A 229,438-nucleotide genomic window follows, 5' to 3' on the forward strand; every position below is an offset into this window, starting at 1 on the left:
CCCATGCCGTTTGCCAGCTGGTAGCGACCGTCCAGCCCGCGCCGACGCGCGATCCTGTCCGGGAAGGCCTGGGCCAGCAGGAAGGCAATCTTATCGCTGTCAGGCGCACCTCCCCGGCTATTCAGGCGTTTGCACAACTGCTGCGCCCGCTGCTGCCAGTTCCCCTGGCTGCGCGAAAACGCCTGACCCAGATCGCTGCTGCCACCGCGAGGCGGCTCCTCAAGAATAGCCGCCAGTTTTGCCGCCGTGGCAATTTCATCATCCCCTTGCGCGGCCACCAGCATCGCGGCCAGACGCGGATCGTTGCCCAGCGCCGCCATTTTCTGGCCGCGCGCCGTCAGACGCTCGCCTTCCAGCGCGCCAAGCTGCGTCAGCAACGTGCGCGCAGCGGTGAGGTTTACGACAGGAGGAGGATTAAGCCAGGTGAGCTGTTCAGGGTTCGGGCAGCCCCACTGGAGCAAATCCATCACCAGACCAGACAAATCGCTTTGTAAAATTTCCGGCGTGCTTTGCTGTGCAGCGCGTTCAGCCTGCTCCGCGCTGGTCAAATGCAGGCATATGCCCGGCTCAAGACGCCCCGCGCGGCCCGCGCGCTGCACCATCGACGCCTGGCTAATGCGCTGCGTCAGGAGTTTAGTCAGCCCGGTACGCGGGTCAAAGCTTGCCACCCTCTCCTGCGCGCTATCCACCACCAGGCGAATGCCTTCAATGGTCAAACTGGTTTCAGCAATGTTGGTTGCCAGCACCACCTTGCGCTGCCCCGCCGGTGCCGGAAGAATCGCTTTACGCTGATCCTGCAGCGACAACGCGCCGTAGAGTGGGCAAAGCAGCACGTCGCCGCCTACGCGGGTAGAAAGCTGCTCCTGCACGCGCTGAATTTCACCGACGCCCGGCAAAAACAGCAGCAGGGAACCGGCTTCCTGGCGCAGCAGCTCAGCCGTGACAATGGCGACGGCCTCGTCAAAACGCTGATGGGAGGGAAGCGGCTGATAGCGGCGTTCAACCGGAAACGCCCGCCCCTCTGAGCTGATGACCGGCGCATCGGGTAACGCCTGCCGTAGCCGCTCGTTGTCCAGCGTAGCCGACATAATAAGCAGCCGGAGATCGTCGCGCAGCCCCTGCTGCACATCCAGCAACAGGGCGAGGGCCAGATCCGCCTGCAGGCTGCGCTCGTGAAATTCATCGAGGATCACCAGCCCGACGCCGTTCAGCTCCGGATCGTTTTGCAGCATGCGGGTGAGAATGCCCTCGGTGACCACTTCAAGACGCGTGGTCGGGCCAACGCAGGTCTCGGCACGCATCCTGTAACCTACCGTTTCGCCCGGTTTTTCATTCAGCAGTTCCGCCAGACGCTGCGCCACGTTGCGCGCGGCCAGCCTGCGCGGCTCCAGCAGGATAATTTTCCCGCGGATATTTCCGTCTTTCAGAATCTGCAGCGGCAGCCAGGTGGACTTCCCCGCGCCCGTAGGGGCATTCAGCAAAACCTGCGGGGCATGGTGTAAGGCAGCGAGAAGCTCAGGAAGAATGACGGCGACCGGCAATGAGGACACTAACAGCTCCAGAGGGTTAACATTAGTCGGCGTACATTGTAGCATCGGCGCATATCATTACCGAGTCCTCCGTATGCCTGAGTCGAAACGGCTGTTTTTTGCCATTGAATTGCCCACCACAATACAGCGTCAAATTGTTCGCTGGCGCGCCGATTGCTTTCCGCCTGAAGCGGGCCGCCCTGTCGCGGCTGCCAACCTGCACCTGACGCTGGCCTTTTTGGGCGACGTCAGTGCCGAAAAACAGCGGGCGTTAGCCGCAATGGCCGGGCGTATTGCCCAGCCGGAATTTACGCTGCACCTCGACGACGCGGGTCAGTGGCCGCGTTCGCGCGTGGTGTGGCTGGGAACGCGCCAGCCGCCGCGCGGATTATTGCAGCTGGCGAATATGCTGCGCGCCCAGGCGGCGCGCAGCGGCTGTTATCAGAGCCCACAGCCGTTTCATCCACATATCACGCTGCTGCGCGATGCCGGTCAGGCCGTTGCCATCCCGCCGCCGGGTTTTCACTGGGCCTTTCCGGTCAACGCATTCGCGCTTTACGAATCCGTCTTTGCACAGGGACGCACCCGCTATACGCCGCTACAGCGCTGGACGCTGGGCAACACCGAAAGGAATTCCGATGAAGTTTAGTCCTCCCCTGCAGCACGCCACGCTTGTCCAACGCTACAAACGCTTCCTCGCCGACGTGATTACCCCCGAAGGGATTCAGCTCACCCTGCACTGCCCCAATACCGGCGCCATGACGGGGTGTGCGACGCCGGGTGACAGAGTCTGGTATTCCACATCAGAAAATAGTAAACGCAAATATGCCCATACCTGGGAAGTGACCGAAACCCAAAACGGGGCATTTATTTGCGTCAATACCCAGCGCGCAAATCAGCTGGTTAAGGAAGCGCTGACCCTTGGCACCATTCCCGAACTGGTGGGATATGGCACGCATAAAAGTGAAGTGAAATATGGCGATGAAGGCAGCAGAATTGACTTCATGTTACAGGCGGAAGACAGGCCCGAGTGCTATATTGAAGTAAAATCAGTGACGTTAGCGGAACAGGAAAATGGCTACTTCCCGGATGCGGTAACGCTACGTGGCCAGAAGCATCTGCGAGAGCTAATGAGTGTTGCGGCGGCGGGCAAACGCGCCGTATTGCTGTTTGCGGTGTTGCATTCAGCCATTGAACGTTTCTCACCTGCCCGCCATATTGATCCTAAATACGCGCAATTGTTGAATGAGGCACAAAAGCAGGGGGTAGAGGTTTTCGCTTATAAAGCGGAACTTTCTGCCGATAATATGACTCTGAGATCGTCTCTTCCCATTGTCTTATAAGGGATTAGACATTGACGAATAAGTGTTCTGGCCGCGTGCGCAAATACGCTTTTCCTCACAGGCTTGTCAAGTGTTACGTTTAGATAATTGCCATACGGAAAAGCATCTGCTATTTATAGCGACCTGATTTTTCCCCCAACACGGGGATCGATAGTGCGTGTTAAGGAGAAGCAACATGCAAGAAGGGCAAAACCGTAAAACATCGTCCCTGAGTATTCTCGCCATCGCTGGGGTGGAGCCATATCAAGAGAAGCCGGGCGAAGAGTATATGAACGAAGCCCAGCTGTCGCACTTCAAGCGTATTCTTGAAGCATGGCGTAATCAACTCAGGGATGAAGTCGATCGCACCGTTACTCATATGCAGGATGAAGCTGCTAACTTCCCGGATCCGGTAGACCGTGCCGCTCAGGAAGAAGAGTTCAGCCTCGAACTGCGTAACCGTGACCGCGAACGCAAACTGATCAAAAAGATCGAGAAAACGCTGAAAAAAGTCGAAGACGAAGATTTTGGCTACTGCGAATCCTGCGGTGTTGAAATCGGCATTCGTCGCCTGGAAGCGCGTCCAACCGCCGATCTGTGCATCGACTGTAAAACGCTGGCCGAAATCCGCGAAAAACAGATGGCCGGTTAATACCAGCGCTGTTTACACACTCCAAAGGCGGGAGTCTCTCCCGCCTTGTTACTGTTGATATGTCTGAATCACACTATATTGGGCGCTTCGCGCCATCTCCTTCCGGTGAATTACACTTCGGCTCATTAATTGCCGCGCTCGGCAGCTACCTGCAGGCTCGCGCCCGCCTGGGAAAATGGCTTGTCCGCATTGAAGATATTGACCCCCCGCGTGAAGTTCCCGGTGCTGCAGACACGATTCTGCGTCAGCTGGAACATTACGGTCTTCACTGGGATGACGAGGTGCTCTGGCAGTCAAAACGTCACGAGGCCTATCGGGAACGTCTGGCCTGGCTTCGCGATCGGGGGCTTTCCTATAACTGCACCTGCACCCGCGCGCGTATCCAGAGCGTGGGAGGGGTCTATGACGGCCACTGCCGCACGCTTAATCTTCCCCCGGAAAATGCCGCCGTACGTATAAAGCAGCGCTCCCCGGTGACGCGCTTTACCGATCTCCTCTCCGGTGAGATTCATGCCGATGAACGTCTGGCGCGTGAGGATTTTATTATTCACCGCCGTGACGGCCTGTTTGCCTATAACCTGGCGGTGGTCGTCGACGATCGTTTTCAGGGCGTGACGGAAATTGTGCGCGGGGCGGATCTGGTCGAACCGACCGTGCGACAAATATCGCTGTATCACCAGTTTGGCTGGACGGCCCCGGACTACATTCATCTGCCGCTGGCGGTCAATGCGCAGGGCTTTAAATTGTCAAAGCAGAACCACGCCCCGGCCCTGCCAGACGGCGATCCGCGTCCTGTTTTGATCGACGCGCTGCGATTTCTCAACCAGAATGTAACCAACGAATGGCAGGATCTGCGTATTGACGAACTGCTGAAAATGGCCGTTGCCAACTGGACGCTCGCGGCAGTGCCAAAAATCCAGCATTCTCAAATGCGTTGCGCTGAGCTATGATTAGCCGCTTTTTTCATAACAAAACACACTACGAGGTGTACCATTTTTACCCGAGTCGCTAATTTTTGCCGTAAAGTGCTAAGCCGCGAAGAGAGCATGGCGAACGATGCTATTGCACAGCCACACATGTCGGTTATTCCGCGTGAGCAGCACACTATTTCCCGCAAAGATATCAGTGAAAATGCCCTCAAGGTGCTCTATCGTCTGAATAAAGCGGGCTACGAGGCCTATCTCGTGGGCGGTGGAGTACGTGATTTACTGCTGGGCAAAAAACCAAAAGATTTCGACGTGACGACCAGCGCCACGCCTGAGCAGGTGCGCAAATTATTCCGCAACTGCCGTCTCGTTGGCCGCCGTTTCCGTCTGGCTCACGTCATGTTTGGGCCGGAAATTATCGAAGTGGCGACCTTCCGCGGCCATCACGAAGTGGGCGTATCGGATCGCACGACGTCCCAGCAGGGCCAGAACGGCATGCTGCTGCGCGATAATATCTTCGGCTCTATCGAAGAAGATGCCCAGCGCCGCGATTTCACCATCAACAGCCTTTACTACAGCGTGGCGGATTTCACCGTGCGCGATTACGTCGGCGGCATGCAGGACCTGAAAGAAGGTCTGATCCGTCTGATCGGCACGCCGGAAACGCGCTATCGTGAAGATCCCGTGCGTATGCTGCGCGCCGTGCGTTTCGCCGCCAAGCTGGATATGCGCATCAGCCCGGAAACGGCAGAGCCGATTCCGCGTCTGGCTACGCTGATTAACGACGTGCCGCCTGCCCGCCTGTTCGAAGAGGCGCTGAAGCTGCTGCAGGCTGGCCACGGCTTTGAAACCTACAATCTGCTGCGCGAATACAACCTGTTCCAGCCGCTGTTCCCGACCATTACCCGCTACTTCACCGAAAGCGGTGACAGCCCAATGGAGCGGATGATTGCGCAGGTGCTGAAAAATACCGATACCCGTATTCGCAACGACATGCGCGTCAATCCGGCGTTCCTGTTTGCGGCGATGTTCTGGTATCCGCTGCTGGAAACGGCCCAGCGAATTACCCAGGAGAGCGGGCTTGCCTACTATGATGCCTTCGCGCTGGCCGCAAACGACGTGCTGGACGAAGGATGCCGTACGCTCGCTATTCCAAAACGTATTACCACGCTGGTGCGCGATATCTGGCAGCTTCAGCTGCGCATGTCCCGTCGTCAGGGCAAACGCGCCTGGAAGCTGATGGAGCATCCAAAATTCCGCGCCGCCTTCGATCTGCTGTCGCTGCGTGCTGAAATTGAACGCAACCAGGAGCTGCAGCGCCTGGCGCAGTGGTGGGCCGAATTCCAGGTTTCCGCACCGCCGGAGCAAAAAGATATGCTCACCGGGCTGGATGAAGAGCCGGAACCGCGTCGCCGCCATCGTCGTCCGCGTAAGCGCGCGCCGCGTCGTGAAGGGACAGCATGACCCTCGCGTATATCGCCATCGGCAGCAATTTAGCCTCTCCGCTGGAGCAGGTGAACGCTGCCGTACAGGCGCTGGGGGATATCCCGCAAAGCCAGATCGTGGCGGTCTCCTCTTTCTACCGCACGCCGCCGCTGGGTCCGCAGGATCAGCCTGATTATCTGAACGCCGCCGTGGTGCTTGAAACTGCTCTGAATGCCGAAACGCTGCTGGATAACACCCAGCGCATCGAACTGCAGCAGGGCCGCGTACGCAAAGAAGAACGCTGGGGACCGCGCACGCTGGACCTCGACATTATGCTGTTTGGTCACGAGACCATTAGCACTGAACGTCTCACCGTTCCGCATTACGACATGAAAAATCGCGGGTTTATGCTCTGGCCGCTATTTGAAGTCGCCCCCGATCTCATCTTCCCGGATGGCATCCCACTCAGGACCATTCTGGACAACCTCAACGCGGAAAGACCCGCCCGCTGGTGATCCGGTTCCCCTGCCGATTAACCTCAAAATAATTGTGGCTAACAGGCTACCTAAAATCATTGTTCCCCCGAATGTTACTGTTAGAATGCGCAAAGATTCGCTTTTGGGCTATCAGGAAACAGTATGAAACCAACCACCATCTCCTTACTGCAGAAATGCAAAAAGGAAAAAAAACGCTTCGCCACCATCACCGCGTATGACTACAGCTTCGCCAAACTCTTTGCCGAAGAGGGTATCAACGTCATGCTGGTCGGAGATTCGTTAGGGATGACGGTACAAGGACATGATTCCACCCTGCCGGTCACGGTTGAGGATATCGCTTACCATACGCGTGCGGTGCGCCGTGGGGCTCCAGCCTGCCTGCTGCTTTCCGATCTGCCGTTTATGGCCTATGCCACGCCGGAGCAGGCATTCGAAAACGCGGCAGCGGTCATGCGTGCTGGCGCTAACATGGTCAAAATTGAAGGCGGCGCCTGGCTGGTGGATACGGTGAAGATGCTCACCGAACGCGCCGTGCCGGTGTGCGGCCATTTGGGCCTGACGCCGCAGTCCGTCAACATCTTTGGTGGATATAAAGTGCAGGGCCGCGGTGACGCCGCCCAGACGCTGTTTGATGATGCCCTGGCGCTGGAAGCCGCAGGCGCCCAGCTGCTGGTGCTGGAGTGCGTGCCGGTTGAGCTGGCGAAGCGTATTACTGAAGCCCTGTCGATTCCGGTGATTGGTATTGGCGCAGGCAACGTGACCGACGGTCAGATCCTGGTGATGCACGACGCCTTTGGCATCACCGGCGGGCATATTCCGAAGTTTGCCAAAAATTTCCTCACCGAAGCGGGCGACATGCGCGCTGCGGTCAGGCAGTATATTGCCGACGTTGAATCCGGTGTTTACCCGGGTGAAGAACACAGTTTCCATTAAGGAGTCTCGTTGTGCTAATCATTGAAACCCTGCCGCTGCTGCGCCAGCATATCCGTCGCGCGCGTCAGGAAGGTAAACGTATCGCACTGGTCCCGACCATGGGCAACCTGCATGACGGCCATATGAAGCTGGTTGACGAAGCAAGAGCCCGTGCAGATATCGTGGTGGTCAGTATCTTCGTTAACCCAATGCAGTTTGACCGCGCTGACGATCTGGCACGCTATCCGCGCACCCTGCAGGAAGATTGCGAGAAGCTCAAAAAACGCCATGCGGATATTGTCTTCTCTCCGGCACCGGCGGATGTCTATCCTCAGGGTACCGATGAGGCCACTTACGTTGACGTACCGGGCATTTCCACCATGCTGGAAGGCGCAAGCCGCCCGGGTCATTTCCGCGGCGTATCGACCATCGTCAGCAAGCTGTTCAACCTGGTGCAGCCGGACGTTGCGTGCTTCGGTGAGAAAGATTTCCAGCAGCTGGCGCTGATCCGCAAGATGGTTGCGGACATGGGCTACGATATCGAGATTGTTGGCGTACCGATTGTACGCGCGAAAGACGGTCTGGCGCTCAGCTCGCGAAATGGCTACCTGACCGCCGACCAGCGTAAAATCGCGCCGGGCTTAAGCAAGGTCATGAACACCATGGCAGAACAGCTGCTGGCGAAAGAGTTAACGGCCGAAGAGATTATTGCTCTGGCCGAACAGGCGCTGAACGATAAAGGCTTCCGCGCTGATGATATTCAAATTCGCAATGCCGACACGCTTCTGGAGCTTACACAGACCAGCAAACGTGCGGTCATTCTGGTGGCGGCATGGCTTGGTCAGGCCCGCCTAATCGACAACAAAGTGGTTGAACTGGCGTAGGTTTCTCTACCCGGAAGATGAAAGGTAAACGTAATGATTCGCAAAATGCTGCAAGGTAAGCTTCACCGTGTGAAAGTCACCCAGGCCGACCTGCACTATGAAGGCTCCTGCGCCATCGACCAGGATTTCCTTGATGCTGCGGGCATCCTTGAAAACGAAGCGATTGATATCTGGAACGTTAACAACGGCAAACGTTTCTCAACCTACGCCATCGCCGCCGAGCGCGGGTCTAAAATCATCTCCGTTAACGGCGCGGCAGCGCACTGCGCGGACGTGGGCGATATTGTGATTATCGCCAGCTTCGTGATGATGTCTGATGAAGAAGCACGCCGCTGGCAGCCGAAAGTTGCCTACTTTGAAGGCGACAACGACATGAAACGTACCGCGAAGGCGATTCCGGTTCAGGTTGCTTAAGCACTATCCCTGCGGCTGATTGCTGATCAGCCGCGACATTGTCTCCAGCGAATCCGTTCTTAAGATGTACAGGCGTTTCAGTAAGAATGGATTATCCCCCGGCTTCACCTTCCCTTTCACCGTCGTCACCGCCAGATGAAAACCGGCATCATTCGCCGCCTTTATCGCTTTATTGTCGTAGCCGCCAAACGGATAGGAAAGATAGAGCACGCGTGGATTAAACTGCGCCAACGCGCGACGCGAGCGTTCAAAATCAAACAAAATCACGTGATAGCTGCGGCTCAGTAAAATCGGGTGTTTATACCCGTCTACGCGGTGCAGGAAGTGGGTGTGAGACTGAATATCGAACACATCCTGAATCCCCTTAATCTCCTGCACGCTCATAAACTGCAGCGATTTTGGATCCCACTTCTGCGGATGGCCTTTTATACGGGAAGAGATAATAAACGCGGTAGCCTTGAAGCCGTACTCTTTCAGCACAGGATAGGCATAGCGGCTGACGGATTTCAGGCCGTCGTCAAAGGTAATCACCACCGATTTTGCAGGCAGGTTCATTTTGTTACGCACGTACCCTTCAAGCTGGTACATCGTCAGGGTGGTATAACCCTGATCGCGTAACCAGGCCATCTGGTTGTTGAACGCACGTACGCTGGTGGTCGTGGACGTATGTCGAAAACGAGTGTTCTCTTCATCACGCAGAATATGATGGTAGGTCAGAATCGGAAGCCCATTATCTTCCTGCGCATCCAGGCTGCTGATCCACGCCAGACGATTGCCGATGCGGATCTGGAACCAGGTCTGATTCAGACGGTCTTTCAGTTTATTCAGTATCGGATAGCGCAGATTGGCGCTTAACGTGCCGAAAGGCGCGCTGCCGCTCGACGGCGCGTTATACACCGGCGTGTCTTTCCAGGTAATGAGGTTCTGATTGCTCAGGGGCTTATTGAGATCCCCGAGGCTGTCCTCGACGCGCTGTTTCCCCTGAACCGGCTCCAGGTGCCCCTTATCGATAAACCCCGTGCCAAAACCGAAGCGAAATTCGTAGTAGTCCGCCGCCGCGGGCACAACGGCCAGGATCTGCCCGGCGCGCACGTTACCGACGTTGATCACGCTGTTCCCCACCTGCGCCCAGATCGCCGCGTCTTCGGTAGTTTGCATGTACTGGGCAGGCAGCGTTTGCTGACTGAGTAAACTGGCTGAGCTGACGCCGGAAATGAGCATCAATAGCAAGAAAAGAATGCGCGGTAGCATGGTGTCTTAATCGGTGCGGAAAACTGCCGCTATTGTAACAAATGAGACATCAATACCAACGTTTAATTCTTATACAAATCGTGGAGCAGGACGAAAGGAGGATTTTTTTGCTGCTGATGCCACAAGCTGCTGACGCCCGGAACGCCCTGCGCCACGATGGCCTGGCGAAACTCAGCGCTGCTTAAGGATCCACGCTGCGGATACATTAAGGCCAGCAGGGAGAGGTTAATACCCGAGATCACTTCACAGCACGCGTGCTTATGGCTCAGCAACGCGGCTGCGCGGTAAGGCGCCGCGCCCGATTTATCGGTAAGAAAAATCACGCCATCGCCGGTGTCGGTTTCATGCAGGGCATCGCACATCATGCGGCTCAGCATGTTGGTGCTCAACCCGCGCCAGTAGTTTACCGCCCGGCACTGCACCAGCGGGCCAAATCTGGCTCCAAGCTTATCCAGCATTTCCTGCGCCTGTTCATCGTGGCAGGTGATAACCCATCCCAGCATAACTCCCTCCTTAGCAGGCAAGTAGTTTAGCGGAGTGAAGGTTAGCTTACGGTGATAACTGTCAAAGAAAGTGCCCGGCAAACAGAGCGTCGCCGGGCAAAAGATTAGCTGCGCAGCCCGCGTCCGCGCTGGATCAGCGACCAGCAGAGCAGGTAGAAGGCGATGATAAACACCACCAGCACAGCCACCGTGGTAAACAGCGGCACATCGCTGATGCCGAGGAAGCCAAAGCGGAACCCGCTGATCATGTAGACAATCGGGTTCAGGTGCGACAGCGCCTGCCAGAACGGTGGCAGCAGCGTCAGGGAGTAGAACACCCCGCCGAGATAGGTCAGCGGCGTCAGCACGAAGGTCGGGATCAGGCTGATGTCGTCAAACGTTTTGGCGAACACGGCGTTCAGCAGACCGGCCAGCGAGAACAGGATCGCCGTCAGGAGCAGCGTCAGCGCGACAAAGAGCCACGAGTGGACCTGGAAAGGCACGAAGAACAGCGAAATCGCCGTGACCAGGATCCCCACGCACAGCCCGCGCGCCACGCCGCCGCCGACATAGCCCGCGATAATGACGTGCGTCGGCACAGGTGCGACCAGCAGCTCTTCAATATTGCGCTGGAACTTGGCGCTAAAGAACGATGACGCTACGTTGGCGTAGGCATTAGTGATCACCGCCATCATGATCAGGCCCGGCACGATAAACTGCATATAGGTAAAGCCGTGCATCTCACCAATTCGGGAACCAATCAGGTTACCGAAGATAATGAAATAGAGCGTCATCGTGATAACCGGCGGCACCAGGGTTTGCACCCAGATACGCATAAAGCGGTTAATCTCTTTCGCCCAGATACTTTTCAGCGCGACCCAGTAAAGATGCGTCATGCCTTGTCTCCTTGTTTGTCATGTACCAGAGAGACAAACAGCTCTTCCAGTCGGTTCGCTTTGTTACGCATACTTAAAACCTGAATCCCCTGCGCGCTCAGCTGTGAGAACACGCTGTTAATCCCCTGCTCGCGCAGCACTTCCACTTCCAGCGTCGAGGTATCCACCAGACGATAGTTGTAACCTTCAAGTTTTGGCAGCGCGCTTTTCGCCGCCAGATCGAGAATGAAGGTTTCGGATTTCAGCTTGGAGAGCAGATTCTTCATCGAGGTGTTTTCCACCAGCTCGCCGTGCTGAATGATGCCGATGTTGCGGCACAGCATTTCAGCCTCTTCCAGGTAGTGGGTGGTCAGAATAATGGTGGTACCTTTGTCGTTGAGATCTTTCAGGAAGCCCCACATGGAACGACGAAGTTCGATATCGACACCCGCAGTCGGCTCATCGAGGATCAGCAGCTTTGGCTCGTGCATCAGCGCACGGGCGATCATCAGGCGGCGCTTCATCCCGCCGGACAACATGCGCGCGCGTTCGTTACGCTTTTCCCACAGATCGAGCTGCTTAAGGTATTTTTCGCTACGCTCCAGGGCCTCTTTACGCTCAACGCCGTAATAGCCCGCCTGGTTAACTACGATCTGCTGCACCGTCTCGAACGGGTTGAAGTTGAACTCCTGCGGTACCAGCCCCAGCTGGCGTTTGGCGTTCACCACATCTTTTTGCAGGTCGTACCCAAAAACGCTCACCCGGCCGGACGTTTTATTGACCAGCGAGCTGATAATCCCAATGGTGGTCGATTTCCCCGCCCCGTTCGGCCCCAGAAGCGCGTAAAAATCACCGGCCTCTACTTTAAGATCTATTCCGCGTAGCGCCTGAACGCCACCCGGATAGGTTTTTTTAAGCTGCTCAAGCTCCAGTGCAATTGCCATGAAATTAACTTACCTTCAGTTCTTACACACGTTGTGTGGTTTCATTAAAAGTCGGGTTACCCTATAGTAGCGCAACGCAATAACTCGGTTACAGGTCGCTAACCTCCATGAACAACATAGATACACTCATCAGCAACAATGCACTATGGTCAAAAATGCTGGTGGAGGAAGACCCCGGATTTTTTGGAAAACTCGCGCAGGCGCAGAACCCACGCTTTCTCTGGATTGGATGTTCCGACAGCCGCGTACCGGCGGAGCGCCTGACCGGCCTTGAACCCGGCGAACTGTTTGTTCACCGCAATGTCGCCAATCTCGTGATTCACACCGATCTCAACTGTCTTTCTGTTGTTCAGTATGCCGTGGACGTTCTGCAAGTCGAGCACATCATCATTTGCGGCCATTATGGCTGCGGCGGCGTGCAGGCGGCGGTTGAAAACACGGAGCTGGGGCTCATTGATAACTGGCTACTGCACATCCGCGATATCTGGTTCAAACATAGCTCACTGCTGGGCGAAATGCCGCAGGAGCGTCGCATGGATACCCTTTGCGAACTTAACGTGATGGAGCAGGTGTATAACCTGGGCCACTCAACGATCATGCAATCAGCGTGGAAACGCGGGCAGAAGGTTTCTATCCACGGCTGGGCGTACGGTATTCACGATGGCCTGCTGCGCAATCTGGAAGTGACCGCCACCAACCGCGAAACGCTGGAGCAGCGCTACCGTTCGGGGATTGCCAACCTTCAGCTTAAGCATGTGAACCATAAATAAAGCCGGGGATGTTCTCCCTCTCCCTGTGGGAGAGGGCCGGGGCGAGGGCATCAGCCCGCCATTACTCGTCCAGCAATACCACTTTCCCAACATACGGCAGATGACGATAACGCTGCGCGTAGTCAATGCCGTAACCGACGACGAATTCGTCCGGAATCGAGAAGCCCACGAACTCAACCGGCACCTGCACTTCACGACGGTCAGGTTTATCCAGCAGCGTACAAATCGCCAGAGATTTTGGTTCACGCAGGCTCAGGATCTCGCGCACTTTTGACAGCGTGTTGCCGGAGTCGATGATGTCCTCAACGATCAACACATCTTTGCCACGAATATCTTCATCCAGATCTTTCAGGATTTTCACATCACGGGTAGTGGACATGCCGCTGCCGTAGCTGGAGGCGGTCATAAAATCGACCTCATGGGGCACATGCACTTCACGGCACAGGTCTGCCATGAACATGAAAGAGCCGCGCAACAGACCGACCAGCACCATTTCGCTGCCGCTGTCCTTGTAATGTTCGGTGATTTGACGACCCAGTTCGGCGATACGCGCTTTGATCTCGGCTTCCGGGATCATCACTTCAACAGTATGTTTCATATTACTAACCAAATGATTTTAATGAAAATCTCTCAATGCTGGTGAATTCATCTCCGGCATCGATACGCAAGCCCGCCATTATATCAGCAAATGGATAACCCTGGCGTATGAGTTATAAAAAGCAAATATTGTGATTCCGATCACACTTGTTAATACCTATAATTAGTTGCTAGCAAATTATTAACAAAAACTGACGAGTACACTTTCTATGGCTGAAACAAACTCTAAACAGCCGCGTCTACTGGTGACATTAACAGCCGCATTCGCAGCCTTCTGCGCGCTGTATCTGTTAATCGGTGGCGTCTGGCTGGTCGCTTTAGGCGGCTCCTGGTACTACCCGATAGCGGGTCTGGTTATGGTTGCCGTAACCGTCCTGCTGTTGCGTAGAAAACAATCTGCACTGTGGCTGTATGCCGCCCTCCTTCTTGCCACCATGATCTGGGGCGTCTGGGAAGTCGGGTTTGACTTCTGGGCACTGACGCCGCGGAGCGACATCCTGGTATTCTTTGGCATCTGGCTGATCCTGCCGTTCGTCTGGCGTCGCCTGATTGTGCCTTCCAGCGGTGCGGTGGCGGGCCTGGTTGTTGCCCTGCTGATTACCGGCGGCATCCTGACCTGGGCCGGTTTTAACGACCCACAGGAGATCAACGGTACGCTGAACGCGGAATCCACGCCTGCTGCGGCTATCTCTCAGGTGGCGGACGGCGACTGGCCTGCGTATGGTCGTAACCAGGAAGGTCAACGCTACTCTCCGCTGAAGCAGATCAACGCGGACAACGTGAAGAACCTGAAAGAAGCCTGGGTATTCCGTACCGGCGATGTGAAGATGCCGAACGATCCGGGCGAGCTGACCAACGAAGTCACGCCGATTAAAGTCGGCAATATGCTCTACCTGTGTACGGCGCACCAGCGTCTGTTCGCGCTCGACGCGGCCACCGGTAAAGAGAAATGGCACTTCGATCCGCAGCTGAACTCCAACCCGTCCTTCCAGCACGTCACCTGTCGCGGCGTCTCTTACCACGAAGCGCGCGCCGAGAATGCCAGCCCGGAAGTGGTTGCCGACTGTCCTCGCCGCATCATGCTGCCGGTGAACGATGGCCGTCTGTTCGCTATCAATGCCGAAACGGGCAAGCTGTGTGAAACCTTTGCCAACAAAGGTATCCTGAACCTGCAGACCAACATGCCTGACACCACGCCGGGTCTGTATGAGCCAACCTCGCCGCCAATCATCACCGATAAAACTATCGTGATTGCCGGTTCGGTAACGGACAACTTCTCCACGCGTGAAACCTCCGGCGTTATCCGTGGTTTCGACGTGAACACCGGTAAACTGCTGTGGGCCTTCGACCCGGGCGCGAAAGATCCCAACGCGATTCCGTCGGACGAGCACACCTTTACCTTTAACTCGCCAAACTCCTGGGCACCAGCAGCGTATGACGCGAAGCTGGACCTGGTCTACCTGCCAATGGGTGTGACCACACCGGATATCTGGGGCGGTAACCGCACGCCGGAGCAGGAGCGTTATGCGAGCGCTATCGTGGCGCTGAACGCGACCACCGGCAAGCTGGCGTGGAGCTATCAGACCGTTCACCACGATCTGTGGGATATGGATATGCCGTCCCAGCCGACGCTGGCGGACATTACCGTTGACGGCAAAACCGTTCCGGTGATCTACGCTCCGGCCAAGACGGGCAACATCTTCGTCCTGGATCGCAGCAACGGTAAGCTGGTTGTGCCTGCACCGGAAAAACCGGTTCCGCAGGGCGCGGCGAAAGGCGATTACGTCAGCAAAACCCAGCCGTTCTCTGACCTGAGCTTCCGTCCGAAGAAAGACCTCAGCGGTGCGGACATGTGGGGCGCCACCATGTTTGACCAGCTGGTGTGCCGCGTGATGTTCCACCAGCTGCGCTACGAAGGCATCTTCACGCCGCCGTCTGAGCAGGGCACGCTGGTCTTCCCGGGTAACCTGGGGATGTTCGAGTGGGGCGGGATCTCCGTCGACCCTAACCGTCAGGTGGCGATTGCCAACCCGATGGCGCTGCCGTTCGTTTCCCGCCTGATCCCACGCGGTCCGGGCAACCCAATGGAGCAGCCGAAAGACGCGAAAGGCAGCGGTACCGAAGCCGGCATTCAGCCGCAGTACGGCGTGCCGTTTGGCGTAACGCTGAACCCGTTCCTGTCGCCGTTTGGTCTACCGTGTAAACAGCCTGCCTGGGGTTATATCTCCGGTCTGGATCTGAAAACCAACCAGATCGTGTGGAAAAAACGTATTGGTACGCCACAGGACAGCATGCCGTTCCCAATGCCGGTTCCGGTGCCGTTCAATATGGGTATGCCAATGCTGGGTGGCCCAATTTCCACCGCCGGTAACGTGCTGTTCATCGCGGCAACCGCAGATAACTACCTGCGCGCGTACAACATGACCAACGGTGAAAAACTGTGGCAGGGCCGTCTGCCGGCTGGTGGACAGGCCACGCCGATGACCTATGAAGTGAATGGCAAGCAGTACGTTGTCATCTCTGCGGGTGGTCACGGTTCGTTTGGCACGAAGATGGGCGACTACATCGTCGCGTATGCGTTGCCTGACGAAAACAAGTAACTGAAAAAGCCGGGTGGCGGCTACGCCTTACCCGGCCTACGGAAAGATGCAAAACGGCAACTTCGGTTGCCGTTTTTGTGTTTGTTCCCTCTCCTTGTGGGAGAGGGTCAGGGTGAGGCATCAGGCCGCACTGTTTTAAACAGTGAACCCGAGCATCATCCCCGTATCCTCATGCTCCAGCAGGTGGCAGTGCGCCATATAGGCAAACTCCTTCGGCGCGTCGTGGTCAAACTTCACCAGCACCTCGCTGACGCCGCCCTCCACTCTCACCGTATCTTTCCAGCCCGCGCGATGCGCATCAGGCGCTTTACCGTTCTCTGTGAGAATGCGGAACTGTGTGCCGTGGATATGGAACGGATGCAGCATCATGTCCCCTTCGCCCGAAATCACCCAGCGCTCAAACTGCCCTTTTGTCGCAGCAAACATCGGTGTATTCATGTCGAACGCTTTGCCGTTGATCATGTTGGCGTTGTGGAAATCAAAGCCATGGTCGCCGTGATTCATGTTCCCCATGCCGCCCATTTTGCCGTGGTCCATATTCATGTGTCCCATCATCTGGCCGTGCTGCATCCCCGCCATCGCCTTATCGCCATATTTCGCCATCAGCGCCTGCATGCCCATCATATCAAGCATCGGGTTCATGGAGAGCTGCAGCTTGCGCTGCGTAAGCCCGTCAAGCGACGGGAGCGCTGGCAGCGTGGTTAACGTATCAGGCAGCGTGCCGGAAGCGGCCACCAGCAATGGCTGAATACGCAGCACCGGATGCGGCTTATCAAACGGTGCGACCGCCATCCCCATCTGGCTAACCGGCAGGGTTACGAGGTCAAACGGCTTGCCGTCGCTGATGTCCACCAGCACCTCAAAGCGTTCGCCCATCAGCATCGGCAGCTCGCTCACCTTCACCGGCTCCGGCAGCAGGCCACCGTCGCTCGCTACCACGTACAGCGGGCGCTTATCGCTGGCGGCGAAATTGAGCGAGCGTGCGTTACAGCCGTTGAGCAGGCGCAGGCGCAGCCAGCCTTTCGGCGCGGCATGCTGCGGGTAAATGGCGCCGTTGGTCAGCAGCGTGTCGCCAAACCAGCCTACCGCCGCGCTCATCACGTCCAGCTGGTAGTCAATTTGCCCGTCAGCGTTGAATTTCTTGTCCTGCACAATCACCGGTACATCGTCGATGCCCCACTGTTTCGGCAGGCGCAGCAGACGGCTTTCGTCGTCTTCAATCAGCACCAGCCCCGCCAGCCCCATCGCCACCTGATGGCCCGTTTTGCCATGCTGATGCGGGTGGAACCAGCAGGTCGCCGCGCGCTGGTCTGGCGTAAAGGTGACGCTGCGCGTACCGCCCGCGTTGATGATGCCTTGCGGCCCGCCGTCCACCTCGCCCGGCACTTCCAGCCCGTGCCAGTGCAGCGTCGTCTCTTCCGACAGCGTGTTATGGATATCGACGGTAACGGTTTTTCCTTTGCGCAGCTGGAGCGCCGGGCCAAGGAGATTTCCGTTATAGCCCCAGGTTGTGGCGGTATTTGCACCAAAGGTCGTTTTGCCCGATTGCACCACAAGCTGGATACGGCTTCGCGCGTCGGCGGTCACTAAGTCAGGGATGGGTAAGGCGGGCCTGTCAGCCGCGAAAACCGCGCGGCTCCAGAGAGGTAATGCGCTGGCAGCCCCCAGCACAGCGGAATATTTTAAAAAATCACGACGTTGCATGTTCATTTCCTTATTTCCAGCAGGCGATCTTTTGAGCATAAACCCTCCCCTTACCGGAAGGTCAAGTCAAGCGGCAATAATAAAGATCGTCGCACCGGCACCAAGTATGCTAACGTTAATTTTCCGTGAAGAAGTGGTAGAAGCAATGAAGATGTTTTTCAGGACAATTTTGTTCGGTAGCCTGATGGCGATGTGTGCGAACAGCTATGCGCTAAGTGAAAATGAAGCGGAAGATATGGCCGATTTAACGGCGGTTTTTGTATTCCTGAAAAATGATTGTGGCTACCAGAATTTACCCAACGGGCAAATTCGCCGCGCGCTGGTCTTTTTTGCCCAGCAGAACCAGTGGGATCTCAGCAACTACGACAGCTTCGACATGAAGGCGCTCGGCGAAGACAGCTACCGTGACCTAAGCGGTATTGGTATTCCCACGGCCAAAAAATGCAAAGCGCTGGCTCGTGATTCACTCAGCCTGCTCGCCTACGTCAAATAACCTTCCCGACGCCCCCTGTTGAACCTCTGGCCGTGCAAGCACGGTTAGAGTTAGCTATCATGTTTCGCTCATTTTTAGTGAGCGTAATGGATGTTTACACAGGAGGAGTTCGCTATGGCCGACCACACGTTGTGGCATGAAACACTGCATGACCAGTTTGGTCAGTACTTTGCCGTTGATAACGTGCTCTATCATGAGAAAACCGATCACCAGGATCTCATCATCTTCGAGAATGCCGCCTTTGGCCGCGTCATGGCGCTGGACGGCGTCGTGCAAACGACCGAGCGAGATGAGTTTATCTATCATGAGATGATGACCCACGTCCCGCTGCTGGCGCACGGTCACGCGAAGCATGTCCTGATTATCGGCGGTGGCGACGGCGCAATGCTGCGTGAAGTGTCCCGCCATCGTTCCATTGAAACCATCACCATGGTGGAAATCGACGCGGGTGTCGTCTCTTTCTGCCGCCAGTACCTGCCCAACCACAATGCCGGTAGCTATGACGATCCGCGCTTTAGCCTGGTGATTGACGACGGCGTCAATTTTGTTAACCAGACCACGCAAACGTTTGATGTGATTATCTCCGACTGCACCGACCCTATCGGCCCCGGCGCGTCGCTGTTTACCTCCTCATTCTACGAAGGCTGCAAGCGCTGCCTGAATCCTGGCGGGATCTTCGTCGCACAAAACGGCGTCTGCTTCCTGCAGCAGGATGAGGCGCTCGACAGCCATCGTAAGCTCAGCACCTATTTCGATGATGTCAGCTTCTATCAGGCGGCCATTCCGACGTATTACGGTGGGATCATGACCTTTGCCTGGGCGACGGATAACGACGTATTACGCCATCTCTCTACCGAAATTATTCAGGCCCGCTTCCATCAGGCCGGTCTTCAGTGCCGATACTACAATCCGGCAATTCACACCGCAGCGTTTGCCCTGCCGCAGTACCTGCAGGACGCATTATCCACTAAGGGGGTGAGCTAATTGAAAAAGCTTAAACTGCATGGCTTTAACAACCTGACGAAAAGCCTGAGTTTTTGTATTTACGATATCTGCTATGCCAAAACAGCGGAAGAACGCGATGGCTACATCGCCTATATCGACGAACTCTACAACGCCAACCGTCTGACCGAGATCCTGTCAGAAACCTGTTCCATTATCGGCGCAAACATCCTGAACATCGCCCGACAGGATTATGAACCCCAGGGCGCCAGCGTGACCATACTGGTCAGCGAAGAGCCGGTCGATCCTAAGCTTATCGACAAAACGGAGCATCCGGGCCCGCTGCCGGAAGTGGTTGTAGCCCATCTTGATAAAAGCCATATCTGCGTACATACCTACCCGGAGAGTCACCCGGAAGGCGGGCTGTGTACGTTCCGCGCCGATATCGAAGTGTCGACCTGCGGCGTGATTTCCCCGCTGAACGCGCTGAACTATTTAATCCACCAGCTGGAATCGGACATCGTCACCATTGACTATCGCGTGCGTGGTTTTACCCGCGATATTAACGGCATGAAGCACTTCATCGACCACGAGATCAACTCCATCCAGAACTTTATGTCCGACGACATGAAATCGCTTTACGACATGATGGACGTGAACGTGTATCAGGAAAACATTTTCCATACCAAGATGTTACTTAAGGAGTTCGACCTTAAGCACTATATGTTCCACACGAAGCCGGAAGATTTGAGCGAAGAAGAGCGTAAGGCAATTACTGACCTGCTCTGGAAAGAGATGCGCGAAATCTACTACGGCCGCAATATTCCGGCCGTGTAAAAGCAAACCGGAGCAGGGATGCTCCGGTCTGTTATTTCTGTTTCATGAAGTCGCGGTAGGCATTTACCACCTGAAGGAAATCCTCTACGCCGCACATCGACAGGCTCTCTTCGTCGTAGTAGCTCATCCCCTCTTCCATCTCGTCACCTGAAAACTCGAGCTGGTTGGCACGCACCATGACCTCTTCACCGTCCATCCACAGCGTGTATTCATGCCCGGCGCGCTGCCAGGAGCGTTCACTGCCTTTCACCGTATTTGCCGCCTGTTCAACCTCATCAAGAAGTGCGAGATTTTCTTTCACCTCTTCGTTAAACCAGTGTCCAACGGCTTCGTGGCCCATCGACATACGCACTTTCACCACTCCGGTGATGTCGCGCAGAAATTCGTAATCCATAGTGTTTTCCTCTGCAAAGCCATTAAGGTAATTATCGCAGCAGCGAGGAAGAAAAAAAGCGTGAGAGGTGGGAGGAATGAAAATAAAAAGGTGAGAGCAAGACCCTGCGGCCTGATGCCCTCACCCCGTCCCTCTCCCACGGGAGAGGGTGCAAACACTAAAAACCGTCTCGTAGAGACGGTTTTGCTGTTTATACTGCCGTCTGGAAGATAACCCCGTCGGCCTTCTCGGTGTACTGAGAGAGCTGGTCGAAGTTCAGATAGCGATAGGTATCCACCGCGGTCTTATCCACCTGAGCCACAAAGGTCTGGTACTCTTCCGGCGTTGGCAGTTTGCCAATCAGCGCCGCAACCGCCGCCAGCTCCGCAGAGGCCAGGAAGACGTTCGCACCGGTACCTAAACGGTTCGGGAAGTTACGGGTAGAGGTGGAGACCACCGTCGCACCATCGGCTACGCGCGCCTGGTTGCCCATACACAGGGAACAGCCAGGGATTTCGATACGCGCACCGCTCTTACCAAACACGCTGTAGTAGCCCTCTTCGGTCAGCTGTGCCGCGTCCATACGGGTTGGCGGTGCCACCCACAGACGGGTTGGCAGCTGGCCTTTGTGGGTATCCAGCAGCTTACCGGCAGCACGGAAGTGACCGATGTTGGTCATGCAGGAACCGATAAACACTTCGTCGATCTTCTCGCCCTGCACTTCAGACAGCGGACGCGCGTCGTCCGGATCGTTCGGTGCACAAAGGATTGGCTCTTTGATATCCGCCAGATCGATGTCGATCACCGCCGCGTAGTCTGCGTCAGCATCGGCTTCCAGCAGCTGCGGATCGGCCAGCCATTTTTCCATGCCCTGGATACGGCGCTCCAGCGTACGACGGTCGCCGTAGCCTTCTGCAATCATCCACTTCAGCAGCACGATGTTAGAGTTCAGATACTCAATAATCGGCTCTTTGTTCAGCTTGATGGTACAGCCCGCCGCAGAACGCTCGGCGGAAGCATCGGTCAGCTCGAACGCCTGCTCTACTTTCAGATCAGGCAGACCTTCAATTTCCAGGATGCGGCCAGAGAAGATGTTTTTCTTCCCTTTCTTCTCAACGGTCAGCAGGCCCTGTTTAATCGCATACAGCGGGATCGCGTGAACCAGGTCGCGCAGGGTGATACCCGGCTGCATTTTACCTTTGAAGCGCACCAGCACCGATTCCGGCATATCCAGCGGCATCACGCCGGTCGCTGCAGCAAACGCCACCAGACCGGAGCCCGCCGGGAAAGAGATACCGATTGGGAAACGGGTATGGGAGTCACCGCCGGTACCGACGGTATCAGGCAGCAGCATGCGGTTCAGCCAGGAGTGGATGACGCCGTCACCCGGACGCAGAGACACACCGCCACGGTTCATAATGAAGTCTGGCAGCGTGTGGTGCGTGGTCACGTCAACCGGCTTCGGATAGGCCGCCGTGTGGCAGAAGGACTGCATCACCAGGTCAGAAGAGAAGCCCAGGCACGCCAGGTCTTTCAGTTCGTCACGGGTCATTGGACCGGTGGTGTCCTGAGAGCCCACGGAGGTCATTTTCGGTTCGCAGTACGCGCCTGGACGAATACCGGCTACGCCGCAAGCGCGACCCACCATTTTCTGCGCCAGAGAGTAGCCGCGGTCGCTTTCCGCCACGTCTTTCGCCTGACGGAACACGTCTGAGTGCGGCAGACCGAGCGCTTCGCGCGCTTTGGTGGTCAGGCCACGACCGATGATCAGCGGGATACGGCCACCGGCGCGCACTTCGTCGATCAGCACGTCGGTTTTCAGCTCAAAGCTTGCCAGCAGCTCGTTGGTCTCGTGGTTGCGCACTTCGCCTTTGAACGGGTAAACGTCAATCACGTCGCCCATGTTCAGGTTATTCACGTCAACTTCGATTGGCAGTGCGCCCGCATCTTCCATGGTGTTGAAGAAGATCGGTGCAATTTTACCGCCGAGGCACAGGCCGCCGCCGCGCTTGTTTGGCACATGAGGGATGTCGTCACCCATGAACCACAGCACGGAGTTGGTTGCGGATTTACGGGAAGAACCGGTACCCACAACGTCGCCCACGTAGGCCAGCGGGTAACCTTTCTCCTGCAGGGCTTCGATCTGTTTGATCGGGCCGACGCTGCCCGGCTGATCCGGCTCAATGCCTTCACGGGCGTTTTTCAGCATCGCCAGGGCGTGCAGAGGGATATCCGGGCGAGACCACGCGTCCGGTGCCGGTGAGAGGTCATCGGTGTTGGTTTCACCGGTCACTTTAAAGACGGTCACGGTGATTTTTTCAGCCAGAGCAGGACGGTTCAGGAACCATTCCGCATCAGCCCAGGACTGCATCACCTGCTTCGCATAGACGTTGCCTGCTTTGGCTTTTTCTTCTACGTCGTAGAAGTTATCGAACATCAGCAGCGTGGAAGAGAGCGCTTTAGCGGCAATCGGTGCCAGCTTGTCGTTATCCAGCGCGTCAATCAGCGGATGAATGTTGTAACCACCCTGCATGGTGCCGAGCAGTTCAATGGCTTTTTCAGGAGTAACCAGTGGGGAGGAGGCTTCGCCTTTGGCGATAGCAGCAAGGAATCCGGCTTTTACGTAGGCAGCTTCATCTACGCCAGGCGGTACGCGGTTGATCAGCAGATCTAACAGGAATTCTTCTTCGCCCTTGGGCGGGTTCTTCAGCAGCTCGACGAGCGCGGCCATTTGGGTTGCATCTAAAGGTTTGGGTACAATTCCCTCGGCGGCACGTTCTGCTACGTGCTTACGGTATTCTTCTAGCACGACGGTTCTCCTCGCTCTCATTGTCATATGCGGCGGGCGTTCTCTTCACGCTCCTGTGAGACAGCAGTTTGTAGGGTAAATGCCCGATACCGCGTCGGGCAGCATAGCAGGATTTCTGCACAGTGTTAATCCGTTTACAAAAAAGCAACATTAAAAAATTTGCTGAATCGTTAAGCATGGTGTAGCGGGGATTCAGGGCATCTTTTTGCGATATCTTCTGCACCGTGACGCTTCAGTTTTTTCTTCATCAGATATAATTGTGTAATAAATACTCACACTCTTTATCCGGACGCCCCGGACGCTTCCCAATAAAAGTCAAAACAGTAAAAGACGGGTGAATAATACTCACGCCAACCGTAACGCCTCACGGCACAGCGCTTGTCTCGTTGGAGTCATTTTATGAAGTTGCCCTTTAAGCCACATCTGCTCGTCCTTTTGTGCAGTGCCGGGCTGTTTGCCGCCTCGGGCGTCATGTTTGTCAAAGGCCGCGCCACGGAGCCCGCAGCGCCGGCCCCCGTCGCACAACAACCGGCTGCACCGGCAGCGCCTGCCGCAGCCCAGCCCGCCCCTTTTGTCGCGCCAGCCTACACTGCCGCGCAAATCGATCAATGGGTTGCTCCCATCGCGCTCTACCCGGATGCCCTGCTGTCGCAAATTTTAATGGCATCGACCTATCCGGCCAACGTGATCCAGGCGGCGCAGTGGTCCAAAGACAACCCTAAAATGGAAGGGGACGCCGCGATTCAGGCCGTTGCCAGCCAGCCCTGGGATCCCAGCGTAAAATCGCTGGTCGCGTTTCCTCAGCTTATGTCCCTGATGGGTGAAAACCCGCCGTGGGTACAAAATCTGGGTGATGCGTTTCTCGCGCAGCCGAAGGACGTGATGGATTCCGTTCAGCGCCTGCGCGCGCTGGCGCAGAAGACCGGCGCTTTACAATCCACGCCCCAGCAGACGGTCACCACCGTGACAAAACCGGCGCCAGCGAAAACCAGCACCGCTGAGGCAACGACAACCACGACGTCCGCGCCCGCCCCAACGGTAATCAAAATTGAATCTGCCGATCCGCAGGTTGTTTACGTCCCCACCTATAACCCCAATACGGTTTACGGGACCTGGCCAAACGCCGCCTATCCGCCCACCTATCTCCCGCCTACACCCGGGGAGCAGTTTGGCAACAGCTTCGTAAACGGTTTAGGCTTCAGCCTGGGCGTCGCCACAACCTATGCCATCTTCAGCAGCATCGACTGGGATGATGACGATGACTGGGATCATCACCATGGCGACTGGGATAATCACGGCGGCTATAACCGCAACGGTGATAACAATATCAATATCAACGTTGAGAACTTCAATAAAATCAGCGGACAGCGTCTGACGGACGCCAACCGCAACTGGCAGCACAACCCGGCCTACCGGGAAGGCGTGCCCTACCCGACTAACCAGCTCAACACTCGCTTCCACTCCACCAACACGGCAACAGGGCTCAGCTCAGCGCAGCAAAAACCGGTTAACCGCGATAGCCAGCGTCAGGCCGCGCTGAGCCAGATGGAGAAATCCACGGGTAAAACCTTCCCCCAAACGGCGCGCACCGGAACGAAAGACGTGCAGCGTCAGGCCTCAGGCGAACAGCTGAAGCAGATTTCGCAGCGCAATAACTACCGTGGCTACGACACTAAACCGCAGACGGCGAAGCGGAGCACCACGCAGCAGCGAGAAAACCGCCAGACCACCGCGCAGAGACAAGAGAAGCGGGTTGCACAGCCCGCGCAGCAACGCTCTCTCCAGCAGCGAAGCAGCCAGCCCCGGGCCAATGCGCTGAGCGGTAACGACAGCCGCTCGGCGAACTGGCAGGCGCAGCAGCAGCGCGGTGCGCAAAGCAGACAGCTCGCTGCGCGCCAGCAGCAGCCGCGTCAGGCGTCTGGTGGACGTGCTGAACGCCGTGAAATTCGACATCGCTAAGGGAACCGACATGAAACGTAAACTACTCAGCGGAATGGTGTTGTTCATGCTTTCGGCCTCGGTGATGGCGCAGCAGTCTTTTAGCACGCCCGCTCAGGCAACCGATGCGCTGACCAAAGCCATCAGTGAGCAAAATGAGAGCGCGATGACCGACCTGCTCGGAGAGAACTGGCGCGATTTTCTGCCCCCTGAGGGCGTTGATCCGGATGCTGTCGATCGCTTCCTGCGCGACTGGAACGTCCGTCACAACACGGTTGTTGAAGGGGATACGGCGCATCTGGTTGTCGGAGACAGCGGCTGGCAGCTTCCCATCCCGGTGATCAAAACCTCTGCCGGCTGGCAGTTCGACATCAAAGAAGGGGCTGAAGAGATCCTGACCCGTGAAATCGGGCGTAACGAGCTCGCCGCCATTGAAGCCTTACATGCCTATGTTGATGCGCAGCAAAGCTATTTTGCGATGAACCAGAAATATGCGCAGAAGATTGTCAGCTCGAAAGGCAAAAAAGACGGTTTGTACTGGCCAGCCTCGCCCGGCGAAGCGCCCAGCCCGCTCGGCCCGGCATTTAGCCCGAAAGAGCCGGGTACCGGCTATCACGGCTATCGCTTCCGCATCCTGCCGGATAATGACGGTTTCGCGATGGTTGCCTGGCCGGTCAGCTACGGTCAGACGGGCGTCATGAGCTTTGTGATAAACCAGGACGACAAGGTGTATCAGTCCGATCTCGGCAGCGATTCAGAGCAGAAAGCCCGGGCGCTAGCCGCCTATAGCCCTGATAAAACCTGGCAGCCCGTGGCCCCCTAAACGCAGCGCATAAAAAAAGCGGCCATTGGCCGCTTTTTTTTCATCTGAAGAAACTTATTTCTTCTTCGCTTTCGCGTTTGGCAGGTCGGTGATGCTGCCTTCAAACACTTCTGCCGCCAGGCCCACGGACTCGTGCAGAGTCGGGTGAGCGTGGATGGTCAACGCGATGTCTTCAGCGTCACAGCCCATTTCGATAGCCAGACCGATTTCACCCAGCAGTTCGCCGCCGTTGGTACCGACAATCGCACCACCGATGACGCGGTGAGTCTCTTTGTCGAAGATCAGTTTGGTCATACCATCAGCGCAGTCGGAAGCGATAGCACGGCCAGAAGCAGCCCACGGGAAGGTGGCGGTTTCGTAGCTGATGCCTTTCTCTTTCGCTTCTTTCTCGGTCAGACCCACCCATGCCACTTCTGGCTCGGTGTATGCGATAGATGGAATAACTTTCGGATCGAAGTAGTGCTTCATGCCGGCGATAACTTCAGCGGCAACGTGACCTTCGTGAACACCTTTGTGCGCCAGCATTGGCTGACCAACGATATCGCCGATAGCAAAGATGTGCGGCACGTTAGTGCGCAGCTGCTTGTCAACGCGGATAAAGCCACGGTCGTCCACTTCCACGCCAGCTTTGCCCGCGTCGAGGTTTTTACCGTTCGGCACACGGCCGATAGCCACCAGCACGGCGTCGTAACGCTGTGGTTCGGATGGGGCTTTTTTGCCTTCCATGGAAACGTAAATACCGTCTTCTTTCGCTTCAACGGCAGTCACTTTGGTTTCCAGCATCAGGTTGAATTTCTTGCTGATGCGTTTGGTGAAGACTTTAACGATGTCTTTGTCGGCAGCCGGGATAACCTGGTCGAACATTTCAACCACGTCGATCTCTGAACCCAGAGCATGGTACACGGTACCCATTTCCAGACCGATGATACCGCCGCCCATTACCAGCAGACGCTTAGGAACGGTTTTCAGCTCCAGCGCATCGGTGGAATCCCACACGCGTGGATCTTCATGCGGAATGAATGGCAGTTCGATTGGGCGAGAGCCTGCCGCGATGATCGCGTTGTCGAAGTTGATCACGGTTTTGCCGTTTTCGCCTTCCACTTCCAGGGTGTTCGAACCGGTGAATTTACCCAGACCGTTTACCACTTTCACTTTACGGCCTTTGGCCATACCCGCCAGACCGCCGGTCAGCTGAGTGATAACTTTCTCTTTCCAGGTACGAATTTTGTCGATATCGGTTTTCGGCTCGCCGAAGACGATACCGTGTTCAGCCAGCGCTTTGGCTTCTTCGATAACTTTCGCTACGTGCAGCAGCGCTTTAGAAGGGATACAGCCGACGTTCAGACAAACACCGCCGAGGGTGCTGTAACGTTCTACGATGACGGTTTCCAGACCTAAATCCGCTGCACGGAATGCTGCGGAGTAACCTGCCGGGCCTGCCCCAAGTACTACGACCTGAGTTTTGATTTCTGTGCTCATCATGACCTCTTAATTTATACCCGTCGTCCACCGGGTCGTTCTATCCGCCCGCAGTTTACAAAATTGTTAACAATTTTGAAACAACAAACGGCTCACGAATTGTCGCTTTCGCCAATAACCTCACAAACACCATGAGATTATCAGAAAAAAGCCGGCCGACTGGCCGGCTTTTCGATTACATCACCAGGCGGCGAATGTCGCTCAGCATGTTGTTGATGATGGTGATGAAGCGCGCACCATCAGCACCGTCGATCACGCGGTGGTCGAAGGACAGAGAGATTGGCATCATCAGACGCGGCACGAACTCTTTGCCATTCCACACCGGCTCCATCGCGGACTTGGACACACCGAGGATAGCCACTTCCGGCGCGTTAACAATCGGTGCGAAGTGGGTGGTACCCAGGCCGCCGATGCTGGAGATAGTGAAGCAGCCGCCCTGCATTTCGCCGGCAGTCAGCTTACCATCACGCGCTTTCTTGGAGATCACGGTCAGTTCACGGGACAGCTCAGTGATGCTCTTCTTGTTCACGTCTTTGAAGACCGGAACAACCAGACCATTTGGCGTATCAACCGCAACACCGATGTTGATGTATTTCTTCAGCGTCAGCTTCTGGCCGTCTTCGGACAGGGAGCTGTTGAAGCGTGGCATCTGCTCAAGGGCAGCGGCAACGGCTTTCATGATGAAGACTACTGGGGTGAATTTCACGTCCAGTTTACGCTTCTCTGCTTCAGCGTTCTGCTGTTTACGGAATGCTTCCAGATCGGTGATATCGGTCTTATCGAAGTGCGTAACGTGCGGGATCATCACCCAGTTACGGCTCAGGTTAGCACCAGAGATTTTCTGGATGCGGCCCAGCTCCACTTCTTCGATTTCGCCGAACTTGCTGAAGTCCACTTTCGGCCATGGCAGCATGCCCGGGATACCGCCGCCAGCGGCTGCAGCAGGTGCAGCAGGTGCAGCTTCGGCGCGTTTCACCGCGTCTTTCACGTAGGTCTGAACGTCTTCGCGCAGGATACGACCCTTACGGCCGGTTCCTTTTACTTTCGCCAGGTTCACACCGAATTCGCGCGCCAGGCGACGAATCAGCGGGGTCGCGTGGACGTAAGCGTCGTTTTCAGCGAACTCAGATTTTTCTGCTTTAGCAGCAGGGGCAGCGGCTGGTTTAGCAGCCTGAGCCGGTGCAGCAGCCGGTGCTGGAGCAGCCGCGGCAGCCGGTGCTGCGGCAGGCGCAGCGCCTTCCACTTCGAAGACCATGATCAGAGAGCCGGTAGACACTTTGTCGCCGGTGCTGATTTTGATCTCTTTAACGGTACCCGCGAACGGCGCAGGGACTTCCATAGAAGCTTTGTCGCCTTCAACGGTGATCAGTGACTGTTCAGCGGCAACTTTGTCGCCCACTTTCACCATCACTTCGGTCACTTCAACTTCGTCACCGCCGATGTCCGGTACGTTAACGTCTTTCGCGCCGCCAGCAGCTGCTGGTGCAGCAGCCGGAGCCGGAGCAGCGGCCTGCGCAGGCGCGGCAGCAGGTGCAGCACCCGCCACTTCGAAGATCATGATAAGCGACCCGGTAGACACTTTGTCGCCGGTGTTGATCTTGATCTCTTTAACGGTACCCGCGAACGGCGCCGGCACTTCCATAGAGGCTTTGTCGCCTTCTACGGTGATCAGTGACTGCTCAGCCGCAACGGTGTCGCCCACTTTCACCAGGATTTCAGTGACTTCAACTTCGTCACCGCCGATGTCAGGCACGTTCACTTCTTTCGCGCTCGCGGCAGCTGCTGGAGCAGCGGCGGCCGGAGCGGCTTTCTTCTCTTCCTGCGCAGGTGCAGCAGCTGCTGCACCGTCGGCGGAATCGAAAATCATGATCAGTTTGCCAGTCTCGGTTTTATCGCCAACAGAGACTTTGATCTCTTTAACGATGCCAGCCTGAGGAGACGGGACTTCCATAGAGGCTTTGTCGCCTTCTACGGTGATCAGCGACTGTTCAGCTTCAACTTTGTCGCCTACTTTGACCAGGATCTCGGTGATTTCAACTTCATCAGCCCCGATGTCCGGTACATTGATTTCGATAGCCATTATTCTTTTACCTCTTACGCCAGACGCGGGTTAACTTTTTCTGCATCGATGTTGAATTTGGTGATTGCGTCCGCAACCACTTTCTTATCGATTTCGCCACGTTTAGCCAGTTCGCCCAGTGCTGCTACAACCACGTAAGAAGCATCAACTTCGAAGTGGTGACGCAGGTTTTCGCGGCTGTCAGAACGACCGAAGCCGTCAGTACCCAGTACGCGATAATCATCAGCTGGAACGTAAGTACGAACCTGCTCTGCGAACAGTTTCATATAGTCAGTAGACGCCACCGCTGGCGCATCGTTCATCACCTGAGCGATGTACGGAACGCGTGGGGTTTCCATTGGGTGCAGCATGTTCCAGCGCTCACAATCCTGGCCATCACGCGCCAGTTCAGTGAAGGAAGTCACAGAGTACACGTCGGAACCCACACCGTAGTCTTTCGCCAGGATCTGCGCTGCTTCACGTACGTGACGCAGGATAGAGCCGGAGCCCAGCAGCTGAACTTTACCTTTGCTACCTTCGATGGTTTCGAGTTTATAGATACCTTTACGGATACCTTCCTCGGCACCTGCTGGCATTGCCGGCATGTGGTAGTTTTCGTTCAGGGTGGTGATGTAGTAGTAAATGTTCTCTTGCGCTTCACCGTACATGCGCTGCAGACCGTCATGCATGATGACTGCCACTTCGTACGCGTAAGACGGATCGTAAGAGATACAGTTAGGGATAGTCAGAGACTGAATGTGGCTGTGGCCATCTTCGTGCTGCAGACCTTCACCGTTCAGAGTCGTACGACCGGAGGTACCGCCTACCAGGAAGCCGCGAGCCTGCTGGTCGCCTGCCTGCCAGCACAGGTCACCGATACGCTGGAACCCGAACATGGAGTAGTAGATGTAGAACGGGATCATCGGCAGGTTGTTGGTGCTGTAAGAGGTCGCAGCAGCCAGCCAGGATGCGCCTGCGCCCAGCTCGTTGATACCTTCCTGCAGGATCTGACCTTTCTCGTCTTCTTTGTAGTATGCAACCTGCTCACGGTCCTGCGGGGTGTACTGCTGGCCGTTCGGGCTGTAGATACCGATCTGACGGAACAGACCTTCCATACCGAAAGTACGCGCTTCGTCGGCGATGATTGGAACCAGACGATCTTTGATCGACTTGTTCTTCAGCATCACGTTCAGGGCACGAACGAAAGCGATGGTGGTGGAGATCTCTTTGTTCTGCTCTTCCAGCAGCTGAGAGAAGTCTTCCAGCGCTGGCAGTTCCAGCTTCTCGGTGAAGTTAGGCTGACGAGCTGGCAGGTAGCCTTTCAGCGCCTGACGACGTTCGTGCAGGTACTTGTGCTCTTCAGAACCTTCCGGGAAGGTGATGTAAGACAGGTTTTCTACCTGCTCATCGGTCACTGGAACGTTGAAACGGTCGCGGATATAACGCACGCCGTCCATGTTCATTTTCTTAACCTGGTGAGCGATGTTTTTACCTTCTGCGGTATCACCCATGCCGTAACCTTTGATGGTATGGGCCAGGATTACAGTCGCTTTACCTTTAGTTTCACGCGCTTTTTTCAGTGCAGCGTAGACTTTCTTCGGATCGTGACCACCGCGGTTCAGAGCCCAGATCTGCTCATCAGTCCAGTCTGCAACCAGTGCTGCGGTTTCAGGATATTTGCCGAAGAAGTGCTCACGAACGTAGGCACCGTCTTTGGATTTGAAGGTCTGGTAGTCACCGTCAACGGTTTCGTTCATCAGCTGGATCAGTTTACCGCTGGTGTCTTTACGCAGCAGCTCATCCCAACGACCGCCCCACATGACTTTGATCACGTTCCAGCCAGCACCTGCGAAGATGCCTTCCAGTTCGTTGATGATCTTGCCGTTACCGGTTACCGGACCATCCAGACGCTGCAGGTTACAGTTGATGATGAAGCACAGGTTGTCCAGCTTCTCACGGGTTGCGATGGTGATCGCACCTTTGGATTCTGGCTCATCCATTTCGCCGTCGCCCAGGAAGGCGTAAACGGTCTGCTCAGAAGTGTCTTTCAGACCACGGTGTTCCAGGTATTTCAGGAATTTAGCCTGATAGATCGCACCGATTGGGCCCAGACCCATAGATACGGTCGGGAACTGCCAGAATTCAGGCATCAGTTTAGGGTGCGGGTAAGAAGACAGACCTTTACCGTGTACTTCCTGACGGAAGTTGTTCATCTGCTCTTCAGTCAGACGACCTTCCAGGAATGCACGTGCATAGATGCCCGGAGAGATGTGGCCCTGGAAGTACACCAGATCGCCGCCGTCTTTCTCGTTCGCTGCACGGAAGAAGTGGTTGAAGCACACTTCGTAAACGGTCGCAGAAGACTGGAAGGACGCCATGTGGCCACCCAGTTCCAGGTCTTTCTTGGATGCGCGCAGAACGGTCATGATGGCGTTCCAGCGGATTGCAGAACGGATACGACGTTCCAGATCCAGATTGCCCGGGTATTCCGGTTCGTCTTCGACGGCAATCGTGTTTACGTAGTTGCTAGCCCCTGCACCTGAAGCAACCTTCACACCGCCTTTGCGGGCTTCAGAAAGCAGCTGATCAATCAGATACTGAGCGCGCTCAACACCTTCTTCACGGATGACCGATTCGATCGCCTGTAGCCAGTCGCGAGTTTCGATCGGATCCACGTCATTTTGGAGACGTTCTGACATGGGGGTATTCCTTATCTATCTAATACGTTGATTTGTCTGGAACCTGTCCCATTGTGCTCTTGGGCAAGAACACAATAAGACAGGTTCTGCGTTTAGTTGCCGCGCTCTAAAAGTACCTGGCGCTTAATCCTTTCGTTGCTGTATGCGGCGTAATGAACGTTCGCGACGCGATTGTTCACGGCTGCGGTCCAGCAAGATTTCCTCAATGAAAGCCAGATGGCGGTGCGACGCTTCGCGCGCCTGCTCCGGTTCCCCGGCCATTATCGCCTCGAATACTCGGGTGCGATGGTTGCTTACCAGTGGGAGCATGTCCCGACGGGCATACAACAATTCAAAATTCTGACGAACGTTCTGGGCCAGCATGGGCTCCATGCAGCGTAGCAGATGGAGGAGCACCACGTTGTGGGCCGCTTCGGTGACGGCAATTTGATACTGGACGACGGCGCTGGACTCGGCGTCTAAGTCGCCGGACTGCTGTGCCCGTTCAATGGCCTGATGCAGTTCGCGGATACGCACGCGATCTTCATCAGTGCTGCGAAGGGCGGCGTAATAGGCCGCAATACCTTCAAGCGCGTGACGGGTCTCAAGCAGGTCAAACTGGGATTCTGGGTGGTCAGAGAGAAGTTCTACCAGCGGATCACTGAAGCTCTGCCACAGGCTGTTTTGCACAAAGGTTCCGCCGCCCTGGCGACGAAGCAGCAAGCCCTTTGCTTCGAGACGTTGAATCGCCTCACGCAGAGAGGGACGTGAAACGTCGAACTGTTTTGCCAGCTCGCGTTCTGGCGGAAGTTTCTCACCCGGGCGCAGAGTCCCTTCGAGGATTAAAAACTCCAGCTGCTGCTCAATCACATCAGATAGTTTTGGTTGGCGAATTTTGCTGTAGGCCATATTCCCTGTCTTACGCCTTTTTGCCCGGAGTCAATTGGTCTTACCAATTTCTATTTCGTATCGCTAAAGTAACAAAGTATTCACCTTCTGTCCATATTGGTTTTGATTGAAATCAGTAAACCCTGCACATTTTAACAACCTTACAGAAATAACGTTTCAGAAATGTAACTTTGCACAAATGAGTTGATTACTCCTTAAGAGGGAGTTTTAACCATAATGAAACGAGGGTTTTTGCAATCTGAAGCGATTCAACAAGGCAAATAATGAAAATTCGCCCACTTATGGCGCATTTCTATTCTATAGGTTGGGTTAGTACGAATAAGCGGGCCGATTTACAAATGCTTTCTTTTTATTCAAGTCGTCATCACCCTTTCATAAAGCAGGTGCATTCGCTGGCGCTTACCACTATTCTTGCGCTTACGGAAGTCATCTCCGCTTTTTTCGGTCTCGTTAACCGTAAAGAAATAAATACAGATATGGATTTTCATAATTACACACGCACAGCGTGAACATAACAACCACACACGAGGTTTCAAATGGAAGCTCAACAGCACGGCGATCAGCTAAAGCGCGGGCTTAAAAACCGCCATATACAGCTCATCGCACTGGGCGGTGCGATTGGTACCGGCCTGTTTCTGGGCAGCGCGTCCGTTATCCAGTCAGCCGGTCCCGGCATTATTTTGGGTTACGCGATAGCCGGTTTTATTGCCTTTCTGATTATGCGCCAGCTGGGTGAAATGGTCGTTGAAGAGCCGGTCGCAGGCTCCTTCAGCCACTTTGCCTATAAATACTGGGGCAGCTTTGCCGGTTTTGCATCGGGCTGGAACTACTGGGTGCTGTACGTTCTGGTTGCCATGGCTGAGCTTACCGCCGTCGGGAAATACATTCAGTTCTGGTATCCCGAGATCCCAACCTGGGCCTCCGCAGCGGCTTTCTTCGTCATTATTAACGCCATTAACCTGACCAACGTAAAAGTGTTCGGTGAAATGGAGTTCTGGTTTGCCATTATTAAGGTGATTGCCGTAGTGGCGATGATCATCTTCGGCGGCTGGCTGCTGTTCAGCGGCAACGGCGGCCCGCAGGCAACCGTGCGCAACCTCTGGGAACAGGGCGGATTCCTGCCTCACGGCATGACCGGCCTGGTGATGATGATGGCCATTATCATGTTCTCCTTCGGCGGCCTGGAGCTGGTGGGCATCACCGCCGCGGAAGCCGACAACCCGGAGCAGAGCATTCCAAAAGCCACTAACCAGGTTATCTACCGCATCCTGATCTTCTATGTGGGCTCGCTGGCCGTGCTGCTCTCCCTGCTGCCGTGGACGCGCGTGACCGCCGACACCAGCCCGTTTGTGCTGATTTTCCACGAGCTGGGCGATACCTTTGTAGCAAACGCACTCAACGTGGTTGTTCTGACCGCAGCGCTCTCCGTTTACAACAGCTGCGTATACTGCAACAGCCGGATGCTGTTCGGCCTGGCCCAGCAGGGCAACGCGCCAAAAGCGCTGCTCAACGTCGATAAGCGCGGCGTGCCGGTAAACACGATTCTGGTTTCGGCGGTTGTGACCGCGCTGTGCGTGCTCATTAACTATATGGCACCGGAATCGGCGTTTGGCCTGCTGATGGCGCTGGTGGTCTCTGCCCTGGTCATCAACTGGGCGATGATCAGCCTGGCGCACATGAAGTTCCGCCGCGCCAAGCAGCAGCAGGGCGTCACCACCCGCTTCCCTGCCCTGCTTTACCCGCTGGGCAACTGGGTGTGCCTGGTGTTCATGGCGGCTGTGCTGGTGATCATGCTGATCACCCCGGGTATGGCGATTTCCGTCTACCTGATCCCGGTCTGGATTGCGATCCTTGGCGTGGGCTATCTGTTCAGCCAGAAAAGCCGTAATGCTATGAAAGCACACTAAGCCTCTCTCCGCGGCGCCTGCTTTTGCGGGTGCCGCGCGTTGTTATCTCCCTCACACTTTCACGCCCACAGCGCATTTATCCATATCACCGCCCTGATACTGCAACGCATATATTCCTTTGCCAGCAAATAATTCTCTCCATACCGTAAACCGGAGAGCTGTCGATGGATAACAACACACTGTCAGTAAAAGAAAAGATCGGCTATGGGATGGGCGACGCGGGATGCAACATCATCTTCGGCGCCATCATGCTGTTTGTTAACTATTTTTATACGGATATTTTTGGCCTCGCCCCTGCGCTGGTCGGCGTGCTGCTGCTTTCCGTCCGCGTAATTGACGCCGTAACGGACCCAATTATGGGCGCGATTGCCGACCGTACCCGCAGTAAATATGGCCGATTTCGTCCATGGCTGCTGTGGATCGCCTTCCCCTACGCGCTGTTCAGCATCCTGATGTTCACCACGCCGGAGTGGAGCTATAACAGCAAAGTTATCTATGCGTTTGTCACCTACTTCCTGCTCTCTTTGACCTATACGGCCATCAACATCCCTTACTGCTCCTTAGGAGGGGTAATCACCAACGATCCAAAAGAACGCGTGGCCTGCCAGTCGTATCGCTTCGTGCTGGTCGGGATCGCCACGCTGCTGCTCTCATTAACGCTACTGCCGATGGCCGACTGGTTTGGTGGGGACAATAAGGCCAAAGGCTATCAGATGGCGATGACCGTGCTGGCGCTGATTGGGACCTGCATGTTTCTGTTCTGCTTCGCCACCGTGCGCGAGCGCGTGCGCCCGGCGGTACAGACCAACGACGAGCTGAAAAACGATCTCAAAGACGTGTGGAAGAACGACCAGTGGGTACGCATTCTGCTCCTGACCCTGTGCAACGTCTGCCCGGGCTTTATCCGCATGGCGGCCACCATGTATTACGTCACCTGGGTGATGGGCCAGAGCACCCACTTCGCCACGCTGTTTATCAGCCTGGGCGTGGTCGGCATGATGCTCGGCAGCGTGCTGGCAAAAGTGCTGACCGACCGCTGGTGTAAGCTCAAGGTCTTCTTCTGGACCAATATCGTTCTGGCGATTTTCTCAACCGCCTTTTATTTCTTCGACCCGAAAGCCACCGTCACCATCGTGGTGCTCTACTTCCTGCTGAACATCCTGCACCAGATCCCGTCTCCGCTGCACTGGTCGCTGATGGCCGACGTGGACGACTACGGCGAGTGGAAGACCGGTAAGCGCATCACCGGGATCAGCTTCTCCGGCAACATCTTCTTCCTGAAGCTGGGGCTGGCGATTGCCGGGGCGATGGTCGGCTTCCTGCTCTCCTGGTACGGCTATGACGCGGGCGCAAAAGCGCAGAGCGCGGACGCCATCAACGGGATCGTGCTGCTGTTTACCGTTATTCCCGGCGTTGGATACTTGATTACCGCGGGCGTGGTGCGCCTGCTGAAAGTGGACCGCGAAACCATGAAGCAGATCCAGTCCGATCTGGAAAAACGCCGCAGCAACTACCGCGAGCTGAATGATTATCAGGAACTCAAAGCCGCTGAGACTAAATAAGGAAAGCCGAATGCAAACCTGGCCAAACCCGTTTATCGAACAACGTGCCGACCCGTACATTTTACGCCATGAGGGGCGGTACTATTTCATCGCCTCTGTGCCGCAGTACGACAGGCTGGCGATCCGCCGCGCGGACTCGCTGGAAGGCTTACGTAATGCCGAAGAAGTGGTGGTCTGGCGCAAGCCCGACATCGGCCCAATGAGCCAGCTGATCTGGGCGCCGGAACTGCATCACATTGACGGGAAGTGGTACATCTATTTTGCTGCGACGCACACCCAGGCGCTCGACGCGCTCGGGATGTTCCAGCACCGTATGTTTGCCATTGAATGTGCCGACGGCGATCCGCTCACCGGCACGTGGGTTGAGAAAGGGCAAATCAAAACGCCTTTCGATACCTTCGCCCTGGACGCCACCACCTTTGTTCATCAGGGTAAACGCTGGTATCTGTGGGCGCAAAAAGCGCCGGATATCACCGGCAACTCCAATCTTTATCTGTGCGAAATGGAGAATCCCTGGACACTGAAAGGCGAGCCGGTGATGCTCAGCAAGCCGGAGTATGACTGGGAGCGTCGTGGGTTCTGGGTCAACGAAGGCCCGGCGGTGCTGGTTCACGGTGATAAGCTGTTTATCAGCTATTCCGCGAGCGCCACCGACGAGAACTACTGCATGGGGCTACTGTGGATAGACCTGAATGCCGATCCGCAAAACCCGGCAAACTGGCACAAATCCCCGCGTCCGGTGTTCGTTACCAGCTATGAGAACCGCCAGTTTGGCCCGGGACACAACAGCTTTACGCAAACGCAGGAAGGAGAAGATGTACTGGTGTATCACGCGCGCAATTACACCGAAATTGAGGGCGACCCGCTGTACGATCCGAACCGCCATACACGCCTGAAGCGCGTCCGCTGGAATGAAAACGGGATGCCTGATTTCGGCATCCCGCCCGCGGATACGCTTTAGCCTTTGCGGCGCGCTGGCCTACACCAGCGTGCCGTAAATCGTCAGCAGCGCCACGATCACCACCACCACAAACGACGTTTTCTTCGCCATGGAGACAGCGGCCTTCGGCGTTTCAATCTTGTCGGTATGCGGCTCACGCGCCAGCGAGAACTGCGCCAGACGCGTTAGCACCTGATACTGCGACGTATGGCGATCGGCAAGAGAAGCGAACCAGGCGGGCAGCGCTTTTTCACCGTGACCAATTAACGCGTACACCACGCCTACCAGACGCACCGGAAGCCAGTCGAGCACGTGCAGGATGGCATCAATGCCTGACTGCAGGCGTTCATGCGGCGTCAGATAACGGGCAAGCCAGGTCTGCCAGGCGCGCAGGAATGCATACCCCATCAGCAGTACCGGCCCCCACGGGCCGCCCACCACGAACCAGAACAGCGGTGCCAGGTAGTAGCGGAAGTTAATCCACAGCAGCGCGTTTTGCAGCTCGCGCAGAAATTCGCGCTCGTCACAGTCCGGCGGCACGCCGTGGATCATGGTCAGTTCGCTCGCCATGGCACCGCGCGCATGGGCATCGTCACGGGATGCGGCTTTCAGGTATGCGTGATAATGTAAACGCACCTTGCCCGCGCCAATGCACAGCACTCCAAGCAGGATCCACACCACCAGCAGCGGCACGTTGAAAAAGAGTCCGTACAGCGAGCGCAGGAGCAGGAACGTAATGACCATCACCCCTGCCATCATCAGCAGCGTGCGCAGCATGGAAAAATGTTTGATACGGCGGAACAACACCTCCAGCCGGTGATCCAGATGCCAGTGCTCACCGAGCTTGAACAGGCGTTCAGCGATGATAACCAGCAGCATGGTAAACAACGTCATGGTATCTCCTTATTCTGACGACGCGGTGAGCATGGCGCGAAACCGAGGCCAGTCAAAGGCCGGGCCGGGATCGGTTTTTCTCTCCGGGGCAATATCACTGTGTCCCGTGATATTGTCGGCGATAGCCGGGTAGAGGCCGATAAGCGTGCGGGTCACTGCCGCTAGCTGTTGATACTGTGAATCGGTGTAGGGCGTGGTATCCGTGCCTTCCAGTTCAATCCCGATAGAAAAATCGTTGCACCGTTCGCGCCCGTGATACATCGACACCCCGGCATGCCAGGCGCGCTTATCAAAGGGAACATACTGAACCACTTCACCATCGCGACGAATCAGGCAGTGAGCCGATACGCGCAGATGTGCAATTTCAGCAAAGAAGGGATGAGCATCGGGATCAATCGTTCCCGTGAATAACGCATCGATCCACGGGCCGCCAAATTCACCCGGCGGGAGACTAATATTATGAACCACCAGCAGTGTGGGCTTTTCATCCTCCGGGCGGCAATCGTGGTGCGGCGAGGGCACGTGCCGCGCATCCACCAGCCATCCGTTTTCTAACAACATGCTGGAACTCCTTCTGTATGGTGCAATGACTCGGTTCAGAGTAGCATGTTTCAATATTATGATTCGTTACCAATTTGGAGTTTTATCATGCCGCCTCGCCGCTACAACCCCGACCACCGACGTGAAGCGCTTCTGGAACGTATTAATATGGATATTCCGGCAAGCGTCTCCCATGCTTTGAAAGAAGATCTGGGCGGTGACGTTAATGCTGATAAGGATATTACCGCACAATTGTTGCCAAAAGAGACGCGCTCGCACGCGGTTATTATCACCCGTGAAGAGGGCGTTTTTTGCGGCAAGCGTTGGGTTGAAGAGGTCTTTACCCAGCTGGCGGGTGATGATGTGCAGATTATCTGGCACGTTGAAGACGGCGATGCAATTACGGCAAACCAGCCGCTGTTCGAACTGGACGGTCCTTCCCGCGTCTTGCTGACCGGCGAACGTACCGCGCTCAATTTTGTACAAACGCTCTCTGGCGTGGCCAGTGAAGTGCGTCGCTACGTTGACCTGCTGGCCGGTACCCGCACCCAGCTGCTGGATACCCGTAAAACGCTGCCGGGCCTGCGCACCGCGCTGAAGTATGCGGTGCTCTGCGGCGGCGGCGCAAACCATCGCCTGGGCTTATCCGACGCCTTCCTGATTAAAGAGAACCACATTATTGCCTCTGGCTCCGTGCGTCAGGCAGTTGAGAAAGCCTTCTGGCTGCACCCGGATGTGCCTGTTGAGGTGGAAGTCGAAAGCCTGGAAGAGCTGGAGCAGGCGATTAAGGCCGGGGCCGATATCATCATGCTCGATAACTTCGAAACAGAGCAGATGCGCGAGGCGGTAAAACTGACTAACGGCCGGGCCCAGCTTGAAGTGTCCGGGAACGTCACTTTCGAAACGATCCGTGAATTCGCCGAAACCGGCGTGGATTACATCTCCGTCGGCGCGCTGACCAAACACGTTCGCGCCCTCGACCTCTCAATGCGCTTCAAGTAACGCATTCTCCCCTCTCCACCCGGAGAGGGGAATTACAGCCCCGCTCGCAGATCCACTGTTCTGCCCTGCAACACTGAAAAAATTCTCGGAAGCCTTCTTCCCGTTCCCTTTTTTGCCTCTCGTTTCTGCTCTTTCCCGCTGACAAAGTAGCGCCACTTTGCATAAGGAGCGGATATGAACAGACAACAAGGATTCACACTCATTGAGCTGATGGTGGTCATTGGCATCATTGCGATTCTGAGCGCCATCGGCGTTCCCGCCTATCAGAACTACCTGCGCAAGGCGGCGCTGACCGATATGCTGCAAACCTTTGTTCCCTACCGTACGGCCATTGAGCTTTGCGCACTGGATCACGGTGGCGTGGAGAGCTGCGACGCCGGCAGTAACGGTATTCCTTCCCCCACCACGACGCGCTACGTTTCGGGAATGAACGTGGCAAAAGGGACCGTGACCTTAACAGGACAGGAGAGTCTTAACGGGCTGACGGTAACCATGACGCCACGGTGGAGCGACGGCAACGGTATGACGGGCTGGACGCGTGACTGCAATATCAGCGCGGACAGCGCCCTGAAACAGGCCTGCGAAGACGTTTTCCGCTTCGACAATAACTGAGGAGCGGATAATGAATACCGATCAACTCGTGGCGCTTTGTCAGCGCCATCACGCTCTGCTGCTCACCAGCGACAGTGACATGGTCAGCATCGCCGTCGTGGGCAGCCCCGCGGCTGAACTCATGGAGGCGCTGCGCTTCGCGACCCAGAAACGGATTGATATTGAGTGCTGGAGCGCTGAGCGCATGGAAAAACACCGGCAGCTAACGTCGCAATCGCATCTGCCCGTCGTTTCGCAAACACACTCGACGGTGGATATCCTCAATTACACGCTGCAGCAGGCAATCAGCCAACGCGCCTCCGACATTCATATCGAACCGATGGAGCACGCATGCCAGATCCGTTTGCGCATCGACGGGGTTCTTTGCCCCCAGCCTCCGCTTTCCGCCTCGCTGGCCAGCCTGTTCAGCGCTCGTTTAAAGGTGCTGGGTAATCTGGATATTGCAGAACGTCGTTTACCTCAGGACGGTCAGTTTACGATTGAGCTGGCAAACGCGCCGGTCTCGTTTCGGATCGCGACGCTTCCCTGCAGCGGTGGTGAGAAAATTGTGCTGCGTCTGCTGCATCAGGTTCAGCAGGCTCTTGAGCCGAAAGCGCTTGGTATGAGTGCAGAACAACTGGCCTGTTTTAATGAGGTCCTCCACCAGCCGCAGGGGTTGATTCTGGTCACCGGCCCTACCGGCAGCGGCAAAACCGTGACGCTGTACAGCGCGCTGCAGGCGCGTAACACCCCTGACGTCAACATCTGTAGCGTAGAGGATCCCATTGAGATCCCCCTTGCGGGATTAAACCAGACGCAGATTAATCCCCGGGCGGGTTTAACATTCCAGAGCGTGCTGAGGGCGCTGCTGCGTCAGGATCCAGACATCATTATGGTCGGCGAAATCCGTGACGGCGAAACGGCAGAAATTGCCATTAATGCCGCTCAGACCGGTCATCTGGTGCTGTCAACGCTGCACACCAACTCGACGACGGAAACCCTGATTCGCCTGGAGCAGATGGGCGTCGCGCGCTGGATGATATCTTCCGCGCTGTCGATGGTGATTGCCCAGAGACTGGTCCGGCGTTTGTGTCCGCACTGTCGCCGGGAAGCCAGCGAGCATGCTGAATTACCGCGCGCCGTATGGTCCAGACCACTTCCTCGCTGGCTGCCCACCGGCTGCGATCGCTGTTATCATGGTTTTTATGGCCGCGTGGCCATTTTTGAAGTGCTCGCGATCGACAATGACCTGCGTCAGGCCATTGCCAGCGGGGCGGGAATCGAAGTGATAGAGGCGAGTGCCCGGCAGGCGGGAATGATTTCTCTTTTTGAGCACGGCTGCATGGCCGTCGAACAAGGGCTGACCACGATCGAAGAGCTGGTGCGCGTGCTGGGAATGCCGGATGGCTGCTAATCAGCTCTGGCGCTGGCGAGCGCTCACCAAAGAAGGAGAACTCCGAAGCGGAACGCTCTGGGCCACAGACCGCACTGCCGCCTTCACCAGGCTGATGCGTAGCGATCTCCATCCTCTGGCGCTGACCCGATGCGCTCAGCGACACCGCTGGCGGCCGCATCATTGCTGCGAGATGTTTCGCCAGCTCGCAACGCTTCTTCAGGCGGGGCTGACGTTGTCCCACAGCCTGCAGATGCTGGCAGAGCAACATCCGTTAAAACCATGGCAGGCGCTGCTGCAAAGCATTGCCGATGAGCTCAGTGAGGGTTCCCCCTTTTCTGCGTCGCTAAAAAAGTGGCCAGCGGTGTTTAGCCCGCTGCATGTCTCTATGGTGAAAACCGGTGAGCTCACAGGGAAACTGGAGGAGTGCTGCCGCCAGCTCGCGCAGCAGCAAAAAGCGCAGCAGCAGCTCAGAGAGAAGGTGAAAAAGGCCCTGCGCTACCCGGCGATCGTCCTGACGCTGGCCGTACTCGTGGTGCTGGCGATGGTCATTCTGGTCTTGCCCGAGTTTGCCGCGATCTACAAAACGTTTAACACGCCGCTCCCGCTGCTGACGCAAATGGTCATGGGGATGGCCGCATTTATCCAGTCCTATGCCCTCGCGTTGTTCGCCGCGTTATTAACGCCCTTAGCCGCCGCCTGGGTACTGCGGCAGAACCCTCGCTGGCAGCGCATGCTGATGCACATGCCCGTGATGGGCGCGCTGGCAAAAGGACAAAAACTGGGACACATCTTTACCGTGCTGTCGCTCACGCAGCAGGCCGGTATCCCCTTTTTACAGGGCCTGGAGAGCGCAGAGGAGACCGTTGAAAGTTGTTACTGGCGGGGGGTACTCTGCTGCGTTCGGGAGGACATTGAAAAAGGTCTCCCCGTCTGGTCATCCTTTCAGAAAGCAGCCATCTTTACCCCGCTGTGTATTCAGCTTTTACGAACCGGTGAAATGTCAGGTGCGCTGGACATCATGCTGGCAAACCTCGCCCGGCATCACACGGAACAGACCTTTCAGCGGGCAGATAATCTGGCGGCACTTCTCGAGCCGGTGCTTCTGATTGTGACAGGGGTCATCATCGGCACGCTAGTGGTGGCAATGTACCTGCCGATTTTCCATCTGGGGGATGCGATGAGCGCGGGGTAGTTGAACAGTGCTGGCGCACGGGCATGCGCCAGCCGAAGCCATTACAGGCTATTGAATACGCGGTTTTCCTGTTCCTGAACGCGAATAAACGTCGTACGTTTAGTCAGTTCTTTCAGGCGGGATGCCCCAACGTAGGTGCAGGCCGAGCGCAGGCCGCCGAGGATATCGCGCGCGGTGTATTCAACCGGGCCGCGCAGAGGCAGCTTAACGGTTTTGCCTTCTGCCGCACGGTATTTTGCCACGCCACCGACGTGACGGGTCATCGCGGATTCAGAGCTCATGCCGTAGAACAGCATAAATTTCTCGCCGTTCTCTTCAACAACGGTACCGCCGCTCTCTTCGTGGCCTGCCAGCATACCGCCGAGCATCACGAAGTCCGCGCCGCCTCCGAAGGCTTTCGCAACGTCGCCCGGCATGGTACAGCCGCCATCGCTGATGATCTGACCGCCCAGACCGTGCGCCGCATCGGCGCATTCAATGACGGCGGAAAGCTGCGGATAACCGACGCCGGTTTTGACGCGTGTCGTGCACACGGAGCCAGGGCCAATACCCACTTTCACGATATCTGCGCCGGAAAGGATCAGCTCTTCACACATTTCACCGGTCACCACGTTGCCCGCGATGATGGTTTTCGTCGGCCAGGCTTCACGCGCCTTGCTGACGAACTGCACGAAGTGTTCGGAGTAACCGTTCGCCACGTCAATACAAACGAAGTTGAGCGCCGGGTTAGCATTCAGGATCTGTTTGGTCTTCTCGAAATCGGCATCGGAGGTACCGGTGGAGACCATCACATGCTTCACCACGTCAGCAGACGCGGACGCAACAAACGCATTCCACTCTTCAGGGCTGTAATGTTTGTGAACGGCGGTGAGAATGTCGAACTGTGCCAGGGCGGTTGCCATCTCAAAGGTTCCCACAGTATCCATGTTGGCAGCGATGATCGGCACGCCAGACCAGGTCTGACCGGAATGCTTAAAGGTGAATTGACGTTCGAGTTCAACGTCTGAGCGACTTTTCAGTGTAGAGCGTTTAGGGCGGATAAGAACGTCTTTGAAACCTAACTTCAGATCTTCTTCGATACGCATGTGCGGATTCCTGGGGTTAGAGGCAAATATGTTAAAAGCACAACTCCAGTGACGTTATCATACGCACTAATACCTGCTCCGCAAGACTGCGAAATTCTCTTTTTTTACGCTACAATCCTATAAATTTACCTGGTAAAAAGCCGGTAAACAGGACCAAACAGTTGCTGGCGCACCTAAGAGTTTTAATCAACTGATTTTAATAATGAATAATTCCCAGGATTTGAATTAATGGGGTATATCGTCGCATTAACCGGCGGCATCGGTAGTGGCAAAAGTACCGTTGCGGACGCGTTCTCTCGTTTGGGTATCACGATTATTGATGCCGATATCATTGCCCGCCAGGTGGTAGAGCCCAATACACCCGCGCTAAAGGTCATCGCAGAACATTTTGGTCAGGCAGTCATCAATGCCGATGGCACACTGAATCGCCGTCAGCTTCGCGAATGCATTTTTTCTGATTCTGCGGAAAAAGCCTGGCTTAATGCCCTGCTCCACCCCATCATCCACCAGGAAACTCAACGTCAGATAGCCGCAGCCCGCTCGCCCTATGTCCTGTGGGTGGTTCCGCTACTGGTTGAAAATCAGCTGCAGAAGAAAGCCGATCGTGTGCTGGTGATTGATGTCGCACCCGAAACGCAAATCCAGAGAACCATGGCGCGCGATCGCGTCTCGCGGGAGCATGCTGAACAAATTCTTGCCGCTCAGGCTACGCGCGCTCAGCGCCTTGCCGTGGCGAATGATGTTATTGATAATAACGGCGCACCAGATGCCATTGCATCGGATGTTGCCCGTCTGCACGCGCAGTATCTGACGTTCGCCGCGCAGGCCGTTGCACAGGAAAAACCATAATGTCGACACACATCCTTTTTGAGCATCCGCTCAACGAAAAAATGCGCACCTGGCTGCGCATCGAATTTCTTATTCAACAACTTTCACAACATCTGCCTGTTAACGATCATGCCACGGCGCTGCACTTCTTCCGCAACGTGGGCGATCTGCTGGATGTAATTGAACGCGGCGATGTCCGCACAGAATTACTCAAAGAGCTGGAGCGCCAGCAGCGTAAATTGCAGGCATGGACAGAGGTCCCCGGCGTAGATCAGAGCCGTATCGACGCGCTCCGCCAGCAGTTGAAAAGCAGTAGCACCGTCCTGATGGCCGCGCCGCGCGTCGGGCAGTTTTTGCGTGAAGACCGCCTGATTGGCCTGGTGCGCCAGCGTCTGAGCATTCCTGGCGGCTGCTGCAGCTTCGACCTGCCGACGCTGCATATGTGGCTACATATGCCACAGGCGCAGCGTGACGCACAGGTGAACAGCTGGCTGGCAAGCCTGGAGCCAATGCACCAGACGCTGTCGCTGATCCTCGATCTGATCCGTAATTCTGCGCCGTTCCGCAAGCAAACCAGCCTGAATGGTTTCTTCCAGGATAACGGTGATGATGCCGATCTTCTGCGTCTCAACCTGTCGCTTGGCGAACAGCTTTACCCACAGATTTCCGGGCATAAGAGCCGCTTTGCGATTCGCTTTATGCCGCTGGACAGTGAAAATGGCACCGTGCCGGAACGTCTCGATTTTGAACTGGCCTGTTGTTAAGGAGTGCCGATGTCTGATGTCACCACCGTAAGCTGCCCAACCTGTGGCAAAACCGTTGTCTGGGGCGAAGTGAGTCCGTTTCGCCCATTCTGCTGCAAGCGCTGTCAGCTTATTGACCTGGGCGAATGGGCGGCGGAAGAGAAACGCATTCCAAGCGAAGGCGATCTCTCGGACAGCGATGACTGGAGTGAAACCCAGCAGTAATCTGTAAAGCCTGCTGGCGCTTCGCTCAGCAGGCCTACGGTTGCGCGACTAACCGCAGGATCACGGATTCATTAGCTGGCGGGAATTTTTCGGCATCACTTGCCTTAAGCTCCACCCAGCTACCCGGCTGTCCCTCTTTTCCCCAGGGTTCACCCTCCCAGTTTTCCACCAGCCAGAACCACAGCGTGATGTGCCTGTCCGGAAACTGGTACTCAAGCTTATCAAACAGCGTTGCGCCAAGCGGGGTGATCCCCACCTCTTCCTGAAGCTCCCGAACCAGCGCCTCTTCCGGCGTTTCTCCTGACTCGATTTTACCGCCCGGAAACTCCCACTTGTTCGCCATATGGGCGTCGGCAGCGCGCTGGGTGATAAAGATTTGGTTTTGCGGGTTGCGAATAATCCCGACGGCAATTTGCAGTATTTTCATATTGTCACTTCCATAAAAAAGGCGCAGAAATCTGCGCCTTTTTGTTTTTTTATGAACTCAGCTCAGACGGCCGTGGCACGCCTTGTACTTTTTACCGGAACCACATGGGCACGGATCGTTACGACCCACTTTACGATCACCGGTCTGTGCGGCAATCGCCGCTGCGGCTTCGCTGTCGTCGGTCTGATGACTCAGCTGCTGCATTTGTGCCAGACGCTCGGCTTCTTCACGACGCTGCTGCTCCATCGCTTCCACTTCTTCCGGCATACGCACCTGAACCTTGCTCAGGGTGCTGATCACTTCATACTTCAGTGACTCCAGCATAGAGGCAAACATGGAGAAGGATTCACGCTTGTATTCCTGCTTCGGATCTTTCTGCGCATAGCCACGCAGGTGAATACCCTGACGCAGGTAGTCCATCGCCGCCAGGTGCTCTTTCCACAGGGAGTCCAGCGTCTGCAGCATCACGCCTTTTTCGAAGTGACGCATCATCTCTTCGCCTACGACTTCTTCCTTACGCTTGTAAACGTCCAGCGCGGTTTCAAAGATACGTTCACGCAGGGTCTCTTCGTGCAGCTCAGGCTCTTTATCCAGCCACTCTTTGATTGGCAGATCGAGGTCAAAGTCATTTTTCAGACGTTCCTGCAGGCCTTCGATATCCCACATCTCTTCCAGAGACTGCGGTGGAATATGCGCGTCGATGGTGGCTTTAAACACATCTTCACGAATGCTGTTGATGGTTTCGCTCACGTCGGACACGTCCAGCAGTTCGTTACGCTGGGTGTAGATCGCACGACGCTGATCGTTAGCCACATCATCATATTCCAGCAGCTGCTTACGAATATCAAAGTTGCGGCTTTCCACTTTACGCTGTGCGTTAGCGATCGCTTTAGTCACCCACGGGTGCTCAATGGCTTCGCCTGGTTTCATCCCCAGCTTACGCATCATGCCGGACACGCGGTCGGAGGCGAAAATACGCATCAGCGCATCTTCCATAGACAGGTAGAAGCGGGATGAACCGGCATCACCCTGACGACCCGCACGGCCACGGAGCTGGTTATCGATACGACGAGATTCATGACGCTCTGTACCGATGATGTGCAGACCGCCGGAAGCCAGAACGGCGTCATGACGAACCTGCCAGTCGGCTTTGATCTGCGCAATCTGTTCTGGCGTTGGGTTTTCCAGCTCCGCCACTTCAGCCTGCCAGCTACCGCCCAGCATAATATCGGTACCACGACCCGCCATGTTGGTGGCGATGGTCACGGCAGCGGGATAACCCGCCTGCGCAACAATGTCCGCTTCTTTTGCGTGGAATTTGGCGTTCAGAACGTTGTGTTTGATACCCGCTTTAGTCAGCTCGTGAGAAACCACTTCGGATTTCTCGATGGAGATGGTCCCCACCAAAACTGGCTGACCATTCGCAGTACGGTCGCGAATATCTTCGATGATTGCCTGAATTTTTTCCGCTTCGGTCATGTACACCAGGTCCGGCATATCCTTACGGATCATTGGACGGTTGGTTGGAACAACCACGGTATCCAGCTTGTAGATGGAGCTGAATTCAAACGCTTCGGTATCAGCAGTACCGGTCATCCCCGCCAGCTTCTCGTACAGACGGAAGTAGTTCTGGAAGGTGATAGACGCCAGCGTCTGGTTTTCATTCTGAATATCCACACCTTCTTTGGCTTCCACAGCCTGGTGCAGACCGTCAGACCAGCGACGTCCCTGCATGGTACGGCCGGTGTGTTCATCGACGATGATCACTTCGCCGTCTTTAACGATGTAATCGACGTCGCGGGTGAACAGCGCGTGGGCGCGCAGTGCAGCGGTCACGTGGTGCATCAGCATGATGTTGGTCGGGGAGTACAGGGACTCGCCCTCTTCCATGATGCCTTCAGCCACAAGCAGTTCTTCAATTTTCACCAGACCACGTTCGGTCAGGTTCACCTGGCGCGCTTTTTCATCTACGGAGAAGTGGCCTTCACCCTGGAAGGTATCCGAGTCCTCTTTCTCCTGACGCAGCAGGTGTGGAATGATTTTGTCGACTTTACGGTACATCTCGGAGCTGTCTTCAGCCGGGCCGGAGATGATCAGCGGAGTACGCGCTTCATCAATCAGGATGGAGTCAACCTCATCCACCAGCGCATAGTGCAGCTTACGCTGTACGCGCTCTTCCGGGCTGAACGCCATGTTGTCACGCAGGTAGTCGAAGCCGTATTCGTTGTTGGTGCCGTAGGTGATGTCCGCGTTATACGCTTCGCGCTTGGCTGGCGCAGGCAGGCCGGACATGTTGATGCCGACGGTCATACCGAGGAATTCGAACAGTGGGCGGTTGTTTTCGGCGTCACGCTGTGCCAGATAGTCGTTGACGGTAACGACGTGAACGCCTTTACCGGTCAGCGCGTTCAGGTAAGCCGGCAGAGTTGCGGTCAGGGTTTTACCTTCACCGGTACGCATTTCAGCGATGCAGCGCTCGTTGAGCACCATACCACCCAGCAGCTGGACGTCGAAGTGACGCATGCCGAATACGCGCTTACTCGCTTCGCGCACGACAGCAAACGCTTCTGGGATCAGGCTTTCTAAGGTTTCACCTTTTTCCAGACGCGCGCGGAATTCCGCCGTTTTCGCTTTCAGCTCGTCATCAGAGAGCTTCTCCATCGCCGGTTCCATACCGTTGATGACGGCAACAGCTTTACGCATACGGCGCAGGGTACGATCGTTACGACTACCAAAAACTTTAGTTAACAATTTGATTAGCATAATAAATTCTCAAACGCCCCAGTGTGGGCAGATAAATTAAGGTATTGAAAAAGTTAATTTAGCTGAGGCGTTGCGGCCCGGCGCGAATGCCGTGGGCCTGGCTAATCCAGGTTGAAACAGAGAATGAAACCGGTGAAACCAACGCACGCTGTGTCGTCTGGCGAACCATGACTGGCGGCTGGCTGTCCTGCGTAAGCAGCGCGTTGAGCGTGTCCAGCAGGGCAAGATGCTGAGCCTGCACCGGCAGCGCCTCTTCCGCAACAGGCATGGCCTGCGGTGCCATCGCAAAGGACAGATGGCGGATAACCGTGCGGATAGCGTGCTGGTGCCAGTAATCGACGGAGAAGTTTGGGCGGCGACTGGCTTCAAGCCACGCAAGGTTAGTGAAGTTAACCCGCGTGTTGAGATTGTGTTTGGTGGTGGAGGTTTTTGCGGGCGTCGCCGCTTCGGCACTGTTGCTGAGCGCAGGCAAGCCGAAACTCGCCGCGACCATCCCTAATAAGAGATGCGGCCAGAAGTAACGTCTGCCAAATTGTCGCCAGCGCGTCAGTATTCCGCTCACCTGCTCCACCCAATAAGCCAGCCTTGCAGAGGCTGAGTTCAGTTATTCTTTTTAGCGCCCAGATAGTACCACTAAAGCCAATATACATCAGCAGGAATGAGGTGCCGCCGCGGGTAAAAACGGTCAAGAATGCAGCTAACGCACACATTTTCTGCGTAAGACAGACGAGAGATAATGCTGGGGCAAACGAAGAGGGGTAAAAATAAAAACGACTGGTCTTCCTGGTCGGAGAGAGTACCAGGTTAACCAGTCGAGTTTTTTACGAAACGGTTTGAACCGTTACGCCAGAACCATGCTTGGTGCTTTGAAAGCCAGCGGCAGTTCAGCTTCGTCTTCGAAGGTCACATATTCCCAGGCTTCCTGTTTTGCCAGGACGGCCTGCAACAGTTTGTTGTTCAGCGCATGACCGGATTTGAACGCGGTAAATGCACCAATGATGTTGTGACCACACATGAACAGGTCGCCGATAGCATCCAGCATTTTGTGACGAACGAATTCATCTTCGAAACGCAGGCCGTCTTCGTTCAGTACGCGATAATCGTCAACAACGATGGCACAATCGAAGCTGCCGCCCAGGCACAGGCCGCGGGACTGCAGATATTCGATATCACGCATGAAGCCAAATGTACGGGCTCGGCTGATCTGGCGCATAAACGCATCAGCAGAGAAGTTCATCGCATAGCGTTGGGTGCTGGAATCAATCGCCGGATGGTTAAAGTCGATGGTAAAGTCCAACGAGAAACCATTGTACGGTTTGAATTCAGCCCACTTGTCGCCATCTTCGACGCGAACGGTCTCTTTGATGCGTACAAATTTCTTCGCGCAGTTCAGTTCTTCGATGCCGGCATCCAGCAACAGATAGACGAACGGTGCAGCACTGCCATCCATAATCGGGATTTCTGGCGCATCGACTTCAACAATAATGTTGTCGATACCCAGACCCGCCAGGGCGGCGTTCAGGTGCTCTACGGTAGAAATCCGCACGTCATGCTCGTTCACCAGACAAGTACAGAGCATAGTATCACGCACAGATTTGGCATCGGCCGGAAAATCTACCGGTGGATTCAAGTCGGTGCGACGATAGATGACCCCGGTATTGGCCGGCGCAGGGCGTAACGTCAGCGTGACTTTCTTGCCGGTATGTAAACCGACACCAGTCGCCTGAACGATACGTTTAAGTGTCCTTTGTTTGATCATCGTATAATCTCGCCAAATTAACTATCCAACCGAGAGTGTATATCACTAACGGTGGGCCAGTTTAGCACAAAGAGCGCAAATCCCCTAATTCCAGCCAATTCTTAGTCAGCTTGCTTACGCAGGAACGCCGGGATATCCAGATAATCTGGCTCTTTCGCCGTTTGCGGCGTTGGGTCGTTCACCACTTTCGCGGCCGGTTTCTGCTCCTGAGTCAGAGGAGACATACCGTGCTGCTGGTAACGATCCATTACCGGTTGCTGAGTCTGCTTGTTGGTCACTAAGGTGATCTCAGGACGTTTGTCCATACCGATACCGGTCGCAACAACGGTAACACGCAGTTCGTCGTTCATTTCAGGGTCAAGGGAAGTACCGATTACCACGGTAGCGTTGTCAGAGGCGAACGCACGGATAGTGTTACCCACGGTTTCGAACTCATCCAGACGCAGGTCAAAGCCAGCGGTAATGTTGACCAGCACGCCGCGCGCACCAGACAGATCGATATCTTCCAGCAGTGGAGAAGAGATAGCCATTTCAGCCGCTTCTTCTGCACGGTCTTCACCGCTGGCAACGCCAGAGCCCATCATCGCGTAGCCCATTTCGGACATCACGGTGCGAACGTCTGCAAAGTCAACGTTCATCAGGCCAGGACGGGTAATCAGTTCAGCGATACCCTGAACCGCGCCTTTCAGCACGTCGTTTGCTGCACCGAATGCGTCCAGCAGGGAGATACCGCGACCCAGAACTTTCAACAGCTTGTCGTTCGGGATGGTGATCAGCGAGTCCACATGCTTGGACAGCTCGGTGATACCCTGCTCCGCGAAGGCCATACGCTTCTTGCCTTCAAAGTTGAAAGGCTTGGTCACGACAGCAACGGTCAGGATACCTAAATCTTTTGCCACTTCAGCCACAACAGGTGCTGCGCCGGTACCGGTACCGCCACCCATACCTGCTGCGATGAAGACCATGTCCGCACCTTCCAGTGCAGCGCGCAGCGCTTCACGATCTTCTTCAGCCGCATTGCGACCGACTTCCGGGTTAGCCCCTGCTCCCAGCCCTTTGGTGATACCACCGCCGATCTGGATAGTCTGGCCTACAGCCGTCTTACGCAGTGCCTGCGCATCGGTGTTAACTGCGAAGAATTCAACACCTTCAATGCGTTCACGCACCATATGCTCTACGGCGTTACCGCCGCCGCCACCGACGCCGATGACTTTAATCACCGCGTCGTTGGTCAGTTCCATAGGTTCAAACATAATTTCTCTCTCCGTTGTGCCTGTCGCCCGAGACCGCTAATTCTCTCCGGTCTCTTAAAAAAATTAAAACTCTTTTCGCAACCAGTTGTTCAGTCGTTTGACCCACGACCCCACTGAGACGCGTTTTTCCACTTCTGCTTCACCACTGAGATGAGATTCCTTCCCGTAGTGGAGCAGGCCCACAGCCGTTGAATAATACGGCTCCTGAGCATAATCCGTTAAACCGGTGATATTCAGCGGCGCACCAATACGCACCTGCGTATGGAATACGCGCTGAGCACAGGCCGCAAGACCTTCAATTTGCGCTGCACCGCCGGTTAATACAATCCCCGCCGCAAGATGATGTTTAACGCCCTGCTGACGAAGCTGTTCCTGTAGCTGTAAAATCTCTTCGTTGACCAGGTTGAGCAGCTCGGTATAGCGCGGCTCAATGACCTCTGCCAACGTCTGGCGCTGCAGGCTACGCGGTGGACGACCACCGACGCTCGGCACTTCAACGCTCTCATCTTTGCCAACGATAGATCCCAGCGCACAGCCGTGTCGCACTTTAATCGCTTCTGCATCGCTCGGCGGCGTACCAAAAGCGTAAGCAATATCGCTGGTCACAACGTTCCCGGCATAAGGGATCACTTTCGTGTGGCGCAACGCACCGCCGGTATACACGGCGATGTCCATTGTACCACCACCAATATCGACCACACAGACACCCAGTTCACGTTCATCTTCGGTCAGTACGGAATAACTTGCCGCCAGACCGGCGAAAATAAGTTGGTCAACTTTCAGGCCACAACGTTCAACGGCTTTTACAATGTTCTTCGCCATATCGTTGTGACATGTGATCAGGTGCACTTTTGCCTGCATACGCACGCCAGAAAGACCGACCGGGTTCTTGATCCCTTCCTGATAGTCAATCGCATATTCCTGCGGAATGACATGCAGCACGCGATGCTCGTCGCGGACACGCACGGATTTCGCCGTGTGCACGACGTTTTCAACGTCTTCCTGCGTCACTTCTTCTTCGGAAATCGGCACCATACCAATTTCGTTCTGGCAGCTAATGTGCTTGCCAGAAAGGGCCAGATAGACAGAAGAAATCTGGCAATCTGCCATCAATTCAGCCTGATCGATGGCGCGCTGAACGCATTTCACCACCGATTCAAGATCGTTTACCCCACCTTTATCCATACCACGGGACGGGCAACTGCCTACGCCAATGATATTGACCATACCGTCGGGCAGAACTTCCCCTACTAAAGCGGCAACCTTCGCGGTGCCAATCTCCAGTCCAACTACCAGTTTTCTGTCCGTCGCCTTGATCATTGTTGTTCTGCCTGTACCTGTGCCTGATTCTGTTGCTGATTAGGTTCCTCGACCGGAGCCGGTACCCAACCGACTGCTGCGCCTGAGTCATAGCGCAAATCAACGTAGCTTATCCGTTTGCCGTCAGTCTGTGCCTGCTGCTGTAAAACCGGGTAAAGTTCGACAAAACGCGCCAGACGCTTCATTGTGTCGCCGCGTCCCAGGTTGAGCTTAATGCCGTTCGTTAACGTCAGCTGCCAGGAACGGCGCGCCGTCATGGCTGCATCTTTTAACGTAAACCTGTCCTTCGCCAGCACCTGACCCATTTCACGAAAACCCTGTAATACTTCGTTTTCGCTACCTTCCGGGCCATACAACATCGGTAAATTTTGCTTGTTGACACGATCGGCCGGGACGCTGAAGGAATTTCCGTCTGCGTCAACCATGTGCTGATCATTCCAACGCGCAATGGGCACATATTCAACCAGATGAATCTTCAATTCATCAGGCCATTGCTTTCTTACGCTCGCCTGTTTTATCCATGGCAGACGTTCTATCTGGCTCTGGATAATATTGACGTCCTGCGTCATAAAGGTTCCAGGCGAGCCCAGCGCCAGTATTGACTGGCGAATATCGTCGTTACGCGTGTAGTGACGCTCACCGGTGACCACCAGCTTAGAAAGCGGCAACCGCTGCGCATCTTCCATCCAGCCCAGGACCATCCAGCCGCTGATAAACACGGTGCACAGCACCCCCAGCAGGAAAATGATGCCTGCAAGACGCGTTCCATTACTGCGGCGTGAAGAGGCGTATTCGTCCTCGTCATCGCGGTTGCGCGTGTTCAATGCAGCCTGAGACATATCAGCCCGCCTGGTCCAGAATGCGTACGACTAACTGCGAGAAACTCATCCCCGCCTGACGCGCGGCCATCGGCACAAGGCTGTGGCTGGTCATTCCCGGAGAGGTATTCGCTTCCAGCAGATAAAACTGTCCGTCACTGTCCTGCATCACGTCGATGCGTCCCCAGCCCTGACAACCGAGAACATGCCAGGCTTTAAGCACCAGGGACTGTAAATCTGCTTCACGCTCAGCTTCAAGACCACAAGGGCAGAAATATTGCGTCTCATCAGAGAGATACTTCGCCTCATAATCATAGAAGGTTCCGGCCGGTTGGATACGGATTGACGGTAAAATTTCTTCGCCAAGCATCGCGACGGTAAATTCCGGCCCGCTGAGCCATTTTTCAATCAGAACTTCTTCATCATGTTGAAATGCCAGTGCTAAAGCGGACGAAAGATCTTCAGCTTTGTCGACTTTGGACATTCCCACGCTGGAGCCTTCCCGGCTGGGCTTTACAATAACCGGTAAGCCCAGTTCAGCAATGCGTGTATTAACGCTATCCGGCAGGCCCAATTCAAATTCGCGACGCGTCAGTGCTACCCATGGCGCAACGGGCAACCCCGCGCCCTGCCACAGAAGCTTGCTGCGCAGTTTATCCATAGAGATAGCGGAGGCCATCACGCCGCTGCCGGTGTACGGCATGCCGATCAAATCCAGAAGCCCCTGCAGGGTGCCGTCTTCACCGCCGCGACCATGCAAAGCGATAAAGACTTTATCGAAGCCCATGGCTTTTAATTGCGTCACGTCGACCTCTTTTGGGTCAACCAGGTGCGCATTGACGCCACCTTCGCGCAGGCCCGCCAGCACAGCAGCGCCGGAATTCAGGGAAACCTCGCGCTCGGCGGAGGTGCCGCCAGACAGGACAGCAATCTTATCAGCCATGATGCTCATCCTCCTGGGTTTGCGGCTTCAGTTTGATTTCAGCTAAGGTACGGGCGATTTTGCCGATATTTCCCGCGCCCTGAATCAGAATCAAATCATTACCTGTCAGGACCGGTGCCAGAATTTCCGCCACCTGTGCAGGGTCAGAAACCAGAATAGGGTCAACTTTACCGCGTCCACGGATGGTACGACACAGGGAACGGCTGTCAGCACCCGGAATCGGCGTCTCGCCTGCGGCGTACACGTCCAGCATTAACAGGGTGTCTACCTGTGACAGGACGCTGGCGAAATCGTCGTACAGATCGCGCGTACGCGTGAAGCGGTGCGGCTGGAAGATCATCACCAGATTTTTGTCAGGCCAGCCTGCACGCGCGGCTTTAATGGTGGCGTCCACTTCGGTCGGATGGTGGCCATAGTCGTCCACCAGCATCGCTGTGCCGGCTTTACCGTTAACGGCGTCCAGCGGGAATTCACCGAGGAAATCGAAACGACGACCGGTGCCCTGGAAGCTTTCCAGCGCGCGCAGAATCGCATCATCATCAATGCCTTCTTCCGTCGCGACGGCCACTGCCGCTGCGGCATTGAGGGCGTTATGGCGCCCCGGCGCATTCAGCGTGACGTGCAGCAGCTCTTTGTCCTGACGCGCCAGCGTGAAATGCCCCTGCGCACCAATCTGTTTGTACTCTTCCACGCGGACGTCAGCGTCTTCGCTGAAGCCGTAAGTGGTGATTTGACGACCCACGCGCGGCAGCAGCTCGCGGATCACCGGATCGTCTACGCACATCACCGCGCGTCCATAGAACGGCAGGTTGTGCAGGAAGTTGATGAAGGTCTGCTTTAAGTTCTCGAAGTCGCCCTGGTAGGTATCCATATGGTCAGCTTCGATGTTAGTGACAATCGCCACCATCGGCTGCAGGTGCAGGAACGACGCGTCGCTCTCATCCGCTTCGGCAATCAGATAACGACTGTGGCCCAGACGCGCATGTACGCCCGCTGCTTTGACCAGACCGCCGTTGACGAACGTCGGGTCGAGACCCGCTTCCGCATAAATACTGGAGACCATCGCCGTGGTCGTGGTTTTACCGTGGGTCCCGGCAATGGCGATGCCGTGACGGAAACGCATCAGTTCCGCCAGCATTTCTGCACGGCGGATCACCGGAATGCGCGCTTCATGCGCGGCAACGATTTCCGGGTTGTCAGAGGAGATAGCGCTCGAGACCACCACCACGCTCGCATCGCGCACGTTTTCCGGGCGATGGTTGAAATAGATAGTCGCCCCAAGCGACGCCAGCTGCTGCGTTACAGGGTTTGGCGCCAGGTCAGACCCGCTGATCTGATAGCCTTCGTTAGCTAACACTTCGGCAATACCGCCCATGCCAGCACCACCGATGCCAACAAAGTGAATGTGCCGGACGCGACGCATCTCGGGCACGATTGAACGCAGTTTTGCCAGTTGTTGTGTATTCATTCTCTAAACGCCATCGACTACTTAAAATTCGTGCAGCGCAACACGCGCTGCGAGGGTTAAGCCTGGGCTGCCAGGCTCACTTCTTTTGCCACCCGTTCCGTCGCATCAGGGATAGCGGCCGCGCGCGCGCGTTGCGCCATCTCCAGCAGTGCGTCTCTGTTCCAGCCCGCCAGGGTGGTGGCGACCGCGTCGGCGGTAAATTGTGGCTGTTCAAATATCTTCGCGGCTCCGGCTTTCTCAAGCGGCAGCGCATTCCAGTACTGCTGTCTGTCTTTGTGCTGGAACGGCACAAACAGGGCCGGCAGACCCGCGGCGGCAATCTCGCTCACCGTCAGCGCGCCTGAACGACAAACCACGACATCGGCCCAGGCATACGCTGCCGCCATGTCGTCGATAAACTCTGTAACTTTATGCTGCGGCTGCCCCGCCTCGGCGTAAGCTTGCTCAACGGTATGCTGAGCGCCTTTTCCGCTCTGGTGCCAGATCGTCACGGTACCCCCCAGCTTTGCGGCAACCTGCGGCATCGTCTGGTTTAGGACACGCGCGCCCTGAGAGCCCCCGACAACCAGTACTCGAACCGGCCCTTCACGGCCCGTCAGGCGAGCATCCGGCAGCGGCAGCGCCAGCACGTCCACACGCACCGGGTTACCCACCACGTCCGCTTTCGGGAACGCGCCGGGAAACGCCTGCATAACTTTGGTAGCGATTTTCGCCAGCCACTTGTTGGTCAGTCCGGCAATACCGTTCTGTTCATGCAGCACAACGGGAATGCCTAACGACCACGCCGCCAGCCCGCCAGGACCCGAGACATAGCCGCCCATGCCCAGCACCACATCGGGCTTAAAGCGCTTCATGATGTTGCGCGCCTGACGCCAGGCGTTAAAAATACGCACCGGTGCCAGCAGCATTGCCTTGAGGCCCTTGCCCCGAAGGCCGGAAATACGAATAAAGTCGATCTCGATACCGTGCTTCGGCACCAGGTCGGCCTCCATGCGGTCTGCGGTTCCCAGCCAGCGTACCTGCCAGCCCTGATCCATTAAATGGTGCGCAACCGCCAGTCCCGGGAACACGTGTCCACCGGTACCGCCTGCCATCACCATTAACCGCTTCGGTTGATTCATCGTGAACCTCGTGTAAACGCCTGGGCTTTTTCCAGACGCGTTTCATAATCTATGCGCAACAAAAACATGATGGCCGTCGACATAATCAACAGACTGGAACCACCATAACTGATCAACGGCAACGTCAGACCTTTGGTCGGCAGCATACCCGCTGCGGCCCCGACGTTAACTAATGCCTGGAAGCTAAACCAGATACCAATTGAGCAGGCTAAGAATCCTGAGAAGCGGTGATCGATCTCCAGCGCTTTCCGGCCGATGGACATGGCGCGGAAAGCGACGAAGAATACCATTAATAGCGCTAATACCACACCGATATAACCCAGTTCTTCCGCAATAATGGAGAAGATGAAGTCAGTGTGCGCTTCCGGTAAATATTCCAGTTTCTGTACCGAGTTACCCAGCCCCTGCCCCCAGACTTCACCGCGACCAAAGGCCATCAGCGACTGCGTCAGCTGATAACCGCTGCCGAACGGATCTTCCCAAGGGTTCCAGAATGAGGTCACACGGCGAATACGGTAAGGCTCGGCGAGGATCAGCAGTACAACCGCCGAAATACCCATCCCGATGATAGCGATGAACTGCCACAGCTTCGCGCCCGCCAGGAACAGCATCGCCAGAGTGGTAACGAACAGCACGACAACGGTACCGAGGTCAGGCTGCGCCAGCAGTAATACCGCCAGCACCAGAATCACGCCCATCGGTTTTAAGAAGCCGCGCAGGTTGTTACGCACTTCATCAACCTTACGCACCAGGTAGTTAGCCAGGTAGCAGAACAGGGAGAGCTTGGTAAATTCCGCAGGCTGAATGCGCAGAGGGCCAAAGGCGATCCAGCGCGATGCCCCGTTAACAGAGCTCCCCACCACCAGTACGATCAGCAGCATAATAATCGAGGCGATCAGCATCGCCGTACTGTGCCGCTGCCAGAACTCCATCGGCAGACGCAAGGTCACCAGCGCCAGGCAGAACGCCAGGATGATGTAAAGACCATCACGCTTGGCAAACAGGAATGGATCGTTCGCCAGACGCTGCCCGACGGGCATTGAGGCTGACGTCACCATAATGAAGCCGACCGCCGCCAGCCCCATCGTGAGCCAGAACAGCGTGCGATCGTACATGACCAGGCTGTCGCTATCTTTTTGACGAGAGCCCATCACCCAGCCTTTGAGCGCCGCAAACACCCATGCCAGGATCCCAAATCCTGGCAGGCGCGGCATTTTCAGGCGAGGGAGAGATAAACGCATTAGCCTAACTCCTTCGCCAGGCGGGTAAAGACATCACCACGCTGTTCGAAATTCTTGAATTGATCGAGGCTGGCACAGGCCGGAGAGAGCAGCACCATATCGCCTGGCTTCACGCGAGGAGCAATCAGCCGCATCGCCTGTTCCATGGTTTCGGTTTGCTCGGCAACCTCAGGGCGCAGTTCAGCCAACTCGCTGCCGTCGCGGCCGAAGCAGTACAGGCGGATGTTATCTCCGGCGAGATACGGCTTCAGGGAGGAGAAATCAGCTGATTTACCGTCGCCGCCCAGCAGCAAATGCAGGGTGCCGTCAACGTGCAGACCGTTGAGCGCGGCCTCGGTGCTGCCCACGTTGGTGGCTTTGGAGTCGTTGATCCAGCGCACGCCGTTGTGCTCCAGCGCCAGCTGGAAACGGTGCGCGAGACCAGAAAACGTGGTTAACGCTTTCAGGCTGGAGGAGCGCGGCAGCCCTACTGCATCCGCCAGCGCCAGCGCCGCCAGGGCATTGGTATAGTTGTGCTGACCTGAGAGCTTCATCTCTTTCACGTTCAGCACTTTCTCACCTTTCACGCGCAGCCAGGTTTCGCCCAGCTGACGGTTCAGGTGGTAATCCCCCATCGTGATACCGAAGCTAATACAGCGATCGTCTGCACCGCGTACGGGCATGGTCAGCGCGTCATCGGCGTTTACAACGCAGACTTTGGCATTTTCATAAACGCGGAGCTTGGCGGCACGGTACTGCTGTAGACCAAATGGATACCTGTCCATATGATCTTCAGTCACGTTGAGGATCGTCGCAGCCGCAGCATGCAGGCTGGAGGTGGTTTCCAGCTGGAAGCTGGAAAGCTCAAGAACATACAGCTCGCAGCCTTTGTCCAGCAGCATCAGAGCAGGTAAACCAATGTTACCGCCAACGCCGACGTTCATTCCCGCCGCTTTCGCCATTTCACCCACCAGGGTGGTGACGGTGCTTTTACCGTTAGAACCGGTAATGGCGATAACGGGTGCCTGCGCTTCGCGGCAGAACAGCTCGATATCGCCGACAATCTCAACGCCCGCATCCGCGGCAGCGCTCAGCGAAGGATGCGCCAGCGCCATACCCGGGCTGGCGACAATCAGATCGGCTGCCAGCAGCCAGTCATCATTCAGACCACCAAGGTGGCGTTCAACCTGTTCCGGCAGTTTGTCCAGACCCGGCGGAGAGACACGCGTATCCATCACGCGTGGCGTCACGCCGCGTGCGAGGAAAAAGTCCACGCAGGAGAGCCCCGTGAGGCCCAACCCGATGATAACGACTTTTTTGCCCTGGTAATCTGCCATGATTAACGTACCTTCAGCGTTGCCAGGCCAATCAGCACCAGCATCAGCGAAATAATCCAGAAGCGCACAATCACGCGCGGCTCCGGCCAGCCTTTCAGTTCATAGTGGTGGTGAATCGGCGCCATACGGAAGATGCGCTGACCGCGCAGCTTGAAGGAACCGACCTGCAAAATCACCGACAGGGTTTCAACCACAAACACGCCGCCCATGATCACCAGCAGGAACTCCTGACGCAGCAGTACGGCGATAATGCCGAGCGCACCGCCCAAAGCCAGAGAACCGACGTCCCCCATAAAGACCTGCGCCGGATAGGTGTTGAACCACAGGAAGCCCAGCCCCGCGCCGACAATCGCCGTACAGACGATCACCAGCTCACCCGCGTGACGCAGATAAGGGATGTGCAGATAATTTGCAAAGTTCATGTTACCGGTCGCCCACGCCACCAGCGCAAAACCGGCAGCCACAAAGACGGTTGGCATAATCGCCAGACCATCCAGACCGTCGGTCAGGTTAACGGCGTTACCGGTACCGACAATCACAAAGTAGGCCAGCAGGATGTAGAACAGCCCCAGCTGCGGCATCACGTCCTTAAAGAACGGCACGACCAGCTCGGTGGCTGGCGTGTCTTTCCCGGCCAGATACAGCGCGAAGGCCACGCCCAGCGCGATCACCGACATCCAGAAATATTTCCAGCGCGCGATCAGGCCCTTAGTATCTTTGCGGACGACTTTGCGGTAATCATCAACAAAACCGATGATCCCGTAACCCACCAGTACCGTCAGAACGCACCAGACGTACGGGTTGGAGGGATACGCCCACAGCAGCACGGAAACGACGATGGCGGTCAGGATCATGATCCCGCCCATCGTCGGCGTGCCGCGCTTGCTGAAGTGCGATTCCGGACCGTCGTTACGCACAACCTGGCCGAAAGAGAGTTTTTGCAGACGGGCAATCATGCGCGGGCCCATCCACAACGAGATGAACAGCGCAGTCAGCAGGCTGACGATGGCGCGAAACGTCAGATACGAAAAGACGTTAAAGCCTGAATAATATTTGACCAAATGTTCGGCCAGCCAAACTAACATGTCCCGTTCTCCTGTAATGCGTGCACAACCTCTTCCATGGCGGCACTACGTGAACCTTTCACTAACACAGTCACAATTTGTTTTTCTGTAATCAACGCCTTAAGGCGCGCTATCAACGCGGTTTTATCAGCAAAATGCTCGCCTACGCCGCTGGCATGGCTAATCGCCTGGCTCAGTTTTCCTGCGCTCAGCACGCAGTCCAGCCCCGCCGCTTTCGCCGCTTCACCGACCTGCGTATGGCAGGCTTCGCTTTCGTCGCCCAGCTCAGCCATATCGCCAACCACCATGATGCGGTAGCCCGGCATTTCAGATAAAACCTGCACCGCCGCCGTCATTGAGCCAACGTTCGCGTTGTAGGAATCATCCAGCAGCAGCTTGTTTTCCGAAAGCTGAATCGGGAAAAGACGTCCCGGCACGGCTTTCAGGTTCGCCAGCCCGGTTTTAATCGCTTCATGCGACGCGCCCACCGCCGTCGACAGCGCCGCCGCCGCAAGCGCATTGGCGATGTTATGACGACCCGGCAGCGGCAGCAGCACATCAACGCCACCCGTTGGGGTGGTGAGGGTGAACTCCGTACCGTGCGACGTCACGTGGATATTGGTCGCGGTAAAATCACCGTTGGCCGCATTCGGCGAGAAGCGCCAGGTTTTACGCGAACCGATGATGCTTTGCCAGTTCAGCCAGTCGTTGTTATCGGCATTCAGAATGGCGATGCCGTCATCCGGCAGGCCGGTGTAAATCTCACCTTTGGCTTTCGCCACGCCTTCCAGCGAACCAAAACCTTCCAGATGCGCCGCCGCGAGGTTATTCACCAGCGCGGCTTCCGGGCGAGTCAGGCTCACGGTCCAGGCGATTTCGCCCTGGTGGTTTGCCCCTAACTCGATCACCGCAAATTCATGTTCTTTGGTCAGGCGGAGTAATGTCATCGGCACGCCGATGTCATTATTGAGGTTGCCCGCGGTATAAAGCGTATTCCCGCACTGGCTGAGGATCGCCGCCGTCATCTCTTTCACCGACGTCTTGCCTGATGATCCGGTCAAGGCGACAACGCGAGTAGGGACCTGCTGACGAACCCAGGCGGCCAGCTCACCGAACGCAAGACGCGTATCTTTCACCACAATTTGTGGCAGATCGATATCGAGCCTGCGACTGACGAGCAGCGCACTGGCACCGTTCTCTTTGGCCTGTTCTGCGAAATCATGCGCGTCAAAACGCTCGCCTTTCAGCGCCACAAACAGACAGCCTGCGGTGATTTTGCGGGTGTCCGTCGTTACGGCATCAATGGTCAGGTCTTGCCCGTGCAGGTCGCCCTGCAGAATAGCAGCGGCCTGGCTTAACGTGATGCTAATCATGCCACGACTCCCAGCAGGCGTGCTGCCGTTACGCGGTCCGAGTAGTCCAGACGGCGATTGCCAACGATCTGATAATCTTCATGGCCTTTACCCGCCAGCAGGACAACATCATTCTCCCGCGCCTGCATGATGGTGTTGGTCACGGCTTCCGCACGGCCTTCCACCACGCGAGCGCGGCCCGCGTCCAGCATGCCCGCCAGAATGTCATTGATGATGGCGCGCGGCTCTTCGGTACGCGGGTTGTCATCGGTCACAACTGGAATATCTGCGAACTGCTCGGCAATAGCCCCCATCAGCGGGCGTTTGCCTTTATCGCGATCGCCGCCGCAGCCAAACACGCACCAGAGCTTCCCTGTGCAGTGCAGGCGCGCCGCTTCCAGCGCTTTTTCCAGCGCATCCGGCGTGTGGGCATAATCAACCACAACGGTCGGCTTGCCCGGCGCGCTGAACACTTCCATACGGCCGCATACAGGCTGCAGACGCGCTGAGGTTTTCAGCAGTTCAGCCATCGGATAACCCAGCCCCAGCAGCGTTGCCAGGGCCAGCAGCAGGTTGCTGACGTTAAACGCGCCCATCAGGCGGCTTTCAATTTCACCTTCACCCCAGGAAGAGGCAAAGCGAATTGTCGCCCCGCTGTCGTGATAATTCACCTCAACCGCCTTCAGCCAGCGGCCGTGGCAGTTCGGATTGATATGGTCTTCCATCGACACCGCAACCGCATCCGGCAGCTTCGCCAGCCAGCGGCGGCCCACTTCGTCGTCGGCGTTGATGATGGCTTGTCCGTAATGGTGAGTAGAGAACAGCAGCCATTTCGCGGCTTCGTAATGCTCCATATCACCGTGATAATCAAGATGATCGCGGCTCAGGTTGGTAAACACGGAAGCAGCAAATTTCAGCGCCGCGACGCGGTGCTGAACCAGACCGTGCGAAGAGACTTCCATCGCAGCAAAGGTTGCCCCCTGCCCTGCCAGACCGGCAAGCACATGCTGTACGTCTACCGCCGAGCCGGTAGTGTTTTCCGTCGGGCTCACTTTGCCCAGCAGGCCGTTACCCACGGTACCCATCACCGCACCGGTTTCACCCAGCAGCTGGGCCCACTGCGCCATCAGTTGAGTGGTAGTGGTTTTACCGTTGGTACCCGTCACGCCAACCAGACGCAGCTGGTCGGAAGGTTCGTGATAAAAACGTCCCGCCAGCGCGGAAAGACGCTCGTTCAACTGGCTGAGATAGATAACCGGCACACCGTGCATTTCACGGATCTCACCGTCGGTTGCCTCATCTTTCGCCTCAGCAATAATGGCAGCCACACCTTGCGCAATCGCCTGCGGGATATAACGACGCCCGTCCGCCTGATGACCGACCACCGCCACAAAAAGATCGCCAGAAGCAGCCACGCGGCTGTCCAGTACCATCTCTCGCAGTGCTCGCTCCGGTGCATTTGGCACCCACGGAGCGAGAAGGTCGCGCAAATTACGATCTGCCACCTGTACCCTCGCCTTGATTAATTACAAATTCACTTTTTTCGCCCGTCGCCAGCGCATCCGGTTCAATGTTCATGGTGCGTAACACGCCGCCCATGATAGCCCCGAACACAGGCGCGGAGACGGCGCCGCCGTAGTATTTACCCGCCTGTGGATCGTTTATCACGACCACCAGCGCAAAACGCGGATTGCTTGCAGGCGCAACGCCTGCGGTATAGGCAATGTATTTGTTGATATAGCGGCCGTCCGGCCCTACTTTTTTCGCCGTACCGGTCTTGATGGCGATGCGATAACCTTTGATTGCCGCCTTCACGCCGCCGCCGCCGGGCAGCGCTACGCTTTCCATCATATGAACAACAGTACGGACGGTTGATTCCGGGAAGATACGCTCGCCGGGAACCGGTGGATCAACTTTGGTAATCGACAGCGGACGATAAACGCCATAGCTGCCGATCGTTGCATAGACTCGCGCTAACTGTAACGGTGTCACCATTAGCCCGTAGCCGAAAGAGAAGGTGGCCCTCTCTATGTCAGACCACCGTTGTTTTTGAGGATATAAGCCACTGCGTTCTCCGACCAACCCCAAATTGGTCGCCTTTCCAAGCCCAAAACGTGAGTAAGTCTCTACTAACGCTGAGGACGGCATCGCTAACGCCAGCTTTGAAACACCGACGTTACTCGACTTCTGTAACACCCCGGTCAGGGTCAATTCGCTGTAGCGCGCCACGTCTTTAATTTCGTGGCCGTTAATTCGGTATGGAATGGTATTCAGTACGGTGTTTTCATTGACGATACCGCGCTGAAGTGCAGTCATGACCACCATCGGCTTAACGGTCGAACCCGGTTCGAACACGTCGGTGATGGTACGGTTACGCATAACATCCTTCTGCGTACCGGTCAGATTGTTAGGGTTGTAGGAAGGGCTATTGGCCATCGCCAACACTTCACCCGTGTTGACGTCGACTAACACGGCACTGCCCGATTCCGCTTTGTTGAAGGCCACGGCGTTGTTCAGCTCGCGGTAAACCAGCGCCTGTAACCGCTCATCGATACTCAGTGCAAGGTTGTGTGCGGCCTGGCTGTCCGTTGAGGAAATATCCTCGATCACGCGACCATAGCGGTCTTTACGCACAATGCGCTCGCCGGGCTGGCCGGTGAGCCATTTATCAAAGCTTTTTTCAACGCCTTCAATCCCCTGGCTATCGACGTTAGTAAAGCCAATGAGGTGAGCGGTTACTTCTCCGGAAGGATAGTAACGACGGGATTCTTCACGCAGATGGATCCCCGGCAGCTTCAATTTTTTGATGTAGTCCGCCATGTCAGGGTTCACCTGACGCGCCAGATAGATAAAACGCCCTCTCGGGTTCGTATTCACGCGTGAAGCTAACTGGTCCAGCGGCATCTTCAGCGCGTCCGCAAGCGCCTTCCAGCGGTTATCAAGCGTGATACCGCCAGCGTCGTGCAGCTCTTTCGGATCGGCCCAGATCGCCTTCACCGGCACACTCACGGCCAGCGGACGACCCGAACGGTCGGTGATCATCCCGCGGGATGTCGACACTTCCTGGACGCGCAGGGAGCGCATGTCGCCCTGGCGCACCAGCATGTCAGGGGCGACGATTTGCAGCCAGGCCACGCGTCCCAGCAGAAAACCCAGAGCGAGTAAAATGCAGCCGCAAAGCAACGCAAAACGCCAACTGATAAAGTTGGCCTGTTCTTCCTGACGTTTTGGTTTTAGCGTTTTTGCCGCTGCTTTCATGCGTCGCGTTTTCCCTTATTTTTGTACTACGATATTTTCCTGCGAAGGATCAACATGCTGCAGCTGCAGCTTTTCCGTTGCGATCCGTTCAACCCGGCTGTGATCGCCGAGCGCGTTTTCTTCAAGGATCAGATTTCGCCATTCAATATCCAGCGCATCGCGTTCCAGTACCATCTGCTCGCGTTGCGCAGTCAATAAACGTGTATGGTGGGCGGTGGTCACCACCGTAACTGCCGTGACAATGATGCAAATGAACAGACAGAGTGGCAGTTTCCCAAACCGCAAAAGATCGTCGCCGATCACGCCAGGCAAGGCATGGCGCTCGTTGCTTCCTAACGAATCCTTAACTTTGCTTAGGGTCTCTGTCACTCTGCCGATCATGCGTTCGTCCTCTCTGCAACACGCAGCACTGAACTACGGGCGCGTGGATTCTCTGCCACTTCTTCTTCGCCCGGCATCAACTTGCCTAATGCTCGCAACTGACGGCCACCCAGCTTCCTGAGTTGTTCTTCCGTCATCGGCAGCCCCGCTGGCACCTGTGGACCGCGGCTTTGTTCACGCATAAAGCGTTTCACAATACGGTCTTCCAGCGAATGGAAGCTGATGATGGATAACCGCCCACCCGGGGCCAGCACGTCGAGCGAGCTTTTTAGCGCCAGCTCTATTTCCTCCAGTTCACTGTTTACCCAGATGCGAACCGCCTGGAAGGTACGGGTCGCGGGATGTTTGTGCTTATCCTTCACCGGTGTCGCCGCCGCGATCACCTCAGCCAACTCTTTGGTGCGGGTCATTGGCTCAATGCGATTGCGCTCAACGATGGCGCGCGCAATACGTTTGCCAAAGCGCTCTTCGCCGAACGTTTTGATGACCCATGCAATATCGGCTTCGTCAGCGGTCTGTAACCACTCAGCGGCAGACTGACCGCGCGTCGGGTCCATACGCATGTCCAGCGGACCATCACGCATAAAGGAGAAACCACGTTCAGCATCATCAAGTTGGGGTGAAGAGACGCCAAGATCGAGAAGAATCCCGTCGATCTTGCCCGTCAGGCCGCGCTCAGCTACATATTCCGCGAGCGCAGAGAAAGGTCCATGCACGATGGAAAAGCGTGGATCATTGATGGTCTGTGCAACGGCAATTGCCTGCGGATCGCGATCGATTGCCAGCAGACGTCCTTCCTCTCCAAGCTGGGAGAGAATCAAACGCGAGTGACCACCGCGACCAAACGTGCCATCAATGTAGATGCCATCCGGACGAATATTCAGACCGTTAACGGCCTCGTCCAGTAACACCGTTTTATGTTTATAATTTTCCATCATATTTATAGAGACAAGTCCTGCAGCCGTTCCGATAATGTCGCGGAATCAGACTGCTCAGCGTCGATATCTTCCTTGACCTGTTGATACCAGGTCGTTTCATCCCACAGTTCAAACTTGTTGAACTGCCCGACCAGCATCACTTCTTTGGTCAGACCGGCATGTTGCCGCAACACAGGCGCAATCAGTAATCGCCCTGCGTTATCCATCTGACATTCACTGGCATGTCCCAATAACAGCCGCTGCACGCGGCGTTCCTGCGGGTTCATGCTCGACAGTCGCGACAGCTTTTGCTCAATAATTTCCCATTCAGGCAAGGGGTAAAGCAGCAGGCAGGGGGAGTTAATGTCAATGGTGCAAACCATTTGACCCGCAGCGTTCTCAATCAGCTGGTCGCGGTATCGGGTTGGTACCGATAAACGCCCTTTGCTGTCGAGATTGACTAACGTAGCTCCACGGAACATGCCAGTCTCACCCCTCCTCACCACTTTAACCCACAAATTCCCACCTAAAGGAGTTTACGGAGCGAGGGAAAAGCTTGTCAAGCCAGGACTCTCCCTATAAGGACTCGAAAGCCCTCTATTTACAGAGATAAACAGTCCTGGTTAATAACTGCACAACTGGCGAGGCAAAATTAACGTTATGAATATTTGTAAGAAAAAAACCGAATATGCACACTAGCGTTAAAGCTCACTCAATATCATCGCAGATAAATATAAAGTGTCAGTTTGCGACGCGGGCAGCATTTTATGACAGATTCTCAGGGGATAACAGCGCCAGATTCACTCGGGCACCCGGTAAGCGCGGCGGTTGCCACGGAAGCTGGCAAAGGAGGAGAAAAAACGTCTGAATATTCATCGGCCGAAGAGGGTTTGTAACAAATTAATACAAAGATAGCTGTTTAAAATCGCCCGGACGTTCTTTAAAGGGCCAATTTAAAAGCCGGAATGAATTAAGAAAATAGGTGATTAGGATCTCTCAAGAATTATCCTAATTTCTCTCCGGGAATTATGCGAACGAATTATCGCAACAAAATGGGGCAGATTTCGCCGCCCCAGTCATTTCATTTTTGGCGGCTTAAAATTCCGCGATGGTAGAGATTACGTTTGATCCGCGTCAGGCCCGGCTTCGGTTTGCGCGGCTCATCCAGGCTTGCCAGCACAATCTCCAGCACGCGTTCAGCCACATCGCGGTGACGCTGTGCTACCGCCAGCACCGGGCACTGGAGGAAGTCGAGCAGCTCGTTATCCCCGAACGTGGCAATCGCCAGATCGGAGGGCAGTTTACCTTCACGGCGTAAGGTCACATCCATAACGCCCTGCAGCAACGCGAACGACGTGGTGAACAGCGCCTGAGGCATCGGGTGCGTTTCCAGCCATTTTTCGAACAGCTGTGCCGCGGCTTCACGCTCGTAGCTATTGGCATAGAGGTAGTGAACCTCGCGCGGATCGTCTTTCCAGGCGGTTCTGAATCCCTGCTCGCGCAGGAAGCTCACGGAAAGCTCAGGCAACGCGCCAAGATACAGCACTGTCTCAGCGGGGAATGTTCTCAGCTCTGCGGCCAGCATTTCTGCATCATCCTGATCCGCACCCACGACGCTGGTGAAATGCTCGCGATCGAGCGCGCGATCCAGCGCAACGATTGGGAACGGGTCGTTCGCCCAGCGCTGGTAGAACGGATGCTCTGGCGGCAAGGAGGTCGACACGATGATGGCATCCACCTGGCGCTGGAGCAGATGCTCAATGCAGCGCATCTCGTTGTCGGGCTGGTCTTCCGAGCAGGCAATCAGCAGTTGATAGCCGCGCTGGCGCGCCTGACGTTCAAGATAGTTGGCGATACGGGTATAGCTGGTGTTTTCCAGGTCAGGGATCACCAGACCAATAGAGCGGGTACGCCCGGCACGCAGACCGGCTGCGACAGCATTCGGATGGTAGTTATGCTCACGAACCACCGCCATAACTTTTTCAACGGTCTTGTCGCTGACACGGTACTGCTTTGCTTTACCGTTAATCACATAGCTGGCCGTTGTTCGTGACACGCCGGCTAGCCGGGCGATTTCATCCAGTTTCACAATTGCCCCTTAAAAAAAGAAAAGAGTCCATGGCCCTGTCAAGGTTATGGTTAAATCTTTTAACATCTAAACGCAGAAAAGCCTTCGCGGCAACCGCTTTTATCTGCGTTGTCGGCTGATTACGCAAAAAAAAGCCCGGCTTTGGTGACCGGGCAGAAAGAGGCGAACCTTTTTGACAACTAACGCATGATTTTCTCGCCGCGTGACAGACCCACAACACCCGATCTCGCGACCTCGACAATTTTTGCGACGTCCCGCACGGACGCCAGGAAAGCATCCAGCTTGTCGCTTGTCCCGACCAGCTGAACCGTATAAAGAGAAGGCGTGACGTCGATAATCTGTCCGCGGAAAATATCCGCATTGCGTTTGACTTCATCACGCCCGTAGCCACTGGCCTGGATTTTCACCAGCATGACCTCACGTTCAACGTAGGCCCCCTGCCCCAGCTCGCTCACACGCAGTACATCGACCAGCTTATGCAGCTGTTTTTCAATTTGCTCAAGTACTTTGGCATCGCCGACGGTTTGGATCGTCATGCGCGACAGCGTCGGGTCTTCCGTCGGGGCAACGGTCAGGCTTTCAATGTTATAGCCGCGCTGCGCAAAAAGGCCAATGACGCGCGACAGTGCGCCAGACTCGTTTTCCAGTAAAACAGATAATATCCGGCGCATATCAGGTTCTCTCCGTTTTGCTTAACCACATTTCATCCATACCACCACCACGAATATGCATCGGATAAACGTGCTCGGTTCCATCAACAATCACATCCATAAAGACGAGGCGGTTGTTTTTAACGTGCTCAAGCGCCTGTGCGAGCTTCGTTTCCAGCTCGGCCGGATCGGTCACCCGCATGCCTACGTGGCCATAAGCTTCAGCAAGACGAACAAAATCTGGCAGCGATTTCATGTAGGACTGTGAGTGGCGGCCAGAGTAGATCATATCCTGCCACTGCTTGACCATACCGAGATACCCGTTATTCAGGTTCAGCACCAGTACCGGCAGTTCATATTGCAGCGCGGTAGACAGCTCCTGAATATTCATCTGAATACTGCCGTCCCCCGTCACGCAGACGACGGTTTCATTCGGCAGCGCCAGCTTCACGCCCAGCGCGGCAGGCAGACCAAAGCCCATCGTTCCTAAACCACCGGAGTTGATCCAGTGTCGCGGTTTATCAAACGGGTAATACAGCGCGGCAAACATCTGATGCTGTCCCACGTCTGAGGTCACGTACGCCTCACCTTTCGTCAGACGCCACACCGCTTCAATGACCGCCTGCGGCTTAATGTTTTCACTTTGCGTGTCATATTTCAGGCACTGACGCGCGCGCCACTGTTCAATCTGCTGCCACCAGTCGCGGATCTCATCCAGCGGCTGGGTTGCACTCTCCTGGGTCAGCAGATCCAGCATTTGCTCCAGAACCTGACGGGCATCGCCGACGATCGGCACATCAGCCGACACCGTTTTTGAAATTGACGTTGGATCGATATCAATGTGCAGCACGGTGGCGTTCGGACAATACTTCGCCAGGTTGTTGGTGGTGCGATCGTCAAAGCGCACGCCGACGGCAAAGATCACATCGGAATGATGCATTGTCATGTTGGCTTCATAGGTGCCGTGCATACCCAGCATCCCCAGCGCCTGACGATGGGTGGCAGGGAACGCCCCCAGCCCCATCAGCGACGACGCAACGGGAAGGTTAAGCTTTTCAATCAGTTCACGAAGCTGGGCTTCACAGGCAGAGTTGATCGCCCCGCCACCGACATAGACCACCGGTTTTTTGGCCGCCAGAAGCGTTTGCAACGCTCGCTTGATCTGACCTTTATGCCCCTGCGTTGTGGGGTTATAAGAGCGCATGCTTACCGATTCCGGCCAGACATAAGGCAGCTTGTTTGCCGGGTTGAGAATATCTTTAGGTAGATCGACCACCACCGGTCCCGGGCGTCCGCTCGCCGCCAGCCAGAAGGCTTTTTTCAGTATGCCGGGAATGTCTTCTGTTTGCTTGACCAGGAAGCTGTGCTTCACAACGGGACGCGAAATCCCGACCATGTCGCACTCCTGAAACGCATCGTAGCCAATCAGTGAGGTTGCCACCTGCCCGGAGAGGATCACCAGCGGAATGGAGTCCATATAGGCCGTCGCAATGCCGGTAATGGCGTTTGTCGCACCGGGGCCGGACGTGACTAATACCACGCCCACTTCACCCGTCGCACGTGCCAGGCCGTCAGCCATGTGTACCGCCGCCTGCTCGTGACGTACCAGAACATGGTCAATGCCCCCAACCGTATGCAGCGCATCATAAATATCGAGGACCGCACCGCCAGGGTAGCCGAACACTTGCTTTACGCCCTGATCGATCAGCGACCGAACGACCATTTCCGCGCCAGACAACATCTCCATGCTTTGCCTCCAGGCATTTTGTTATAGACGGACTGCCGAATTCATTTCCGCACCGTCTTACGATTGGGATAAACCAATCTTATATTTTGCAGAGTGTTCTTTACCTTAACCGCTCGTTATGAGGCAGGCAATTAGCAAACCCGGTGAGATAAACGGTGTGTAAAGCAGAAAAAGCAGCTGTTATCAGAAGATATGGTTAATTCCTCTGAGAATAGAGGATGGGGTGATAAATCATCGCTGAAAACCGCGACAATGCAGGAAATCATCTATTTTTGCGCGCCGGAGAGCAGCACGAAAAAAAGCCTCACAGAACAAAATAGCAATTATCTAAAAAAACTCAGGATAAACCACATAAACCGATGCGATTTATCCTGATGCGTTTACCGGCGGCAGATGCCAACCAGCAACTCTTCCATCCACTGATGTCCTTTATCCCGGCCCGCGGCTTCATGCCAGGAAAGATAACAGGTACGGCTATTTAGCTTGAGCGGCAGAGGCAAAATTTGCAGATTTAAAGGGGCAGAAAACTCTTCTGCCAGCCAGCGCGGCGCAATTGCCACCAGCTGTGTCTGGGAAACCACGTTTAATACGCTGACCATGGCCATGCCCTGATAAGCCACGCTCGCCTGTTTATCCGCAGTGTCATACCACGGCAGGCTAAAGGAAGCATATCTGTCGAGCGCAACAACGGCGTGCTGCTCGTTATAAACATCGTTTTCTCGCAGCGGAGAATTCAGGCGCGGGTGTTTTTTACTGGCGACCAGAACCATTTCATCTTTAAACAGCGGCACGCAGGAAAATTCCGGACGACGGAACTCTTCATATCCCAGAACAAATTCGATCTCCTGATAGCGTAACTGATGTTCCGTGTTTTGATTCAGAGATGATTTAAAAACAAGATGGATATTTGGTGCGATCTCTTCAACTTTATTATAGATAATTGACGTTAAATAATTATCTAATGGGCTGCAGACACAAAGATGAAATACGCGCTCGCTGCTTAAAGGTTCAAAGCCCGATCCCGGCAGCTCATTTTGGACCAGTTGCAACGCCTGACGGATGGAGCCGAACAGCTGGAATGCGCGTGCGGTAGGCTGGATCCCCCTCCCGTAACGAACAAATAATTCGTCGTTAAACATGAGCTTAAGTCTGGCAACGGCATTACTCACCGCAGGTTGTGACATCCCCAACGCTTGAGCCGCGCGGGTGATATTCTGTTCCTGCATGACCGCATCAAACACCGTCAGAAGATTCAGATCCACCGTGCGTAACTGCGGTTTAATCCCATCAGTAGCTTGAGACTGTTTAATATTATTTTCTGGCACTTCTGACTCCACTGTCACGCTACACTCCTTTGCCAACGTACTGTAATAATCTCGAAAAATATGATTTATCATGCAAATACGATCAGCGAAAGAGAATTATTTAAAATTCGGAATATATAAAGACTCTATATTAACGAAAATTAATGAGCAAAAATGATATGTTTGACTTTAGGATCTGAATGAAACCATAAACCAAACAAATATACAATTGCCAACAGGTTAATGATGACTTAAGCATTATTAAACTGTTATTGCTATCTCCCTACATTTAGTTAACAACCTGTTATCTCCGTTCGTTTTTTAGCACTCAGAAATAGATTCACTGCATTTATAACTTAATGATATCCAAACTCTTTAAGCACAAAGCATCCTTTTCAAGACATTTCACTCATTTTTAAACAATTATTTTTATTTGTTTCTGCAACTCTTTTTTTAAGTCCAAAATTAGACAATTAGTTTGGTCAGTAAAGCTAAAACCAGCACAATTAGCTAAAGTGAATATCCTGTTGATTCCTTCTGTCGGGCCCGTTTTCATTCTCAGGGGTTGACATGAACAGCCGTATCCAGTACCACTAAAAGCATATTGAATTTAACGGAGCACGATTCATGACACGCACCATTCGTTTCACCGGTCTACTACTACTAAACGCATCCACTGTGCGCGGTAGACTGGCGGGCGAAATTCAGCGTTGAATCGTCACCAGTAAGACTAAAAACCCGCGCCACTGCGCGGGTTTTTTTATGCTCGTAGCAAGGCGCCCTAAGACTGACAAGGACCTAACCCATGAGCCAGCAAGTCATTATTTTCGATACTACTTTACGTGACGGTGAACAGGCATTACAGGCAAGCCTGAGTGTAAAAGAGAAACTGCAGATCGCGCTGGCTCTCGAACGTATGGGTGTCGACGTGATGGAGGTCGGTTTCCCTGTCTCTTCCCCGGGTGATTTCGAATCCGTACAGACCATTGCGCGCACCATTAAAAACAGCCGCGTCTGTGCCCTGGCACGCTGCGTAGAGAAAGACATCGACGTCGCCGCCGAGTCGCTGAAGGTCGCCGAAGCGTTCCGTATCCACACTTTTATTGCCACCTCGCCTATGCACATCGCAACCAAATTGCGCAGCACGCTGGATGAGGTGATTGAGCGCGCGGTCTACATGGTTAAGCGCGCACGCAACTATACCGATGACGTTGAATTCTCCTGTGAAGATGCGGGCCGTACGCCAATCGAAGACCTGGCGCGCGTTGTGGAAGCCGCCATCAACGCGGGCGCGAAAACCATCAACATCCCGGACACCGTCGGCTACACCATGCCGTTTGAGTTCTCCAACATCATCACCGGCCTGTATGACCGCGTGCCAAATATTGATAAAGCAATTATCTCCGTCCACACCCACGATGATTTGGGTCTGGCCGTGGGTAATGCGATCGCCGCCGTCCACGCAGGTGCACGTCAGGTTGAAGGCGCGATGAACGGTATCGGCGAACGCGCGGGCAACTGTTCGCTGGAAGAAGTGATCATGGCGATCAAAGTGCGCAAAGACATCATGGACGTGCACACCCGCATCAATCACAACGAAATCTGGCGCACCAGCCAGACCGTCAGCCAGATTTGCAACATGCCGATTCCGGCTAACAAAGCGATTGTCGGCACCGGCGCCTTCGCACACTCCTCCGGTATTCACCAGGATGGCGTCCTGAAGAACCGTGAAAACTACGAAATCATGACCCCGGAATCCATCGGCCTGAATCAGGTGCAGCTGAACCTGACCTCCCGTTCCGGCCGCGCCGCGGTTAAACACCGTATGGAAGAGATGGGTTATAAGGACAGTGATTACAACATGGATCAGCTGTACGACGCCTTCCTGAAGCTGGCCGACAAAAAAGGTCAGGTGTTCGACTATGACCTGGAAGCGCTGGCCTTTATTAACAAGCAGCAGGAAGAGCCTGAGCACTTCCGTCTGGATTACTTCAACGTGCAGTCCGGCTCCAGCGACATCGCCACTGCCTCGGTCAAACTGGCCTGCGGTAATGAAATTAAAGCAGAGGCCGCTAACGGTAACGGCCCTGTCGATGCCATCTACCAGGCGATTAATCGCGTCACCGAGTACGACGTTGAGCTGGTGAAGTATGACCTGACGGCCAAGGGCCACGGCAAAGATGCACTGGGTCAGGTCGACATTGTTGTTACCCACAATGGCCGCCGCTTCCACGGCGTGGGCCTGGCGACCGATATCGTTGAATCCTCCGCGAAAGCGATGGTGCATGTTCTGAACAACATCTGGCGCGCCGCCGAAGTCGAAAAAGAGTTGCAACGCAAAGCTCAGAATAAAGAGAACAACAAGGAAACCGTGTAATGTCGAAGAATTACCATATTGCTGTGTTGCCGGGCGACGGTATTGGTCCGGAAGTGATGGCACAGGCGCTGAAAGTACTGGAAGCCGTTCGCGCGCGTTTTGCGATGAAAATCACCACCAGCCACTACGACGTGGGCGGTATTGCGATTGATAACCACGGTACGCCACTGCCGAAAGCGACCGTGGAAGGCTGCGAAAATGCCGATGCCGTGCTGTTTGGTTCCGTCGGTGGCCCGAAATGGGAACACCTGCCGCCGGCAGAGCAGCCAGAGCGCGGCGCGCTGCTGCCGCTGCGTAAACATTTCAAGCTGTTCAGCAACCTGCGTCCGGCGAAGCTGTATCAGGGTCTGGAAGAGTTCTGCCCGCTGCGCGCGGATATCGCCGCCAACGGTTTCGACATTCTGTGCGTGCGTGAACTGACCGGCGGGATCTATTTCGGTCAGCCAAAAGGGCGCGAAGGCAGCGGACAACACGAGAAAGCGTTCGACACCGAGGTGTATCACCGTTTCGAAATCGAACGTATCGCCCACATCGCGTTCGAGTCGGCGCGCAAACGCCGCCATAAAGTGACCTCCATTGATAAAGCGAACGTGCTGCAGTCTTCCATTTTGTGGCGCGAGATCGTCAGTGAAGTGGCTAAGCAGTACCCGGACGTCGCGCTGTCGCACATGTACATCGACAACGCGACCATGCAGCTGATTAAAGATCCGTCCCAGTTTGACGTGCTGCTGTGCTCCAACCTGTTCGGCGATATCCTGTCTGACGAGTGCGCGATGATCACAGGCTCGATGGGCATGCTGCCCTCCGCAAGCCTGAATGAAGAAGGCTTTGGGCTGTACGAGCCTGCGGGCGGCTCCGCGCCGGATATCGCAGGCAAAAACATTGCCAACCCGATTGCGCAGATCCTCTCCCTGGCCCTGCTGCTGCGCTACAGCCTGGATGCAGGCGAGGCAGCAACCGCAATTGAGAACGCCATTAACCGGGCGTTAGAAGAAGGCGTCCGTACCGGCGATTTGGCACGCGGCACGGCAGCAGTCAGTACCGATGAAATGGGCGACATTATTGCCCGCTATGTCGCTGAAGGGGTGTAATCATGGCTAAGACGTTATATGAAAAGTTGTTTGATGCGCACGTTGTGTACGAGGCGCCAAACGAAACTCCGCTGCTGTACATTGACCGCCACCTGGTGCACGAAGTGACCTCTCCTCAGGCATTTGACGGCCTGCGCGCGCACAAGCGCCCGGTACGTCAGCCGGGTAAAACCTTCGCGACGATGGATCACAACGTATCCACCCAGACCAAAGACATCAATGCCTCGGGTGAGATGGCGCGTATCCAGATGCAGGAGCTGATTAAGAACTGCAACGAGTTTGGCGTTGAGCTGTACGACCTCAACCATCCGTACCAGGGCATCGTCCACGTGATGGGGCCTGAGCAAGGGATCACCCTGCCGGGCATGACCATCGTCTGCGGTGACTCCCATACGGCGACCCACGGCGCGTTTGGCGCCCTGGCGTTCGGGATTGGCACTTCCGAAGTGGAACATGTGCTGGCAACGCAGACCCTGAAACAGGGCCGCGCCAAAACCATGAAGATCGAAGTGAAGGGTAAAGCCGCACCGGGTATTACCGCAAAAGACATCGTGCTGGCCATCATTGGTAAAACCGGCAGCGCGGGCGGCACCGGTCATGTTGTTGAGTTCTGCGGGGAGGCCATCCAGGCGCTGAGCATGGAGGGGCGCATGACCCTGTGCAATATGGCCATTGAGATGGGCGCAAAAGCCGGTCTGGTCGCGCCGGACGAAACCACTTTCAACTACGTGAAGGGTCGTCTGCACGCGCCGAAAGGTCAGGATTTTGACGACGCGGTCGCGTACTGGAAAACCCTGAAAACCGACGATGGGGCAACGTTTGATACCGTTGTCACGCTGCAGGCAGAAGAGATTGCGCCTCAGGTAACCTGGGGCACCAACCCGGGTCAGGTAATTTCCGTCAATGACGCCATCCCCGATCCGGCCTCCTTCGCCGATCCGGTCGAGCGCGCCAGTGCTGAAAAAGCGCTGGCCTATATGGGACTGAAGCCCGGCGTACCGTTGACCGATGTTGCCATTGATAAAGTCTTTATCGGTTCCTGCACCAACTCCCGTATCGAAGATTTGCGTGCCGCCGCCGAGATTGCCAAAGGCCGCAAAGTGGCACCAGGCGTACAGGCGCTGGTGGTACCTGGCTCCGGTCCGGTGAAGGCCCAGGCGGAAGCCGAAGGTCTGGATAAGATCTTTATCGAAGCGGGCTTCGAGTGGCGTCTGCCTGGCTGCTCCATGTGTCTGGCCATGAACAACGATCGCCTCAATCCGGGTGAGCGCTGCGCCTCTACCAGCAACCGTAACTTTGAAGGCCGTCAGGGCCGCGGTGGGCGCACCCATCTGGTCAGCCCGGCAATGGCCGCCGCTGCGGCAGTCACCGGCCATTTCGCCGATATTCGCAGCCTGAAATAAGGAGACAATCATGGCAGAGAAATTTACCCAACATACGGGCCGTGTTGTCCCGCTGGACGCCGCTAACGTCGACACTGACGCTATTATTCCTAAACAGTTTCTGCAGAAAGTAACGCGTACCGGTTTCGGCGCACATCTGTTTAACGACTGGCGTTTCGTGGACGATAAGGGAGAAGTGCCTAATCCGGAATTCGTTCTGAACTTCCCGGAATATAAAGGCGCCTCCATTTTGCTGGCACGCGAAAACTTTGGCTGCGGCTCATCCCGTGAGCACGCGCCGTGGGCACTCACCGACTATGGTTTTAAAGTGGTCATTGCCCCAAGCTTCGCGGATATCTTCTACGGCAACAGCTTCAACAACCAGCTGCTGCCGGTGACGCTGAGCGATGAACAGGTCGATGAATTGTTCGCGCTGGTTAAGGGGAATCCGGGCATTTCGTTTGAAGTGGATCTGGAAGCCGAAGTGGTGAAAGCCGGAGATAAGACCTACAGCTTCAGCATTGATGCCTTCCGCCGTCACTGCATGCTGAACGGTCTGGACAGCATTGGTTTAACTCTTCAGCACGAAGCGGCGATTGCCACTTACGAAAACAAACAACCCGCATTTATGAAATAATCCTCCGGCCTGCAGTCCATTCTGCAGGCCGCGTTTTATCCCGATATCCGCCTCCTTCTGTAAATACTCCCCAAACCCAGCCAATAATGACGTTATATTTAATGTCAATTTAATGTTTCCTGCGCAGAATAACCGCTCAATCAGCTGGCAGCGGAAATAATCATGGAAAAGAAAAATGGCAATGAGTCTCATATCCGTTCTCGGGAAATACATAAATGCACATTAGTAAGCGTGATAATAAATAGTTTACTCACAGCCTTTCAGATAGTTGCAGGAATATTCTCCGGCTCACAGGGTTTAATTGCTGATGGGATTCATTCTCTTTCCGATTTATCCTCCGACTTTGTCGTTCTGGTTGCGAATAAAAAGAGTCAGAAAGCTTCTGATATCGATCATCATTACGGTCATCTGCGTTTCGAAAACGGTGCAAAGCTCATTATTGGCGCTATTCTGCTGCTTGTGGGGGGCGGGATGCTCTGGTCCGCAGGCAATAAACTGCTTCACCCCGAGACGCATCAGCTGGTGAAAGGGGCCGCGTTGTGGGTGGCGATTCTGGCGCTGGTGGTAAAGGAAAGCTTGTTCAGATACATGTTTGCCACGGGAAAACGAATTCAGTCCTCGCTGCTGATAGCCAATGCCTGGCATGCCCGTTCTGACGCAGCGTCGTCAGTGGTTGTCGCCATCGGCATTGCCGGGAATTTAGTGGGCTTTCACGCGATGGACCTCATTGCGGCCCTGATTGTCGGAGTATTCATCGCCCACATGGGTTACAAATTTTCTGCCGATGCCCTGCACGATCTGATGGACCGTTCGCTTGAGCCCGAGCTGGAGCACGACATCAAAACGTGTCTTCTCGCAACCGAGGGCGTCACCGGACTCCATGATTTAAAAACCCGCAAGATGGGTGATTTAGCTCTTGTCGATGTTCATCTGGAAGTAAACGGCGAATTAAGCGTAAAAGAAGGACATCAGATTGCCGTTAATGCCAGAAATAATGTGATGCAAAAATTCAATGTGCTGAACGTGATGACGCATATTGATCCATCCCACTAATCGAAACGCATAAATACAGTGTGACGCAATCCATCGTTAAGGTTTCGTTAATTAATCTGCGTCACACTGCATCGTATCAGCACTCTCATTATTGAGGTAAAAAGCGATGAACCCAACATTACGCGATACGCTTCCCCATAAAGAAACGCCTTTTCTTCGCATACTACACATTCTCGTGGCCGTACTGGTCCTGGCCCAGATTATCAATTCTAATTTCACCGAAAGTGAAGCCCTCCACGAATCCGGGCTGAACGGAATCGTCACCTGGATCCATGTTATCTCCGGATTTGGTTTAATTTTTTGTGGGATTGCCATGATGGCATGGATGTTAACCCAGCGCGGATTTAAGTATTACTTCGCCTGGCTGGCGCTGGATTTTCGCGGAATTGTTGACGATATTCGCACCCTCGCGCAGCGTCAGCTTCCTGACGCGCATGCCGGCGGTATGGCGGCAACGGTGCAAGGTCTGGGCGTGCTGGCGCTGCTGGGCGTTGCACTCTGCGGCGCGGCCTGGTTCGTGCTGAACGCCACGCTCGGGCCGGTTTCGTCCGTCACGGAATCCGTCTTAGATTTGCATAAATTCCTGACGGTCTTTATTGAGACATATTTCTGGGCACACGGCTTCATGGGCCTCGTTCATATGTACCTGACGCTACGCGCGCAGCGTAAATATCAGTATTCAGAATAAAACGGTTCGCAGGGCCCGGCGTTCCCGGGCTCCGTTTCGTTCATCCGATCACACGTCTTTTACGCGGCAGGTCAGCAGAAGCGTCACGACGGATAGCGCCGCAATCATCCAGTAGACAGACGCATGCCCATAGCTTTGCGCCAGCGCCCCCTGAATAACGCCCGCCAGAATCACCCCGGTTGAAATGCTGTTGGTAAAAAGCGTGGTCGCCGAGCCGGCACGACCGGGCATGAGATCCTGAAACCAGAGCATGCCGATCCCGGCAACAATCCCAATAAACACGGCGTTAAACAGCTGCAGCGCCAGCAACGCTTCCCGCGAATGGAAAAGGATCAGCCCCGCGTAGAACAGCACCCCGGCCGCCACGGCGACGATCATCATCCTGCGCTTTCCAAAGCGCTTAACGTAGTAACCCGCCAGAATCATTGCCGGGATTTCCAGCCCGGCGGCAGTTCCCATCAAGATCCCCGCAAGCTTGTCCGGAAGGCCCAGATCGCTGCTGATCCACAGCGGCATATCGATGATGTACATGGTGTTGCAGGTCCACATCAGCGTGGAGGCAATAAACAGCATGCGGACGTTTTTGTCCTGCCAGCCGCTCACCTCGGTGACAGGTTTATCCGTCGTCTGTTCGACGCGCGCCACGGACGGCAGCGCGAAGGCAACCAGCACCAGGCTGATGACAAAAATCCCGGCGGCGATGGAAAACATGGTGGTAAAGCCGTAGTTCAACGCCAGCATGAAGGCCAGCGGCGGGCCAATGACCCACGCCAGCGAAAGCTGGGCGCGCATCACCGAGCTGAACATCACCACTTCACGCGCCGAGTTATCCGCATATTCACGGGCCAGCGCGAACAGCTGCGGCATGGCGGTGTTCGCCAGCGACGCTAGCAGCACGCCGCAGGTAATGAGCGTCAGATAATGACGGTTGAAGGCAAAGAGCAGCGCGTTACCCACGGCCATGGCGCAGCAAAAGAGGATCAGCCTGCGGCGATCGCCCTGGCTGTCCGATCGTTTCGCCAGCACGAGGCTGACCAGGATCCCGGCAATGGCGTTAACGGTGTAAAACAGGCCGACCCAAAACGGCTGCGCCCCCACCTCGCGGCTGAGAAACAGGCTCAGCGTCGGCGCCTGCAGCGCCCCCGCCACGCCCATCATAAAGGCCACCAGCATAAAAGCGGCATACACGCCGTTCAGGCGTCGCCCCATCGTCATCAACCACAGCATGCGCAAGTCCTTGTGAAAGCGAATCGAAATTGGGTGAATAGTAAACGAAAAAAGCCAGCAAAAACATTTTGCTGGCGGGTGATAAGCACCAATACTCAGTCACACATGATCGAGGCGAGTTAGCGGGAAGAGGTCGGGGCTGTAACGTCCCACTGCATCAATTCTTCTAACGTTTTCAGCCGTTGCTCTGCACACCGGCGGGCCAGCCAGGACGATCCCTTTGTCGCTGAAAAGTACTGCTGATAAAACTGACGTGCGGTAGACCTCTTCATAATTTACCTCCTCGCTTCATCGAGGAGAATTATTGGCCTAATATAGGGATAAATAAATTGCTGGTTTTTTGTCAGGAGTTCCCCTTTTATGCCTTCCGGTCGTCTGCAACAACAGTTTATCCGCCTCTGGCAGTGCTGCGAGGGGCAATCGCAGGAGACCACGCTCAACGAGCTGGCTGACCTGCTTAGCTGCTCCCGCCGCCATATGCGCACGCTGCTCAACACCATGCAGCAGCAGGGTTGGTTAAGCTGGGAAGCGGAGGCGGGACGCGGCAAACGCTCGCGGCTGACTTTCCTCTATACCGGGCTGGCGCTGCAGCAGCAGCGCGCGGAAGACCTGCTGGAGCAGGACCGCATCGATCAGCTGGTACAGCTGGTGGGCGACAAAGCCGCCGTGCGCCAGATGCTGGTTTCCCATCTCGGGCGCAGCTTTCGTCAGGGCCGACACATTCTGCGGGTGCTCTACTACCGTCCGATGAAAAATCTGTTGCCCGGCACGGCCTTACGCCGCTCAGAAACTCATATGGCCCGGCAAATCTTCAGCGGCCTGACGCGCATAAATGAGGAAAACGGGGAACTGGAAGCGGATATCGCGCACCACTGGCAGCAGCTTTCCCCGCGCCACTGGCGCTTCTTTTTACGCCCCGGCATCCACTTTCATCACGGCCGTGAGCTGGAAATGCACGACGTCATCGCCTCTCTGGAACGTGCCCGCAAGCTCCCGCTCTACTCGCATATCTCCCGCGTCCACTCGCCCACGGCCTGGACCCTGGATATTGAGCTGTCGCAGCAGGATAAATGGCTTCCCTGGCTGCTGGGCTACGTGCCGTCGATGATTTTGCCCGGCGAGTGGGAATCAATGAACAACTTTGCCAGCCTGCCGATTGGCACCGGGCCTTACTCCGTGTCCCGCAATAACAGCAACCAGCTGAAAATCCGCGCATTCGATGACTACTTTGGCTATCGGGCGCTGATCGACGAAGTGAACGTCTGGGTATTACCGGATCTCAATGAAGACCTGAGCTGCGGGCTGACGCTGGAAGGCCCCACCACGGGAGAAAAAGCCGTGGAGAGTCGCCTGGAGGAGGGATGCTATTATCTCCTGTTTGACCGTCGCACCCACCGTGGGGCAAATCAGGCCGTCCGCAAGTGGGTTAGCCACGTTTTGTCCCCTTCCAATCTGATTTACCATGCGGAAGAGCAGTACCAGACATACTGGTTCCCGGCGTACGGCCTGCTGCCGCGCTGGCACCACGCCCGCCCGGTTCACTGCGACAAACCCGCAGGGCTGGAGTCCATCACCCTGACCTACTACCGCGAGCACGTGGAGCATCGTTTTATCGCCAGAATCATGACCCGGCTGCTGGCAGCCGAGGGGGTCAGGTTAGAGGTCAGGGAAGTGGACTATGACGAATGGCATCAGGGGGAAATCGCCAGTGATATCTGGCTCAACAGCGCCAACTTTACCCTGCCGCTCGATTTTTCCCTTTTCTCGCATTTGTATGAAGTCCCGCTGATCCAGCACTGCATCGACCGTGACTGGCAGCAGGACGCCGCCCTGTGGCGCGCGGGCGAAATGAATCTTGCAGCGTGGTGCCAGCAGCTGCTGGCCGAGCAGGCGATCGTACCGTTGATCCACCACTGGCTGATGATCCAGGGCCAGCGCAGCATGCGCGGCCTGCGGATGAATACCCTGGGCTGGTTTGATTTTAAATCCGCCTGGTTTGCGCCGCCGGAGCCATAACGCTTTCGTAATATTCACCAAATCATTACAATAGCGCCGTTCTCAACGGGGTGCTGCATCACAGATGTGCGCTGAGATAATACCCGTCGAACCTGATCCGGATAACGCCGGCGAAGGGATTTGAGGCTGTCGCTCAAAATCCTTTGCCACTCAACTTTGAGGTGCAAAGTGTTAAAAAAAGTTCTCCCCCTGCTGGCGCTGTTTGCGCTGCCTGCTTTTGCGAAGCCCGTCCTGACGGTCTACACCTATGACTCCTTCTCTGCCGACTGGGGCCCTGGCCCTGTGGTCAAAAAAGCCTTCGAAGCGGACTGTAACTGCGAGCTGAAGTTCGTGGCGCTGGAAGATGGCGTTTCGCTGCTCAACCGTCTGCGCATGGAAGGGAAAAACAGTAAGGCCGACGTGGTGCTCGGGCTGGATAACAACCTGCTGGAAGCCGCCTCGCAAACCAAACTGTTTGCCAAAAGCGGCGTAGCGGCAGATGCCGTTAACGTGCCGGGCGGCTGGAAAAACGACACCTTTGTGCCGTTCGACTACGGCTACTTTGCTTTTGTTTACGACAAAAATAAGCTGAAAAACCCGCCGAAGAGCCTGAAAGAGCTGGTCGAAAGTGACCAGAAATGGCGCGTGATTTATGAAGATCCGCGCACCAGCACGCCGGGCCTGGGCCTGCTGCTGTGGATGCAAAAAGTCTACGGGGATAAAGCGCAGGAAGCGTGGCAGAAGCTGGCCGCCAAAACCGTCACCGTGACCAAGGGCTGGAGCGAAGCCTATGGCCTGTTCCTGAAAGGCGAAAGCGACCTGGTGCTGAGCTATACCACCTCTCCGGCCTACCACATTATCGCCGAGAAGAAAGATAACTATGCTGCCGCTAATTTTGCTGAAGGGCACTATCTGCAGGTGGAAGTCGCCGCGCGTACCGCCGCCAGCAAACAGCCGGAGCTGGCCGAGAAGTTCCTGAAGTTTATGGTTTCACCGGGGTTCCAGAATGCCATCCCGGCTGGTAATTGGATGTATCCGGTCACTAACGTTACCCTGCCCGCAGGTTTCGAGCAGTTGACCAAACCAAACACCTCGCTGGAGTTTACGCCGCAGCAGGTCGCCGCGCAGCGTGCAGCATGGGTAAGTGAATGGCAACGCGCCGTCAGCCGTTGATTCCCGGCTGGTTACTTCCCGGGCTGCTCGCCGCCACAGTGATGGTGGTGGTCAGCCTGGGGGCTTTTCTTGCACTGTGGTTCAACGCGCCAGAGAGCGACCTGCTCGCCCTCTGGCACGACGGCTACCTCTGGCACGTTATCCGGTTCTCCTTCTGGCAGGCGTCTCTTTCAGCCCTGCTGTCGGTGCTCCCGGCTATTTTTCTTGCGCGCGCCCTGTATCGGCGGCGTTTTCCCGGCAGGCTGGCACTGCTGCGCCTGTGCGCCATGACGCTGATCCTGCCCGTGCTGGTGGCGGTATTTGGTATTCTGAGCGTTTACGGTCGCCAGGGCTGGCTGGCTTCGCTGTGTGGCCTGCTTGGTCTGGAATGGTCATTCTCTCCTTACGGCCTGCAGGGCATTCTGCTGGCGCACGTGTTTTTCAATATGCCGATGGCAACGCGCCTCTTTTTGCAGGCGCTGGAGAATATTCCCGGCGAACAGCGCCAGATTGCTGCCCAGCTCGGCATGCGCGGCGTGTCGTTCTTCCGCTTTGTCGAATGGCCGTGGCTGCGCCGCCAGATCCCGCCCGTCGCGGCGTTAATCTTTATGCTCTGCTTTGCCAGCTTTGCCACCGTGCTGTCGCTCGGCGGCGGGCCGCAGGCCACCACCATTGAGCTGGCGATTTACCAGGCGCTGAGTTACGACTACGATCCCGGTCGCGCCGCGCTGCTGGCGATGGTGCAGATGGCGTGCTGCCTTGTGCTGGTGCTGTTGAGCCAGCGGCTGAGTAAAGCCATTCCCCCTGGCAGCAATCAAATAACCGGCTGGCGCGATCCACAGGACAGCCTGCACAGTCGCGTCACCGATTTTATCCTAATCGCGCTGGCGCTTCTGCTACTGCTGCCGCCGCTGATGGCCGTTATCGTTGACGGACTGAACCTCAATCTCATCTCCGTCCTGCAACAGCCCGTCCTCTGGCAGGCGACCTGGACCTCGCTGCGTATCGCGCTGGCGGCTGGGTTACTGTGCGTCATGCTGACCATGATGCTGCTGTGGAGCAGCCGCGAACTCTACGCGCGGCAGGCCCAAAAGGCCGGACAGGCGCTGGAGCTGACGGGCATGCTGATTCTGGCGATGCCGGGCATCGTGCTGGCGACGGGCTTCTTTTTACTGTTCAACAGCACCGTCGGCCTGCCGGAAAGGGCCGATGGCATTGTGATTTTTACCAACGCCTTAATGGCCGTCCCTTACGCGCTCAAAGTGCTGGAAAATCCGATGCGCGACGTCAACAGCCGCTACGGTTTGCTGTGCCAGTCGCTGGGCATGCAGGGCTGGCAGCGGCTGAAGGTGGTCGAACTCCGCGCGCTAAAACGCCCGCTGGCGCAGGCGCTGGCGTTTGCCTGCGTGTTGTCGATTGGGGATTTTGGCGTGGTGGCTCTCTTTGGCAATGACGATTTCCGCACGCTACCATACTGGCTCTATCAGCAGATCGGCTCTTATCGCAGTCAGGACGGCGCGGTCACCGCGCTGTTACTGCTGCTGCTGTGCTTTGCCTTATTTACCGTTATCGAAAAACTTCCGGGGCGTGATGTTAAAACTGACTGATGTAACCTGGCTTTACCAGCATCTGCCGATGCGCTTCACGCTCTCCGTGCGTCAGGGGGAGACGATCGCCGTGCTTGGCCCAAGTGGCGCGGGAAAAAGCACGCTGCTTAATCTGATTGCGGGTTTTCTGCAGCCGGCAAGCGGCGCGATCGTCATTAACAATCAAGACCATACCCACACGCCGCCCGCTAAACGTCCTGTCTCCATGCTGTTTCAGGAAAACAACCTGTTTACCCACCTGACGGTGCGGCAAAACATCGCGCTGGGAATGCATCCGGGACTCAGGCTGAACGATGCCCAGCGCCAGAAGCTGGAGATCATTGCCGCCCAGATGGGGATCAACGAGTTCATCGACAGGCTGCCGGGCGAGCTTTCCGGCGGTCAGCGTCAGCGCGTGGCGCTGGCGCGATGTCTGGTCCGCGAGCAGCCGATCCTGCTGCTGGATGAGCCGTTCTCGGCGCTCGATCCCGCACTGCGCCAGGAGATGCTGGCGCTGGTGCAGGATGTCTGTCAGCGCCAGCAGCTGACGATGCTGATGGTGTCGCACAGTATCGAAGATGCCGCTCGCATCGCGCCGCGATCGGTGGTGATTGCCGAAGGGCGTATTTTGTGGGATGGAAGTACAGAAGAACTGCTGAGCGGTAAGGCGGGGGCGTCTTCGCTGTTGGGCATTCGTGCGGTCTGATGCCCTCACCCTGGCCCTCTCCCACGGGGAGAGGGAATAAACCTTAACGGCTCACCACCTTCAGCAGAATTTCGCCATATACCGGCATCAGCGGGTGGCGAATCAGCGCCACAAGCGCCACCACGGCCACACCCAGCGTCAGCGGGGCCAGCCAGAGCAGGCGAGTACGCGGAAGATAGCGCGTCAGGCGATCGATATTCGCTTTCCCGCTGCGCCACAGCCGCCAGCAGAGCCATGCCGCCAGCCACAGCAGCACAGCCGTGCCCAGCAGCAGCCACTTAAACTCGCCGCTTTGCATACCGTCAGGAATATCAATCGCAGCACCCGCGAGGATCCCCGGCAGGAAGTAGAACGGCGGCCAGAAGACGCAGCCGATAATGTTCGGCACCACGAATTTCGCGACGGGCAGATCCAGCATCCCCGCCACCATCGGCACCAGCGGACGCGTTGGCCCGACAAAGCGGCCGACGAGGATGGTGAACATGCTGTGCTGATGCAGCGCATGCTCGGTTTTATCCAGCAGGGCTTTGTTCTTTTTCATGAAAGACCAGCGGTGCAGCGGCTTCTTAAAGCGCCAGCCCAGCCAGAAGGAGATCCAGTCGCCCAGCAGGCAGCCGATAATCCCGGCCAGCCACGCCTGCCAGAAATTAACCTCGCCGCTGCCAATCAGCGCCCCAAGCCCTGCCATCATCACGGTGCCGGGCAGGATCAGTCCAACCAGCGCCAGCGATTCCAGAAACGCCACCAGCGCCACGGCGATGAGCGAGTACATAACGGACTGGGTAATAAAGTGTTCCAGCAATGCCTGCATAACTATTCCGGTCAGAAAACGAATCAGCGATTCTGCTTAGCGCCCCGCACCGCGTCAAGGCAACAATTGTCTGAATAGTTTACAGGTTGCTTTCTGCATTCACCTGTTTGTTTATCTTTTTTTACCGTTTATTCACATCCCGCGCGGAATTCACTCGGGCTGGCTCCGGTACATTTTTTAAATACCCGGGAGAAATAGAGCTGATCCTCAAAGCCCACGTTGCGCCCCACGGTGGCGATCGGCATCCGGGTGGTGCTGAGCAGCAGCTTCGCCTGGCTGATGCGCTGATCCTCGCGCCAGCTCAATACGCTGACGCCCAGCTGCTGCCGGAACAGATGCGACAGCCGCGACGGCGACAGGCAGACGTGCTGAGCAACGCTGGCGATATCAAACTGGCTATCGGCCAGGTGGTCGCTGATGTACTGGCAGGCGTCGCGAACGCGGTTGTCCAGCGGGGGATTAAGCGACTCGTTAATCGCCTCCATCCGTCGCAGCAGCAGCTGTTCAAGCAGGTTAATCGCCAGCAGTTCAGCGTAGCGACCACCGGCCTGTCCCGCCTCGATAATTTGCGCAAAAAGCTCACGAAACTGCGCCAGATGAACCTCATCCGGGCGATAAAAACCGGTGTGCGCAAAAATAGCTGGCCACGAAAGCCACTCCTGCCAGTAGGCGCGCGGACGGAAATAGACCCACTGGTGATACCACTCTTTGGCATCGGGATGACGGCCATAGTGGTGGATCTCCCCCGGCGGGAACAGCAGTATATCGCCGGGGCGGCAGACAAACTGCTGGTCACCGTTCTTGATGATCCCTTCCCCCCGCACGGTCAGATTGAGGATATACCCTTTCATGCCGAGCGGTCGGTCGACGTAAAAGTCGAGATATCCCTCAGCCTCGATAGGGGTCAGTCCCGCCACAAGGTGCGCGTTAAACGAGTATCCCGGCAGCAGGGGATCGTTTTGCGTTTCGGCCATAGATTCAGTTCTCCCAAGGGTCCTGAAGGAAACCAATTGTCCATATCATTAAAAGCAGGTTAAAAATGGCCCGCGAAAAGATCCAAAAAGCATCACGCCGCTTTTACGTCCGCCATGTTTCAGCCTTTCCCCCTGATTTCTCCGCCAGAGCAGGCAGATAACCAGTAACAAAAGTGTCTATAAGTGCGGCAGAAATGTCCACATTGAATATTTGCACGGCGTCACACTTTCCGTTGTAACAGCAATTTAGTCCATAAGATTAGCGGATCCTGCCTGACGACTTTTTTCCCCAGTCTCTAATGTTCATCCATACCTGTTTTTTCGATGGAGCAACACCATGGCAATTGCGATTGGCCTCGATTTTGGCAGCGATTCGGTTCGCGCGCTGGCAGTGGACTGTACGTCCGGCCAGGAGATAGCAACCAGCGTTGAGTGGTACCCGCGCTGGCAAGAGGGGCGCTACTGCGATGCGCCTAACAACCAGTTCCGTCACCACCCGCGTGACTATATAGAGTCGATGGAAGCGGCGATCAAAACCGTCCTGGCCGAACTGACCGACGCCCAGCGGGCTGAGATTGTCGGGATTGGCGTCGACAGCACCGGCTCCACGCCTGCCCCTGTGGATGCCGAAGGCCGCGTGCTGGCGCTGCGCCCGGAGTTCGCCGACAACCCGAACGCCATGTTCGTGCTGTGGAAAGACCACACTGCCGTGGAAGAGGCCGAAGCCATTACGCGCCTGTGCCACCAGCCGGGCAAAACAGACTACTCGCGCTACATCGGCGGGATTTATTCCAGCGAATGGTTCTGGGCCAAGATCCTCCACGTCACCCGTGCCGACGCCTCCGTCGCACAGGCTGCGGCGTCATGGGTTGAGCTGTGCGACTGGGTGCCTGCCCTGCTCTCCGGCACCACCCGCCCGCAGGACATCCGCCGCGGTCGCTGCAGCGCCGGGCATAAATCCCTGTGGCACGAAAGCTGGGGCGGCCTGCCTCCGGCCACGTTCTTCGATGAGCTCGACCCGATCCTCAACAAGAGCCTGACGTACCCGCTGTTTACCGACACCTTCACCGCCGATATTCCCGTCGGCACCCTCTGCGAAGAGTGGGCGACGCGCCTCGGCCTGCCGCAGAACGTGGCCATCTCCGGCGGCGCCTTTGACTGCCATATGGGCGCCGTGGGTGCGGGCGCACAGCCAAACACGCTGGTCAAAGTCATCGGGACCTCCACCTGCGACATCCTGACGGCGGATAAAGCCACCGTCGGCGACCGCGCGGTGAAAGGCATCTGCGGCCAGGTTGACGGCAGCGTGGTGCCGGACTTTATCGGCCTCGAAGCCGGTCAGTCCGCGTTTGGCGATATCTACGCCTGGTTTGGTCGCGTGCTCGGCTGGCCGCTGGACCAGCTGGCGGCGGCGTATCCTGAACTGAAAACCCAGATAGCCGACAGCAAAAAACAGCTTCTGCCGCAACTCACCGAAGCCTGGGCAAAAAATCCGTCTCTCGATCACCTCCCGGTGGTGCTGGACTGGTTTAACGGCCGCCGCACGCCGTTTGCCAACCAGCGTCTGAAAGGGGTGATTACCGATCTCAACCTGGCGACCGACGCCCCTGCGCTGTTCGGCGGTCTGATTGCCGCAACGGCCTTCGGTGCCCGCGCCATTATGGAGTGCTTCACCGGACAGGGCATCGACGTCAACAACGTGATGGCGCTGGGCGGCATCGCCCGTAAAAACCCGGTGATCATGCAGGCCTGCTGCGACGTGCTGAACCGTCCGCTGCAGATTGTGGCCTCCGATCAGTGCTGCGCGCTGGGCGCGGCGATTTTCGCTGCCGTGGCCGCAGGCGTCCATGCCGACATCCCGACCGCGCAGCAGCATATGGCGAGCGCCGTCGAAAACACGCTCCAGCCGCGTGCCCAGCAGGCACAACGCTTTGAACAGCTTTATCAGCGCTACCAGCAATGGGCAAAAAGCGCCGAACTTCACTATTTCCCTGTCGCCGCACCGGCCAAAAGCACCGCGGACACTACGGCAACCCTGACCCATTAAGGACACGATGATGACCATTTTTAATAACTATGAAGTGTGGTTTGTGATTGGCAGCCAGCATCTGTACGGACCGGAAGCGCTGCAGCAGGTGACGAAACACGCGGAGCACGTGGTTAACGCGCTGAACGCGGAAGCTAAACTGCCGTGCAAACTGGTGCTGAAACCGCTGGGCACAACGCCGGACGAAATTACCCACATCTGCCGCGACGCCAACTACGACGATAAATGCGCCGGTCTGGTGGTGTGGCTGCACACCTTCTCACCGGCCAAAATGTGGATCAACGGCCTGTCTATCCTCAACAAACCGCTGCTGCAGTTCCATACCCAGTTCAACGCCTCCCTGCCGTGGGACAGCATCGATATGGACTTTATGAACCTGAACCAGACCGCGCACGGCGGCCGCGAGTTCGGCTTCATCGGCGCGCGTATGCGTCAGCAGCACGCGGTGGTCACCGGCCACTGGCAGGATGGCAAGGCTCAACAACGTATCGGCTCATGGATGCGTCAGGCGGTCTCTAAGCAGGACACCCGCCATCTGAAAGTGGTGCGTTTCGGTGACAACATGCGTGAAGTGGCGGTCACGGACGGCGATAAAGTGGCCGCGCAGATCAAGTTCGGCTTCTCCGTGAACACCTGGGCCGTGGGCGACCTGGTGCAGGTGGTGAATGAAATCAGCGACGGCGACGTGAGCGCGCTGGTGGACGAGTACGAAAGCAGCTACCGCCTGACGCCTGCGGCACAAATCAACGGCGACAAGCGCCAGAACGTGCTGGACGCGGCGCGCATCGAGCTGGGCATGAAGCGCTTCCTGGAACAGGGCGGCTTCCACGCCTTTACGACGACCTTTGAAGACCTCCACGGCCTGAAACAGCTGCCGGGTCTGGCGGTTCAACGTCTGATGCAGCAGGGCTACGGCTTTGCGGGCGAAGGCGACTGGAAAACTGCCGCTCTGCTTCGCATCATGAAGGTGATGTCAACCGGTCTGCAGGGCGGCACCTCCTTCATGGAGGACTACACCTACCACTTCGAAAACGGCAACGATCTGGTGCTCGGCTCGCACATGCTGGAAGTGTGCCCGACGATCGCCGTGGAAGAGAAACCGATCCTCGACGTGCAGTACCTCGGCATCGGCGGCAAAGCCGATCCGGCGCGTCTGATCTTCAACACCCGTACGGGCCCGGCCATCAACGCCAGCCTGATCGACCTCGGCGATCGTTTCCGCCTGCTGGTGAACTGCGTCGATGCCGTTGAAACGCCGCACTCCCTGCCGAAACTGCCGGTCGCTAACGCTCTGTGGAAAGCACAGCCTGACCTGCCAACCGCCTCTGAGGCCTGGATTCTGGCCGGCGGCGCGCACCACACGGTGTTCAGCCACGCGCTGGATCTGAGCGACATGCGTCAGTTCGCCGAGCTGCACGATATCGAGCTGACCGTGATTGATAACGATACCCGCCTGCCCGCCTTCAAAGACGCGCTGCGCTGGAACGAAGTCTATTACGGTTCAAAACGCTAAGCCCTGAATGCCCGGTGGCGCTGCGTTTACCGGTTCTACGGTTCCGTAGGCCGGATATGCGAAGCGCCATCCGGCAGGAGACAACTATGTTAGACGATCTCAAACGTCAGGTGCTCGAAGCCAACCTGGCGCTGCCGAAACATAATCTGGTCACCCTGACCTGGGGCAACGTCAGCGCCGTTGACCGGGAAAAAGGCGTGTTCGTGATTAAGCCTTCCGGCGTGGATTACACGGTGATGACCGCGGACGATATGGTCGTTGTCAGCCTCGAGACCGGCGAAGTGGTCGAAGGTAAGAAAAAACCGTCCTCCGATACGCCGACTCACCGCCTGCTGTATCGGTCATTCCCGACCATCGGCGGCATCGTGCATACCCATTCGCGTCATGCGACCATCTGGGCGCAGGCGGGCCAGTCCATCCCGGCGACCGGCACCACCCACGCGGACTACTTTTACGGCACCATTCCCTGCACGCGTCTGATGACCGATGCGGAGATCGGCGGTGAGTACGAGTGGGAAACGGGCAACGTGATTGTCGAAACCTTCGAAAAACAGGGGATCGACGCGGCGCAGATGCCCGGCGTGCTGGTGCACTCCCACGGCCCGTTCGCGTGGGGTAAAAATGCGGAAGACGCAGTACATAATGCGATCGTGCTCGAAGAGGTCGCCTATATGGGGATCTTCTGCCGACAGCTGGCGCCGCAGCTGCCGGATATGCAGCAAACCCTGCTGGATAAGCATTACCTGCGCAAGCACGGCGCGAAGGCCTATTACGGGCAGTAAGCTGTATATATACCCAGCATAAAATATTCAACCAGGCTATAATCAAGCCTGGTTTTATTTTATGGGATAACGGCGTGGCGCAGGCGCAAGAAGGCTTTTTACTGACCCGACACTGGCGGGATACCCCTCAGGGCACCGAGGTCGCGTTCTGGCTGGCAACCGACAGCGGTCCGCTGCACGTTACGCTGCCCCCGCAGGAATCCGTGGCCTTTATTCCTGAAGCCCACGTCGAGAAGGTGAAGCAGCTGCTGCGCGGCGAAAACGGCTGGCGCATCACGCCGCTTGAGCTGAAAGATTTCCACCGCCAGCCGGTTTACGGCCTCTACTGTCGCGCCCATCGCCAGCTGATGCGCTATGAAAAGCTGCTCCGCGAGGCGGGCGTGACGCTCTACGAAGCGGATATCCGCCCACCTGAACGCTTTCTGATGGAGCGGTTCATTACCGCCCCCGTCTGGGTTGATGGCATCGAACAAAACGGCGGCGTCGTTAACGCGCGCCTGAAGCCGAATCCGCACTACCGCCCACCGCTGAAGTGGGTCTCACTGGATATCGAAACCACCCGCCACGGCGAACTGTACTGCATCGGTCTGGAAGGCTGCGGCGATCGGGTTGTCTATATGCTCGGGCCGCCGAATGGCGATGCGTCCGCGCTGGATTTCCGGCTTGAGTACGTCAACAGCCGCCCGCAGCTGCTGGACAAGCTTAACCAGTGGTTTGCCGACTACGATCCCGACGTTCTGATCGGCTGGAACGTGGTGCAGTTTGACCTGCGCGTCCTGCAAAAACACGCCGAGCGCTACCGCATCCCGCTGATGCTGGGGCGCGGAAACAGCGAGCTGGAATGGCGCGAACACGGTTTTAAGAACGGCGTTTTCTTCGCGCAGGCTAACGGTCGCCTGATTATCGACGGCATCGAGGCGCTTAAGTCCGCCTTCTGGAACTTCTCCTCTTTCTCCCTGGAAGCGGTCGCGCAGGAGCTGCTTGGCGAGGGTAAATCCATCGACAACCCCTGGGACAGAATGGACGAGATCGACCGGCGCTTTAATGAAGATAAACCGGCGCTTGCCACCTATAACCTGAAAGACTGCGAGCTGGTCACGCAGATTTTCCACAAAACCGAGATTATGCCGTTCCTGCTGGAGCGCGCGACGGTGAACGGCCTGGCGGTCGACAGGCACGGCGGCTCCGTAGCGGCCTTTAGCCACCTCTATTTTCCGCGGATGCACCGGGCGGGATACGTCGCCCCTAACCTCGGAGACGTGCCGCCGCAGGCAAGCCCCGGCGGATATGTCATGGACTCCCGACCAGGATTGTATGACTCCGTTCTGGTCCTGGATTACAAAAGCCTGTACCCGTCGATTATCCGCACCTTCCTGATCGATCCCGTCGGGCTGGTTGAAGGCATGGCCCAGCCGGATGATGAACACAGCACCGAAGGTTTCCTCGGCGCACGCTTCTCGCGGGAAAAACACTGTCTGCCTGAAATCGTGGGAAACATCTGGCACGGCCGCGATGAGGCCAAGCGCCACGGCAACAAGCCCCTTTCTCAGGCGCTAAAAATCATCATGAACGCCTTTTACGGCGTGCTGGGCACCAGCGCCTGCCGCTTCTTTGACCCGCGTCTGGCCTCCTCGATCACCATGCGCGGGCACGAGATTATGCGCCAGACCAAAGCGCTGATTGAGTCCAGGGGCTATGACGTCATCTACGGCGACACCGACTCCACCTTTGTGTGGCTTAAGGGCGCGCACTCTGAAGACGACGCCGCCCGCATCGGCAACGATCTGGTCGCCTTCGTGAACGACTGGTGGCAGGAACATTTGCAGAAAGAGCGATTAACCAGCGCGCTGGAGCTGGAATTTGAAACCCATTTCGCCCGCTTTTTAATGCCGACCATTCGCGGTACCGATCAGGGCAGCAAGAAGCGTTACGCCGGGCTGATTCAGGAAGGCGACGCGCAGCGGATGGTTTTTAAAGGGCTGGAAACGGTGCGTACCGACTGGACGCCGCTGGCGCAGCAGTTCCAGCAGACGCTCTATCTGCGGGTGTTTCGCAATGAGCCGTATCAGGACTACGTGCGCGAGACGATAGCCAGCCTGATGGCGGGTGAACTTGACGCGCAGCTGGTGTACCGCAAGCGCCTGCGCCGCCCGCTGGCGGAGTACCAGCGTAACGTTCCTCCGCACGTACGCGCCGCGCGTCTGGCGGATGAAGAAAACGTACGCCGTGGCCGCGCGCCGCAGTATCAAAACCGGGGAACCATTAAATACGTCTGGACCATTAGCGGCCCGGAACCCGTGGATTATCAGCATTCTCATCTGGATTACGAACACTATCTGACGCGTCAGCTTCAGCCGGTTGCCGACGGAATTTTGCCCTTCATCGACGATGATTTTGCTACACTAGTGACAGGGCAACTTGGCCTATTTTGACGCGTGACGAAATGGCTGCCATCCAGTACCATAGCGCCCTTTCCATTCCCGGACCCATTTTTCGATGACCGTCTTTTTTGACGGTAGTCGAACTATTGCCTGCAATTAAAGATTAGAGCCGAACAACTATGCCTTTTACACTTGGTCAACGCTGGATCAGCGATACAGAAAGCGAACTTGGATTAGGAACCGTCGTAGCAATCGATACGCGTATGGTTACCCTCCTCTTCCCTGCCACCGGTGAAAACCGTCTGTACGCTCGCAATGACTCCCCTGTAACCCGCGTGATGTTTAATCCGGGTGACACCGTGACCAGCCATGACGGCTGGCAGCTCAAGATTGAAGACGTAAAAGAAGAGAATGGACTGCTCGCCTACATCGGGACTCGTCTGGACACCGACGAGACCAATGTCGTCCTGCGCGAAGTGCTGCTCGACAGCAAACTGGTGTTCAGTAAGCCGCAGGACCGCCTGTTTGCCGGGCAAATCGACCGTATGGATCGCTTCTCCCTGCGCTATCGCGCGCGTAAGTTCCAGAGTGAACAGTACCGCATGCCGTGGAGCGGCCTGCGCGGCCAGCGCACCAGCCTGATCCCCCACCAGCTGAACATCGCCCACGACGTGGGCCGTCGCCACGCGCCGCGCGTGCTGCTGGCAGATGAAGTGGGTCTGGGTAAAACCATCGAAGCGGGCATGATCCTGCATCAACAGCTGCTTTCCGGCGCTGCAGAGCGCGTGCTGATCGTGGTGCCAGAAACCCTGCAGCACCAGTGGCTGGTTGAAATGCTGCGCCGCTTTAACCTGCGTTTCTCTCTGTTCGATGACGAACGCTATGCCGAAGCGCAGCACGACGCCGACAACCCGTTTGAAACCGAACAGCTGGTCATTTGCTCCCTGGACTTCGTGCGCCGCAGCAAGCAGCGTCTTGAGCACCTGTGCGATGCCGAGTGGGACATTATGGTCGTTGACGAAGCGCACCATCTGGTCTGGAGCGAAGACGCGCCGAGCCGCGAATACATGGCTATTGAGCAGCTTGCCGAGCGCGTGCCTGGCGTCCTGCTGCTGACCGCAACGCCGGAGCAGCTGGGCCTGGAAAGCCACTTTGCCCGCTTGCGCCTGCTCGATCCAAACCGTTTCCACGACTTTGCGCAGTTCGTGGAAGAACAGAATAACTACCGTCCGGTCGCGGATGCCGTCGCCATGCTGCTGGCGGGCAAGCGTCTTTCTGATGACGAACTCAACACCCTGAGCGATCTGATTGGCGAGCAGGACATCGAGCCGCTTTTGCAGGCTGCGAACAGCGAGAGCGACAACGCGGAATCCGCGCGTAAAGAGCTGATCGACATGCTGATGGACCGCCACGGCACCAGCCGCGTGCTGTTCCGTAACACCCGTAACGGCGTCAAAGGCTTCCCGAAACGCGAGCTGCATACGATTAAGCTGCCGCTGCCGACGCAGTATCAGACGGCGATTAAAGTCTCCGGCATTATGGGTGCGCGCAAAACCCAGGAAGAGCGCGCCCGCGACATGCTTTATCCGGAACAAATCTACCAGGAGTTTGAAGGCGATACCGGCACCTGGTGGAACTTCGATCCGCGCGTGGAGTGGCTGATGGGCTACCTGACCGCGCACCGCTCTCAGAAAGTGCTGGTGATCTGCGCCAAAGCGGCCACCGCGCTGCAGCTGGAGCAGGTCCTGCGCGAGCGCGAAGGTATTCGTGCCGCCGTGTTCCACGAAGGCATGTCCATCGTCGAGCGCGACCGCGCTGCGGCGTGGTTCGGGGAAGAGGACAGCGGCGCACAGGTTCTGCTGTGCTCGGAAATCGGCTCTGAAGGCCGTAACTTCCAGTTCGCCAGCAACCTGGTGATGTTCGATCTGCCGTTTAACCCGGATCTGCTGGAGCAGCGTATCGGCCGTCTGGATCGTATCGGCCAGGCGCATGATATTCAGATCCACGTGCCGTATCTCGAAAAAACCGCGCAGTCCGTGCTGGTACGCTGGTTCCACGAAGGTCTGGACGCGTTTGAACATACCTGCCCGACGGGCCGCACCATTTACGATCAGGTGCATGGCGATCTGATCGGCTACCTGGCCGCGCCGGAAAACGCGGAAGGGTTTGATGAGCTGATCAAGTCATGCCGTGAGAAGCACGATGCGCTGAAAGCACAGCTGGAGCAGGGCCGCGACCGCCTGCTGGAGATCCACTCCAACGGCGGTGAAAAAGCGCAGGCGCTTGCCGAGAGCATTGAAGAGCAAGATGATGACACCAGCCTGATCAGCTTCTCCATGAACCTGTTCGACATCGTCGGCATCAACCAGGACGACCGCGGCGAGAACCTGATTGTCCTGACCCCGTCCGATCACATGCTGGTTCCGGATTTCCCGGGCCTGCCGGAAGATGGCTGTACCATCACCTTTGAGCGTGACGTGGCGCTGTCCCGCGAAGACGCCCAGTTTATCACCTGGGAACACCCGCTGATCCGCAACGGGCTGGACCTGATCCTCTCCGGCGATACCGGCAGCAGTACCATCTCCCTGTTGAAAAACAAGGCGCTGCCGGTGGGCACCCTGCTGGTGGAGCTGATCTACGTTGTGGAAGCGCAGGCGCCGAAACAGCTGCAGCTCACCCGCTTCCTGCCGCCAACGCCCGTCCGCCTGCTGCTGGACAAAAACGGCACTAACCTGGCGGGACAGGTTGAATTCGAGAGTTTCAACCGACAGCTGAGCGCGGTAAACCGCCATACGGGCAGCAAGCTGGTGAACGCGGTACAGCAGGATGTGCACGCCATTCTGCAACTGGGCGAAACCCAGATTGAAAAAGCGGCCAGAGCGCTGATTGACGCCGCGCGCAGCGAAGCAGACGAGAAACTGTCTGCGGAGCTGTCCCGTCTGGAAGCGTTAAAAGCCGTCAACCCGAACATCCGTGACGACGAGCTGGCGGCGATTGAAAGCAACCGTCAGCAGGTGCTGGAAAGCCTGAATCAGGCTGGCTGGCGTCTGGATGCCCTGCGTCTTATCGTTGTGACGCATCAGTAAACGGAGCGCAAGATGGTGATGGAGCCTTACAATCCGCCGCAGGATCCCTGGCTGGTCATTCTCTATCAGGATGAACACATTATGGTGGTCAACAAGCCCAGCGGCCTGTTGTCCGTGCCGGGGCGTCTGGACGAGCACAAAGACAGCGTGATGACGCGCATTCAGCGCGATTATCCGCAGGCGGAGTCCGTCCATCGCCTGGATATGGCCACCAGCGGCGTGATTGTGGTGGCGCTGAATAAAGCGGCGGAACGCGAGTTAAAGCGCCAGTTCCGCGAGCGCGAGCCGAAAAAGCAGTATGTCGCCCGCGTCTGGGGCCACCCCGCGCAGGCGGAAGGCCTGGTGGATTTACCGCTGATCTGCGACTGGCCGAACCGGCCAAAGCAGAAGGTGTGTTATGAAACCGGCAAGGCCGCGCAGACCGAGTATGAAGTGCTGGAGTACGCGCCGGATAATACCGCGCGCGTCCTGCTTAAGCCGATTACCGGACGTTCACACCAGCTGCGCGTGCATATGCTCGCCCTGGGTCATCCGATTCTGGGCGACCGCTTCTACGCGCCGCCTGAAGCGCTGGCCTTAGCGCCACGTCTGCAGCTGCACGCCCAGACGCTCACCATCACCCATCCGGCCTTCGGTAACGCGATGACGTTTAAAGCCCCGGTGGACTTCTAAAAAAAAAGCCCGACACCGTCGGGCTTTTTCTTATTTGAAACCTTTCTTCTCTTTAATGAGCTCGTACGCCTTCTGGATTTCCTGCGCTTTTTGCTTCGCCATCTCCATCATTTCTGGCGGCAGGCCTTTCGCGACCAGCTTGTCCGGATGATGCTCGCTCATGAGCTTACGATAGGCACGTTTAACCGTGGTCTGATCGTCAGAGGGCTTAACGCCAAGCACGTTGCAGGCATCTTCCAGCGTCGGACCACGCTGCGCCTGCTGCCAGGTACCGCCGGACGACTGCTGGTGATAGCCGCCGCCAAACTGCGCCCCGCCCTGCATCATGCGCAGGAACTGGTCGAACTGCATGCGGGAGATGCCCAGCTCTTCCGCAATGACGTACAGCACGTCACGTTCATTAGGGTGAAGCGAACCGTCGGCGAAGGCCGCCTGGATTTGAATTTCCAGAAACATCCGAATTAAATCAAAACGTCCGAAGCAGATGCTGCGGAACTGACGCATTTTTTCGCGAAGCGGATAATTATCCGATTTACCGATGCGAAACGCATTTTGCGCAGCCACACGAGATTCACCGTGCAGATTCATGCGATCCATAAAAACGCTGGCAATCTGAATATCGGCTTCTGTGACACGCCCTTTGGATTTGGTTAAGTGCCCCATCACCTCAAAGGTGGTGGAGAAAAAGAGTGACTGACGCTCGCGCTGATTGGCAAACCAGGCCATTTTGCGGCTGCGCGCCTTATCAAACATATGGCCGATAATAAGCCCAAGCACAATCCCCCAGAACCCGGCACCCATGATGATGGCGAACGCAACGCCGATTATTTTACCCCAATACTGCATATACTCCCCGGATAGTCATATTCCTGGCCGACGCAACGTCATCATCACTGTGTTCAAGTCACGGTCAATTGAAGGACATCGCCTATAATTTGCTTTATCATACTCGTCATTCGATAGCGAGCCTAACACTCTGGCACGCAAACGGGCAGGATTAACGCTGGTACTGCGCAGATGAGTAAGATAGTCTCTGAGCGTTTGTAAGCCGTAGCCACTGATGACGGAACAATAAAATACAACGTATGAAAAAACGTATCCCCACCCTCCTGGCCACAATGATTGGCTCCGCCCTGTACAGTCAACAGGGGCTGGCGGCCGATCTCGCCTCGCAGTGTATGCTTGGCGTCCCAAGTTATAATCGCCCACTGGTGAGTGGCGATACAAATAGCTTGCCGGTAACCATTACTGCCGACAGTTCGAAAGGGACTTACCCTGACAATGCCACGTTTACGGGCAATGTAGATATTAACCAGGGCAATAGCCGCCTGCAGGCAGACGAAGTGCAGCTGCACCAGAAGCAGCCGGAAGGTGCGGCTGAGCCGGTACGAACGGTGGATGCGCTGGGTAATGTGCACTATGACGACAATCAGGTTATCCTGAAAGGTCCGAAAGCCTGGTCAAACCTGAATACGAAAGATACTAACGTCTGGAAAGGTGATTACCAGATGGTGGGTCGCCAGGGGCGCGGTGACGCTGACCTGATGAAACAGCGCGGTGAAAACCGCTATACGATCCTGGAAAACGGTACGTTCACGTCATGTCTGCCGGGTTCAAATACCTGGAGCGTGGTCGGGAGCGAGGTTATCCATGACCGCGAAGAACAGGTCGCAGAGATCTGGAACGCCCGCTTTAAGCTGGGCCCTGTTCCCATATTCTACAGCCCTTATCTGCAGCTTCCCGTCGGTGACAAACGTCGCTCCGGTTTCCTGATCCCAAATGCCAAATACAGCACGTCGAACTACTTTGAGTTCTATCTGCCGTATTACTGGAACATCGCGCCAAACATGGATGCGACGATCACGCCGCACTATATCCACAAGCGCGGCAACATCATGTGGGAGAACGAGTTCCGCTATCTGACCCACGCCGGTGCGGGTCTGATGGAGCTGGATTATCTGCCGTCGGATAAAGTCTTCCAGGACGAGCATCCGACCGAAGGCGACAAGCACCGTTGGATGTATTTCTGGCAGCATTCCGGGGTGATGGATCAGGTCTGGCGTTTCAACGTTAACTACACCAAGGTCAGTGACCCGAGCTACTTCAACGATTTCTCGTCAAAATACGGTTCGAGTACCGATGGTTATGCAACGCAGATCTTCAGTGTTGGCTATGCGGTGCAGAACTTCGATGCGACGGTAACCAACAAGCAGTTCCAGGTGTTCTCCAGCCAGACGGCGAGTACCTATGGCGCCGAGCCGCAGCTGGACGTTAACTGGTACCAGAATGACGTGGGTCCGTTCGACACCCGTATTTATGGTCAGGCCGTGCATTTTGTAAATACCAGTTCCAGTATGCCGGAAGCCACCCGAGTTCACCTGGAGCCCGTCATCAACTTGCCATGGTCGAATGACTGGGCAAGCCTGAACACGGAAGCCAAGCTGATGGCGACACACTATCAGCAAAAAAATATTGATGATTACAACACCAGCAACAACGCCCATCTTGATGAAAGCGTAAACCGTACGCTTCCACAGTTCAAAATGGACGGTAAGCTGATTTTCGAACGCGATATGGGACTTCTGGCGGACGGCTATACCCAGACGCTGGAGCCACGTATGCAGTACCTGTACGTGCCTTATCGCGACCAGAGCAACATCAATAACTACGATTCTTCTTTACTGCAATCTGACTACAGCGGCCTGTTCCGCGACCGTACTTACGGCGGTCTTGATCGCATTGCGTCCGCTAACCAGTTAACGACCGGCGTCACAACACGTGTTTATGATGATGCTGCCGTTGAACGTTTTAACGTTTCTGTTGGTCAAATCTACTATTTCACCGAGTCTCGCACGGGCGATGACAATATTAAGTGGGAGAAAGATAACAAGACAGGTTCCCTGATTTGGGCTGGTGACACCTACTGGCGTATGACCGATCGTTGGGGTCTTCGCGGTGGCGTGCAATATGACACCCGTCTGGACAATATCGCCAACAGTACGGCGGCCATTGAGTATCGCCGGGATGAAGATCGTATGGTGCAGTTGACCTATCGTTATGCCAGCCCGGAATATATTCAGGCGACGCTACCAAACTATGGTACTGCAGAGCAGTATAAAGACGGTATTTCGCAGGTGGGTGGCGCAGCGAGTTGGCCAATCGCCGACCGCTGGTCAATCGTAGGCGCATACTACTTCGACACTAACGCCAATAAACCTGCTGACCAGATGGTGGGTCTGCAATATAACTCCTGCTGTTACGCGCTGCGTGTCGGCTACGAACGCAAGCTTAACGGCTGGGATACTCAAAACAATCAGAGCAAATACGATAACGTGATTGGCTTTAACTTCGAGTTACGCGGCCTGAGTTCCAACTACGGTTTGGGTACGCAGAAAATGCTGCGCTCGAATATTCTGCCGTACAGTAGCGCCTTGTAATGTGCTTGATTTGCAACGTAATCCGCTTTGCGGTTAATTGAAATGGAAAAAGTATGAAGAACTGGAAAACGCTGCTGCTCGGTGTCGCTATGGTTGCGAATACCAGCTTCGCGGCCCCCCAGGTTGTTGATAAAGTCGCTGCTGTGGTTAACAACGGCGTCGTGCTTGAAAGTGACGTTGACGGTCTGATGAAATCGGTGAAGCTCAATTCGGGCGAAGCCGGTCAACAGCTTCCGGATGACGCCACGCTGCGCCACCAGATCCTGGAGCGTCTGATCATGGATCAGATCGTTCTGCAGATGGGGCAGAAAATGGGTGTGAAGGTCACTGACGAGCAGCTCGATCAGGCGATCGCTAACATCGCGAAGCAGAACAATATGTCTTTAGACCAGATGCGCAGCCGTCTGGCCTATGACGGCATCAGCTACGCCACCTACCGTAACCAGATCCGTAAAGAGATGCTGATTTCGGAAGTGCGTAACAACGAAGTGCGTCGCCGCGTTACCATCCTGCCTCAGGAAGTGGACGCGCTGGCAAAACAGGTGGGTAACCAGAACGATGCGAGCACAGAGCTGAACCTGAGCCACATTCTGATCCCACTGCCAGAGAACCCAACGTCCGATCAGGCCGCGGAAGCCGAAAGCCAGGCGCGTTCTATTGTTGAACAGGCGCGTAACGGCGGCGACTTTGGCAAGCTGGCAATTACCTACTCCGCTGACCAACAGGCGCTGAAAGGCGGCCAGATGGGCTGGGGACGTATTCAGGAGCTGCCATCCATCTTTGCCCAGGCTCTGAGCACGGCGAAGAAAGGGGATATCGTCGGTCCTATCCGTTCAGGCGTGGGCTTCCACATTCTGAAGGTGAACGATCTGCGCGGCCAGAGCCAAAATATCTCCGTCACCGAAGTTCACGCTCGCCACATTCTTCTGAAACCGTCACCGATCATGACTGACGATCAGGCGCGTGTGAAGCTGGAACAGATCGCAGCAGACATTAAGAGCGGTAAAACCTCATTTGCGAAGGCAGCAAAAGAGTTCTCTCAGGATCCAGGCTCTGCTAACCAGGGCGGCGATCTGGGCTGGGCGGCTGCGGATATTTACGATCCTGCATTCCGCGATGCGTTGATGAAGCTGAACAAAGGCCAGATCAGCGCGCCGGTCCACTCTTCATTCGGCTGGCATCTGATCGAGCTGATGGACACCCGTAACGTTGATAAAACGGATGCGGCACAGAAAGACAGAGCCTACCGTATGCTGTTTAACCGTAAGTTCTCTGAAGAAGCAGCAACCTGGATGCAGGAACAACGCGCCAGCGCTTACGTGAAAGTTCTGAGCAACTAATGAAACAGCATCGTGTTGTTATCACGCCCGGCGAACCCGCCGGGATTGGGCCTGACCTCGTTGTCCAGCTCGCCCAGCGCAGCTGGCCGGTAGAACTGGTTGTCTGCGCCGATGCAACACTGTTACAAGACCGGGCAACGCTGCTCGGTCTGCCTTTAACGCTCATCCCTTACGTTGAAGGCCAACAGCCTGCACCGCAGCAAGCCGGTACGCTCACTCTCCTTTCAGTTCCCCTTCGTACGCCGGTCATCCCGGGCCAGCTCAGCACGGAAAACGGCCACTATGTCGTTGAAACCCTGGCGCGCGCCTGCGACGGTTGTCTGAAGGGCGAATTTGCCGCCCTGATCACCGGCCCCGTCCACAAAGGCGTTATCAACGAAGCGGGTATACCGTTTACCGGGCATACGGAGTTCTTCGAAGAGCGCTCGCACAGCCCGAAAGTGGTGATGATGCTGGCGACGGAGGAAATGCGCGTTGCGCTGGTGACCACCCATCTGCCGATCAAGGCCATTCCTGATGCGATCACCCCTGAACTCCTGCGCGAGATCATCGGGATTTTGCACCACGATCTGCAGACAAAGTTTGGGATCCCGCAGCCGCATGTGCTGGTCTGCGGCCTGAATCCGCACGCCGGAGAAGGCGGGCATATGGGCACCGAAGAGATCGACACCATTATTCCGGTGCTCAACGAAATGCGGGCGAAGGGGATGAACCTCAGCGGGCCGCTGCCTGCGGATACCCTTTTCCAGCCGAAATACCTGGATAATGCCGACGCCGTGCTCGCGATGTACCACGATCAGGGTCTGCCCGTGCTAAAATACCAGGGCTTTGGCCGCGGGGTGAATATCACCCTCGGTTTACCCTTTATTCGAACGTCCGTTGACCACGGTACTGCGCTGGATCTGGCAGGCCAGGGGAAAGCGGATGTCGGCAGTTTTATTACGGCGCTTAATCTCGCCATCAAAATGATTGTTAATACTCAATGACTAATCGAGTCCATCAGGGCCACTTAGCCCGCAAACGTTTCGGGCAAAACTTCCTTAACGATCAGTTCGTGATCGAAAGCATTGTCTCGGCTATTAATCCGCAAAAAGGTCAGGCGATGGTCGAAATCGGCCCAGGCCTTGCCGCGCTGACCGAGCCGGTAGGCGAACGCCTCGACGAGCTGACCGTCATCGAACTGGACCGCGATCTGGCCGCACGCCTGCAAACCCACCCGTTCCTCGGGCCGAAGCTGACCATCTATCAGCAGGACGCCATGACCATGAACTTTGGCGAGCTGTCGGAAAAAATGGGCCAGCCGCTGCGCGTCTTCGGCAACCTGCCGTACAACATCTCCACGCCGCTCATGTTCCACCTCTTTAGCTATACTGATGCCATTGCCGACATGCACTTCATGTTGCAAAAAGAGGTTGTTAACCGTCTGGTTGCAGGCCCGAACAGTAAAGCGTATGGTCGTTTAAGCGTGATGGCACAGTATTACTGCAACGTGATCCCGGTACTCGAAGTACCGCCGTCAGCGTTCACACCACCACCGAAAGTGGATTCAGCGGTTGTGCGCCTCGTGCCGCACAAGACGAAACCGTATCCGGTTAAAGATCTGCGCGTATTGAGCCGCATTACCACAGAAGCCTTTAACCAGCGCCGTAAAACGATCCGTAACAGCCTGAGCAATTCGTTTACCGTTGAGGTTTTAGCCGAGCTGGGGATCGACCCGGCAATGCGTGCGGAGAACATTTCCGTAGAGCAGTACTGCAAGCTGGCTAATTACATCAGCGATAATGCGCCGCCGAAGGAGAGTTAAGCCATGATTGATTCGCCCCGCGTATGTGTCCATGTACAAAGCGTCTATGTTGAATCACAGTCCTCACCGGACGAAGAACGTTTTGTCTTCGCTTACACCGTGACCATTCGCAATCTGGGGCGGATGCCCGTGCAGCTGCGCGGGCGCTACTGGCTTATCACTAACGGCAATGGCCGCGAAATCGAAGTTCAGGGCGAAGGTGTGGTTGGTGAACAGCCCCACATCGCCCCTGGCGAAGAGTACCAGTACACCAGCGGCGCGGTGATTGAAACGCCGATGGGTACCATGCAAGGCCATTATGAAATGGTCGACGTCGATGGCAATGATTTCCGCGTTGCCATTCCTGTGTTCCGTCTCGCCGTAACCACACTCATTCATTAATCTAATGTCTACATATCTGATTGGCGACGTTCACGGTTGCTACGATGAACTGATCGCATTGTTAAAACAGGTCGACTTTACGCCAGAACAGGACACGCTCTGGCTGACGGGCGATTTAGTCGCGCGTGGCCCCGGCTCCCTTGAAGTATTACGTTTCGTCAAATCGCTGGGCGATAGCGTCCGCATGGTGCTGGGTAATCACGACCTGCATCTGCTGGCGGTTTTCGCCGGGATCAGCCGCAACAAGCCTAAAGATCGCCTCACCCCACTGCTGGATGCGCCGGACGCGGACGATCTGATTAACTGGCTGCGCCGTCAACCCCTGCTACAGATCGACGAAGAGAAAAAGCTGGTCATGGCGCATGCCGGGATCACGCCACAATGGGATCTTGAGACGGCGAAAACCTGCGCGCGTGACGTTGAGGCGGTGCTGGCGAGCGACTCGTATCCTTTCTTCCTCGATGCCATGTACGGCGATATGCCGAACCACTGGAGCGAGGAACTTAGCGGTCTGGCGCGACTGCGCTTTATCACCAACGCGTTCACCCGCATGCGTTTCTGCTTCCCGAACGGACAGCTAGACATGTATTCCAAAGAGACGCCGGAAAGCGCGCCCGCCCCGCTGAAACCGTGGTTTGCCATTCCGGGACCGGTGACAAGCGAGTACAGCGTGGTCTTTGGTCACTGGGCTGCGCTGGAAGGAAAAGGCACACCGGAAGGGATTTACGGTCTGGATACCGGATGCTGCTGGGGCGGAGAGTTAACCTGCTTACGCTGGGAAGATAAAGCTTACTTTGTGCAGCCGTCCAACCGACAGCTGGACTTAGGGGAAAGCGAGGCCGTTGCCTCCTGATACGCTATTCCCTCTCCCGACCGGGAGAGGGAAAATCACTTAACGACGTTCCAGAATCTCGAAGCAGTAGCTGTGGGAGTTCTGTGCATCCGCATCGTGAAATTCGCTGAATACCGATTCCCACTCGTCAGGATCGTAGTCCGGGAAATGGGTATCCCCTTCCACTTCTGCATCAATGTGGGTCAGATACAGCTTCTGCGCTTTTGGCAGGAACTGCTCGTACACGCGACCACCGCCAATCACCATGATCTCTTCGGCATTGCCGCATGCAGCAATCGCCTCGTCTACTGATTTTACCCATTCGACGCGATCGTCAGTGCCCGGCTGGCTGCTGATAACGATATTCTTACGGCCCGGCAATGGACGACCAATCGACTCCCAGGTCAGGCGGCCCATCACTACCGGCTTGTTTAACGTAGTACGTTTAAACCATGCGAGATCGGCAGGCAGGTTCCACGGCATGGCATTTTCCATACCGATAACGCGGTCCACCGCCAGCGCTGCAATCAGACTGATCATTGAAAATTTCCCGGATGCAAAAAATTGCCGCCACTATACGGAAAGCTTAATCTTTCGTCGACTGGCGGCAGGGTAAAGATAAAGAAATTTTTTAATATTGCTGGCAACTCCACTTCACGCGGAAGGTTTACTCTCGGGCTCGTCAGCCGGATCGCCGGTATGCTTGCCCTCTTCCGTGCCCTGCCAGCCATGGCGCTGGATCAGCGACAGGTGGTTACGGTCCTCGTTAATGATTTCCGTCAGCATCGCGCTGGTGCGTTTGAACACCGCCGCACGCTCGGTGGCCGTACTGCCGGCCATCGCCGCCATCTCTTCAACCATCTCGGTATTAAAGCGGCGGAACAGGTCCGCGCGCTCGCGCGCTTCATAAGCGCCGAGCCCCAGGTTTTCCAGCGCCATGCGGCCAGACTTCAGCGCACCTTCGAAGGTTTCACGCTCTGGCGCCTCTACGCCCGCCTGCCGCAGCCGGATGTAGTGATCCACATCGCGCGCGCGGGAAATAATGGTCAGCGCCGGGAAATGTTCTTTTACCAGCTCCACCATCTGCATGCTGGTTTCCGGATCGTCAATGGCGTTAATCAATACCTCGGCTTTTGCCGCCCCGGCGGATTCCAGCAGATCGACGCGGGTTGCATCTCCGTAAAACACCTTCATATCGAATTTACGCAGGGTATCGACATGGTCGGGATCGTGATCGAGGATGACCATCTTCACCCCGCTCGACAGCAGTAAGCGGCCGACGATCTGCCCGTAGCGGCCAAATCCGGCGATGATGACGCGCGGCTGCTCCTCGTCAATCTCATCGGCTTCGCGCTCCTGCTCGCTGCCAGATTTTTCCAGGCGCGTCAGCACCACCAGCAGCACAGGCGTCGCCGCCATCGACAGTGCTACCGCCAGCGTCAGCGCTTTCGCCCACTCGGGATCGAGCACGTTTGCCATCTGCGCGGCGCCAAAGACCACGAACGCAAATTCACTTCCCTGCCCCAGCAGCACGGCGAACCAGCGGCGCTGCCTGCCCGGCACGTTCAATGGGCGAGCAATCAGCCACAGCATCACCATTTTAATGACCAGGAAGCCGACGAGCAGGATGACGATCCGCAGCGGGTGCGTCACCAGCGTGCCGAAGTCGACGGACATCCCGACGCCGATGAAAAACAGCCCCAGCAGCAATCCTTTAAACGGCTCGATATCGCTTTCCAGCGCGTGACGGTATTCTGAGCTCGCCAGCAGAACGCCTGCGAGGAACGCCCCCATCGCCATCGACAGCCCGGCCTCTTCCAGAAGCAGACCAAAGCCGAACACCAGGAACAGCGCCACGGCGCTGAACACTTCGCGCAGGCCAGAGCGGGCAACAAACCGCAGCAGCGGGCGGGTTACGTAGCGACCAAGCAGCACCACCAGCGCCAGCGCGCCCGCCACCTTCAGCGCCGACAGCGCAAAAGCGCCCAGCGTGGTAGAGGAACCGCTGGCCGCCAGCAGCGGGATCATCGCCACCAGCGGGATAGCAGCAATGTCCTGGAACAGCAGCACGGAGAACGCGCTGCGTCCCATCTGGGAGACCGTCAGATTTCGCTCGTTCATCGCCTGCATGGCAATGGCCGTTGAGGAGAGCGCCAGCGTCATGCCGATGAGCTCTGCCACTTTCCAGTCCATGCCCAACAGGATGCAGAACCCACCCAGCAGCAGGCCGCAGGCCACCATCTGCAGCGCCCCGCCGCCAAATACCGAGGCGCGAAGCTTCCACAGCCGCTGCGGGTCGAGCTCCAGGCCAATCACAAACAGCATCAGCACCACGCCGATTTCAGCGAAATGGAGAATCGCCTCGGCATCCGTGACCAGTCGAAAGCCCCACGGCCCAATGACGCAGCCCGCAATCAGGTAGCCGAGCACCGAGCCCAGCCCCAGGCGTACCGCCACGGGCACAATCAGCGCCGCCGCGCCGAGGTAAATCAGCGCCTGTATCAGCGTATGGCTATCCATGGTGCGTCTCCTGCCACTCAAGTAAGCGTTGTTTATAATGACGAGCCTGCGCCTGCAGCGTTTCATCGTCGCAAACAAACGTGCAGTGCATCGCAAACGGCGGGAGCCAGTTCAGACCGCAATAGAGCGCAGTCGCCTGCAGCGGCTGCGCCAGAACGTCAAAACCCGGGAAGGAACCAATATCAAAATGGCTTTCCCCACCGCCGGTGGTGACTGCCCACATCAGGCTTTTCCCTTTTAGCGCATTGCCGTTGTGGCCATACGCCCAGCCGTGGGAGAAGACTTTATCAATCCACAGCTTCAGGAGCGGGGGCGTGCTGTACCACTGCATGGGATGCTGCCAGATAATCAGATCGGCACGGGAAAGCGCCTCCTGTTCGGCGGCGATATCGATATTAAAATCGGGATAGAGTTGATAGAGGGAACGTATCTCTACGTTATCAAGCGTCCTTACCTGCTCAAGCATCCGCTTATTCGCATGTGAGTGCTGCGGATAAGGATGGGCATATATTATCAGAATCATTGATTAGCCTGTTGTTACTGCTTTCTTTTAACAAAAGAGTGTAGTCAGTAATTCAACAGGCTAATAGTGAATATTATTGACGGGCTTACGTCAGAATTCTGAATTAGTTATCCAGCTCGCCCATGGATTTCACCTGGTCACGGTTGATCTGCTCGGTTTGACCGGTTTCGGCGTTTTTGTACGACACCAGACCGGTATCGTCATCTACCTGCGGTTTGCCGTCGGTGACAATGGTTTTGCCATCGGTGGTTTTTACGGCCTGATTAGACGAACAGCCCGCAACGGTAAACATTGTCGTGGCAGCCAGAACGGAAGCGATCAGTAATTTATTTTGCATGGTGTTTTCCCCTGCTCTCAGTTGAATTTCGTTATCGACCTAACCATTTTAGGCTAACTGACTGAAAGCGGATGAAAAACCAGAAGGTTCTGAAGATGGGAGAATGCCCGGCAACCGAACGGCACCGGGCATTTTGACTTACTTGCTAATCTGCGCGTGCATTTCCTGCACTGAAATCACCTTCTCGGTGGCATCCGCGTTCAGCGCCATGGCCGTTGCGAAACCGCCGTTCAGGGTGGTGTCGTAGTGCACTTTGTACTGCAGCGCGCTGCGGCGAATCAGCTTGGAGTCTTCAATCGCCTGGCGGCCTGCGGTGGTGTTGATGATGTAGGTGTATTCGCCATTCTTGATACGATCCTGAATGTGCGGACGACCTTCATGCACCTTGTTCACCAGACGCGGGTTGATGCCGGCTTCGCCCAGCACAATCGCCGTACCGTGGGTTGCATCCAGCTCGAAGCCCTGTTTCAGCAGCTTGGCGGCCAGGTCAACCACGCGCTCTTTGTCGCCTTCGCGAACGGAGAGCAGCGCACGGCCTGATTTTCTCATGGTGGAGCTACTGCCCAGCTGCGCCTTCGCGAACGCTTCTGCGAAGGTGCGGCCCACGCCCATCACTTCCCCGGTAGAGCGCATTTCTGGCCCTAACAGCGGGTCAACGCCCGGGAATTTGTTGAACGGCAGCACCACTTCTTTCACCGAGTAGTACGGTGGAATGATCTCTTTGGTCACGCCCTGCTGCGCCAGCGTCTGGCCCGCCATCACGCGCGCCGCCACTTTCGCCAGCGGTACGCCGGTGGCTTTGGAGACGAACGGTACGGTACGTGCCGCACGCGGGTTCACTTCAATCAGGTAGACTTCGTTGTCTTTCACCGCGAACTGGACGTTCATCAGGCCGCGAACCTGCAGCTCGAAGGCCAGCTTCTGCACCTGCTGGCGCATCACGTCCTGAATCTCCTGGCTCAGGGTGTACGCTGGCAGAGAACAGGCGGAGTCGCCGGAGTGCACGCCTGCCTGCTCAATGTGCTCCATGATGCCGCCAATCAGCACCATTTCGCCGTCGCAGATGGCGTCCACGTCCACTTCCACCGCATCGTCGAGGAAGCGGTCGAGCAGCACTGGCGCATCGTTCGACACGCTTACCGCGGTCTGGAAGTAGCGGCGCAGGTCGGCTTCGTCATAAACGATTTCCATCGCGCGGCCGCCCAGCACGTAGGAAGGACGCACCACCAGCGGGTAGCCAATCTCTTTCGCCTTCTCAACGGCCATTTCAATGGCGGTGACGGTGGCGTTCGCCGGCTGTTTCAGCTTCAGACGGTCAACCGCCTGCTGGAAACGCTCGCGGTCTTCCGCACGGTCAATCGCGTCCGGGCTGGTGCCGATAACCGGCACGCCTGCTGCTTCCAGCGCGCGCGCCAGCTTCAGCGGGGTCTGGCCGCCGTACTGCACGATAACGCCTTTTGGCTTCTCGATGCGCACGATTTCCAGCACGTCTTCCAGGGTAACCGGCTCAAAGTAGAGGCGGTCAGAGGTGTCGTAGTCGGTAGAGACGGTTTCCGGGTTACAGTTGACCATGATGGTCTCGTAACCGTCTTCGCGCAGCGCCAGCGAGGCGTGTACGCAGCAGTAGTCGAACTCGATGCCCTGGCCGATACGGTTTGGACCGCCGCCCAGCACCATAATCTTGTCGCGGTCGACGGACGGGTTCGCTTCGCACTCGTCTTCATAGGTGGAGTACATGTAGGCGGTGTCGGTCGAGAATTCAGCCGCACAGGTGTCCACGCGCTTGTAGACCGGGTGCAGGTCGTACTGGTCGCGCAGCTTGCGGATTTCCGCTTCACGCACGCCCGCCAGCTTAGCCAGACGCGCGTCGGCGAAGCCTTTACGCTTCAGCACGCGCAGGAAGTCAGCGTCCAGGCCGGTGATGCCCAGCTCAGCGACCTGTTCTTCCAGACGCACCAGCTCTTCAATCTGCACCAGGAACCAGCGGTCGATGTTGGTCAGGTTGAACACGCCGTCTACGGACAGGCCCGCACGGAAGGCATCGGCGATATACCAGATACGCTCTGCGCCAGCGTCTTTCAGCTCGCGGCGAATTTTGGTCAGCGCTTCCGGGTCGTCCAGGCTCACTTTCGGGTCGAAGCCGGTCGCGCCCACTTCGAGGCCGCGCAGCGCTTTCTGCAGGGATTCCTGCTGCGTGCGGCCAATCGCCATCACTTCACCGACAGATTTCATCTGGGTGGTCAGACGGTCGTTCGCGCCTGCGAACTTCTCGAAGTTGAAGCGTGGAATTTTGGTGACAACGTAGTCGATGGACGGCTCGAAGGACGCAGGCGTGCGGCCACCGGTGATGTCGTTCATCAGCTCGTCGAGGGTGTAACCCACCGCCAGCTTCGCCGCCACTTTCGCAATCGGGAAGCCGGTCGCTTTAGAGGCCAGCGCGGAGGAACGGGACACGCGCGGGTTCATTTCGATAACAATCAGACGGCCAGTTTTCGGGTTCACCGAGAACTGCACGTTAGAACCGCCGGTTTCCACGCCGATTTCACGCAGTACCGCCATCGAGGCGTTACGCATGATTTGATACTCTTTGTCGGTCAGGGTCTGGGCTGGCGCAACGGTGATGGAGTCGCCGGTGTGGATACCCATCGCATCGAAGTTTTCGATGGAGCAGACGATGATGCAGTTGTCGTTTTTATCACGCACCACCTCCATCTCGTACTCTTTCCAGCCAATCAGCGATTCATCAATCAGCAGCTCTTTGGTTGGAGAGAGAGCCAGACCGCGCTCGCAAATCTCTTCGAACTCTTCGCGGTTGTAGGCGATGCCGCCGCCGGTGCCGCCCATGGTGAACGATGGACGGATGATGCACGGATAGCCCACGTCAGCCGCGACGGCCAGCGCTTCTTCCATATTGTGTGCGATACCGGAACGCGCGGTGTCGAGGCCGATTTTCTTCATCGCCACGTCGAAGCGGCGACGGTCTTCTGCTTTATCAATCGCGTCGGCGGTCGCACCAATCATGGTCACGCCGAACTCTTCCAGCACGCCCTGACGCTCCAGCTCCAGCGCACAGTTCAGCGCCGTCTGGCCGCCCATGGTTGGCAGCACCGCGTCCGGACGCTCTTTCTCGATGATTTTACGCACCACTTCCCAGTGAATCGGCTCGATGTAGGTTGCATCGGCCATTTCCGGGTCGGTCATGATGGTTGCCGGATTAGAGTTTACCAGGATTACGCGGTAACCCTCTTCACGCAGGGCTTTACACGCCTGCGCGCCGGAGTAGTCGAATTCGCAGGCCTGGCCGATGACGATCGGGCCAGCGCCAAGGATCAGGATGCTTTTTATGTCTGTACGTTTTGGCATTGTCTTCTCGGCTCCTGATTATTTAGCGGTCTTACGGTATTGCTCGATAAGTTCGATGAAGTGATCGAACAGCGGCGCGGCGTCGTGTGGGCCCGGGCTGGCTTCCGGGTGACCCTGGAAGCTGAATGCTGGCTTATCGGTACGGTGGATACCCTGCAGGGTGCCATCGAACAGCGACTTATGGGTCACGCGCAGGTTAGCCGGCATCGAGGCTTCATCGACGGCAAAGCCGTGGTTCTGCGCGGTGATCATCACCGTGTTGTTATCGATGTCTTTCACCGGGTGGTTACCACCGTGGTGGCCGAACTTCATCTTAACGGTGTTCGCACCGCTCGCCAGCGCCAGCAGCTGATGACCGAGGCAGATGCCGAATACCGGGATGTCGGTTTCCAGGAAGGACTTGATAGCGGCGATGGCGTAATCACACGGCGCCGGGTCACCAGGGCCGTTGGACAGGAAAATACCGTCCGGATTCATCTTCAGCACGTCTTCGGCAGACGTTTGTGCCGGAACCACCGTCAGGCGGCAGCCGCGGTCAACCAGCATGCGCAGAATGTTGCGCTTGGCGCCGAAATCGTAGGCCACCACGTGGAACGGCAGCTCGCTCTCTTTTTTCGCTTCCGGCAGGTCGCCTTCCAGCGTCCAGCTACCCTGAGTCCAGCTGTAGGCTTCAGCGGTCGTCACTTCTTTCGCCAGGTCCATGCCGTTCAGGCCCGGGAAGGCTTTCGCTTTTTCCAGCGCCAGCGTCGCATCGAGGTTATCACCCGCGATGATGCAGCCGTTCTGTGCACCCTTCTCGCGCAGCAGACGCGTTAACTTACGGGTATCGATATCGGCAATCGCCACGATGTTATGGCGCTTCAGATAAGAAGAGAGGTCTTCGGTATTGCGGAAGTTGCTGGCAATCAGCGGCAGGTCGCGGATGACCAGGCCTTGCGCATGTACCTGAGAAGATTCTTCGTCAGCCGCATTGGTGCCGACATTGCCGATATGAGGATAAGTAAGAGTAACGATTTGGCGAGAATAGGAAGGATCAGTGAGGATTTCTTGATAACCGGTCATTGAAGTATTGAAAACGACTTCCCCAACCGCCGAACCCGTTGCCCCTATGGCCCGACCGATAAACTGGGTTCCGTCTTCCAGAACCAATAGCGCTGACTTAATCAAAACACCCTCCAGAGAATATTCACTCACTTTATTTGCATATTAATTCATAGCATGTCATGGATCAATGCAAATGTGTTGCCAGCGGATTTTTGGCAAACGGCGGCATTCTGGGTATTTGGTGGGTAAAAGTCAACTTAAAACGGATATTTTGTTTACTCTTTTGCAAGTCTGACGAGTGGAATGCGGCTTAAGCGACAAAAAGATCAGGTAAATCACTGCGGAAAACGCTTGCGCGCCTGGTTTAATAAAAAATAATGCGATGGAGCAGAATAAAGTGGACCAAATGGTCAAAATTTACATTTCAGTAACGCTATAATGCTACTTTATATAGACATTTATGGCTTTTGACTAAAACTCAACATGAAACAGATAAAATAAAAGGGCAATAAAATATTGCCCTATGCAATCAAACAATTACGACTGCAATAACCACATCACGATGGGTAATAATGCTTACAAATTGTTGAGATCGAGCACGTCTCGCATATCAAAAAGGCCATTTTTCTTGTTTTTAAGCCACAAAGCGGAACGTACCGCACCGTTGGCGAACGTCATTCGGCTGGAGGCTTTATGCGTAATTTCGACGCGCTCACCAATATCGGCGAACATCGCCGTGTGTTCGCCGACGATGTCACCTGCTCGCACGGTTGCAAAACCAATGGTGCCCGGCACGCGTTCGCCGGTGTAACCTTCGCGGGTGTAAACCGCGCAATCTTTTAAATCTTTATCAAGTGCATGAGCAATCGCTTCGCCCATCGCCAGCGCCGTACCTGATGGCGCATCAACTTTGTAACGGTGGTGAGCTTCTACGATCTCAATATCGGTATAGTTGCCCATCACCTTCGCGGCCTTCTCCAGCAGCTTCAGCATGACGTTCACGCCCACGCTGAAGTTTGCGGCGAAGACAATCGCAATCTCTTTTGATGCATCCTGGATAGCCTGCTTACCCGCATCGTCAAAACCGGTGGTGCCGATCACCATCCCCTTGCCGTGCTGGCGACAAAACGCCAGATGCGCGAGCGTCCCTTCCGGGCGGGTAAAATCGATGAATACATCGAAGTCCTCTTTTACCGCCTCCAGGCTGCTTTGCACGGTAACGCCCGTGTGGCCTGCGCCCGCCAGCTCACCGGCATCGGTCCCCAGAAGTGAAGAACCTTCACGCTCCAGAGCCGCGCCAAGCGCGACGCCATCCATCTGAAGTGCCGCCTGAATAAGCTGACGGCCCATACGTCCACCCGCGCCCGCAATGGCGACACGGATCTGTGCATCATGCATAGTTATTCTCTTACGTTAAAATGATGTAAACCGTTTTCAGATTAACCAGCCTTGAGAAGCACTGCCAACTGAAAACACCGATAATTAGAATTTAACGTGAAACCGACTTAAATATCAGTAAAAGACATGATTTTGTCGTCACGATAAAGTAACGGGTAAAAAAAAGGCCAGCACAGGAGGTGCTGGCCTTTCATCAGAAAAAGGTCTATTCGACTTCGCGGGCGTCGATGCGCAGTTCTTTCGGGACTTCGAAAACGATGTTCTCTTCACGTCCTTCCAGCGGCACCGCTTCGCCGCCGCCCAGCTCCTGCAGACGGGAAATGACGTTCTGTACCAGAATATCTGGCGCAGACGCCCCGGCCGTCACGCCGACACAGGCCGCGTGTTTAACCCACTCTTCCTGAATATCCGACGCGTCATCAATCAGGAAAGCCATTTTCCCCATACGCTGCGCCAGTTCGGCCAGACGGTTGGAGTTAGACGAGTTTTTGGAGCCGACCACCAGCACCACGTCCGCCTGTTCAGCCAGTGCGCGCACCGCTTCCTGACGGTTAGTGGTCGCGTAGCAGATATCATCCTTACGCGGACCGACGATTTTCGGGAAGCGCTGGCGCAGGGCGTCAATCACGTCTGAGGTATCGTCTACGGAGAGCGTCGTCTGGGTCATAAACGACAGACGGGCTTCATTTTTCACGTTCAGCGTAAAGACATCGTCCGGCGACTCAACCAGATACATCCCCCCTTCCGGGTTACTGTACTGACCCATGGTGCCTTCGACTTCCGGATGACCGGCATGGCCAATCAGAATCGACTCTTCACCGCGGCGGCTGGCGCGCGCCACTTCCATATGCACTTTTGTCACCAGCGGGCAGGTGGCATCGAATACGGTCAGGTCGCGGCTTTTCGCTTCGTTACGTACCGCCTGAGAGACGCCGTGCGCGGAGAAGATCAGGATCGCACCGTCCGGCACTTCGCTGATCTGCTCAATGAAGATGGCGCCGCGCTCGCGCAGGCTGTCGACCACGTAGCGGTTGTGCACCACTTCGTGACGCACATAAATCGGCGCGCCGTAAATCTCCAGCGCGTTTTCAACAATGCTGATAGCGCGGTCTACACCGGCGCAGAAGCCGCGCGGGTTAGCCAACAGGATCTGCATTTCAGGCCTCCAGTGCAGGATCGATTTCCAGCACTTCAACATCAAAATGAACGGTACGCCCGGCAAGCGGATGGTTGAAGTCAACGGTAATAGAGTCGCCGTTGATTTCGCGGATCACGCCAGGCATTTCGCTGCCGTCCATTGCGGTAAAGAGCATAATCGCTCCGATCTCCGGTTCACCCGCGTCCATAAACTCGCGGCGCGAGAAATACTGGATCAGGTCCGGACTCGGCACGCCAAACGCGGCATCCGGCTCCAGCGAAAAGGCTTTTTTCTCACCCTCTTTCAGGCCCAGAAGCTGCTGCTCAAGACCTTCAGACAGGGAGGTATCGCCAAGACGAAACAGGGCCGGTTTGCCGTTATTGCGGGTGGATTCGGCCGTGGAGCCGTCATCCAGCTTCAGCGTGAAGTGAACGAGAACCGCGCTGTTGCTCTGTACGGATTTAGACATGCAAATTGCTCGCTTGTTTTGCCCGGTAGCATTACGCCACCGGGCGAGTATGTTACGCCTGCTCTTTCGCGGCCGGTTTAGGCAAGAAGCCTTCCAGCACGATTAACGCCGCACCGATACAAATTGCCGTATCGGCCAGGTTAAAGGTCGCGAAGTGCCAGTCGCCGACGTAGAAGTCGATCATATCGACCACAAAGCCGTGCCACAGGCGGTCAAACAGGTTGCCCAGGGCGCCGCCAATGATCAGCGCGTAGGCAATGTTATTCAGCTTTTGCGTGGCCTTCGAGCGGTACATCAGCACCGCGAGGATCACGCAGATACCGAGAGCGATACCCGCAAAGAACCAGCGCTGCCAGCCACCGCTGTCGGCAAGGAAACTAAACGCAGCGCCGTAGTTACGCGCGTAGTGCAGATTAAGCGACGGGAACAGCGGAACCGTCTCCCCCAGAGTAAAGTTCTGGAGGATCAGGAACTTGCTGCCCAGATCGATAATCAGCACCACAACAACCAGCCACAGCCAGCGCAGTCCTGTTGAACAGAGAGTTTTACTCATCAGGCAAACTTACGTTTTTCGCCGTCACCGGCGACGTTGCTTACACAGCGTCCGCAGATGTCTGCGTGTTCCGCCACCTGGCCAACATCGGTGGTGTAATGCCAGCAGCGCGGGCATTTCTCACCGTCGGCTTTGCTCAACGCGACTTTCAGTCCTTTGAGCAGTTCGCTCTGCTGAGCATCAGCAGAAGCATCGGCATAATCCGCAACTTTCGCACCGGAGGTCAACAGGACAAATCGTAATTCATCGCCCAGCGCCGTCAGCTTCGCCGCCAGCTCCGGTTCGGCGTACAGCGTGACTGCCGCTTCCAGAGAGCCGCCGACTTTCTTGTCTGCACGCGCCTGCTCGATAACCTTATTCACTTCGCCACGCACTTTCAGCAGTTCGTCCCAGAAGGCATCGTTCATTGCTTCGGTGCTGGAGAGATCGAACAGACCTTCGTACCACTCGCCCGTGAACACATACTTCTCACGGTCGCCCGGCAGGTAGCCCCAGATTTCGTCCGCGGTGAAGGACATGATCGGTGCCATCCAGCGCACCAGCGCTTCTGCGATGTGGAACAGCGCGGTCTGGCAGCTACGACGCGCCACGCTGTCCGCTTTCGCGGTGTACTGGCGGTCTTTGATGATGTCGAGGTAGAACGAGCCCATCTCGATGGAACAGAAGCGCATCAGGCGCTGCACCACTTCGTGGAAGTCGTAAGACTCATAGGCTTTCAGGATATCTTCCTGCGCCGCTTTCGCGCAGCCTACCGCCCAGCGATCCAGCACCACCATCTCTTCCGGTTTCACCATGTCTTTTGCCGGATCGAACCCGTTCAGGTTCGCCAGCAGGAAGCGCGCGGTGTTACGGATACGACGATAGCTGTCGGCAGCACGCTTCAGGATCTCGTCAGACACCGCCATTTCGCCGGTGTAATCGGTAGAGGCCACCCACAGACGCAGAATGTCTGCGCCCAGCTTGTTCATCACATCCTGCGGAGAAACGGTATTACCGATAGATTTGGACATCTTACGGCCCTGACCATCCACGGTGAAGCCGTGAGTCAGTACCTGACGGTAAGGCGCTTTACCCTTCATGGCGGTGGAGATCATCAGAGATGACATGAACCAGCCGCGGTGTTGGTCAGACCCTTCCAGATACATATCGGCAGCGTGACCGGCAAATTCCGGACGCACGTCAACCACGGAGGAGTGGGTAGACCCGGAGTCGAACCACACGTCCAGGGTATCCGGCACTTTCTCGTAGTTGTCTGCGTCAGCGCCCAGGATGTCGCGGGAGTCGAGATCCCACCACGCCTGAATACCGTCAACTTCGACGCGCTTCGCCACTTCTTCCATCAGTTCCAGGGTGTTCGGGTGCAGCTCCTGCGTCTCTTTATGTACGAACAGAGACATCGGCACGCCCCAGGTGCGCTGACGGGAGATACACCAGTCAGGACGGTTAGCCACCATGGATTCGATACGCGCCTGGCCCCAGTCAGGGATCCACTGCACGCCTTTGATCTCTTTCAGAGACTGCTCGCGCAGGCCTTTCTGATCCATGCTGACGAACCACTGCGGGGTCGCACGGAAGATGATCGGGGTCTTGTGACGCCAGCAGCACGGATAGCTGTGCTGCATTTTTTCAACGTGCAGCAGCGCGCCGCTGGTGCGCAGCATGTCGACGATGATGTCGTTCGCTTTGAAGACGTTGATACCGTCCAGCGCCGGGTAGGTACCAGGCAGATAAGATCCGTCCGGGCCAACCGGGTTAGCGATTTCCAGACCGTACTTCAGGCTGATGTTGTAGTCGTCAGGACCGTGGCCACCGGCGGTATGCACCGCACCGGTACCCGCTTCCAGCGTCACGTGGTCGCCCAGGATCGCCGGAACGTCGAAGTCCAGGAACGGGTGCTTGAAGCGCATCAGCTCCAGCGCGTCGCCTTTCACGGTGCCCAGTACGGTGTAATCGGTGATATGCGCGCGCTTCAGCACGCTCTCAACCAGATCTTTCGCCAGGATAACCGCCTGACCGTCAATCTGCACCAGCGCGTATTCGAACTCACCGGACAGGGAGATCGCGCGGTTGGCTGGCAGGGTCCACGGGGTGGTGGTCCAGATAACCAAAGAGATTGGGCCGTTTACCGAGGAGACGCCAAATTTAGCTTTCACCGCATCCTGATCGACGGCATGGAACGCCACGTCGATAGATGGAGAGGTTTTGTCGTAATACTCAACTTCCGCTTCTGCCAGCGCAGAGCGGCAGTCCACGCACCAGTGCACCGGCTTAGCGCCTTTGTGCAGGTGGCCGTTACCGATGATTTTACCCAGCGCACGGATGATGTTGGCTTCAGTTTTGAAGTCCATGGTCAGGTACGGGTGCGACCAGTCGCCCAGCACGCCCAGACGGATGAAGTCAGCGCGCTGACCGTCAACCTGCGTGGCTGCGTATTCGCGGCACTTCGCACGGAACTCGGCGGCGGTGAACTTCTCACCCGGTTTGCCAAACTCTTGCTCTACCTTCAGCTCGATCGGCAGACCGTGGCAGTCCCAGCCCGGAACGTAAGGCGAGTCATATCCCGTGAGGCCTTTGGACTTCACGATAATGTCTTTCAGAATCTTGTTAACCGAGTGACCAATATGAATGCTGCCATTCGCATATGGAGGGCCATCATGCAGAATGAAGGTTTTTTTGCCTTTTTTGGCTGCACGAATGATGCCGTACAGGTCATCATCGGTCCAACGCGCCAGCATTCCCGGTTCGCGCTTGGCGAGATCGCCGCGCATCGGGAACCCTGTTTCCGGCAAATTCAGGGTTGATTTATAGTCACTCATCAGATTCTCGGTTCCGTATTTATCACGTAGGCAGTTAAGCCGGGTTCAAAGCCCAAAAAACTCGCGGGCCGTCAATTCATCTCGCGCAATTTGCGCTTTTAGTTCATCCAGCGAACCAAATCGCTGCTCGTTGCGTATTTTTTTACGCAGTATCACATCTATATGGCGACCATAAAGGTCCATTACAACGTCCAGCAGGTGCACTTCTAACTGTTGACGCACACCGGCGACGGTCGGACGCGTGCCAATGTTGGCGACGCCGAAGAACGGCTTATCGCCCAGTCCTGCTACTTCCACCGCATACACCCCTTTAACCGGGGAAACCTGACGACGCAGCGGTATATTCGCCGTCGGGAAGCCTATCGTGCGGCCCAGCGCATCGCCATGGACCACGCGGCCAGAGATGGTGAACGGATGCCCCAGCAGGGTTTCTGCCGTGTCCAGGTCATCATTAGCCAGCGCCTGACGCACCGCCGTGCTGCTGACGCGCACGCCGCCTTCGCAGAAGGTCATCGCGCTGGTGACGTCAAATCCATACTCCAGACCAGCCTTCTGTAATAGCAAGAAATCGCCCTGACGACCAGCGCCAAAGCGGAAATCATCCCCCACGGCGAGAAACTGTACGCCAAGACGCTTAACCAGCAGGTCGCTGACGAAATTTTGTGCTGTCAGCGCGGCAAAGCGACGATCGAAACGTAAACACAATACATAGTCCACGCCGGACTCCGCCAGATAGCGCAATTTCTCGCGCAGGCGAGTGAGTCGGGCGGGAGATTTATCGCCCGCGAACAGCTCCAGCGGCTGCGGCTCGAAAATCATCACTACAACGGGCAGGCCACGGGCCTCCCCTTCTTTACGCAATCCCTGCAACAGCGCCTGATGACCACGATGCACGCCGTCGAAATTACCAATAGTCAGCACGCACCCGTGTGGCGCGCTGCTGAGATTATGTATGCCGCGTATCAGCTTCATGTCTGGCTCAAAACAGTGAAAATCGCCAAAGTATACCTTGTACAGCGGTTAAGGTTAACCGGCGATTGTTCGCGCAAAACAGAAAGCCGTAATGATTTCATCAGGCTGACCTTTCGCAGCGAAAAAATCTGCTCCTGAACTGCGATTTTTATGCCGAAAGGCTGTATTCAGGGAAGACAAGCTGGTAGAATCCTGCGCCATCACTACGTAACGTAGCGTCGCTAATTAACGGCGCTTATTTGCACAAATCCATTGACAAAAGAAGGCAAAGAGGGCATATTCCTCGGCCTTTGAATTGTCCACATAGAACATATTTGGGAGTTGGACTTGGCTAATATCAAATCAGCTAAGAAACGTGCCGTTCAGTCTGAAAAGGCTCGTAAGCACAACGCAAGCCGTCGCTCTATGATGCGTACTTTCATCAAGAAAGTATACGCAGCAATCGAAGCAGGCGACAAAGCTGCAGCGCAGAACGCATTTAACGAAATGCAACCAATCGTGGATCGTCAGGCTGCTAAAGGTCTGATCCACAAAAACAAAGCAGCGCGTCATAAAGCAAACCTGACCGCGCAGATCAACAAACTGGCTTAATCGCTACTTGTTGTTGCTTGTTTAAAGAACCCGCTTAACGCGGGTTTTTTTATGCCTTCAGTTTGCCGGTGGCGTAAACAGCGCCGCGTAGTCACGATTGCAGATTCGCTGCACCGCCGGGTGCTGAATCATTCTTTCGGCAAATATGGCGTGGTACTCCTCCATCACGTTGTCCACTCTGCCTATCTCCGTAATCTTGTCGTCTGAATAGAGATCGTGCGCGTACAGCGTCGGCGCAACGAAGATCGCATTATGCGCTTCGCCAAAGGCTTTCATCAGCGCCGCATCGTCGAACTCTCCGAGGATTTCTACCTTCAGCCCCTGCGAGTTAAACCAGTTCAGCAGCTTGCGTCCGAGCATGGAACGTCGCCCAGGTACCAGCAGGCGGCGCTCTTCAAGGCTCGCGGGAAACGGTTTCTCCGGCGGCGGATTAATGCACCAGAAGCTCACGCCGCATTCGCCAATCTTCACCGAGAACAGCCCTTCCTGCTGGGTGGAGTCAATCGGGCAGTCCGAGATAATCATGTCCAGCTTGTGCTGGCTCAGCTGTTCCAGCAGCATCTCGTGGGTGGATTCAAAGCAGCGCAGGTGGATTTGCTCATCTTCGACTACCGCCGCATCCAGCACGCCGCTCACCAGCCGCTTGGACAGCGCATCCGCCACGCCCACGTCAAAGAGCAGGTTCGACTCTTTGCGGTAGTTGACGATATCCAGCATCTCCTGGCTCAGGGTGAACATTTTGTCCGCATAGCGGAACACCAGTTCACCCAGTTCGCTGGGTTCAATCCCACGCCCTTTACGCTTGAACAGCTTGCCCTGCAGGCGCTCTTCCAGGGCCTTGATCTGCCCGGTGATGGTTTGCGGCGTCAGGTAGAGCGCCTCTGCCGCCCCCACCACCGAGCCCTGTTTGTAAACGTGCCAGAAGTAGTACAGATGGTTGTAATTTAAATGAGACATCGCGTCTTCTCTCCCTGAGTGTGTATCGGGAGGAGGATCGCCTCCTCCCGGTGTTCCGCTATGCCTGGACGGCCTGTCCGGACAACTTCACCTTCAACAAGGTATAACCGATTACCGCGGCCAGTAATGACCCGATGAGAATGCCGAGTTTAGCCCAGACGATAAGCTCAGGCGCATGTGCACCAAACGCCAGCGTCGAGATAAAGATCGACATCGTAAACCCGATTCCACACAGCACGCCGACGGCCATAATTTGACCAAAGGTTGTGCCGTGCGGCAATGACGCCAGCTTCAGCTTCGTCGCCAGCCAGCAGAAGAGGCTAATGCCCAACGGCTTCCCAATAAACAGCCCGGCAATGATGCCCAGCGGCAGCACGGACGTCAGCCCGTCCAGCGTCACGCCGCCGAGGGAAACGCCCGCGTTGGCAAACGCAAACAGCGGTAGGATCATAAAGGCAACCCACGGGTGCAGCACGTGCTCCAGCTGTTTGGCTGGCGACTTGCCGTCCTGCGGTTTGAGCGGCACGAAGAAGCCCACAATCACGCCTGCCAGCGTGGCGTGCACCCCGGATTTCAGCACCGCCGTCCACAGCACCATCCCCACCAGGATATAGATACCGATGCGGCGAACATTGAAGATGTTAAGCAGCGCCAGCACCGCAATCGCCCCGGCGGCGACGCTCAGGGACAGGATGGACAGATCGCTGGTGTAGAACAGCGCGATAATCACAATGGCGCCCAGATCATCGATGATCGCCAGCGCCATCAGGAAGATTTTCAAGGCCACCGGCACGCGGCTACCGAGCAAGGCTAAGACACCGAGCGCAAAGGCGATATCCGTCGCGGCCGGGATCGCCCAGCCGTCACGCGCAACAGGATCCTGCCAGGTGAACGCCAGGAAGAGCAGCGCCGGCACCACCATCCCACCGAGCGCGGCAATCACAGGGAACGCCGCGCGCTGGCGGCTGGCAAGCGAGCCCAGTACCAGCTCGCGCTTAACCTCAAGCCCCACCAGCAGGAAGAACACCGCCATCAGCGCATCGTTGATCCACAGCAGCATGTTCTTGTTAATTTCGAGCGCCCCGACCTTCAGCTCAACGGGCGTTTCCAGAAATGCATGGTAGAATTCCTGCGTGATGCCAAGGTTAGCCAGCACCATCGCTGCCGCTGCGGCAATAATCAGGATCACGCCACCGGACGCCTCACTGCTAAAGAAACGGTGTAGTAATTTCATTTAAGTTCTCTCTTTTACAACAATACCTCGATAAAACCATAATACCAAGCCAAATAGCTCGGCAAAAACAGATTAATGTTGAGTATAGACTCAGTTTAACCGAGCTATACACGCCAATAAAAAAGCCCGGAATCGCTTCCGGGCTTTTCGAAGATGAAAACCAGCTAACGAATTAGCGAGTCAAATCATCGAAGAATTTTTTGACGCCATCGAAGAAGCTTTTGGAACGCGGGCTGTTTTTCTCACCCGTCGGGCCGCCAAAGCTCTCCTGCAGTTCTTTCAGCAGCTGTTTCTGCTTGTCGTTCAGGCCAACCGGCGTTTCCACAACGACGCGGCACAGCAGGTCGCCCTGGGCACCACCGCGAACGGATTTAACGCCTTTCCCGCGCATGCGGAACAGCTTGCCAGTCTGGGTTTCCCCAGGCACTTTCAGGTTCACGCGACCGTCCAGCGTAGGCACTTCGATTTCACCACCGAGTGCCGCCATCGCGAAGTTGATCGGCACTTCGCAGTACAGGTTATTACCTTCACGCTCAAAGATGGCGTGCTGTTTCACCTGCACCTGAACGTACAGATCGCCTGCCGGTGCGCCGTGCTCGCCTGCTTCGCCCTCGCCTGCCAGACGGATGCGGTCGCCCGTATCGACGCCAGCCGGGATCTTAACGGACAGAGTTTTGGTTTTCTCAACGCGACCGTGCCCGTGGCATTTGGTGCATGGATCTTTGATCAGCGTGCCGCGACCGTGACAGTGAGGACAGGCCTGCTGTACCGCGAAGAAGCCCTGACGCATCTGTACCTGACCAGAGCCGTGACAGGTTGGACAGGTCTGAGGCTGCGTACCCGCTTTCGCGCCGCTGCCGTGGCAAACGTCACACTCTTCCAGCGTAGGGATACGGATCTCTTTGGTTACGCCGCGAACGGCCTCTTCCAGCGTCAGCTCCATGTTGTAGCGCAGGTCAGCGCCGCGCGCCGCGCGCTGACGACCACGACCGCCGCCGAAGATGTCGCCAAATACATCGCCAAAGATATCGCTGAAGTCAGCGCCGCCGCCAAAGCCGCCGCCACCGAATCCACCGCCGCCCATGCCGCCCTGTTCAAAGGCTGCGTGACCGTACTGGTCATAGGCCGCACGTTTTTGTGCATCGGTCAGGACTTCGTAGGCTTCTTTGATCTCTTTAAATTTGGCTTCAGCCTCTTTGTCACCCTGGTTACGGTCCGGGTGGAATTTCATGGCCAGGCGCTTATACGCCTTTTTGATTTCACGCTCTTCCGCAGTTTTTGGAACGCCTAAAATCTCGTAATAGTCTTGCTTTGCCATTGGTTTTTTTAAGCCCCTTAACATGCGAGCACGGGCGTGGAGAATTCTCCTACGCCCGTGCCGATTAATTACCCTGCATCAGGGCGATTATTTTTTATCTTTAACTTCTTCGAACTCAGCGTCGACAACGTCGTCGTCTTTCGCGTTGTTCGCTGAAGCGTCAGCGCCCGCCTGCTGTTGAGCGTGCTGCTGCTGAGCGATTTCCATCAGCTTCTGAGAAGCCTGCGCCAGTTCCTGCATCTTCGCTTCGATGTCCGCTTTGTCTTCACCTTTCAGTGAGGATTCCAGCGCACTCAGTGCAGCTTCGATAGCAGTCTTGTCTTCCGCTGGCAGTTTATCGCCTGCTTCTTCAACCTGCTTACGGGTGCTGTGCAGCAGATGGTCACCCTGGTTGCGGGTCTGAACCAGCTCTTCGAACTTACGGTCGGATTCCGCGTTAGCTTCGGCATCGCGAACCATTTTTTCGATTTCTGCTTCGTTCAGGCCAGAAGATGCCTTGATGGTGATCTTCTGCTCTTTACCGCTGTTTTTGTCTTTCGCAGACACGTGCAGGATACCGTCAGCATCGATGTCGAAGGTCACTTCGATCTGCGGCATGCCGCGCGGTGCCGGGTTAATACCGTCCAGGTTGAACTGACCCAGAGATTTGTTATCCGCCGCACGCTTACGCTCACCCTGAATCACATGGATGGTTACCGCAGACTGGTTGTCTTCAGCGGTAGAGAACACCTGGCTGTGTTTCGTTGGGATGGTGGTGTTTTTGTTGATGAGCGCAGTCATCACACCGCCCATGGTTTCGATACCCAGAGACAGCGGGGTAACGTCCAGCAGCAGTACGTCTTTAACTTCACCGGTCAGTACGCCACCCTGAACCGCAGCACCGATTGCGACCGCTTCGTCCGGGTTAACGTCTTTACGTGGCTCTTTACCAAAGAACTCAGCCACTTTCTTCTGAACCATTGGCATACGGGTCTGACCACCAACCAGGATAACGTCCTGGATGTCAGATACAGACAGGCCAGCGTCCTGCAGAGCAACTTTCAGCGGCTCGATAGAACGGTTCACCAGGTCTTCTACCAGGCTTTCCAGTTTCGCACGGGTCACTTTGATGTTCATGTGTTTAGGACCGGTCGCGTCTGCGGTGATGTACGGCAGGTTCACGTCGGTCTGCTGAGCGGAAGACAGCTCGATCTTCGCTTTCTCAGCGGCTTCTTTCAGGCGCTGCATGGCCAGCGGGTCGTTACGCAGGTCAATGCCCTGATCTTTCTTGAACTCGTCAACGAGGTAGTTGATCAGACGAGTATCGAAGTCTTCACCACCCAGGTGGGTATCACCGTTGGTTGCCAGAACTTCGAAGGTTTTTTCGCCATCAACTTCGTCGATTTCGATAATAGAGATATCGAAGGTACCACCACCCAGGTCGTAAACCGCGATAGTACGGTTGCCAACTTCTTTATCCAGACCGTAAGCCAGTGCAGCAGCGGTTGGTTCGTTGATGATACGTTTTACTTCCAGACCTGCGATACGGCCAGCATCTTTAGTTGCCTGACGCTGAGCATCGTTGAAGTAGGCAGGTACGGTGATAACAGCTTCAGTTACCGGTTCACCCAGGTAATCTTCAGCGGTTTTCTTCATTTTTTTCAGCACTTCAGCAGAAATCTGCGGTGGTGCAGTTTTAGCGCCTTTCACATCAAGCCATGCATCGCCGTTATCTGCCGCGATGATTTTGTAAGGCATGATGGAAACGTCACGCTGAACTTCTTCGTCCTGGAAGCGGCGACCAATCAGGCGTTTAATCGCAAACAGGGTGTTTTGCGGGTTTGTCACTGCCTGACGTTTAGCCGGCTGACCAACCAGAGTTTCACCATCCTGGGTATAAGCAATGATAGAAGGCGTGGTGCGATCGCCCTCGGCGTTCTCCAGCACGCGTGCAGTAGTGCCATCCATAATCGCTACACAAGAGTTGGTAGTACCCAGGTCGATACCAATAATTTTACCCATCTAAACGTCTCCACTAAAAATTCAGTCAACATGTGGTTGTGTACCTGTAATAAGGGCAGAACGTGCTTTTTCAACTGCCCAGATTTGATTTTTTTCAGGTCCACACACTGCGGTTGACTACAAGATGGGGTCGCGACGGCATCCATCAAGGGGCAAGCATAAAAAAAATTTTAATTTCACCCTGATGAGATCATAGACGCCATCGATTGCGCCCATTATGATGCCGCGCCCAGTCAGGGAGAACTGACGCGGGTTTAACCATTTCACCATATTAATGATGATTTTTTTGAGGACTTATGGGCAACACTAAGTTGGCTAATCCGGCTCCGCTGGGCCTGATGGGTTTTGGCATGACCACTATCCTGCTGAACCTGCACAATATCGGGATGTTCCCGATGGATGGCATCATCCTGGCGATGGGCATTTTTTACGGCGGTATCGCGCAAATCTTCGCGGGCCTGCTGGAATATAAGAAAGGCAATACCTTCGGCTTAACCGCCTTCACCTCTTACGGTTCTTTCTGGCTGACCCTGGTTGCCATTCTGCTGCTGCCTAAAATGGGCATGGCAGACGCGGCAAACGCCCATTTCCTGGGCGTTTACCTGGGCCTGTGGGGCGTCTTCACCCTGTTCATGTTCTTCGGTACCCTGAAAGGTAACCGCATGCTGCAGTTCGTTTTCCTGAGCCTGACCGTGCTGTTCGCCCTGCTGGCGATTGGGCACCTGGTGGATAACGAAGGCATCGTTCATATTGCAGGCTGGATTGGTCTGGTTTGCGGCGCAAGCGCTATCTACCTCGCAATGGGTGAAGTGCTGAACGAGCAGTTTGACCGCACCATTCTACCGATTGGTGAAAAACACTGATCCCTCTGTCGTGCCCGCCTCGCGGGCACGACATCCCCCCGCCTGACGCAGCCAAAATCCTAATACCAGCCCCATCAGCGAGAGCGCGAGTACATACCAGGCTGGCGCCATCGGCGACACGCCCATCAGCACGGTAACCGCAATCGGCGTCAGCCCGCCGAAAATGGCATACGACACGTTATAGGAAAATGAGATCCCGGTGAAGCGTACCTCCGGCGGGAACGCGCGGACCATCACGTACGGTACCGCCCCGACAACGCCCACGCACAGCCCTACCACGCCGTACAGCAGAAACAGCTGTTCAGGATGGCTGCCCGCCAGATGGTAAAACGCCCAGCTTGATGCGGCCAGTAACAGGCTGCCGACGATAAAGGTAACGCTGGCGCCGAAACGATCTGCCGCCAGCCCGGCGGCGAGACAGCCAAAGCAGAGCATGATTGTCGCGATACTGTTCGCCTGAAGCGTCACGGCAGGGGCGAAGCCGTACTGCTTTTGCAGCCACACCGGGGACATCAATATCACCACCACAATGCCCGCCGAGAGCAGCCAGGTGAGCAGCATCGACACCACCACCGCTTTTTTATGGCGTACCACGACCGCCTTCACCGGCAGCTCCTGCGCCAGCGCTTTGCGCTGCTGCATCTCGAGGAAAATCGGCGTCTCCTGCAGCCAGCGGCGCAGGTACATCGCGACCAGACCAAACGCTCCGCCCAGCAGGAACGGAATACGCCAGCCCCAGTCATGCACGGCCTGCTGCGTCATGCTGGTGTTCACAATCGTTGCGACCACCGAGCCGAGCAGGATTCCGACGGTCAGCCCCGCCGTTAAGGTTCCGCAGGCGATACCAATGCGGCGCGCCGGAACATGCTCCGCGACAAACACCCATGCGCCCGGCACTTCGCCGCCAATCGCCGCGCCCTGAAGGACGCGCATCAGCAATAGCAGCAACGGAGCAAGAATGCCCATCGAGGCATAGGTGGGCAGCAGACCAATAGCCAGCGTCGGCACGGCCATCAGCAGGATGCTGAGGGTAAACATCTTCTTACGCCCGACCAGATCGCCAAAGTGGGCCATGATAATGCCGCCCAGCGGACGCGCCAGATACCCGGCGGCAAAAATGCCGAAGGTTTGCACCTGACGCAGCCATTCCGGAATATTCGCCGGGAAGAAGAGTTCTCCCACCACGGCGGCGAAGAAGACGAAGATGATGAAATCGTAAAACTCCAGCGCGCCGCCTAAGGCCGCGAGCGTGAGGGTTTTGTAGTCCTGTCGATTCAGAGGTCGGGTGTTATGTGACATAGCGAACCATTGTGCGTGTGTTGTGGATTTATTTTTACAGCAATCGTAAAGAAAAAATTACTATACCGTAAAAGCTTTACCACGCTATCGCCGCTTCAGCTAATGTCACATATTGATTAATTTCAGGATATTATTTCGCGACGTGCGTTTTTCGGGCGAAAAGCTGCTACCACTTTCTCATCAGTTTCCACATACGGACCGTCAAGCAGCTGTATACAATACGGTACACTTGCAAAGATGCCGTGCACGAGGACGCTGCCATCTTCCGCCTTCAGCCCTTCCAGCGTCTCTTTGATCGACTTCGGCTGGCCCGGCAGGTTCAGGATCAACGCCTGCTTGCGGATCACCCCCACCTGGCGGGAAAGGATGGCCGTCGGAACAAAGTGTAGACTTATCTGGCGCATCTGTTCGCCGAAGCCCGGCATTTCACGATCGGCAATCGCCAGCGTTGCGTCCGGCGTCACGTCGCGGCGCGCGGGGCCGGTTCCGCCCGTCGTCAGAACAAGGTGGCAGCTCATCTCATCCACCAGCTCGCAGAGCGTCTGCTCGATGATCGGCTGTTCGTCAGGGATCAGGCGGGTCTGAATGTCAAAGGGGGTGGTCAGCGCGCTGCCAAGCCACTCTTCCAGAGCGGGGATGCCTTTATCCTGGTAAACACCGCTGGAGGCGCGGTCAGAAATCGACACTAAGCCGATGCGTAAGGTATTCATATCCATTCCATTCAAAGAGTACTGATTAAAGGGAATGATACACGCAGAGAGGAAATTCAGACAGAGGCGGGGGTAAGACGCGTGACCGGAAGCCCGGTCACGCAGAATGATTACAGCAGGTCGCCGATCATTTTTTCCAGTTTGCCCTGGTCAACAGCAAACTTACGGATACCATCCGCCAGTTTGTCTACAGCCATTGGATCCTGGTTGTGCTGCCACAGGAACTCGGATTCAGTGATGCGCTCTGGGCGTGCTTTCACTTCACCGGTGTAGGACAGTTTACGCTCCAGGGTACCTTCGCTTTCAGCCAGCTCTTTCAGCAGTGCAGGCGCGATGGTCAGGCGGTCACAGCCAGCCAGCTCGATGATTTCACCGATGTTACGGAAGCTTGCGCCCATAACCACGGTCTCATAGCCGTGCTGTTTGTAGTATTCGTAGATTTCAGTAACAGAAACCACGCCTGGATCTTCAGCCGGTGCGTACTCTTTCTTATCGGTGTTGGCTTTGTACCAGTCCAGAATACGGCCCACGAACGGAGAAATCAGGTATACGCCCGCTTCCGCACATGCACGCGCCTGCGCGAAGGAGAACAGCAGGGTCAGGTTACAGTTGATACCGTCTTTTTCCAGCTGCTCTGCCGCGCGGATACCCTGCCAGGTGGAAGCCAGTTTGATCAGGATACGGTCGTTGCTGATGCCAGCGTCGTTGTACATTTTGATCAGACGTTTCGCTTTGGCGATAGACGCTTCGGTGTCGTAGGAGAGACGCGCATCCACTTCGGTAGAGATACGGCCAGGAACCAGCTTCAGTATTTCCAGACCGATGTTCACTGCCAGCTTGTCGGTGGCATCCACAACCTGCTGCGCGCGGTCGTTGCTCTGTGCTTTCGCCCAGGTCACTGCGTCGTCAATCAGTTTGCGATACTCAGGGATCTGTGCGGCGTTAAGGATCAGAGAAGGGTTAGTTGTGGCATCCTGCGGCTGGTACAGCTTCATTGCCGCGATATCTCCGGTGTCAGCTACGACAGTGGTGAACTGACGAAGGGAGGTCAATTTATCCGTCATGATAGTGTTTCTCTTTTAACGTGCCCTGGATAATTCACGCTACCGACAGCATGCCTGCAGCGGAAAAATGACAGGTTTACTTGTTAGGGGGATGTAACCGGTCTGCCCTGATGATAACACGACGGAGGGGTAGCGCAACCGCAGACAGTGCGCTTAGGCAGAGTATGGTAAACTGGGAAGATTAACAGGCTGCTAAGCAACAGCATGCCCAATCAGTGGTAGCGCTTACATATTCACATTGGCATCAACAAGAGGGACGTTAATGCCTGATTTCTTTTTCTTTATTAACGAAGTCCTCTGGGGTTCGATAATGATTTACCTGCTTCTGGGAGCAGGTATTTGGTTTACGCTACGCAGTGGGTTTATCCAGTTTCGTTATATTCGCAAGTTTGGCAGAAGTCTGAAAAACAGCGTTACGCCCCAGCCGGGTGGATTAACGTCGTTCCAGGCCCTCTGTACCAGCCTGGCGGCACGACTCGGCAGCGGTAATCTGGCGGGCGTTGCGCTGGCCATCAGCGCCGGCGGGCCAGGCGCGGTCTTCTGGATGTGGGTGACGGCGCTACTCGGAATGGCCACCTCCTTTGCCGAAAGTTCGCTCGCCCAGCTTTATAAAGAGAAAGATAAAAACGGCCAGTTTCGCGGCGGTCCTGCCTGGTACATGGCGCGTGGCTTAGGGATGCGCTGGATGGGCGTCCTGTTCTCGCTTTTTTTACTGCTCGCGTACGGTCTTATTTTTAATACCGTCCAGGCAAATTCTGTCGCCAATGCCCTGAGCTACGCCTTCTCCTGCCCGGAGTGGGTCGCCGGTATTGCTTTAGCCCTCGTCGTTCTGCTCACCATTTCTGCCGGTCTTAAGGGTATCGCCCGCCTGATGCAGTGGCTGGTTCCCATTATGGCGCTGCTCTGGGTTGCCGCGAGTCTGTTCGTCGCCGCACTGCATATCGACCTGGTGCCGGGCGTGATTGCGACCATCGTCAAAAGCGCGTTTGGCTGGCGCGAGGTGGCCTCCGGGGCGCTGGGCTACACCTTCAGCCAGGCGCTGATGGCGGGTTTTCAGCGGGGTATGTTCTCCAATGAAGCCGGTATGGGATCAACCCCCAACGCGGCAGCCGCCGCCTCTTCCTGGCCGCCTCACCCGGCCGCACAGGGCATTGTGCAGATGATTGGCGTCTTTACCGATACCATTATCATCTGTTCCGCCAGCGCCATGATTTTGCTGCTGGCAGGCCCCGTACCGCATTCCTCAGGAACCGCCGGGATACAGCTTCTCCAGCAGGCGCTGGTGAACCTGACCGGCGGCTGGGGCGCAGGGTTTGTCTCGCTCATCCTGATCTTATTTGCCTTCAGCTCGATTGTGGTGAATTACCTCTACGCCGAAAATAACCTTATTTTCCTGAAGCTCGACTCCCGCGCCGCAATCGGAACCCTTCGCCTGGGGGTCATACTGATGGTGATAGCAGGCTCCCTGCTCAGTATGCCGCTGGTCTGGCAGCTGGCCGATATCATTATGGCGCTGATGGCGATCACGAACCTCACGGCGATCCTGCTGCTTTCGCCCGTTGTGACCCTGATTGCCAGAGACTATCTGCGTCAGCGCAAACTCGGCGTTCCGCCGGTATTTGATCCCGCCCGCTATCCCGATATTAAGGCGCAGCTTGCCCCCGGCACGTGGGATGATTTGCCGCGGCAATAACAGCTATCGATCAATTCAGGGCGATTTTTTGCTAAAGTGCTCTAAATTTCCTGCAAGGACTGGATATGCTGATTCTGATTTCACCTGCAAAAACGCTCGACTACCAGAGCCCGCTCGCCACCGAGCGCTATACCCAGCCTGAACTGCTGGACTACTCGCAGCAGCTGATCCGCGAAGCGCGTAAGCTCTCTGCGCCGCAAATCGCCTCGCTGATGAGCATCAGCGACAAGCTGGCCGACCTGAACGCGACCCGCTTTCACGAGTGGCACCCGGATTTCACCCCGGCTAACGCTCGCCAGGCGATTCTGGCCTTTAAAGGCGATGTCTATACCGGCCTGCAGGCGGAAGATTTTAGCGAAGCCGATTTCGATTTTGCTCAGCAGCATTTGCGCATGCTGTCGGGTCTGTACGGCGTGCTGCGCCCGCTGGATCTGATGCAGCCGTATCGTCTGGAGATGGGGATTCGCCTGGAAAACGCCAAAGGTAAAGACCTGTACCATTTCTGGGGCGATATCATTACCGACAAGCTGAACGCGGCGCTGCGCGCGCAGGGCGATAACGTGGTGATTAACCTGGCATCCGATGAGTACTACAAGTCGGTGAAACCGAAAAAGCTGGATGCAGAGATTATCAAACCGGTCTTCCTTGACGAGAAGAACGGTAAGTTCAAAGTGATCAGCTTCTACGCCAAGAAAGCGCGCGGCCTGATGAGCCGCTACATCATCCAGAACCGCCTGACGAAGCCGGAGCAGCTGACCGCCTTTAACAGCGAAGGCTATTTCTTTGACGAGGCGTCTTCGGGGAAAGGCGAGCTGGTGTTTAAGCGCCACGAGCAGTAAAAACATACCCCGCCAGATGGCGGGGTTTTGCATTAATGGTGTTTCCAGTCCGGGCCGCGATCGTCGCGGTGGTCATCGTGGTGATGGTCATCGTGACGATCGTCGTGTTTACGATGCTCATCATGTGGACGCCAGTGGTTATCACGCCAGTCATAATGCGCCTTCCACCAGTCGTGGTCGCGCCAGCGGCCGCCGTCCCAGTAATGCCCGTTATTATCCTGGTCGCCAATCTGCAGTTTTACCGCAGGTACGAGAGTAATTTCAGATGCCTGAACCGCCATGGGGGCGGCCAGCATCAGTGAAAGCGCGATGAGTGCAGGTTTCAGTTTAGACACAGGTGACTCCTTATTCTTCTTGCCCAACGTGGGCCGATGTAAGGAGAGTACGCGAGGGGAACGGGGGATGTTATTCTCTGCAACCCTAAACGCTAAGTGACCGCATTTATTGGGAATTTCTGCTTTTTTCCTGCTTTTTTCCTCCTTAATTTCTCCATAAAAAAAGCCGGGTGGCGGCTTCGCCTTACCCGGCCTACGATTAGGTCATCGTGGTCGTTGTAGGCCCGGTAAGGCGTAGCCGCCACCGGGCAACACATTCACGCACGCGTCATCATCAGCTTACGCAGCGCGGCAAAATCTGCGGGCAGCTCATGTGACAGCAGCGGCAGGTCGGCGCGCTCGGCCAGCTCTTTCGGCAGCGGCAGCGTTTCGCCCAGGATCGCTTCTACGCTCTCTTTGAACTTTGCCGGATGCGCGGTGCCCAGGAACAGGCCATATTCACCCGGGTTCAGCTGGTCGCGCAGCGCGCGGTAGGCAATCGCCGCGTGCGGTTCAGAGGTATACCCCACCGTTTTCATCTCGCGCATCGTCTCTTTGGTGGTTTCATCCGTCACCGCAGCGTAGCCCAGATCGCCCAGACGCCAGATCTTACGGCGGAACAGCTCTTCCACGCGCGGCCAGTTGTTCGGCTGTGACACATCCATCGCGTTGGAGAGCGTCGCCTGCGTGGCGTTCGGCGCCCACTTCCCGTCTTTCAGGAAGCGCGGCACGGTGTCGTTGGCGTTGGTCGCAGCGATAAAGCGTTTCACCGGCAGACCCAGGGATTTCGCCAGCAGACCCGCCGTCAGGTCACCGAAGTTACCGCTCGGCACGGAGATCACCAGCTGGTTGCGCGCTTCCTGCGGCAGTTGCGCCACCGCTTCGAAGTAGTAGCAGATCTGCGCCAGCAGACGGCTGATGTTGATGGAGTTAGCAGAGTTCAGACCCAGGGCCACCTTCAGCTCTTCGTCGTCGAAGGCCTGCTTCACCAGCGCCTGGCAGGCATCGAAATCGCCGTCAATTGCCACGGTTTCAATGTTGCCGCCGAGCGTACAGAACAGTTTTTCCTGCAGCGGGCTGATTTTGCCTTTCGGATAGAGGATCACCACGCGGACGTTTTTCAGGCCGTAGAACGCATGCGCCACCGCCGCACCGGTATCCCCGGAGGTCGCGGTCAGAATGGTCACCGGTTTGTCGCCGCTGATGTGGGTCAGCATCTGGGCCATAAAACGGCCGCCGAAGTCTTTAAACGCCAGAGTCGGGCCGTGGAACAGCTCCAGGCAGCCAACGTCAGGCTCAACCTGCTTCACCGGCGCCGGGAAAGCGAACGCCGCACGCACGCGCTCTTCCAGCAGCTCCTGCGGAATTTCGTCGCCGATAAACGCAGACAGAATTTTGGTGCTGCGGGTGACGAAGTCCTGTTTCAGCAGCTCGTCGATGTCGGTCAGCTGGAATTCCGGCAGGTCATGCGGGAAGAACAGCCCCTGGTTTTTGCCCAGCCCCTGAGTTACCGCCTGCGCGAAGCTGACCTGCTCGTTATGATCTTTAAGGTTATAGAGTTTCATTAATTATCCCAGTACTCGTGCGCCAGCCGTGTCCAGACGGCAAATATGAACAAAGCCTTCCTGATTTTGCAGGTAGTGTTTAGAGAGCCAGTCCGCCACGCGCTGCGCGGTGTCAGGCTTGTCGCACAGGGCGAACAGCGTCGGGCCGGAGCCGGAGATGCCGCACGCCTGCGCGCCGATATCCATCGATGCCTGTCGCGCCTCGTTAAAGCCAGGCAGCAGCTTCGTGCGGTACGGCTCGGCAATGACGTCCTTCATCAGCTTCGCCGCCAGCTGCGGCTGACGGGTGTAGCAGGCATGAATAAAGCCCGCCAGATGACGCCCGTGGGCGATACAGTCCTGACGACGATACTGCGCAGGCAGGATCGCACGCGCTTCCGCGGTAGAGACCTTAATGCCCGGATAGGCCAGCACCCACAGCCACTCATCAAACCCTGGCACCTGCTGGCTGATGATGCCATTTTCTTCGATCATCAGCTGCATGCCGCCGAGAAAGCACGGCGCCACGTTGTCATAGTGAATGCTGCCGGAGATGCGCCCTTCCAGCTCGCCCATCAATCCCAGCAGGCGGTTGTTGTTCAGCGGCTTGCCGCAGTGCTCGTTCATCGCCACCAGCGCGGCGACCACCGAACAGGCGCTGGAACCCAGTCCCGAGCCAATCGGCATGCTTTTTTCCAGCGTCATGGCGACCGGCACGTTTTTGCCGATCTCCTGACAGAAGCGTTCCCAGCACTGATAGACGATATTCTCGCGCGGGTCGGACGGCAGTTTGCTGGCGAAGCGGCCCACGTTATTCAGGCTGAAGCTGTCTGCCGCTTCCACCGTAACCGTATCGCCCAGCAGCGAACCATCCACCGGCGTCACCGCCGCACCCAGCACGTCAAATCCGACGCTCATATTCGCGCTGGAAGCCGGGGCATAAACTTTGACCATGTTAAACTCCTAACTTCCATGACAGGGTACGCAGCAGATCGGCAAACACACCCGCCGCCGTAACATCGTTCCCTGCGCCATAGCCGCGAAGCACCAGCGGCAGTGGCTGATAATAGTGGCTGTAAAACGCGAGGGCGTTTTCGCCGTTTTTGACTTTGTACAGCGGGTCGTTGCCATCCACTTCGGCAATCTTCACCCGGCACACGCCATCTTCTTCAATGTTGCCAACATAGCGCAATACCTTACCTTCATCACGGGCTTTCGCAACGCGAGCGGCAAAAGCATCGTCAAGCTGCGGCAAATTTGCCATGAATGCAGCGACATCACCGCTGCTGTCAAATTCTGCCGGCAGCACGGGTTCAATCACGATATCCGAAAGCTCAAGCTCACGGCCCGTTTCACGGGCGAGGATCAATAACTTTCGCGCCACGTCCATACCGGAAAGGTCGTCACGCGGGTCCGGCTCGGTATAGCCCAGCTCGCGCGCGGCGCGGGTGGCTTCCGACAGGCTCATCCCTTCATCCAGCTTGCCGAAGATAAACGACAGCGAGCCGGAGAGAATGCCGGAGAAACGCTGCAGTTCGTCGCCCGCGTTCAGCAGGTTTTGCAGGTTCTCGATAACCGGCAGCCCCGCGCCCACGTTGGTGTCGTACAGGAACTTGCGGCGCGACTTGCTCGCCGCCAGACGCAGCTGGTGATAGTAATCCATCGACGAGGTGTTGGCCTTTTTGTTCGGCGTCACCACGTGGAACCCTTCGCGCAGGAAGTCGGCGTACTGGTCGGCCACCGCCTGGTTAGAGGTACAGTCGACGATCACCGGGTTAAGCAGATGATACTCTTTCACCAGGCGGATCAGGCGGCCCAGGTTGAACGGCTCTTTCGCCTCGTTCATCTCGGCCTGCCAGTTTTCAAGGTTCAGACCGTGAACGTTAGTCAGCAACGCTCTGGAGTTGGCAACCCCGCAGACGCGCAGATCGATATGTTTCTTCTTCAGCCACTCCTGCTGACGCTTCACCTGCTCCAGCAGCGCGCCGCCCACCCCGCCGACGCCAATCAGGAACAGCTCGATAACCTGATCGGTGTTGAACAGCATCTGGTGAACCACGCGTACGCCGGTGGTGGCGTCATCGTTGTCCACGACAACAGAAATTGAACGCTCTGACGAGCCCTGGGCAATCGCCACGATATTGATATTGGCACGCGCCAGCGCGGCAAAGAACTTGGCGGAGATACCGCGCAGCGTGCGCATGCCGTCGCCGACCACGGAGATGATCGCCAGGCGTTCCTGAATGGCGAGCGGCTCCAGCAGCTCTTCTTTCAGCTCCAGATAGAACTCTTCCTCCAGCGCGCGGCGGGCGCGCAGGCAATCGGCCTGCGGCACGCAGAAGCTGATGCTGTATTCGGAAGAAGACTGGGTAATCAGCACCACCGAGATACCGTTGCGGGACATAGCAGCAAAGACGCGCGCCGCCATGCCGACCATCCCCTTCATCCCCGGACCGGAGACGCTGAACATCGCCATGTTGTTGAGGTTGGAGATGCCTTTGACCGGCAAACCGTCCTCATCGGTACTCGCGCCAATCAGCGTACCCGGCGCCTGCGGGTTACCGGTGTTTTTAATCAGGCAAGGGATCTGGAACTGGGCAATCGGGGAGATGGTACGCGGGTGAAGCACTTTGGCGCCGAAGTAGGAAAGCTCCATCGCCTCCTGGTACGACATCGACTTCAGCAGCCTGGCGTCCGGAACCTGGCGCGGGTCGCAGGTATAAACGCCGTCGACGTCGGTCCAGATCTCACAACAGTCCGCGCGTAAACAGGCGGCCAGCACGGCGGCGGAGTAGTCGGAGCCGTTACGGCCCAGCACCACCAGCTCGCCCTTCTCGTTACCGGCGGTGAAGCCTGCCATCAGGATCATGTGGTCAGCGGGAATTTTGCTCGCGGCGATACGGCGGGTTGATTCGGCAATATCAACGGTGGATTCGAGGTAGTGGCCCACCGCCAGCAGTTTTTCAACCGGGTCAATTACGGTCACGCTATGGCCGCGCGCTTCCAGCACGCCCGCCATGATGGCGATTGAGAGTTTTTCGCCCCGGCAAATCAGCGCCGCGTTGATGCTGTCCGGGCACTGGCCGAGGAGGCTGATGCCGTGCAGGACGTGTTTGATTTGCGCGAATTCCTGCTCAACGAAGGACTTCAGCTGAGCGTGCGGGAAGCCAGGCAGCGCCTCTGCCAGCCCTTGCAGTAAGTCAGCGAAGATACGCTCTGCGTCGCTGATGTTCGGGAGTGCATCCTGGCCACCGATGGTTTTTTCAATCATCGCCACCAGATGGTTCGTGATTTTTGCCGGGGCAGAGAGCACGGTTGCAACCTGCCCCTGCCTGGCGTTGCTTTCCAGGATATCGGCAACACGCAGAAAACGTTCTGCATTTGCCACTGATGTACCGCCGAACTTCAACACTCGCATGGTTCTACCTCGTTTCCTTTAGCCGAAAAAAAAGCCCGCACTGTCTAGGTGCGGGCTTTTTTTTGTTTTTCCTGTACGCGTCAGCCCGCATCGTTACCTGTGGTAATGATGATGGTTGTAGTAATGGTGGTGATGCTGATGCGTTTCATGGATGTTGTGTACTCTGTAATTATTATCTGTCTGTGCTGTATTCTTTTAGGGTTAAAGGATCGGGCACCTTAAGTCAACGAATTTTTAATTTGATCACAATTCGGGAGACTCTCACGTCCCGCTGCTTGCAGATTTATTTTCATCCGATTCGCCCAAGCGCAACCCTTCTGGACAGACTTATTCGCCATAGTGAAAACTTATGGCAGTGTTTTACTCGGCCAGTTTTTTTTCAATATCGTGCAGCAAACGGTGCAGCATTGCGGTGTCCCGCTGCTCAAGACGCCCCAAACGCTGCTGCAGCCAGTCAGCCATTTTTTGATCGTCCGCCACCCCCAGCTGAGATAACAGCTGCTCGACGCGTGCCCGCAGCGCAGCCAGCTGATTTTCATTTGCCCCTTCTGCCGGAGGCTGGGGGATTTGTATTAGGGAGGCTAATTGATAGCAGTAGACCATGACCGCCTGGCCTAAATTCAGGGAGGGGTAATCGGCTACCATCGGCGCACCGGTAAGAACGTCCGCTAGCTCCAGCTCTTCGTTGGTTAATCCGGAATCTTCACGACCAAACACCAGCGCGGCCTTCTCCAGCCACTGGCTTTTCTCGCTCAGCATCGGCACCAGCTCCGCTGGCGTGGCATAATAATGGAACTTCGCACGGCTACGCGCGGTGGTCGCAACGGTAAACGAAATGTCGTGCAGCGCATCAGCAAGCGTAGCGTAAGTGGTTATATTATCTAGGATATCGCCCGATCCGTGCGCAACCCAACGAGCCGCAGGCTCCAGGTGGGCCGTGCTGTCCACGATACGTAAATCGGTGAACCCCATAGTCTTCATGGCACGCGCGGCAGCGCCTATATTTTCGGCTCTGGCTGGGGCAACCAGTACAATCGACAGATGCATTTATGCTCTCTTTTTAATCAGTTAGCGGGTAAAAATGTGATGCACTTCAACATATTACGCAGCGCGAATTTACAAAATTGCAACACAAATCACCGAAATAGCGTTTCATAATAAATTAAAAACGCTAAACTATTCCTTGTCTGAACAATCAGTTAGAATGTTAACAGAACACTATTATCCCTATGTTTTATAATGATAATAGCAACATGAATACCCTATTCTGATTGGATTCGCTTCGTTTATAAATCAATGTCCGCAACTAGTTGGTTTATTGAAAAATTGTGACAAAGGCTAGCATTCCGCTACGATGATTTCATCAAACTGTTAACGTGCTACAATTGAACTTGATATATGTCAACGAAGCGTAGTTTTATTGGGTGTCTGGTGTCACTTAGCCTGTTATGTTGCTGTTAAAATGGTTAGGATGACAGCCGTTTTTGACACTGTCGGGTCCAAAGGGAAAGTACCCAAGACCAAGCTAATGATGTTGTTGACGTTGATGGAAAGTGCATCAAGAACGCAATTACGTACTTTAGTCACGTTAAGCCGATCATGTTAATTTGCGACATGCATCAGGCAGGTCAGGGACTTTTGTACTTCCTGTTTCGATTTAGTTGGCAATTTAGGTAGCAAACATGCAGACCCCGCACATTCTTATCGTTGAAGACGAGTTGGTAACACGCAACACGTTAAAGAGCATTTTCGAAGCAGAAGGCTACGATGTCTTTGAAGCGACCGATGGCGCAGAGATGCATCAGATCCTTTCTGAAAATGATATCAACCTGGTGATCATGGATATTAACCTGCCGGGCAAAAACGGTCTTCTTCTGGCGCGCGAACTGCGCGAGCAGGCGAACGTCGCGTTAATGTTCCTGACGGGCCGTGATAACGAAGTTGATAAAATTCTTGGCCTGGAAATCGGTGCGGATGACTACATCACCAAGCCGTTCAATCCTCGCGAGTTAACCATTCGTGCACGCAACCTGCTGTCCCGCACCATGAACCTGGGTACGGTCAGCGAAGAGCGTCGTAGCGTAGACAGCTACAAATTCAACGGCTGGGAACTTGATATCAATAGCCGTTCGCTGATTAGCCCGAACGGTGAGCAGTATAAACTGCCGCGCAGTGAATTCCGCGCGATGCTGCACTTCTGCGAAAACCCGGGCAAAATTCAGTCCCGTGCAGAGCTGCTGAAGAAAATGACCGGCCGTGAGCTGAAACCGCACGACCGTACCGTAGACGTGACCATTCGTCGTATTCGTAAGCATTTCGAATCTACGCCAGATACGCCGGAAATCATCGCCACGATCCACGGTGAAGGGTATCGTTTCTGTGGCGATCTGCAGGAGTAATCCCGCAGTTAACGCATTAAAAAACGGCGCATTTGCGCCGTTTTTTTTATTTCCAGATCCGCATCGTATCGTCATCCGGTGCTGCGGGTGGCTGAGGTCGCTTCGGCTGAGAGAGCGAGTACCAGTCGAAATGCCGGGTCAGGTACATCACGGCGAACAGCGCCAGCGCGAGAACCGCTGACCCCAGCAGCAGCGCGCTGTCCTCCGATCGCAGCAGGAACCACATCACCACATCCAGCCCGAGCAGCGCCAGCACAAACAGCCCGCTGCGCTTCCAGCTTTTCAGCACGGCCTGCAGGTACATTCCGTTCATCGCTGCGCCAACCAGGCTTGCAACAACCCAGGCTGGCGTAAACCCGACGTGTTCAGACAGCGCCAGCAGCACCAGATAGAACAGGACCAGCGACAGCCCCACCAGCAGATACTGCATCGGGTGAAGGCGTAATCCGGTTAAGGTTTCGAAGACGAAGAAGGCCATAAACGTCAGCGCAATCAGCAAAATGGCGTACTTGATCGCACGGTCAGTCAGCTGATACTGATCGGCGGGCGTGGCTACCGTGACGCTAAAGGCCGGGAGCGCCTCCCACTCCGGCGACTCCTTGTCGTAGAACCAGCTCTCAAGGTTATTCGCAAACCAGCTGCTCTGCCAGTTCGCCTGGAAACCAGACTCACCTATCTGATGCTTAACAGGGAGATAATCGCCCATAAAACCCGGATGCGGCCAGTTGCTGTTGAGCGTCATTTCGCTATTACGCCCTACCGGCACCACCGCAAAACTGCCGGTTCCTGCCAGGCTGAGGGACATCTCAAGCGCAAACGTTTTGGCTTCCAGCGCTTTGTCGGTCAGCGGGATGTGGATCCCAGCAAGCGCCCCGTAGACGCCTGAGCCGGGTTCCACGCTTAGCGTCTCACCATTGATTTTAGAGATACTGACCGTGCCAATACCCCGCGCATCGCCAACGCCCGTCACGATAAACGGCTGCCCTATCGCGATCGTTTCCCCTTTCAGCTGCTTCAGCTCTTCGGTATTAAACTGCGCTTTTATCTTCAGGTCAGTGTTCCAGATTTGCCCGTCGTAGATGCCAATATTGCGGGACTCCACGCGCTGGTTTCCTTCCACAACCAGAGATTCCGGCAGAATGAAATGCATATAGCTTTTCTTGTATTCGACCTTCTTCTCGTCCTCTATCTTGTAAAAGATCTCCGTCATCGGAATCGCAATCATCGGGCCGACCAGCTTTTGCGGCCCGCTGGTGCTCTGGCGTAGCGTATTTTCAACATCGTTGCGGTAGCTCTCCCGCTCTGATATCAGGTTACTGACCATAAAAAGCGGGACTAACAGCAGCAGGATGCACCCCAGCAGGGTGCTTACTTTCCAGAACAGGGGGGATTTCATCATTACGTCTCCTTTGTGATGAGGAGAGCGTAACCAGGCCGTGTGGGGTCAGTTTGAAGTTATGTGAAGAGACGGTGAAGCGTCAGCGTGGCCATCACGCCGCCTTCATCACGATTACGCAATGTAATCTCTCCCTGATGCAGACGCGCCACCTCCTGGACAAACGCCAGCCCGAGTCCGCTGCTCTTCAACCCGTTCTCGCGCGGCAGGGAATAGAAGCGTTCAAAAATACGCTCCAGCGCGTAATCCGGGATCCCGCTTCCGCTGTCGGCGACGAGAATCTTTATCTGCCCCTGCTCTTCCCTGGCCGCCAGTTCAATAGCGCCACCCTGCGGCGAAAAATCGATAGCGTTATCCAGCAAGTTACCGAGCGCCTGTTCGAGCAGGTCGGGATCGCCTTCAACATGAAGCGAAGCGGGCTGGAGGGTCAGCCCAATCTCTTTTGCCGCCAGCAGCGCCGAGCGGGCGTCGGCAAGACGCGTAAACAGCAGATCGACGCGGACGGTCTGAGGCGTAATCTCGACCCGATTTTCAAGCCGCGCCTGGGTGAGCAGTTTTTCAACCAGCGACTGCATGCGCGCGTTTTGCACCAGAATATTATCGATAAACCGCGCGGCCACCTGCGGCGGCGGCTGCTCGGCGAGAATTTCTGCCGCGCCGCGTATGGCGGCGATGGGGCTTTTCAGCTCGTGGGTCAGCGCATGGACATAGTGTTCAATGTAGTTTTTCCCTTCCAGGCGAATGCGCATATTCTCCAGCGCCAGGGCCAGCTTGTGCAGTTCACTGCTGCCAGGATTAGGCAGCGGGAGAGGCGTATCCGTGGTCACCGAGTCGGCATAGCGCGATAACGTCGCGATAGATCGATTGATCCACCATGCCACAACGAGGCCAATTAGCAGGGCAATGCCGAGCAGCGCCCCGCCTGCCCACAGGATCCGCCGCTCGCTGCGATGGATAACCGGTGCCATCGCGCTGTTAGGTTTCCCGACCGACAGCACGCCGATAATCTTGCCCTGATCCACAACCGGCGCAGCAACATACATCACCGTGCTCTCCGGATCGTCAGGATGGCTCTGGGTACTGCGCGCGCCGTATTCGCCGCGAAGCGTCAGCCAGACGTCGTTCCAGCGCGAGTAATCTTGCCCCACGGCCAGACCGGCGGAATCAAACACGACGCGACCCTGCGCATCGGTCATGTAGACGTGGTACTCGTTACGCACTTTATGAATCCCGCCGATATTGGCGCGGAAGGGGCGCTGATGAAGCTGAGAAAAGGCCTGCGCCAGTTTACCCTGCTGCGCATGGCCCGAAAGCAAATCATCACGCCCAATTTCAGCCAGCAGGGTCGCGGTATCGATTAATGTGCCCTCGGTTGCCCTGCGCACGCCGGGCTTTACTTCCTGAACAAAGATCGACAGCACAAACCACGCGGCGATTGCCACGATCAGGAAGTACCCCAGCAATAGCCGCATCCCAATGCGCATCAGTAAAGGCCCAGACTGTAGCCCATACCGCGATGGGTGCTGATGGGTGAGAGTTCCTCGTTCACCGCCCGCAGCTTGGCGCGCAGGGTTTTGATGTGGGTGTCCACGGTACGATCGAAGCTGTCGCCGTCTTCACCCCATACCTTGTCCATGAGCTGCTGACGAGAAAAGACCCGCCCGGGGGACTGCAACAAGGTTTTGAGCAGCAAGAATTCGTAGCGGGTCAGGGGCAGTGCTTCACCGCACCAGCTAATTCGCGCGGCAGGCTCGTTCAGTTCAAACTGCCCGATACGCAACGTTTCTGATGGTGCGGCGGATTTCTGCATGCGCCGTAAAATCGTCCGCACCCGGGCGCAGACTTCACGAGGTGAGAAAGGTTTCGCAACGTAGTCATCAGCGCCCATTTCCAGGCCAAGCAGCTTGTCTACCTCATCACTGCGCGCCGTCAGAAACAGCACGGGCAGTGAGGGATGCTGCGCCAGCAGCTGGCGGCAAAGCTCAAATCCACTGATGTCCGGCAGCCCGACGTCCAGAATGGCGAGCGCCGGAGCCTGCCGCCGCGCCGCCTCCAGCACGGGTAAACCGCGCTCAAACGCCTTTACTGCGAATCCTTCCTGCTGAAGCATGTAGATCAGCGTATCGGCGATACTGGTTTCGTCTTCAACCAGCCAGACCACAGGTTGTTGCATGGTTCATCCCTGAATTAATGCCACGGCATAATCGGCACCGCGCTGATGGCGTTTTTCGGCGAGCCTTCCACCACTTTGTCAGAGTAGGCAAGGTACGCCAGGGTGTTGCGTTTGGCATCATAGAAACGCACCACCTGAAGTTTTTTAAACACCAGCGAGGTCCGTTTCTGGAATACCACGTCGCCCTGCGCTTTACCGTTTTTAATTTTATCGCTCAACTCAACCGGCCCCACCTGCTGACAGGAAATCGCCGCATCGGAGGTATCTTCCGCCAGCCCCAGCCCGCCTTTGATACCGCCCGTTTTCGCGCGGCTGACGTAGCAGGTGACGTTTTTCACGTCCGGATCGTCAAACGCCTCCACCACGATTTTGTGGTCAGGGCCGAACATTTTGAACACGGTATCGACGGAGCCAATCTGTTCTGCCTGCGCCGCGCGCCCGACCACAAGCATCAGCGCGGTGAAGATCAAAGTCTTGTATTTCATATTGTTACCATTCTTTAAAATTACACTGAGCGATTATTCAACACTTTAGACAAAAATGTAGCAAGATCACAGGATTAGAATATATCTGCCTGTAATGTGCTCTAAAAAGCATGAATGCGCAAAAAAAACACTGAATGCTAAAACATCAAAAAATGCTATTATCCGCTAACCTGTTATCAGGCACCTGCTGTTTTAAGGATGAGGATAGTATATGGATCAGGCTGGAATTATTCGCGACCTGCTCACCTGGCTGGAAGGTCATCTCGACCAGCCTTTGTCACTGGATAATGTGGCGGCTAAAGCAGGCTATTCCAAGTGGCATCTGCAAAGGATGTTCAAGGATGTCACCGGTCATGCTATCGGGGCCTATATTCGCGCACGTCGTTTATCAAAATCTGCGGTGGCTTTGCGCCTGACCGCGCGGCCGATTCTGGATATTGCCTTGCAGTATCGTTTCGATTCACAGCAGACCTTCACCCGCGCCTTTAAAAAACAGTTCTCGTTGACGCCAGCGCTTTATCGTCGCTCGCCTGACTGGAGCTCGTTTGGCATGCGTCCGCCGCTGCGTCTGGGTGAGTTCGCGATGCCGAAATATGAAATTGTCGCGCTGCCGGAAACCCATCTGATCGGCACAACCCAGAGCTACTCCTGTTCACTGGAGCAGATTTCTGAGTTCCGTCATCAGATGCGCGTCCAGTTCTGGCGCGACTTCCTGAGCCACGCACCGGCGATCCCGCCGATCCTGTATGGCCTCAACGAAACGCACCCAAGCCAGGAAAAAGACGACGAGCAGGAGGTGTTCTACACCACCGCGCTGACGCCAGAGATGGCGAATGGGTATATTCAGGGTTCGAAGCCTGTCGTGCTGGAAGGCGGCGAATACGTGATGTTCGCCTATGAAGGGCTGGGAACGGGGGTTCAGGAATTTATCCTGACCGTTTACGGAACCTGCATGCCGATGCTGAATCTGAATCGCCGTAAAGGTCAGGACATTGAGCGCTACTACCCGGCGCAGGATGCCAAACCGGAAGAAGGCCCAATCAATCTGCGTATGGAATTCTTGATTCCGATACGTCGTTAACGCTGCAGTTCGTCAAGCGCAGGGGCATCGAGATGCGAAATGTCCCCTGCCATCTCCACTACCCAGCCCGACGCCAGCCACGCGCTTTCCTGATAATCAATTCGGGAAATGGAGCAGTTGCGCAGACGCAAACGGCGCTCAGCGTAAGCCGGTAATCCCAGAATAGTGCTCACCAGGCAGCCCAACGCAATCCCGTGACTCACCAGCAGCGGACGGCTTCCCGCCGGAAGCTTCAGGCATTCCGCCAGTGCGGCATGCATGCGTACGCTAAGCTCCTGCATGGATTCGCCTTCAGGAATACGGCCATCTTCGGTACCGTTCACCAGCGTGCGGCGCCAGCCCTCCTCCGCTTCCGTCAGCGTATCGATATGGCGTTTTTCCAGCACGCCCATATCCAGCTCGCGCAGGCGCGGCTCCAGCATGACGTCACAGCCGCAGGCATCTGCGATGATGCGCGCCGTCTGCTGTGTGCGACCAAGATCGCTGGTGATAACGTGCGTAATGCCCAGCGTTCTGGCGCGTTCCGCCACCTGCCACGCTTGCTGCACACCCTTCTCAGTGAGAGGACTGTCTGACTGGCCTTGAATACGTCGCTCGGCGTTCCACTGCGTTTCACCGTGGCGAACAAGGTATACCTGTAACATGCTTTTTTTCCGTTATACTGCGATGAGTTTTTTTTGAATCGAGCTTAATTATGCACCATGTTGTCTCTGCTACCACTAATCCTGCCAAAATTCAGGCAATTCTAAGGGCATTTGACGAGATCTTCGGCGCAGGATCCTGCCATATTGAGGCTATCGGCGTCGAGAGCGGCGTTCCTGAACAGCCGTTTGGCAGCGAGGAAACGCGCGCTGGCGCACGAAATCGCGTGGCAAACGCTAAGGCCGCGGCCCCGAATGCCGACTTTTGGGTAGCGATTGAAGCAGGTATCGACGAAGGCGCAACCTTTAGCTGGGTGGTCATCGAAAGCCGCGAGCAGCGCGGTGAAGCGCGTTCGGCCACCCTGCCGCTGCCGGAGATCATTCTGGAAAAAGTCCGTGCGGGTGAAGCGCTCGGGCCGGTGATGTCGCAGTACACCGGCATTGATGAGATTGGTCGTAAAGAAGGGGCGATTGGCGTCTTTACCGCAGGTGCGCTGACGCGTTCAGGCGTTTACCACCAGGCGGTGATTCTGGCGTTAAGCCCGTTCCATAACGCGATTTATCGGTAAGTTTCCAGGCCGGATAAGGCGTAGCCGTCATCCGGCGTTTTTCAGCAATACCGCTTCCAGCCACTGGCGCAGCTCAACCGGTGCCGACTTCAGGCTGTTCGAGCCGCGGGTGATCGTTGCGATACCCGCGCCGAGCTCATTTTTCAGCTCGCGCTGGCTCATCTCGCCGCGCAGCAGCTCTTCAATGATCCGCACGCGCGTGCCCAGCGCCTCACGCTCGTCCGGCGTGAGCATCAGCTGCATAAGGGGCAAGTGCAAATCCTGCTCGTAAGACTGGCGAAGCAGCTCCACAAAACGAAGCCACTCCTGATGACGTTGTTCGGCCATTGCCGAGGAATACGGGGAATGCTGGGTCATGTTATGCTGCCTCTTGTACTCATTAGCGAGTACAGCATAACACAACCCACGCCGATCAGTAACGTCTCTGCCACTCGGCATCGCTCATCAGGGTATCTTTCTGCCCCATGAAGTAGCGATAGTAGGCGTCATAGGCCAGCACGTTCTTCACGTAGCCGCGCGTTTCCGAGAACGGTATGCTCTCGACAAACGCTACGGCGTCGATGCGTCCGGCGCTGTTGCCGAGCCAGGTACGCACGCGTCCAGGCCCCGCGTTATACGCCGCCGAAGAGAAGATGCGGTTATTGCCGAACTGCTGATACACGTACTGGAGATAGCTGGTACCGATGTTGATGTTGGTATCCGGATCCAGGAGCTGTGACGGGCTGCTGTACCCAGGGATATTAAACATCTTCACCGTGTGCGTCGCCGTGCCCGGCATGATCTGCATCAGGCCGCTGGCGCCCACCGGGGATCGCACTTTCGGGTTCCAGGCGCTCTCCTGGCGGGCGATCGCCATCGCGTAGCTTTGCGGGATATCTTTGCCGCTGGTATAGCGATCGAAAAGATCTTTATACGCCAGCGGGAAACGCTCTTCCAGATGATCCCAGAGCTTGCCGGCGATCGTCGCCTGCACGCTGAGATCCCACCAGTGATTATCAAACGCATAGCGGGCAAGCTGGGCTTTCTCATCGGTGGTACGGCTGGTCACCAGATTCGCCCACTCGCTGCGCGCGGTGTTATCCATATTCCAGTACATCAGCTCGCGAACGCGCGCCATTTCTGGCCCCTGCGTCAGCGCCGGGTTTGCGTTAGCGGGCGCTTTATCAATGCGGAAGGTGTACTCCTCGCCCAGACGCTGCGCGGCGGCCATCGGGTAAAACCCGCGCTGCTGCATCAGCGTATGGAGGATCTCTTTGGCTTCATCATCACGACCGCGCTCCATCAGCAGATCGGCCTGCCAGTAGCGCCATTCGTCTTTCTCTTTGGCCTCCATTGGCAACCGCGCGAGCCAGGTATTCAGCCCACGGCGATCGCCCGTCCCCAGCGCCATGCGCACGCGGCGTTCCACCAGCGACGTGGAGTTCGAACGCATAATGGCATCGTCACGCCAGCGCGCCTGTTCATCGGTCACATCGGTGCCCATCAGTCGCCACGCCACGATGTCGCGCAGCTCCTGGGTTTGCTCCTCATTGAGCTGCTGTGCCTGCACCAGCTGCGGGATCATCAGGCGCGCGTTTTCCACATCGTCACGCGCCACGCTGGTAAAGGCCACCGCCGCCATCTGGCGGGTAAAATCGGTCGCGCCCGTACTGCGGGCAAAGGTCAGCACGCTGTTCGGATCGTTTGCCAGCGAGATAACCGCCGTGGAGATCGTCTGGTAATCGGACGGCATCTGCCCCGCCAGCGTGGTCACCAGACGCGTGTTACCGGCTTTCATCGCCAGACGGATGCGCTCAAGGTAAGACAGCGGATCCTGCTTGCCGGAAGCACGCCACGCGCTAAACAGGGAATCACAGGCGTTCGGCTGGTTTTTTCCGGTCAGCCAGAGCTCTTTCGCTCCGGCCCAGGCCTCTTCCTGCTGGCCGGTCGCCCATTTTGCGTAGTAATAGTTACACTGGGCTTCGGTGGCGTTCGGCTTCTCAGGGCTAAACGCCAGCAGGCCGCGCCAGTCCTCGCGACGCGCCAGCTCATTCACAAAACGAGACTGGAGATTTCGGGCTGGCGGCAGGGTTGGGTTCGCCTGAATGAAGTTATTCACGGTGACGGTGGGTTGGTTCATCAGATCGTCGGTTATCTGGCGATACTCCAGATACGGATACAGCGGATAATCCTTTAGCGTCGGCATCAGCGCCTGCACGGTATCCATCTGCTTGTTGTCCCACGCCTGTTTAATCTGGGCGTAGCGGTTACGTTGTTCATCCAGTGAATCGGCATGCACCGCCTGGCTTACCGCCATTACGCATACGCTGGCAGCCAGCAGACGCCAGACCACCCGTTTGGCTTTTTCCACAAGCTCTTCCTCATTGTTTTTTCGTCAATTGCAGCGTCTTGCCACGTCAAAGTCTAATTAACTTATGCTAACCAGGCATCCTTCAACGCGCCACGTCATGGACACTTTTTTACCTTTCTTGCGCGTTTTAACACTCCCGACGTTCCTGGCTGGGATTAGGACGTGAAAAAGGCTACACTTCGAGGCTGAAATTCCTTCTCATTACGATAAAAGAGGCGAAGTCCAACGTGGCTCAATTCGTTTATACCATGCATCGTGTCGGCAAAGTTGTCCCGCCGAAACGTCATATTCTTAAAAATATCTCGCTGAGCTTCTTCCCGGGCGCAAAAATCGGTGTTCTGGGTCTCAACGGTGCCGGTAAGTCCACCCTGCTGCGCATCATGGCCGGCATTGATACAGACATCGAAGGTGAAGCCCGTCCGCAGCCTGGCATCAAGATTGGTTACCTGCCGCAGGAACCTCAGCTGAACCCGGAACACACCGTTCGCGAATCCGTTGAAGAAGCGGTTTCCGAAGTGGTTAACGCGCTGAAAGGTCTGGATGAAGTGTATGCCAAATACGCCGAGCCGGATGCGGACTTCGACAAGCTGGCCGCGCAGCAGGGCAAGTATGAAGAGATCATCCAGGCGTACGACGGTCACAACCTGAACGTGCAGCTGGAGCGCGCGGCTGATGCCCTGCGTCTGCCGGACTGGGATGCGAAAATCGCTAACCTCTCCGGTGGTGAACGCCGCCGCGTGGCGCTGTGCCGCCTGCTGCTGGAAAAACCAGACATGCTGCTGCTCGACGAACCGACTAACCACCTGGATGCAGAATCCGTGGCGTGGCTGGAGCGCTTCCTGCACGACTTCGAAGGCACCGTTGTGGCGATTACCCACGACCGTTACTTCCTCGACAACGTCGCTGGCTGGATCCTGGAGCTGGACCGCGGCGAAGGTATTCCGTGGGAAGGCAACTACTCCTCATGGCTGGAGCAGAAAGATCAGCGTCTGGCGCAGGAAGCTTCTCAGGAAGCGGCGCGTCGTAAGTCTATCGAGAAAGAGCTTGAGTGGGTTCGTCAGGGCGCGAAAGGCCGTCAGTCTAAGGGCAAAGCCCGTCTCGCACGCTTTGAAGAGCTTAACAATACCGAATACCAGAAACGTAACGAAACCAACGAACTGTTTATTCCACCTGGAGCACGTCTGGGGGATAAAGTGGTTGAAGTTACCAACCTGCGTAAGTCCTACGGCGACCGTCTGCTGATCGACGACCTGACCTTCTCCGTACCGAAAGGCGCTATCGTTGGCATCATCGGTCCGAACGGCGCGGGTAAATCGACCCTGTTCCGCATGATGTCCGGTCAGGAACAGCCTGACAGCGGCTCTATCACCCTGGGTGAAACCGTGAAGCTGGCCTCCGTTGACCAGTTCCGTGACGCAATGGATAACAGCAAAACCGTGTGGGAAGAAGTCTCCGGCGGTCTGGATATCATGCGTATCGGCAACACCGAGATGCCAAGCCGCGCCTATGTTGGCCGCTTTAACTTCAAAGGCACCGACCAGGGCAAACGCGTGGGCGAACTGTCCGGCGGCGAGCGCGGTCGTCTGCACCTGGCGAAGCTGCTGCAGGTTGGCGGTAACGTTCTGCTGCTCGATGAACCAACAAACGACCTGGACATTGAAACCCTGCGCGCGCTGGAAAACGCCCTGCTGGAGTTCCCGGGCTGCGCGATGGTTATCTCGCACGACCGCTGGTTCCTGGACCGTATCGCGACCCACATCCTGGACTACCAGGACGAAGGTAAGGTGGAGTTCTTCGAAGGTAACTTCACCGAATACGAAGAGTACAAGAAACGCACGCTGGGCGCCGACGCGCTGGAGCCGAAGCGTATTAAGTACAAGCGTATTGCGAAATAAAAGCAAAACGGCAACTTCGGTTGCCGTTTTTTATGTTTGTACCCTCTCCCACGGGAGAGGGCCAGGGTGAGGGCATCAGGCCGCACACTTTGTAGGCCGGGTAAGCGTGAGCGCCCCCCGGCTTTTTTATTTGCCCACGTAATACCGCTTCACCTCATCAAACTGCATCGCAAAGTCGATATAGCTCATCAGCGCAGGCGAATTCAGCTTGCGGCTCGGGTAGGCCAGCCACAGATCGTTACCTTCAACATTCCACTCCGGCAGCACCTGAACCAGCGCACCTTTTTCAATTTTATCTTCCAGCAGAAACGCGGGTAAGAGCGTGATCCCCGCACCGGCAATCGCACACTCGCGGGCGTATACCAGATTATCGGTCATGTGCGCGTTATCCGGCAGGTAGCGGTAATCCTCGCTCTCGCTTCGCAGAAGCCACTCCGACCACGCCCGGTGCGTAATGCAGCGGTGATCCACGAGCTGACGGGGATGCGTTAACGGCTCCCGACGCGCCAGATACCCCGGCGAGGCCAGCATGTAGCGCGGGCAGTGCCCGATCATCCGGCCAATCAGGGAGGAGTCCTGCGGCTTACCGGTGCGCAGCGCTACGTCAAACCCGGCCTCGACCAGATCCACCACGTCATCAGAGATCGACACATCCAGCGAAACGTCAGGATAGCGAAGCTGGAACTCGGCGTTCATATGCGCCAGCAGCGTCGCCCCAATCCCTGCCGGACAGGTGATGCGCAGCCGCCCGCTCGGGTTTTCGCGCAGTCGCTGGATGGCATACTCCGCCCGCTCGCTGGCCGCCAGCATCTCGCGACAGTGCACCAGATAGTGCTCGCCCGCAAACGTGAGGCTGATCCTGCGCGTGGTGCGGTTGAGCAGGCGGATCCCCACCTGCTGCTCCAGCTGGCTAATTCGCTGGCTAACGCTGGATTTCGGCAGTTCCGCCTTCTGCGCCGCCGCGGTAAAGCTGCCCATCTCCGCCACCAGCGCGAACAGCGCCATATCCTGCAGCTGTTTAAACATGATTGTTCATCCTGTACGAACGCTGAGTTCTTGATTGTCCATCTTATCATGCAGCTGGCCACTTAATAGACTAGCCTCAACAAAACGCATTCCATTGAGGAGCACACCATGTCTGTTAAAGCCATTGCCGTTAACCCAGAAAATCCGTCCACATTCATTGAAATCACCCCGCCGATGCCGCAGCCCGGCGAGCACGATCTGCTGGTGGAGGTGAAGGCCGTCTCCATTAACCCGGTCGATACCAAAGTCCACGCGGGCATTGCTAAAAACGGGCTGAACGCGCCGCGCGTGCTCGGCTGGGATGCCAGCGGGATCGTCAAAGCCGTTGGGGCTGGCGTGACCGGATTCAAACCGGGGGATGAAGTGTGGTACGCGGGCGACATCACCCGCCCGGGTAGCAATACCACGCACCAGCTGATTGATGCGCGCATTGTCGGGCACAAGCCTGCCAGCCTCGGCTGGGCGGCTGCCGCCGCGCTGCCGTTGACCGCTCTCACCGCGTGGGAAGGTCTGTTTGAACGGCTGAACATTCAGGATGCCGGGGCGGATAAATCGCTTCTGATCATCGGCGGCGCGGGCGGCGTGGGATCGCTGGCGATCCCATTTGCGAAGCACAACAGCAAGGTGAAAATCATCGCAACCGCTTCGCGAGAAGATTCCGCCCAGTGGTGTCGCGATCGCGGGGCTGACGTGGTCGTCAACTACCGCGATCTGAAAGGCGAGCTGGCGAAACACGGGCTCACCTTTGTGGATTACATCTTCATCCTCAACGACACCGACGGGCACTGGGATGCGGTCAGCGACCTGATTGCGCCGCAGGGGCATATCTGCTCCATCGTTGAGAATGAACGTCCGCTGAACCAGGACAAGCTGAAGTCCAAATCCGCCGCCCTGCACTGGGAGTTTATGTACACCCGCAGCATGTACCAGACCGCGGATATGGCGCGTCAGGGTGAGATCCTCAATGAGGTGGCAAAGCTGGTGGATAACGGCGTGGTGGAAAGTTCGCTGAGTGAAACGCTGCACGGGCTGAGCGTGGAAAGCATTACCGAGGCGCACCGTAAGGTGCTGGAGGGGCATATGCGGGGGAAAGTGGTGGTTGAGTTCTGAGTGGTTTGATGCCCTCACCCCGGCCCTCTCCCTGTGGGAGAGGGTTAGGGGTAAGTTTTTTAACCCTGCTCCCCCATCATCTCCTTCACCAGCTCGACGCAGCGCAGGAAACGGGAGTCGTAGTCCGACTCTTCCACATGCACAAACTCAACGTTGTTTTCGTTGAGCATCTCCACCAGCATGGTCTGAAACTCTCGCCTGTCTACGGAGCTGCCGAGGCTGCGCATGCCGTCAGCGACCCACGGGGTGTTGTTCTCCAGCAGGATCACCAGGTCAAAGCGGTATTCGTCAATCAGCGCCTGCACGAACGGGTGCTCGCGCCCTTCGTATTTTTTACAGAACGCCTGCGTGGTGACGAAATCGGTATCGATAAACGCCACTTTGTTGGCGTATTTCACCGCAAAATCAATGTACTGGGCATGACCGAGCGCGATTTTGTCGTAGTCGGAATACTGCAGTGCCATCTCGTCGCCGCCGAGGTGCGAGAAGACATAATCGCGGCCGTATTCCCACGCGCTGGTGGTGTTGAAGATGTTCGCCAGCTTGTTGACCAGCGTCGATTTACCACTCGACTCGCCGCCCAGAATAGCTACCGTGCGCACGAAGAACGGCTTCACTTCGGTAGGAATGTAATCCCAGTAGCGGAACGGGTTTTCGCGGATCTGCGCCCCGCTGATGTTCATAAAGGTGCGTTTCGGATCGATCAGCACCGTCTCGATGCCCAGATGCTCGCGGAACTGCGGCGCGTCGGACTCTTCAGAGGTGTAGATCCAGTTAGGCGCAATGCCCTTCTCTTCCATAAACGCTTTGATGCCGTTGCTCCACACGTCCCAGCCGTGCGGATACGGCTCCATACCCTCTTCGTTAAAGGCATGAATACGAATATTTTTCTGATACTTAAAAGTCTGGAGCAGCCAGCGCAGGCGGTCCGGCACGGTCGGCTGCTGCGACATGGCGCTGTCTTCAAACAGCTGACGGTCGCGGGTTTCGTCGTAGCCCATGATGATGTGCAGCTCGTCAACCTGGCTACAGGCGCGCTGGATCAGATAGATATGCCCGGTATGGAGCGGGTAAAACTTGCCGAACACCACGCCGATATTCTTTTGCATACGCGGGAATTCCAGCCCCAGAAAGCGGTGCAGCGCTTCCAGCTTCTGCGCGCTGGGGCTTTTGATTTTGGCGTTCAGCAGCTGGCTCAGGTAGCCTTTGGTCATGCCGCTGGCATCCGCCACCTGCTGCAGCGTGCAGCCCTTCTGGCGGATTGCGGTCTTGATGTAGTCAAATGATGACATAAATTACGGTGCCTCCTGCAAAATCAAATTTACGTAATTATAAGTCGTCAAAGACATTTAACGCATCTGCGAGTTTCTTCACGCCAAATACCTGCATCCCTTCAGGGATTTTTTTCGGCACGTTGGCGGCGGGAACGATCGCCCGGCGGAAGCCGTGTTTTGCCGCCTCGGAGATACGCTCCTGACCGCTGGGCACCGGACGGATTTCCCCGGCGAGGCCCACTTCGCCAAACACTACCAGATCCTGCGGCAACGGCCTGTCGCGCAGGCTGGAGACCATCGCTAGCAGCAGCGCCAGGTCTGCGCTGGTCTCAGTGACTTTGACGCCGCCGACCACGTTAACGAAGACGTCCTGATCCGCCATCTGCAGCCCGCCGTGACGGTGCAGCACCGCCAGCAGGATCGCCAGACGGTTCTGTTCCAGACCGACAGCCACGCGCCGCGGGTTGCCCATCATCGACACGTCCACCAGCGCCTGAATTTCGACAAGCAGCGGGCGCGTACCTTCCCATAAAACCATCACCGAGCTGCCGGAGGTGATCTCATCGCCGCGGCTCAGGAAGATGGCCGACGGGTTGCTGACTTCGCGCAGCCCCTGTTCGGTCATGGCAAACACGCCCAGTTCGTTCACCGCCCCAAAGCGGTTCTTGTGGCTGCGCAGGGTACGGAAGCGAGAATCCGCGTCGCCGTCGAGCATTACGGAGCAGTCGATACAGTGTTCAAGCACCTTCGGTCCGGCCAGCGAGCCGTCTTTGGTCACGTGGCCGACCATTACAATCGCCACGCCGCGCGTTTTGGCAAAGCGCGTCAGGTAAGCCGCGGTTTCACGCACCTGCGCGACGCTGCCCGGCGAGGACTGAATGTCCGCCATGTGCATCACCTGGATGGAGTCGATCACCATCAGCTTCGGCTGCTCTTCTTCGGCAATCATGCAGATCTGCTCGATGCTGGTTTCGGAGAGCATGTTCAGGTTGCCGGTCGGCAGGCCCAGGCGGTGCGCGCGCATCGCCACCTGCTGAAGAGACTCTTCGCCCGTGACGTACAGGGTTTTCATCTGTTCGGCGAGCTTGCAGAGCGTTTGCAGCAGCAGGGTCGATTTACCCGCCCCCGGGTTACCGCCGATCAGGATCGCACTGCCCGGCACCACGCCGCCGCCGAGCACGCGGTCAAACTCTTTGAACCCGGTGGAGAAGCGCGGCAGCTCTTCGAGGCTGATGTCTGAAAGTTTTTGCACCTTCGCCACGCCCGCGTTACCGGCGTAGCCGCTCAGGCGCTCGTTGCGGGCCACGCTCGGCGAAGCCGCCACACCACGCACTTCGGTGATGGTGTTCCAGGCATGACAGGCGCTGCATTGCCCCTGCCAGCGCGGATAATCCGCACCACATTCATTACAGACAAATGCGCGTTTTGGAGCTTTCGCCACGGTTTACCTCGTTATTTCTGTGCGGCCTGCGTGCCGGGTGGCGCTTACGCTTACCCGGCATACAAAGCAGACCGTTATTTCTGATTAATGCTGCCGGAGAGAATGCAGAACACCCCCATCAGGTCAGCGTGACGGATAGTGACTTCCGTCTTTTCATTCACTTTTGGCTTGGCGTGGTAGGCAATGCCCAGCCCGGCGGCTTTGATCATCGGCAGGTCGTTCGCGCCATCGCCGATGGCGACGGTCTGGACAACCGGAATTTCATATTTTTCCGCCAGACGCGTCAGCGTATTGGCTTTGTACTGGGCATCTACGATATCGCCGATCACCTGGCCGGTCAGCTTGCCGTCCATGATCTCCAGCTCATTGGCCACCACGGTGGTCAGATGCAGTTTTTCCCGCAGGTAATCCGCGAAGAAGGTGAAGCCACCGGAAGCAATCGCCACTTTCCAGCCGAGGGACTGCAGCTTCAGCACCAGCTGCGTCAGCCCTGGCATCAGCGGCAGCACGTCGCGCACCTGACGCAGAATGTTGGCATCGGCCCCTTTCAGGGTCGCCACGCGCTGGCGCAGGCTGGCGGTGAAGTCCAGCTCGCCGCGCATCGCACGTTCAGTGACTTCCGCCACCAGCTCGCCGCTGCCCGCCAGCTTCGCAATCTCGTCAATACACTCGATCTGAATGGCGGTTGAGTCCATGTCCATGACCAGCAGGCCAGGGGTTTTAAGGTGCGGAATTTTACCCAGCGGCGCGACGTCCAGCCCGGCGTCATGCGCCAGACGCGTTGCGCGCTGCGTCAGGGAACCCGCCAGGCGGATGACCTGGTAGTCTTCCACGCACCAGGCGGCGACGATGACCATTGCCGCACCGAGCTTGCTTTGATACTGGGTCAGGCGTTGCTTATCCAGACCGCGTCCGTAGAGGAGCCAGCCGCTACGACCGGCGTGGTAATCCAGAGGCATCACCTCATCGCCACTTAAAGAGAGCGGCAATCCTGGCCATAAAGAGACATCCGTTGGCAGGTCACACCAGGTAATGTTCGGCATTAAAGCTCCTGTAATTTCGTTCGCGCCGGAAGGTTGCAGAGGGAAAATAACGCATGAGGCTACCCTGTAACCATCACTTCTGGCAACATTAAGCCGTAAATTTTCAGCAGGTGGAATATGGCTCGCGCAAAACTGAAATTCCGGCTTCATCGCGCCGTGATTGTCCTTTCCTGTCTCGCACTATTAGTGGTGCTGATGCAAGGGGCATCGTGGTTTAGCCAGAACCATCAACGGCAACGCAACCCGCAGTTTGAAGAGCTGGCCCGCACGCTGGCACGCCAGGTGACGCTCAACGTGGCGCCGTCCATGCGTACCGAAACCCCGGACGAGAAGCGGATAGGCCAGGTTTTACGCCTGCTCACGGAGAACAGCCGCATTCTTGATGCCGGCGTCTATGATGAGCAAGGCAACCTGATTGCCCGCGCGGGCGAGCACGTCGACGTGCGCGACAGGCTGGCGCTGGACGGCAAAAAAGCCGGGGGCTATTTTAACCAGCAGATCGTCGAACCTATTCAGGGGAAGAATGGCCCGCTGGGCTATCTGCGCCTGACCCTCGATACCCACACCCTGCCCACTGAAGCCAAACAGGTCGATAATACCACCAATATTCTGCGCCTGATGCTGCTGCTTTCACTCGCCATCGGCGTTGTGCTGGCGCGTACCCTGCTTCGCGGCAAGCGCTCGCGCTGGCAGCAATCCCCGTTCCTGCTGACCGCCAGTAAATCCGTCCCCGAAGACGAAGAGAGCGAGAAGAAAGATTAGTGATAAAGTAGGCGAATGATTCGGAAAAGGAACTTTGCCATGACGACGTTACGCCTGCTTATCTCTGACTCTTACGATCCCTGGTTTAATCTCGCGGTAGAAGAGTGCATCTTTCGCCAGATGCCCGCTACCCAGCGCGTACTGTTTCTCTGGCGTAACGCCGATACGGTGGTCATTGGCCGCGCGCAAAACCCGTGGAAAGAGTGCAACACGCGGCGTATGGAAGAGGATAACGTCCGCCTCGCACGTAGAAGCAGCGGCGGCGGCGCGGTGTTTCACGATCTGGGCAATACCTGCTTTACCTTTATGGCGGGCAAACCGGAGTACGATAAAACCATCTCAACGTCCATCGTCCTCAACGCGCTCAATTCACTCGGCGTGACGGCAGAAGCGTCCGGGCGTAACGATCTGGTGGTGAAAACCCCCGAGGGCGACCGGAAGGTCTCCGGCTCCGCCTACCGCGAAACGATGGATCGCGGCTTCCACCACGGCACCCTGTTGCTGAACGCCGATCTAAGCCGTCTGGCGAACTACCTGAATCCTGACAAGAAAAAGCTCCAGGCGAAAGGGATTACCTCCGTGCGCGGACGCGTGGCAAATCTGGTGGAGCTGCTGCCGGGGATAACGCACGAGCAGATTTGCGATGCCATCCGTGACGCGTTCTTTGAGCATTACGGCGAGCGAGTGGAAGCAGAAGTCATCTCCCCTGAAAAAATCCCGGACCTGCCCAACTTCGCCGAAACCTTCGCCCGCCAGAGCAGCTGGGAGTGGAACTTCGGTCAGGCTCCTGCGTTTTCACATCTGCTGGACGAGCGTTTTACCTGGGGCGGCGTGGAGCTGCATTTTGACGTGGAGAAAGGCCATATCACCCGCACGCAGGTGTTTACCGATAGCCTGAACCCGGCACCGCTGGAAGCACTCGCGGCACGTTTACAGGGCTGTTTGTACCGGGCGGATATGCTGCAGCAGGAATGCGACGCGTTGATTGGGGATTTCCCGGGGCAGGAAAAAGAGCTGCGGGAGCTGTCGGCGTGGATTGCACAGGCCGTGCGCTAGGTGCGGTCTGGTGCCCTCACCCCGGCCCTCTCCCACAGGGAGAGGGAGGGAAGAGACAGAATTACTCTTTATCGCCCAGCAGAACGGATTCCAGCGCGATTTTGATCATGTCGTTAAAGGTAGTCTGACGCTCGGCAGCGGTGGTCTGCTCGTGGGTACGGATGTGGTCAGACACGGTGCAGATGGTCAGCGCTTTCGCACCAAACTCAGCCGCGACGCCGTAGATACCCGCCGCTTCCATTTCCACGCCCAGGATGCCGTATTTCTCCATCACGTCGAACATCTCGCCGCCGTCCGGGGCATAGAACAGGTCAGCAGAGAAGATGTTACCCACGCGCGCTTCAACGCCCAGCGCTTTTGCCGCGTCAACCGCGTCACGCACCATGCCGAAGTCAGCAATCGCCGCGAAGTCATGGTCTTTAAAACGCATGCGGTTAACTTTGGAATCGGTGCAGGCGCCCATACCGATAACGATGTCGCGCAGCTTAACGTCCATGCGCACCGCGCCGCAGGAGCCAACGCGGATGATTTTCTTCACGCCGAAGTCGGTGATCAGCTCTTTGGTGTAGATGGAGCAGGATGGGATACCCATGCCGTGGCCCATCACGGAGATTTTGCGGCCTTTATAGGTACCGGTGAAGCCCAGCATGCCGCGAACGTTGTTCACTTCACGCACGTCTTCCAGGAAGGTTTCAGCAATGTGCTTCGCGCGCAGCGGGTCGCCCGGCATCAATACGACGTCAGCGAAATCACCCATTTCTGCATTAATGTGAGGAGTTGCCATCTTCAGTTCCTTTTCATTTGAATTTTTTTGCCCGGTGGCGCGCAGCGATCCGGGCCTACGGTGTTGTAGGCCGGGTAAGGCGCAGCCGCCACCCGGCAATGACATCAGAACATGGCCTTGCCATATTCCATGTCAGACGTACCAAAGTATTTCGCGATGGTCTGGCCGATGTCCGCGAAGGTTTCACGGTGACCGAGCGAGCCCGGCTTCACTTTCGGGCCGTACACCAGCACCGGAATGTGCTCACGGGTATGGTCGGTACCGGTCCAGGTTGGGTCACAGCCGTGGTCCGCGGTCAGGATCAGAATGTCATCTTCACCCACCAGCTCCATCAGCTCCGGCAGACGGCGGTCGAACAGTTCCAGACCGGCCGCATAGCCTGCGACGTCGCGACGGTGGCCCCAGGAGGAGTCGAAGTCCACGAAGTTGGTGAAGACAATGGTCTTGTCGCCCGCTTCTTTCATCTCTTTGATGGTGGCATCGAACAGCGCGTCCAGACCGGTGGCTTTCACTTTTTTGGTGATGCCGCAGTTGGCATAGATATCCGCGATTTTACCCACGGACACCACGTGGCCGTCTTTCTCTTCAACCAGCTTCTGCAGCACGGTTGGCGCCGGTGGCTCAACGGCCAGGTCGTGACGGTTACCGGTACGCTGGAAGTTACCCGCTTTGTCGCCCACAAACGGACGCGCGATCACGCGGCCAATGTTGTAGCCGCCTTCGGTCAGCTCTTCACGGGCGATTTCGCACAGCTCGTAGAGTTTATCCAGACCGTAGGTCTCTTCATGGCACGCAATCTGGAACACGGAGTCGGCAGAGGTGTAGAAAATCGGCTTGCCGGTTTTCATGTGCTCTTCGCCGAGCTCATCCAGAATCACGGTACCGGAAGAGTGGCAGTTGCCGAGGTAGCCCGGCAGGTTGGCGCGCTTCACCAGCTTATCGAGCAGCTCCTGCGGGAAGCTGTTCTCGTGATCGGAGAAATAACCCCAGTCGAACAGCACCGGCACCCCGGCGATTTCCCAGTGGCCAGACGGGGTGTCTTTACCGGAGGAGAGCTCGTGAGCCCAGCCGTAGGCGCCCACGACTTCCGCGTTGCCGTCCATACCGGCTGCGATTTTACCGGTAGAGCCTTCATGCGCTTTCACCAGACCAAGGCGGGTCAGGTTGGGTAGAGTCAGAGGGCCTTTACGACCGTTGTCCGCTTCGCCTTTCGCACAGGCTTCCGCGATGTGACCCATGGTATCGGAACCCACGTCACCAAAACGTTCTGCATCTTCGGTTGCGCCGATGCCGAATGAGTCCAGCACCATAATAAATGCACGTTTCATAATTGTTCTCCGTACGTAGTGCTTAAAAATGATTGATCAGATCAGTATACCGCTATTCGGTGATACGGCGATAGACAGTCGGTGTGCTTTCCGGCGCTTTATCGTCAAGCGTAATGGCCGCTTTCACCGCTTTAGCCGCTTCCTGCCAGCTGGCTTCGTCTTTGGCGTGGATCACCGCCAGCGGACGCTGGCCGTCAACGCTGTCGCCCAGACGGGCCATATCGGTAAAGCCAACGCTATAATCAATGGTGTCCGATGCCTGACGGCGACCGCCGCCCATCGAGACCACCGCCATACCCAGCGCACGGGTGTCCATCGCAGAGACAAACCCTTCGCTATCGGCATACACCGCTTTGCTGAGCGTCGCGGTTGGCAGGTATTTCGCATAGTTCTCGACGAAATCGGTCGGGCCTTTCTGCGCCGCAACCATGCGGCCAAAGATCTCCGCCGCTTTGCCGTTGTCCAGCACCGCCTGCAGTTTCGCGCGGGCTTCTGCATCGTCTTTGGCCAGCTTGCCGGAGATTAACATCTCAACGCACAGCGCCATGGTCACGTCAAACAGACGCGGGTTACGGTATTCGCCGGTGAGGAACTGTACCGCCTCACGCACTTCGACCGCGTTACCGGCGCTGGAGGCCAGCACCTGGTTCATGTCGGTGAGCAGCGCGGTGGTGCGCACGCCCGCGCCGTTGGAGACGCCAACGATCGCTTCGGCCAGCGCAGCAGAAAGTTCATAGGTCGGCATAAAGGCGCCGCTGCCCACTTTTACGTCCATCACCAGCGCGTCCAGGCCTTCTGCCAGTTTCTTCGCCAGGATAGAGGCGGTGATCAGCGGGATAGAGTCAACGGTCGCGGTGATATCGCGGGTCGCGTAGAAACGCTTGTCTGCCGGCGCAAGAGAGCTGGTCTGGCCGATAATCGCCACACCAACGTCTTTAATAATGTCGCGGAAGCGGTTGTCATCCGGGAAGATATCGAAGCCCGGAATGGCTTCCAGTTTGTCGAGCGTACCGCCGGTGTGGCCCAGGCCGCGCCCGGAGATCATCGGGATGTAGCCGCCACAGGCTGCCACCATTGGGCCGAGCATCAGAGACGTCACGTCGCCCACGCCGCCGGTGGAGTGTTTATCCACAATCGGGCCGTTAAGGTTAAGGCTTTTCCAGTCCAGAACGGTTCCTGAATCTCGCATCGCCATGGTCAGCGACACGCGCTCCGGCATCGACATATCGTGGAAGAAAATGGTCATCGCCAGAGCCGCAATCTGCCCTTCTGAGACGGTGTTATCACGAATGCCGTTGATAAAGAAGCGGATCTCTTCGTCGCTTAATGCATGACCATCACGTTTTTTACGAATAATTTCTTGTGCGAGAAACACGGTAACCTCCATGCGGAATCGGGGGAGTTGTGGCGGGTGGCGCTACGCTTACCCGCCCTACGATCCTGTAGGCCGGATAAGCGAAGCGTCATCCGGCATTGTCTGGCAATCAGTAGCTGCTTGCGCTCTTGCCGTCGCCGTGACCCAGCGCTTTCAGCAGGCTGGCCAGCAGGCTGGACGCGCCGAAGCGGTAGTGACGGGAATCGGCCCAGTCGGCGCCAAACAGCTCGTCGGCAATCGCCAGGAACTGCTGCGCGTCTTCGGCGGTACGCACGCCGCCCGCAGGTTTGAAACCAACGGTTTTGGACACGCCCATGTCGCGGATCACTTCCATCATGATGCGCGCGCTTTCTGGAGTCGCATTTACCGGCACTTTACCGGTAGAGGTTTTAATGAAATCCGCACCGGCTTTGATGGAGATTTCAGACGCCTTACGAATCAGCGCCTCTTCTTTCAGCTCGCCGGTTTCGATGATCACTTTCAGCAGCACGTTTGCCGCCGCGCAGGCCTCTTTACAGGCTTTCACCAGGTCAAAACCGACCTGCTCATTGCCGGCGATCAGCGCGCGGTACGGGAACACCACGTCAACTTCGTCTGCGCCGTAGGCAATCGCCGCGCGGGTTTCTGCCAGCGCAATCTCGATATCGTCGTTGCCATGCGGGAAGTTAGTTACGGTTGCAATGCGCACGTCCGGCGTGCCCTGCTCTTTCAGCGTCTTACGGGCAATCGGGATAAAGCGCGGGTAGATACAGATGGCGGCGGTGTTACCCACCGGCGTTTTCGCCTGATGGCACAGGGCGATGACTTTTTCATTGGTGTCGTCATCGTTCAGGGTGGTCAGGTCCATCAGTTTCAACGCGCGCAGGCTGCTTGCAGTTAAATCGGTCATAACATTCTCCAACGGCAGTGCCGTATAAATTTTACCTTGCGGGTCTGTGAGTATTCTAACATTCACCCGCATCCACACTTCGACATTCATCACAGTTAATGAAAACTGCATACAAATTTGCATTACTGTAATGAGATCTTCTTCAAACTTTAGCGCCTAAATTGCCGACTAAAGCAGCGATACCCCCTGTCGGATCAAAAGCCCCGACAGGCTGGCTTCCTACAATCCGTTCATCATCCGCAGAACACTCAAGGAAGCGAATATGCCCCACTCCAGCCCCGACGCCCTGCAACAACGTTGCCAGCACATTGTGACAAGCCCGGTGTTAACCCCGGAACAAAAACGTCATTTTCTGGCGCTGGAAGCGGAAAACAACCTGCCTTACCCGGCACTTCCTGAGGCCGCACGAGCCGCGCTGGACGATGGGTTTATCTGCGACATGTTCGAAGGCCATGCGCCTTACAAACCCCGTTACGTTCTGCCGGATTACGCAAAATTTCTGGCTAACGGTTCAGAATGGCTGGAGCTGGAAGGGGCAAAAGATCTCGACGACGCCCTCTCGCTGTTAACCATCCTCTACCATCATGTTCCGTCCGTTACATCGATGCCGGTCTATCTCGGTCAGCTTGATGCGATATTAACTCCATATGTTAGAATTCTAACACAAGAAGAGATCGATAGCCGAATAAAACGTTTCTGGCGCTATCTCGACCGTACGCTGCCGGATGCGTTTATGCACGCCAATATCGGCCCGGCGGATACGCCCGTCACGCGCGCCATTCTGCGTGCCGATGCAGAGCTGAAGCAGGTCGCGCCGAACCTGACCTTTATCTACGATCCCGATATCACCCCGGACGATTTGCTGCTTGAGGTGGCAAAAAACATATGTGAATGCAGCAAACCGCATATTTCTAATGGCCCGATGAATGATAAAATTTTCACAAAAGGCCGTTACGGCGTGGTGAGTTGTTACAACTCCCTGCCGCTTGCAGGCGGCGGCAGCACCCTGGTGCGCCTTAACCTCAAAGCCATTGCTGAACGCAGCACATCCATTGAAAACTTCTTCACCCGCGCGCTCCCGCACTACTGCCAGCAGCAAATTGCCATCATCGACGCGCGCTGCGGTTTCCTGTATGAGCAATCTGGCTTCTTTGAGAATAGCTTCCTGGTCAAAGAGGGGCTGATTGATGCGGATCGGTTTGTACCCATGTTTGGCATGTACGGCCTGGCGGAAGCGGTGAATACGCTCTGTGAAAAGGAGGGCATTGAAGGCCGTTACGGAAAAGACGAGCAGGCCAACGCGCTGGGCTATCGCATCAGCGAACAGCTTGCGGCGTTTGTGGAAAACACGCCGGTGAAGCACGGCTGGAAGCATCGCGCGATGCTGCACGCGCAGTCGGGGATCAGCTCCGACTCCGGCACCACGCCGGGCGCGCGCCTGCCCTACGGCGATGAGCCGGATCCTGTCAGCCATCTGCTGGCCGTTGCGCCGCATCACAAACACTATCACTCCGGAATCAGCGATATTCTCACCCTGGAGGAGACGGTAAAACGCAATCCTCAGGCGGTGGTTCAGCTTTGCCTGGGCGCGTTCAGGGCGGGAATGCGGGAATTTACCGCCAACGTAGCGGGTAACGATCTGGTCCGCGTGACCGGCTATATGGTTCGCTTGTCGGATCTGGAGAAATACCGGGAAGCCGGATCGCGCACCAATACCACGTGGCTGGGGGAAGAAGCCGCACGCAATACCCGTATTCTGGAACGACAGCCGCGCGTGGTTAGCCATGAACAGCAGATGCGCTTTAGTTAGTCAGGTCATTCCTTTTTCCTGCGTGGACGGGCCGGGCAGCCGCCTGGCCCTGTTCCTGCAGGGCTGCAACCTGCGCTGCAAAACCTGCCACAACCCGTGGACGATCGGCCGCTGCAACGACTGCGGGGACTGTGTGCCCCACTGCCCGCACGACGCGCTGACCATTCAGGCCGGACGCGTCTGGTGGCAGGAGAGTGACTGCCAGCAGTGCGACACCTGTCTGCACCAGTGCCAGCAGCAGGCAACGCCTATGGCGCACCGCTTCAGCGTGGACGAGATCCTCACCCAGGTCCGCAAATCCGCCCCCTTTATCGAAGGGATCACCGTGAGCGGTGGTGAAGCCACAACGCAACTGCCGTTTTTAGTGACGCTATTCTCAGCGATCAAAGCCGATCCCGCCCTGCGCCACCTCACCTGCCTGGTAGACAGCAACGGTCTGTTAAGCGAAACCGGCTGGCAAAAGCTGCTGCCGGTACTGGATGGCGCGATGCTGGATCTGAAGGCGTGGGGGAACGAGCATCACCGTTTCCTGACCGGGCGCGAAAACCCGCAGATTAAGCAGAGCATCCGCTGGCTGGCAGATCGTCACCGTTTGACGGAACTCCGCCTGCTGGTTATTCCGGAGCAGTGTGATTATCTGGAACATCTCAAACCGCTAACGACCTTTATCCACAGGCTTGGGAATGTGCCGGTGCGCATCAACGCATTTCATGCGCATGGCGTTTACGGTGAGGCGGCGTCGTGGCGCAGCGCCACGCCCGAGGACGTTGAACCGCTGGCGCGGGCGCTGGAAAAACAGAAGATAACGGTGATCCGTCCGGCGCTTTACCTATAGCGTGATGCCAAATACCGAACGGGTATTTTCCAGCAGCGCATCGGCAATCACCTCTTCAGGCTCTTTTCGCAGTTCACACAGGGTGGTAAACACGCGCGCCGCCTGTTCCGGGCGGTTCGGCTGGCCTTGAAAACCATTCAGCGGCATATCCGGCGCGTCGGTTTCCAGCAGAAGCGCCGACAGCGGCAGCTGTGCCATTACGTCCCGGGTTTTACTGGCGCGCGGATAGGTGATGGTGCCACCGACGCCGATTTTATAGCCCAGCTCAATAAAACGCTGCGCCTGCTGCAGGCTGCCGGAAAAACCGTGCACTACGCCTCTGCGAGGCAGATCGATGCGTTTCAGGTGCATCGCCAGCTTATCGTGCGTTCGTCTTGAATGGAGGATCACCGGCAGATCGTGGCGCTTCGCCAGCCTGAGCTGCGCGTCGAGGATCGTCTGCTGGCGCTCAAACTGCGGATCCTCACGATAAAGATCGAGGCCGATCTCACCGATGGCGACAAGTTTGTCTCCTGCGGTCTGCAGGAGTTCATCAAGCCTCTCAATGTGCTCATCAAGATGCCGCTCTATCACAATCGGATGCAGGCCGAGCGCGGCATAGAGCGCGGAGTGTCGCGCGGAAAGATCCAGCACCCGGGAAAAATAGGCCGCTTCCACTGACGGCACAATGATGGCCTGAACGCCTGCCTCGGCAGCTTTGGCAATGCTTTGCGCTTCATCCCCCGTAAACGGCGGGAAATCAAAGTGGCAGTGGGTATCGACAAAGCGGTGCGTCACGCCAGATCCTCGTTATCCAGTAAAGCGTCATTCGCCTGCGGAATATCCACCAGCGGCATCGTCAGGGCGTCGTTGGCGACAATGGCAGGCGGCATAATAATGCGTTTATGGCGATGAAGCGGCGGTTGCTCCGCCAGCATTTTTCCTACCGTCGCCAGGAAATAGCGCCCGCACAGCCGCCCCGTCTTGTAATCCATGCGCAGCGCAGGAACGCGGCTGCCCAGGGCCATGCTCAGCAGCGGCTTAGGCGGATAGATTTCAAAAATACGCAGCTTACCCGGCGGTTTTTCAATGAAGCGCTGCATCGCGCCGTAGGTGGTTTCATGCTGCTTCGCGATGTTCACCAGCGGCTGCAGGCTGCTGTCGCCCAACCAGCGCTCCATCCGTTTAAACCACTGCGGCGTGTAATACATTTGCGACGGTACGGTACGGATCACCACGATGGTTTTCGCCCCACGCCGGGCGGCTTCCTGCACCGGCACCGCGTCACTGATCCCACCGTCCAGATAGCTAATGCCGTCCAGCAGGGCTCCCGTACGATAAAAGCCGGGGATCGCGCTGGAGGCGCGGATGATGTCCAGCCAGTTCTCCTTCTGAGGAGAAAAATAACCCGGCGAATAGTCATCGCCCCGGCTGGCGCACATCCAGAACTCTTTGCCGCTATCAAACAGACGGGCAGCGGTATCCATGGCCAGCGGCATCTGGCTGGAGGTCGCTTCCAGTAGCCAGTCGAGATCGATCAGGTTGCCGCCGCGCACAAAGCGCACCGGATTAAAAAATTCTTTTGCCGTGGTGTAGCGCATGATGACCTTTCGCGCGTAGCCAGGTTGATTACAAACATAGGCAGAGAGGTTCTGCGCCCCGGCAGAGGTGCCTAAGTAAAGATCAAAGGGGTTGAACTGCGCGCGCATAAATTCATCCAGCACGCCGGCGGTGAAAATGCCGCGCTGCCCTCCCCCCTCGCAAACCAGCGCGAGTTGACCTGCGCGAAACGGTTTTAACGTCAGCGGCGCAATATTGCCGAGCGTAACGGGAATTCGTTGCCCCACCTCTGCTTTCCTGTTTTTTGATTATTTTATAACACCACAGTAACGCACCCGACCTGTTCCGCAAATAAGAAAAAGCCAGTCACAGTGACTGGCTTTATTTTGTTGAAGGAATATTGCGTTTGCTACGGACGTCTACGACCCGTAAACAGGCTGACCAGGAACAGAATAATACCCACAACGAAGACAATTTTAGCTGCCCATGCCGCTGTACCTGCCAGTCCACCAAAGCCCAATGCGGCGGCAATTAACGCGATAACCAGAAATATAATGCCCCAACGAAACATAAGCTTCTCCTTTACCATAGTTAATGTCGGCCGCTAAACGTGAGCGCTCAGGTCACTCACCGGCGTTTTTCCAGAGTCGTTCTTATTTCGCCCGCAGGTGTTAGCCAGACGGGCGAATGGTCCAGATTTACTTCGTTTTCAGATCGTTTTTAACGCTTTTCACACCGTCAATCGCTTTCGCGATGGACTCGGCGCGTTCACTTTGCGCCTGCGAATCTACCGTACCGGAAAGCTGAACCACACCATCGGTGGTTTCTACTTTCACCTTACGGGACGGCACGATGTCATCCGCTAAAAGTTTAGCTTTGATTTCGCTGGTAGTAGCGGCATCACCGGCATAACCTTTCACCGACGCGTTTTTACCGTCACGTACGTGCAGCTTATCGCTGACGGAGGCAACACCTTCGACGCCCTTCGCGACTTTCACCGCCTGCTCGGCCTGAGCCTGGCTTTCCACGAAGCCGCTCAGCGTGACCACTTTCTTGTCGGTCTTAACGGAAATATCGGTACTTTTGATGGATTCATCATCCACCAGTGCGGCTTTCACTTTTGCTGTGATTGAGCTGTCATCCATGAAGTTGCCGACTTTATTCATAGAGCTATCGATTTTTTGCCCTGCGGTATCGGCAGTGGACTGTGCTTTATCCATGGTGGTGCTTTCCGCCAGGGCGGAACCGCTCACCAGAACGCTACCCAGGGTTACAGCCAGCAGAGTTTTCGAAATCTTCAGTCTTGTCATATTCATCGATCTATTCCTGTGTTGACCCGTTATTCGGGCTACATACTTCCTTAGTAGTTTTATATATTGCGAATAAACACGCGGGCAAAATGGACAACCTAAAGTCATGCATTGAACAGTTAATTTATCCACGCCCGGTGTTAAACACTGAGTTAAATATAGATCACTCTCACAGAGCCGCTTTCAGAATTGGGTAAAAAACGCGCGAATAGCGTGAAATTGCGTTGAATTAAGAACATTCCGCAAGGGATTAATAAGACAGGAATTAAAGAAGAGCACGGCGGCAGCCGTGCTCTGAGAGGGGATTAGTGCTCGCGGGTTTTACGGAACTGAACGTCAGGATAACGTTCCTGCGTCAGGTTCAGGTTCACCATGGTTGGCGCGATATAGGTCAGGTTGTCGCCGCCATCCAGCGCCAGCTGAATTTCGTTCTTACGCTTAAATTCTTCGAATTTCTTCACGTCAGAACACTCAACCCAGCGCGCGGTCGCGACGTTCACAGACTCGTAAATCGCTTCCACGTTGTACTCGCTCTTCAGACGCGCGACAACCACGTCGAACTGCAGCACGCCGACCGCACCAACGATCAGGTCGTTGTTCGCGATTGGGCGGAACACCTGCACGGCGCCCTCTTCGGAGAGCTGAACCAGGCCTTTCAGCAGCTGTTTCTGCTTCAGCGGATCGCGCAGACGGATACGACGGAACAGCTCCGGTGCGAAGTTCGGAATACCGGTGAACTTCATCATTTCACCCTGGGTGAACGTATCGCCGATCTGAATAGTGCCGTGGTTGTGCAGACCGATGATGTCGCCCGGATACGCCTCTTCAACGTGCGAACGGTCACCCGCCATAAAGGTCAACGCGTCGGAAATCACCACGTCTTTACCGGTACGCACCTGGCGCAGCTTCATGCCCTTTTCATACTTACCGGACACCACGCGCATAAAGGCCACGCGGTCGCGGTGTTTCGGGTCCATGTTGGCCTGGATTTTGAACACGAAGCCGGTGAATTTCTCTTCCTGCGCTTCCACTTCACGGGTGTCAGTTTTACGCGGCATCGGGCGCGGCGCCCATTCCACCAGACCGTCCAGCATGTGGTCAACGCCGAAGTTACCCAGCGCGGTACCGAAGAAGACCGGGGTGATTTCACCGCTCAGGAACAGCTCTTTGTCGAACTCGTGAGACGCACCTTTGACCAGCTCCAGTTCGTCGCGCAGCTGCGCGGCCAGCTCTTCGCCGACTGCCACGTCCAGCTCAGGGTTATCCAGACCTTTCACCACGCGAACGTCCTGAATGGTGTGGCCTTTACCGGTCTGATACAGATAGGTTTCGTCTTTATAGAGGTGATACACCCCTTTGAACAGCTTACCGCAGCCAATTGGCCAGGTGATGGGCGCACAGGCGATTTTCAGCTCGCTTTCCACTTCGTCCATCACTTCCATCGGGTCACGGATGTCACGGTCGAGTTTGTTCATAAAGGTGAGGATCGGCGTATCGCGCAGACGGGTAACTTCCATCAGCTTACGGGTCCGGTCTTCTACACCTTTCGCGGCGTCGATCACCATCAGGCAGCAGTCCACCGCCGTCAGGGTACGGTAGGTATCTTCGGAGAAGTCTTCGTGGCCTGGGGTATCCAGCAGGTTCACCAGGCAGTCGTGATACGGGAACTGCATCACGGAGGTGGTAATCGAAATACCACGCTGCTTTTCCATCTCCATCCAGTCAGATTTTGCATGCTGGCTGGAGCCACGGCCTTTAACGGTACCCGCAGTCTGGATCGCCTGTCCGAACAGCAACACCTTCTCAGTGATGGTCGTTTTACCGGCATCCGGGTGGGAGATAATGGCAAAAGTGCGGCGCTTGGCCACCTCTTGCAGATAAGGAGACAACGTCATAATTAAATCTTCTTTTATAAGCGCGGCAGCACGCCACGCATCATGGAATACAAAATTGCGGCTATTTTACCCATCAATGGGGGGCAGGCAATCATTGTTTACACAGGAGTTGCTCCAGTTCATTCAACGACGTTACGGTCCAGGTCGGCTCGATGCCTTCAGGCTTCACGCGGCCATGCGCATTGAGCCAGACGGTCGACAGACCTGACTTCATGCCGCCCAGGATATCTGACTCTGCCGTATCACCCACCATCAGGACGCGATCGCGGTCAGGATTACCTGCCTGCGACAGCGCATAATCGAAAATCCGCGGATCCGGTTTAGGTACACCCACCTCTTCGGAGATCACCAGCGCGTCGAAATGATCGCGCAGGCCGGTGCGCTCGAGGCGGATCTGCTGCAGGGCGGTAAAACCGTTGGTGATGATCCCCAGTTTCACCTTGCCTTTCAACGCATTCAGCAGGGAAACCGCACCCGGCAGTGGCGCACAGATATCGGCCATCGCGTTCAGGAACGCCTCGTTCAGCGTCCCCGGACTGACCTTTAAGCGTTCCGCCCAGACGTCAAAACGCTGGTGCTGAAGCTGTAACGCGGTGATGGCACCGTTCTGGTAATTCACCCACAGCGGCTTGTTTACCGCCTGATAGTCCTGAAAATCTTCAGCGGTGAAGGTCACGCTATAGTCGAGAAACATCCGCTGTAGTCCGCCGAACGAATCGAACGTAAACAACGTTTCGTCGGCATCAAAGAAAATCCAGTCCCATTTCATCGTTACAACCTTATTTTTTATTATCCAATCGGCAGAGCCATTATGATGGCGTCTTCACGTCCCTCTGCGGTGGGGTAGTAGTTACGGCGGACTGTCGCCTCGTTAAAGCCTAAGCTTTCATAGAGCGCGATGGCGGCGACATTCGACGCGCGCACCTCCAGCCACAGGGTGAAAACGTCACGGGTTTCGAGCTCGCTAATGAGGTGCTCGAGCAGTTCTCTTCCCAGCCCACGGCGCTGGAACGCGGGATCAACCGCAATATTAAACAGCGTCGCTTCATCAAGAACAACCTGCGTGATCGCGAAGGCGGCCATGGTGCCGTCGACGTCCAGGCGGTAGTTCAGATACCGTTCGCCCTGATTGCTGGCGAAGGTTTTTTCGCTCCACGGAAAGGCGTGGGCGCGTGTTTCAATCGCAAACGCTGTGGTTAGGTCAGGCGTCGTGAGGGAAGAAATCGTGTTCATATTCGCAGATTTGTTGCCATAGCGCGCTGCGCGCTTTTGGGTTGGCTTTCAGTTCGTCCAGCGCTGGCGTGCAGATCTGGCTCCCCTGGAGGGGGATCTCGTTTGTGTCTCCGATACGCCAGCTGTTACAGCGGCTATCAGGAGGAAGCATCGCGACACGCTCTGGCGTCAGCTGTAAAACCTGGTCGGCCGTCATCTTCAGGCTGCGAAGGACATCATCGATCAGGGGTTCATTCAGGGCAGGCAGTTCTTCCGCCACCATCACCAGGCGTACGTGCGCAGGGATGGAAATGGCGATTTCGCCCTGCAACGCCGTCGGGCGACGCAAAGCCCACTGGGTAATGCCCAGCTGCTGCAACTGCCAGTCTCGTCGGGATGTCATAGGGAAAACTCCTGTCTCTCAGGCGCGCAAATATAGCAAATGTGTCGAAAGTGCGCCATCTACCTACTATAATCCCCGCCTGAGTTTATTGAGGAACAATTCATGTCTGCATTTACCCCGGCAAGTGAAGTCTTGCTGCGTCACAGTGATGATTTCGAAGAAAGCCGTATTCTGTTTGCCGGAGATATGCAGGATGACCTGCCTGCGCGTTTCGACTGTGCTGAAAGCCGCGCCCACACCCAATACTACCACCACTGGCAGGTGCTGAGCCGCCAGATGGGCGAGCGCGCGCGCTTTAGCCTGGTGGCGGAGCAGAGCGATATCGCCGACTGCGATACGCTGATTTACTACTGGCCGAAGAACAAGCCGGAAGCCCAGTTCCAGCTGATGAACCTGCTCTCCCTGCTGCCGGTCGGCTGCGATATTTTCGTGGTGGGTGAGAACCGCAGCGGCGTGCGTAGCGCTGAACAGATGCTGGAAGGCTACGCGCCGCTGAACAAAGTCGACAGCGCTCGCCGCTGTGGTCTGTACCATGGACGTCTGGAAAAACAGACAACGTTTGACCCACAGGCTTACTGGGACGAGTACCAGCTTGACGGCCTGACCATCAAAACCCTGCCGGGCGTGTTCAGCCGTGACGCGCTGGATACGGGCAGCAAGCTGCTGCTCTCCACCCTGACGCCGCACACCAAAGGCAAAGTGCTGGACGTGGGCTGCGGCGCGGGCGTGCTCTCTACCGTGCTCGCCAGCCATTCACCAAAAGTGCGTTTAACCCTGTGTGACGTGAGCGCCCCGGCGGTAGAAGCCAGCCGCGCAACGCTTGCCGCAAACGGCATTGAAGGCGAGGTGATTGCCAGCAACGTCTTCTCTGACGTCACCGGTCGCTTCGACATGATTATCTCCAACCCGCCGTTCCACGACGGTATGGAGACCAGCCTTGAAGCGGCACAAACGCTGATCCGTGGCGCAACCCGTCACCTTAACAGCGGCGGCGAGCTGCGTATCGTTGCGAACGCCTTCCTGGCGTACCCGAAAGTGCTGGACGAAACCTTCGGCTTCCACGAAGTGATCGCCCAGACCGGCCGCTTTAAGGTCTACCGTACCGTGATGACGCGTCAGGCCAAAAAGTAATCTCCACGCCTGCTTGCCGGATAAGCGCAATCGTCATCCGGCAAGCAGGCGTCTCCGTTCCGGCCATTTTTGCAGCAATCAATAAAAGGTGAGCACTTTTCAGTTGACGTAAAGCTGAAAACATCTAGAATGCGCCTCCGTGGTTACGATACTTTTACAGTATCGATGGTATGCGAAGGTGGCGGAATTGGTAGACGCGCTAGCTTCAGGTGTTAGTGTCCTTACGGATGTGGGGGTTCGAGTCCCCCCCCTCGCACCATAAATCACAATGATATTGCTCGCACTGGGCGAAGGTGGCGGAATTGGTAGACGCGCTAGCTTCAGGTGTTAGTGTCCTTACGGATGTGGGGGTTCGAGTCCCCCCCCTCGCACCAACGAGGCGATATCAACAATAGTAAGATGACTGTGCGAAGGTGGCGGAATTGGTAGACGCGCTAGCTTCAGGTGTTAGTGTCCTTAGGATGTGGGGGTTCGAGTCCCCCCCCTCGCACCAATTATCTTACATCCCTTCTGAAGTTCCTCTTGTTTTCCCTGTTATTTTAAACTCATCAGTATCACCAGAATTCCACTGACCAGTGCTACGCATGATGGCAGTAAAACAAAGTGGCGCAGCTGTTTATGCCAGATCATGCCTGACGTGACTAACAGGCCTGACACAATGATCGCCTTCCAGGTATCAAGGGAGAGATCGGCAAACATCAACCCGCCGAGAATGGCTCCCGGTAGCAATACCCCCCAACCACTTCCAAGCGCCCTGTTCAACATGCTCTGCCCTCTCACAACGATAATGATAACCAATATCATATGACACACATTATCATTTGTCAGCTGAATGAATCAAAATCCATCGACCTTTACCTTTCCCGTAATGACAGGAATTGCCTAAGGTGATAAATTGCACACCTGTTAACAACATCTAAAGATTTTCTGATAATTACTCTTTGAGTTTTTTGCATGTTTTATTGCGAAACGGCACCTACTTATTTGTTTTAATTAAATTTTAATAAAAACGCACGACTATGACATCACAATCCTGGCGGTCTTTGGTTCACAGAAAATATCAATTGTCGTTACGTTTATTTTTATTTCTGAACGCAACCTCGGCAGTGTTCTCGGTAACAAATCCGCTCAATTCTGTACGCCTGTTATCTGCCCCACTTATTGCTATTTTCTCCATCAGCACCGGCCTGTTCGTCTGGCACTGGAGAAAGCGCGCGCGGAAGATAAATATTCCCGTGGTTTCAGGGATCTTCGGTATTTTGTGGGCCTGGCAAATTGTGTCTAAATTCGCCTTAATTACCCACGACCACGCGACGTATTTGTTAATCGCCCTATTAACGGTACTTTTTATCGGAACGCTGGCATTCGCCAGTAATATCAAAGCATTTACGCTGCACTCATTGCCCACCTTTATTGTCTGCCTGTGGCTAAGCGATCACGATATATGGCTAAGAATGACCTATTCTTTCGCACTTCCTGTGGTGGCAATTGCTATTCATAACATTTTGCAAACGCGTAACGATCGTTTCGCTCAGGAATTGCTCTCTCGCCTGTTGGAAGAGCGAGAAACCCTTACCGATCTCAGCATGATGGACCCGCTTACCGGGCTCTATAATCGTCGCGGTCTGCAAAGTCGTCTGGAGAACCTGCCGACGGTAGAAAATGGCGAGCACTTTGTTCTGCTGATGGATATCGACCACTTTAAAGCCTATAACGATCATTATGGCCATATGATGGGCGACCAGGCGCTGAAGCGCGTTTCTGCGGCAATCCGCGACGCCGTGCGTTCTCGCGATATTGTGGCGCGTTTTGGCGGAGAAGAGTTTATGGTGCTGCTGACCAATATTTCACTCGAACATGCTCGCCAGACGGCCGAGCGGATCCGTCAGAAAGTCTACGATTTGAAAATCCCGCATCTGTTTAATGAGAGTGTCGCGACAAACGTCACCATCAGCATTGGTATTGCCATTTTCGAGGATGAAGACGTGGAAGGCGCGCTGGAAAAAGCGGACAAAGCCCTCTACGAAGCAAAGCATATGGGGCGCAATAACATTCTGTTGAGTGAAGAGCTGCAGACGGCATAAACATCACTGCGGTGTCACCCGGACAAAAGTCTTGCCATTGGTATGAGCAATAGTTAGGATTGGCAATCATTATCATTTAGATTTCTATCTATACTATGGCTACGCAAACCGCACACATCGTCGAACCCCTCCTCTGGCGAGCGCCCCTCACCAGCGGGAATGTTTCGCTTGCGGATGCCATACGGGATAAGATTGCGGAGACGCGAGCCCACCTGCTGGACTTTATCCGGCTTGATGAAGCGCACCCGAACCACGCCATGACTCTCTCAGAGTGGCGTCAACCGACAAAACTGCAGTCGCTGCTGGCCACCTATTCCGACCATATCTATCGCAATCAGCCCACCCTTACGCGGGAAAATAAACCACTGCTCTCTCTCTGGGCGCAGTGGTATATCGGGTTGATGGTGCCTCCCCTCATGCTGGCGCTGTTAACCCAGAAGAGCATGCTGGAACTCTCGCCGGATAATTTCCACGTCGAATTTCACGAAACCGGGCGCGCAGCCTGTTTCTGGATTGATCTGCACGAAAACCAGAACTCTGAAGGCCTGACGGCTCAGGAGCGCATGGAGCAGCTTATCACCCAGGCCCTGATCCCAGTGGTAGAAGCGCTTGAAGCGACGGGAGAGATTAACGCGAAGCTTATCTGGAGCAATACGGGCTATTTAATCCACTGGTATTTAACGGAAATGAAGCCTCTGCTTGGGGATGAGAACGTTGATGCCCTGCGTCAGTCCTGTTTCTTTGCAAAACAGCTTTCCGATGGCCGCGACAACCCGTTATTCCGTACTGTCGTGCTTCGTGATGGGCTTCTGGTTCGCCGCACCTGCTGCCAGCGCTATCGCCTGCCGGACGTTAAGCAGTGCGGGGATTGCACGCTGAAATAATCGGCCACGGCCTGATGCCCTCACCCTGCCCCTCTCCCACAGGGAGAGGGAACAAACACTAAAAACGGCAACCTGAGTTGCCGTTTTGCTTTTACCTAAGCCACCTGCTGATTGTCCTCTTCCGCGTTACGCTGCGCTTCTTCCGCTTCCTGCTCCAGCAGCTGTTTCTCGTACACTTTGAAGAACGGGAAGTAGATGATTGCCGATACGCAGGCCAGAACCACAACCAGAATAGCCGCTCGGAAATCCCAGCCCAGAGCCCACGCTGCGCCTATTGGTGCCGGTGCCGTCCAGGGGACCACTGAGATGACACGGCCAATCAGGTCAAACGTCATTGCCGCCCAGGCCAGCACGGCATTTACCATCGGTGCCAGCAGGAACGGAATAAAGAACACCGGGTTCATCACGATTGGCGTACCGAAAATGACGGGTTCATTGATGTTAAAGAAGCTGGGTACCACGCTCAAACGCCCGATAGAGCGTAAATGCGCTGAACGGCTACGCAAATAGCAAATCACCAAGCCCATCGTGGCTCCCGACCCGCCAATCACGATAAAGAACGTCCAGAACGCCTCCATAAAAATATGCGGCAGAGGCTGGCTGGCGGCCAGCGCGGTCTGGTTCGCACCCAGGTTGGTCAGCCAGAACATCTGCAGCATCCCGGAGACGATGGCGGCGCCGTGGATCCCGGCGAACCACAGCAGATGGCCAATCAACACGGCCAGCAGGATCGCAGGCAGGGAATCCGCTGCGGAAACCAGAGGTTTAAAGACCGACATAATGGCCTGCGGGATCAGCATGCCGAACTGAGACTGAATGAGCAGGCTCAGAGGATAAAGCGTCAACACCACTACCAGCACCGGGATGAGCAGATCAAAAGAGTTTTTAATCATCGGAGGTACCTGGTCTGGCAGGCGAATACCGATGTTATGCGCCTTGAGGAAACGCATCATCTCAACGCAGTAGATCGCCACCAGAATCGCAGTAAAAATGCCCGTCCCACCCAGGCTGTCGACTGGCAGCGTGCCTTTGGTTTTCGGTGCCGCGACCAGCAGAAACGCCATCAGCGACAGCATGGCACACATAAACGGGTCTAACTGGTGCGATTTGACATAGTGTTTACCAAGGTTGTAGGCAATGGCCGCACAAATATAAATGGACATAATGCCCATCGTCATATCAAACGGCGTCAGAATCTGACCTTCAAACTGCTTTGCCATATCCAGCCAGGCTCGGGCGAAACCCCAGGTGGTATCCGGCGAAAACGGCGGGTATGCGAACACTAACAAAAATGAACCCACAATCATAAATGGCATCGCGGAGATAAACCCATCACGGATAGCCATGACATGACGCTGGGAAGAGATCCGCCCGGCAATCGGGCTCACGTAATTTTCAACAAAACGGAATATCAGGTTAAACGCAGCATGGTTGGCAGACATGGCCGATCTCCTGTCAGACGTTTGTTACGGGCACATTTGCGCCGCACGTTGTTCCATAAATCACCTTCACAACCTTGCTGGCTTGTGGACCAGGGGTACTGCTCAGACGGAATGGTTTCATAATTTGCTCTTATTATTGGGTACAGGGGACGTTACGTACTCAGTATTAATCGACGCATCACGCTCTGCAACCGGTTACTGTAACCGGTTTCCGTGATTGTGAAGAGGATCCAGAAATCAGCCGTTCGGGATATTTGTTACCGAAGAGATATTTACAGAGCATAAATTCTTATGACAGATTACGCAGGATATTTGTCAGGAGGAAACAATGAGTTTGCAGTCTGTACAGCAGTTTTTTGCCGACAACGCGCCGGATATAGACGTTATTGAACTTAGTCAGAGTACCGCTACCGTTGCGTTGGCTGCTGCCGCCCATCGCGTTGAACCGGGACAAATCGCCAAGACCTTGTCATTAAAGGTGAAAAATGAGGTGATTCTGGTGGTAGCGAAAGGCGATGCGCGCCTGGATAACAAAAAGCTGAAAGACACGTTTGGTGCAAAAGCGCGCATGCTCAGCAGTGATGAAGTGGTGACCATCACCGGTCACCCCGTTGGCGGCGTATGCCCGTTCGGCCTGGAAAACCCGCTCGCGGTTTACTGCGATATCTCGCTAAAGCAGTACGCCGAAGTCCTGCCCGCAGCAGGCGCAATTCATAGTGCCGTGCGTATTTCACCTGACAGAATGGCAGAGCTGACCTCCGCAAAATGGGTTGATGTTTGCATCTGATTGTTGCGCCAGAGCCTGTCTGGCGCGCAACAGGCAGGTTATAAAAAGGTCGGCTTACTGAGTGCCGAACCTTGCGGTTCGCTTGCCGGAAGGTGGGTAATAATATCCGCCGCATCGAGTAACCCTACGTCAGAGTTCACCCCCAGCTTCACCATCGCATTAAACTTATGCGCCCGGATGGTCTTAATATTGCGTTCAAGCTGTGCCGCGATTTGAGGAATGGAATAGCCGCAAGACATATAACGCAATATTGCCCGTTCCGTTGGGCTTAACATTCTGCTTTGGCTCTGGTACCAGTGATTCATCATATTGTCATTGATGCGCAGGGTTTCGCTCAGCAACACCATAAGTTCCTTATGCAGTTGTTCAAGCTTCAGCGATTTACTCACCACACCGTGAAGGCGTGATGGGGAAAGATGGCTAATTAATCTTGCTTCCATCTCATCAGCGACCAGGATAATGCGCTGGATATGACCATGCGTAAACGCAAAATCCCGCAGGTGCGCCAGGCAGCTACGACGGTCGTCTCGCGCATCAGAATATGAATAGATCAGCGAGAAAAAGTCGACGTGCTGAAGTGCTTTCTTAAAGCTATCAAATTCACTAAACAGATGCAGTTGATAATGATTCAGGCCGGGCATCGCAAAAAGATGCTTTAGCCCAACAGCACTCATCGTGCAAATTTCGACGACGGCGATATGTCTTGTTGAATCGGTTTTTTCCATTCCTCGAACTCTCCATAGGCTGACATCAAACTCAGCTCTCGCATTCCCTGTGTACTGTTTATCCAGGCGTACATATCGGCATTACTGCGTAATGACAGCCGTCGCATCGCACTGTTTTTCTGCGCACTGACGGTTTTATTGCTCTTCTTGAGCAATGTGGCGATTTGGTTAATCCCCCATCCTTTACCTAACAGCCGCAATACTTTGCGTTCGGAGTGCGTGAGCGCGATAACCTGTTCGTCTTCTTCCCCCGTACTTTGAGGTTCCGGGGTTAACAACGCCTGGCTTACCCGCTCTGCGCGTTCGCTACCTGCCCGAATAGCGTTAACCAGCCCTTCAATGGGTTCAATATCAGAAAGCAACGTACTTTCCGGGCGCACAAGTAACTCAACGGCAATAGGGTTAAGCGGCCGCGAAACTAAAAAGATCCAGTGAATGTTCCGGTATTGATTCAATAAACTGAAATACTCTTCGAGCGCGCCCCGAGGATTCCAGTATTCGCCTGAAATATCGGCAATGATGACGTCAGCGCGGCGTAGCTGGAGCAGTGTTAACTCCTGCAATGAGCTGCAATAGGTCAATTCAAAATCGGGGAAATGGCGAGTCATCACGCCCCCTAACCCGTTTTGCATGACCGGTATCCGGCTAATGATAACGCTATGCTTACCGTGCAAAGACAACATAGACCCTCCGTGTCCATTCTTCATGTGATGAGTAACGTTAAAATGCATCAACGTATGAGTATTTTTCGTCCCTGAGTGTAAAGCAGGTTAATACAAGCAGAAGATGAGATGTATTCTTAGTTTAAGAAATGCCTAAACAGCAGTAATATCTCACAAAGCGAAATTAATTTTAATTGCAGTGTCATTAAAATAACTACAATATAAAATTAGAATAACTAAATATAAATAACTTATATTTTAATATTAATAATTCACCAAAATGATGAATTAATTCCAGCCCCTTCCGCACTTAAGGGCAGCAACTGTTTGCATAAACCTTGATCTGGCCCACAGCAAGAGGCACTGCACTTTGTGCTAAAAGTAATCGCTATGGGCCAACCGGCAACTTTCCACCTTCTTCAGGACAATACATGCAGGCAGATCGGTCAACGCAGCGTGCTATCACGCGGCTATGTATTCAGTGCGGTCTTTTTCTGCTCCAGCACGGCGCGGAAAGCGCATTGGTTGAGGAGCTTTCCACCCGGCTGGGACTGGCGCTGGGTATGGATAGCGTTGAAAGCGCTATTTCATCCAACGCCATCGTGCTGACCACGATCAAAGACGGTCAGTGCCTGACCTCCACCCGCAAAAACCATGACCGCGGCATTAACATGCACGTCGTGACCGAAGTGCAGCACATCGTCATCCTTGCTGAACATAAGCTTCTCGATCTTCGGGAGATTGAAAAACGGTTCAGCCAAATTAAGCCATTACGTTATCCGCGCTGGCTTGTCGTGGTGATGGTAGGGCTGTCTTGCGCCTGCTTTTGTAAGCTCAATAAAGGCGGCTGGGACGGCGCGATCGTCACCTTTTTCGCCAGCAGTATCGCCATGTATGTTCGCCAGCTGCTGACGCACAGACAGCTGCATCCGCAAATTAACTTCTGTATTACCGCGTTTGTCGCCACAACGGTTTCCGGCCTGCTGCTGCGCCTGCCGCAGTTTGCCACTACCCCGACGATTGCCATGGCCGCCAGCGTGCTTCTGCTGGTTCCGGGCTTTCCGTTGATCAACGCCGTTGCCGACATGTTTAAAGGACACATCAATACCGGTCTGGCACGCTGGGCTATTGCCAGCCTGCTGACGCTGGCGACCTGCATCGGCGTAGTAATGGCCATGACACTCTGGGGGTTACGCGGATGGGCGTGATAGATTTTCTGCTGGCGCTGGCACAGGACATGCTTCTGGCCGCCATTCCTGCCGTCGGCTTTGCGATGGTGTTTAACGTTCCGCAACGCGCTCTGCGGTGGTGTGCGCTGCTGGGCGCGATTGGTCATGGCTCGCGAATGGTAATGATGACCGCAGGATTTAACATCGAATGGTCGACATTTATGGCCTCCATGCTGGTTGGCAGTATCGGCATCCAGTGGTCGCGCTGGTATCTGGCGCATCCCAAGGTGTTCACTGTCGCCGCCGTGATCCCCATGTTCCCGGGCATATCTGCGTATACGGCGATGATTTCCGCGGTGAAAATCAGCCATTTTGGCTACACCGAGCCGCAGATGATCCTCCTCCTGAGCAACTTTCTAAAGGCCTCATCCATCGTCGGCGCGCTCTCCATCGGGCTGTCGATCCCCGGGCTGTGGCTGTACCGCAAACGCCCACGCGTTTGATATTTGTGTTATTTCGCTGCCATGGAGATAATCCTTCTGGTCAGTTTGGTGAAAATAAGGAAAGGATGTGGCTAACCCTGGCAGCGAACACCCCGAGCACAGCGAAGAATCCAGCCTGAAAGAGAAAATTTTTCAGAGCGCCATCGCGCTTTTTGCCGAGTATGGATTGAACGGTGCCCGCATGGAGCAGATCGCGGAAAAAGCGGGCACCACCAAACGCATGGTGGTTTACCATTTTAAAAATAAAGAGAATCTCTATCTCCTGGTTCTGGAACATGTTTACACCCAGATTCGCGCCAGTGAAAAAGCGCTAAGCCTGGCGGGAATGCCCCCCGTCGAAGCGCTGGTCAACCTGGTTGAAGCCACCTTTGACTATCATGCCGACCACCCGGACTACATCCGGATTATCTGCATGGAAAACATGCAGCGGGGCCGCTTTATGCAGCAGTCGAGCTATCTTCGCCAGGTCAACCGTAGCGCGCTTGACCTGCTGGAGGAGATCCTGCGCCGGGGCAAAGAAAAACAGCTCTTCAGCCAGACGGTTGACGCCCGCGATCTTCACCGCCTGATAAGCAGCTTCAGCTTTCACTACGTTGCCAATAGTTACACCTTCACGCTCCTGTTTGAAGACGGGGCGGACGAACAGGCTCAGCGCCAGCACTACCGCAAAATGGCCGTTCAGGTGGCGCTCCGCTACACCTGCCCATAAAATTGCTTGCAATTAAATCGCACACTATTTATATTCATCTCATGAACGCGAAAACGAATGACGCAACCGCTGCGCTCAAGCTGGATAACCAGCTCTGCTTTGCCCTCTATTCGGCAAACCTGGCGCTTAATAAGCTGTACCGGCAACTGCTGGCACCGCTGAACCTGACCTACCCGCAATACCTGGTGATGCTGGTGCTGTGGGAGCAGGATGACATGACGGTGTCGGACATCGGCGAACGGTTGTTTCTGGACTCTGCAACCCTGACGCCGCTGTTGAAGCGGCTGGAAAGTGCCGGGTTAATAAACCGTCACCGTTCGCGCAAAGACGAACGTCAGGTCGCCGTCACCCTGAGTGAAGCGGGACGTGAACTTCAGCAGCAGGCATTGGGCATCCCCCATGCGGTGGGTTGCGCAGCGCAGTGTGATACCGACACCCTGCTGGCGCTTAAACAGCAGCTCGAACTTTTGCGACAACAGCTACACCGCGTGTAAGGCTATACTTTACGCGTGATTATTACCCATATATATCGCACGCTATTTAATAGCACACACTTAAGCAAGATGAGGAACCTGCCATGTCTTTAGAAAAAGTCGTTTATACCGCCAAAGCCAAAGCAACCGGTGGCCGTGACGGTCGCGCCACCTCTTCCGATGGCGTACTGGACGTAAAACTGGGCGTGCCGAAAGAGATGGGCGGCATGGGGGGAGAAGTGACGAACCCTGAGCAGCTGTTTGCTGCCGGCTACTCTGCCTGCTTCCTGGGCGCGATGAAGTTTGTGGCCACGCGCGACAAATTTTCCCTGCCAAAAGAGGCCTTTATTGAAGGCGAAGTGGGTATTGGCCCGCTGCCAACCGGCTTTGGTATCGAGGCAAAACTGAACATCCACGTTGAGGGAATGGATCCTGCGGAAGCTAAAAAGCTGGTCGATGCGGCGCACATTGTTTGCCCGTACTCTAACGCGACCCGCGGCAACATCGACGTGACCCTGAATATCATCGCGTGATAAATGCCTGATGGTGCTGCGCTTATCAGTTCTATGACTGTAGCCCCGGTAAGCGCAGCGCCACCGGGGAAATCCCCTCCTTCCCTTTCCTCTCTCTGTGCTACCATAAGCCCATATCACGCCCGTAGTAATCAGTAGAGTAAGCGTTATGTCCTCCAGAATTCTGACCACCAGCATTGCTGGCATTGATGCCTTTATGCGCGACCCACGCGGTGTGTTGACCCATGCCGAAGGCGGCACGGTTGCGGTATTTGCCAACAACGCGCCGGCGTTCTACGCAATCACGCCGGAACGCCTGGCGCAGCTTCTGGAGATTGAAGCGCAACTGTCACGCCCGGCGAGCGATATCACGCTGGACAACCAGTTCTTTGATGAACCGGTTAACGTCCCCGTGACCGTTCCGATGGGAAAATTTGCCCTGTACGCGGGCTGGCAGCCGGATGCGGATTTTCAGCGGCAGGCCGCGCTGTGGGGCATTGCGCTAACCCAGCCGGCCACTGCGGAAGAGCTCGCCGCGTTTACCGCCTGGTGGCAGGCGGAAGGTAAAGTCTTCACCCATATTCAGTGGCAGCAAAAGCTCGCGCGTCATCTTCAAATTACCCGCGCCGGCAACAACGGCCAGCCTAAACGCGATATCAACGCGTTTTCCGAACCGGATAAACAGATCCCCAGCGGATTCCGAGGTGCGAAATGAAGAACGTCGGCGACCTGATGAAACGTCTGCAAAAAATGATGCCTGCCAACGTGAAGCCCGCGTTCACCACGGGTGAAGAGCTGCTGGCGTGGCAAAAAGAGCAAGGTGAGATCCGCGCCGCCGCGCTCGCCCGGGAAAACCGGGCGATGAAAATGCAGCGCACCTTTAACCGTTCCGGTATCCGTCCCCTGCACCAGAACTGCTCGTTCGATAACTATAAAATCGAGACCAGCGGGCAGATGCACGCCCTTGCCGCCGCGCGTCAGTACGTGGATGAATTCGACGGCAATATCGCCAGCTTTATCTTTAGCGGCAAGCCGGGCACCGGAAAAAACCACCTTGCAGCCGCTATCTGCAACGAGCTGCTTCTGCGGGGTAAATCGGTTCTCATCATCACCGTGGCCGATATCATGTCTGCGATGAAAGACACGTTCAGCAACCGCGAAACCAGCGAAGAGCAATTGCTCAACGATCTGAGCAATGTCGATTTACTGGTCATCGACGAGATTGGCGTTCAGACAGAATCCCGCTATGAAAAAGTGATCATCAACCAGATTGTCGACCGCCGCTCCTCGTCCAAGCGCCCCACCGGCATGCTGACGAACCACAATATCGACGAGATGACCCGCTTACTGGGTGAACGCGTTATGGATCGCATGAAGCTCGGTAACAGTCTCTATGTCATCTTCGACTGGGAAAGTTACCGCAGCCGCGTTACCGGCAAAGAGTATTAAGACAGTTCCAGGAATCGCCGCCAGGGCATAGGTATATACTGGAACCCCTTCGGCCCAAAACGGACCTTTTTGAGAGAGCCATGATGAAAAAACAGATTCTAATCAGCACCTTTTTAGGCGCGCTGCTGGTGACCGGCGCGGCGCAAGCAGCGTCCTGGCAGGAGTCCCTGTCAAGCGCGGCAAATGAGCTGACCAAAGAGAGCAGCAGCTCTCAGGGTGGACTCTCCGCCTCTTCCCTCACCAGCCTGCTGGGCAATAGCTCTCAGAGCCTCAGCGCGGGCACGATGAATAACGCGGCGGGGATTCTGGAATATTGCGCAAAGCAAAAGCTGGCCTCCGTGACCGACGCGCAAAACGTGAAAAACCAGGTGCTGGGTAAACTGGGTCTGGATACTCAGGAGCAGAAAGCGGACACCAACTATATGGACGGCATTCAGGGCCTGCTTAACGCGCAAAACGGGCAGCAGCTAAACCTGAGCACCCTCGGCAACTCTTCTCTGGCAAAACAGGTGAAAACCAAAGCCTGCGATCTGGTGCTGAAACAAGGCGTTAATTTCATCTCTTGATCCATCCCATTTTCTGCCACAACACGCCGCGTTTAATGCGATAGTCTTGCAACGCGGCGCTAAACGAGCGTTTTTCCTACCTGCCACCGTCTCAGCGTCCGTTTGTCAGGATGCGACCTTCTTCATAAAAACGATTTTCTAAACCAAATCCTAACAACAGCACACTTTCGTGACACTAAAATTGCAGCTTAACGACATCGCAATTACATTGTATGACCCAAAAAATAAACAGTTAGCCAGCGAAGCACCTGGCGTCATGAGGATATGCTGTTGTCAGAATTCATGTCTCTTATCCTTTTTCTGGCTTCTGTCGGCGTTTACGCCTGGAAAGCCGGCCGTCACACCTGGTGGTTTATCGCCACGCTGGTGGTGCTCGGCATTTTTATTATTTTAAACATTACCTTATACGCCAGCGACTACTTTACCGGTGACGGTATTAACGATGCGGTGCTCTACACGCTGACGAACAGCCTGACGGGCGCGGGTGTGGGCAAGTACATTCTTCCGGGGCTCGGCCTTATCGTCGCGCTGGTGACGATTTTTGGCGCTCTGGCCTGGGTGTTGCGTCGACGTCGCCATCACCCGCACCATCATGGCTATAGCCTGCTGGCGTTGTTCCTGGCGCTGGCCTCCGTCGACGCCAGCCCGGCGTTCCATCAGATCACCGAGCTGGTAAAATCCCAGTCGCGCGACGGCGATCCTGATTTCGTGGCTTACTATAAAGAACCGTCGAAAACGATCGCCAGCCCGAAGCTCAATCTGGTCTACATCTACGGCGAAAGCCTGGAGCGCACGTACTTTGATAACGATGCGTTCCCTGACCTGACGCCGGACCTGGGGGCGCTGAAAAATGAAGGTCTCGATTTCAGCCACACCATGCAGCTGCCCGGCACGGATTATACGATTGCCGGGATGGTTGCCTCCCAGTGCGGTATCCCGCTGTTCGCGCCTTTTGAAGGTAACGCCTCAGCCTCGATGTCGACGTTCTTCCCACAGAATATTTGCCTCGGCGATATCCTGAAAAACTCCGGCTACGAAAACTATTTTGTGCAGGGGGCAAACCTGCGCTTTGCCGGAAAAGACGTGTTCCTGAAATCCCACGGTTTTGACCACCTGTATGGCTCAGAAGAGTTAAAAACGACGGTTGCCGATCCGAGCTATCGTAACGACTGGGGCTTCTATGACGATACGGTGCTCGACGAAACCTGGAAGAAATTCGAGGAGCTTTCCCGCGCGGGCAAGCGCTTCTCCCTCTTTGCGCTGACGGTGGATACCCACCATCCGGACGGGTTCGTCTCGCGCAGCTGCAAACGCAAAAGCTATGACGTAGACGGCAAAAACAACAAGTCTTTCAGCGCCGTGACCTGCAGTCAGGAGCACATTGCCGCGCTGGTCGAGAAAATCAAAGCCTCGCCCTGGTTTAAAAACACCGTCATCGTCGTTTCGTCTGACCATCTGGCGATGAAAAACAGCGCCTGGGATCAGCTCAACAAGCAGGATCGCAGCAACCTGTTCTTTGTCCTGCGCGGCGACCAGCCGCAGCAGGAGGTAATTGCCACCAAACGCAACTCCATGGATAACGGCGCAACCGTGCTGGACATTCTGGGCGGCGACAACTTTATTGGCCTGGGCCGCAGCACGCTGTCGGGGCAATCCCTGTCGGAAGTGTTCCTCAACATGAAGGATAAAATCCTCGCCTGGAAGCCAGACATTATCCGCCTGTGGAACTTCCCGAAAGAGATGAAGGACTTCACCGTCGATCGGGATAAAAACACGATTGCCTTCTCGGGCAGCAGCTTCCGTCTGCCGCTGCTGGTGCGCGTGTCGGAGGGGCGCGTCGAGCCGCTGCCGGAAAGCGAATATTCCGCGCCGCTGCGCTATCAGCTGGCCGATTTTGCCCCTCGCGATAATTTTGTCTGGGTCGACCGGTGTTACAAAATGGGCCAGCTCTGGTCGCAGCCGCTGGCGCTTTCTACCGACTGGTGCGTCTCTCAGGGCCAGCTCGGCGGGGAGCAAACCGTGCAGCACGTGGATAAAGCCCGGTGGAAAGGCAAAACCGCGTTCAACGATACGGTGATTGATACCGCGCGCTATCAGCACAACATCGACATGCTGAAAGTCAGCGATAACGATATTCGCTACAAAGCGGACAGCTTTATCTTCAACGTGGCCGGCGCGCCCGAGGAAGTGAAGCAGTTTAGCGGCATCTCGCGTCCGGAGTCCTGGGGGCGCTGGTCCAACGCGCAGCTGGGCAACGAGGTGAAAATTGAGTACGCCCATCCCCTGCCGGAACAGTTCGACCTGGTGATCACCGCCAGAGCGTATGGCCCCAACGCTAACAAGCCCGTCCCCGTGCGCGTGGGCGATCGGGAGCAGACGCTGACGCTTGGGAACGACGTGAGCACGCAGACGCTGCATTTTGAGAATCCTTCGCGCAGCAATACCCTGGTGATCGTGCCGCCGGACCCGCAGTCCACGAACGAGGGGAATATCCTTGGGCACTCACCGCGCGAGCTCGGGATCGGCATGGTTGAAATCAAAATCGTCAGCAAAGCAGGTTAACACGCGTCGCGCCCGGCGTGCTGCCGGGCGCTTATGAAAATAAATAATTCTATATTATGCTTATAAATTAGATAAAAACACTTTATATAAGCCATTTTTATCTATAAATATCCCGCCAAAATACAAATTCATAAAATGTGCGACTCCTGAAATCACAACGGAGCGTTACGCACTTTTATCATGCTAACCGGCTATAAGTTCGAATCCATCCGGGCACTGCGCAGTGAAAATGTGATTGCCTGGGAGGTATTGTCTACGGCAAAGCCCCACGTCAATCTTGAAGATTACTTTGGCTCGATGCCCGCGACGCAGCGTAAAGCGCACTTCTTTGCGCAGCTTCGTCATGCCATGTTTTGCAAGGATGGGGACAAGTATTATCTCAATGCGACATCGGATTTACTGCTGGAAACGGACTTCCTCGACAGGCTAAAAGAAGAGACACCCTGCCCGGAGAGACTTGCTATCGAGGTCACCGATCTCCATACGATGGTCCAGCTTGAGGATACGCAAAGCCAGGCACTGCGGAAATGCATCGCGACGCTCCATCAGTGGGGGATAGAAGTATGGGCAGACGATGTCTGCGAAGACCTTCTTCCCGATCTTCTGACCAGCCAGATCCGCTTCTGCGGCATCAAAATTGACAAACATACCTTCTGGAACGGGCGGATCGAGCAGGCCAAGTTTCTGCATCTCACCCGCCAGTGCAAGCGCGTCGCCAGCAAGGTGCTGATCGAAGGCATCGAAACCGCGGGTGATTTCGCGCTGGCCCGCGCCAGCGCGGCCGATTACGGCCAGGGCTATCTGTGGGGTAGAAAATGACCCCTTTCATTCCGAATGCTGGTTATCAGGTTATCGTTCTGAGCGGGAATACGTTTTTATGGCTTGGCCTCACTTCGATGATCTCGACGGCCGTTACCCCTCGCCCGGAGATGTATTGGATCCATGACGTTAATCCTGAAGGGCTTTTGCACCTGCAGGAACGGCTGCTCAATACACACACTGGAGAGAACTGGCTGGTATTTACGGATGCCGCGCGGGTCTGCGACGTTCACGCCTGCCTGCGCAACGAGCGGGTCCGGGTAGTCGCGGACAACCTCTCGTTTGCACAGCTAAGCCACTGTTTTAGCGATACGACATTCGCCATCGAAAACGCTGCCACGCTCTCGCATCAGGAGAGGCGGGTTTGCATGTTGCTCCATAAAGGATTCAGTCCGGTTCGCATCGCAAAAATCATGAATAAGTCCCCTAAAACGATCTACACCCACAAGCGTAACGCGATGAACAAATTTTGTTGTCACAGCCTGGCGGAATTCCATCGAAAACTCTGCCTGCTGGACGCTCAGTCATTCGCTTTGTAATTGCACTGTTACTCACGTCAGGAAATAAGATCATGAAAATTATTCCCACCCTTGTATGTTGTTCCGTTCTCCTGCTTCCTGCTGCTGCGATCGCCGCAGACAGTACCGCAAGCGCGACGATGCACGTATCACTTGAGGTCGTGAAGTCGTGCACCCTTAAAGCCAACGACCTCAACTTCTCGCGTCACGGCTCCGATGAGTCGAGCGAAATCCAGGCCAAAACGCAGGTCGATATCGTCTGTACCAACGGCACGCCTTTCACCCTCACAGCCACCAGCAACGACGGCGAAAACGGTACCTTCTGGCTGAAGCCGGAAAACGGCGAAACGGGCGCGCAGAAGATTGCGTGGAAACTCTTTGCCGACGAAGGCAAACAGACGCAAATCACCGGCACGAATGGCCTGGACGATACCGGCAACGGTGCGGAACAGGAGGAAACGCTGTATGGCGTCATTGACGCCGGAGCGCTGACCACCGCCCAGGCAGGTACCTACAGCGACGATATCACGTTAAAACTGGAGTACTGATCGTGCGTCGCTACCTTCCCTGCTTCATTCTGTGGCTCATGATGCTGGCGCTGCTGTCGCGCTACGCGCTGGCCGCCACGCTTCAGGTGGCCCCGGTAACGCTCGACCTGCAGAGCAATCAGCGGGCAGCGGCGGTCTATCTCACTAACAGTGGGAAAGCGGCCATCCATGCGCAGATTCGGGTGTACGAATGGACGCAAAAAAACGGTAAAGATGTTCTGGTGGCCACCGGGGAGGTGGTCAGCAGCCCGGCGATGACATCACTGGCGCCGGGCCAGCAGCAGCTGGTGCGCATTATCGTCATGCAGCCTGGCATCCGTGCAGAAGAGCAAAGTTACCGGCTGGTCATCGACGAACTGCCGGACGCCACGTCCCGTGCCGCCAATCCCAACGCGGTGCACTTCCTGCTGCGCTACTCGATTCCGGTGTTTATTGCCGGGAACCAGAACGCGCCAGCCAGCCACGATGCACTGAGCTGCGAGCAGGCAGAAATGCCGGCCACCCTCCGCTGCTTTAACGCCGGAAATCGCCACATCCGCCTGAGCCACCTTGAGGCCCTGACGGCCGATGGGCAGGTTGTAGGCTCGATTAAAGGCCTGGCGGGCTATGTGCTTCCGGGACAAACCGCCCTTTTACCGCTTAAGCAGGCTTCACGACACGCGCTCAGCACGCTGCGCGTCTATCTCAATGATGACCACCATGCCAGCCAGATACCCCTGCGCCCGCTCGCTTCTCGCGCTCCTGTTTTGGCTACCGCTCATGCTGTCAGCCCGGGCTGAACCCGCAGACACCGTACAATGGCTGGCCATTACCGTGAACCACGCCCCGCGAGGCGAGCTCTGGGCCTGCCGGGTGGTGGATAATGCGCTATGGATAAGCCGCAGCGACATGAAAAAGCTGGGGCTTCACGCCCCGGACGATCGCGCCGGGTGGGTTGAGCTGACCTCCCTGCCGGGCCTGAAGGTCAATGTCGACGTGCTGTCCCAGCAGGTGTCGATTACCGCAGAGGCAGAGGCGTTCGAGGGCCAGCAGCATCTGACCGTCTCAAAGCCCACACCGCTTTACCGCTATCCTGATGCGCAGCCCGTCAGCGCGTATACGCTCGGATACTCGCTCTACGCCAGCGATGCGCAGGGGAAGCGCCAGCTTAACGCCCAGACCATGCTGACCGCGTCCGGAGGGTTACCCGGAACGTTCAGCAGCAGTTTTTCAAGCCATGCAGGGGAGGAAAACAGCGCCGGTCGGCCTGCCCACACCCGTCTTGAAACCCGCTGGCAGTGGGATAATACCGACTCGCTGACCACGCTGGCGCTGGGCGACAGCATCACCACCGGCACCCGCTGGACCCGGCAGGTACGCTTTGGCGGTCTGCACTGGGCACGTAATTTTGAGCTCAATCCCCAGCTCAATACCGAACCGCGCAGCCGCTACAGCGACACGGCCGTGCTGCCTTCCACGGTCGAACTGTATATCGACGGCCTTAAGCAGAGCAGCCAGCGCGTCACGCCGGGAGACTTTCTGCTGGATACCCTGCCCTCCTTCACCGGCAGCGGGCAGGCGGAGGTGGTCATTACCGATATCAACGGTCAGCGTCGCGCCGTACAGCTCGATCTCTACGGCGCGCCGGGCATGCTGGCGGAAGGGCTCAGCAGCGGCTCGCTGGACATCGGCTGGATGCGGGAAAACTACGCCCAGCACTCCGACGACTATGCCGCTTCGCCTCTGCTGGACGCGGGCTGGCGCTATGGGGTGAATAATCACCTGACGCTGGCGCTGCATACGGAACAGCAGCGCAGGCTGCGCAACGTGGGCACGGGCGCTGACTGGCTGGTCTCTCCCGCCGTAGGGGTGGTCAGCCAGCACGTTGCCGTGAGCGACAGCCCTTACGGACAGGGCGTTCAGTGGGGCCTCGGCTGGCAGTGGAACGGGAGAGGAACGGGCATTTCTGCCAGCACCGTCCGCACCGGGGCGGGATTCGCCGACAACGCCCGTATGAGCGGTGCCGCGCCCGTCAGACGCAGCGACAGCGTCTGGGTAAGCCAGTCCGTCCCCCACTTCGGAACCGTGGGCGCAGGCTGGGTACAGCAGAACATTCAGGGCAATACACAGCGTTATCTCAACGCCTCCTGGTCGCTGTCGCTGCCAGCACACATCTCCACCACGCTGAGCTATACCCGCTCGTTTACGGATTCGTCGAGTCACGTTCAGCTGCTGCTTTCCGTCCCATTGGGTCGCGAGGACACGCTCTCCGTTCAGGCCAGCCGGGATAAACCGCGCATGGATTACCGCCACCAGCCGGACGATGAGGCCGGCGGCTGGTCATGGGAGCTGGGCCAGGGCTTTGGCGAACGACGTGAAAGATATGCGGACGTAGGCTATCTGGGCCGAGCGGGCGAATGGCACGTTGGGCTGCAGCAAGGTGCTAACCAGGGCAACCAGTACGCCTCAGCCGAAGGCAGCCTGACGCTGCTGGACGGCAGCCTGCACGCGCTGCGTTATATCCAGCAGGGCATGGCGCTGGTGTCAACGCACGGCATTGGGCACGTACCGGTGATGCTGGAAAACCGCCCGGCCGGTGAAACGGATGAGGACGGTTATCTCCTGCTGACCGACCTGCCGCGTTACCACAACAGCAAAATCAGCATTAACCCGCTCGATCTGCCCGCCGATGTGATCGCTCCCGTCACCGACATGCATGCCAGACCGGGCAACAGCAGCGCGGTAAAAGTCGATTTTAACGTCCATCACGCCGTCACGGTTCAGGCCCGGCTGGTCGACAGCCGCCGCAGGCCGCTCCCGCTGGGCAGCGTCGTGTCAACGCCGCAGGGTGCGACCATCGTAGGACGCGACGGCTTTATCTGGCTTGAAGATCCGCCCCTGCCGGGTGAACTGGTGGTGAAGACCGGTGAGGGGGAGTGCCGGGTCACGCTTTCGGAGCCGCGCACCGCGTCATCAATACAGAATATCGGAGAACAACTGTGTCATTAAGAGCGCCGTTATTATTGCTGCTCGTCCTGTCCGTGAAGGCGATGGCGGCAGCCTGCTGGATAACCTCCACGCCCGCCATTAACTTTGGCAACGTCGTGGCGGGCAACACAACCTCCGTCAACACCGAGGTAAAATTTAGCTGCCAGGCCGACAACGAGGGCAGAACGGAATTTATCAACGTCTGCCTGAGCAGCGTAGACGCCCCGCCCTTTGAGATGATCTCGCCGGGGGACCAGGAGGGGAAACAGTACACTCTCCTCTTCCGCCTGCTTAATGGCGCAGCGCGTTCTCAGGAGCTGGGGCCTGCCAGCAGCGGGAACCTGATTCAGCAGACCCTGGCCGCGGAAAGCAATGCCAACGTCAGCGGTACCTTTCCTCTTATCGCCACCATTCCGGCAGGGCAAAGCCAGCTTCCGGCCTACCACTATTACAACTACAACATGAATCTGCGCATCGCCTGGCACAGCGCCGTGCGTCAGGATGCGCTGCAAAACTGCTCGGACGGTTCAGCAGAGGGGGAGCAGGTGCAGGGCGGCACCAACGCGCAGGCCGAAATCAGCCAGGGATGCTACATCGAGCGCGTAACTCCGCTTAACTTCGGCACCCTGACCAGCACCGCAACCCTGCGCCCGACGCGATCCACCGCCACCCTCACCACGCGCTGTCCGGCCGGAACCGCGTTCACTCTTGCCATGGGCAAAGGCAACCATGCCAGCGGTAATCAGCGACAGCTCTGCAATAGCGAGGGTCAGTGCCTACGCTACGGGCTCTGGCAGGATGAGGCGGCCACGCAACGCTGGGGGGATCAAAGCAGCGGCGATGCGCTGCAGGTCACCAACCCTGCAGGCGGCACTCAGAACTACACCGTTTACGGCGAGGTCCCGGCACAGCCGCTAACCGGTACCGGGGAATTTATTGATGACGTGATTATCACGCTGACTTATTAAACCACCCAAAATCCTGTCTGGATCAATGTTATCGGTAACAGTGGCGTTAAAATAGCCAGCAGTGCTGCCCGGAAGGCGTAAGCCTTCTCTTTTTATTCGTTATCTCTGTTTTTATTACAACAACTTATGAAATACCTGCTTGCTGACGCCATCGTCTATAACGACGAGGACGGTTCTGTTTCTCTTATCAATGCGCCGGATGAAGATGCGCAGCTCCTCACCTGTACGGCGAATACCATCCTGAGGCTGCTGGTTCAGCATCATGGGAACGTGGTCGAACGGGAAACCTTTCTTCAGGAAGTCTGGGATCGGCGAGGGCTCCAGGGGTCTAACAACTCCTTAAACCAGTACATCAGCATTTTGCGCAAGATGCTGGCGACTCTGCTTCCCGACGAGCTCTTTATCGTTACCGTACCGAAAACTGGCTTTATGCTCAGCGCAGACGTCACGGTCACCCCGCTTGAGGAGGCCCCACCGACCGCCGAAACGGCGCAACCTGCATGGCGCGTTCGCCCGGAATGGCTGTTCTGCGGCGCGCTCACGCTGGTCGTCGTTGCGCTATGCATCTGGATCGCGCTCATCAAGCCAGAAAACTCGCAGCGGGAGATCCATCTGCTGACGCATATCGGCACCTGTCCGGTCTACACCTTTACGCCGCTGGCGGACGTGTTCCATGAGAAGGCGATTGGGCTGGCGCAGACTCTTCAGCAGGACGGCCATCTTCCGTGCCTGAAAAACTCCATCTTCTACATGCACATTCAGAGAACGCTTTTCTACGGCCACGAAGGGCGGCTGGTGCTCTCCCAGTGTTCCCTCACGCGGGGTAAAGCCAGCGCCTGTCGTACGCTTTACTATTACGAGTGGTGATATGAAACACAAAAAAGTTTGGCTAATCCTGATCCTCAACCTGCTGCTGCTGGGCGCCGCGCTGGCCTGGTACTTCCACACGCCCCCGCTCTCGGTAGCCTGCGATGGAAACCTGACCTTCTCCGACAGGCGCGACAGCCACGATTTCACCTTTGACGGCGAGATCATTATGCGTTTTCATCCCGACAAAACGGGGTACATCACGCTAAACGGCAGCGTGGTGAATGCCCCGCGCAGCTGGGAGGTTTCCCGACAGGAGATGTTTAAATGGCGTCACGTGGAGGGCGAACTGTATGAAATTGTCATTCAAAAAGTGGAGCGTTTTAGCCACGATGCCATGCCGCCCGGGGTCTTTGAAAAGTACGTCGCGGGCCTGACGCTAGGCAATAAAAGGCTTCTGACGATAGAGCGCACGCCGGAAGACGCGCTGGTCATCAGCAATTTTTACTCGCCGGTGCTGATCTGCTCGGAATAATGTCGACGGGTCAGGCTATACTTCCCGCCATGAATATTCGCATTCGCCCCACTACCCCTCACGACATTATCGCCCTGCCCGCTATTGAACGCGCGGCGGGCGAGCGCTTTCGTGAAAGCCCGGATCTCGCCTGGCTTGCCGACGGCGAGGTCATTTCCGCTGAGCAGCACCTTGAGTATGCCGAACGTGGGCTAAGCTGGCTGGCGCTGGCGAACGACAAGCCCGTCGGATTTATCCTTGCCGAGGCCCATCCTTCATCACTGTTTATTGTCGAACTCTCGGTTGATCTGGACTGGCAGGGAAAAGGGATCGGCAGGCAGCTCATCGCCTGCGTGGCAGACCATGCCCGTAAAAGAGGGCTGACAGCGCTGACGTTGACGACGTTCAGGGACGTACCGTGGAACGCGCCGTTCTATGCGCGGCTGGGGTTTGAAAAAATGACGACGCTGACGCCTGAACTGCGTCAGAAAAGAGAAGAAGAGACAGCGCACGGTTTCGCGTATGAAACGCGCTGCGCCATGCGCCTGCCTCTGTAATATCGCCCGGTGGCGCTGCGCTTACCGGGCCTACAAAACCCTGAACCGTAGGCCGGGTAAGGCGTAGCCGCCACCCGGCACAACGCACCGGGTTAGAACGTTTCCCAGTTATCACCTGAATCGGCAGTCGCGGTTTTACGCGCCATCACCGGCGTGGAAACCGCTTTAGCCGCAGCGAATTCGCGCGCTTTCATCTGTTCCTGCTGAATGCGGAACACCGCCACGGCCTGAGTCAGACGGCTCGCCTGCTCTTCCAGGGCGGCCGCCGCTGCGGCAGATTCCTCAACCAGCGAGGCGTTCTGCTGGGTCACGCGATCCATCTCGGCTACCGCCAGACCCACCTGGTCAATACCGCGGCTCTGCTCGTCAGACGCAGAGGCGATTTCACCCATGATGTCCGTTACGCGGGTCACCGCGTTCACGATCTCACCCATGGTTTCACCGGCGCTTTCTACCAGCGTTGAACCTACTTCCACGCGGCCCACGGAGTCTTCAATCAGACTCTTGATCTCGCGTGCTGCCTGGGCGCTGCGCTGGGCCAGGTTACGCACCTCACCTGCCACCACCGCAAAACCACGACCCTGCTCGCCCGCACGCGCCGCTTCTACCGCCGCGTTCAGAGCCAGAATGTTGGTCTGGAAGGCAATGCCGTCGATCACGCTGATAATGTCGGCAATTTTCTGCGAGCTGCCCGCGATATCACGCATGGTCTGCACCACGTTATCCACCACTTTGCCGCCTTTCTGCGCGGTTTCAGAGGCGCTCAGCGCAAGATGGCTCGCCTGACGGGCGTTTTCGGCGTTCTGCTTAACGGTCGCCGTCAGCTGCTCCATGCTGGCAGCGGTCTCTTCTAGGGAAGCGGCCTGCTGTTCAGTACGGGAAGAGAGGTCGTTATTGCCCATCGCAATTTCGCTCGCGCCGCTGTAGATAGCGTTCGCGCCGTTACGCACGTCGCCGACGGTACGCACCAGCTCACCCTGCATATGGCGCAGCGAGTCGGCCAGTTCACCCATCTCGTTTGTGCCCTGAACCTCAATGCGCTTCACCAGGTCACCGCTGGCGATATGGCGAATGTTGTCGATCAGACGATTCAGCGGAGAGATCAGCGTCTGCTTGATGTTGAGCCAGACGGCCACGATCACCACCAGCACGGCAATCAGGACGCTGATCAACACCCAGATAGCCTGGCTGAAGGAGCTGTTGCTGTCTTCGACCGCCGTCTGGTACAGCTTGTCATTCTGCTGCAGGTAGCTCACATACTGCTTCTCAAAACCGTCCTGATAGCTCTGGGTCGGCTGGTCGAAGAAGGCGTTGATTTTGCCGGCACCCAGCAGCTGAATCAGCTCCGCCAGCGCGCCGTGGTAAATATCATAGTTACGCTTGATCTCCATGGCATCCGCATCGCTTTGACGCGGATCGCGCGGCAGGGCTTCGTAGGCAGCCCAGTTTTTTTCCGCCTGTTTCAGAGACGTAGACGCGATTTGCATCAAATCGTTAACGGTCGCGCCGCTGCCGATATTGCTCTGATCCATCATGTAGCGGATACCCGCACGGTTCAGGGTATTACGGGTTTGCAGCAGCGCTACCCAGCTGGCGTTCAGCGTGGATTGTTGCTGGCGAATGGTTTGCAGGACGGTGAAATTCTCTTTGTCATTCTTAAGGGCATTAAAGAAAAGACCACCGGACGTGAGTTGTAAAAGGCCAAATATCGCTAAAACCAGCATTAAGCTGGTGACAATCTTGATACGGTTTAACATGTTTTCTCTTTCCTCAGACAGATACAGAATTTTCGGCCTGGAAAGGGAAAACTTTACGAAAATCATCCTGGAATTTGTGGTTTTTACTCTTCTTCCCGCGCTGCGTTATGCCGGTTTCCGAGTTCAATAAACTCTTCCAGCAGCGCCGTCAGCTGTTTCATCTTCTCCGGCGTGTATTCCGCCTCGATCTGCTGATACGCCTCTTCGACCTGCGCCTGGGCGTGTTCATACAGCGCATTCCCCTCTTTGGTCAGCGACACGTACAGCTTGCGCTGGTCGTTCACCGGCTTTAGGCGCAGCACCAGGCCGTCGCGCTCCATCCGCGTCAGAATGCCCGTCAGGCTCGGGCGCAGGATGCAGGTGCGAAACGCCAGATCGTGAAAATCCATCGACGGATGTTCAGCCAGCACGCGCACAATGCGCCACTGCTGCTCGGTCAGATTATGGCGCTTTACGATCGGGCGGAAGTACGACATCGCCGCTTCCCGCGCCTGCAGCAGCGCGATGGTTAATGAGTCATGCATAGGCTCTCCCTTCACATCATTAACAAGTAAACAATCACTAAAAGATGCTTTTATAAACAACACGTTTTCCGTCAAAAAGTCTAACAGAAACCATTCATTTTTATTAACTGCATGATTTAACTATAAATAAAAACCAATATATAAATTTATTGTTATTCATATCACAAATTTTTCACTTCTGATTGCGAAATAAACAGCAAAAGCATAAAACCAGATCATTAACATATTAATGAAATCATAACCCGGACCGCCGGGATGAGGAGTATGTGAATGAAAGGTACCGTTTTTGCCGTCGCCCTCAACCATCAAAGCCAGCGTGAAGCCTGGCGCGAGGCGTTTGAAAAAGCCCCCTACAGCACGCCGCCGAAAACGGCGGTGTGGTTTATCAAACCGCACAACACGGTGATTCGCGCGGGCGAGCCGATCCCCTTCCCGCAGGGGGAAACAGTGCTGAGCGGCGCGACGGTGGCGCTGGTCGTGGGCAAAACCGCCAGCAGGGTGCGCGTGGAGGACGCCGCGGAGCACATCGCGGGATATGCGCTCGCCAACGAGGTGAGCCTGCCGGAAGAGAGCTTCTACCGCCCGGCCATCAAGGCCAAATGCCGGGACGGATTTTGCCCGCTGGGCGAACTTGTCGCCGTTGATAACGTGGATAACCTGACCATCATCACCGAAATCAACGGCCGCGAAGCGGACCACTGGAGCACGGCCGATCTTCAGCGTAACGCCGCCGAACTGCTGAGCGCCCTGAGCGAGTTCGCCACCCTCAATCCCGGCGATGCGATCCTTCTCGGCACGCCGCAAAGCCGCGTGGAGATCCGCCCGGGCGATCGCGTGCGCATTCTGGCAGAAGGCTTTCCGCCGCTGGAAAACCCGGTGGTGGATGAGCGCAACGTCACTGTTGCCCACAGCACGCCGCCGCACGCCACGCTATTTGCCCTCGGTCTGAACTATGCCGACCACGCCAGCGAGCTGGACTTCAAGCCACCGACCGAGCCGCTGGTATTTATCAAAGCGCCAAACACCTTCAACGGCGACAGCCAGACGTCGGTGCGTCCGAACAATATCGAATACATGCACTACGAGGCGGAGCTGGTGGTGGTCATCGGTAAAACCGCGCGTAAGGTCAGCGAAGCCGAGGCGATGGACTACGTGGCGGGCTATACGGTCTGCAACGACTACGCCATCCGCGACTACCTGGAAAACTACTACCGCCCGAACCTGCGGGTAAAAAGCCGCGACGGGCTGACGCCCATTTCCCCCCACATCGTGCCAAAAGAAGCCATTCCCGACCCGCACAACCTCGCCCTGCGCACCTTCGTCAACGGCGAGCTGCGCCAGGAAGGTACCACGGCGGATCTGATCTTCAGCATTCCGTTCCTGATTGCGTACCTGAGCGATTTTATGACCCTGCAGCCGGGCGACATGATTGCCACCGGCACGCCGAAGGGGCTGTCCGACGTGGTGCCGGGCGATGAGGTGGTGGTGGAAGTGGAGGGCGTGGGACGCCTGGTGAACCGAATTGTCAGCGAGGAGACTGCAAAATGAAAAAGATTAACCACTGGATCAACGGTAAAAACGTCGCGGGAAGCGAGTACTTTCACACCACCAACCCGGCTTCCAGCGAGGTATTAGCGGAAGTCGCCTCCGGCGGTGAAGCTGAAATTCACCAGGCCGTCGCCGCCGCCAAAGAGGCGTTCCCGAAGTGGGCCAACCTGCCGATGAAGGAGCGCGCGCGCCTGATGCGTCGTCTGGGCGATCTGATCGACCAGAACGTGCCCGAGATCGCCGCCATGGAAACCGCCGACACCGGCCTGCCGATCCACCAGACTAAAAACGTGCTCATTCCGCGCGCCTCGCACAACTTCGAGTTCTTCGCCGAGGTGTGCCAGCAGATGAACGGCAAAACCTACCCGGTCGACGACAAGATGCTCAACTACACCCTGGTGCAGCCGGTGGGCGTCTGCGCGCTGGTGTCGCCGTGGAACGTGCCGTTTATGACCGCCACCTGGAAGGTCGCGCCGTGCCTGGCACTCGGAAACACCGCGGTGCTGAAGATGTCTGAACTCTCCCCGCTGACCGCCGACCGTCTGGGCGAGCTGGCGCTGGAGGCGGGCATTCCGGCGGGCGTGCTCAACGTGGTGCAGGGCTACGGCGCGACGGCAGGCGACGCGCTGGTGCGCCATCACGACGTGCGCGCCGTCTCCTTCACCGGCGGCACCGCCACCGGGCGCAACATCATGAAAAACGCCGGGCTGAAGAAATACTCCATGGAGCTGGGCGGCAAATCCCCGGTGCTGATTTTTGAAGATGCCGACATCGAGCGCGCGCTGGACGCCGCCCTGTTCACCATCTTCTCGATCAACGGCGAGCGCTGCACCGCGGGCTCGCGCATCTTCATCCAGCAGAGCATCTACCCGGAATTCGTGAAGCGCTTTGCCGAACGCGCCAACCGCCTGCGCGTTGGGGATCCAAACGATCCGAACACCCAGATCGGCGCGCTCATCAGCCAGCAGCACTGGGAGAAGGTCTCCGGCTACATCCGTCTCGGCATCGAGGAAGGTGCAACCCTGCTGGCAGGCGGCCCGGACAAACCGACCGACCTGCCTGCGCACCTGAAGGGCGGCAACTTCCTGCGACCAACCGTGCTGGCGGACGTCGACAACCGTATGCGCGTGGCGCAGGAGGAGATCTTCGGGCCGGTGGCCTGTCTGCTGCCGTTCAAGGACGAAGCGGAAGGCCTGCGCCTGGCCAACGACGTGGAGTACGGCCTGGCGTCGTACATCTGGACCCAGGACGTCAGCAAGGTGCTGCGCCTGGCGCGCAATATCGAAGCGGGCATGGTGTTCGTGAACACTCAGAACGTGCGCGACCTGCGCCAGCCGTTTGGCGGCGTGAAGGCCTCCGGCACCGGCCGCGAGGGCGGCGAGTACAGCTTTGAAGTGTTCGCGGAGATGAAGAACGTCTGCATCTCCATGGGCGACCATCCGATTCCAAAGTGGGGGATCTGACCATGGGTAAATTAGCGTTAGCGGCAAAAATCACCCACGTGCCGTCGATGTACCTCTCCGAGCTGCCGGGGAAAAACCACGGCTGCCGCCAGTCGGCCATCGACGGGCATAAAGAGATCGGCAAGCGCTGCCGCGAGCTGGGCGTGGACACCATCATCGTGTTCGATACCCACTGGCTGGTGAACAGCGCGTACCACATCAACTGTGCGGACCATTTTGCGGGCGTCTACACCAGCAACGAGCTGCCGCACTTTATCCGCGACATGACCTACGACTACGACGGCAACCCGGAACTCAGCCAGCTGATCGCCGACGAGGCGGTGAAGCTGGGCGTGCGCGCCAAAGCGCACAACATCCCGAGCCTCAAGCTGGAGTACGGCACGCTGGTGCCGATGCGCTACATGAACGCGGATAAGCGCTTCAAAGTAGTCTCCATCTCGGCGTTCTGCACGGTCCACGACTTCGCCGACAGCCGCAGGCTGGGCGAGGCCATCGTCAGCGCCATCGAAAAATACGACGGCACCGTGGCGGTGCTCGCCAGCGGCTCGCTGTCGCACCGCTTTATCGACGACCAGCGCGCGGAGGAAGGGATGAACAGCTACACCCGCGAGTTTGACCGCCAGATGGACGAGCGCGTGGTGAAGCTGTGGCGCGAGGGCCAGTTCAAAGAGTTTTGCAGCATGCTGCCGGAGTACGCCGACTACTGCTACGGCGAGGGCAACATGCACGACACGGTGATGCTGCTGGGCATGCTCGGCTGGGACAAATACGACGGCAAGGTGGAGTTCCTCACCGAGCTGTTCGCCAGCTCCGGCACCGGCCAGGTTAACGCCGTTTTCCCGCTGCCCGCGTAAGGAGCCACCATGCCGCACTTTATTGCTGAATGTACCGACAACATCCGCGAGCAGGCCGACCTGCCGGGGCTGTTCGCCAAAGTCAACGAGGCGCTCGCCGCCACGGGCATCTTTCCCATCGGCGGTATCCGCAGCCGCGCCCACTGGCTGGATACCTGGCAGATGGCCGACGGCATGCACGACTACGCCTTTGTGCATATGACGCTAAAGATTGGTGCCGGGCGCAGCCTGGAGAGCCGCCAGCAGGTGGGCGAGATGCTGTTTGCGTTGATTAAAGATCATTTCGCAGCGCTGATGGCCGACCGCTATCTGGCGCTGTCGTTCGAGCTCGACGAGCTGCATCCGACGCTCAATTACAAACAGAACAACGTGCACGCGTTGTTTAAGTAAAACCGGCACGGCCAGCCTCCCTCTCCCACGGGGAGAGGGAGAAAAACGTAAAACAGGATATCGCCATGCTCGACAAACACACCCATACCCTGATCGCCCATCGCCTGCATCAGGCGGAACAAACCCGGGAGCAGATCCGCGCGATCTCGCTGGAATACCCGGAGATTACGATTGAAGATGCCTACGCCGTCCAGCGCGAATGGGTCAGCCTGAAAATCGCCGAAGGCCGCGTGCTGAAGGGCCACAAGATCGGCCTCACCTCCAAAGCGATGCAGGCCAGCTCGCAGATTAGCGAGCCGGACTATGGCGCGCTGCTGGACGACATGTTTTTCCACGACGGCAGCGACATTCCCGTCGATCGCTTTATCGTTCCGCGCATCGAAGTGGAGCTGGCCTTCGTGCTGGCAAAACCGCTGCGCGGCCCGAACTGCACGATCTTCGACGTCTACAACGCTACGGACTACGTCATCCCCGCGCTGGAGCTGATCGACGCCCGCTGCCACAACGTTGATCCGGAAACCCAGCGCCCGCGCAAGGTGTTCGACACCATCTCCGATAACGCCGCCAACGCGGGGGTGATCCTCGGCGGCCGCCCGATTAAGCCCGACGAACTGGATCTGCGCTGGATCTCCGCCCTGCTCTACCGCAACGGCGTGATCGAAGAGACCGGCGTTGCCGCAGGCGTGCTTAACCACCCGGCGAACGGCGTGGCGTGGCTGGCGAACAAGCTGGCGCCGTACGACGTACAGCTTGAGCCGGGGCAAATCATCCTCGGCGGTTCCTTTACCCGCCCGGTGCCCGCCAGCAGAGGCGACACCTTCCACGTCGACTACGGCAGCATGGGCTCCATCAGCTGCCGCTTTGTTTAGGAGAGGACCATGCAAAACGCATTCAAAGCGGCGCTGCAGGCGGGACGCCCGCAAATCGGCTTATGGCTGGGGCTCACCAGCAGCTACAGCGCCGAGCTGCTGGCCGGGGCAGGCTTCGACTGGCTGCTGATCGACGGCGAGCACGCGCCGAACAGCGTACAAACCGTGTTAACCCAATTACAGGCCATCGCGCCTTATCCCAGCCAGCCGGTGGTGCGCCCGTCGTGGAACGACCCGGTGCAGATCAAGCAGCTGCTGGACGTGGGCGCGCAAACCCTGCTGGTGCCGATGGTGCAAAACGCCGATGAAGCGCGGCTGGCGGTACGTGCCACCCGCTACCCGCCCGCGGGCATTCGCGGCGTCGGCAGCGCCCTGGCAAGAGCGTCGCGCTGGAACCGGATTCCGGACTACCTGCAGCAGGCCAACGACGCCATGTGCGTGCTGGTGCAGATCGAAACCCGCGAGGCGCTGAAAAACCTGCCGCAGATCCTGGATGTGGAAGGCGTCGACGGCGTGTTTATCGGCCCGGCGGATCTGAGCGCCGACATGGGCTTTGCCGGCAACCCGCAGCACCCGGAGGTGCAGGCCGCCATCGAGCAGGCGATCGCGCAGATCCTCAGCGCCGGCAAAGCGCCCGGCATCCTGATGGCGAACGAGCCGCTGGCGAAACGCTACCTTGAACTCGGCGCGCTGTTTGTCGCCGTCGGCGTCGACACCACCCTGCTCGCTCGCGGCGCAGAAGCGCTGGCGGCACGCTTTATCGAACAACCGGTTACGTCAGTTAATAACAATAAATCCGTCTACTAAACGTAAGATCTGGAGCGCGCCATGACGACCTCTACCCTGCAAACCCATGATAATAAAGCTGTTGAACATCGCGTCATTAACAAGCTGTTCCGACGCCTGATCGTCTTTCTCTTCATCCTGTTTGTCTTTTCGTTTCTCGATCGTATCAACATCGGCTTTGCCGGGCTGACGATGGGCAAAGATCTGGGCCTTACGTCGACCATGTTTGGCCTGGCCGCGACGCTGTTTTACGTCACCTACGTGCTGTGCGGGATCCCGAGCAACATCATGCTGGCGAAGATCGGCGCACGGCGCTGGATCGCCGGGATCATGGTGGTGTGGGGCATCGCCTCCACCTGTACCATGTTCGCCACCAGTCCGCACACGCTCTATGTTTTACGCATGCTGGTGGGCATTGCCGAAGCCGGCTTCCTGCCGGGGATTTTGGTCTATCTTACCTGGTGGTTCCCGGCCTATCACCGCGCCCGCGCCAACGCGCTGTTTATGATCGCCATGCCGGTGACCATGATGCTCGGCTCGATCCTCTCCGGGTACATTCTGGCGATGGACGGGCTGTGGAACCTGAAGGGCTGGCAGTGGCTGTTCCTGCTGGAGGGGCTGCCGTCGGTAGTGCTCGGCGTGGTGACCTGGTTTTACCTCAACGACACGCCGGATCGGGCCACCTGGCTGGACGACGACGAAAAGCAGGCGCTGAAAACGATGATCGCCCGCCAGCAGGAGGTCGCCATTGCCCAATCCGTCACGCCGCGCTCGACGCTGCGCGAGGTGCTGACCCCGGCGGTGCTGCTCTACACGCTGGCCTACTTCTGCCTGACCAACACGCTCAGCGCCATCAACATCTGGACGCCGCAGATCCTGCAAAGCTTTAACACGGGGAGCAGCAATATCGTCATCGGCCTGCTGGCGGCGATCCCGCAGTTTTGCACCATCCTCGGGATGATCTGGTGGAGCCGCCGCTCCGACAGGCTGAAAGAGCGAAAAAAGCACACCATCCTGCCGTACCTGTTCGCCGCGGCGGGATGGATGCTGGCCTCGGCCACCGATCACAGCCTGATCCAGCTGCTTGGCATCATTATGGCCTCAACCGGATCCTTTACCGCCATGGCCATATTCTGGACCACGCCGGATCGGGTGATTAGCCTGCAGTCCCGCGCGGTAGCGCTGGCGGTGATCAATGCCATCGGCAACGTCGGATCCGCCGTCAGCCCGTTGCTGATTGGGATCCTGCGCGACGCGACCGGCAGCTTCAGCTCCGGACTGTGGTTTGTGGCCGGGCTGCTGGTGGTCGGCGCGCTGGTGCTGACGCGCATCCCGATGACGCAGCGCGAAAGCCTTGAGCGCGAGCCGGGCGTCGCGGCGCAGAAGATCCACTAGGGAGCCGCCATGTGCCAGAGCCCCATTACCAACATCGACATCAGCAAGGAGTACGACGAAAGTCTGGGCACCGACGACGTGCACTACCAGTCGTTCGCGCGCATGGCGGCCTTTTTTGGCCGCGACATGCAGGCGCACCGTCACGACCAGTATTTTCAGATGCACTTTCTTGATACCGGGCAGATTGAGCTCCAGCTCGACGATCACCGCTACTCGGTGCAGGCCCCGCTGTTCGTCCTCACGCCGCCGTCGGTGCCGCACGCGTTTATCACCGAATCCGACAGCGACGGACACGTGCTGACGGTGCGCGAGGATCTGATCTGGCCGCTGCTGGAGGTGCTCTACCCCGGCACGCGGGAAGCGTTTGGCCTGCCGGGGATCTGCCTCTCGCTGGCCGACAGGCCGGACGAGCTGGCGGCGCTGAAGCACTACTGGCAGCTGATTGCCCGGGAATCCACGGAACAGCTGCCGGGGCGCGAGCATACCCTGGTCCTGCTGGCGCAGGCGGTCTTTACCCTGCTGCTGCGCAACGCGAAGCTCGACGACCACGCTTCGGGCGGCATGCGCGGCGAGCTGAAGCTGTTCCAGCGCTTTACCCAGCTGATAGATGCCCACTACCACCAGCACTGGACGGTGCCAGAATACGCTAGCGAGCTGCACCTGACCGAATCCCGCCTGACCGATATCTGCCGCCGCTTCGCCAACCGCCCGCCGAAGCGGCTGATCTTCGACCGGCAGCTTCGCGAAGCCAGGCGGCTGCTGCTCTTCTCCGACAGCGCGGTGAGCGAGATTGCCTGGCAGCTGGGGTTTAAGGATCCGGCTTATTTTGCCCGGTTTTTTAATCGCTTAGTGGGGTGCTCGCCGAGCGCGTATCGGGCGCAGAAAGTACCGGTGTCGCCTGTTCCCCTCACCTCTGCCCTCTCCCAAAGGGAGAGGGAGTAACCGTCCCCTCTCCCTTTGGGAGAGGGTTAGGGTGAGGGAAATCACACTCTGCGATCTCTCGCGAAAAGTACCCGCCGTTGTCCCAATCGTCCCTTCACGTTACGCCCCTCTCAGGCTTCAATTAAACAACAAAAACAAAACATAAATTTAACAACCCTATTCCGATACGAGGTCCCTATGAAGCCTGAAGATTTCCGCGCTGATGCCAAACGTCCGTTAACCGGCGAAGAGTATTTAAAAAGCCTGCAGGACGGCCGTGAGATTTACATCTACGGTGAGCGCGTCAAAGACGTCACCACCCATCCGGCGTTTCGCAACGCGGCGGCCTCCATCGCGCAGATGTACGACGCGCTGCACAAGCCAGACATACAGGACACCCTCTGCTGGAGCACCGACACCGGCAGCGGCGGCTATACCCATAAGTTCTTCCGCGTGGCGAAAAGCGCCGACGACCTGCGCCAGCAGCGCGACGCCATCGCCGAGTGGTCGCGTCTGAGCTACGGCTGGATGGGCCGCACGCCGGACTACAAGGCCGCGTTCGGCTGCGCGCTCGGCGCCAACCCGGCCTTCTACGGCCAGTTCGAACAGAACGCCCGCAGCTGGTACACGCGCATTCAGGAAACCGGCCTGTACTTCAACCACGCCATCGTTAACCCGCCGATCGACCGCCACAAGCCGGCTGACGAGGTGAAAGACGTCTACATCAAGCTGGAGAAAGAGACCGACGCGGGGATCATCGTCAGCGGCGCGAAAGTGGTGGCAACCAACTCGGCGCTGACCCACTACAACATGATCGGCTTCGGCTCCGCGCAGGTGATGGGCGAAAACCCGGACTTCGCGCTGATGTTCGTCGCACCGATGGATGCCGAAGGCGTGAAGCTGATCTCCCGCGCCTCTTACGAGATGGTGGCAGGCGCAACCGGATCCCCTTACGACTACCCGCTCTCCAGCCGCTTTGACGAGAACGACGCGATCCTGGTGATGGATCACGTGCTGATCCCGTGGGAAAACGTGCTGATCTACCGCGATTTCGACCGCTGCCGTCGCTGGACGATGGAGGGCGGCTTTGCGCGGATGTACCCGCTGCAGGCCTGCGTGCGTCTGGCGGTGAAGCTCGACTTCATCACCGCCCTGCTGAAAAAATCCCTGGAGTGCTCCGGTACCCTGGAGTTCCGCGGCGTGCAGGCGGATCTCGGCGAAGTGGTGGCCTGGCGCAACATGTTCTGGGCTCTGAGCGACTCCATGTGTTCCGAAGCCACCCCGTGGGTCAACGGCGCGTATCTGCCGGATCACGCAGCGCTGCAAACCTATCGCGTCATGGCGCCGATGGCCTACGCGAAGATCAAGAATATCATCGAGCGTAACGTGACGTCCGGGCTGATCTACCTGCCGTCCAGCGCCCGGGATCTGAACAACCCGCAGATCGACCAGTATCTGGCGAAATACGTGCGCGGCTCCAACGGCATGGATCACGTCGAACGCATCAAGATTTTGAAGCTGATGTGGGACGCCATCGGCAGCGAGTTTGGCGGCCGTCACGAGCTGTACGAAATCAACTACTCCGGCAGCCAGGATGAGATCCGCCTGCAGTGTCTGCGCCAGGCGCAAAGCTCCGGCAACATGGACAAGATGATGGCGATGGTCGACCGCTGCATGTCCGAGTACGACCAGCACGGCTGGACGGTGCCGCACCTGCACAACAACAGCGATATCAACATGCTCGACAAGCTGCTGAAATAGCGCAGCGGGAGGTTGCAATGCATTCAGATGAACAACGCCTGCGTTTTCGCGACGCAATGAGCAGCCTGTCGGCGGCGGTCAACGTGGTCACTACCGAGGGCGAGGCGGGCCGCTGCGGCATTACCGCTACAGCCGTCTGTTCGGTGACTGACACCCCGCCGTCGGTTATGGTGTGCATCAACGCCAACAGCGCCATGAACCCGGTATTTCAGGGCAACGGCAGGCTGTGCGTTAACGTACTGAACCACGAGCAGGAGATCATGGCTCGCCATTTCGCCGGGATGACCGGTATGACGATGGAGGAGCGCTTTGCCCTCTCCTGCTGGCAGAAAGGCCCGCTGGGGCAGCCGGTGCTCAAGGGCGCACTCGCCAGCCTGGAGGGCGAGATTAGCCAGGTGCAAACCATCGGCACGCATCTTGTCTACCTTGTTGAAATTAAAAATATCATTCTGAGCGACGCGGGACACGGTCTGATCTACTTCAAGCGCCGCTTCCACCCGGTCATGCTGGAGGCGGAAGCCGCCGTGTGATCCCCCCCTCGCGCTGGCCTTTTTCTTCGGCCAGCGCCGCTTTCTACAAAAACTCCTAAGGTTTCCGCTAAATCACGCCGTTATATAACCATAAGAGAAATTTTCTGTGACTGAATACTGACACCCTTTGTCAGTGCATCCGCATCATTCAGCGCATACCTAAATATACAGGATGACCTTATGGCTAAAACGACGCGGAGCCGCTCGGCTGAACGTCTGGTCGATATTCTGGTTGAGCTACATTTAAACGGTGTGGTAAACCGCAGTGCGCTAATGGAAAAATTTAAAATTACCGAGCGTACCGTCTACCGGGATTTAAATGCCCTCTCCCCCATTGTTGAACATACCGGTAACGGGCTATATCGACTGATCCATTCTGCACAATCGCCCGGCGGACAAGGCTTACATCACACCCTTGCTAACTTCCTGAATGCTGACAGCTTTTTCCCTGAAAGAAATACGGAATTCTGGCAGAAGCTCGAAACGCGCGTTGACGAAAACCATATTCTTATTCTTGCGAATGAAGCAGAACACACGGTAGAACGTGATATTCGCCGTTATTTAACAAAAATCGAGAAATCGATTAAAAACCATAATGTTTGTCAGATCGTTTATAAGGGAAAAACCCGTCTGATTAATCCCTATAAACTCATTAACAAAAAAAATATATGGTATTTACAAGCCACCGAAAATAGCCGCCTGAAATCCTTCTCATTGAGCCAGATTAGCTGGTTTGATATTCAGAAAACGACCTTTACGCCCGAAGAAAATGTCCTTGAGCTGCTGGAGAAAAGCCTCGATCCCTGGGTGTCCGAAAATACTTTCGCAGTGAAAATATTTATCAAAGATAATATTTCACATTACTTCCTGCGCCGCGATCTTCTGCCGGAACAGGAGCTGCTGGAGGAGCAACAGGGCGGCGTCACGCTGCGCTGCCAGGCGGCGCACGAGAACCAGATCCTGCCGCTGCTGTTCTACTGGCTGCCCCACATTCAGATTCTGGAACCGAACTGGCTGAAGGAAAAACTGATTAGAACGCTGGAGAACTATCTGGCCGTGGAGCGTAACCCGAATAATCAAGTGATCTCAATCACATAATTTCGCCCCCTGGCGGCGAGCCGGAACCGCTCGTCGCCCCCTTTGACCGCTCACCCGGCACTTTCAACCACTCATTCATTTACCGTCCTTTACACGCGCGAGGATCTGGCACGATCGCTCCAGCATTAATCAATACCTCCTCACAACGAACCCTGACCCTTTTTTCTTTACATAAAAAACCAGGTCTTACTATGGATACTAAAAAACTACTGAAGCACGTGCCCTGGGCCTTACTCGGGATCCTCGGCGCTTTTTGTCTGGCGGTTGTCGCATTACGCCGGGGCGAACACGTAAGCGCCCTGTGGATCGTGGTCGCGTCGGTTTCCGTCTATCTTGTTGCTTATCGCTACTACAGCTTGTACATCGCGCAGAAGGTCATGAAGCTCGACCCGACGCGCGCCACCCCGGCGGTCATTAACAATGACGGCCTGAACTACGTGCCAACCAACCGCTACGTGCTGTTTGGTCACCACTTTGCCGCTATCGCCGGTGCAGGCCCGCTGGTGGGCCCGGTGCTGGCCGCGCAGATGGGCTACCTGCCGGGTACCCTGTGGCTGCTTGCCGGCGTAGTGCTGGCGGGTGCGGTGCAGGACTTTATGGTGCTGTTTATCTCTTCTCGCCGTAACGGCGCCTCTCTGGGTGAGATGGTCAAAGAAGAGATGGGCCGCGTGCCGGGGACCATCGCCCTGTTCGGCTGCTTCCTGATTATGATCATCATCCTCGCGGTGCTGGCCCTGATCGTGGTGAAAGCGCTGGCCGAAAGCCCGTGGGGTGTCTTCACCGTCTGCTCAACCGTGCCGATTGCGCTGTTCATGGGTATCTACATGCGCTTCCTGAGACCGGGACGCGTGGGTGAAGTGTCGGTGATTGGTATCGTACTGCTGGTGGCCTCCATCTACTTCGGCGGCGTGATTGCGCACGACCCGTACTGGGGCCCGGCGCTGACCTTCAAGGACACCACCATTACCTTCGCGCTGATTGGCTATGCGTTTATCTCCGCGCTGCTGCCGGTCTGGCTGATTCTGGCCCCGCGCGACTACCTGGCGACCTTCCTGAAAATCGGCGTTATCGTCGGTCTGGCGATCGGCATCCTGGTGATTAACCCGGACCTGAAAATGCCTGCGGTCACGCAGTACATCGACGGCACCGGCCCGCTGTGGAAAGGCGCCCTGTTCCCGTTCCTGTTCATCACCATCGCCTGCGGTGCGGTCTCTGGCTTCCACGCCCTGATTGCGTCCGGCACCACGCCTAAGCTGCTGGCGAACGAGAAAGACGCGCGTCTGATCGGCTACGGCGCAATGCTGATGGAGTCCTTCGTGGCGATCATGGCGCTGGTTGCAGCCTCCATTATCGAACCGGGTCTGTACTTCGCGATGAACACCCCGCCTGCTGGCCTCGGCATTACCATGCCAAACCTGCACGAGATGGGCGGTGACAACGCGGCGCTGATTATGGCGCAGCTGAAGGACGCGAGCGCACACGCGGCGGCGACCGTTAGCTCCTGGGGCTTCGTGATTTCGCCTGAGCAGATCATGCAGACCGCGAAAGACATCGGCGAACCGTCCGTGCTGAACCGCGCAGGCGGTGCACCGACGCTGGCCGTCGGTATCGCACACGTGTTCCACAAAGTGCTGCCGTGGGCGGACATGGGCTTCTGGTACCACTTCGGTATTCTGTTCGAAGCGCTGTTCATCCTGACCGCTCTGGACGCCGGTACCCGTGCGGGCCGCTTCATGCTGCAGGACCTGCTCGGTAACTTCGTGCCGTTCCTGAAGAAAACCGACTCTCTGGTAGCGGGCATTCTGGGTACTGCGGGCTGCGTAGGCCTGTGGGGCTACCTGCTGTATCAGGGCGTTGTCGACCCGCTCGGCGGCGTGAAGAGCCTGTGGCCGCTGTTCGGTATCTCGAACCAGATGCTCGCAGCCGTTGCTCTGGTGCTCGGTACCGTGGTCCTCGTGAAGATGAAGCGCACCAAATACATCTGGGTAACGGTTGTTCCTGCGCTGTGGCTGCTGCTCTGCACCACCTGGGCGCTTGGCCTGAAGCTGTTCAGCGCCAACCCGCAGCTGGAAGGCTTCTTCTTCATGGCTAACCAGTACAAAGAGAAGATTGCCGCAGGTGGCGCGGATCTCACCGCGCAGCAGATTGCCAACATGAACCATATCGTGGTGAACAACTACACCAACGCGGGTCTGAGCATTCTGTTCCTGGTGGTGGTGTACAGCATCATCTTCTACGGCATCAAAACCTGGCTGAACGTGCGCAACGCCGACGGTCGTACGGATAAAGAAACCCCGTACGTGCCGGTGCCGGAAGGCGGCGTGAAGACCTCTTCACACCATTAATCCGCAATCCTCCCCCTCTCTCTTTGGGAGAGGGCTGGGGTGAGGGGAACATAAGCCCAGCGGACTCACATCGCCGGGCTTTTTCTGTCTGGAACCCACAATGTTTGGTAACTTAGGCGAAGCAAAAAAATACCTCGGTCAGGCGGCGAAAATGCTGATTGGCATTCCGGACTATGACAACTACGTTGAGCATATGAAGACCAACCATCCGGATAAGCCGTACATGACCTACACCGAATTCTTCCGCGAGCGTCAGGAAGCGCGCTACGGCGGAAGTGGAGAAGGCGGCGTCCGCTGCTGCTAAAGGAGAGACCATGACCCCGATTGCCGTTACCCTGCTGACCGGTTTTCTCGGCGCCGGTAAAACCACCCTGCTGCGCCACATCCTGAACGAACAGCACGGCTTCAAAATCGCCGTCATCGAAAACGAATTCGGTGAGGTCTCGGTAGACGATCAGCTGATTGGCGATCGCGCCACCCAGATCAAAACCCTCACCAACGGCTGCATCTGCTGCACCCGCTCTAACGAATTAGAAGACGCCCTGCTGGACCTGCTCGACAGCCGCGATCGCGGCGAGATCGACTTTGACCGCCTGGTGATCGAGTGCACCGGCATGGCCGACCCCGGCCCGATTATTCAGACCTTTTTCTCTCACGAGATCCTCTGCCAGCGCTACCTGCTGGACGGCGTAATTGCCCTGGTCGATGCGGTTCACGCCGACGAGCAGATGAACCAGTTCACCATCGCCCAGTCTCAGGTGGGCTACGCCGACCGCATCCTGCTGACCAAAACCGACGTGGCGGGCGAAAGCGAAAAACTGCGCGAGCGCCTGACGCGCATTAACTCCCGCGCGCCGATTTACACGGTGACGCACGGCGACATCGATCTGTCTCAGCTGTTCAACACCAACGGCTTTATGCTGGAAGAGAACGTCACCGCAAAACCGCGCTTCCACTTTATGGGTGACAAGCAAAACGACGTGGCGTCGATTGTGGTCGAGCTGGACTATCCGGTGGACATCGGCGAGGTTTCGCGCGTGATGGAGAACCTGCTGCTGTCGTTTGCCGACAAGCTGCTGCGCTACAAAGGTATGCTGTGGATTGACGGCGAGCCGAACCGCCTGCTGTTCCAGGGCGTACAGCGCCTGTACAGCGCAGACTGGGACAGACCCTGGGGCGATGAAGCGCCGCGCAGCGTGATGGTGTTTATCGGTATCCAACTCCCGGAAGAAGAAATTCGGGCGGCGTTTGCAGGGCTGAAGAAATAACCGCTATGCATCTCCTCTCCCCTGTGGGGCTGAGGGATCCCCGGTAATTTTTTAACCTGAAGCGATGAATGTTGCTTCAGAAAAATTAGTGGCTCACAGCGATGCCCTGGTCCGGCTGTAAATCGCCGAGGCGTTTCCGTAAGGCCGGGGCGAGGCGCAGGGATGCGCCGAGAGGGCGTGGCCTGCAGGGATGCAGGCTCATGCCCGACCCGATAGCCTGAAGGAATAAGCTGAGGGTACCGCGAAGCGGCGATTTACCGCCGGGAGCCCGGGTCGCCAGGGTGGTGGCGATTGAGCCACCCTGGCACGTTCACAGGTCATGCCGTTACAGAGTAGCAAGGAACATAGAGTGAACGGAATAACCTCCACAGCTGTATGTTCCCCCTCACCCCAGCCCTCTCCCTCAAGGGAGAGGGAGCCGTCTGTGCAGGCATTATCTTGTGGGGATACCCCAGCCTTTAGCAAGAAGGGTAAACTTATTTCACCGCTTCCGGCAGCGTTATAATCCACAGCTCGCTGTCCGACTCCGGCTTCTTCAGCGGCTTCACGCTGAGCGTGGTTTCCACCGGTTTATCATCCAGCGTCAGCTTGCCTTCCGCATTCACCCGATAATCCTTGAGCTTCTTGCCCTCGACCGGTTTTTGCATCGCCACCTTCACGCCAAAGTCGTTATCGTTCGCCACCGCAAGCGTTTTGCTGTCGATCAGCGCCAGCCCTTCGGCCTTCTCCTGCTGCCAGCCCAGCGCGCGCAGATCCACGACCTGCGTTTTAGCCGCAAGCGTTATGCCGCGCTGCGCCAGGGTTTTCTCATCATCAAACTCCGGGTACTCGCCCGGCTTGTCAAAGGCGGTCAGGTCGCTCGCCTTGCTGAGATCCACCTTGTAAATCAGGTTACGCATGCCGTCGTTTTTATCACTTCCCTGCTCAATCAGCAGGATGTGCTGGTCATCAAGCGCCACGATGTCGCCGATTTTGGCGTCGCTGTTTTTGTCATAAGCCGCGCTGTCGATAGGGTAACCGTACATCGCCGTTTTCCCGGTTGCCGGGTCGAAGCTCACCAGACGCGTAAACAGCGCCTGCTTTTTGCTCTTACCGTCGATATCCAGCGTGCTTTGCACGGCAGCGATAATACGCCCGTCCGGCATCCGGGTCAGGCCTTCAAAGCCCCGATTAGCCTGGCGCCATTTGATAATGTTTGGCAGGCCGCCCGCGATGGATTTCTCCCCTTCCGCAGCCTGCGGCCCGTGGATCGCCAGGATCTTCCCTTTGCTGTCGACGTTAATCAGGAACGGGCCATACTCGTCGCACAGCCAGTAGCCGCCTTTCCCGTCCGGCGTGATGCCTTCCGTGTCCAGCCCGCGGTTGTCACCCTTCAGGATCTTGAGGGTGTCGCTGAACGCCACTTCATTGGTGGAACCAATCACGCCGCTTTGCAGCGGCAGACCGTTAATCTCGCCTTTATCATCATGCAGCGGGCGGGCATCGACAGCCTCCGCTTTGCCGTTCTGAACGCGGATGGTCATCAGCATCGGCGCAAAATCTGGCGTGACAAATATTTTGGCTTCGTTTTTACCCATTTTTGGCGCATCGGCGTTTGGACCGCGATCGGTCACGGTCGCAAAGGTCAGGGCGTCGCCCTGCTTGCCCGTAAACAGCAGGCCGGAGCCAATGCCCACGGGGAGTCCGTTCGGAAACGCGCTGGCAAACGCGCCGCTGTAGCTCACGTGGGAGCCTTCAGGGAAGCTGACGACATAGCGCTCAGCAGTAGGCTGCGCCGCCAGGCCAGAGAAAGAGAGCGCACAGCCGATAAGTACAGGAATAATTTTTCTTTTCATATTGTTAGCATCCAGTTAGTGAAGCCAACAACGTAAAGAATAAACGTGTCAGAAAAATGACATGGAAGGGAAACCGGCCTGCACGATTGAACGTATATTCATCGCTCGAAATGTAAGGCTTTGTTGTTTTGTGTGACAGGCGAAACATTTTTGGAAATTATTAGAAACCCAATTAATTCATCTCAAATCACTATCCCCACCTCGTTCAGTTTATGTTTAGTCAAAAAACTAAACGGTTCCTAAACGCTAAAAACATCCCCTGTTGACACCCCGACAATCAAACATCATTGCAACAACTTCAATAAAAAAGTTAACAATATCAGTATAAAACCGCGATTTATATCACATTTGCAGTCATTAACATCGCTTGTTAAGGTGCGCCCAGATGAATTTAATGACGAGGCATAAAACATGAAAAAACTGAATATCCTTCTTCTTTCTGCTCTGGCTGCCGTATCGGGTTCCGCACTGGCGATGGGCGGCACCGTTGAGCAGGGTAAAAACTTTACCAACCTCAATCTGGAAATGGGTAAATCCTCATCCGGTGTTTATCTCGAAAGTAACTGGCTCAAAAACACCGATGACGGTACCCAGACCGGCGGCGTGGGCGCAGGCTACAACCTGGGTCTTGGCCCGGTGATGCTGAATGCGGGCGCAAAAGCCATCTACCTCGGCCCGAAAAAAGGCGATAACGGCGTGGCGTTCCCGATTGGCGGCGGCGTAAACGTTGCCCTGACCGACAGCATCCACGTGTACGGTGAAGGCTATGTGGCACCAGAAGGCCTGAACAACAGCGTGAAAAACTACGTCGAAGCCAACGGCGGCGTAAGCTGGACGCCAATTACGCCAGTGACCCTGAAAGTGGGCTACCGCCACGTGAGCGTGGACGGTAAAGACGGTCGTCCTGGCCACACGCTGATTGACGGCGCATATGTAGGCGGTGGAGTCACCTTCTGATGAAACACCGCATTACCGCGCTTTGCGTTCTGAGCCTCACGCTGATGCTCACCGGCTGCGTCCAGTACAAATGGGTGAAACCGGGCGTCAGCGATGCGGAAATGAATAAAAAGCTCACGGAATGCGAAGCGCAGGCGCTGATCGATCTGCCCCCGGATAACGTAGTGACCGGCTCGAGCTCGGAAAAAACGGACAAAAAGAACAAGAAAAAGGATATTTCCACGAGCTACACGGTTGAAGACGCGAACGAATATCGCCGGGATACGTTAGTTGACAGCTGCATGTTCAAAAGCGGCTGGGACAAGATCGAAGTGCAATAATCCCTTAAAAAAAACCTGCCGGCTGGCAGGTTTTTTTATGACCTCTTACTTACGCACCACCACCAGCTTCTGGTTCACAAACTCTTTGATCCCCAGATCCGACAGCTCACGCCCGTAGCCGGAGCGCTTCACGCCGCCAAACGGCAGCTCTGCTGCGGTATCGGTGAGCCAGTTGATGTACACCATCCCGGTCTCAATCCGCGACGCCATTTTCTTCGCGCGCTCGATATTCTGGCTGAATACCGCCCCGCCCAGGCCGTAGTGGGAGTCGTTCGCCAGCGCGACCGCCTCGTCGTCGCTTTTCACCACGTAAATCTGCGCCACCGGGCCGAAGAACTCCTCGAAGTACGCCGGGTTGTCGCGGGAGATATTCGTCAGGATCGTCGGTTCGAAGAAACTCCCGTCGCGCTGTACCGGTTTGCCGCCGTAGTGCAACGTGGCACCGTTTTTCACCGCCTCGTTAACCTGTTTGGTCAGCGTTTCGAGCGCATCTTTAGACGACAGCGGCCCCAGCGTGGTGCTTTCGTCCAGCGGATCGCCAATCTTCACCTGCTTAAACGCCTCGGTGAATTTGCGCAGGAAGGCATCCGCAATCTTTTCATGCAGAATAAAGCGCTTCGCCGCGGTGCAAACCTGCCCGGCGTTGTTGAGCCGCGCGTTAACGCCAATTTTCACGGCCTTCTCAAGGTCTGCGTCATCCAGCACCACGAACACGTCATTACCGCCCAGCTCCAGCGTAGATTTCTTGATGTGCTTCGCCGCCTGCGCGGCCACCACGCTGCCGGCCTTTTCGGAGCCGGTTAATGCGGCACCCTGCACGCGATCGTCGGCAATGATGTTCGCCACCTGCTCGGACGAAATAAACAGGTTGGTCCACGCCCCTTCCGGCGCGCCCGCCTCGCGCACAAGGTGCGCAAATGTCTCGGCGCAGTGCGGCACGATGCTGGCATGCTTGGCGATGACGGGGTTCCCCGCCGCCAGGTTCGGCGCCAGCACGCGCATCAGCTGGTAATAGGGGAAGTTCCACGGCTCAACGGCCATCAGCACGCCAATGGGGTGATGCTCCACCCAGGCTTCACCGAGTTCAGAATCATATTTCACCGGGGCCAGGAACCGCTGCGCGTTGTCGGCGTAGTAGCGGGCGATCTGCGCGCACAGCTTCACCTCGCCGCGGCTCTGTTCGATGAGCTTACCCATCTCCTGGCTGGCGATTTTAGCCAGATCCTCCACGCGCTCGTCGATCAGATCGGCAAGCTTATGCAGCACCGGCAGACGCTGGCTGATGTCGCCTTTCGCCCAGTCCGAATGGTAAAGCGCATCGGCCGCCCTGAGCGCCGCTTCGATATCCGCGTCGGTATGTGAGGGGTATTCTTTGATGAGCTGGTTAGTGGCAGGATTTACTGTCTGATAAGCCATGTCGAATCTCCTTGTTTTACCGCTTAGGGTATTAAGGGTAGTCAACATGACTGGCTATGGACGTAAAGTTGGGTATATCCGGAAGGTTCTTAATGAAGCGCTGCCAGAGGGTTCGCTGACGTGGTATAAAAAATCTTCAGAAGGAGCGCCCATGACCGATACCCGACATATCCGCCAGACTTTTCACCGCGCCTCAGGCCTTGAGCTGCGCAGCACCTGGCAGAGTACGCAGGCGTACAAACGCCACAGTCACCCTCAGCTTTCCATCGGCGCGATTGTGGAGGGCCAGACCTGCTGCGTGTGTTTTGACAGAGAGTACATCCTCACCCCCGGGGACCTCATCGTGATCCCGGCCTGTGCGCCGCACAGCTGTAACCCCGTCGCCGGGCAACCGCGCAGCTACCATATGCTCTATATCGACACCGGGCTTCCGCTGGCGCTACAGGTGATTCGTAGCCCAACCCTGTTTGCTCATTACCTGGACGTTGTCGAGACCCTGTCTCCGGCATCACTGGAGACGCTGCTTTCTGCCCTTCCCCGCGCAGCGGATAACGCTGACGCGCTTCGCGGAACCAGCCAGCAGATTCAGCAGGCGTTTCTTTCCGATCTCACCTGCCCGCCTTCCCTCGACGAGCTTGCCCAACGCTTCTCGCTGCGCAAGGAGACGCTGATTCGCACCTTCAGGCAGGACACCGGCCTGACGCCGGGCAGCTTTCTCAACATCTCCCGCGTGGAGTACGCCAAGGCGCGTCTGCGCGCCGGGGATGATATTGCCGACGTCGGCTACCAGAGCGGTTTTGCCGACCAGAGCCATTTTCATAAGACCTTCGTCAGCTATACCGCCGCCACTCCGCGCCAGTACGCCACCGGCCGATCAATATCAGACAATAAATAGGTTCTGCAGCGCCGTACTCTGACCTCGGATTGTTAACCGAGGTCGCTATGGAACTGTTCTTCCCTTCCGCTTTTCTCGCCCTGGCGCTGACGCATTTTGTTGCCCTGCTAAGCCCGGGTCCGGATTTCTTCCTGCTGGTGGGCTACGCCGCGCGCTATCGGCTGCGGGGTAGCGCCGGGCTGTGCCTCGGCATCGCCGCGGGTAACGCGCTGTACATCCTGCTGGTGATTATCGGCTGGAGCGCGCTGCGCCAGTTTACGTGGCTGTTTACGCTTATCGAGCTTTGCGGGGCGCTGTACCTGCTGTGGATCGGATCGCATCTGATTCGCAGCCGCCAGCAGGCGCGGGCGCTGAATGAAACTCACCAGCGCTTCCCGTCGCTGCAAAAGCAGATCCTGCTGGGACTCGGTTCGGCGCTGTTAAACCCGAAGAACGCTCTGTTCTATCTGGCACTAATGACGGCCTTGCTGGGGCCGGACGTGACGCTGCTTCAGCAATCGGCCTGCGGCGTCTGGATGGTAATGGTGGTGCTGGTGTGGGATCTGGCGCTGGTGTCGCTGATGGGGTTGACCGTGGTTCAACAGAAGCTCAGCCGTTCGCTGTGGTGGATTGAGCGCACGGCGGGGGTGGTGCTGATGGGGTTTGGGGGATGGGTGCTGTGGCGGTTTTTGCACTTTCCTCCCGCTTCCCTCTATCCTTAACCCATGGAAAAAATAGCTGAACTCAAACGCGCCAAGCTGCTGGCGCTGTCGCTGCTGCTGGTTGCCGCCGCGGCCTTTATCACCACCCTGTTCCTGCCGCAGACCTTCTGGGTGCGCGGCGTGAAGGCCATTGCCGAGGCGGCGATGGTCGGCGCGCTGGCAGACTGGTTTGCCGTGGTTGCGCTGTTCCGTCGGGTGCCCATTCCGTTTATCTCGCGCCATACGGCGATTATCCCGCGCAATAAAGACCGAATTGGCGACAATCTCGGCCAGTTTGTGCAGGAGAAGTTTCTTGATACCCAGTCGCTGGTCGCATTGATTCGCCGCTATGAACCTGCGCAGATGATCGGCGCCTGGTTCAGCAAACCGGACAACGCCCAGCGCGTCGGGCTGCACTTGATGCAGGTGATGAGCGGTTTTCTCGAACTGACCGACGACGGACGCATTCAGCGCCTGCTGAAACGGGCGGTGCATAAGGCCATCGACAAGGTCGATTTCACCGAAACCAGCGCCGTGATGCTGGAGAGCATGACCAAAAACAACCGCCACCAGGTGCTGCTGGATGCGATCATCAATCGTCTGATTACCCTGATTCAGCGGGAGAGCACGCGGGACTTTATTGCCGATCAAATTGTCCACTGGCTGAAGACCGAACACCCGCGCAAGGCGATGGTGCTGCCCACCGAGTGGCTGGGCGATCAAAGCGCGGAGATGGTGTCGAACGCGGTGAACGCGCTGCTGGACGATATCAGCCACGACCGCACGCACCAGATCCGCCAGGCGTTCGACCGCGCCACGCTGAAGCTTATCGACAACCTGAAAAACGATCCGGAGATGGCGGCGAAAGCCGACAACATCAAGCACTACCTGAAAAACGATGAGGCGTTTAACCGCTATCTGGGAGAGATGTGGGCCGACCTGCGCCAGTGGCTGAAAGCGGATATGCAAAGCGAGGATTCGCGGGTGAAGCAACGCATCGCCAACGCCGGGCTGTGGTTTGGCGAAACGCTTTCTAATGACGCCAGCCTGCGTGCGTCGCTGAACGAGCATCTGGAGCAGGCCGCGCACCGCCTCGCGCCGGATTTCGCGGCGTTTCTGACTCGCCACATCAGCGACACGGTCAAAAGCTGGGACGCCAAAGACATGTCCCGCCAGATTGAGCTTAACATCGGTAAAGACCTGCAGTTCATCCGCGTCAACGGCACGCTGGTCGGCGGGACGATTGGCCTGATCCTGTTTTTACTCTCGCAATTGCCTGCCGTGCTGGGACATTAATCTACTTTGGGCGGCGCGATGACGTAGCGCGTCGCCTCGAAGCGGTTGAGGATAAGGTGCACCAGGAAGACCATCGTCAGCGTTGCGACCAGCGAAAAGGTGACGGAGGTGATGCGGTACAGATCGCTGAACACCAGGTCAGTGTCCGGGTGCATGTTCTGCCCGAACATAATGCCGATGGTCGTGATGCTGGAAAATCCCACGCCCGCGCCCACCTTTTCCATCACGTGCAGGCGCGCGCCAAACGCCAGCCCGAGGCCGATCAGCGGCATCATCAATAGCATATGGCTGCTGTGATCGTAGAGGATCAGCTGCACCACCAGAATGTAGAGACAGCCCAGCACCACGCCGACCACGCGCCAGATCGAGCTCATCACCGAACCGCGGTAGTGCATCGGGAACAGGATCAAAATCCCCGCCATCAGCGCCGAAAGCGAATCGCTTAAGTCGCTAATCTGAAACACCACGAATATCAGCGTCGCGACGGTGCCGGAGAGCAGCGACTCGTGGCGCACCCGGGCATCGTCTTTCTCAATCAGCGGCGGCGGCCTGCGGGGCTCCACGTCCGGCAGGAGGTAGTTCATCAGCGCGCTCAGGCACACCGCCATCACGCTCGCTTCGATGTTGGAAAACAGCAGCGTGTGCCAGCTGGTCGTGGGGTAGCTCATAAAGTTGAGCATCACGCTCTGGCACACCACGCCCATTGAGCCAAACAGGAACAGCGGCCCCTTGCTCATAAAACGAAAACGCATCACATACAGGGCAAACACCACCAGCGTCATGATGGCCGGCCATTGCGACAGATAGCCGATAATGAAGATCATTTCGACGCAGTTTAGCGCGGCGCTGAAGATAAACTGCTTCGCCACGTGGCGATTAAAGACCGGCACCAGCGACAGCAGCATGATCGGATAGACCACAAAAAACACGCCGTAGCTGGTGTTGTAGAAGCTGGAGATGCTCAGCGCAATCATCCCGGCAAATACGATGCGCAGGGTCTGGCGAAAGTCGTTTGCCGTATAGACGATGTTGCCGTGCGGGGTAAATACTCGCGCCAGGGTGCTAATAGACATCGAACTAATAAACATAGTGAAGCAGGCTCACCAGGTGGATCTGCATCCCGGAGAAGAAGCGCGCAAACGGCCCCTCGCTGTTGTAGAGCTGCACGGTGGCGCGCGCGCCGGTCGGCAGATGCTTCGGCAATTCTTCGTCCAGCGCGACGTGAATGCGCATGCGTTGGGCATCGCGCACCCAGCGGTTGGAGGTTTCCGGCTCGGAGAGTTGACCGTTCACGGCCTCCTGACCCGCCAGTATCCCCGCGTCGCTGCTGGTCACGTGGGCGCGGAAAACGTGCCCCGGGAAGGCGTCGAACACCACGGCGGCGTCGGTGCCCTGATGGGTGTGGCGCAGGCTCTTCTCGCGGAAATCGGCGACGATATCGGTCTGGTTGTTCACCAGCGCCAGCGCGGCTGAACCCGAGGAAGCGTAAAAGCCCGGGCTTAACTGCAGGTTACTGACCGTGCCGTCCGCCTGGGCATAGACCTTCGTCCAGCCGAGGTTAAGTTCCGCCTCATCCAGCGCGTTACGGTATTTTTGCAGCGTCACGTTGCGATGCTCGTCCCGCTCGCCGCGCTGAATGCGCAGGTTATGGATATTGGCCTGAATGGAGCTGACGGACTGCTCGCTGCTCTGCCAGGTGGTGCGAACCTTATCCAGATCCGCCTGCGAGACGTTCTGCAGGGTGCTCAGCTTCTGGTAGCGATCGAAGGTCACTTTATCGTTACGCGCGGTCAGCACGGCGGTTTTCAGGCTGGCCTGCGCGGCGGCGATCTGCGCATCCAGCTGTTCGTTGGACAGGCGTGCCTGCTCAAGCGCGATTTGCGCCGCTTCCACTTTATTGCGAAACGGCGTGTCGTCGAGCTCAAACAGCAGATCGCCTTTTTTCACCTGGCTGTTGTTGTGGACATGTACCGCCGCCACGTAGCCGGAGACGCGCGGAGAAACCGGCGTCACCACGCGCATCACGGTGGAGTCCGGCGTCAGCGGGATCCAGATATCCGCGACGATAAAGTAGACAAACATCAGCAGGAAAGAGGCAATACTCACCCTTACCCAGCGGGCAAACTTTTGTTCAGGGGTCATTATTTTTCGGTCTTGTTATCTTCTTCGCGGATAGTCCGCAAATTGCAGGCGAATTGATTCAGGGTGGCGCTGAAAATGTCGATATGTTCCGGCGCGATGTTTTGCGATACGCGCGCCTGATAGGTCTCAATCACCTGAGTGAGCCTTTTTAATATGGCTTTTCCCTCAGGCGTCAGCGTCAGAAGCCGGATGCGCTTGTCATAAGGCGATACAGAGCGCAGCAGGTAACCCTGCTTTTCCAGCTGTGTCAGGGTGCGCATCAGCGGCGGCAGTTCAATGCCCTGCACCTCCGCCAGCTCACTCACGGAGACGTTATCCCCGAGCTGATGAAGCTGCATCATCACCGTCCAGCTCGACTGGGTTAACCCGGTATCGAGAATGGCGTCGTCGATTACCGCACGCCACTGGCGCACGATCATCGCCATCCGCATGCCCATCGGCCTGCGGCTAAACAGTTCTTCTTCGCTCATGGGGAAACCTCTCGTCACACGCGGCCACGATAATAGTTATCAGGGTAAGTATCAAGAAACGAGAGGCGAAAGAGCAGGAATTGCGAAACGACGTCTCTCTTTCCCCGTGGGAGAGGGTTAGGATGAGGGCACCAGCCCGCAGCGAAGTTTAGCGGCTAAAAAGTCTCTTAACAGCAGCCCTACCCGACGCCGTCACCACCACCTCCCTGTATCCCGCCACCCGCTGGATCCACCCTTTGCTTTCCAGATGAATCAGCAGCGCCGCGCCCGCCTCACCGCCCAGATGAAACCGCCGCTCGCTCCAGTCCAGACAGGCGCAGCAGGCTTTGCGGCGCGGGTGAGCGCTTAACGAAACGCCGAGCTTCAGAAACTGCTCGCGGCCATACGGCGTGAGCGCTGAACCGTCAGCCTCCAGCCAGCCTTCCGCCTGCATAAAATCATAGATTTGCACCGCAACCGTTCCGGCAAGATGGTCGTAGCAGGTTCGGGCCTCGCGCATGGCCTTCGGTGCGGTCGTTTCCGGCGGGGTAATGCGGCTCCAGGAGAGCCCCATCATCTGCTCCACCAGTTCCGCCACGTCGTGCCCTGCCAGACGATAATAGCGGTGCCGCCCCTGCGACAGACAGGCGATCAGTTGCCCTTCCACCAGCCGGGCGAGATGCCCGCTGGCGGTCGACGGCGCAACATCTGCCGCCGCGCTCAGCTCGGTGGCGGTCCACGCCCGCCCGTCCATCAGCGCGCACAGCATCTTTACGCGCGACGGATCGGCCATTGCGGCAGCCACCGCGGCAATGGCCTGTTCCAGCGCCGCGCTGTTATCAGGAGGTAGGCTCGTTTTTAACATATGTCGCCCAGGGTTCGGTGATCTCTGCGGCCAGCTTATCATCATCCGTCAGCAGAATTAGGTGATTCGCATGGTCGCTGTACTGGGTAAGGATAGACACGCCGCGTGCCGCCAGCGCCGCCGCGATTTCACCCAGCTCGCCGGGGCGTTCCTGCCTGAGTTTCCGGATCACCGGCTTACGCACCGCCTGCACGGTAAACCCGGCGTCGAGCAGCACGCGTCGCGCTTTTTCCCCGTCTTCCACCAGAAAATGGGCATCGGTACCAAATACGCCGCCGCCCTCCAGCCCCACGCCGTTGCGCGCCAGCTCGCCGGGCCTGTCGCTAAAAATCACATGAACGTCATACATCAGCGTGCCCTCCGGTTTCGGAACTGTACTCCCGCACCAGCTGCGCCACCCGAATGCGGTAGTACGCGAAAATCGACTCCCGCCCTTCGGCCTGCGCGGCCTGATGGAAGACGTTCTGCTTCCAGCGGCGGACGGCCTCTTCATCCCGCCACCAGGAAAGGGAAAGGATTTTGCCGTCGGTCGTCAGGCTCTGGAACCGTTCGATATCAATAAAGCCGTCGATGTCCGCCAGCAAAGGTTTGAGTTCGGCAGCGAGCTGCAGGTAGCGCGCCTGATGGGCGGGCGCGGCTTTGGCTTCGAAAATGACTGCAATCATGATGGTCTCTCCGTAGTGATGTTGGGGAGAGAATGCAGGATGGAAAAGCGCAATGCTTCGGCAAAGAGCGAAGTATTGTGCCGGATGGCGCTGCGCTTATCCGGCCTACGGTGTCAGGTTGGTCCGGCAAGCGCAGCGCCACCGGGCAGGTTTTAACCCAGAATCGACCTCGGCTCCATAAATGCCCTAATCCCCCACTCGCCCATCTCGCGCCCCACGCCGGAATGCTTAAACCCGCCGAACGGCGCTTTCGGCTCATGGGCAAGGGTGTTCACCAGCACGCGACCGGAAACAATCTGCTGCGCCACGCGTCGCGCGCGGTTCGCATCGCCTCCCAGCACCATCGCGCTCAGTCCGTATTCTGTGTCATTGGCAATGGCGACAGCCTCCGCCTCGTCACGATAGGGGATCGCGCACAGCACCGGGCCGAAAATCTCGTCACGGGCGACCGTCATCTGGTTGTTCACGTCGGCAAACAGCGTCGGGCGCACAAACCAGCCGTCTCGCGTGCCGTCCGGTCTCCCTTCACCACCCGCCAGCAGGCGCGCTCCCTCTTCGATTCCTTTACGGATATAGCCCTGCACCCGCTGCCACTGCTTTTCGCTGACCATCGGGCCGACGTCCGTCGCGTTATCGCGCGGATCGCCCGATTTCACCGCCGCCACGGCCTGCGCCAGCGCGGTTTCGATCTCCGCCTTGCGCGCCTGCGGCACCAGAATGCGCGTTCCGGCCACGCATGCCTGCCCGCTGTTCATAAATCCGGCCTGAATCACCAGCGGGATCGCCTGCGCCAGATCCACATCATCCAGCAGGATCGTCGGCGATTTGCCGCCTAACTCCAGGGTCACGCGCTTAAAGCTCTCCGCCGCGTTGCGCAGGATCGCCTTGCCGGTATTCGTCGAGCCGGTAAACGAGATTTTTGCCACGTCGGGATGGCGGCTGATGGTTTCACCGACGGTTTCGCCGCGCCCGGTGACGATGTTAAACACCCCCGGCGGCAGCGCGGCATCGCGCAGCGCTTCGGTGACAATCCGGGTTTGCAGGGCGCTCATTTCGCTCGGCTTGATGACTGCCGTACAGCCCGCAGCCAGCGCGGCCGCCAGCTTGCCGCAGATAAACCCCGCGTCGCTGTTCCACGGCGTGATAAGCCCGGCCACCCCAAGCGGCGTCATCTGCACCGTCGCTGCGCCTGCGGGGATGACAAATTCAAACGCCTCCAGCGCCTCAATGGCCTGAGCAATCACCTCCGCCGGATAGCTGGCCATCCACGCCGAGCGCGAGGCGGGCGCGCCGTACTCTTCAATAACCGCTTCCAGCAGATCGTCGTGGCGAGCGGCCACGGCGGCGTGCATGCGTTTTAGCGCCGCGATGCGTTCCTGCTTTGTGGTCTGCGACCACGCCGGAAACGCCGCTTTCGCCGCCGCAACGGCGCGCTCTGCGTCAACCTCATCCGCCAGACGAACCTGGCCGATGACCTTCGCCGTCGCCGGGTTGTACAAATCAAACCACTCGGTGCCGTGCGGGGTAAAAAATTCGCCGTTAATAAAGATCTGTTCGATGGTGTGCATATAAACCTCCTCAGGCTGTGTGAGCACAGTCTGGCACGGCTTCTCCATTGCGATAATCCACGCTATGCTGCAAGGGTTGTTTCGATTTTCAGGATAATCTATGCATCGTTCAGGTCTGACAGAGCTGGAAGTGGTAATGGCCGTCGTACGGCGCGGCAGCTTTCGCGCCGCGGCGCAGGAGCTGGGCATGTCCGCCACGGCGGTTAGCAACGCCATCGCCGGGCTGGAGAGCCGCCTTGATACCCGCCTCTTTAACCGCACCACCCGCAGCGTGGCGCTCACCGACGCCGGACAGCGCTACGTGGCGCGTATCGGCCCGGCCCTGCAGGAGATCCGTCTCGCCAGCGAGGAGATCCACAGCGACACCGGGGAACCCGCCGGCACGCTGCGTCTGAACGTGCCGAACCATATCGGCGCCCTGTTTCTGGACCAGCTGCTGATCGACTTTATGATCCGCTACCCGAAGATGCGCGTAGACACCATCAGCGAAGCGCGAATGATCGACATCGTCGCGGAAGGCTATGACGCGGGGATCCGCCTTGAAGAGTCCGTGCCGCAGGACATGATCGCCGTGCCGCTGACCGGAGAGATCCGCCAGCTGGTCACCGCCACGCCGGACTATTTTGCACGCCACGGCATTCCGCAGACGCCGGACGATCTGCTTTCGCATCAGGGGATCGGCATGCGTATGGCCCACGGCGGGATCTACCGCTGGGAGCTGGCGCGTCGGGGGGAAACGTACGCCCTTGCCGTGCCGCCGCGCTTTGCGACGTCCGATCTTTTTGCCTCGATCCGCGCCGTAAAAGCGGGATTAGGGGTGGGATTTTTGCCGGAACTGTATATCCGGGAAGAGCTTGAGCGGGGAGAACTGGTGAGCGTATTAAACGACTGGGCGCAGCCCTTTGCCGGACTGCGCCTGTACTACCCCGGCCATCGCCACGTCCCGCCAGGCCTGCGGGCGCTGGTGGCAACGATCCGCGAGCGCGGGATTATTCCAGGTTAGCCTTGTTCAGCCCGTAAGCCGCGTCCAGCGATCCCGGTGCCATGCGGGAGGTGATCCCCAGACGGTTCCAGGCGTTGATCGCCACGATGGCGAAGTTCAGCTCTGAAATCTCGACGTCCGAGAAGTGCTCCGCCACGCTGCGATACAGCGCGTCGCTCACCCCGTGAACGCCAATCTGGGTCAGCGCTTCGGTGAATGCCAGCGCGGCTTTCTCGCGGGCGCTGAACAGCGGGGACTCGCGCCAGGCCG

214 protein-coding genes, 3 tRNA genes, 1 pseudogene, 1 riboswitch and 1 other annotated feature (2 of these 220 only partly in view) are annotated in these 229,438 nt (G+C 56.6%); of the genes and pseudogenes, 108 read left to right on the plus strand and 110 right to left on the minus strand.

Annotation, left to right across the window (positions count from 1 at the left end; all coding sequences use genetic code 11):
• Positions 1 to 1,550, minus strand: the 5' portion of a protein-coding gene (gene hrpB / locus BJ885_RS16570; RefSeq protein ID WP_121932514.1) for an ATP-dependent helicase HrpB. It extends 880 nt beyond the left edge of the window; 1,550 of the gene's 2,430 nt are visible here — the first part of the coding sequence; it begins with the start codon at positions 1,548 to 1,550; its stop codon lies beyond the left edge, outside the window.
• A 73-nt stretch (positions 1,551 to 1,623) separates the two neighbouring features.
• Between hrpB and thpR the strand changes: the two genes are divergently transcribed.
• The 9 genes from thpR to panD all read left to right on the plus strand — a co-directional run bounded on the left by thpR (position 1,624) and on the right by panD (position 8,561).
• Positions 1,624 to 2,178: an RNA 2',3'-cyclic phosphodiesterase gene (gene thpR, locus BJ885_RS16575; protein WP_023310437.1), complete on the plus strand. Its 555-nt coding sequence runs from the start codon at positions 1,624 to 1,626 to the stop codon at positions 2,176 to 2,178.
• Positions 2,168 to 2,872, plus strand: a complete 705-nt coding sequence (sfsA, locus tag BJ885_RS16580) for a DNA/RNA nuclease SfsA (RefSeq protein ID WP_121932513.1) — start codon at positions 2,168 to 2,170, stop codon at positions 2,870 to 2,872. The genes thpR and sfsA overlap by 11 nt, the downstream gene beginning before the upstream one ends.
• Before the next feature lie 175 nt (positions 2,873 to 3,047).
• Positions 3,048 to 3,503 (plus strand): RNA polymerase-binding protein DksA, encoded by a 456-nt coding sequence (gene dksA, locus BJ885_RS16585; protein WP_001155232.1) that lies wholly within the window; start codon positions 3,048 to 3,050, stop codon positions 3,501 to 3,503.
• Between the two features lie 59 nt (positions 3,504 to 3,562).
• A complete protein-coding gene (gene gluQRS / locus BJ885_RS16590) occupies positions 3,563 to 4,453 on the plus strand; it encodes a tRNA glutamyl-Q(34) synthetase GluQRS (RefSeq protein WP_121932512.1) in 891 nt (296 codons plus the stop codon).
• Between the two features lie 42 nt (positions 4,454 to 4,495).
• On the plus strand, positions 4,496 to 5,893 hold the full coding sequence (gene pcnB, locus BJ885_RS16595) for a polynucleotide adenylyltransferase PcnB (RefSeq protein WP_220683626.1): 1,398 nt from the start codon (positions 4,496 to 4,498) through the stop codon (positions 5,891 to 5,893).
• On the plus strand, positions 5,890 to 6,369 hold the full coding sequence (gene folK, locus BJ885_RS16600) for a 2-amino-4-hydroxy-6-hydroxymethyldihydropteridine diphosphokinase (RefSeq protein ID WP_121932510.1): 480 nt from the start codon (positions 5,890 to 5,892) through the stop codon (positions 6,367 to 6,369). Before pcnB ends, folK begins: the two co-directional genes overlap by 4 nt.
• Positions 6,370 to 6,492: 123 nt before the next feature.
• The gene (panB, locus tag BJ885_RS16605) at positions 6,493 to 7,284 is read left to right on the plus strand and encodes a 3-methyl-2-oxobutanoate hydroxymethyltransferase (RefSeq protein ID WP_063145166.1); all 792 of its coding nucleotides are present in this window, start codon (positions 6,493 to 6,495) and stop codon (positions 7,282 to 7,284) included.
• A gap of 11 nt (positions 7,285 to 7,295) precedes the next feature.
• Entirely contained in the window at positions 7,296 to 8,147 is an 852-nt protein-coding gene (panC, locus tag BJ885_RS16610) for a pantoate--beta-alanine ligase (protein ID WP_121932509.1), read from the plus strand.
• A gap of 33 nt (positions 8,148 to 8,180) precedes the next feature.
• Positions 8,181 to 8,561, plus strand: a complete 381-nt coding sequence (gene panD / locus BJ885_RS16615; protein ID WP_006810068.1) for an aspartate 1-decarboxylase — start codon at positions 8,181 to 8,183, stop codon at positions 8,559 to 8,561.
• 3 nt (positions 8,562 to 8,564) lie between these two features.
• On the opposite strand, the gene BJ885_RS16620 is transcribed toward panD, so the two are convergent.
• From BJ885_RS16620 to BJ885_RS16635, 4 genes are all read right to left on the minus strand, one after another.
• Positions 8,565 to 9,812, minus strand: coding sequence for a polysaccharide deacetylase family protein (locus BJ885_RS16620; RefSeq protein ID WP_038417646.1), 1,248 nt, complete (start codon positions 9,810 to 9,812; stop codon positions 8,565 to 8,567).
• 62 nt (positions 9,813 to 9,874) lie between these two features.
• Positions 9,875 to 10,315: a PTS sugar transporter subunit IIA gene (locus BJ885_RS16625; RefSeq protein ID WP_121932508.1), complete on the minus strand. Its 441-nt coding sequence runs from the start codon at positions 10,313 to 10,315 to the stop codon at positions 9,875 to 9,877.
• A gap of 104 nt (positions 10,316 to 10,419) precedes the next feature.
• Positions 10,420 to 11,190, minus strand: coding sequence for an ABC transporter permease (locus BJ885_RS16630; RefSeq protein WP_029741906.1), 771 nt, complete (start codon positions 11,188 to 11,190; stop codon positions 10,420 to 10,422).
• Positions 11,187 to 12,113 (minus strand): ABC transporter ATP-binding protein, encoded by a 927-nt coding sequence (locus BJ885_RS16635; RefSeq protein ID WP_003856300.1) that lies wholly within the window; start codon positions 12,111 to 12,113, stop codon positions 11,187 to 11,189. The genes BJ885_RS16630 and BJ885_RS16635 overlap by 4 nt, the downstream gene beginning before the upstream one ends.
• Before the next feature lie 107 nt (positions 12,114 to 12,220).
• Between BJ885_RS16635 and can the strand changes: the two genes are divergently transcribed.
• The gene (gene can, locus BJ885_RS16640) at positions 12,221 to 12,883 is read left to right on the plus strand and encodes a carbonate dehydratase (RefSeq protein WP_008501947.1); all 663 of its coding nucleotides are present in this window, start codon (positions 12,221 to 12,223) and stop codon (positions 12,881 to 12,883) included.
• 61 nt (positions 12,884 to 12,944) lie between these two features.
• Here the strand turns inward: can and hpt are convergent, their stop codons facing one another.
• Positions 12,945 to 13,481: a hypoxanthine phosphoribosyltransferase gene (hpt, locus tag BJ885_RS16645; RefSeq protein ID WP_008501948.1), complete on the minus strand. Its 537-nt coding sequence runs from the start codon at positions 13,479 to 13,481 to the stop codon at positions 12,945 to 12,947.
• A 208-nt stretch (positions 13,482 to 13,689) separates the two neighbouring features.
• On the opposite strand from hpt, the gene BJ885_RS16650 reads away from it, so the two are divergent.
• Positions 13,690 to 16,080 (plus strand): glucose/quinate/shikimate family membrane-bound PQQ-dependent dehydrogenase, encoded by a 2,391-nt coding sequence (locus BJ885_RS16650; RefSeq protein WP_047646646.1) that lies wholly within the window; start codon positions 13,690 to 13,692, stop codon positions 16,078 to 16,080.
• A 135-nt stretch (positions 16,081 to 16,215) separates the two neighbouring features.
• Here BJ885_RS16650 and cueO read toward each other — a convergent pair whose 3' ends face one another.
• Complete coding sequence (cueO, locus tag BJ885_RS16655; protein ID WP_121932507.1) at positions 16,216 to 17,784, minus strand: multicopper oxidase CueO; 1,569 nt, start codon at positions 17,782 to 17,784, stop codon at positions 16,216 to 16,218.
• A 145-nt stretch (positions 17,785 to 17,929) separates the two neighbouring features.
• Between cueO and BJ885_RS16660 the strand changes: the two genes are divergently transcribed.
• The 3 genes from BJ885_RS16660 (at position 17,930) to speD (ending at position 20,056) form a co-directional block, all read left to right on the plus strand.
• The gene (locus BJ885_RS16660; RefSeq protein ID WP_121425082.1) at positions 17,930 to 18,277 is read left to right on the plus strand and encodes a YacC family pilotin-like protein; all 348 of its coding nucleotides are present in this window, start codon (positions 17,930 to 17,932) and stop codon (positions 18,275 to 18,277) included.
• Positions 18,278 to 18,391: 114 nt separating this feature from the next.
• Entirely contained in the window at positions 18,392 to 19,261 is an 870-nt protein-coding gene (gene speE, locus BJ885_RS16665) for a polyamine aminopropyltransferase (protein ID WP_047646644.1), read from the plus strand.
• Positions 19,262 to 20,056, plus strand: coding sequence for an adenosylmethionine decarboxylase (gene speD, locus BJ885_RS16670; RefSeq protein ID WP_023334531.1), 795 nt, complete (start codon positions 19,262 to 19,264; stop codon positions 20,054 to 20,056). It abuts the gene before it with no gap.
• Between the two features lie 31 nt (positions 20,057 to 20,087).
• On the opposite strand, the gene yacL is transcribed toward speD, so the two are convergent.
• Together yacL and acnB are read right to left on the minus strand one after the other, a co-directional pair.
• Complete coding sequence (yacL, locus tag BJ885_RS16675) at positions 20,088 to 20,450, minus strand: protein YacL (protein ID WP_023310423.1); 363 nt, start codon at positions 20,448 to 20,450, stop codon at positions 20,088 to 20,090.
• Between the two features lie 190 nt (positions 20,451 to 20,640).
• Complete coding sequence (gene acnB / locus BJ885_RS16680) at positions 20,641 to 23,238, minus strand: bifunctional aconitate hydratase 2/2-methylisocitrate dehydratase (protein WP_121932506.1); 2,598 nt, start codon at positions 23,236 to 23,238, stop codon at positions 20,641 to 20,643.
• 399 nt (positions 23,239 to 23,637) lie between these two features.
• Between acnB and BJ885_RS16685 the strand changes: the two genes are divergently transcribed.
• Both BJ885_RS16685 and BJ885_RS16690 read left to right on the plus strand, forming a co-directional pair.
• The gene (locus BJ885_RS16685; protein WP_121932505.1) at positions 23,638 to 25,197 is read left to right on the plus strand and encodes a DUF3300 domain-containing protein; all 1,560 of its coding nucleotides are present in this window, start codon (positions 23,638 to 23,640) and stop codon (positions 25,195 to 25,197) included.
• 10 nt (positions 25,198 to 25,207) lie between these two features.
• On the plus strand, positions 25,208 to 25,999 hold the full coding sequence (locus BJ885_RS16690) for a DUF2950 family protein (protein WP_121932535.1): 792 nt from the start codon (positions 25,208 to 25,210) through the stop codon (positions 25,997 to 25,999).
• A gap of 54 nt (positions 26,000 to 26,053) precedes the next feature.
• Here BJ885_RS16690 and lpdA read toward each other — a convergent pair whose 3' ends face one another.
• The 4 genes from lpdA to pdhR all read right to left on the minus strand — a co-directional run bounded on the left by lpdA (position 26,054) and on the right by pdhR (position 33,124).
• A complete protein-coding gene (gene lpdA, locus BJ885_RS16695; RefSeq protein ID WP_121932504.1) occupies positions 26,054 to 27,478 on the minus strand; it encodes a dihydrolipoyl dehydrogenase in 1,425 nt (474 codons plus the stop codon).
• A gap of 175 nt (positions 27,479 to 27,653) precedes the next feature.
• Positions 27,654 to 29,558: a pyruvate dehydrogenase complex dihydrolipoyllysine-residue acetyltransferase gene (aceF, locus tag BJ885_RS16700; RefSeq protein ID WP_121932503.1), complete on the minus strand. Its 1,905-nt coding sequence runs from the start codon at positions 29,556 to 29,558 to the stop codon at positions 27,654 to 27,656.
• A gap of 14 nt (positions 29,559 to 29,572) precedes the next feature.
• On the minus strand, positions 29,573 to 32,236 hold the full coding sequence (gene aceE / locus BJ885_RS16705; protein ID WP_024907478.1) for a pyruvate dehydrogenase (acetyl-transferring), homodimeric type: 2,664 nt from the start codon (positions 32,234 to 32,236) through the stop codon (positions 29,573 to 29,575).
• 123 nt (positions 32,237 to 32,359) lie between these two features.
• Positions 32,360 to 33,124 (minus strand): pyruvate dehydrogenase complex transcriptional repressor PdhR, encoded by a 765-nt coding sequence (pdhR, locus tag BJ885_RS16710; RefSeq protein WP_008501960.1) that lies wholly within the window; start codon positions 33,122 to 33,124, stop codon positions 32,360 to 32,362.
• A 263-nt stretch (positions 33,125 to 33,387) separates the two neighbouring features.
• Here pdhR and BJ885_RS16715 point away from each other — a divergent pair, with 263 nt between their 5' ends.
• From BJ885_RS16715 to BJ885_RS16730, 4 genes are all read left to right on the plus strand, one after another.
• Positions 33,388 to 33,633: a hypothetical protein gene (locus BJ885_RS16715; RefSeq protein WP_121932502.1), complete on the plus strand. Its 246-nt coding sequence runs from the start codon at positions 33,388 to 33,390 to the stop codon at positions 33,631 to 33,633.
• Positions 33,634 to 33,660: 27 nt separating this feature from the next.
• Complete coding sequence (aroP, locus tag BJ885_RS16720) at positions 33,661 to 35,031, plus strand: aromatic amino acid transporter AroP (RefSeq protein WP_029739677.1); 1,371 nt, start codon at positions 33,661 to 33,663, stop codon at positions 35,029 to 35,031.
• Positions 35,032 to 35,195: 164 nt separating this feature from the next.
• Entirely contained in the window at positions 35,196 to 36,593 is a 1,398-nt protein-coding gene (locus tag BJ885_RS16725; RefSeq protein ID WP_029739678.1) for a glycoside-pentoside-hexuronide (GPH):cation symporter, read from the plus strand.
• A 10-nt stretch (positions 36,594 to 36,603) separates the two neighbouring features.
• The gene (locus BJ885_RS16730; protein WP_121932501.1) at positions 36,604 to 37,554 is read left to right on the plus strand and encodes a family 43 glycosylhydrolase; all 951 of its coding nucleotides are present in this window, start codon (positions 36,604 to 36,606) and stop codon (positions 37,552 to 37,554) included.
• Between the two features lie 18 nt (positions 37,555 to 37,572).
• Here BJ885_RS16730 and ampE read toward each other — a convergent pair whose 3' ends face one another.
• Entirely contained in the window at positions 37,573 to 38,427 is an 855-nt protein-coding gene (ampE, locus tag BJ885_RS16735; protein WP_121932500.1) for a beta-lactamase regulator AmpE, read from the minus strand.
• A 9-nt stretch (positions 38,428 to 38,436) separates the two neighbouring features.
• Positions 38,437 to 38,988, minus strand: coding sequence for a 1,6-anhydro-N-acetylmuramyl-L-alanine amidase AmpD (ampD, locus tag BJ885_RS16740; protein WP_024907473.1), 552 nt, complete (start codon positions 38,986 to 38,988; stop codon positions 38,437 to 38,439).
• Between the two features lie 87 nt (positions 38,989 to 39,075).
• On the opposite strand from ampD, the gene nadC reads away from it, so the two are divergent.
• From nadC to hofC, 4 genes are all read left to right on the plus strand, one after another.
• Positions 39,076 to 39,969: a carboxylating nicotinate-nucleotide diphosphorylase gene (gene nadC, locus BJ885_RS16745; protein ID WP_038417651.1), complete on the plus strand. Its 894-nt coding sequence runs from the start codon at positions 39,076 to 39,078 to the stop codon at positions 39,967 to 39,969.
• A gap of 174 nt (positions 39,970 to 40,143) precedes the next feature.
• The gene (gene ppdD, locus BJ885_RS16750; RefSeq protein WP_029741237.1) at positions 40,144 to 40,581 is read left to right on the plus strand and encodes a prepilin peptidase-dependent pilin; all 438 of its coding nucleotides are present in this window, start codon (positions 40,144 to 40,146) and stop codon (positions 40,579 to 40,581) included.
• A 10-nt stretch (positions 40,582 to 40,591) separates the two neighbouring features.
• Positions 40,592 to 41,974: a type II secretion system protein GspE gene (gspE, locus tag BJ885_RS16755; RefSeq protein WP_121932499.1), complete on the plus strand. Its 1,383-nt coding sequence runs from the start codon at positions 40,592 to 40,594 to the stop codon at positions 41,972 to 41,974.
• Positions 41,964 to 43,148 carry a protein transport protein HofC gene (gene hofC / locus BJ885_RS16760; RefSeq protein ID WP_121932498.1) on the plus strand — a complete coding sequence of 395 codons (1,185 nt, stop codon included), beginning with the start codon at positions 41,964 to 41,966 and terminating at the stop codon, positions 43,146 to 43,148. Before gspE ends, hofC begins: the two co-directional genes overlap by 11 nt.
• A 41-nt stretch (positions 43,149 to 43,189) precedes the next feature.
• On the opposite strand, the gene BJ885_RS16765 is transcribed toward hofC, so the two are convergent.
• Complete coding sequence (locus BJ885_RS16765) at positions 43,190 to 44,233, minus strand: GMP reductase (protein WP_023310407.1); 1,044 nt, start codon at positions 44,231 to 44,233, stop codon at positions 43,190 to 43,192.
• Between the two features lie 228 nt (positions 44,234 to 44,461).
• Here BJ885_RS16765 and coaE point away from each other — a divergent pair, with 228 nt between their 5' ends.
• Genes coaE through yacG form a run of 3 tightly spaced genes read left to right on the plus strand, consistent with a single transcriptional unit; the run spans position 44,462 to position 46,029 of the window.
• The gene (coaE, locus tag BJ885_RS16770; RefSeq protein ID WP_121932497.1) at positions 44,462 to 45,082 is read left to right on the plus strand and encodes a dephospho-CoA kinase; all 621 of its coding nucleotides are present in this window, start codon (positions 44,462 to 44,464) and stop codon (positions 45,080 to 45,082) included.
• Entirely contained in the window at positions 45,082 to 45,825 is a 744-nt protein-coding gene (gene zapD / locus BJ885_RS16775; RefSeq protein ID WP_029741233.1) for a cell division protein ZapD, read from the plus strand. Before coaE ends, zapD begins: the two co-directional genes overlap by 1 nt.
• Before the next feature lie 9 nt (positions 45,826 to 45,834).
• Complete coding sequence (gene yacG, locus BJ885_RS16780) at positions 45,835 to 46,029, plus strand: DNA gyrase inhibitor YacG (protein ID WP_023310404.1); 195 nt, start codon at positions 45,835 to 45,837, stop codon at positions 46,027 to 46,029.
• A gap of 34 nt (positions 46,030 to 46,063) precedes the next feature.
• Here yacG and mutT read toward each other — a convergent pair whose 3' ends face one another.
• From mutT to leuO, 23 genes are all read right to left on the minus strand, one after another.
• Complete coding sequence (mutT, locus tag BJ885_RS16785; RefSeq protein ID WP_121932496.1) at positions 46,064 to 46,456, minus strand: 8-oxo-dGTP diphosphatase MutT; 393 nt, start codon at positions 46,454 to 46,456, stop codon at positions 46,064 to 46,066.
• 57 nt (positions 46,457 to 46,513) lie between these two features.
• Positions 46,514 to 49,219 (minus strand): preprotein translocase subunit SecA, encoded by a 2,706-nt coding sequence (gene secA / locus BJ885_RS16790; protein WP_029741231.1) that lies wholly within the window; start codon positions 49,217 to 49,219, stop codon positions 46,514 to 46,516.
• Positions 49,220 to 49,277: 58 nt separating this feature from the next.
• Positions 49,278 to 49,781, minus strand: a complete 504-nt coding sequence (gene secM, locus BJ885_RS16795; protein ID WP_183128638.1) for a secA translation cis-regulator SecM — start codon at positions 49,779 to 49,781, stop codon at positions 49,278 to 49,280.
• A 279-nt stretch (positions 49,782 to 50,060) separates the two neighbouring features.
• Complete coding sequence (lpxC, locus tag BJ885_RS16800; RefSeq protein ID WP_008501977.1) at positions 50,061 to 50,978, minus strand: UDP-3-O-acyl-N-acetylglucosamine deacetylase; 918 nt, start codon at positions 50,976 to 50,978, stop codon at positions 50,061 to 50,063.
• Positions 50,979 to 51,079: 101 nt separating this feature from the next.
• A complete protein-coding gene (gene ftsZ, locus BJ885_RS16805; protein ID WP_008501978.1) occupies positions 51,080 to 52,231 on the minus strand; it encodes a cell division protein FtsZ in 1,152 nt (383 codons plus the stop codon).
• A 63-nt stretch (positions 52,232 to 52,294) separates the two neighbouring features.
• Positions 52,295 to 53,551: a cell division protein FtsA gene (gene ftsA, locus BJ885_RS16810; RefSeq protein WP_023334508.1), complete on the minus strand. Its 1,257-nt coding sequence runs from the start codon at positions 53,549 to 53,551 to the stop codon at positions 52,295 to 52,297.
• Positions 53,548 to 54,390 (minus strand): cell division protein FtsQ, encoded by an 843-nt coding sequence (gene ftsQ, locus BJ885_RS16815; protein WP_023310399.1) that lies wholly within the window; start codon positions 54,388 to 54,390, stop codon positions 53,548 to 53,550. The genes ftsA and ftsQ overlap by 4 nt, the downstream gene beginning before the upstream one ends.
• 1 nt (position 54,391) lies before the next feature.
• Complete coding sequence (locus tag BJ885_RS16820; RefSeq protein WP_029741229.1) at positions 54,392 to 55,312, minus strand: D-alanine--D-alanine ligase; 921 nt, start codon at positions 55,310 to 55,312, stop codon at positions 54,392 to 54,394.
• Positions 55,305 to 56,780, minus strand: coding sequence for a UDP-N-acetylmuramate--L-alanine ligase (gene murC / locus BJ885_RS16825; protein WP_023310397.1), 1,476 nt, complete (start codon positions 56,778 to 56,780; stop codon positions 55,305 to 55,307). Before murC ends, BJ885_RS16820 begins: the two co-directional genes overlap by 8 nt.
• A gap of 56 nt (positions 56,781 to 56,836) precedes the next feature.
• Positions 56,837 to 57,901: an undecaprenyldiphospho-muramoylpentapeptide beta-N-acetylglucosaminyltransferase gene (gene murG / locus BJ885_RS16830; protein ID WP_121932494.1), complete on the minus strand. Its 1,065-nt coding sequence runs from the start codon at positions 57,899 to 57,901 to the stop codon at positions 56,837 to 56,839.
• Positions 57,898 to 59,142: a cell division protein FtsW gene (gene ftsW, locus BJ885_RS16835; protein WP_121932493.1), complete on the minus strand. Its 1,245-nt coding sequence runs from the start codon at positions 59,140 to 59,142 to the stop codon at positions 57,898 to 57,900. The genes murG and ftsW overlap by 4 nt, the downstream gene beginning before the upstream one ends.
• The gene (gene murD / locus BJ885_RS16840) at positions 59,142 to 60,458 is read right to left on the minus strand and encodes a UDP-N-acetylmuramoyl-L-alanine--D-glutamate ligase (RefSeq protein ID WP_045355138.1); all 1,317 of its coding nucleotides are present in this window, start codon (positions 60,456 to 60,458) and stop codon (positions 59,142 to 59,144) included. The genes ftsW and murD overlap by 1 nt, the downstream gene beginning before the upstream one ends.
• Before the next feature lie 2 nt (positions 60,459 to 60,460).
• Positions 60,461 to 61,543 carry a phospho-N-acetylmuramoyl-pentapeptide-transferase gene (gene mraY, locus BJ885_RS16845; protein WP_008501985.1) on the minus strand — a complete coding sequence of 361 codons (1,083 nt, stop codon included), beginning with the start codon at positions 61,541 to 61,543 and terminating at the stop codon, positions 60,461 to 60,463.
• Positions 61,537 to 62,895 carry a UDP-N-acetylmuramoyl-tripeptide--D-alanyl-D-alanine ligase gene (gene murF, locus BJ885_RS16850; RefSeq protein ID WP_121932492.1) on the minus strand — a complete coding sequence of 453 codons (1,359 nt, stop codon included), beginning with the start codon at positions 62,893 to 62,895 and terminating at the stop codon, positions 61,537 to 61,539. Before murF ends, mraY begins: the two co-directional genes overlap by 7 nt.
• Positions 62,892 to 64,379 (minus strand): UDP-N-acetylmuramoyl-L-alanyl-D-glutamate--2,6-diaminopimelate ligase, encoded by a 1,488-nt coding sequence (murE, locus tag BJ885_RS16855; protein WP_121932491.1) that lies wholly within the window; start codon positions 64,377 to 64,379, stop codon positions 62,892 to 62,894. Before murE ends, murF begins: the two co-directional genes overlap by 4 nt.
• Positions 64,366 to 66,132, minus strand: coding sequence for a peptidoglycan glycosyltransferase FtsI (locus tag BJ885_RS16860; protein ID WP_029741225.1), 1,767 nt, complete (start codon positions 66,130 to 66,132; stop codon positions 64,366 to 64,368). The genes murE and BJ885_RS16860 overlap by 14 nt, the downstream gene beginning before the upstream one ends.
• Positions 66,133 to 66,147: 15 nt before the next feature.
• Positions 66,148 to 66,513 (minus strand): cell division protein FtsL, encoded by a 366-nt coding sequence (gene ftsL / locus BJ885_RS16865; protein WP_008501989.1) that lies wholly within the window; start codon positions 66,511 to 66,513, stop codon positions 66,148 to 66,150.
• The gene (rsmH, locus tag BJ885_RS16870; protein ID WP_023310390.1) at positions 66,510 to 67,451 is read right to left on the minus strand and encodes a 16S rRNA (cytosine(1402)-N(4))-methyltransferase RsmH; all 942 of its coding nucleotides are present in this window, start codon (positions 67,449 to 67,451) and stop codon (positions 66,510 to 66,512) included. The genes ftsL and rsmH overlap by 4 nt, the downstream gene beginning before the upstream one ends.
• A 2-nt stretch (positions 67,452 to 67,453) precedes the next feature.
• Positions 67,454 to 67,912 (minus strand): division/cell wall cluster transcriptional repressor MraZ, encoded by a 459-nt coding sequence (gene mraZ / locus BJ885_RS16875; protein ID WP_021240528.1) that lies wholly within the window; start codon positions 67,910 to 67,912, stop codon positions 67,454 to 67,456.
• Positions 67,913 to 68,511: 599 nt separating this feature from the next.
• Positions 68,512 to 69,519 (minus strand): catabolite repressor/activator, encoded by a 1,008-nt coding sequence (cra, locus tag BJ885_RS16880; RefSeq protein WP_008501993.1) that lies wholly within the window; start codon positions 69,517 to 69,519, stop codon positions 68,512 to 68,514.
• A gap of 179 nt (positions 69,520 to 69,698) precedes the next feature.
• Positions 69,699 to 70,190 carry an acetolactate synthase small subunit gene (gene ilvN / locus BJ885_RS16885; protein WP_023310389.1) on the minus strand — a complete coding sequence of 164 codons (492 nt, stop codon included), beginning with the start codon at positions 70,188 to 70,190 and terminating at the stop codon, positions 69,699 to 69,701.
• A 1-nt stretch (position 70,191) separates the two neighbouring features.
• Positions 70,192 to 71,916, minus strand: a complete 1,725-nt coding sequence (gene ilvI, locus BJ885_RS16890) for an acetolactate synthase 3 large subunit (RefSeq protein WP_029741224.1) — start codon at positions 71,914 to 71,916, stop codon at positions 70,192 to 70,194.
• A gap of 380 nt (positions 71,917 to 72,296) precedes the next feature.
• Positions 72,297 to 73,241, minus strand: coding sequence for a transcriptional regulator LeuO (gene leuO / locus BJ885_RS16895; RefSeq protein WP_147449227.1), 945 nt, complete (start codon positions 73,239 to 73,241; stop codon positions 72,297 to 72,299).
• A 606-nt stretch (positions 73,242 to 73,847) separates the two neighbouring features.
• Between leuO and leuL the strand changes: the two genes are divergently transcribed.
• From leuL to BJ885_RS16930, 7 genes are all read left to right on the plus strand, one after another.
• Positions 73,848 to 73,934 carry a leu operon leader peptide gene (leuL, locus tag BJ885_RS23590; RefSeq protein ID WP_071786497.1) on the plus strand — a complete coding sequence of 29 codons (87 nt, stop codon included), beginning with the start codon at positions 73,848 to 73,850 and terminating at the stop codon, positions 73,932 to 73,934.
• 91 nt (positions 73,935 to 74,025) lie between these two features.
• Positions 74,026 to 75,597 carry a 2-isopropylmalate synthase gene (gene leuA / locus BJ885_RS16905; RefSeq protein WP_121932489.1) on the plus strand — a complete coding sequence of 524 codons (1,572 nt, stop codon included), beginning with the start codon at positions 74,026 to 74,028 and terminating at the stop codon, positions 75,595 to 75,597.
• Positions 75,597 to 76,688 (plus strand): 3-isopropylmalate dehydrogenase, encoded by a 1,092-nt coding sequence (gene leuB, locus BJ885_RS16910; RefSeq protein ID WP_047060144.1) that lies wholly within the window; start codon positions 75,597 to 75,599, stop codon positions 76,686 to 76,688. Before leuA ends, leuB begins: the two co-directional genes overlap by 1 nt.
• A 2-nt stretch (positions 76,689 to 76,690) precedes the next feature.
• Positions 76,691 to 78,091, plus strand: coding sequence for a 3-isopropylmalate dehydratase large subunit (gene leuC / locus BJ885_RS16915; protein WP_121932488.1), 1,401 nt, complete (start codon positions 76,691 to 76,693; stop codon positions 78,089 to 78,091).
• Between the two features lie 10 nt (positions 78,092 to 78,101).
• On the plus strand, positions 78,102 to 78,707 hold the full coding sequence (gene leuD / locus BJ885_RS16920; RefSeq protein WP_121932487.1) for a 3-isopropylmalate dehydratase small subunit: 606 nt from the start codon (positions 78,102 to 78,104) through the stop codon (positions 78,705 to 78,707).
• 162 nt (positions 78,708 to 78,869) lie between these two features.
• Positions 78,870 to 79,760, plus strand: coding sequence for a cation diffusion facilitator family transporter (locus tag BJ885_RS16925; RefSeq protein ID WP_121932486.1), 891 nt, complete (start codon positions 78,870 to 78,872; stop codon positions 79,758 to 79,760).
• A gap of 106 nt (positions 79,761 to 79,866) precedes the next feature.
• Complete coding sequence (locus tag BJ885_RS16930) at positions 79,867 to 80,448, plus strand: cytochrome b/b6 domain-containing protein (RefSeq protein WP_029741217.1); 582 nt, start codon at positions 79,867 to 79,869, stop codon at positions 80,446 to 80,448.
• A gap of 48 nt (positions 80,449 to 80,496) precedes the next feature.
• Here the strand turns inward: BJ885_RS16930 and BJ885_RS16935 are convergent, their stop codons facing one another.
• Both BJ885_RS16935 and sgrT read right to left on the minus strand, forming a co-directional pair.
• The gene (locus tag BJ885_RS16935) at positions 80,497 to 81,675 is read right to left on the minus strand and encodes a sugar efflux transporter (protein WP_121932485.1); all 1,179 of its coding nucleotides are present in this window, start codon (positions 81,673 to 81,675) and stop codon (positions 80,497 to 80,499) included.
• 119 nt (positions 81,676 to 81,794) lie between these two features.
• Positions 81,795 to 81,947: a glucose uptake inhibitor SgrT gene (gene sgrT, locus BJ885_RS16940; RefSeq protein WP_032665133.1), complete on the minus strand. Its 153-nt coding sequence runs from the start codon at positions 81,945 to 81,947 to the stop codon at positions 81,795 to 81,797.
• A gap of 88 nt (positions 81,948 to 82,035) precedes the next feature.
• On the opposite strand from sgrT, the gene sgrR reads away from it, so the two are divergent.
• The 4 genes from sgrR to thiQ all read left to right on the plus strand — a co-directional run bounded on the left by sgrR (position 82,036) and on the right by thiQ (position 87,114).
• A complete protein-coding gene (gene sgrR / locus BJ885_RS16945) occupies positions 82,036 to 83,691 on the plus strand; it encodes an HTH-type transcriptional regulator SgrR (protein WP_121932484.1) in 1,656 nt (551 codons plus the stop codon).
• A 36-nt stretch (positions 83,692 to 83,727) separates the two neighbouring features.
• A riboswitch (TPP riboswitch) is annotated at positions 83,728 to 83,828 on the plus strand.
• A 31-nt stretch (positions 83,829 to 83,859) separates the two neighbouring features.
• Complete coding sequence (thiB, locus tag BJ885_RS16950) at positions 83,860 to 84,843, plus strand: thiamine ABC transporter substrate binding subunit (protein WP_121932483.1); 984 nt, start codon at positions 83,860 to 83,862, stop codon at positions 84,841 to 84,843.
• Positions 84,819 to 86,429: a thiamine/thiamine pyrophosphate ABC transporter permease ThiP gene (thiP, locus tag BJ885_RS16955; RefSeq protein ID WP_121932482.1), complete on the plus strand. Its 1,611-nt coding sequence runs from the start codon at positions 84,819 to 84,821 to the stop codon at positions 86,427 to 86,429. The genes thiB and thiP overlap by 25 nt, the downstream gene beginning before the upstream one ends.
• Positions 86,413 to 87,114, plus strand: coding sequence for a thiamine ABC transporter ATP-binding protein ThiQ (gene thiQ / locus BJ885_RS16960; protein WP_047646625.1), 702 nt, complete (start codon positions 86,413 to 86,415; stop codon positions 87,112 to 87,114). Before thiP ends, thiQ begins: the two co-directional genes overlap by 17 nt.
• Positions 87,115 to 87,157: 43 nt before the next feature.
• On the opposite strand, the gene BJ885_RS16965 is transcribed toward thiQ, so the two are convergent.
• Together BJ885_RS16965 and araC are read right to left on the minus strand one after the other, a co-directional pair.
• Positions 87,158 to 87,925 carry a DedA family protein gene (locus BJ885_RS16965; protein ID WP_032660723.1) on the minus strand — a complete coding sequence of 256 codons (768 nt, stop codon included), beginning with the start codon at positions 87,923 to 87,925 and terminating at the stop codon, positions 87,158 to 87,160.
• Between the two features lie 128 nt (positions 87,926 to 88,053).
• Positions 88,054 to 88,899, minus strand: coding sequence for an arabinose operon transcriptional regulator AraC (gene araC / locus BJ885_RS16970; RefSeq protein WP_023310373.1), 846 nt, complete (start codon positions 88,897 to 88,899; stop codon positions 88,054 to 88,056).
• Between the two features lie 337 nt (positions 88,900 to 89,236).
• Here araC and araB point away from each other — a divergent pair, with 337 nt between their 5' ends.
• From araB to rluA, 6 genes are all read left to right on the plus strand, one after another.
• Complete coding sequence (araB, locus tag BJ885_RS16975; RefSeq protein WP_121932481.1) at positions 89,237 to 90,946, plus strand: ribulokinase; 1,710 nt, start codon at positions 89,237 to 89,239, stop codon at positions 90,944 to 90,946.
• A gap of 10 nt (positions 90,947 to 90,956) precedes the next feature.
• Complete coding sequence (gene araA / locus BJ885_RS16980; RefSeq protein WP_029740879.1) at positions 90,957 to 92,459, plus strand: L-arabinose isomerase; 1,503 nt, start codon at positions 90,957 to 90,959, stop codon at positions 92,457 to 92,459.
• Between the two features lie 86 nt (positions 92,460 to 92,545).
• Entirely contained in the window at positions 92,546 to 93,241 is a 696-nt protein-coding gene (araD, locus tag BJ885_RS16985; RefSeq protein WP_032660728.1) for an L-ribulose-5-phosphate 4-epimerase, read from the plus strand.
• A 74-nt stretch (positions 93,242 to 93,315) separates the two neighbouring features.
• Entirely contained in the window at positions 93,316 to 95,673 is a 2,358-nt protein-coding gene (gene polB / locus BJ885_RS16990) for a DNA polymerase II (RefSeq protein WP_047646620.1), read from the plus strand.
• 128 nt (positions 95,674 to 95,801) lie between these two features.
• Positions 95,802 to 98,708 (plus strand): RNA polymerase-associated protein RapA, encoded by a 2,907-nt coding sequence (gene rapA, locus BJ885_RS16995; protein WP_121932480.1) that lies wholly within the window; start codon positions 95,802 to 95,804, stop codon positions 98,706 to 98,708.
• Positions 98,709 to 98,720: 12 nt separating this feature from the next.
• Positions 98,721 to 99,380 carry a bifunctional tRNA pseudouridine(32) synthase/23S rRNA pseudouridine(746) synthase RluA gene (gene rluA, locus BJ885_RS17000; protein ID WP_008502014.1) on the plus strand — a complete coding sequence of 220 codons (660 nt, stop codon included), beginning with the start codon at positions 98,721 to 98,723 and terminating at the stop codon, positions 99,378 to 99,380.
• A gap of 30 nt (positions 99,381 to 99,410) precedes the next feature.
• On the opposite strand, the gene djlA is transcribed toward rluA, so the two are convergent.
• Positions 99,411 to 100,226: a co-chaperone DjlA gene (gene djlA, locus BJ885_RS17005; protein WP_121932479.1), complete on the minus strand. Its 816-nt coding sequence runs from the start codon at positions 100,224 to 100,226 to the stop codon at positions 99,411 to 99,413.
• A 239-nt stretch (positions 100,227 to 100,465) separates the two neighbouring features.
• Here djlA and lptD point away from each other — a divergent pair, with 239 nt between their 5' ends.
• From lptD to apaH, 6 genes are read left to right on the plus strand one after another with little or no spacing between them, the layout of a single operon-like run.
• A complete protein-coding gene (lptD, locus tag BJ885_RS17010) occupies positions 100,466 to 102,817 on the plus strand; it encodes an LPS assembly protein LptD (RefSeq protein ID WP_121932478.1) in 2,352 nt (783 codons plus the stop codon).
• Between the two features lie 53 nt (positions 102,818 to 102,870).
• Positions 102,871 to 104,157 carry a peptidylprolyl isomerase SurA gene (surA, locus tag BJ885_RS17015; RefSeq protein WP_023310364.1) on the plus strand — a complete coding sequence of 429 codons (1,287 nt, stop codon included), beginning with the start codon at positions 102,871 to 102,873 and terminating at the stop codon, positions 104,155 to 104,157.
• Positions 104,157 to 105,143, plus strand: a complete 987-nt coding sequence (pdxA, locus tag BJ885_RS17020; RefSeq protein ID WP_029740873.1) for a 4-hydroxythreonine-4-phosphate dehydrogenase PdxA — start codon at positions 104,157 to 104,159, stop codon at positions 105,141 to 105,143. Before surA ends, pdxA begins: the two co-directional genes overlap by 1 nt.
• Positions 105,140 to 105,961 (plus strand): 16S rRNA (adenine(1518)-N(6)/adenine(1519)-N(6))-dimethyltransferase RsmA, encoded by an 822-nt coding sequence (gene rsmA, locus BJ885_RS17025; protein WP_023310362.1) that lies wholly within the window; start codon positions 105,140 to 105,142, stop codon positions 105,959 to 105,961. Before pdxA ends, rsmA begins: the two co-directional genes overlap by 4 nt.
• Before the next feature lie 3 nt (positions 105,962 to 105,964).
• Positions 105,965 to 106,342 (plus strand): Co2+/Mg2+ efflux protein ApaG, encoded by a 378-nt coding sequence (apaG, locus tag BJ885_RS17030; RefSeq protein WP_023310361.1) that lies wholly within the window; start codon positions 105,965 to 105,967, stop codon positions 106,340 to 106,342.
• 4 nt (positions 106,343 to 106,346) lie between these two features.
• Positions 106,347 to 107,195 (plus strand): bis(5'-nucleosyl)-tetraphosphatase (symmetrical) ApaH, encoded by an 849-nt coding sequence (gene apaH, locus BJ885_RS17035; RefSeq protein WP_029740872.1) that lies wholly within the window; start codon positions 106,347 to 106,349, stop codon positions 107,193 to 107,195.
• Between the two features lie 39 nt (positions 107,196 to 107,234).
• Here the strand turns inward: apaH and folA are convergent, their stop codons facing one another.
• The 13 genes and pseudogenes from folA to BJ885_RS23495 form a co-directional block, all read right to left on the minus strand.
• Positions 107,235 to 107,714, minus strand: coding sequence for a type 3 dihydrofolate reductase (folA, locus tag BJ885_RS17040; RefSeq protein WP_008502023.1), 480 nt, complete (start codon positions 107,712 to 107,714; stop codon positions 107,235 to 107,237).
• 114 nt (positions 107,715 to 107,828) lie between these two features.
• Positions 107,829 to 109,694, minus strand: a complete 1,866-nt coding sequence (gene kefC, locus BJ885_RS17050; protein WP_029740871.1) for a glutathione-regulated potassium-efflux system protein KefC — start codon at positions 109,692 to 109,694, stop codon at positions 107,829 to 107,831.
• The gene (kefF, locus tag BJ885_RS17055) at positions 109,687 to 110,217 is read right to left on the minus strand and encodes a glutathione-regulated potassium-efflux system oxidoreductase KefF (protein ID WP_023310358.1); all 531 of its coding nucleotides are present in this window, start codon (positions 110,215 to 110,217) and stop codon (positions 109,687 to 109,689) included. Before kefF ends, kefC begins: the two co-directional genes overlap by 8 nt.
• A 103-nt stretch (positions 110,218 to 110,320) precedes the next feature.
• Positions 110,321 to 110,554, minus strand: a complete 234-nt coding sequence (locus BJ885_RS17060; protein ID WP_023310357.1) for a YgdI/YgdR family lipoprotein — start codon at positions 110,552 to 110,554, stop codon at positions 110,321 to 110,323.
• Between the two features lie 138 nt (positions 110,555 to 110,692).
• A complete protein-coding gene (gene carB / locus BJ885_RS17065) occupies positions 110,693 to 113,917 on the minus strand; it encodes a carbamoyl-phosphate synthase large subunit (RefSeq protein WP_121932477.1) in 3,225 nt (1,074 codons plus the stop codon).
• A gap of 18 nt (positions 113,918 to 113,935) precedes the next feature.
• The gene (gene carA, locus BJ885_RS17070) at positions 113,936 to 115,084 is read right to left on the minus strand and encodes a glutamine-hydrolyzing carbamoyl-phosphate synthase small subunit (RefSeq protein ID WP_010427050.1); all 1,149 of its coding nucleotides are present in this window, start codon (positions 115,082 to 115,084) and stop codon (positions 113,936 to 113,938) included.
• Positions 115,085 to 115,537: 453 nt separating this feature from the next.
• On the minus strand, positions 115,538 to 116,359 hold the full coding sequence (gene dapB, locus BJ885_RS17075) for a 4-hydroxy-tetrahydrodipicolinate reductase (protein WP_047060183.1): 822 nt from the start codon (positions 116,357 to 116,359) through the stop codon (positions 115,538 to 115,540).
• Between the two features lie 205 nt (positions 116,360 to 116,564).
• Positions 116,565 to 117,515 carry a 4-hydroxy-3-methylbut-2-enyl diphosphate reductase gene (gene ispH, locus BJ885_RS17080; RefSeq protein WP_121932476.1) on the minus strand — a complete coding sequence of 317 codons (951 nt, stop codon included), beginning with the start codon at positions 117,513 to 117,515 and terminating at the stop codon, positions 116,565 to 116,567.
• 1 nt (position 117,516) lies between these two features.
• Complete coding sequence (fkpB, locus tag BJ885_RS17085) at positions 117,517 to 117,966, minus strand: FKBP-type peptidyl-prolyl cis-trans isomerase (protein ID WP_003856450.1); 450 nt, start codon at positions 117,964 to 117,966, stop codon at positions 117,517 to 117,519.
• 52 nt (positions 117,967 to 118,018) lie between these two features.
• Positions 118,019 to 118,519 carry a signal peptidase II gene (gene lspA, locus BJ885_RS17090; RefSeq protein WP_029740867.1) on the minus strand — a complete coding sequence of 167 codons (501 nt, stop codon included), beginning with the start codon at positions 118,517 to 118,519 and terminating at the stop codon, positions 118,019 to 118,021.
• Complete coding sequence (gene ileS / locus BJ885_RS17095; RefSeq protein ID WP_064673215.1) at positions 118,519 to 121,335, minus strand: isoleucine--tRNA ligase; 2,817 nt, start codon at positions 121,333 to 121,335, stop codon at positions 118,519 to 118,521. Before ileS ends, lspA begins: the two co-directional genes overlap by 1 nt.
• Before the next feature lie 45 nt (positions 121,336 to 121,380).
• Entirely contained in the window at positions 121,381 to 122,307 is a 927-nt protein-coding gene (gene ribF, locus BJ885_RS17100; RefSeq protein ID WP_121932475.1) for a bifunctional riboflavin kinase/FAD synthetase, read from the minus strand.
• A gap of 7 nt (positions 122,308 to 122,314) precedes the next feature.
• Positions 122,315 to 122,533: pseudogene (locus tag BJ885_RS23495) on the minus strand (DUF2575 domain-containing protein).
• 101 nt (positions 122,534 to 122,634) lie between these two features.
• On the opposite strand from BJ885_RS23495, the gene rpsT reads away from it, so the two are divergent.
• Positions 122,635 to 122,898 carry a 30S ribosomal protein S20 gene (gene rpsT, locus BJ885_RS17110; protein ID WP_003856458.1) on the plus strand — a complete coding sequence of 88 codons (264 nt, stop codon included), beginning with the start codon at positions 122,635 to 122,637 and terminating at the stop codon, positions 122,896 to 122,898.
• Positions 122,899 to 122,955: 57 nt separating this feature from the next.
• Here rpsT and nhaR read toward each other — a convergent pair whose 3' ends face one another.
• From nhaR to dnaK, 4 genes are all read right to left on the minus strand, one after another.
• Positions 122,956 to 123,855 (minus strand): transcriptional activator NhaR, encoded by a 900-nt coding sequence (gene nhaR, locus BJ885_RS17115; RefSeq protein WP_121932474.1) that lies wholly within the window; start codon positions 123,853 to 123,855, stop codon positions 122,956 to 122,958.
• A 58-nt stretch (positions 123,856 to 123,913) separates the two neighbouring features.
• Complete coding sequence (gene nhaA / locus BJ885_RS17120) at positions 123,914 to 125,089, minus strand: Na+/H+ antiporter NhaA (RefSeq protein WP_121932473.1); 1,176 nt, start codon at positions 125,087 to 125,089, stop codon at positions 123,914 to 123,916.
• 172 nt (positions 125,090 to 125,261) lie between these two features.
• Positions 125,262 to 126,407, minus strand: a complete 1,146-nt coding sequence (gene dnaJ, locus BJ885_RS17125) for a molecular chaperone DnaJ (protein WP_023310347.1) — start codon at positions 126,405 to 126,407, stop codon at positions 125,262 to 125,264.
• A gap of 87 nt (positions 126,408 to 126,494) precedes the next feature.
• On the minus strand, positions 126,495 to 128,408 hold the full coding sequence (dnaK, locus tag BJ885_RS17130) for a molecular chaperone DnaK (RefSeq protein WP_024907421.1): 1,914 nt from the start codon (positions 128,406 to 128,408) through the stop codon (positions 126,495 to 126,497).
• Positions 128,409 to 128,704: 296 nt separating this feature from the next.
• Between dnaK and satP the strand changes: the two genes are divergently transcribed.
• A complete protein-coding gene (gene satP, locus BJ885_RS17135; protein WP_096149828.1) occupies positions 128,705 to 129,271 on the plus strand; it encodes an acetate uptake transporter in 567 nt (188 codons plus the stop codon).
• Here satP and BJ885_RS17140 read toward each other — a convergent pair.
• From BJ885_RS17140 to tal, 3 genes are all read right to left on the minus strand, one after another.
• Positions 129,248 to 130,570: an MFS transporter gene (locus BJ885_RS17140; protein ID WP_121932472.1), complete on the minus strand. Its 1,323-nt coding sequence runs from the start codon at positions 130,568 to 130,570 to the stop codon at positions 129,248 to 129,250. The genes satP and BJ885_RS17140 overlap by 24 nt on opposite strands.
• Positions 130,571 to 130,692: 122 nt before the next feature.
• Positions 130,693 to 131,280 carry a molybdopterin adenylyltransferase gene (gene mog, locus BJ885_RS17145; RefSeq protein ID WP_029740861.1) on the minus strand — a complete coding sequence of 196 codons (588 nt, stop codon included), beginning with the start codon at positions 131,278 to 131,280 and terminating at the stop codon, positions 130,693 to 130,695.
• Positions 131,281 to 131,390: 110 nt separating this feature from the next.
• Complete coding sequence (tal, locus tag BJ885_RS17150) at positions 131,391 to 132,344, minus strand: transaldolase (protein ID WP_121932471.1); 954 nt, start codon at positions 132,342 to 132,344, stop codon at positions 131,391 to 131,393.
• Positions 132,345 to 132,606: 262 nt separating this feature from the next.
• Here tal and BJ885_RS17155 point away from each other — a divergent pair, with 262 nt between their 5' ends.
• Positions 132,607 to 134,037, plus strand: coding sequence for a sodium:alanine symporter family protein (locus BJ885_RS17155; RefSeq protein ID WP_121932470.1), 1,431 nt, complete (start codon positions 132,607 to 132,609; stop codon positions 134,035 to 134,037).
• 65 nt (positions 134,038 to 134,102) lie between these two features.
• On the plus strand, positions 134,103 to 134,876 hold the full coding sequence (yaaA, locus tag BJ885_RS17160) for a peroxide stress protein YaaA (RefSeq protein ID WP_024907416.1): 774 nt from the start codon (positions 134,103 to 134,105) through the stop codon (positions 134,874 to 134,876).
• Positions 134,877 to 134,908: 32 nt separating this feature from the next.
• On the opposite strand, the gene BJ885_RS17165 is transcribed toward yaaA, so the two are convergent.
• The 7 genes from BJ885_RS17165 to yjjY all read right to left on the minus strand — a co-directional run bounded on the left by BJ885_RS17165 (position 134,909) and on the right by yjjY (position 141,739).
• Complete coding sequence (locus tag BJ885_RS17165) at positions 134,909 to 135,211, minus strand: DUF2502 domain-containing protein (protein WP_121932469.1); 303 nt, start codon at positions 135,209 to 135,211, stop codon at positions 134,909 to 134,911.
• Positions 135,212 to 135,468: 257 nt separating this feature from the next.
• On the minus strand, positions 135,469 to 136,755 hold the full coding sequence (gene thrC / locus BJ885_RS17170; RefSeq protein WP_121932468.1) for a threonine synthase: 1,287 nt from the start codon (positions 136,753 to 136,755) through the stop codon (positions 135,469 to 135,471).
• Between the two features lie 3 nt (positions 136,756 to 136,758).
• Positions 136,759 to 137,688 carry a homoserine kinase gene (gene thrB / locus BJ885_RS17175; protein ID WP_023310337.1) on the minus strand — a complete coding sequence of 310 codons (930 nt, stop codon included), beginning with the start codon at positions 137,686 to 137,688 and terminating at the stop codon, positions 136,759 to 136,761.
• Position 137,689: 1 nt separating this feature from the next.
• Positions 137,690 to 140,152 (minus strand): bifunctional aspartate kinase/homoserine dehydrogenase I, encoded by a 2,463-nt coding sequence (gene thrA / locus BJ885_RS17180; RefSeq protein WP_121932467.1) that lies wholly within the window; start codon positions 140,150 to 140,152, stop codon positions 137,690 to 137,692.
• A gap of 24 nt (positions 140,153 to 140,176) precedes the next feature.
• Positions 140,177 to 140,294: a sequence feature (Thr leader region), on the minus strand.
• On the minus strand, positions 140,233 to 140,301 hold the full coding sequence (gene thrL, locus BJ885_RS17185; RefSeq protein ID WP_015572623.1) for a thr operon leader peptide: 69 nt from the start codon (positions 140,299 to 140,301) through the stop codon (positions 140,233 to 140,235). (Overlaps the previous feature by 62 nt.)
• 211 nt (positions 140,302 to 140,512) lie before the next feature.
• The gene (locus BJ885_RS17190; RefSeq protein ID WP_032660775.1) at positions 140,513 to 141,199 is read right to left on the minus strand and encodes a tRNA/rRNA methyltransferase; all 687 of its coding nucleotides are present in this window, start codon (positions 141,197 to 141,199) and stop codon (positions 140,513 to 140,515) included.
• A gap of 399 nt (positions 141,200 to 141,598) precedes the next feature.
• A complete protein-coding gene (gene yjjY, locus BJ885_RS17195; RefSeq protein WP_085928893.1) occupies positions 141,599 to 141,739 on the minus strand; it encodes a protein YjjY in 141 nt (46 codons plus the stop codon).
• A 95-nt stretch (positions 141,740 to 141,834) separates the two neighbouring features.
• Between yjjY and arcA the strand changes: the two genes are divergently transcribed.
• A complete protein-coding gene (arcA, locus tag BJ885_RS17200) occupies positions 141,835 to 142,551 on the plus strand; it encodes a two-component system response regulator ArcA (protein ID WP_003856501.1) in 717 nt (238 codons plus the stop codon).
• Between the two features lie 46 nt (positions 142,552 to 142,597).
• Here the strand turns inward: arcA and creD are convergent, their stop codons facing one another.
• From creD to creA, 4 genes are read right to left on the minus strand one after another with little or no spacing between them, the layout of a single operon-like run.
• The gene (gene creD / locus BJ885_RS17205) at positions 142,598 to 143,950 is read right to left on the minus strand and encodes a cell envelope integrity protein CreD (protein WP_121932466.1); all 1,353 of its coding nucleotides are present in this window, start codon (positions 143,948 to 143,950) and stop codon (positions 142,598 to 142,600) included.
• A gap of 56 nt (positions 143,951 to 144,006) precedes the next feature.
• Positions 144,007 to 145,431 (minus strand): two-component system sensor histidine kinase CreC, encoded by a 1,425-nt coding sequence (creC, locus tag BJ885_RS17210; RefSeq protein ID WP_121932465.1) that lies wholly within the window; start codon positions 145,429 to 145,431, stop codon positions 144,007 to 144,009.
• Positions 145,431 to 146,120, minus strand: coding sequence for a two-component system response regulator CreB (creB, locus tag BJ885_RS17215; protein WP_121932464.1), 690 nt, complete (start codon positions 146,118 to 146,120; stop codon positions 145,431 to 145,433). The genes creC and creB overlap by 1 nt, the downstream gene beginning before the upstream one ends.
• Positions 146,121 to 146,134: 14 nt before the next feature.
• On the minus strand, positions 146,135 to 146,605 hold the full coding sequence (gene creA / locus BJ885_RS17220) for a protein CreA (protein WP_029740851.1): 471 nt from the start codon (positions 146,603 to 146,605) through the stop codon (positions 146,135 to 146,137).
• Between the two features lie 211 nt (positions 146,606 to 146,816).
• On the opposite strand from creA, the gene robA reads away from it, so the two are divergent.
• The gene (gene robA, locus BJ885_RS17225) at positions 146,817 to 147,686 is read left to right on the plus strand and encodes an MDR efflux pump AcrAB transcriptional activator RobA (protein ID WP_029740850.1); all 870 of its coding nucleotides are present in this window, start codon (positions 146,817 to 146,819) and stop codon (positions 147,684 to 147,686) included.
• Here robA and gpmB read toward each other — a convergent pair.
• On the minus strand, positions 147,683 to 148,330 hold the full coding sequence (gene gpmB / locus BJ885_RS17230) for a 2,3-diphosphoglycerate-dependent phosphoglycerate mutase GpmB (RefSeq protein ID WP_023310332.1): 648 nt from the start codon (positions 148,328 to 148,330) through the stop codon (positions 147,683 to 147,685). The two genes, robA and gpmB, sit on opposite strands and share 4 nt — an antisense overlap.
• A 50-nt stretch (positions 148,331 to 148,380) precedes the next feature.
• Between gpmB and yjjX the strand changes: the two genes are divergently transcribed.
• Positions 148,381 to 148,896: an inosine/xanthosine triphosphatase gene (gene yjjX, locus BJ885_RS17235; RefSeq protein ID WP_023334447.1), complete on the plus strand. Its 516-nt coding sequence runs from the start codon at positions 148,381 to 148,383 to the stop codon at positions 148,894 to 148,896.
• Between the two features lie 27 nt (positions 148,897 to 148,923).
• Here the strand turns inward: yjjX and trpR are convergent, their stop codons facing one another.
• Both trpR and sltY read right to left on the minus strand, forming a co-directional pair.
• Positions 148,924 to 149,253: a trp operon repressor gene (gene trpR / locus BJ885_RS17240; protein ID WP_010427104.1), complete on the minus strand. Its 330-nt coding sequence runs from the start codon at positions 149,251 to 149,253 to the stop codon at positions 148,924 to 148,926.
• A 55-nt stretch (positions 149,254 to 149,308) separates the two neighbouring features.
• A complete protein-coding gene (gene sltY, locus BJ885_RS17245) occupies positions 149,309 to 151,246 on the minus strand; it encodes a murein transglycosylase (RefSeq protein WP_121932463.1) in 1,938 nt (645 codons plus the stop codon).
• A 227-nt stretch (positions 151,247 to 151,473) separates the two neighbouring features.
• On the opposite strand from sltY, the gene ettA reads away from it, so the two are divergent.
• Positions 151,474 to 153,141, plus strand: coding sequence for an energy-dependent translational throttle protein EttA (ettA, locus tag BJ885_RS17250; RefSeq protein ID WP_047651594.1), 1,668 nt, complete (start codon positions 151,474 to 151,476; stop codon positions 153,139 to 153,141).
• Between the two features lie 126 nt (positions 153,142 to 153,267).
• On the opposite strand, the gene BJ885_RS17255 is transcribed toward ettA, so the two are convergent.
• Positions 153,268 to 154,167 carry a LysR family transcriptional regulator gene (locus tag BJ885_RS17255; RefSeq protein ID WP_121932462.1) on the minus strand — a complete coding sequence of 300 codons (900 nt, stop codon included), beginning with the start codon at positions 154,165 to 154,167 and terminating at the stop codon, positions 153,268 to 153,270.
• A 108-nt stretch (positions 154,168 to 154,275) separates the two neighbouring features.
• Between BJ885_RS17255 and BJ885_RS17260 the strand changes: the two genes are divergently transcribed.
• The gene (locus BJ885_RS17260; protein ID WP_121932461.1) at positions 154,276 to 155,277 is read left to right on the plus strand and encodes a zinc-binding alcohol dehydrogenase family protein; all 1,002 of its coding nucleotides are present in this window, start codon (positions 154,276 to 154,278) and stop codon (positions 155,275 to 155,277) included.
• A gap of 59 nt (positions 155,278 to 155,336) precedes the next feature.
• Here the strand turns inward: BJ885_RS17260 and nadR are convergent, their stop codons facing one another.
• The 3 genes from nadR to serB form a co-directional block, all read right to left on the minus strand.
• Positions 155,337 to 156,569 (minus strand): multifunctional transcriptional regulator/nicotinamide-nucleotide adenylyltransferase/ribosylnicotinamide kinase NadR, encoded by a 1,233-nt coding sequence (gene nadR / locus BJ885_RS17265; protein WP_015572616.1) that lies wholly within the window; start codon positions 156,567 to 156,569, stop codon positions 155,337 to 155,339.
• A gap of 37 nt (positions 156,570 to 156,606) precedes the next feature.
• Positions 156,607 to 157,992, minus strand: coding sequence for a DNA repair protein RadA (radA, locus tag BJ885_RS17270; RefSeq protein ID WP_014068810.1), 1,386 nt, complete (start codon positions 157,990 to 157,992; stop codon positions 156,607 to 156,609).
• Between the two features lie 74 nt (positions 157,993 to 158,066).
• A complete protein-coding gene (serB, locus tag BJ885_RS17275; protein WP_023310325.1) occupies positions 158,067 to 159,035 on the minus strand; it encodes a phosphoserine phosphatase in 969 nt (322 codons plus the stop codon).
• A 117-nt stretch (positions 159,036 to 159,152) separates the two neighbouring features.
• On the opposite strand from serB, the gene BJ885_RS17280 reads away from it, so the two are divergent.
• Entirely contained in the window at positions 159,153 to 159,797 is a 645-nt protein-coding gene (locus tag BJ885_RS17280; protein WP_032660794.1) for a YtjB family periplasmic protein, read from the plus strand.
• Between the two features lie 39 nt (positions 159,798 to 159,836).
• The gene (gene lplA / locus BJ885_RS17285; protein WP_038417666.1) at positions 159,837 to 160,853 is read left to right on the plus strand and encodes a lipoate--protein ligase LplA; all 1,017 of its coding nucleotides are present in this window, start codon (positions 159,837 to 159,839) and stop codon (positions 160,851 to 160,853) included.
• A 61-nt stretch (positions 160,854 to 160,914) separates the two neighbouring features.
• Here the strand turns inward: lplA and deoD are convergent, their stop codons facing one another.
• The 4 genes from deoD to deoC form a co-directional block, all read right to left on the minus strand.
• Positions 160,915 to 161,637 (minus strand): purine-nucleoside phosphorylase, encoded by a 723-nt coding sequence (deoD, locus tag BJ885_RS17290; protein WP_010427122.1) that lies wholly within the window; start codon positions 161,635 to 161,637, stop codon positions 160,915 to 160,917.
• Positions 161,638 to 161,741: 104 nt separating this feature from the next.
• Complete coding sequence (deoB, locus tag BJ885_RS17295; RefSeq protein ID WP_121932460.1) at positions 161,742 to 162,965, minus strand: phosphopentomutase; 1,224 nt, start codon at positions 162,963 to 162,965, stop codon at positions 161,742 to 161,744.
• 52 nt (positions 162,966 to 163,017) lie between these two features.
• A complete protein-coding gene (deoA, locus tag BJ885_RS17300) occupies positions 163,018 to 164,340 on the minus strand; it encodes a thymidine phosphorylase (RefSeq protein ID WP_121932534.1) in 1,323 nt (440 codons plus the stop codon).
• Between the two features lie 109 nt (positions 164,341 to 164,449).
• Positions 164,450 to 165,229, minus strand: coding sequence for a deoxyribose-phosphate aldolase (gene deoC, locus BJ885_RS17305; RefSeq protein WP_201283086.1), 780 nt, complete (start codon positions 165,227 to 165,229; stop codon positions 164,450 to 164,452).
• A gap of 262 nt (positions 165,230 to 165,491) precedes the next feature.
• On the opposite strand from deoC, the gene BJ885_RS17310 reads away from it, so the two are divergent.
• On the plus strand, positions 165,492 to 167,039 hold the full coding sequence (locus tag BJ885_RS17310) for a YjjI family glycine radical enzyme (protein ID WP_121932459.1): 1,548 nt from the start codon (positions 165,492 to 165,494) through the stop codon (positions 167,037 to 167,039).
• Positions 167,014 to 167,874, plus strand: a complete 861-nt coding sequence (locus BJ885_RS17315; RefSeq protein ID WP_121932458.1) for a YjjW family glycine radical enzyme activase — start codon at positions 167,014 to 167,016, stop codon at positions 167,872 to 167,874. The genes BJ885_RS17310 and BJ885_RS17315 overlap by 26 nt, the downstream gene beginning before the upstream one ends.
• Here BJ885_RS17315 and BJ885_RS17320 read toward each other — a convergent pair.
• The 8 genes from BJ885_RS17320 to BJ885_RS17355 all read right to left on the minus strand — a co-directional run bounded on the left by BJ885_RS17320 (position 167,869) and on the right by BJ885_RS17355 (position 174,233).
• Positions 167,869 to 168,651, minus strand: coding sequence for a TatD family hydrolase (locus BJ885_RS17320; RefSeq protein ID WP_121932457.1), 783 nt, complete (start codon positions 168,649 to 168,651; stop codon positions 167,869 to 167,871). The two genes, BJ885_RS17315 and BJ885_RS17320, sit on opposite strands and share 6 nt — an antisense overlap.
• A complete protein-coding gene (locus tag BJ885_RS17325; RefSeq protein ID WP_121932456.1) occupies positions 168,648 to 169,700 on the minus strand; it encodes a patatin family protein in 1,053 nt (350 codons plus the stop codon). Before BJ885_RS17325 ends, BJ885_RS17320 begins: the two co-directional genes overlap by 4 nt.
• A 122-nt stretch (positions 169,701 to 169,822) precedes the next feature.
• Positions 169,823 to 169,984: a DUF1328 domain-containing protein gene (locus tag BJ885_RS17330; RefSeq protein WP_003856556.1), complete on the minus strand. Its 162-nt coding sequence runs from the start codon at positions 169,982 to 169,984 to the stop codon at positions 169,823 to 169,825.
• A 127-nt stretch (positions 169,985 to 170,111) separates the two neighbouring features.
• The gene (gene osmY, locus BJ885_RS17335) at positions 170,112 to 170,729 is read right to left on the minus strand and encodes a molecular chaperone OsmY (RefSeq protein WP_032660819.1); all 618 of its coding nucleotides are present in this window, start codon (positions 170,727 to 170,729) and stop codon (positions 170,112 to 170,114) included.
• Between the two features lie 299 nt (positions 170,730 to 171,028).
• Positions 171,029 to 172,618 (minus strand): peptide chain release factor 3, encoded by a 1,590-nt coding sequence (prfC, locus tag BJ885_RS17340; RefSeq protein WP_059347204.1) that lies wholly within the window; start codon positions 172,616 to 172,618, stop codon positions 171,029 to 171,031.
• Between the two features lie 91 nt (positions 172,619 to 172,709).
• Positions 172,710 to 173,387, minus strand: coding sequence for a pyrimidine 5'-nucleotidase (yjjG, locus tag BJ885_RS17345; RefSeq protein WP_121932455.1), 678 nt, complete (start codon positions 173,385 to 173,387; stop codon positions 172,710 to 172,712).
• Between the two features lie 20 nt (positions 173,388 to 173,407).
• On the minus strand, positions 173,408 to 173,851 hold the full coding sequence (rimI, locus tag BJ885_RS17350; protein ID WP_121932454.1) for a ribosomal protein S18-alanine N-acetyltransferase: 444 nt from the start codon (positions 173,849 to 173,851) through the stop codon (positions 173,408 to 173,410).
• Positions 173,820 to 174,233 carry a DNA polymerase III subunit psi gene (locus BJ885_RS17355; protein WP_121932453.1) on the minus strand — a complete coding sequence of 138 codons (414 nt, stop codon included), beginning with the start codon at positions 174,231 to 174,233 and terminating at the stop codon, positions 173,820 to 173,822. Before BJ885_RS17355 ends, rimI begins: the two co-directional genes overlap by 32 nt.
• A 102-nt stretch (positions 174,234 to 174,335) precedes the next feature.
• On the opposite strand from BJ885_RS17355, the gene rsmC reads away from it, so the two are divergent.
• The 4 genes from rsmC (at position 174,336) to BJ885_RS17375 (ending at position 175,857) form a co-directional block, all read left to right on the plus strand.
• Positions 174,336 to 175,364 carry a 16S rRNA (guanine(1207)-N(2))-methyltransferase RsmC gene (gene rsmC, locus BJ885_RS17360; RefSeq protein WP_029740018.1) on the plus strand — a complete coding sequence of 343 codons (1,029 nt, stop codon included), beginning with the start codon at positions 174,336 to 174,338 and terminating at the stop codon, positions 175,362 to 175,364.
• 172 nt (positions 175,365 to 175,536) lie between these two features.
• A tRNA-Leu gene (locus tag BJ885_RS17365) sits at positions 175,537 to 175,623 on the plus strand.
• A 28-nt stretch (positions 175,624 to 175,651) separates the two neighbouring features.
• A tRNA-Leu gene (locus BJ885_RS17370) sits at positions 175,652 to 175,738 on the plus strand.
• A 33-nt stretch (positions 175,739 to 175,771) separates the two neighbouring features.
• Positions 175,772 to 175,857: transfer RNA gene (locus BJ885_RS17375), tRNA-Leu, on the plus strand.
• A gap of 41 nt (positions 175,858 to 175,898) precedes the next feature.
• Here BJ885_RS17375 and BJ885_RS17380 read toward each other — a convergent pair.
• Positions 175,899 to 176,168, minus strand: a complete 270-nt coding sequence (locus BJ885_RS17380; RefSeq protein ID WP_047646590.1) for a DUF1435 domain-containing protein — start codon at positions 176,166 to 176,168, stop codon at positions 175,899 to 175,901.
• A gap of 215 nt (positions 176,169 to 176,383) precedes the next feature.
• Here BJ885_RS17380 and BJ885_RS17385 point away from each other — a divergent pair, with 215 nt between their 5' ends.
• Both BJ885_RS17385 and fhuF read left to right on the plus strand, forming a co-directional pair.
• A complete protein-coding gene (locus BJ885_RS17385; protein ID WP_029740020.1) occupies positions 176,384 to 177,448 on the plus strand; it encodes a diguanylate cyclase in 1,065 nt (354 codons plus the stop codon).
• Between the two features lie 95 nt (positions 177,449 to 177,543).
• Positions 177,544 to 178,332 (plus strand): siderophore-iron reductase FhuF, encoded by a 789-nt coding sequence (gene fhuF, locus BJ885_RS17390; RefSeq protein ID WP_121932452.1) that lies wholly within the window; start codon positions 177,544 to 177,546, stop codon positions 178,330 to 178,332.
• 95 nt (positions 178,333 to 178,427) lie between these two features.
• Here fhuF and BJ885_RS17395 read toward each other — a convergent pair whose 3' ends face one another.
• Positions 178,428 to 179,774, minus strand: coding sequence for a PTS sugar transporter subunit IIC (locus BJ885_RS17395; RefSeq protein WP_023310306.1), 1,347 nt, complete (start codon positions 179,772 to 179,774; stop codon positions 178,428 to 178,430).
• A 328-nt stretch (positions 179,775 to 180,102) separates the two neighbouring features.
• On the opposite strand from BJ885_RS17395, the gene BJ885_RS17400 reads away from it, so the two are divergent.
• A complete protein-coding gene (locus BJ885_RS17400) occupies positions 180,103 to 180,561 on the plus strand; it encodes a YbaK/EbsC family protein (protein ID WP_008502085.1) in 459 nt (152 codons plus the stop codon).
• A gap of 38 nt (positions 180,562 to 180,599) precedes the next feature.
• On the opposite strand, the gene bglJ is transcribed toward BJ885_RS17400, so the two are convergent.
• Complete coding sequence (bglJ, locus tag BJ885_RS17405) at positions 180,600 to 181,235, minus strand: DNA-binding transcriptional activator BglJ (RefSeq protein WP_121932451.1); 636 nt, start codon at positions 181,233 to 181,235, stop codon at positions 180,600 to 180,602.
• Positions 181,232 to 181,969 (minus strand): response regulator transcription factor, encoded by a 738-nt coding sequence (locus tag BJ885_RS17410; protein WP_047646586.1) that lies wholly within the window; start codon positions 181,967 to 181,969, stop codon positions 181,232 to 181,234. Before BJ885_RS17410 ends, bglJ begins: the two co-directional genes overlap by 4 nt.
• Positions 181,970 to 182,379: 410 nt before the next feature.
• Between BJ885_RS17410 and BJ885_RS17415 the strand changes: the two genes are divergently transcribed.
• The 18 genes from BJ885_RS17415 (at position 182,380) to BJ885_RS17500 (ending at position 197,589) form a co-directional block, all read left to right on the plus strand.
• On the plus strand, positions 182,380 to 183,156 hold the full coding sequence (locus BJ885_RS17415) for a threonine/serine exporter ThrE family protein (RefSeq protein WP_023310303.1): 777 nt from the start codon (positions 182,380 to 182,382) through the stop codon (positions 183,154 to 183,156).
• Positions 183,147 to 183,620, plus strand: a complete 474-nt coding sequence (locus BJ885_RS17420; RefSeq protein ID WP_023310302.1) for a threonine/serine exporter — start codon at positions 183,147 to 183,149, stop codon at positions 183,618 to 183,620. The genes BJ885_RS17415 and BJ885_RS17420 overlap by 10 nt, the downstream gene beginning before the upstream one ends.
• A 67-nt stretch (positions 183,621 to 183,687) precedes the next feature.
• On the plus strand, positions 183,688 to 184,329 hold the full coding sequence (locus BJ885_RS17425) for a TetR family transcriptional regulator (RefSeq protein ID WP_121932450.1): 642 nt from the start codon (positions 183,688 to 183,690) through the stop codon (positions 184,327 to 184,329).
• A 41-nt stretch (positions 184,330 to 184,370) separates the two neighbouring features.
• Positions 184,371 to 184,823: a MarR family winged helix-turn-helix transcriptional regulator gene (locus tag BJ885_RS17430; RefSeq protein ID WP_121932533.1), complete on the plus strand. Its 453-nt coding sequence runs from the start codon at positions 184,371 to 184,373 to the stop codon at positions 184,821 to 184,823.
• An 83-nt stretch (positions 184,824 to 184,906) separates the two neighbouring features.
• Positions 184,907 to 185,335, plus strand: a complete 429-nt coding sequence (locus tag BJ885_RS17435; protein ID WP_121932449.1) for an organic hydroperoxide resistance protein — start codon at positions 184,907 to 184,909, stop codon at positions 185,333 to 185,335.
• 148 nt (positions 185,336 to 185,483) lie between these two features.
• Positions 185,484 to 186,029 carry a primosomal protein DnaT gene (dnaT, locus tag BJ885_RS17440; protein ID WP_121932448.1) on the plus strand — a complete coding sequence of 182 codons (546 nt, stop codon included), beginning with the start codon at positions 185,484 to 185,486 and terminating at the stop codon, positions 186,027 to 186,029.
• Positions 186,026 to 186,763, plus strand: a complete 738-nt coding sequence (dnaC, locus tag BJ885_RS17445; RefSeq protein ID WP_045888125.1) for a DNA replication protein DnaC — start codon at positions 186,026 to 186,028, stop codon at positions 186,761 to 186,763. The genes dnaT and dnaC overlap by 4 nt, the downstream gene beginning before the upstream one ends.
• Positions 186,764 to 186,846: 83 nt before the next feature.
• Entirely contained in the window at positions 186,847 to 187,329 is a 483-nt protein-coding gene (locus BJ885_RS17450; protein ID WP_073001066.1) for a DUF2501 domain-containing protein, read from the plus strand.
• 270 nt (positions 187,330 to 187,599) lie between these two features.
• A complete protein-coding gene (gene opgB / locus BJ885_RS17455) occupies positions 187,600 to 189,891 on the plus strand; it encodes a phosphatidylglycerol--membrane-oligosaccharide glycerophosphotransferase (RefSeq protein WP_121932532.1) in 2,292 nt (763 codons plus the stop codon).
• Between the two features lie 180 nt (positions 189,892 to 190,071).
• A complete protein-coding gene (locus BJ885_RS17460) occupies positions 190,072 to 190,710 on the plus strand; it encodes an EAL domain-containing protein (RefSeq protein ID WP_029741337.1) in 639 nt (212 codons plus the stop codon).
• Positions 190,707 to 191,249: a LuxR family transcriptional regulator gene (locus BJ885_RS17465; protein WP_029741338.1), complete on the plus strand. Its 543-nt coding sequence runs from the start codon at positions 190,707 to 190,709 to the stop codon at positions 191,247 to 191,249. Before BJ885_RS17460 ends, BJ885_RS17465 begins: the two co-directional genes overlap by 4 nt.
• 32 nt (positions 191,250 to 191,281) lie before the next feature.
• Entirely contained in the window at positions 191,282 to 191,776 is a 495-nt protein-coding gene (locus BJ885_RS17470; RefSeq protein ID WP_029741339.1) for a spore coat protein U domain-containing protein, read from the plus strand.
• Positions 191,777 to 191,778: 2 nt separating this feature from the next.
• Positions 191,779 to 192,555, plus strand: coding sequence for a molecular chaperone (locus BJ885_RS17475; protein ID WP_121932447.1), 777 nt, complete (start codon positions 191,779 to 191,781; stop codon positions 192,553 to 192,555).
• Positions 192,476 to 194,764, plus strand: coding sequence for a fimbria/pilus outer membrane usher protein (locus BJ885_RS17480; protein ID WP_259467225.1), 2,289 nt, complete (start codon positions 192,476 to 192,478; stop codon positions 194,762 to 194,764). The genes BJ885_RS17475 and BJ885_RS17480 overlap by 80 nt, the downstream gene beginning before the upstream one ends.
• A complete protein-coding gene (locus BJ885_RS17485) occupies positions 194,755 to 195,711 on the plus strand; it encodes a spore coat U domain-containing protein (RefSeq protein WP_121932445.1) in 957 nt (318 codons plus the stop codon). The genes BJ885_RS17480 and BJ885_RS17485 overlap by 10 nt, the downstream gene beginning before the upstream one ends.
• Positions 195,712 to 195,837: 126 nt before the next feature.
• Positions 195,838 to 196,578, plus strand: a complete 741-nt coding sequence (locus tag BJ885_RS17490) for a winged helix-turn-helix domain-containing protein (protein ID WP_121932444.1) — start codon at positions 195,838 to 195,840, stop codon at positions 196,576 to 196,578.
• 1 nt (position 196,579) lies between these two features.
• The gene (locus BJ885_RS17495) at positions 196,580 to 197,053 is read left to right on the plus strand and encodes a hypothetical protein (RefSeq protein WP_047646579.1); all 474 of its coding nucleotides are present in this window, start codon (positions 196,580 to 196,582) and stop codon (positions 197,051 to 197,053) included.
• 29 nt (positions 197,054 to 197,082) lie between these two features.
• Positions 197,083 to 197,589, plus strand: a complete 507-nt coding sequence (locus BJ885_RS17500) for a GNAT family N-acetyltransferase (RefSeq protein WP_121932443.1) — start codon at positions 197,083 to 197,085, stop codon at positions 197,587 to 197,589.
• Positions 197,590 to 197,681: 92 nt separating this feature from the next.
• Here BJ885_RS17500 and tsr read toward each other — a convergent pair whose 3' ends face one another.
• Entirely contained in the window at positions 197,682 to 199,346 is a 1,665-nt protein-coding gene (gene tsr, locus BJ885_RS17505; RefSeq protein ID WP_029741346.1) for a methyl-accepting chemotaxis protein, read from the minus strand.
• 83 nt (positions 199,347 to 199,429) lie between these two features.
• Positions 199,430 to 199,870, minus strand: a complete 441-nt coding sequence (gene hpaR / locus BJ885_RS17510; RefSeq protein ID WP_023334396.1) for a homoprotocatechuate degradation operon regulator HpaR — start codon at positions 199,868 to 199,870, stop codon at positions 199,430 to 199,432.
• A gap of 270 nt (positions 199,871 to 200,140) precedes the next feature.
• Here hpaR and hpaG point away from each other — a divergent pair, with 270 nt between their 5' ends.
• The 14 genes from hpaG (at position 200,141) to yjiA (ending at position 215,098) form a co-directional block, all read left to right on the plus strand.
• On the plus strand, positions 200,141 to 201,418 hold the full coding sequence (gene hpaG, locus BJ885_RS17515) for a 4-hydroxyphenylacetate degradation bifunctional isomerase/decarboxylase (protein WP_121932442.1): 1,278 nt from the start codon (positions 200,141 to 200,143) through the stop codon (positions 201,416 to 201,418).
• Positions 201,415 to 202,881 (plus strand): 5-carboxymethyl-2-hydroxymuconate semialdehyde dehydrogenase, encoded by a 1,467-nt coding sequence (gene hpaE / locus BJ885_RS17520; RefSeq protein WP_121932441.1) that lies wholly within the window; start codon positions 201,415 to 201,417, stop codon positions 202,879 to 202,881. Before hpaG ends, hpaE begins: the two co-directional genes overlap by 4 nt.
• A 2-nt stretch (positions 202,882 to 202,883) precedes the next feature.
• On the plus strand, positions 202,884 to 203,735 hold the full coding sequence (gene hpaD / locus BJ885_RS17525; RefSeq protein ID WP_121932440.1) for a 3,4-dihydroxyphenylacetate 2,3-dioxygenase: 852 nt from the start codon (positions 202,884 to 202,886) through the stop codon (positions 203,733 to 203,735).
• 9 nt (positions 203,736 to 203,744) lie between these two features.
• Positions 203,745 to 204,125 (plus strand): 5-carboxymethyl-2-hydroxymuconate Delta-isomerase, encoded by a 381-nt coding sequence (locus BJ885_RS17530; RefSeq protein WP_121932439.1) that lies wholly within the window; start codon positions 203,745 to 203,747, stop codon positions 204,123 to 204,125.
• Between the two features lie 65 nt (positions 204,126 to 204,190).
• Entirely contained in the window at positions 204,191 to 204,994 is an 804-nt protein-coding gene (gene hpaH / locus BJ885_RS17535) for a 2-oxo-hept-4-ene-1,7-dioate hydratase (RefSeq protein WP_121932438.1), read from the plus strand.
• Positions 204,995 to 205,003: 9 nt separating this feature from the next.
• Positions 205,004 to 205,801, plus strand: a complete 798-nt coding sequence (gene hpaI, locus BJ885_RS17540; RefSeq protein ID WP_121932437.1) for a 4-hydroxy-2-oxoheptanedioate aldolase — start codon at positions 205,004 to 205,006, stop codon at positions 205,799 to 205,801.
• Positions 205,802 to 205,822: 21 nt separating this feature from the next.
• Positions 205,823 to 207,175: a 4-hydroxyphenylacetate permease gene (gene hpaX, locus BJ885_RS17545; protein WP_121932436.1), complete on the plus strand. Its 1,353-nt coding sequence runs from the start codon at positions 205,823 to 205,825 to the stop codon at positions 207,173 to 207,175.
• A 9-nt stretch (positions 207,176 to 207,184) separates the two neighbouring features.
• Complete coding sequence (gene hpaA, locus BJ885_RS17550; RefSeq protein ID WP_121932435.1) at positions 207,185 to 208,117, plus strand: 4-hydroxyphenylacetate catabolism regulatory protein HpaA; 933 nt, start codon at positions 207,185 to 207,187, stop codon at positions 208,115 to 208,117.
• Between the two features lie 177 nt (positions 208,118 to 208,294).
• A complete protein-coding gene (hpaB, locus tag BJ885_RS17555; RefSeq protein WP_121932434.1) occupies positions 208,295 to 209,857 on the plus strand; it encodes a 4-hydroxyphenylacetate 3-monooxygenase, oxygenase component in 1,563 nt (520 codons plus the stop codon).
• A 17-nt stretch (positions 209,858 to 209,874) separates the two neighbouring features.
• Entirely contained in the window at positions 209,875 to 210,387 is a 513-nt protein-coding gene (locus BJ885_RS17560) for a 4-hydroxyphenylacetate 3-monooxygenase reductase subunit (RefSeq protein WP_121932433.1), read from the plus strand.
• 180 nt (positions 210,388 to 210,567) lie between these two features.
• Positions 210,568 to 211,485: a YafY family protein gene (locus BJ885_RS17565; RefSeq protein ID WP_121932432.1), complete on the plus strand. Its 918-nt coding sequence runs from the start codon at positions 210,568 to 210,570 to the stop codon at positions 211,483 to 211,485.
• Positions 211,486 to 211,676: 191 nt separating this feature from the next.
• On the plus strand, positions 211,677 to 213,830 hold the full coding sequence (locus BJ885_RS17570; RefSeq protein ID WP_023334384.1) for a carbon starvation CstA family protein: 2,154 nt from the start codon (positions 211,677 to 211,679) through the stop codon (positions 213,828 to 213,830).
• Positions 213,831 to 213,930: 100 nt separating this feature from the next.
• Positions 213,931 to 214,134, plus strand: coding sequence for a YbdD/YjiX family protein (locus tag BJ885_RS17575; protein ID WP_003856610.1), 204 nt, complete (start codon positions 213,931 to 213,933; stop codon positions 214,132 to 214,134).
• A 10-nt stretch (positions 214,135 to 214,144) separates the two neighbouring features.
• Entirely contained in the window at positions 214,145 to 215,098 is a 954-nt protein-coding gene (gene yjiA, locus BJ885_RS17580) for a GTPase (protein ID WP_121932431.1), read from the plus strand.
• A 476-nt stretch (positions 215,099 to 215,574) separates the two neighbouring features.
• Here the strand turns inward: yjiA and BJ885_RS17585 are convergent, their stop codons facing one another.
• Positions 215,575 to 216,933, minus strand: a complete 1,359-nt coding sequence (locus tag BJ885_RS17585; RefSeq protein ID WP_147449225.1) for an esterase-like activity of phytase family protein — start codon at positions 216,931 to 216,933, stop codon at positions 215,575 to 215,577.
• Positions 216,934 to 217,344: 411 nt separating this feature from the next.
• Here BJ885_RS17585 and BJ885_RS17590 point away from each other — a divergent pair, with 411 nt between their 5' ends.
• Positions 217,345 to 217,890, plus strand: coding sequence for a YfaZ family outer membrane protein (locus BJ885_RS17590; RefSeq protein ID WP_023310269.1), 546 nt, complete (start codon positions 217,345 to 217,347; stop codon positions 217,888 to 217,890).
• Complete coding sequence (locus BJ885_RS17595; RefSeq protein ID WP_028015390.1) at positions 217,890 to 218,210, plus strand: hypothetical protein; 321 nt, start codon at positions 217,890 to 217,892, stop codon at positions 218,208 to 218,210. Before BJ885_RS17590 ends, BJ885_RS17595 begins: the two co-directional genes overlap by 1 nt.
• A gap of 45 nt (positions 218,211 to 218,255) precedes the next feature.
• On the opposite strand, the gene BJ885_RS17600 is transcribed toward BJ885_RS17595, so the two are convergent.
• Entirely contained in the window at positions 218,256 to 219,626 is a 1,371-nt protein-coding gene (locus tag BJ885_RS17600) for an NAD-dependent succinate-semialdehyde dehydrogenase (RefSeq protein ID WP_121932429.1), read from the minus strand.
• A 151-nt stretch (positions 219,627 to 219,777) separates the two neighbouring features.
• Between BJ885_RS17600 and BJ885_RS17605 the strand changes: the two genes are divergently transcribed.
• The 3 genes from BJ885_RS17605 to BJ885_RS17615 are packed head-to-tail and all read left to right on the plus strand — an operon-like array spanning position 219,778 to position 222,497.
• Positions 219,778 to 220,521, plus strand: coding sequence for an AraC family transcriptional regulator (locus tag BJ885_RS17605; protein WP_121932428.1), 744 nt, complete (start codon positions 219,778 to 219,780; stop codon positions 220,519 to 220,521).
• A gap of 47 nt (positions 220,522 to 220,568) precedes the next feature.
• Positions 220,569 to 221,222, plus strand: coding sequence for a LysE family translocator (locus tag BJ885_RS17610; RefSeq protein WP_121932427.1), 654 nt, complete (start codon positions 220,569 to 220,571; stop codon positions 221,220 to 221,222).
• Positions 221,223 to 221,225: 3 nt separating this feature from the next.
• Positions 221,226 to 222,497 carry a DUF445 domain-containing protein gene (locus BJ885_RS17615; protein WP_039260963.1) on the plus strand — a complete coding sequence of 424 codons (1,272 nt, stop codon included), beginning with the start codon at positions 221,226 to 221,228 and terminating at the stop codon, positions 222,495 to 222,497.
• Here BJ885_RS17615 and BJ885_RS17620 read toward each other — a convergent pair.
• The 7 genes from BJ885_RS17620 to BJ885_RS17650 form a co-directional block, all read right to left on the minus strand.
• Positions 222,494 to 223,570, minus strand: a complete 1,077-nt coding sequence (locus BJ885_RS17620) for a DUF2955 domain-containing protein (protein WP_121932426.1) — start codon at positions 223,568 to 223,570, stop codon at positions 222,494 to 222,496. The genes BJ885_RS17615 and BJ885_RS17620 overlap by 4 nt on opposite strands.
• Before the next feature lie 4 nt (positions 223,571 to 223,574).
• Complete coding sequence (locus tag BJ885_RS17625; protein WP_121932425.1) at positions 223,575 to 224,642, minus strand: HlyD family secretion protein; 1,068 nt, start codon at positions 224,640 to 224,642, stop codon at positions 223,575 to 223,577.
• Positions 224,639 to 225,109 carry a MarR family winged helix-turn-helix transcriptional regulator gene (locus BJ885_RS17630; RefSeq protein ID WP_033144545.1) on the minus strand — a complete coding sequence of 157 codons (471 nt, stop codon included), beginning with the start codon at positions 225,107 to 225,109 and terminating at the stop codon, positions 224,639 to 224,641. The genes BJ885_RS17625 and BJ885_RS17630 overlap by 4 nt, the downstream gene beginning before the upstream one ends.
• Positions 225,110 to 225,257: 148 nt before the next feature.
• On the minus strand, positions 225,258 to 225,953 hold the full coding sequence (locus tag BJ885_RS17635) for a helix-turn-helix transcriptional regulator (RefSeq protein WP_121932424.1): 696 nt from the start codon (positions 225,951 to 225,953) through the stop codon (positions 225,258 to 225,260).
• Positions 225,928 to 226,302 carry an amino acid-binding protein gene (locus BJ885_RS17640; RefSeq protein WP_121932423.1) on the minus strand — a complete coding sequence of 125 codons (375 nt, stop codon included), beginning with the start codon at positions 226,300 to 226,302 and terminating at the stop codon, positions 225,928 to 225,930. The genes BJ885_RS17635 and BJ885_RS17640 overlap by 26 nt, the downstream gene beginning before the upstream one ends.
• The gene (locus tag BJ885_RS17645; protein ID WP_033144543.1) at positions 226,295 to 226,618 is read right to left on the minus strand and encodes an antibiotic biosynthesis monooxygenase; all 324 of its coding nucleotides are present in this window, start codon (positions 226,616 to 226,618) and stop codon (positions 226,295 to 226,297) included. Before BJ885_RS17645 ends, BJ885_RS17640 begins: the two co-directional genes overlap by 8 nt.
• A gap of 152 nt (positions 226,619 to 226,770) precedes the next feature.
• A complete protein-coding gene (locus tag BJ885_RS17650; protein WP_121932422.1) occupies positions 226,771 to 228,186 on the minus strand; it encodes an aldehyde dehydrogenase family protein in 1,416 nt (471 codons plus the stop codon).
• Positions 228,187 to 228,286: 100 nt separating this feature from the next.
• Here BJ885_RS17650 and BJ885_RS17655 point away from each other — a divergent pair, with 100 nt between their 5' ends.
• Entirely contained in the window at positions 228,287 to 229,189 is a 903-nt protein-coding gene (locus BJ885_RS17655) for a LysR family transcriptional regulator (protein ID WP_121932421.1), read from the plus strand.
• Here BJ885_RS17655 and BJ885_RS17660 read toward each other — a convergent pair.
• A protein-coding gene (locus BJ885_RS17660; protein WP_014882392.1) for a carboxymuconolactone decarboxylase family protein crosses the window boundary here: on the minus strand, positions 229,176 to 229,438 show its 3' portion. It continues 217 nt past the right edge of the window; only the last 263 of its 480 coding nucleotides appear in the window; the start codon falls outside the window, past its right edge; the stop codon is at positions 229,176 to 229,178. The genes BJ885_RS17655 and BJ885_RS17660 overlap by 14 nt on opposite strands.

This window comes from Enterobacter sp. WP_7_1 (assembly GCF_003688535.1).
Taxonomy (GTDB): Bacteria; Pseudomonadota; Gammaproteobacteria; order Enterobacterales; family Enterobacteriaceae; genus Enterobacter; species Enterobacter asburiae.

Excerpts from the sequence above, each read along its gene's own strand:
- BJ885_RS17480 (WP_259467225.1), top strand. The coding sequence starts at position 192,476 with ATGCCAGCCAGATACCCCTGCGCCCGCTCGCTTCTCGCGCTCCTGTTT.
- thrB (WP_023310337.1), bottom strand. The coding sequence starts at position 137,688 with ATGGTCAAAGTTTATGCCCCGGCTTCCAGCGCGAATATGAGCGTCGGA.
- folK (WP_121932510.1), top strand. The coding sequence starts at position 5,890 with ATGACCCTCGCGTATATCGCCATCGGCAGCAATTTAGCCTCTCCGCTG.
- murC (WP_023310397.1), bottom strand. The coding sequence starts at position 56,780 with ATGAATACACAACAACTGGCAAAACTGCGTTCAATCGTGCCCGAGATG.
- BJ885_RS17400 (WP_008502085.1), top strand. The coding sequence starts at position 180,103 with ATGAGTTTGCAGTCTGTACAGCAGTTTTTTGCCGACAACGCGCCGGAT.
- speE (WP_047646644.1), top strand. The coding sequence starts at position 18,392 with ATGGCCGACCACACGTTGTGGCATGAAACACTGCATGACCAGTTTGGT.
- creD (WP_121932466.1), bottom strand. The coding sequence starts at position 143,950 with ATGATGAAATCCCCCCTGTTCTGGAAAGTAAGCACCCTGCTGGGGTGC.
- rimI (WP_121932454.1), bottom strand. The coding sequence starts at position 173,851 with ATGAACACGATTTCTTCCCTCACGACGCCTGACCTAACCACAGCGTTT.
- BJ885_RS17155 (WP_121932470.1), top strand. The coding sequence starts at position 132,607 with ATGCCTGATTTCTTTTTCTTTATTAACGAAGTCCTCTGGGGTTCGATA.
- bglJ (WP_121932451.1), bottom strand. The coding sequence starts at position 181,235 with ATGAGTGCTGTTGGGCTAAAGCATCTTTTTGCGATGCCCGGCCTGAAT.
- BJ885_RS17450 (WP_073001066.1), top strand. The coding sequence starts at position 186,847 with ATGAAAAAACAGATTCTAATCAGCACCTTTTTAGGCGCGCTGCTGGTG.
- kefF (WP_023310358.1), bottom strand. The coding sequence starts at position 110,217 with ATGATTCTGATAATATATGCCCATCCTTATCCGCAGCACTCACATGCG.
- yaaA (WP_024907416.1), top strand. The coding sequence starts at position 134,103 with ATGCTGATTCTGATTTCACCTGCAAAAACGCTCGACTACCAGAGCCCG.
- thrC (WP_121932468.1), bottom strand. The coding sequence starts at position 136,755 with ATGAAACTCTATAACCTTAAAGATCATAACGAGCAGGTCAGCTTCGCG.
- pdhR (WP_008501960.1), bottom strand. The coding sequence starts at position 33,124 with ATGGCCTACAGCAAAATTCGCCAACCAAAACTATCTGATGTGATTGAG.
- mraZ (WP_021240528.1), bottom strand. The coding sequence starts at position 67,912 with ATGTTCCGTGGAGCTACGTTAGTCAATCTCGACAGCAAAGGGCGTTTA.
- nadR (WP_015572616.1), bottom strand. The coding sequence starts at position 156,569 with ATGTCATCATTTGACTACATCAAGACCGCAATCCGCCAGAAGGGCTGC.
- trpR (WP_010427104.1), bottom strand. The coding sequence starts at position 149,253 with ATGACCCAGCATTCCCCGTATTCCTCGGCAATGGCCGAACAACGTCAT.
- carB (WP_121932477.1), bottom strand. The coding sequence starts at position 113,917 with ATGCCAAAACGTACAGACATAAAAAGCATCCTGATCCTTGGCGCTGGC.
- hpaG (WP_121932442.1), top strand. The coding sequence starts at position 200,141 with ATGAAAGGTACCGTTTTTGCCGTCGCCCTCAACCATCAAAGCCAGCGT.
- BJ885_RS17280 (WP_032660794.1), top strand. The coding sequence starts at position 159,153 with ATGGCTCGCGCAAAACTGAAATTCCGGCTTCATCGCGCCGTGATTGTC.
- araD (WP_032660728.1), top strand. The coding sequence starts at position 92,546 with ATGTTAGACGATCTCAAACGTCAGGTGCTCGAAGCCAACCTGGCGCTG.
- BJ885_RS16620 (WP_038417646.1), bottom strand. The coding sequence starts at position 9,812 with ATGCTACCGCGCATTCTTTTCTTGCTATTGATGCTCATTTCCGGCGTC.
- BJ885_RS17590 (WP_023310269.1), top strand. The coding sequence starts at position 217,345 with ATGAAAAAACTGAATATCCTTCTTCTTTCTGCTCTGGCTGCCGTATCG.
- thpR (WP_023310437.1), top strand. The coding sequence starts at position 1,624 with ATGCCTGAGTCGAAACGGCTGTTTTTTGCCATTGAATTGCCCACCACA.
- deoB (WP_121932460.1), bottom strand. The coding sequence starts at position 162,965 with ATGAAACGTGCATTTATTATGGTGCTGGACTCATTCGGCATCGGCGCA.
- BJ885_RS17310 (WP_121932459.1), top strand. The coding sequence starts at position 165,492 with ATGCCCCACTCCAGCCCCGACGCCCTGCAACAACGTTGCCAGCACATT.
- BJ885_RS17255 (WP_121932462.1), bottom strand. The coding sequence starts at position 154,167 with ATGTTTAAACAGCTGCAGGATATGGCGCTGTTCGCGCTGGTGGCGGAG.
- apaH (WP_029740872.1), top strand. The coding sequence starts at position 106,347 with ATGTCTACATATCTGATTGGCGACGTTCACGGTTGCTACGATGAACTG.
- BJ885_RS16685 (WP_121932505.1), top strand. The coding sequence starts at position 23,638 with ATGAAGTTGCCCTTTAAGCCACATCTGCTCGTCCTTTTGTGCAGTGCC.
- ftsZ (WP_008501978.1), bottom strand. The coding sequence starts at position 52,231 with ATGTTTGAACCTATGGAACTGACCAACGACGCGGTGATTAAAGTCATC.
- BJ885_RS17620 (WP_121932426.1), bottom strand. The coding sequence starts at position 223,570 with ATGTCTATTAGCACCCTGGCGCGAGTATTTACCCCGCACGGCAACATC.
- BJ885_RS17140 (WP_121932472.1), bottom strand. The coding sequence starts at position 130,570 with ATGTCACATAACACCCGACCTCTGAATCGACAGGACTACAAAACCCTC.
- hpaR (WP_023334396.1), bottom strand. The coding sequence starts at position 199,870 with ATGCATGACTCATTAACCATCGCGCTGCTGCAGGCGCGGGAAGCGGCG.
- BJ885_RS16625 (WP_121932508.1), bottom strand. The coding sequence starts at position 10,315 with ATGCTGGGATGGGTTATCACCTGCCACGATGAACAGGCGCAGGAAATG.
- ispH (WP_121932476.1), bottom strand. The coding sequence starts at position 117,515 with ATGCAGATCCTGTTGGCTAACCCGCGCGGCTTCTGCGCCGGTGTAGAC.
- deoC (WP_201283086.1), bottom strand. The coding sequence starts at position 165,229 with ATGACCGATTTAACTGCAAGCAGCCTGCGCGCGTTGAAACTGATGGAC.
- hpaI (WP_121932437.1), top strand. The coding sequence starts at position 205,004 with ATGCAAAACGCATTCAAAGCGGCGCTGCAGGCGGGACGCCCGCAAATC.
- BJ885_RS17410 (WP_047646586.1), bottom strand. The coding sequence starts at position 181,969 with ATGTTGTCTTTGCACGGTAAGCATAGCGTTATCATTAGCCGGATACCG.
- gspE (WP_121932499.1), top strand. The coding sequence starts at position 40,592 with ATGAATACCGATCAACTCGTGGCGCTTTGTCAGCGCCATCACGCTCTG.
- serB (WP_023310325.1), bottom strand. The coding sequence starts at position 159,035 with ATGCCGAACATTACCTGGTGTGACCTGCCAACGGATGTCTCTTTATGG.
- gluQRS (WP_121932512.1), top strand. The coding sequence starts at position 3,563 with ATGTCTGAATCACACTATATTGGGCGCTTCGCGCCATCTCCTTCCGGT.
- rsmH (WP_023310390.1), bottom strand. The coding sequence starts at position 67,451 with ATGATGGAAAATTATAAACATAAAACGGTGTTACTGGACGAGGCCGTT.
- zapD (WP_029741233.1), top strand. The coding sequence starts at position 45,082 with ATGTCGACACACATCCTTTTTGAGCATCCGCTCAACGAAAAAATGCGC.
- dnaJ (WP_023310347.1), bottom strand. The coding sequence starts at position 126,407 with ATGGCAAAGCAAGACTATTACGAGATTTTAGGCGTTCCAAAAACTGCG.
- BJ885_RS16965 (WP_032660723.1), bottom strand. The coding sequence starts at position 87,925 with ATGCAGGCATTGCTGGAACACTTTATTACCCAGTCCGTTATGTACTCG.
- rsmC (WP_029740018.1), top strand. The coding sequence starts at position 174,336 with ATGTCTGCATTTACCCCGGCAAGTGAAGTCTTGCTGCGTCACAGTGAT.
- thiQ (WP_047646625.1), top strand. The coding sequence starts at position 86,413 with ATGTTAAAACTGACTGATGTAACCTGGCTTTACCAGCATCTGCCGATG.
- BJ885_RS16925 (WP_121932486.1), top strand. The coding sequence starts at position 78,870 with ATGGAAAAGAAAAATGGCAATGAGTCTCATATCCGTTCTCGGGAAATA.
- creA (WP_029740851.1), bottom strand. The coding sequence starts at position 146,605 with ATGAAATACAAGACTTTGATCTTCACCGCGCTGATGCTTGTGGTCGGG.
- prfC (WP_059347204.1), bottom strand. The coding sequence starts at position 172,618 with ATGACGTTGTCTCCTTATCTGCAAGAGGTGGCCAAGCGCCGCACTTTT.
- hpaA (WP_121932435.1), top strand. The coding sequence starts at position 207,185 with ATGTGCCAGAGCCCCATTACCAACATCGACATCAGCAAGGAGTACGAC.
- BJ885_RS17560 (WP_121932433.1), top strand. The coding sequence starts at position 209,875 with ATGCATTCAGATGAACAACGCCTGCGTTTTCGCGACGCAATGAGCAGC.
- BJ885_RS17490 (WP_121932444.1), top strand. The coding sequence starts at position 195,838 with ATGAAATACCTGCTTGCTGACGCCATCGTCTATAACGACGAGGACGGT.
- lpxC (WP_008501977.1), bottom strand. The coding sequence starts at position 50,978 with ATGATCAAACAAAGGACACTTAAACGTATCGTTCAGGCGACTGGTGTC.
- BJ885_RS17430 (WP_121932533.1), top strand. The coding sequence starts at position 184,371 with ATGAACGCGAAAACGAATGACGCAACCGCTGCGCTCAAGCTGGATAAC.
- araC (WP_023310373.1), bottom strand. The coding sequence starts at position 88,899 with ATGGCCGAAACGCAAAACGATCCCCTGCTGCCGGGATACTCGTTTAAC.
- murG (WP_121932494.1), bottom strand. The coding sequence starts at position 57,901 with ATGAATCAACCGAAGCGGTTAATGGTGATGGCAGGCGGTACCGGTGGA.
- folA (WP_008502023.1), bottom strand. The coding sequence starts at position 107,714 with ATGATCAGTCTGATTGCAGCGCTGGCGGTGGACCGCGTTATCGGTATG.
- BJ885_RS17610 (WP_121932427.1), top strand. The coding sequence starts at position 220,569 with ATGGAACTGTTCTTCCCTTCCGCTTTTCTCGCCCTGGCGCTGACGCAT.
- murD (WP_045355138.1), bottom strand. The coding sequence starts at position 60,458 with ATGGCAGATTACCAGGGCAAAAAAGTCGTTATCATCGGGTTGGGCCTC.
- thiP (WP_121932482.1), top strand. The coding sequence starts at position 84,819 with ATGGCAACGCGCCGTCAGCCGTTGATTCCCGGCTGGTTACTTCCCGGG.
- nhaR (WP_121932474.1), bottom strand. The coding sequence starts at position 123,855 with ATGTCTCATTTAAATTACAACCATCTGTACTACTTCTGGCACGTTTAC.
- BJ885_RS17615 (WP_039260963.1), top strand. The coding sequence starts at position 221,226 with ATGGAAAAAATAGCTGAACTCAAACGCGCCAAGCTGCTGGCGCTGTCG.
- hpaH (WP_121932438.1), top strand. The coding sequence starts at position 204,191 with ATGCTCGACAAACACACCCATACCCTGATCGCCCATCGCCTGCATCAG.
- BJ885_RS16660 (WP_121425082.1), top strand. The coding sequence starts at position 17,930 with ATGAAGATGTTTTTCAGGACAATTTTGTTCGGTAGCCTGATGGCGATG.
- BJ885_RS17470 (WP_029741339.1), top strand. The coding sequence starts at position 191,282 with ATGAAAATTATTCCCACCCTTGTATGTTGTTCCGTTCTCCTGCTTCCT.
- BJ885_RS17630 (WP_033144545.1), bottom strand. The coding sequence starts at position 225,109 with ATGAGCGAAGAAGAACTGTTTAGCCGCAGGCCGATGGGCATGCGGATG.
- BJ885_RS17495 (WP_047646579.1), top strand. The coding sequence starts at position 196,580 with ATGAAACACAAAAAAGTTTGGCTAATCCTGATCCTCAACCTGCTGCTG.
- robA (WP_029740850.1), top strand. The coding sequence starts at position 146,817 with ATGGATCAGGCTGGAATTATTCGCGACCTGCTCACCTGGCTGGAAGGT.
- BJ885_RS17635 (WP_121932424.1), bottom strand. The coding sequence starts at position 225,953 with ATGTTAAAAACGAGCCTACCTCCTGATAACAGCGCGGCGCTGGAACAG.
- creB (WP_121932464.1), bottom strand. The coding sequence starts at position 146,120 with ATGCAACAACCTGTGGTCTGGCTGGTTGAAGACGAAACCAGTATCGCC.
- BJ885_RS17420 (WP_023310302.1), top strand. The coding sequence starts at position 183,147 with ATGGGCGTGATAGATTTTCTGCTGGCGCTGGCACAGGACATGCTTCTG.
- panB (WP_063145166.1), top strand. The coding sequence starts at position 6,493 with ATGAAACCAACCACCATCTCCTTACTGCAGAAATGCAAAAAGGAAAAA.
- secA (WP_029741231.1), bottom strand. The coding sequence starts at position 49,219 with ATGCTAATCAAATTGTTAACTAAAGTTTTTGGTAGTCGTAACGATCGT.
- yjiA (WP_121932431.1), top strand. The coding sequence starts at position 214,145 with ATGACCCCGATTGCCGTTACCCTGCTGACCGGTTTTCTCGGCGCCGGT.
- BJ885_RS17460 (WP_029741337.1), top strand. The coding sequence starts at position 190,072 with ATGCTAACCGGCTATAAGTTCGAATCCATCCGGGCACTGCGCAGTGAA.
- hpaB (WP_121932434.1), top strand. The coding sequence starts at position 208,295 with ATGAAGCCTGAAGATTTCCGCGCTGATGCCAAACGTCCGTTAACCGGC.
- hofC (WP_121932498.1), top strand. The coding sequence starts at position 41,964 with ATGGCTGCTAATCAGCTCTGGCGCTGGCGAGCGCTCACCAAAGAAGGA.
- BJ885_RS17060 (WP_023310357.1), bottom strand. The coding sequence starts at position 110,554 with ATGCAAAATAAATTACTGATCGCTTCCGTTCTGGCTGCCACGACAATG.
- BJ885_RS17500 (WP_121932443.1), top strand. The coding sequence starts at position 197,083 with ATGAATATTCGCATTCGCCCCACTACCCCTCACGACATTATCGCCCTG.
- hpaX (WP_121932436.1), top strand. The coding sequence starts at position 205,823 with ATGACGACCTCTACCCTGCAAACCCATGATAATAAAGCTGTTGAACAT.
- lplA (WP_038417666.1), top strand. The coding sequence starts at position 159,837 with ATGACGACGTTACGCCTGCTTATCTCTGACTCTTACGATCCCTGGTTT.
- BJ885_RS16820 (WP_029741229.1), bottom strand. The coding sequence starts at position 55,312 with ATGGCTGATAAGATTGCTGTCCTGTCTGGCGGCACCTCCGCCGAGCGC.
- hpaE (WP_121932441.1), top strand. The coding sequence starts at position 201,415 with ATGAAAAAGATTAACCACTGGATCAACGGTAAAAACGTCGCGGGAAGC.
- sgrT (WP_032665133.1), bottom strand. The coding sequence starts at position 81,947 with ATGAAGAGGTCTACCGCACGTCAGTTTTATCAGCAGTACTTTTCAGCG.
- nadC (WP_038417651.1), top strand. The coding sequence starts at position 39,076 with ATGCCGCCTCGCCGCTACAACCCCGACCACCGACGTGAAGCGCTTCTG.
- BJ885_RS16730 (WP_121932501.1), top strand. The coding sequence starts at position 36,604 with ATGCAAACCTGGCCAAACCCGTTTATCGAACAACGTGCCGACCCGTAC.
- ampE (WP_121932500.1), bottom strand. The coding sequence starts at position 38,427 with ATGACGTTGTTTACCATGCTGCTGGTTATCATCGCTGAACGCCTGTTC.
- BJ885_RS17435 (WP_121932449.1), top strand. The coding sequence starts at position 184,907 with ATGTCTTTAGAAAAAGTCGTTTATACCGCCAAAGCCAAAGCAACCGGT.
- cueO (WP_121932507.1), bottom strand. The coding sequence starts at position 17,784 with ATGCAACGTCGTGATTTTTTAAAATATTCCGCTGTGCTGGGGGCTGCC.
- BJ885_RS16765 (WP_023310407.1), bottom strand. The coding sequence starts at position 44,233 with ATGCGTATCGAAGAAGATCTGAAGTTAGGTTTCAAAGACGTTCTTATC.
- aceF (WP_121932503.1), bottom strand. The coding sequence starts at position 29,558 with ATGGCTATCGAAATCAATGTACCGGACATCGGGGCTGATGAAGTTGAA.
- ribF (WP_121932475.1), bottom strand. The coding sequence starts at position 122,307 with ATGAAGCTGATACGCGGCATACATAATCTCAGCAGCGCGCCACACGGG.
- ileS (WP_064673215.1), bottom strand. The coding sequence starts at position 121,335 with ATGAGTGACTATAAATCAACCCTGAATTTGCCGGAAACAGGGTTCCCG.
- BJ885_RS17650 (WP_121932422.1), bottom strand. The coding sequence starts at position 228,186 with ATGCACACCATCGAACAGATCTTTATTAACGGCGAATTTTTTACCCCG.
- dapB (WP_047060183.1), bottom strand. The coding sequence starts at position 116,359 with ATGCATGATGCACAGATCCGTGTCGCCATTGCGGGCGCGGGTGGACGT.
- nhaA (WP_121932473.1), bottom strand. The coding sequence starts at position 125,089 with ATGAAATTACTACACCGTTTCTTTAGCAGTGAGGCGTCCGGTGGCGTG.
- pdxA (WP_029740873.1), top strand. The coding sequence starts at position 104,157 with ATGAAACAGCATCGTGTTGTTATCACGCCCGGCGAACCCGCCGGGATT.
- kefC (WP_029740871.1), bottom strand. The coding sequence starts at position 109,694 with ATGGATAGCCATACGCTGATACAGGCGCTGATTTACCTCGGCGCGGCG.
- BJ885_RS17395 (WP_023310306.1), bottom strand. The coding sequence starts at position 179,774 with ATGTCTGCCAACCATGCTGCGTTTAACCTGATATTCCGTTTTGTTGAA.
- BJ885_RS17645 (WP_033144543.1), bottom strand. The coding sequence starts at position 226,618 with ATGATTGCAGTCATTTTCGAAGCCAAAGCCGCGCCCGCCCATCAGGCG.
- mog (WP_029740861.1), bottom strand. The coding sequence starts at position 131,280 with ATGAATACCTTACGCATCGGCTTAGTGTCGATTTCTGACCGCGCCTCC.
- ilvN (WP_023310389.1), bottom strand. The coding sequence starts at position 70,190 with ATGCGCCGGATATTATCTGTTTTACTGGAAAACGAGTCTGGCGCACTG.
- BJ885_RS16725 (WP_029739678.1), top strand. The coding sequence starts at position 35,196 with ATGGATAACAACACACTGTCAGTAAAAGAAAAGATCGGCTATGGGATG.
- dnaC (WP_045888125.1), top strand. The coding sequence starts at position 186,026 with ATGAAGAACGTCGGCGACCTGATGAAACGTCTGCAAAAAATGATGCCT.
- lptD (WP_121932478.1), top strand. The coding sequence starts at position 100,466 with ATGAAAAAACGTATCCCCACCCTCCTGGCCACAATGATTGGCTCCGCC.
- BJ885_RS17600 (WP_121932429.1), bottom strand. The coding sequence starts at position 219,626 with ATGGCTTATCAGACAGTAAATCCTGCCACTAACCAGCTCATCAAAGAA.
- leuC (WP_121932488.1), top strand. The coding sequence starts at position 76,691 with ATGGCTAAGACGTTATATGAAAAGTTGTTTGATGCGCACGTTGTGTAC.
- djlA (WP_121932479.1), bottom strand. The coding sequence starts at position 100,226 with ATGCAGTATTGGGGTAAAATAATCGGCGTTGCGTTCGCCATCATCATG.
- gpmB (WP_023310332.1), bottom strand. The coding sequence starts at position 148,330 with ATGTTACAGGTATACCTTGTTCGCCACGGTGAAACGCAGTGGAACGCC.
- BJ885_RS17385 (WP_029740020.1), top strand. The coding sequence starts at position 176,384 with ATGACATCACAATCCTGGCGGTCTTTGGTTCACAGAAAATATCAATTG.
- BJ885_RS17570 (WP_023334384.1), top strand. The coding sequence starts at position 211,677 with ATGGATACTAAAAAACTACTGAAGCACGTGCCCTGGGCCTTACTCGGG.
- mutT (WP_121932496.1), bottom strand. The coding sequence starts at position 46,456 with ATGAAAATACTGCAAATTGCCGTCGGGATTATTCGCAACCCGCAAAAC.
- leuD (WP_121932487.1), top strand. The coding sequence starts at position 78,102 with ATGGCAGAGAAATTTACCCAACATACGGGCCGTGTTGTCCCGCTGGAC.
- BJ885_RS17260 (WP_121932461.1), top strand. The coding sequence starts at position 154,276 with ATGTCTGTTAAAGCCATTGCCGTTAACCCAGAAAATCCGTCCACATTC.
- BJ885_RS16715 (WP_121932502.1), top strand. The coding sequence starts at position 33,388 with ATGAAAATTCGCCCACTTATGGCGCATTTCTATTCTATAGGTTGGGTT.
- BJ885_RS16635 (WP_003856300.1), bottom strand. The coding sequence starts at position 12,113 with ATGGCAATTGCACTGGAGCTTGAGCAGCTTAAAAAAACCTATCCGGGT.
- BJ885_RS17355 (WP_121932453.1), bottom strand. The coding sequence starts at position 174,233 with ATGACATCCCGACGAGACTGGCAGTTGCAGCAGCTGGGCATTACCCAG.
- BJ885_RS17530 (WP_121932439.1), top strand. The coding sequence starts at position 203,745 with ATGCCGCACTTTATTGCTGAATGTACCGACAACATCCGCGAGCAGGCC.
- araA (WP_029740879.1), top strand. The coding sequence starts at position 90,957 with ATGACCATTTTTAATAACTATGAAGTGTGGTTTGTGATTGGCAGCCAG.
- rsmA (WP_023310362.1), top strand. The coding sequence starts at position 105,140 with ATGACTAATCGAGTCCATCAGGGCCACTTAGCCCGCAAACGTTTCGGG.
- fhuF (WP_121932452.1), top strand. The coding sequence starts at position 177,544 with ATGGCTACGCAAACCGCACACATCGTCGAACCCCTCCTCTGGCGAGCG.
- BJ885_RS17190 (WP_032660775.1), bottom strand. The coding sequence starts at position 141,199 with ATGCATCTGTCGATTGTACTGGTTGCCCCAGCCAGAGCCGAAAATATA.
- aroP (WP_029739677.1), top strand. The coding sequence starts at position 33,661 with ATGGAAGCTCAACAGCACGGCGATCAGCTAAAGCGCGGGCTTAAAAAC.
- coaE (WP_121932497.1), top strand. The coding sequence starts at position 44,462 with ATGGGGTATATCGTCGCATTAACCGGCGGCATCGGTAGTGGCAAAAGT.
- BJ885_RS17640 (WP_121932423.1), bottom strand. The coding sequence starts at position 226,302 with ATGTATGACGTTCATGTGATTTTTAGCGACAGGCCCGGCGAGCTGGCG.
- BJ885_RS17595 (WP_028015390.1), top strand. The coding sequence starts at position 217,890 with ATGAAACACCGCATTACCGCGCTTTGCGTTCTGAGCCTCACGCTGATG.
- ftsA (WP_023334508.1), bottom strand. The coding sequence starts at position 53,551 with ATGATCAAGGCGACGGACAGAAAACTGGTAGTTGGACTGGAGATTGGC.
- fkpB (WP_003856450.1), bottom strand. The coding sequence starts at position 117,966 with ATGTCTAAATCCGTACAGAGCAACAGCGCGGTTCTCGTTCACTTCACG.
- dnaT (WP_121932448.1), top strand. The coding sequence starts at position 185,484 with ATGTCCTCCAGAATTCTGACCACCAGCATTGCTGGCATTGATGCCTTT.
- BJ885_RS17465 (WP_029741338.1), top strand. The coding sequence starts at position 190,707 with ATGACCCCTTTCATTCCGAATGCTGGTTATCAGGTTATCGTTCTGAGC.
- arcA (WP_003856501.1), top strand. The coding sequence starts at position 141,835 with ATGCAGACCCCGCACATTCTTATCGTTGAAGACGAGTTGGTAACACGC.
- sfsA (WP_121932513.1), top strand. The coding sequence starts at position 2,168 with ATGAAGTTTAGTCCTCCCCTGCAGCACGCCACGCTTGTCCAACGCTAC.
- yacL (WP_023310423.1), bottom strand. The coding sequence starts at position 20,450 with ATGGATTACGAATTTCTGCGCGACATCACCGGAGTGGTGAAAGTGCGT.
- lpdA (WP_121932504.1), bottom strand. The coding sequence starts at position 27,478 with ATGAGCACAGAAATCAAAACTCAGGTCGTAGTACTTGGGGCAGGCCCG.
- dksA (WP_001155232.1), top strand. The coding sequence starts at position 3,048 with ATGCAAGAAGGGCAAAACCGTAAAACATCGTCCCTGAGTATTCTCGCC.
- leuB (WP_047060144.1), top strand. The coding sequence starts at position 75,597 with ATGTCGAAGAATTACCATATTGCTGTGTTGCCGGGCGACGGTATTGGT.
- BJ885_RS17605 (WP_121932428.1), top strand. The coding sequence starts at position 219,778 with ATGACCGATACCCGACATATCCGCCAGACTTTTCACCGCGCCTCAGGC.
- ftsL (WP_008501989.1), bottom strand. The coding sequence starts at position 66,513 with ATGATCGGCAGAGTGACAGAGACCCTAAGCAAAGTTAAGGATTCGTTA.
- dnaK (WP_024907421.1), bottom strand. The coding sequence starts at position 128,408 with ATGGGTAAAATTATTGGTATCGACCTGGGTACTACCAACTCTTGTGTA.
- surA (WP_023310364.1), top strand. The coding sequence starts at position 102,871 with ATGAAGAACTGGAAAACGCTGCTGCTCGGTGTCGCTATGGTTGCGAAT.
- BJ885_RS17565 (WP_121932432.1), top strand. The coding sequence starts at position 210,568 with ATGGCTAAAACGACGCGGAGCCGCTCGGCTGAACGTCTGGTCGATATT.
- thrA (WP_121932467.1), bottom strand. The coding sequence starts at position 140,152 with ATGCGAGTGTTGAAGTTCGGCGGTACATCAGTGGCAAATGCAGAACGT.
- can (WP_008501947.1), top strand. The coding sequence starts at position 12,221 with ATGAACAACATAGATACACTCATCAGCAACAATGCACTATGGTCAAAA.
- mraY (WP_008501985.1), bottom strand. The coding sequence starts at position 61,543 with ATGTTAGTTTGGCTGGCCGAACATTTGGTCAAATATTATTCAGGCTTT.
- ampD (WP_024907473.1), bottom strand. The coding sequence starts at position 38,988 with ATGTTGTTAGAAAACGGATGGCTGGTGGATGCGCGGCACGTGCCCTCG.
- tsr (WP_029741346.1), bottom strand. The coding sequence starts at position 199,346 with ATGTTAAACCGTATCAAGATTGTCACCAGCTTAATGCTGGTTTTAGCG.
- ilvI (WP_029741224.1), bottom strand. The coding sequence starts at position 71,916 with ATGGAGATGTTGTCTGGCGCGGAAATGGTCGTTCGGTCGCTGATCGAT.
- araB (WP_121932481.1), top strand. The coding sequence starts at position 89,237 with ATGGCAATTGCGATTGGCCTCGATTTTGGCAGCGATTCGGTTCGCGCG.
- yjjG (WP_121932455.1), bottom strand. The coding sequence starts at position 173,387 with ATGAAATGGGACTGGATTTTCTTTGATGCCGACGAAACGTTGTTTACG.
- murF (WP_121932492.1), bottom strand. The coding sequence starts at position 62,895 with ATGATTAGCATCACGTTAAGCCAGGCCGCTGCTATTCTGCAGGGCGAC.
- BJ885_RS16690 (WP_121932535.1), top strand. The coding sequence starts at position 25,208 with ATGAAACGTAAACTACTCAGCGGAATGGTGTTGTTCATGCTTTCGGCC.
- satP (WP_096149828.1), top strand. The coding sequence starts at position 128,705 with ATGGGCAACACTAAGTTGGCTAATCCGGCTCCGCTGGGCCTGATGGGT.
- yacG (WP_023310404.1), top strand. The coding sequence starts at position 45,835 with ATGTCTGATGTCACCACCGTAAGCTGCCCAACCTGTGGCAAAACCGTT.
- ftsQ (WP_023310399.1), bottom strand. The coding sequence starts at position 54,390 with ATGTCTCAGGCTGCATTGAACACGCGCAACCGCGATGACGAGGACGAA.
- leuL (WP_071786497.1), top strand. The coding sequence starts at position 73,848 with ATGACACGCACCATTCGTTTCACCGGTCTACTACTACTAAACGCATCC.
- BJ885_RS17585 (WP_147449225.1), bottom strand. The coding sequence starts at position 216,933 with ATGAAAAGAAAAATTATTCCTGTACTTATCGGCTGTGCGCTCTCTTTC.
- leuA (WP_121932489.1), top strand. The coding sequence starts at position 74,026 with ATGAGCCAGCAAGTCATTATTTTCGATACTACTTTACGTGACGGTGAA.
- ppdD (WP_029741237.1), top strand. The coding sequence starts at position 40,144 with ATGAACAGACAACAAGGATTCACACTCATTGAGCTGATGGTGGTCATT.
- BJ885_RS16630 (WP_029741906.1), bottom strand. The coding sequence starts at position 11,190 with ATGACGCATCTTTACTGGGTCGCGCTGAAAAGTATCTGGGCGAAAGAG.
- BJ885_RS16930 (WP_029741217.1), top strand. The coding sequence starts at position 79,867 with ATGAACCCAACATTACGCGATACGCTTCCCCATAAAGAAACGCCTTTT.
- yjjX (WP_023334447.1), top strand. The coding sequence starts at position 148,381 with ATGCACCATGTTGTCTCTGCTACCACTAATCCTGCCAAAATTCAGGCA.
- BJ885_RS17415 (WP_023310303.1), top strand. The coding sequence starts at position 182,380 with ATGCAGGCAGATCGGTCAACGCAGCGTGCTATCACGCGGCTATGTATT.
- rluA (WP_008502014.1), top strand. The coding sequence starts at position 98,721 with ATGGTGATGGAGCCTTACAATCCGCCGCAGGATCCCTGGCTGGTCATT.
- BJ885_RS17380 (WP_047646590.1), bottom strand. The coding sequence starts at position 176,168 with ATGATATTGGTTATCATTATCGTTGTGAGAGGGCAGAGCATGTTGAAC.
- BJ885_RS16860 (WP_029741225.1), bottom strand. The coding sequence starts at position 66,132 with ATGAAAGCAGCGGCAAAAACGCTAAAACCAAAACGTCAGGAAGAACAG.
- tal (WP_121932471.1), bottom strand. The coding sequence starts at position 132,344 with ATGACGGATAAATTGACCTCCCTTCGTCAGTTCACCACTGTCGTAGCT.
- sgrR (WP_121932484.1), top strand. The coding sequence starts at position 82,036 with ATGCCTTCCGGTCGTCTGCAACAACAGTTTATCCGCCTCTGGCAGTGC.
- aceE (WP_024907478.1), bottom strand. The coding sequence starts at position 32,236 with ATGTCAGAACGTCTCCAAAATGACGTGGATCCGATCGAAACTCGCGAC.
- BJ885_RS17330 (WP_003856556.1), bottom strand. The coding sequence starts at position 169,984 with ATGTTTCGTTGGGGCATTATATTTCTGGTTATCGCGTTAATTGCCGCC.
- apaG (WP_023310361.1), top strand. The coding sequence starts at position 105,965 with ATGATTGATTCGCCCCGCGTATGTGTCCATGTACAAAGCGTCTATGTT.
- BJ885_RS17315 (WP_121932458.1), top strand. The coding sequence starts at position 167,014 with ATGAACAGCAGATGCGCTTTAGTTAGTCAGGTCATTCCTTTTTCCTGC.
- rapA (WP_121932480.1), top strand. The coding sequence starts at position 95,802 with ATGCCTTTTACACTTGGTCAACGCTGGATCAGCGATACAGAAAGCGAA.
- lspA (WP_029740867.1), bottom strand. The coding sequence starts at position 118,519 with ATGAGTAAAACTCTCTGTTCAACAGGACTGCGCTGGCTGTGGCTGGTT.
- ftsW (WP_121932493.1), bottom strand. The coding sequence starts at position 59,142 with ATGCGTTTATCTCTCCCTCGCCTGAAAATGCCGCGCCTGCCAGGATTT.
- hpt (WP_008501948.1), bottom strand. The coding sequence starts at position 13,481 with ATGAAACATACTGTTGAAGTGATGATCCCGGAAGCCGAGATCAAAGCG.
- deoD (WP_010427122.1), bottom strand. The coding sequence starts at position 161,637 with ATGGCAACTCCTCACATTAATGCAGAAATGGGTGATTTCGCTGACGTC.
- creC (WP_121932465.1), bottom strand. The coding sequence starts at position 145,431 with ATGCGCATTGGGATGCGGCTATTGCTGGGGTACTTCCTGATCGTGGCA.
- hpaD (WP_121932440.1), top strand. The coding sequence starts at position 202,884 with ATGGGTAAATTAGCGTTAGCGGCAAAAATCACCCACGTGCCGTCGATG.
- BJ885_RS16935 (WP_121932485.1), bottom strand. The coding sequence starts at position 81,675 with ATGCTGTGGTTGATGACGATGGGGCGACGCCTGAACGGCGTGTATGCC.
- BJ885_RS17575 (WP_003856610.1), top strand. The coding sequence starts at position 213,931 with ATGTTTGGTAACTTAGGCGAAGCAAAAAAATACCTCGGTCAGGCGGCG.
- BJ885_RS16650 (WP_047646646.1), top strand. The coding sequence starts at position 13,690 with ATGGCTGAAACAAACTCTAAACAGCCGCGTCTACTGGTGACATTAACA.
- osmY (WP_032660819.1), bottom strand. The coding sequence starts at position 170,729 with ATGAATATGACAAGACTGAAGATTTCGAAAACTCTGCTGGCTGTAACC.
- panD (WP_006810068.1), top strand. The coding sequence starts at position 8,181 with ATGATTCGCAAAATGCTGCAAGGTAAGCTTCACCGTGTGAAAGTCACC.
- BJ885_RS17655 (WP_121932421.1), top strand. The coding sequence starts at position 228,287 with ATGCATCGTTCAGGTCTGACAGAGCTGGAAGTGGTAATGGCCGTCGTA.